Annotated in this window: 199 protein-coding genes, 1 tRNA gene and 1 pseudogene (2 of these 201 only partly in view); 88 read left to right on the top strand and 113 right to left on the bottom strand. The window is 62.4% G+C overall.

The annotated features are described in order from the left end of the window. The 4 genes from ABOC32_RS21795 to ABOC32_RS21780 all read left to right on the top strand — a co-directional run. Nucleotides 1-760, top strand: partial view of an FAD-dependent oxidoreductase gene (locus ABOC32_RS21795; protein ID WP_426808824.1) — the 3' portion only. 632 nt of this gene lie to the left of the window's left edge; only the last 760 of its 1392 coding nucleotides appear in the window; its start codon lies off the left edge, out of view; its stop codon occupies nt 758-760. A 97-nt stretch (nt 761-857) separates the two neighbouring features. Then, entirely contained in the window at nt 858-1568 is a 711-nt protein-coding gene (locus ABOC32_RS21790; protein ID WP_426808823.1) for a YebC/PmpR family DNA-binding transcriptional regulator, read from the top strand. A 134-nt stretch (nt 1569-1702) separates the two neighbouring features. Next, a complete protein-coding gene (locus tag ABOC32_RS21785) occupies nt 1703-2647 on the top strand; it encodes a LysR family transcriptional regulator (RefSeq protein WP_426808822.1) in 945 nt (314 codons plus the stop codon). A gap of 184 nt (nt 2648-2831) precedes the next feature. Beyond that, nucleotides 2832-4244 (top strand): DOPA decarboxylase, encoded by a 1413-nt coding sequence (locus tag ABOC32_RS21780; protein ID WP_426808821.1) that lies wholly within the window; start codon nt 2832-2834, stop codon nt 4242-4244. Between the two features lie 139 nt (nt 4245-4383). On the opposite strand, the gene ABOC32_RS21775 is transcribed toward ABOC32_RS21780, so the two are convergent. Beyond that, nucleotides 4384-5757, bottom strand: coding sequence for an MFS transporter (locus tag ABOC32_RS21775; RefSeq protein WP_426808820.1), 1374 nt, complete (start codon nt 5755-5757; stop codon nt 4384-4386). Between the two features lie 287 nt (nt 5758-6044). Here ABOC32_RS21775 and quiC point away from each other — a divergent pair, with 287 nt between their 5' ends. Further along, nucleotides 6045-7952 (top strand): 3-dehydroshikimate dehydratase QuiC, encoded by a 1908-nt coding sequence (gene quiC / locus ABOC32_RS21770; protein ID WP_426808819.1) that lies wholly within the window; start codon nt 6045-6047, stop codon nt 7950-7952. A gap of 126 nt (nt 7953-8078) precedes the next feature. Here the strand turns inward: quiC and ABOC32_RS21765 are convergent, their stop codons facing one another. Next, nucleotides 8079-8747 carry a class I SAM-dependent methyltransferase gene (locus ABOC32_RS21765; protein ID WP_426808818.1) on the bottom strand — a complete coding sequence of 223 codons (669 nt, stop codon included), beginning with the start codon at nt 8745-8747 and terminating at the stop codon, nt 8079-8081. A 90-nt stretch (nt 8748-8837) separates the two neighbouring features. On the opposite strand from ABOC32_RS21765, the gene ABOC32_RS21760 reads away from it, so the two are divergent. From ABOC32_RS21760 to ABOC32_RS21750, 3 genes are all read left to right on the top strand, one after another. After that, on the top strand, nt 8838-9350 hold the full coding sequence (locus ABOC32_RS21760; protein WP_426808817.1) for a sigma-70 family RNA polymerase sigma factor: 513 nt from the start codon (nt 8838-8840) through the stop codon (nt 9348-9350). Next, nucleotides 9351-10334 carry a FecR domain-containing protein gene (locus tag ABOC32_RS21755; protein ID WP_426808816.1) on the top strand — a complete coding sequence of 328 codons (984 nt, stop codon included), beginning with the start codon at nt 9351-9353 and terminating at the stop codon, nt 10332-10334. Between the two features lie 106 nt (nt 10335-10440). Continuing rightward, a complete protein-coding gene (locus ABOC32_RS21750) occupies nt 10441-12870 on the top strand; it encodes a TonB-dependent siderophore receptor (protein ID WP_426808815.1) in 2430 nt (809 codons plus the stop codon). Between the two features lie 32 nt (nt 12871-12902). Here ABOC32_RS21750 and ABOC32_RS21745 read toward each other — a convergent pair whose 3' ends face one another. The 4 genes from ABOC32_RS21745 to ABOC32_RS21730 form a co-directional block, all read right to left on the bottom strand. Then, a complete protein-coding gene (locus ABOC32_RS21745; RefSeq protein WP_426808814.1) occupies nt 12903-13766 on the bottom strand; it encodes a diguanylate cyclase domain-containing protein in 864 nt (287 codons plus the stop codon). A 229-nt stretch (nt 13767-13995) separates the two neighbouring features. After that, complete coding sequence (locus tag ABOC32_RS21740; protein ID WP_426808813.1) at nt 13996-15324, bottom strand: TolC family outer membrane protein; 1329 nt, start codon at nt 15322-15324, stop codon at nt 13996-13998. Nucleotide 15325: 1 nt separating this feature from the next. Beyond that, complete coding sequence (locus tag ABOC32_RS21735) at nt 15326-16666, bottom strand: HlyD family type I secretion periplasmic adaptor subunit (protein WP_426808812.1); 1341 nt, start codon at nt 16664-16666, stop codon at nt 15326-15328. A gap of 6 nt (nt 16667-16672) precedes the next feature. Next, the gene (locus tag ABOC32_RS21730; protein WP_426808811.1) at nt 16673-18409 is read right to left on the bottom strand and encodes a type I secretion system permease/ATPase; all 1737 of its coding nucleotides are present in this window, start codon (nt 18407-18409) and stop codon (nt 16673-16675) included. 520 nt (nt 18410-18929) lie between these two features. Here ABOC32_RS21730 and ABOC32_RS21725 point away from each other — a divergent pair. Next, complete coding sequence (locus tag ABOC32_RS21725) at nt 18930-29756, top strand: peroxidase family protein (RefSeq protein WP_426808810.1); 10827 nt, start codon at nt 18930-18932, stop codon at nt 29754-29756. A 197-nt stretch (nt 29757-29953) separates the two neighbouring features. Here the strand turns inward: ABOC32_RS21725 and ABOC32_RS21720 are convergent, their stop codons facing one another. The 11 genes from ABOC32_RS21720 to ABOC32_RS21670 all read right to left on the bottom strand — a co-directional run bounded on the left by ABOC32_RS21720 (nt 29954) and on the right by ABOC32_RS21670 (nt 46334). Continuing rightward, nucleotides 29954-30739, bottom strand: coding sequence for an ABC transporter ATP-binding protein (locus ABOC32_RS21720; RefSeq protein ID WP_426808809.1), 786 nt, complete (start codon nt 30737-30739; stop codon nt 29954-29956). A gap of 11 nt (nt 30740-30750) precedes the next feature. After that, complete coding sequence (locus ABOC32_RS21715) at nt 30751-31506, bottom strand: ABC transporter permease (protein ID WP_426808808.1); 756 nt, start codon at nt 31504-31506, stop codon at nt 30751-30753. Nucleotides 31507-31516: 10 nt separating this feature from the next. Next, a complete protein-coding gene (locus ABOC32_RS21710) occupies nt 31517-32269 on the bottom strand; it encodes an ABC transporter permease (protein ID WP_426808807.1) in 753 nt (250 codons plus the stop codon). 258 nt (nt 32270-32527) lie between these two features. Next, the gene (locus tag ABOC32_RS21705; protein WP_426808806.1) at nt 32528-34975 is read right to left on the bottom strand and encodes a TonB-dependent receptor plug domain-containing protein; all 2448 of its coding nucleotides are present in this window, start codon (nt 34973-34975) and stop codon (nt 32528-32530) included. 140 nt (nt 34976-35115) lie between these two features. Beyond that, a complete protein-coding gene (locus ABOC32_RS21700; RefSeq protein ID WP_426808805.1) occupies nt 35116-37359 on the bottom strand; it encodes a TonB-dependent receptor in 2244 nt (747 codons plus the stop codon). Between the two features lie 302 nt (nt 37360-37661). Next, nucleotides 37662-38720 (bottom strand): ABC transporter substrate-binding protein, encoded by a 1059-nt coding sequence (locus tag ABOC32_RS21695; protein WP_016486035.1) that lies wholly within the window; start codon nt 38718-38720, stop codon nt 37662-37664. Further along, on the bottom strand, nt 38717-39781 hold the full coding sequence (locus tag ABOC32_RS21690) for an ABC transporter substrate-binding protein (RefSeq protein WP_274137610.1): 1065 nt from the start codon (nt 39779-39781) through the stop codon (nt 38717-38719). The genes ABOC32_RS21695 and ABOC32_RS21690 overlap by 4 nt, the downstream gene beginning before the upstream one ends. 18 nt (nt 39782-39799) lie before the next feature. Continuing rightward, entirely contained in the window at nt 39800-40948 is a 1149-nt protein-coding gene (locus ABOC32_RS21685) for an LLM class flavin-dependent oxidoreductase (protein WP_426808804.1), read from the bottom strand. 452 nt (nt 40949-41400) lie between these two features. After that, a complete protein-coding gene (locus ABOC32_RS21680; protein ID WP_426808803.1) occupies nt 41401-43242 on the bottom strand; it encodes an ABC transporter ATP-binding protein in 1842 nt (613 codons plus the stop codon). Then, the gene (locus ABOC32_RS21675) at nt 43235-45010 is read right to left on the bottom strand and encodes an ABC transporter ATP-binding protein (protein WP_426808802.1); all 1776 of its coding nucleotides are present in this window, start codon (nt 45008-45010) and stop codon (nt 43235-43237) included. Before ABOC32_RS21675 ends, ABOC32_RS21680 begins: the two co-directional genes overlap by 8 nt. Nucleotides 45011-45101: 91 nt before the next feature. Further along, on the bottom strand, nt 45102-46334 hold the full coding sequence (locus ABOC32_RS21670) for an acyl-CoA dehydrogenase family protein (RefSeq protein WP_426808801.1): 1233 nt from the start codon (nt 46332-46334) through the stop codon (nt 45102-45104). Nucleotides 46335-46710: 376 nt separating this feature from the next. On the opposite strand from ABOC32_RS21670, the gene ABOC32_RS21665 reads away from it, so the two are divergent. The 7 genes from ABOC32_RS21665 (at nt 46711) to ABOC32_RS21635 (ending at nt 55135) form a co-directional block, all read left to right on the top strand. After that, nucleotides 46711-47772 (top strand): ABC transporter substrate-binding protein, encoded by a 1062-nt coding sequence (locus tag ABOC32_RS21665; protein WP_426808800.1) that lies wholly within the window; start codon nt 46711-46713, stop codon nt 47770-47772. 18 nt (nt 47773-47790) lie between these two features. Then, nucleotides 47791-48522, top strand: a complete 732-nt coding sequence (locus tag ABOC32_RS21660) for a class II aldolase/adducin family protein (protein ID WP_426808799.1) — start codon at nt 47791-47793, stop codon at nt 48520-48522. 170 nt (nt 48523-48692) lie between these two features. Further along, nucleotides 48693-49880 carry an LLM class flavin-dependent oxidoreductase gene (locus ABOC32_RS21655; protein ID WP_426808798.1) on the top strand — a complete coding sequence of 396 codons (1188 nt, stop codon included), beginning with the start codon at nt 48693-48695 and terminating at the stop codon, nt 49878-49880. A gap of 10 nt (nt 49881-49890) precedes the next feature. Further along, on the top strand, nt 49891-51465 hold the full coding sequence (locus ABOC32_RS21650) for an ABC transporter substrate-binding protein (RefSeq protein ID WP_426808797.1): 1575 nt from the start codon (nt 49891-49893) through the stop codon (nt 51463-51465). Further along, a complete protein-coding gene (locus tag ABOC32_RS21645) occupies nt 51458-52534 on the top strand; it encodes an ABC transporter permease (protein ID WP_426808796.1) in 1077 nt (358 codons plus the stop codon). The genes ABOC32_RS21650 and ABOC32_RS21645 overlap by 8 nt, the downstream gene beginning before the upstream one ends. Further along, a complete protein-coding gene (locus ABOC32_RS21640) occupies nt 52527-53354 on the top strand; it encodes an ABC transporter permease (RefSeq protein WP_086976367.1) in 828 nt (275 codons plus the stop codon). The genes ABOC32_RS21645 and ABOC32_RS21640 overlap by 8 nt, the downstream gene beginning before the upstream one ends. After that, the gene (locus ABOC32_RS21635) at nt 53351-55135 is read left to right on the top strand and encodes a dipeptide ABC transporter ATP-binding protein (RefSeq protein WP_426808795.1); all 1785 of its coding nucleotides are present in this window, start codon (nt 53351-53353) and stop codon (nt 55133-55135) included. The genes ABOC32_RS21640 and ABOC32_RS21635 overlap by 4 nt, the downstream gene beginning before the upstream one ends. Nucleotides 55136-55432: 297 nt before the next feature. Here ABOC32_RS21635 and ABOC32_RS21630 read toward each other — a convergent pair whose 3' ends face one another. From ABOC32_RS21630 to ABOC32_RS21590, 9 genes are all read right to left on the bottom strand, one after another. Further along, nucleotides 55433-56680, bottom strand: a complete 1248-nt coding sequence (locus ABOC32_RS21630; RefSeq protein WP_426808794.1) for an IS256 family transposase — start codon at nt 56678-56680, stop codon at nt 55433-55435. Between the two features lie 193 nt (nt 56681-56873). Continuing rightward, on the bottom strand, nt 56874-57677 hold the full coding sequence (gene hpaI / locus ABOC32_RS21625; protein ID WP_426808793.1) for a 4-hydroxy-2-oxoheptanedioate aldolase: 804 nt from the start codon (nt 57675-57677) through the stop codon (nt 56874-56876). Nucleotides 57678-57687: 10 nt separating this feature from the next. After that, complete coding sequence (gene hpaH, locus ABOC32_RS21620; protein ID WP_426808792.1) at nt 57688-58491, bottom strand: 2-oxo-hept-4-ene-1,7-dioate hydratase; 804 nt, start codon at nt 58489-58491, stop codon at nt 57688-57690. Nucleotides 58492-58508: 17 nt separating this feature from the next. Then, nucleotides 58509-59816, bottom strand: a complete 1308-nt coding sequence (locus ABOC32_RS21615) for an MFS transporter (RefSeq protein ID WP_426808791.1) — start codon at nt 59814-59816, stop codon at nt 58509-58511. A 54-nt stretch (nt 59817-59870) separates the two neighbouring features. Continuing rightward, nucleotides 59871-60275, bottom strand: a complete 405-nt coding sequence (locus tag ABOC32_RS21610; RefSeq protein WP_426808790.1) for a 5-carboxymethyl-2-hydroxymuconate isomerase — start codon at nt 60273-60275, stop codon at nt 59871-59873. 63 nt (nt 60276-60338) lie between these two features. After that, complete coding sequence (gene hpaD, locus ABOC32_RS21605; protein ID WP_086975720.1) at nt 60339-61262, bottom strand: 3,4-dihydroxyphenylacetate 2,3-dioxygenase; 924 nt, start codon at nt 61260-61262, stop codon at nt 60339-60341. A gap of 175 nt (nt 61263-61437) precedes the next feature. Next, entirely contained in the window at nt 61438-62898 is a 1461-nt protein-coding gene (gene hpaE, locus ABOC32_RS21600; protein WP_426811641.1) for a 5-carboxymethyl-2-hydroxymuconate semialdehyde dehydrogenase, read from the bottom strand. A gap of 5 nt (nt 62899-62903) precedes the next feature. Continuing rightward, the gene (locus tag ABOC32_RS21595) at nt 62904-63668 is read right to left on the bottom strand and encodes a fumarylacetoacetate hydrolase family protein (protein ID WP_426808789.1); all 765 of its coding nucleotides are present in this window, start codon (nt 63666-63668) and stop codon (nt 62904-62906) included. A 10-nt stretch (nt 63669-63678) separates the two neighbouring features. Further along, entirely contained in the window at nt 63679-64338 is a 660-nt protein-coding gene (locus ABOC32_RS21590) for a fumarylacetoacetate hydrolase family protein (RefSeq protein ID WP_234227154.1), read from the bottom strand. Between the two features lie 171 nt (nt 64339-64509). Between ABOC32_RS21590 and hpaA the strand changes: the two genes are divergently transcribed. Next, complete coding sequence (hpaA, locus tag ABOC32_RS21585; RefSeq protein WP_426811640.1) at nt 64510-65415, top strand: 4-hydroxyphenylacetate catabolism regulatory protein HpaA; 906 nt, start codon at nt 64510-64512, stop codon at nt 65413-65415. A gap of 156 nt (nt 65416-65571) precedes the next feature. Further along, nucleotides 65572-65994 carry a homoprotocatechuate degradation operon regulator HpaR gene (gene hpaR, locus ABOC32_RS21580; RefSeq protein ID WP_016499002.1) on the top strand — a complete coding sequence of 141 codons (423 nt, stop codon included), beginning with the start codon at nt 65572-65574 and terminating at the stop codon, nt 65992-65994. A gap of 226 nt (nt 65995-66220) precedes the next feature. Here the strand turns inward: hpaR and ABOC32_RS21575 are convergent, their stop codons facing one another. Further along, nucleotides 66221-67309, bottom strand: a complete 1089-nt coding sequence (locus ABOC32_RS21575) for an asparaginase (protein WP_043199743.1) — start codon at nt 67307-67309, stop codon at nt 66221-66223. Between the two features lie 404 nt (nt 67310-67713). On the opposite strand from ABOC32_RS21575, the gene ABOC32_RS21570 reads away from it, so the two are divergent. The 7 genes from ABOC32_RS21570 to ABOC32_RS21540 all read left to right on the top strand — a co-directional run bounded on the left by ABOC32_RS21570 (nt 67714) and on the right by ABOC32_RS21540 (nt 74749). Further along, nucleotides 67714-68673 carry a sugar ABC transporter substrate-binding protein gene (locus tag ABOC32_RS21570; protein ID WP_426808788.1) on the top strand — a complete coding sequence of 320 codons (960 nt, stop codon included), beginning with the start codon at nt 67714-67716 and terminating at the stop codon, nt 68671-68673. A gap of 20 nt (nt 68674-68693) precedes the next feature. Next, nucleotides 68694-70247 carry a sugar ABC transporter ATP-binding protein gene (locus ABOC32_RS21565; protein ID WP_426808787.1) on the top strand — a complete coding sequence of 518 codons (1554 nt, stop codon included), beginning with the start codon at nt 68694-68696 and terminating at the stop codon, nt 70245-70247. Then, nucleotides 70244-71239, top strand: a complete 996-nt coding sequence (locus tag ABOC32_RS21560) for an ABC transporter permease (RefSeq protein WP_426808786.1) — start codon at nt 70244-70246, stop codon at nt 71237-71239. Before ABOC32_RS21565 ends, ABOC32_RS21560 begins: the two co-directional genes overlap by 4 nt. A gap of 4 nt (nt 71240-71243) precedes the next feature. Continuing rightward, complete coding sequence (locus tag ABOC32_RS21555) at nt 71244-72266, top strand: LacI family DNA-binding transcriptional regulator (RefSeq protein WP_043199738.1); 1023 nt, start codon at nt 71244-71246, stop codon at nt 72264-72266. Nucleotides 72267-72281: 15 nt separating this feature from the next. Then, on the top strand, nt 72282-73190 hold the full coding sequence (gene rbsK, locus ABOC32_RS21550; RefSeq protein ID WP_426808785.1) for a ribokinase: 909 nt from the start codon (nt 72282-72284) through the stop codon (nt 73188-73190). Then, the gene (rbsD, locus tag ABOC32_RS21545; RefSeq protein ID WP_426808784.1) at nt 73187-73585 is read left to right on the top strand and encodes a D-ribose pyranase; all 399 of its coding nucleotides are present in this window, start codon (nt 73187-73189) and stop codon (nt 73583-73585) included. The genes rbsK and rbsD overlap by 4 nt, the downstream gene beginning before the upstream one ends. Before the next feature lie 162 nt (nt 73586-73747). Continuing rightward, nucleotides 73748-74749: a nucleoside hydrolase gene (locus ABOC32_RS21540; RefSeq protein ID WP_426808783.1), complete on the top strand. Its 1002-nt coding sequence runs from the start codon at nt 73748-73750 to the stop codon at nt 74747-74749. Here ABOC32_RS21540 and ABOC32_RS21535 read toward each other — a convergent pair. After that, entirely contained in the window at nt 74721-74933 is a 213-nt protein-coding gene (locus ABOC32_RS21535; protein ID WP_016499011.1) for a hypothetical protein, read from the bottom strand. The two genes, ABOC32_RS21540 and ABOC32_RS21535, sit on opposite strands and share 29 nt — an antisense overlap. Nucleotides 74934-75205: 272 nt before the next feature. Here ABOC32_RS21535 and ABOC32_RS21530 point away from each other — a divergent pair, with 272 nt between their 5' ends. Then, nucleotides 75206-75523, top strand: a complete 318-nt coding sequence (locus ABOC32_RS21530) for an I78 family peptidase inhibitor (protein WP_426808782.1) — start codon at nt 75206-75208, stop codon at nt 75521-75523. 150 nt (nt 75524-75673) lie between these two features. Here the strand turns inward: ABOC32_RS21530 and ABOC32_RS21525 are convergent, their stop codons facing one another. Then, a complete protein-coding gene (locus ABOC32_RS21525) occupies nt 75674-75886 on the bottom strand; it encodes a cold-shock protein (protein ID WP_016499013.1) in 213 nt (70 codons plus the stop codon). Between the two features lie 163 nt (nt 75887-76049). Further along, on the bottom strand, nt 76050-76355 hold the full coding sequence (locus ABOC32_RS21520) for a hypothetical protein (RefSeq protein WP_426808781.1): 306 nt from the start codon (nt 76353-76355) through the stop codon (nt 76050-76052). Between the two features lie 337 nt (nt 76356-76692). On the opposite strand from ABOC32_RS21520, the gene thrS reads away from it, so the two are divergent. The 11 genes from thrS to ABOC32_RS21465 all read left to right on the top strand — a co-directional run bounded on the left by thrS (nt 76693) and on the right by ABOC32_RS21465 (nt 87878). Beyond that, nucleotides 76693-78615 (top strand): threonine--tRNA ligase, encoded by a 1923-nt coding sequence (gene thrS / locus ABOC32_RS21515; RefSeq protein WP_016499015.1) that lies wholly within the window; start codon nt 76693-76695, stop codon nt 78613-78615. Next, nucleotides 78615-79166 carry a translation initiation factor IF-3 gene (gene infC, locus ABOC32_RS21510; RefSeq protein ID WP_016499016.1) on the top strand — a complete coding sequence of 184 codons (552 nt, stop codon included), beginning with the start codon at nt 78615-78617 and terminating at the stop codon, nt 79164-79166. The genes thrS and infC overlap by 1 nt, the downstream gene beginning before the upstream one ends. 61 nt (nt 79167-79227) lie before the next feature. Further along, entirely contained in the window at nt 79228-79422 is a 195-nt protein-coding gene (gene rpmI, locus ABOC32_RS21505; protein ID WP_003250667.1) for a 50S ribosomal protein L35, read from the top strand. A gap of 27 nt (nt 79423-79449) precedes the next feature. Further along, entirely contained in the window at nt 79450-79806 is a 357-nt protein-coding gene (gene rplT, locus ABOC32_RS21500) for a 50S ribosomal protein L20 (protein WP_009394046.1), read from the top strand. A gap of 109 nt (nt 79807-79915) precedes the next feature. Next, nucleotides 79916-80932 (top strand): phenylalanine--tRNA ligase subunit alpha, encoded by a 1017-nt coding sequence (gene pheS / locus ABOC32_RS21495; RefSeq protein WP_016487883.1) that lies wholly within the window; start codon nt 79916-79918, stop codon nt 80930-80932. 31 nt (nt 80933-80963) lie between these two features. Further along, nucleotides 80964-83345 (top strand): phenylalanine--tRNA ligase subunit beta, encoded by a 2382-nt coding sequence (gene pheT, locus ABOC32_RS21490; RefSeq protein ID WP_059395896.1) that lies wholly within the window; start codon nt 80964-80966, stop codon nt 83343-83345. Between the two features lie 4 nt (nt 83346-83349). After that, nucleotides 83350-83652 carry an integration host factor subunit alpha gene (gene ihfA, locus ABOC32_RS21485; protein ID WP_003250679.1) on the top strand — a complete coding sequence of 101 codons (303 nt, stop codon included), beginning with the start codon at nt 83350-83352 and terminating at the stop codon, nt 83650-83652. Then, nucleotides 83633-83989 carry a MerR family transcriptional regulator gene (locus ABOC32_RS21480; RefSeq protein ID WP_014591553.1) on the top strand — a complete coding sequence of 119 codons (357 nt, stop codon included), beginning with the start codon at nt 83633-83635 and terminating at the stop codon, nt 83987-83989. The genes ihfA and ABOC32_RS21480 overlap by 20 nt, the downstream gene beginning before the upstream one ends. A gap of 116 nt (nt 83990-84105) precedes the next feature. After that, nucleotides 84106-84182: transfer RNA gene (locus ABOC32_RS21475), tRNA-Pro, on the top strand. Between the two features lie 184 nt (nt 84183-84366). Further along, nucleotides 84367-85341: a HamA C-terminal domain-containing protein gene (locus ABOC32_RS21470; RefSeq protein ID WP_426808780.1), complete on the top strand. Its 975-nt coding sequence runs from the start codon at nt 84367-84369 to the stop codon at nt 85339-85341. Next, on the top strand, nt 85341-87878 hold the full coding sequence (locus tag ABOC32_RS21465) for a DEAD/DEAH box helicase (RefSeq protein ID WP_426808779.1): 2538 nt from the start codon (nt 85341-85343) through the stop codon (nt 87876-87878). Before ABOC32_RS21470 ends, ABOC32_RS21465 begins: the two co-directional genes overlap by 1 nt. 274 nt (nt 87879-88152) lie before the next feature. Here ABOC32_RS21465 and ABOC32_RS21460 read toward each other — a convergent pair whose 3' ends face one another. Continuing rightward, nucleotides 88153-88638 (bottom strand): hypothetical protein, encoded by a 486-nt coding sequence (locus ABOC32_RS21460; protein ID WP_426808778.1) that lies wholly within the window; start codon nt 88636-88638, stop codon nt 88153-88155. A 709-nt stretch (nt 88639-89347) separates the two neighbouring features. On the opposite strand from ABOC32_RS21460, the gene ABOC32_RS21455 reads away from it, so the two are divergent. Continuing rightward, nucleotides 89348-89854: an HNH endonuclease gene (locus ABOC32_RS21455; protein ID WP_426808777.1), complete on the top strand. Its 507-nt coding sequence runs from the start codon at nt 89348-89350 to the stop codon at nt 89852-89854. A gap of 198 nt (nt 89855-90052) precedes the next feature. On the opposite strand, the gene ABOC32_RS21450 is transcribed toward ABOC32_RS21455, so the two are convergent. From ABOC32_RS21450 to ABOC32_RS21440, 3 genes are all read right to left on the bottom strand, one after another. After that, complete coding sequence (locus ABOC32_RS21450) at nt 90053-90316, bottom strand: DUF3077 domain-containing protein (protein WP_426808776.1); 264 nt, start codon at nt 90314-90316, stop codon at nt 90053-90055. A gap of 163 nt (nt 90317-90479) precedes the next feature. After that, entirely contained in the window at nt 90480-90722 is a 243-nt protein-coding gene (locus ABOC32_RS21445; protein ID WP_426808775.1) for a hypothetical protein, read from the bottom strand. Between the two features lie 484 nt (nt 90723-91206). After that, entirely contained in the window at nt 91207-92295 is a 1089-nt protein-coding gene (locus tag ABOC32_RS21440) for an HNH endonuclease (protein WP_426808774.1), read from the bottom strand. A 320-nt stretch (nt 92296-92615) separates the two neighbouring features. Between ABOC32_RS21440 and ABOC32_RS21435 the strand changes: the two genes are divergently transcribed. Beyond that, nucleotides 92616-93332, top strand: coding sequence for a hypothetical protein (locus tag ABOC32_RS21435; RefSeq protein WP_426808773.1), 717 nt, complete (start codon nt 92616-92618; stop codon nt 93330-93332). Nucleotides 93333-93466: 134 nt separating this feature from the next. Here ABOC32_RS21435 and ABOC32_RS21430 read toward each other — a convergent pair whose 3' ends face one another. Both ABOC32_RS21430 and ABOC32_RS21425 read right to left on the bottom strand, forming a co-directional pair. Next, nucleotides 93467-95515, bottom strand: coding sequence for a TonB-dependent receptor domain-containing protein (locus ABOC32_RS21430; protein ID WP_426808772.1), 2049 nt, complete (start codon nt 95513-95515; stop codon nt 93467-93469). A 140-nt stretch (nt 95516-95655) separates the two neighbouring features. Then, nucleotides 95656-96234 (bottom strand): hypothetical protein, encoded by a 579-nt coding sequence (locus tag ABOC32_RS21425; protein WP_426808771.1) that lies wholly within the window; start codon nt 96232-96234, stop codon nt 95656-95658. Between the two features lie 23 nt (nt 96235-96257). On the opposite strand from ABOC32_RS21425, the gene ABOC32_RS21420 reads away from it, so the two are divergent. The 3 genes from ABOC32_RS21420 to ABOC32_RS21410 all read left to right on the top strand — a co-directional run bounded on the left by ABOC32_RS21420 (nt 96258) and on the right by ABOC32_RS21410 (nt 98287). Next, the gene (locus ABOC32_RS21420; protein ID WP_426808770.1) at nt 96258-96920 is read left to right on the top strand and encodes an HD domain-containing protein; all 663 of its coding nucleotides are present in this window, start codon (nt 96258-96260) and stop codon (nt 96918-96920) included. Nucleotides 96921-97052: 132 nt separating this feature from the next. After that, nucleotides 97053-97592 (top strand): hypothetical protein, encoded by a 540-nt coding sequence (locus tag ABOC32_RS21415; protein WP_426808769.1) that lies wholly within the window; start codon nt 97053-97055, stop codon nt 97590-97592. Nucleotides 97593-97831: 239 nt separating this feature from the next. Then, entirely contained in the window at nt 97832-98287 is a 456-nt protein-coding gene (locus ABOC32_RS21410; RefSeq protein ID WP_426808768.1) for a lysozyme inhibitor LprI family protein, read from the top strand. A gap of 132 nt (nt 98288-98419) precedes the next feature. Here the strand turns inward: ABOC32_RS21410 and ABOC32_RS21405 are convergent, their stop codons facing one another. After that, on the bottom strand, nt 98420-99277 hold the full coding sequence (locus tag ABOC32_RS21405; protein WP_426808767.1) for a helix-turn-helix transcriptional regulator: 858 nt from the start codon (nt 99275-99277) through the stop codon (nt 98420-98422). Nucleotides 99278-99759: 482 nt separating this feature from the next. Between ABOC32_RS21405 and ABOC32_RS21400 the strand changes: the two genes are divergently transcribed. Then, nucleotides 99760-99957 carry a DUF1737 domain-containing protein gene (locus tag ABOC32_RS21400; protein ID WP_426808766.1) on the top strand — a complete coding sequence of 66 codons (198 nt, stop codon included), beginning with the start codon at nt 99760-99762 and terminating at the stop codon, nt 99955-99957. A 171-nt stretch (nt 99958-100128) separates the two neighbouring features. Here ABOC32_RS21400 and ABOC32_RS21395 read toward each other — a convergent pair whose 3' ends face one another. Continuing rightward, complete coding sequence (locus ABOC32_RS21395; protein ID WP_426808765.1) at nt 100129-100512, bottom strand: NUDIX domain-containing protein; 384 nt, start codon at nt 100510-100512, stop codon at nt 100129-100131. 137 nt (nt 100513-100649) lie between these two features. Continuing rightward, nucleotides 100650-102032 (bottom strand): PLP-dependent aminotransferase family protein, encoded by a 1383-nt coding sequence (locus ABOC32_RS21390; RefSeq protein ID WP_426808764.1) that lies wholly within the window; start codon nt 102030-102032, stop codon nt 100650-100652. A gap of 121 nt (nt 102033-102153) precedes the next feature. On the opposite strand from ABOC32_RS21390, the gene ABOC32_RS21385 reads away from it, so the two are divergent. Beyond that, the gene (locus ABOC32_RS21385; RefSeq protein WP_426808763.1) at nt 102154-103023 is read left to right on the top strand and encodes a DMT family transporter; all 870 of its coding nucleotides are present in this window, start codon (nt 102154-102156) and stop codon (nt 103021-103023) included. Between the two features lie 305 nt (nt 103024-103328). Here the strand turns inward: ABOC32_RS21385 and ABOC32_RS21380 are convergent, their stop codons facing one another. Continuing rightward, nucleotides 103329-106319: an autotransporter domain-containing protein gene (locus tag ABOC32_RS21380; protein WP_426811639.1), complete on the bottom strand. Its 2991-nt coding sequence runs from the start codon at nt 106317-106319 to the stop codon at nt 103329-103331. A 364-nt stretch (nt 106320-106683) separates the two neighbouring features. Between ABOC32_RS21380 and glsB the strand changes: the two genes are divergently transcribed. The 3 genes from glsB to ABOC32_RS21365 all read left to right on the top strand — a co-directional run bounded on the left by glsB (nt 106684) and on the right by ABOC32_RS21365 (nt 108836). Beyond that, on the top strand, nt 106684-107592 hold the full coding sequence (gene glsB, locus ABOC32_RS21375; protein WP_043199699.1) for a glutaminase B: 909 nt from the start codon (nt 106684-106686) through the stop codon (nt 107590-107592). Nucleotides 107593-107712: 120 nt separating this feature from the next. Further along, a complete protein-coding gene (locus ABOC32_RS21370; RefSeq protein ID WP_426808762.1) occupies nt 107713-108171 on the top strand; it encodes a hypothetical protein in 459 nt (152 codons plus the stop codon). Nucleotides 108172-108311: 140 nt separating this feature from the next. Further along, on the top strand, nt 108312-108836 hold the full coding sequence (locus ABOC32_RS21365) for a GNAT family N-acetyltransferase (RefSeq protein WP_426808761.1): 525 nt from the start codon (nt 108312-108314) through the stop codon (nt 108834-108836). Nucleotides 108837-108922: 86 nt separating this feature from the next. On the opposite strand, the gene ABOC32_RS21360 is transcribed toward ABOC32_RS21365, so the two are convergent. After that, the gene (locus tag ABOC32_RS21360; RefSeq protein WP_426808760.1) at nt 108923-109831 is read right to left on the bottom strand and encodes a LysR substrate-binding domain-containing protein; all 909 of its coding nucleotides are present in this window, start codon (nt 109829-109831) and stop codon (nt 108923-108925) included. Between the two features lie 135 nt (nt 109832-109966). On the opposite strand from ABOC32_RS21360, the gene ABOC32_RS21355 reads away from it, so the two are divergent. Together ABOC32_RS21355 and ABOC32_RS21350 are read left to right on the top strand one after the other, a co-directional pair. Further along, nucleotides 109967-110791 carry a phytanoyl-CoA dioxygenase family protein gene (locus ABOC32_RS21355; protein ID WP_426808759.1) on the top strand — a complete coding sequence of 275 codons (825 nt, stop codon included), beginning with the start codon at nt 109967-109969 and terminating at the stop codon, nt 110789-110791. Between the two features lie 80 nt (nt 110792-110871). Next, entirely contained in the window at nt 110872-112263 is a 1392-nt protein-coding gene (locus ABOC32_RS21350; protein ID WP_426811638.1) for an amino acid permease, read from the top strand. Between the two features lie 396 nt (nt 112264-112659). On the opposite strand, the gene ABOC32_RS21345 is transcribed toward ABOC32_RS21350, so the two are convergent. The 5 genes from ABOC32_RS21345 to ABOC32_RS21325 all read right to left on the bottom strand — a co-directional run bounded on the left by ABOC32_RS21345 (nt 112660) and on the right by ABOC32_RS21325 (nt 120521). Further along, the gene (locus ABOC32_RS21345; RefSeq protein WP_426808758.1) at nt 112660-113316 is read right to left on the bottom strand and encodes a DUF6708 domain-containing protein; all 657 of its coding nucleotides are present in this window, start codon (nt 113314-113316) and stop codon (nt 112660-112662) included. Nucleotides 113317-113471: 155 nt separating this feature from the next. Next, a complete protein-coding gene (locus tag ABOC32_RS21340; protein ID WP_426808757.1) occupies nt 113472-116678 on the bottom strand; it encodes a T6SS effector BTH_I2691 family protein in 3207 nt (1068 codons plus the stop codon). 532 nt (nt 116679-117210) lie between these two features. After that, nucleotides 117211-118563: an MFS transporter gene (locus tag ABOC32_RS21335; RefSeq protein WP_426808756.1), complete on the bottom strand. Its 1353-nt coding sequence runs from the start codon at nt 118561-118563 to the stop codon at nt 117211-117213. 63 nt (nt 118564-118626) lie between these two features. Further along, nucleotides 118627-118809, bottom strand: coding sequence for a hypothetical protein (locus ABOC32_RS21330; protein ID WP_063426887.1), 183 nt, complete (start codon nt 118807-118809; stop codon nt 118627-118629). Nucleotides 118810-118820: 11 nt separating this feature from the next. After that, complete coding sequence (locus ABOC32_RS21325; protein WP_426808755.1) at nt 118821-120521, bottom strand: FAD-dependent monooxygenase; 1701 nt, start codon at nt 120519-120521, stop codon at nt 118821-118823. A 245-nt stretch (nt 120522-120766) separates the two neighbouring features. Here ABOC32_RS21325 and ABOC32_RS21320 point away from each other — a divergent pair, with 245 nt between their 5' ends. Together ABOC32_RS21320 and ABOC32_RS21315 are read left to right on the top strand one after the other, a co-directional pair. Then, nucleotides 120767-121018: a helix-turn-helix transcriptional regulator gene (locus tag ABOC32_RS21320; protein ID WP_426808754.1), complete on the top strand. Its 252-nt coding sequence runs from the start codon at nt 120767-120769 to the stop codon at nt 121016-121018. Then, nucleotides 121018-122214 (top strand): type II toxin-antitoxin system HipA family toxin, encoded by a 1197-nt coding sequence (locus ABOC32_RS21315; protein WP_426808753.1) that lies wholly within the window; start codon nt 121018-121020, stop codon nt 122212-122214. The genes ABOC32_RS21320 and ABOC32_RS21315 overlap by 1 nt, the downstream gene beginning before the upstream one ends. Nucleotides 122215-122336: 122 nt before the next feature. Here ABOC32_RS21315 and ABOC32_RS21310 read toward each other — a convergent pair whose 3' ends face one another. From ABOC32_RS21310 to ABOC32_RS21300, 3 genes are all read right to left on the bottom strand, one after another. Continuing rightward, complete coding sequence (locus ABOC32_RS21310; protein ID WP_426808752.1) at nt 122337-122795, bottom strand: N-acetyltransferase family protein; 459 nt, start codon at nt 122793-122795, stop codon at nt 122337-122339. A gap of 205 nt (nt 122796-123000) precedes the next feature. Continuing rightward, complete coding sequence (locus tag ABOC32_RS21305) at nt 123001-123765, bottom strand: hypothetical protein (protein WP_426808751.1); 765 nt, start codon at nt 123763-123765, stop codon at nt 123001-123003. Between the two features lie 64 nt (nt 123766-123829). Then, a complete protein-coding gene (locus ABOC32_RS21300; RefSeq protein ID WP_426808750.1) occupies nt 123830-125107 on the bottom strand; it encodes a bifunctional O-acetylhomoserine aminocarboxypropyltransferase/cysteine synthase in 1278 nt (425 codons plus the stop codon). A 224-nt stretch (nt 125108-125331) separates the two neighbouring features. Between ABOC32_RS21300 and ABOC32_RS21295 the strand changes: the two genes are divergently transcribed. Continuing rightward, the gene (locus tag ABOC32_RS21295; protein ID WP_426808749.1) at nt 125332-125493 is read left to right on the top strand and encodes a hypothetical protein; all 162 of its coding nucleotides are present in this window, start codon (nt 125332-125334) and stop codon (nt 125491-125493) included. A gap of 80 nt (nt 125494-125573) precedes the next feature. Here ABOC32_RS21295 and ABOC32_RS21290 read toward each other — a convergent pair whose 3' ends face one another. Further along, a complete protein-coding gene (locus ABOC32_RS21290; protein ID WP_426808748.1) occupies nt 125574-126569 on the bottom strand; it encodes a GlxA family transcriptional regulator in 996 nt (331 codons plus the stop codon). A gap of 106 nt (nt 126570-126675) precedes the next feature. Between ABOC32_RS21290 and ABOC32_RS21285 the strand changes: the two genes are divergently transcribed. Further along, entirely contained in the window at nt 126676-127317 is a 642-nt protein-coding gene (locus tag ABOC32_RS21285; protein ID WP_426808747.1) for an HD domain-containing protein, read from the top strand. Nucleotides 127318-127522: 205 nt separating this feature from the next. Here ABOC32_RS21285 and ABOC32_RS21280 read toward each other — a convergent pair whose 3' ends face one another. The 5 genes from ABOC32_RS21280 to ABOC32_RS21260 all read right to left on the bottom strand — a co-directional run bounded on the left by ABOC32_RS21280 (nt 127523) and on the right by ABOC32_RS21260 (nt 135397). After that, a complete protein-coding gene (locus ABOC32_RS21280) occupies nt 127523-128293 on the bottom strand; it encodes an SDR family NAD(P)-dependent oxidoreductase (RefSeq protein ID WP_426808746.1) in 771 nt (256 codons plus the stop codon). A 259-nt stretch (nt 128294-128552) separates the two neighbouring features. After that, complete coding sequence (locus ABOC32_RS21275) at nt 128553-130997, bottom strand: TonB-dependent receptor plug domain-containing protein (protein WP_426808745.1); 2445 nt, start codon at nt 130995-130997, stop codon at nt 128553-128555. A gap of 99 nt (nt 130998-131096) precedes the next feature. Beyond that, nucleotides 131097-131594 (bottom strand): RidA family protein, encoded by a 498-nt coding sequence (locus ABOC32_RS21270; protein ID WP_016499049.1) that lies wholly within the window; start codon nt 131592-131594, stop codon nt 131097-131099. A gap of 16 nt (nt 131595-131610) precedes the next feature. Next, the gene (locus tag ABOC32_RS21265; RefSeq protein ID WP_426808744.1) at nt 131611-133191 is read right to left on the bottom strand and encodes a flavin monoamine oxidase family protein; all 1581 of its coding nucleotides are present in this window, start codon (nt 133189-133191) and stop codon (nt 131611-131613) included. A gap of 46 nt (nt 133192-133237) precedes the next feature. Beyond that, nucleotides 133238-135397: a TonB-dependent receptor gene (locus tag ABOC32_RS21260; RefSeq protein ID WP_426808743.1), complete on the bottom strand. Its 2160-nt coding sequence runs from the start codon at nt 135395-135397 to the stop codon at nt 133238-133240. A gap of 438 nt (nt 135398-135835) precedes the next feature. Here ABOC32_RS21260 and ABOC32_RS21255 point away from each other — a divergent pair, with 438 nt between their 5' ends. The 4 genes from ABOC32_RS21255 to ABOC32_RS21240 are packed head-to-tail and all read left to right on the top strand — an operon-like array spanning nt 135836 to nt 142524. After that, nucleotides 135836-137335, top strand: coding sequence for a DUF3375 domain-containing protein (locus ABOC32_RS21255; protein ID WP_426808742.1), 1500 nt, complete (start codon nt 135836-135838; stop codon nt 137333-137335). Between the two features lie 2 nt (nt 137336-137337). Then, entirely contained in the window at nt 137338-138093 is a 756-nt protein-coding gene (locus tag ABOC32_RS21250; RefSeq protein WP_426808741.1) for a DUF4194 domain-containing protein, read from the top strand. Continuing rightward, nucleotides 138090-141395 (top strand): ATP-binding protein, encoded by a 3306-nt coding sequence (locus ABOC32_RS21245; protein ID WP_426808740.1) that lies wholly within the window; start codon nt 138090-138092, stop codon nt 141393-141395. Before ABOC32_RS21250 ends, ABOC32_RS21245 begins: the two co-directional genes overlap by 4 nt. Beyond that, nucleotides 141346-142524 carry a Wadjet anti-phage system protein JetD domain-containing protein gene (locus ABOC32_RS21240; protein ID WP_426808739.1) on the top strand — a complete coding sequence of 393 codons (1179 nt, stop codon included), beginning with the start codon at nt 141346-141348 and terminating at the stop codon, nt 142522-142524. Before ABOC32_RS21245 ends, ABOC32_RS21240 begins: the two co-directional genes overlap by 50 nt. Here ABOC32_RS21240 and ABOC32_RS21235 read toward each other — a convergent pair. Next, a complete protein-coding gene (locus ABOC32_RS21235) occupies nt 142485-143480 on the bottom strand; it encodes a 5'-nucleotidase (RefSeq protein WP_426808738.1) in 996 nt (331 codons plus the stop codon). The two genes, ABOC32_RS21240 and ABOC32_RS21235, sit on opposite strands and share 40 nt — an antisense overlap. 511 nt (nt 143481-143991) lie before the next feature. Between ABOC32_RS21235 and ABOC32_RS21230 the strand changes: the two genes are divergently transcribed. Beyond that, nucleotides 143992-144378, top strand: coding sequence for a hypothetical protein (locus ABOC32_RS21230; RefSeq protein ID WP_426811637.1), 387 nt, complete (start codon nt 143992-143994; stop codon nt 144376-144378). A gap of 661 nt (nt 144379-145039) precedes the next feature. Here ABOC32_RS21230 and ABOC32_RS21225 read toward each other — a convergent pair. The 4 genes from ABOC32_RS21225 to ABOC32_RS21210 all read right to left on the bottom strand — a co-directional run bounded on the left by ABOC32_RS21225 (nt 145040) and on the right by ABOC32_RS21210 (nt 149612). Then, entirely contained in the window at nt 145040-146017 is a 978-nt protein-coding gene (locus tag ABOC32_RS21225; RefSeq protein WP_426808737.1) for a D-2-hydroxyacid dehydrogenase family protein, read from the bottom strand. Between the two features lie 61 nt (nt 146018-146078). Then, a complete protein-coding gene (locus ABOC32_RS21220; protein ID WP_426808736.1) occupies nt 146079-146570 on the bottom strand; it encodes a DUF1543 domain-containing protein in 492 nt (163 codons plus the stop codon). A 193-nt stretch (nt 146571-146763) separates the two neighbouring features. Further along, complete coding sequence (locus ABOC32_RS21215; RefSeq protein WP_426808735.1) at nt 146764-147915, bottom strand: MFS transporter; 1152 nt, start codon at nt 147913-147915, stop codon at nt 146764-146766. Between the two features lie 14 nt (nt 147916-147929). After that, complete coding sequence (locus tag ABOC32_RS21210; RefSeq protein ID WP_426808734.1) at nt 147930-149612, bottom strand: amidohydrolase; 1683 nt, start codon at nt 149610-149612, stop codon at nt 147930-147932. 129 nt (nt 149613-149741) lie between these two features. Here ABOC32_RS21210 and ABOC32_RS21205 point away from each other — a divergent pair, with 129 nt between their 5' ends. Beyond that, nucleotides 149742-150380: a TetR/AcrR family transcriptional regulator gene (locus ABOC32_RS21205; RefSeq protein ID WP_426808733.1), complete on the top strand. Its 639-nt coding sequence runs from the start codon at nt 149742-149744 to the stop codon at nt 150378-150380. A 106-nt stretch (nt 150381-150486) separates the two neighbouring features. Here ABOC32_RS21205 and ABOC32_RS21200 read toward each other — a convergent pair whose 3' ends face one another. Further along, entirely contained in the window at nt 150487-151398 is a 912-nt protein-coding gene (locus ABOC32_RS21200) for a LysR family transcriptional regulator (protein ID WP_234227211.1), read from the bottom strand. Between the two features lie 94 nt (nt 151399-151492). Here ABOC32_RS21200 and ABOC32_RS21195 point away from each other — a divergent pair, with 94 nt between their 5' ends. Further along, the gene (locus ABOC32_RS21195; RefSeq protein ID WP_426808732.1) at nt 151493-152668 is read left to right on the top strand and encodes an MFS transporter; all 1176 of its coding nucleotides are present in this window, start codon (nt 151493-151495) and stop codon (nt 152666-152668) included. Nucleotides 152669-152836: 168 nt separating this feature from the next. Here ABOC32_RS21195 and ABOC32_RS21190 read toward each other — a convergent pair whose 3' ends face one another. From ABOC32_RS21190 to ABOC32_RS21175, 4 genes are all read right to left on the bottom strand, one after another. Then, entirely contained in the window at nt 152837-155320 is a 2484-nt protein-coding gene (locus tag ABOC32_RS21190) for a TonB-dependent siderophore receptor (protein ID WP_426808731.1), read from the bottom strand. 96 nt (nt 155321-155416) lie between these two features. Then, a complete protein-coding gene (locus ABOC32_RS21185) occupies nt 155417-156385 on the bottom strand; it encodes a FecR domain-containing protein (protein ID WP_426808730.1) in 969 nt (322 codons plus the stop codon). Then, a complete protein-coding gene (locus ABOC32_RS21180) occupies nt 156382-156888 on the bottom strand; it encodes a sigma-70 family RNA polymerase sigma factor (protein ID WP_426808729.1) in 507 nt (168 codons plus the stop codon). Before ABOC32_RS21180 ends, ABOC32_RS21185 begins: the two co-directional genes overlap by 4 nt. Before the next feature lie 81 nt (nt 156889-156969). Further along, nucleotides 156970-157593 (bottom strand): glutathione S-transferase family protein, encoded by a 624-nt coding sequence (locus tag ABOC32_RS21175; RefSeq protein ID WP_426808728.1) that lies wholly within the window; start codon nt 157591-157593, stop codon nt 156970-156972. Between the two features lie 249 nt (nt 157594-157842). Between ABOC32_RS21175 and ABOC32_RS21170 the strand changes: the two genes are divergently transcribed. Next, the gene (locus tag ABOC32_RS21170; protein ID WP_426808727.1) at nt 157843-158565 is read left to right on the top strand and encodes a hypothetical protein; all 723 of its coding nucleotides are present in this window, start codon (nt 157843-157845) and stop codon (nt 158563-158565) included. 99 nt (nt 158566-158664) lie between these two features. Here ABOC32_RS21170 and ABOC32_RS21165 read toward each other — a convergent pair whose 3' ends face one another. Further along, on the bottom strand, nt 158665-159150 hold the full coding sequence (locus tag ABOC32_RS21165) for an REP-associated tyrosine transposase (protein ID WP_426808726.1): 486 nt from the start codon (nt 159148-159150) through the stop codon (nt 158665-158667). 305 nt (nt 159151-159455) lie between these two features. On the opposite strand from ABOC32_RS21165, the gene ABOC32_RS21160 reads away from it, so the two are divergent. From ABOC32_RS21160 to ABOC32_RS21145, 4 genes are all read left to right on the top strand, one after another. Beyond that, on the top strand, nt 159456-160376 hold the full coding sequence (locus ABOC32_RS21160; protein WP_426808725.1) for a LysR family transcriptional regulator: 921 nt from the start codon (nt 159456-159458) through the stop codon (nt 160374-160376). A gap of 162 nt (nt 160377-160538) precedes the next feature. After that, nucleotides 160539-161315 carry an SDR family oxidoreductase gene (locus tag ABOC32_RS21155; protein WP_426808724.1) on the top strand — a complete coding sequence of 259 codons (777 nt, stop codon included), beginning with the start codon at nt 160539-160541 and terminating at the stop codon, nt 161313-161315. A gap of 137 nt (nt 161316-161452) precedes the next feature. After that, nucleotides 161453-161902, top strand: coding sequence for an antitoxin Xre/MbcA/ParS toxin-binding domain-containing protein (locus ABOC32_RS21150; protein WP_426808723.1), 450 nt, complete (start codon nt 161453-161455; stop codon nt 161900-161902). Then, on the top strand, nt 161899-162336 hold the full coding sequence (locus ABOC32_RS21145) for an RES family NAD+ phosphorylase (RefSeq protein ID WP_426808722.1): 438 nt from the start codon (nt 161899-161901) through the stop codon (nt 162334-162336). The genes ABOC32_RS21150 and ABOC32_RS21145 overlap by 4 nt, the downstream gene beginning before the upstream one ends. A 7-nt stretch (nt 162337-162343) precedes the next feature. Here the strand turns inward: ABOC32_RS21145 and ABOC32_RS21140 are convergent, their stop codons facing one another. Beyond that, a complete protein-coding gene (locus ABOC32_RS21140; protein WP_426808721.1) occupies nt 162344-163498 on the bottom strand; it encodes a cysteine desulfurase family protein in 1155 nt (384 codons plus the stop codon). A gap of 195 nt (nt 163499-163693) precedes the next feature. Next, complete coding sequence (locus ABOC32_RS21135; RefSeq protein ID WP_426808720.1) at nt 163694-164620, bottom strand: LysR family transcriptional regulator; 927 nt, start codon at nt 164618-164620, stop codon at nt 163694-163696. 140 nt (nt 164621-164760) lie between these two features. On the opposite strand from ABOC32_RS21135, the gene ABOC32_RS21130 reads away from it, so the two are divergent. The 4 genes from ABOC32_RS21130 to ABOC32_RS21115 all read left to right on the top strand — a co-directional run bounded on the left by ABOC32_RS21130 (nt 164761) and on the right by ABOC32_RS21115 (nt 169777). Continuing rightward, nucleotides 164761-165990, top strand: coding sequence for an acyl-CoA dehydrogenase (locus tag ABOC32_RS21130; RefSeq protein ID WP_426808719.1), 1230 nt, complete (start codon nt 164761-164763; stop codon nt 165988-165990). Between the two features lie 121 nt (nt 165991-166111). Beyond that, nucleotides 166112-167512 (top strand): PAAR domain-containing protein, encoded by a 1401-nt coding sequence (locus ABOC32_RS21125; protein WP_426808718.1) that lies wholly within the window; start codon nt 166112-166114, stop codon nt 167510-167512. After that, nucleotides 167505-167894 carry a hypothetical protein gene (locus ABOC32_RS21120; RefSeq protein ID WP_426808717.1) on the top strand — a complete coding sequence of 130 codons (390 nt, stop codon included), beginning with the start codon at nt 167505-167507 and terminating at the stop codon, nt 167892-167894. Before ABOC32_RS21125 ends, ABOC32_RS21120 begins: the two co-directional genes overlap by 8 nt. Before the next feature lie 635 nt (nt 167895-168529). After that, a complete protein-coding gene (locus ABOC32_RS21115) occupies nt 168530-169777 on the top strand; it encodes an IS256 family transposase (protein WP_426808716.1) in 1248 nt (415 codons plus the stop codon). 87 nt (nt 169778-169864) lie between these two features. On the opposite strand, the gene ABOC32_RS21110 is transcribed toward ABOC32_RS21115, so the two are convergent. The 7 genes from ABOC32_RS21110 to ribBA form a co-directional block, all read right to left on the bottom strand. Further along, entirely contained in the window at nt 169865-170929 is a 1065-nt protein-coding gene (locus ABOC32_RS21110) for a TerC family protein (RefSeq protein ID WP_426808715.1), read from the bottom strand. Nucleotides 170930-171200: 271 nt separating this feature from the next. Next, nucleotides 171201-172508, bottom strand: a complete 1308-nt coding sequence (locus ABOC32_RS21105) for a substrate-binding domain-containing protein (RefSeq protein WP_426808714.1) — start codon at nt 172506-172508, stop codon at nt 171201-171203. Nucleotides 172509-172859: 351 nt separating this feature from the next. Beyond that, nucleotides 172860-174008, bottom strand: a complete 1149-nt coding sequence (locus ABOC32_RS21100) for an ABC transporter ATP-binding protein (protein WP_426808713.1) — start codon at nt 174006-174008, stop codon at nt 172860-172862. Between the two features lie 19 nt (nt 174009-174027). Beyond that, a complete protein-coding gene (locus ABOC32_RS21095; RefSeq protein WP_016499074.1) occupies nt 174028-174837 on the bottom strand; it encodes an ABC transporter permease in 810 nt (269 codons plus the stop codon). Between the two features lie 6 nt (nt 174838-174843). After that, a complete protein-coding gene (locus ABOC32_RS21090) occupies nt 174844-175761 on the bottom strand; it encodes an ABC transporter permease (protein ID WP_426808712.1) in 918 nt (305 codons plus the stop codon). Next, nucleotides 175758-176783, bottom strand: a complete 1026-nt coding sequence (locus ABOC32_RS21085; RefSeq protein ID WP_426808711.1) for an ABC transporter substrate-binding protein — start codon at nt 176781-176783, stop codon at nt 175758-175760. The genes ABOC32_RS21090 and ABOC32_RS21085 overlap by 4 nt, the downstream gene beginning before the upstream one ends. Nucleotides 176784-177152: 369 nt before the next feature. Further along, nucleotides 177153-178274 (bottom strand): bifunctional 3,4-dihydroxy-2-butanone-4-phosphate synthase/GTP cyclohydrolase II, encoded by a 1122-nt coding sequence (ribBA, locus tag ABOC32_RS21080; protein WP_234227228.1) that lies wholly within the window; start codon nt 178272-178274, stop codon nt 177153-177155. A gap of 78 nt (nt 178275-178352) precedes the next feature. Here ribBA and ABOC32_RS21075 point away from each other — a divergent pair, with 78 nt between their 5' ends. Continuing rightward, nucleotides 178353-178646 (top strand): DUF1330 domain-containing protein, encoded by a 294-nt coding sequence (locus tag ABOC32_RS21075; protein WP_023049469.1) that lies wholly within the window; start codon nt 178353-178355, stop codon nt 178644-178646. Between the two features lie 114 nt (nt 178647-178760). Here the strand turns inward: ABOC32_RS21075 and ABOC32_RS21070 are convergent, their stop codons facing one another. After that, nucleotides 178761-179483: a pirin family protein gene (locus tag ABOC32_RS21070; RefSeq protein ID WP_426808710.1), complete on the bottom strand. Its 723-nt coding sequence runs from the start codon at nt 179481-179483 to the stop codon at nt 178761-178763. Between the two features lie 54 nt (nt 179484-179537). Beyond that, nucleotides 179538-180557, bottom strand: a complete 1020-nt coding sequence (locus ABOC32_RS21065; protein WP_426808709.1) for an alpha/beta hydrolase — start codon at nt 180555-180557, stop codon at nt 179538-179540. Nucleotides 180558-180703: 146 nt separating this feature from the next. Here ABOC32_RS21065 and ABOC32_RS21060 point away from each other — a divergent pair, with 146 nt between their 5' ends. Continuing rightward, on the top strand, nt 180704-181588 hold the full coding sequence (locus tag ABOC32_RS21060) for a LysR family transcriptional regulator (protein WP_426808708.1): 885 nt from the start codon (nt 180704-180706) through the stop codon (nt 181586-181588). Nucleotides 181589-181595: 7 nt separating this feature from the next. Here the strand turns inward: ABOC32_RS21060 and ABOC32_RS21055 are convergent, their stop codons facing one another. From ABOC32_RS21055 to purU, 12 genes are all read right to left on the bottom strand, one after another. Then, nucleotides 181596-182084, bottom strand: coding sequence for a DUF2878 domain-containing protein (locus tag ABOC32_RS21055; protein WP_426808707.1), 489 nt, complete (start codon nt 182082-182084; stop codon nt 181596-181598). Between the two features lie 2 nt (nt 182085-182086). Beyond that, nucleotides 182087-183346, bottom strand: coding sequence for a class I SAM-dependent methyltransferase (locus tag ABOC32_RS21050; protein WP_426808706.1), 1260 nt, complete (start codon nt 183344-183346; stop codon nt 182087-182089). Then, entirely contained in the window at nt 183321-184133 is an 813-nt protein-coding gene (locus ABOC32_RS21045; RefSeq protein ID WP_426808705.1) for a DUF1365 domain-containing protein, read from the bottom strand. The genes ABOC32_RS21050 and ABOC32_RS21045 overlap by 26 nt, the downstream gene beginning before the upstream one ends. Further along, entirely contained in the window at nt 184130-185377 is a 1248-nt protein-coding gene (locus ABOC32_RS21040; protein WP_426808704.1) for an NAD(P)/FAD-dependent oxidoreductase, read from the bottom strand. Before ABOC32_RS21040 ends, ABOC32_RS21045 begins: the two co-directional genes overlap by 4 nt. Before the next feature lie 3 nt (nt 185378-185380). After that, a complete protein-coding gene (locus ABOC32_RS21035; protein WP_426808703.1) occupies nt 185381-186133 on the bottom strand; it encodes an SDR family NAD(P)-dependent oxidoreductase in 753 nt (250 codons plus the stop codon). After that, on the bottom strand, nt 186130-186552 hold the full coding sequence (locus ABOC32_RS21030) for a nuclear transport factor 2 family protein (RefSeq protein WP_426808702.1): 423 nt from the start codon (nt 186550-186552) through the stop codon (nt 186130-186132). Before ABOC32_RS21030 ends, ABOC32_RS21035 begins: the two co-directional genes overlap by 4 nt. A gap of 362 nt (nt 186553-186914) precedes the next feature. Then, a complete protein-coding gene (locus tag ABOC32_RS21025) occupies nt 186915-187520 on the bottom strand; it encodes a sarcosine oxidase subunit gamma (protein WP_426808701.1) in 606 nt (201 codons plus the stop codon). A 3-nt stretch (nt 187521-187523) separates the two neighbouring features. After that, complete coding sequence (locus tag ABOC32_RS21020; protein ID WP_426808700.1) at nt 187524-190427, bottom strand: 2Fe-2S iron-sulfur cluster-binding protein; 2904 nt, start codon at nt 190425-190427, stop codon at nt 187524-187526. Continuing rightward, a complete protein-coding gene (locus ABOC32_RS21015) occupies nt 190424-190729 on the bottom strand; it encodes a sarcosine oxidase subunit delta (protein ID WP_426808699.1) in 306 nt (101 codons plus the stop codon). Before ABOC32_RS21015 ends, ABOC32_RS21020 begins: the two co-directional genes overlap by 4 nt. An 11-nt stretch (nt 190730-190740) precedes the next feature. Further along, entirely contained in the window at nt 190741-191982 is a 1242-nt protein-coding gene (locus tag ABOC32_RS21010) for an FAD-dependent oxidoreductase (RefSeq protein ID WP_426808698.1), read from the bottom strand. Beyond that, on the bottom strand, nt 191964-192875 hold the full coding sequence (gene folD / locus ABOC32_RS21005) for a bifunctional methylenetetrahydrofolate dehydrogenase/methenyltetrahydrofolate cyclohydrolase FolD (RefSeq protein WP_426808697.1): 912 nt from the start codon (nt 192873-192875) through the stop codon (nt 191964-191966). Before folD ends, ABOC32_RS21010 begins: the two co-directional genes overlap by 19 nt. Further along, nucleotides 192872-193738 carry a formyltetrahydrofolate deformylase gene (purU, locus tag ABOC32_RS21000; protein ID WP_426808696.1) on the bottom strand — a complete coding sequence of 289 codons (867 nt, stop codon included), beginning with the start codon at nt 193736-193738 and terminating at the stop codon, nt 192872-192874. The genes folD and purU overlap by 4 nt, the downstream gene beginning before the upstream one ends. A 266-nt stretch (nt 193739-194004) precedes the next feature. Here purU and ABOC32_RS20995 point away from each other — a divergent pair, with 266 nt between their 5' ends. The 5 genes from ABOC32_RS20995 to ABOC32_RS20975 all read left to right on the top strand — a co-directional run bounded on the left by ABOC32_RS20995 (nt 194005) and on the right by ABOC32_RS20975 (nt 197272). After that, nucleotides 194005-194406: a hypothetical protein gene (locus tag ABOC32_RS20995; RefSeq protein ID WP_426808695.1), complete on the top strand. Its 402-nt coding sequence runs from the start codon at nt 194005-194007 to the stop codon at nt 194404-194406. A gap of 240 nt (nt 194407-194646) precedes the next feature. Beyond that, entirely contained in the window at nt 194647-194868 is a 222-nt protein-coding gene (locus tag ABOC32_RS20990; RefSeq protein WP_016499090.1) for an MbtH family protein, read from the top strand. Continuing rightward, on the top strand, nt 194865-195584 hold the full coding sequence (locus ABOC32_RS20985) for a thioesterase II family protein (RefSeq protein ID WP_426808694.1): 720 nt from the start codon (nt 194865-194867) through the stop codon (nt 195582-195584). The genes ABOC32_RS20990 and ABOC32_RS20985 overlap by 4 nt, the downstream gene beginning before the upstream one ends. A gap of 57 nt (nt 195585-195641) precedes the next feature. Continuing rightward, entirely contained in the window at nt 195642-196193 is a 552-nt protein-coding gene (locus tag ABOC32_RS20980; protein ID WP_426808693.1) for a hydrolase, read from the top strand. A gap of 26 nt (nt 196194-196219) precedes the next feature. Further along, a complete protein-coding gene (locus tag ABOC32_RS20975; protein WP_426808692.1) occupies nt 196220-197272 on the top strand; it encodes a DUF1615 domain-containing protein in 1053 nt (350 codons plus the stop codon). A gap of 125 nt (nt 197273-197397) precedes the next feature. On the opposite strand, the gene ABOC32_RS20970 is transcribed toward ABOC32_RS20975, so the two are convergent. From ABOC32_RS20970 to ABOC32_RS20930, 9 genes are all read right to left on the bottom strand, one after another. Continuing rightward, nucleotides 197398-198261, bottom strand: a complete 864-nt coding sequence (locus tag ABOC32_RS20970; protein WP_426808691.1) for a metal ABC transporter substrate-binding protein — start codon at nt 198259-198261, stop codon at nt 197398-197400. Beyond that, nucleotides 198258-199157, bottom strand: coding sequence for a metal ABC transporter permease (locus tag ABOC32_RS20965; protein ID WP_426808690.1), 900 nt, complete (start codon nt 199155-199157; stop codon nt 198258-198260). The genes ABOC32_RS20970 and ABOC32_RS20965 overlap by 4 nt, the downstream gene beginning before the upstream one ends. Further along, entirely contained in the window at nt 199154-199903 is a 750-nt protein-coding gene (locus tag ABOC32_RS20960; RefSeq protein WP_426808689.1) for a metal ABC transporter ATP-binding protein, read from the bottom strand. The genes ABOC32_RS20965 and ABOC32_RS20960 overlap by 4 nt, the downstream gene beginning before the upstream one ends. Next, nucleotides 199900-200802, bottom strand: coding sequence for a metal ABC transporter substrate-binding protein (locus ABOC32_RS20955; RefSeq protein ID WP_426808688.1), 903 nt, complete (start codon nt 200800-200802; stop codon nt 199900-199902). Before ABOC32_RS20955 ends, ABOC32_RS20960 begins: the two co-directional genes overlap by 4 nt. A gap of 16 nt (nt 200803-200818) precedes the next feature. Then, nucleotides 200819-201388, bottom strand: coding sequence for a DUF6162 family protein (locus ABOC32_RS20950; protein ID WP_016499098.1), 570 nt, complete (start codon nt 201386-201388; stop codon nt 200819-200821). Continuing rightward, on the bottom strand, nt 201385-201705 hold the full coding sequence (locus ABOC32_RS20945; RefSeq protein ID WP_084966097.1) for a hypothetical protein: 321 nt from the start codon (nt 201703-201705) through the stop codon (nt 201385-201387). Before ABOC32_RS20945 ends, ABOC32_RS20950 begins: the two co-directional genes overlap by 4 nt. Next, nucleotides 201702-202241 carry a thiamine pyrophosphate-binding protein gene (locus ABOC32_RS20940; RefSeq protein ID WP_426808687.1) on the bottom strand — a complete coding sequence of 180 codons (540 nt, stop codon included), beginning with the start codon at nt 202239-202241 and terminating at the stop codon, nt 201702-201704. Before ABOC32_RS20940 ends, ABOC32_RS20945 begins: the two co-directional genes overlap by 4 nt. Then, a complete protein-coding gene (locus ABOC32_RS20935; RefSeq protein ID WP_426808686.1) occupies nt 202238-203437 on the bottom strand; it encodes a PepSY-associated TM helix domain-containing protein in 1200 nt (399 codons plus the stop codon). The genes ABOC32_RS20940 and ABOC32_RS20935 overlap by 4 nt, the downstream gene beginning before the upstream one ends. Before the next feature lie 178 nt (nt 203438-203615). After that, entirely contained in the window at nt 203616-204950 is a 1335-nt protein-coding gene (locus ABOC32_RS20930) for a lysine N(6)-hydroxylase/L-ornithine N(5)-oxygenase family protein (RefSeq protein ID WP_426808685.1), read from the bottom strand. 173 nt (nt 204951-205123) lie between these two features. Between ABOC32_RS20930 and ABOC32_RS20925 the strand changes: the two genes are divergently transcribed. Next, nucleotides 205124-205570, top strand: coding sequence for a hypothetical protein (locus tag ABOC32_RS20925; RefSeq protein ID WP_426808684.1), 447 nt, complete (start codon nt 205124-205126; stop codon nt 205568-205570). A gap of 147 nt (nt 205571-205717) precedes the next feature. Here ABOC32_RS20925 and pbpG read toward each other — a convergent pair whose 3' ends face one another. The 4 genes from pbpG to ABOC32_RS20905 form a co-directional block, all read right to left on the bottom strand. Next, complete coding sequence (gene pbpG / locus ABOC32_RS20920; protein ID WP_426808683.1) at nt 205718-206641, bottom strand: D-alanyl-D-alanine endopeptidase; 924 nt, start codon at nt 206639-206641, stop codon at nt 205718-205720. 154 nt (nt 206642-206795) lie between these two features. Continuing rightward, on the bottom strand, nt 206796-207035 hold the full coding sequence (locus ABOC32_RS20915; protein ID WP_234227258.1) for a hypothetical protein: 240 nt from the start codon (nt 207033-207035) through the stop codon (nt 206796-206798). Between the two features lie 152 nt (nt 207036-207187). Further along, nucleotides 207188-207424, bottom strand: a complete 237-nt coding sequence (locus ABOC32_RS20910) for an Arm DNA-binding domain-containing protein (protein ID WP_234227259.1) — start codon at nt 207422-207424, stop codon at nt 207188-207190. 186 nt (nt 207425-207610) lie between these two features. Beyond that, nucleotides 207611-208285, bottom strand: coding sequence for a polysaccharide lyase family 7 protein (locus ABOC32_RS20905; RefSeq protein WP_426808682.1), 675 nt, complete (start codon nt 208283-208285; stop codon nt 207611-207613). A gap of 243 nt (nt 208286-208528) precedes the next feature. Between ABOC32_RS20905 and ABOC32_RS20900 the strand changes: the two genes are divergently transcribed. Continuing rightward, the gene (locus tag ABOC32_RS20900; RefSeq protein WP_426808681.1) at nt 208529-208852 is read left to right on the top strand and encodes a DUF1654 domain-containing protein; all 324 of its coding nucleotides are present in this window, start codon (nt 208529-208531) and stop codon (nt 208850-208852) included. A 38-nt stretch (nt 208853-208890) separates the two neighbouring features. On the opposite strand, the gene ABOC32_RS20895 is transcribed toward ABOC32_RS20900, so the two are convergent. Continuing rightward, complete coding sequence (locus tag ABOC32_RS20895; protein ID WP_426811636.1) at nt 208891-209715, bottom strand: S24 family peptidase; 825 nt, start codon at nt 209713-209715, stop codon at nt 208891-208893. Between the two features lie 164 nt (nt 209716-209879). Between ABOC32_RS20895 and ABOC32_RS20890 the strand changes: the two genes are divergently transcribed. Next, nucleotides 209880-210194 (top strand): chemotaxis protein, encoded by a 315-nt coding sequence (locus ABOC32_RS20890; protein ID WP_426808680.1) that lies wholly within the window; start codon nt 209880-209882, stop codon nt 210192-210194. A 91-nt stretch (nt 210195-210285) separates the two neighbouring features. Here the strand turns inward: ABOC32_RS20890 and ABOC32_RS20885 are convergent, their stop codons facing one another. Together ABOC32_RS20885 and ABOC32_RS20880 are read right to left on the bottom strand one after the other, a co-directional pair. Beyond that, nucleotides 210286-210468 (bottom strand): hypothetical protein, encoded by a 183-nt coding sequence (locus ABOC32_RS20885; RefSeq protein ID WP_016499110.1) that lies wholly within the window; start codon nt 210466-210468, stop codon nt 210286-210288. Nucleotides 210469-210562: 94 nt separating this feature from the next. Next, entirely contained in the window at nt 210563-210910 is a 348-nt protein-coding gene (locus ABOC32_RS20880; protein WP_426808679.1) for a hypothetical protein, read from the bottom strand. Between the two features lie 161 nt (nt 210911-211071). On the opposite strand from ABOC32_RS20880, the gene ABOC32_RS20875 reads away from it, so the two are divergent. Continuing rightward, entirely contained in the window at nt 211072-211893 is an 822-nt protein-coding gene (locus ABOC32_RS20875; RefSeq protein WP_426808678.1) for a shikimate 5-dehydrogenase, read from the top strand. Nucleotides 211894-212019: 126 nt separating this feature from the next. Here the strand turns inward: ABOC32_RS20875 and ABOC32_RS20870 are convergent, their stop codons facing one another. From ABOC32_RS20870 to ABOC32_RS20860, 3 genes are all read right to left on the bottom strand, one after another. After that, a complete protein-coding gene (locus ABOC32_RS20870) occupies nt 212020-212262 on the bottom strand; it encodes a hypothetical protein (protein WP_043196135.1) in 243 nt (80 codons plus the stop codon). Nucleotides 212263-212359: 97 nt separating this feature from the next. Continuing rightward, nucleotides 212360-212887: a lactoylglutathione lyase gene (gloA, locus tag ABOC32_RS20865; protein WP_426808677.1), complete on the bottom strand. Its 528-nt coding sequence runs from the start codon at nt 212885-212887 to the stop codon at nt 212360-212362. A gap of 221 nt (nt 212888-213108) precedes the next feature. Further along, nucleotides 213109-213468 carry a histone-like nucleoid-structuring protein, MvaT/MvaU family gene (locus ABOC32_RS20860; RefSeq protein WP_043196132.1) on the bottom strand — a complete coding sequence of 120 codons (360 nt, stop codon included), beginning with the start codon at nt 213466-213468 and terminating at the stop codon, nt 213109-213111. A 360-nt stretch (nt 213469-213828) separates the two neighbouring features. Between ABOC32_RS20860 and ABOC32_RS20855 the strand changes: the two genes are divergently transcribed. Together ABOC32_RS20855 and cobF are read left to right on the top strand one after the other, a co-directional pair. Then, a complete protein-coding gene (locus ABOC32_RS20855; protein WP_426808676.1) occupies nt 213829-215118 on the top strand; it encodes an OprD family porin in 1290 nt (429 codons plus the stop codon). A gap of 67 nt (nt 215119-215185) precedes the next feature. After that, nucleotides 215186-215935 carry a precorrin-6A synthase (deacetylating) gene (gene cobF / locus ABOC32_RS20850; protein ID WP_426808675.1) on the top strand — a complete coding sequence of 250 codons (750 nt, stop codon included), beginning with the start codon at nt 215186-215188 and terminating at the stop codon, nt 215933-215935. Between the two features lie 111 nt (nt 215936-216046). Here cobF and ABOC32_RS20845 read toward each other — a convergent pair whose 3' ends face one another. Then, entirely contained in the window at nt 216047-216397 is a 351-nt protein-coding gene (locus tag ABOC32_RS20845; RefSeq protein WP_426808674.1) for a response regulator, read from the bottom strand. Nucleotides 216398-216645: 248 nt separating this feature from the next. On the opposite strand from ABOC32_RS20845, the gene ABOC32_RS20840 reads away from it, so the two are divergent. From ABOC32_RS20840 to ABOC32_RS20820, 5 genes are read left to right on the top strand one after another with little or no spacing between them, the layout of a single operon-like run. After that, complete coding sequence (locus tag ABOC32_RS20840) at nt 216646-220113, top strand: response regulator (RefSeq protein ID WP_426808673.1); 3468 nt, start codon at nt 216646-216648, stop codon at nt 220111-220113. Further along, nucleotides 220110-220931 (top strand): CheR family methyltransferase, encoded by an 822-nt coding sequence (locus ABOC32_RS20835; RefSeq protein ID WP_426808672.1) that lies wholly within the window; start codon nt 220110-220112, stop codon nt 220929-220931. Before ABOC32_RS20840 ends, ABOC32_RS20835 begins: the two co-directional genes overlap by 4 nt. Next, nucleotides 220928-221503 (top strand): chemotaxis protein CheB, encoded by a 576-nt coding sequence (locus ABOC32_RS20830; protein WP_426808671.1) that lies wholly within the window; start codon nt 220928-220930, stop codon nt 221501-221503. Before ABOC32_RS20835 ends, ABOC32_RS20830 begins: the two co-directional genes overlap by 4 nt. Continuing rightward, nucleotides 221497-222723, top strand: coding sequence for a hybrid sensor histidine kinase/response regulator (locus tag ABOC32_RS20825; RefSeq protein WP_426808670.1), 1227 nt, complete (start codon nt 221497-221499; stop codon nt 222721-222723). The genes ABOC32_RS20830 and ABOC32_RS20825 overlap by 7 nt, the downstream gene beginning before the upstream one ends. A gap of 44 nt (nt 222724-222767) precedes the next feature. Continuing rightward, nucleotides 222768-223145, top strand: coding sequence for a response regulator (locus tag ABOC32_RS20820; RefSeq protein WP_009686481.1), 378 nt, complete (start codon nt 222768-222770; stop codon nt 223143-223145). 113 nt (nt 223146-223258) lie between these two features. Here ABOC32_RS20820 and ABOC32_RS20815 read toward each other — a convergent pair whose 3' ends face one another. The 3 genes from ABOC32_RS20815 to ABOC32_RS20805 are packed head-to-tail and all read right to left on the bottom strand — an operon-like array spanning nt 223259 to nt 225899. Beyond that, nucleotides 223259-223840, bottom strand: a complete 582-nt coding sequence (locus tag ABOC32_RS20815; RefSeq protein ID WP_426808669.1) for a TetR/AcrR family transcriptional regulator — start codon at nt 223838-223840, stop codon at nt 223259-223261. Between the two features lie 12 nt (nt 223841-223852). Next, entirely contained in the window at nt 223853-224701 is an 849-nt protein-coding gene (locus ABOC32_RS20810; protein WP_426808668.1) for a 3-hydroxybutyryl-CoA dehydrogenase, read from the bottom strand. A gap of 13 nt (nt 224702-224714) precedes the next feature. Next, nucleotides 224715-225899: an acetyl-CoA C-acyltransferase family protein gene (locus tag ABOC32_RS20805; RefSeq protein ID WP_426808667.1), complete on the bottom strand. Its 1185-nt coding sequence runs from the start codon at nt 225897-225899 to the stop codon at nt 224715-224717. A 168-nt stretch (nt 225900-226067) separates the two neighbouring features. Between ABOC32_RS20805 and ABOC32_RS20800 the strand changes: the two genes are divergently transcribed. Beyond that, nucleotides 226068-227078 carry an AraC family transcriptional regulator ligand-binding domain-containing protein gene (locus ABOC32_RS20800; protein WP_426808666.1) on the top strand — a complete coding sequence of 337 codons (1011 nt, stop codon included), beginning with the start codon at nt 226068-226070 and terminating at the stop codon, nt 227076-227078. Nucleotides 227079-227311: 233 nt separating this feature from the next. Here ABOC32_RS20800 and ABOC32_RS20795 read toward each other — a convergent pair. Continuing rightward, nucleotides 227312-227343, bottom strand: a pseudogene (locus ABOC32_RS20795) (transposase) (it continues 630 nt past the right edge of the window).

Raw genomic sequence — 227343 nt, 5'->3', positions numbered from 1 at the left:
GGAGCACGGTGCCCCGGTGCAGGTACGCACCGCTCATGGCACCGTGCGCGCCGACCGCGTGGTGCTGGGCCTCAATGCCTGGATGGCGCGGGCTTTCCCGCAGTTCGAGCGCAGCGTGGCGATCGTTTCCAGCGACATGGTCATTACCGAACCGTGCCCCGAGCTGCTGCGCCAGACCGGGCTGGACAGTGGCATCAGCGTGCTCGACTCGCGGATATTCGTGCACTACTACCACAACACCTCCGATGGCCGGCTGATGCTCGGCAAGGGCGGCAACACGTTCGCCTACGGCGGGCGCATGTTGCCGGTCTTCGACCAGCCGTCGCCATACCGGCCATTGCTGCGCGAAACCCTTGGCGGGTTTTTCCCGGCCTTGGCCGAGGTGCCACTGGCGGCCAGCTGGAACGGGCCGTCGGACCGCTCGGTAACCGGTTTGCCGTTCTTTGGCCGGTTGGACGGGCAGGGCAACGTGTTCTACGGCTTTGGTTACTCCGGCAGCGGTGTGGGCCCGTGCCATATGGGTGGGCAGATTCTTTCGTCGCTGGCACTGGGGCTGGACAACCCCTGGACGCGTTCGCCGCTGGTCAAGGGGCCGTTGGGGCTGTTCCCGCCTGAGCCGATCCGCTACCTGGGTTCGCTGGTGGTGCGCAACGCCATCCGCCGCAAGGAGCGCGCCGAGGACCACGGCCTGCGGCCCCGCCGGCTGGATGTACGCCTGGCACGGTTTGCCGCGGCGGCAGGCAAAGCCGATAAAGGCTGATGAGATTTCTTGTCGATCCCATGCCTGAGGGCGTATAAAATGCACCCACTTTTGGCCGGTCGCTTCCTGAACCGGCCGCTGAAACAAGAGAGTTGACATGGGCGCACAGTGGAAAGCCAAACATAGAGAAACCGCGGCCAATGCCAAAGGCAAGGTCATGGGCAAGCTAGCCAAGGAAATTCAGATTGCTGCCAAGTCTGGGGCCGACCCGGACATGAACCCGCGGCTGCGTCTGGCTATCGTCCAGGCCAAGAAAGCGTCGATGACCCGTGAGACCCTGGAGCGTGCCATCAAGAAAGGCGCTGGCCTGGATGGTGAGGCTGTGCAGTACCATGCCGTCAGCTACGAAGGCTTCGCCCCGCATCAGGTGCCGTTGATCGTCGAATGCCTGACCGACAACGTCAACCGCACCGTTGCGCAAATCCGTGTGCTGTTCCGCAAGGGCCAGCTGGGTGCCAGCGGCTCGGTGGCCTGGGACTTCAACCATGTCGGCCTGATCGAAGCCACCCCGGAAGGCGACGCCGACCCGGAAATGGCCGCCATCGAAGCCGGCGCCCAGGACTTCGAGGAAGGTGAAGAAGAGGGCTCGACCTTGTTCATTACCGACACCACCGACCTGGATGCCGTGCAGAAGGCGCTGCCGGACCACGGCTTCACCGTGACCGCGGCAAAACTCGGCTATACCCCGAAAAACCCGGTGAGCGCCGCCAGCCTGAGCGCCGAGGCGCTGGCCGAGGTTGAAGCGTTCCTCGAGGCGATCGACGAGAACGATGACGTGCAGAACGTCTACGTTGGTCTGACTGCCTAAAAAGCCGGGGCCGCGTTGCGGCCCATTCGCGACGCAAGGCCGCTCCCACAGGGGTTATGCATTCCCTGTAGGAGCGGCCTTGTGCCGCGAAACGAGGGCAAAGCCCTCGCCTGCGGTCTGGAGCCGAACCCTCGATGAACCCCACCTTCGCCTCCCTCAGCCTCGCCCACCTGCGCACCCTCGACCACCTGCTGCAGCTGAAAAACCTCAGCCACACCGCCGAGCGCCTGGGTGTCAGCCAGTCGGCCCTCAGCCGCCAGCTGGCCCACCTGCGCGAAGCCTTCGACGACCCGTTGCTGGTGCGCCAAGGCCGCGGCTACGTACTCAGCGAACACGCCGAAGCCTTGGTCGAACCGCTACGCCAGGTCCTCGAAGAGCTGCACGCCCTGCGCCAGCCTGCGGTGTTCGACCCGGCGCGCTGCGAGCGGCGCTTCTGCCTGGCCGCCTCCGACTACGTGGCCGAGCACATGCTGCCGCTGCTGGTGGCCGCGCTGGAACACGAAGCACCAGGGGTATCGCTGGAATACCGTACCTGGCAGGCCGGTCAGTATGCATTGCTGGCCAGCGGCGAAATCGACCTGGCCACCACCTTGTTCGACGAGTCGCCCCCCAACCTGCACGGGCGCTTGCTGGGTGAGGACCGTGCGGTGTGCCTGATGCGCCACGACCACCCGCTGGCCGCCCATGCCGCGCTCAGCCAGGCCGATTACCTGGCGCACAAGCATGTGCGCATTTCCGGCGGTGGCGACAAGGACAGCTTCATCGACCGCCACCTGCGTGCCCAGGGCCTGCAGCGGCGGGTCAGCCTGGAGGTGCCGTTTTTTTCCGCCACCGTGAAGGTCATTGCCAACAGCCAGGCCGTGGCCACCGTACCCGAGCACATCGCCCGGCAACTGTGCCGCCTGCATGACCTGGCCTGGCGGCCGCTGGGCTTCATTGACCACAGCCAGCGCTACTGGGTGGTGTGGCACCAGCGCCTGCAGGCTTCGGCCGAGCACCGCTGGTTGCGCAACCGGGTGTTCGAGCTGTGGCGTCAGTCGCAGTTCGGCGTGCAGGGGGGGCATGCGGGTTTGCCATAGCAGGTATGCACGATGTGGGGTTATTCGGTTTGGCACAGGTGCCTAGACTGGGGGCATTGTGTTGTTTGTGCCGGCCTCTTCGCGGGTAAACCCGCTCCCACACAGGTTGCGCCAAACCGTGTGGGAGCGGGTTTACCCGCGAAGAGGCCGGCACAGGCGGCAAATCACTGCCAGGAGAGCCCACGTGACCCCCGAACAATTCCGCCAGTACGGCCACCAACTGATCGACCTGATTGCCGACTACCGCCAGACCGTCGGCGAACGCCCGGTCATGGCCCAGGTCGAGCCTGGCTACCTCAAGGCGGCCTTGCCCGACAGCGCTCCCCAGCAAGGTGAGCCCTTCGAAGCCATCCTCGATGACGTCAACCAACTGGTCATGCCCGGCCTGTCCCATTGGCAGCACCCGGACTTCTACGGCTACTTCCCCTCCAACGGCACCCTGTCCTCGGTACTGGGCGACTTCCTCAGCACCGGCCTGGGCGTGCTAGGCCTGTCATGGCAATCCAGCCCAGCCCTGAGCGAGCTGGAAGAAACCACCCTCGACTGGCTGCGCCAGTTGCTCGGCCTGTCGGGCCAATGGAGCGGGGTGATCCAGGACACCGCATCGACCAGCACTCTGGTGGCGTTGATCAGCGCCCGCGAGCGCGCCAGCGACTACGCCCTGGTGCGCGGCGGCTTGCAAGCCCAGGCCAAGCCCCTGATCGTCTACGTCAGCGCCCACGCCCACAGCTCGGTGGACAAGGCCGCGCTGCTGGCCGGCTTTGGCCGCGACAACATCCGCCTGATCCCGACCGACGAACGCTATGCCTTGCGCCCGGAGGCGCTGCAGGCCGCCATCGAGCAGGACCTGGCAGCGGGCAACCAGCCATGCGCCGTGGTGGCCACCACCGGCACCACCACCACCACCGCGCTGGACCCGCTGCGCCCGATCGGCGAGATCGCCCAGGCCCATGGCCTGTGGCTGCATGTGGATTCGGCCATGGCCGGGTCGGCGATGATCCTGCCCGAGTGCCGCTGGATGTGGGACGGCATCGAGCTGGCCGATTCGGTGGTGGTCAATGCGCACAAGTGGCTGGGCGTGGCCTTCGACTGCTCGATCTACTACGTGCGTGATCCACAACACCTGATCCGGGTGATGAGCACCAACCCCAGCTACCTGCAATCGGCGGTGGATGGCGAGGTGAAAAACCTGCGTGACTGGGGCATACCGCTGGGCCGTCGGTTCCGCGCGTTGAAGCTGTGGTTCATGTTGCGCAGCGAGGGTGTTGAAGCGTTGCAGGCACGGTTGCGGCGTGACCTGGACAATGCCAGGTGGCTGGCGGAGCAGGTCGGGGCGGCGGCGCAGTGGGAAGTGTTGGCGCCGGTGCAATTGCAGACCTTGTGCATTCGCCATCGGCCGGCGGGGCTGGAAGGGGAGGCGCTGGATGCGCATACCAAGGCGTGGGCCGAGCGGTTGAATGCGTCCGGGGATGCGTATGTGACGCCGGCTACGCTGGACGGGCGGTGGATGGTGCGGGTGTCGGTGGGTGCGCTGCCGACTGAGCGGGAGCATGTCGAGAAGCTTTGGGAGCGGCTGCAAGAAGTGGTTCAAGGCTGATATTGCCGGGGCCGCGTTGCGGCCCATTCGCGGCACAAGGCCGCTCCTACAGGTGGATCGCATTAGCCCAGGCTTACGCGGTTCCCTGTAGGAGCGGCCTTGTGCCGCGAATGGGCTGCAAAGCAGCCCCAGCGGTCTATCAGTGGCTCACTGCCTGAAGGCTACCTTTACGGCTAGCCTCATACGCTTCTTTCTCCATCGGCTTGGCGTCCGGGTTACCCAGGTCTTCCATCGCCAGGCGGTGGGTTTCCGGGGCGATGTAGGCCGCCAGGGCGCACACGCAGGTGATGAAGAACGCCAGGCTACCAACCACCAGCGGAATGTTGTCCGAGCCAGGCGGTGCAACCAGGGCGAACAGCGCCGGCAGCATGGCGGTCAGCATGGTGCCGATGTTCTGTGCGATGGCCATGGCCGAAACGCGGTAGCGGGTGTGGAACAGCTCTGGGTAGAAGCTTGGGAACACCGCGTTGTAACCCTGGTAGACCATGCCCCACATCACGATCGAGGCGGCGAACGCCATCGGTACGTTCTGGATGCTGATCGCATACAGGTAGACGAAGGCCAGCAGGCCAGAGCCCAGGCAACCGGCGATCATGGTCGGGCGACGGCCGATCTTGTCGGACAGGTTGCCGATAAACGGAATCACCAGCACCGCGACGATGTTGCCGACTACCGGAATCCACAGGTACACGCTCTTGTCGAAGCCGATGCCATAGGCCGGCTGCACCGCGTAGGCCGCACCGAAGATGGTGGCCACCACCGGGATCACGTTCATCAGGGCCATGAACATCACCAGCACCATGTGCTTCCAGCTGTGGCGGAAGGCCTCGCTGATGGGCGACTTGGCAACCTTGTCCTGCTTCTCTTCCTTCACGAAGGCCGGGGTTTCATGCACTTCCTTGCGGATGATGAAGCCTGCGATCAGTACCACCGCGCTCATCAGGAACGGAATGCGCCAGCCCCATTCGGTGAAGGCTTCGCTAGGCATGAAGTAGGCCAGTGGCAGGAACACTGCCGCTGCCAGCACCTGGCCCGCTTGCACGCCTTGCAGGGTGAAGCTGGCGTAGTAGCCTCTTCGGCCGAACGGCGCGTGCTCCATGATCATGGAACTGGCCCCGGAGATTTCCCCGGCCACGGCAAAGCCCTGGATCAGGCGCAGCACCACCAGCAAGGCCGGCGCGAGGTAGCCGATGTCGTGGTAGGTAGGCAGCAGGCCTACCGCCATGGTCGACAGACCCATCAGGAACATGCACAGCAGCAGTACGTTCTTGCGGCCGCGGGTGTCACCCCAGTGGCCCAGCACGAAAGCACCGACCGGACGCGCCAGGTAGCCCACGCCGTAGGTGGCCAGCGAGGCAATGATGGCCATTTTCGGGTCGGTATTGGGGAAGAAGATCTGCGGGAAAATCAGTGCAGCGGCCTGGGCGTAGATGAAGAAGTCGTAGTACTCGAGTGCCGAGCCTATCCATCCACTGGCGGTCGCTTTTTTGGCTTGCGAGCTGGAGTGAGCCATCGTTGTCTCCGTTGTTATTGTTGTTTGCGCAGGTTCCGCCGTTGGTTCGCCAAGGCAGGAGGCAGTGGTCGGTGTGCCTGCGTCTGTGGTTCATGTTGACCACGGTCCAGCGGTCTAGCAATTCGTTAAAACGGGTTTTGTGCGATAATCGAACGCAAAACTAACCATTCCGTACAAAGAGATTGAAGCGACGACTTTACCTGCGAATAATCGATCGTGCCATAAACTGTGACAGTGGTTTTTACCTGACTGGCACCGTCATTTTCTAACAACAAGGAACTCCCGCCATGCAGCGTTCGATCGCTACCGTGTCCTTGAGCGGCACCCTGCCGGAAAAGCTCGAAGCCATCGCCGCCGCCGGTTTTGACGGCGTCGAGATTTTTGAAAACGATCTGCTCTATTACGCTGGCAGCCCGCGCCAGGTGCGCCAGATGTGCGCCGACTTAGGGATAGCCATCACCCTGTTCCAGCCGTTCCGCGATTTTGAAGGCTGCCGCCGCGACCGCCTGCAGAAAAACCTCGACCGCGCCGAGCGCAAGTTCGACCTGATGCAAGAGCTGGGCACCGACCTGGTGCTGGTGTGCAGCAACGTCCAGGCCGATGCGCTGGGTGATGAACAACTGCTGGTCGACGACCTGCGCCTGTTGGGCGAGCATGCCGGCAAACGCGGCCTGCGCATTGGCTATGAAGCCCTGGCCTGGGGCCGCCACGTCAACACCTACCAGCAAGTCTGGAACCTGGTGCGCCAGGCCGACCACCCGGCCCTCGGGGTGATCCTCGACAGCTTCCACACCCTGTCGCTGAAGGGCGACCCAAGCGCGATCCGCGACATCCCCGGCGACAAGATCTTCTTCGTGCAGATGGCCGACGCGCCGATCCTGGCCATGGACGTACTGGAGTGGAGCCGCCACTTCCGCTGCTTCCCGGGGCAGGGCGAAATGGACATGGCCGGTTTCCTGGCGCCGATTCTCGCCACTGGCTACCGTGGCCCGCTGTCGCTGGAAATCTTCAACGACGGCTTCCGCGCCGCGCCCACCCGGCAGAATGCCGCCGACGGCCTGCGTTCGCTGCTGTACCTCGAAGAACAGGCCCGCTTGCGCCTGGAGCAGGAAAACACGCCGATCGAACCTGGCGTGCTGTTCACCCCGCCAGCGGCCAGCGCCTATGACGGCGTGGAGTTCCTTGAATTTGCGGTCGACGAAGCCGTCGGCGCGCGCCTGGGCAACTGGCTGAAGCGCCTTGGCTTTGCCGAAGCCGGCAAGCACCGCAGCAAGGACGTGCAACTGCTGCGCCAGGGCGATATCAACATTGTCCTGAACGCCGAGCCGTACTCCTTCGGCCACAACTTTTTCGAGGCCCACGGCCCGTCGCTGTGCGCCACCGCGCTGCGGGTCAAGGACCCGCAAGCCGCCCTGAAGCGCGCCACCGCCTTCCGTGGCCAGCCGTTCCGTGGCCTGGTCGGCCCCAACGAGTGCGAAGTACCGGCGGTACGCGCACCGGACGGCAGCCTGCTGTACCTGGTGGAGCAGGGCACCGCTGGCCACACGCTGTACGACACCGATTTCAGCCTGGACAACAGCGCCACTGCCACGGGCGGCCTGCGCCGCATCGATCATATGGCCCTGGCCTTGCCAGCCGAGTCGCTGGACAGCTGGGTGCTGTTCTACAAGAGCCTGTTCGACTTCGCCGCCGACGACGAAGTGGTGCTGCCCGACCCGTATGGCCTGGTCAAGAGCCGCGCGCTGCGCAGCCAGTGCGGCACCTTGCGCCTGCCGCTGAACATCTCGGAAAACCGCAACACCGCCATTGCCCATGCATTGTCCAGCTACCGCGGTTCGGGGGTGCATCACATCGCCTTCGATTGTGACGACATCTTCCGTGAAGTGGCGCGTGCCAAGCTGGCTGGGGTGCCGCTGCTGGAAATCCCGCTGAACTATTACGACGACCTGGCGGCGCGCTTCGATTTCGACGACGAGTTCCTCAGCGAACTGGCGTACTACAACGTGCTGTACGACCGCGACGCCCAGGGCGGCGAGCTGTTCCACGTGTACACCGAACCGTTCGAAGAGCGCTTCTTCTTCGAAATCATCCAGCGCAAGGGTGGCTATACCGGATACGGCGCGGCCAACGTCGCGGTGCGCCTTGCGGCCATGGCCAAGGCCCGCAGCGGCGCGGCGCGCAAGCCCGTCCTCTAAGCCTGACGCGATCAGTGTAGGAGCAGCCTTGTGCTGCGAAGAGGCCCGTACAGCCGACGGATATCTGTCAGCCATACGGGCCTCTTCGCAGCACAAGGCTGCTCCTACAAGGGCTGAGCCAGCTGATCAGCGGCGCTCAGCCACCATCAACAACGACTGCGGCACAGCACTCTGCGGGTGCTGTGGCTCCTGCAAACTGACCAGCCGCAACCCCGCCATGTCCAGCGCATTCAGCCAGCTGGCCAGGGTGCGGAAGTACCACGGCATCGGCTGCCAATTCCCGCTAAACCCGGTAAACGACTCCTCCCGCCAGCCATCCTGATATTCCCCGCCTGCCACGCTCCAGGGGTGCAACGTCTGGATCACCAGGGCGCCCCCCGGCACCAGCACATCTTTCATGGCCGCCAGCAACGGGATGACGTCCTGGTGCAACAGCGCAAAGTTGGCACAGACCAGGTCATACCCCGTGCCCACATAAGCCTGCGCATCGGCCAACTGCGCATAGCTTGCCAGGTGCACCTCGGCCGAGCCCGCCGCGCGTGCGGCGTCTACCAGCGTCCGGTCACCATCCACGCCCACGGCCTCGATACCGCGGTCCTCCAGTGCACGCAGCAACCAGCCCTCACCACAGCCCAGGTCCAGCACCCGCCCGGGCTGGCGGCCAAGGATGGCTAGCAGAATGGCCTGGTCGGTGACCTGGCGACGGCTCTCGATGGCGCCGCTGCGCACGGCGTCGATCCAGGCTTGGGCGTTGTGCTGCCAACTGTCGAGCAGGGTGCTTTCAGGGTCAGGCATGGTCGTGTCCCGGTGGTTGAACTTGCGTTGAGTTGAAACGCTACCTTAATATTGAAAACAATTCTCACTTGCGTGAACAGAATCGCCCCCATGAGCGACGTGCTACCTGGCTCCGACAATCACCTGCGCAATGTAGAGGCGCTGTACAACGGCCACCAGGGCTGGCTGCATGCCAGGCTGCGCAGGCGCCTGGGCAATGCGGTCGATGCGGCCGACCTGGTGCAGGATACCTTCGCGCGCATCCTGGCCTCGAAAACCGTGGTGTTTGATGAGCCGCGGGCTTACCTGAGCTGTGTTGCCGGGGGCATCCTGGCCAACTGGTGTCAGCGTAAATCGTTGGAGCGTGCCTACCTCAAGGCGCTTGAACACCTGCCAGCGCCTGAAGTGCCTTCGCCCGAGGCCCGCTTGCTGATCCTGGAAACCCTGCACGAAATCGATGCCATGCTCGACACCCTGCCAGCGCTGGTCCGGCGCGCGTTCCTGCTGTCCCAGCTGGGCGGCATGAAGTACGAAGCTATTGCCGAGCAGCTAGGTGTATCGCTCATCACCGTCAAGCGTTACATGAAACAGGCATTTCTCCAGTGCTTGAGGCTGGTCGACTAGATGGCTGATGTCCAGCGTGTCGGCCCAACGGATACCGAGGCACTTGAAGAAGCGGCCGAGTGGTTGATGGCCATGAGTGCCGGAGCCGTCAGCGATGCGCAAAAGGCCGACTGGCTGGCCTGGCGCAGCAGCAGCCCCGAGCGTGCTCAGGCCTGGCAGCGCGCCGAACGGCTGATGGGCAAGCTGGACGGTTTGCCCCCGGCGCTGTCGATGTCGGCGCTCGACCGCCCGGCCGACCCGGGGCGTCGGGCGATGATCAGCCGGTTGGCGCTGCTGCTGGCCGTGCTTCCGGCGGGGTGGGCCGGTTGGAAGCTGACCGAGCAACAAGGATGGGCCGCCGACTATCGCTCGGCCGTGGGCGAATGCCGCCAGCTCACCCTGGCCGATGGTACGCAGATCTTCCTCAATACCGACTCTGCAATCGACATCCGTTTCGATGCCGACGAGCGCTTCATTGAACTGCGCCGGGGTGAAATCCTGGTTCAGACTGCGCCCGATATCGTGGTGCCTGCGCGCCCGCTGCGGGTGGGCACACGGGAAGGGCGCATGCAAGCCCTGGGCACACGCTTCAGCGTGCGAGAGCTGGACGGGCGCACCTACCTGGCAGTTATCGAAGGGGCCATTCGCATCGAACCCGCCCGTGCGGCGGCCAACCCCGGCACCGTTGTACAGGCCGGCGAACGTGTCGATTTCAATGCGCACATGGTCGGCAGGCCGATGCCGGTCGACACCACCGCAACGGCCTGGACCCAGGGCATGCTGCTGGCAGACGGCATGCGGCTGGATGATTTTGTGAGCGAGCTGGCACGCTACCAGCGCGGCGTCATTCGCTGCGACCCGCGTATCGCCGGCCTGCGTATTTCCGGGGCGTTTCCGGTCAGCGATACCAGGCGCAGCCTGAGCATGCTGGAGTCGACATACGCATTGCGGGTGTCCGCGCACATGAACGGCTACTGGACCCTGCTTTACCCCGCAGAATCGTGAAATGCCAGGCGCGGAAAAAAAACGCCTTTATGGGTGATACTTTTTTCAGTCTCGGCTGGCAACAGGAATGAACACTTCCATTCCCAGCCAGAAGGACCCGCCTGTCATGCCTGTTGCAAGTCGTCCATTCCGTGAGCGTGCGTTAGCTGTAGCGGTGCGCAGCACACTCTTTGGTGCAGTTCTGGTATCAGGGGCTGGCTACCTTTTGCCCGCCATCGCGCAACCCCTGGATAGCGTGACCGTCCGCACTTACGAAATTGCCCCGGGCCCACTGGGGCGGGTATTGTCCAGCTTCGCGCTGGCCTCGGGCGTTGCGCTGTCGTTTGAACCGGCATTGACCGATGGCTTGCACAGCCCCGGGCTCAGCGGGGCCTATTCGGCGCGTGACGGTATCGCCCGGTTGCTTGCCGGCAGTGGCCTTGAGCTGGTGGAGCTGAGTAACGGCAATTATCAACTGATCCGCCAACCCAGCAGTGGTGAAGGCCTCACGCTGGCCGCCACGACCATTGACGCCAACAGCATGCGCCACGAAACACTGCCAGAGGCCTACGCCGGCGGACAGGTAGCGCGCGGCGGGCGGCTAGGCATGCTTGGCAACAAAGATGTGATGGATACGCCCTTCAACGTCACCAGCTACACCGCAAAAACCCTCGCCGACCTGCAGACGGTGACCGTGGCCGATGCCCTGGAGCGCGATCCCTCCGTGCGTTCCACCGGTCAGGCGGGTGGTATCGTCGATTCGTTCTTCATTCGCGGTTTCCCGGTGGGTGAAGGCAACCTGGGCGAGCTGGCCTTCGATGGTGTGTACGGCGTTGCCCCCAATTACCGCGTGTTCACCGAATATGCCGAGCGGGTCGAAGTGCTCAAGGGGCCGGGTGCCCTGATGTACGGTATTTCCCCGAACAGCGGCGTCGGCGGCGTGATCAATATCGTCCCCAAGCGCCCGCTTGCCGAGGATTTGACGCGTGTCACCGCCAGCTACAGTTCTGACACCCAGGTGGGTGGCCACCTCGACATCAGCCGCCGCTTCGGCGACCAGCGCCAATGGGGCGTGCGTTTCAACGGCAGCCTGGCCGAGGGCGACACGGCTATCGATGACCAGCAACGTGCGTTGGACATCGGCGCAATCGCCCTGGATTACCAAGGTGAGCGCTTGCGCCTGAACCTGGACTTCATCAGCCAGGAAGAACGGTGGGATGCTGCTTCGCGCCCCTTCACTGTCGCCCCCGGTTTCGGCGTACCCTCTGCCGCCAATGGCCGTACCAACCTGCCGCAGGACTGGGGTTGGTCGAGAACCACCGAGCAGTCAGCATTGCTGGGTGGGGAATATGACATCAGCGACGCGTTGACAGTGTTCGCCCATGCCGGCGGTGGCAGGGCAGATGTGGCGCGGATGTCCGACCAGGTTCCGCGGATCCTCAATGCGGCGGGTGACACCAGCAATATTCCCGGTTACTACAAGTTCAATGTCGACCGCTCCACCGCCGACGTCGGGCTGCGTGGGTTGTTTGAAACCGGGCCGGTCAACCACACGGTTACCGCCATGGCCACGCGGTATCAGGATGAGTTGTCCCGTGGCATCAACAACGGCACGGAAATACGCTCGAACATCTACCACCCGGTAGATGTGCCCAAGCAATACATCGCTGCGCCAAAGGTGGATCGGGTGTCTGAGGCCGAGCTGTCTGGCGTTGCCCTGACGGACACGTTGTCCGTACTCGACGACCGCGTGCAATTGACGCTGGGGGTGCGCCGGCAGGAAATCGAGTCACGCAACTACAGCACCACGGGTACGGTGACCTCGCGCTACAAAGACAGTGCAACCACCCCCGTGGTCGGCGTAGTGGTCAAACCGTGGGAAAACATTGCGCTTTACTACAACTATGTCGAAGGCCTGAGCAAAGGTGATGTCGCACCCGCCACGGCGAACAATGCCGGTGAAGCGTTCGCGCCTTACAAGACCAAACAGCACGAGCTGGGGGTGAAGTACGAGCACAACACCTTCATGACCACCTTGTCTGTATTCCAGATAGAGAAACCCAGTGGTGAACTTGGGGCTGGCAACCAGTTTTCAGTGCAGGCACAGCAGCGCAATCGCGGCATCGAGCTGAGCATGTTCGGTGAAGTTGCGCCGGGCACCCGGTTGCTGGGTGGCATGACAGTGCTGGACGGCAAACTGACCGATTCGGCGACGGCCGCCAACAAGGGCAACGACCCGGTCGGCGTGCCTGACGTGCAGGCCAACCTGTGGGCCGAGTGGGATACACCGTGGGCTGAAGGCGTCACGCTGACCGGTGGTGCCATCTATACCGGCAGCCAGTACATCAATCAGGCCAACACCCAGGAACTTGATGCCTGGACACGGTTCGACGTGGGCGCACGCTACGTCACCCGCATCGATGGCCACCCTACAACGTTCCGGGCGACGGTGCAGAACGTGTTCGACCGTGAGTACTGGTCGGGCGTGGCTTCGTATGGCGCGATATCGCCGGGTTACCCGAGGGCGCTGCAGCTGTCGGCCTCGGTTGACTTCTGATGTAGGTATGGCTCGAAGCGCAGGGGGTAGCGTTACCTGGTCGCCGTGTGTTTTCGTTTGACCCGGTACATGTCCCCATCGGCATGACGCAGCAGCATGTCGGCATCGTGGCCATCCTCAGGGAAGCGCGCCACGCCGATGCTGCAGGACGGCGCGTCGATACCGGACAACTCCATCCCGAGTGGCTCGGCCATGACCGCCAGAATGCGAACTACCTGCTCGGCAATGGCCTCTGGTGACGGGCAATCGGTCAACAGCACGGTGAACTCGTCACCGCCCATGCGCGCCACTGTGTCGGTTGCACGTACGCAGCCTTCCAGCCGACGCGCAAGCGTGCACAGCACCCGGTCACCCACAGCATGCCCGTGCACATCGTTGATTTCCTTGAAGTCATTGATATCCAGAAACAGCAACGCCAGCGTGCCATCGTGCTGCCGCGCTGTGGCAAGGGCACTGTCCAGCCGTTCATTGAACATGGCCCGGTTGGCCAGCCGGGTCAGCGGGTCGTGGTGGGCGAGGAAGCGCAGTTCATCTTCGGCCTGGCGCAAGGCGGTCACATCCCGCGCTACACCGATACGCGCCTCAGCCTCTTCGGACCAGCTGGCAGCCCACAGGATGTGCACGATGCCGCCATCCTTGCGCACATAGCGGTTACGGAAATCGTAATGGGGCTGGCCGTTCATCACCCGCACTATCGACGCGCGCGTGGCCGCGAGGTCCTCAGGGTGCATGTAGTCGGTGATCGGCGTGCCGATCATTTCGCAGGGCTTGTAACCCAGCAGCGCCTCGCAGGCATCGCTGACGAAGGCGATCTGGTTGTCCCTGTCGACCACGAACACGGTGTCCAGCATCAGGTGGATCAACCTGGGGTACAAGGCTTGAAGGTCTACGGGCATGGGGCAGGACGTCCGCGGCAAGGTGTCCGATCATAGCGCGAAGAAATGCGTCGCAGCTATCGTAGACTTGTAGCCCTGACACTGATGACCGTGCCCACCTCGGTACTCTGTAGGAGCAGCCTTGTGCTGCGAAGAGGCCCTTATGGTCGACGGAAATCTGTCGGTTTTGAGGGCCACTTCGCAGCACAAGGCTGCTCCTACAGGGATAGAGCATGCGTTCAGGTATTCATCAGTTGCTCACCATCAGCTCCGGCCCCAGGTAGTCGTTGACCTGCTGGATATCATCATCCCCCAGGCTACCCACCGACGACGCCAGGCGCAGCCGCGACATCAGGTAGTTCAGCTTGGCCTCGAACAGGTCATGGCGGGCGTCGAACAACAGTTCCTCGGCATTGAGCACATCCGAGTTGGTGCTGGTGCCGCCTTCCTTGAAGCCCTTGCGGGTCGAGGTCAGCGAGCGTTCGTTGGAGGCCACGGCCTTTTCCAGCGCATGGATGCGCAGGGCGCCGCTCTGCACGCCGCGGTACTCGCGGGTGGTGCCGGAAATCACCTCTTGGCGGGTAGCGTCCAGTTCATCCAGGGCTTTGGAACTGTTGGCGCTGGCCTGGCGGGTCAGGGCGCTGGTGCTGCCGCCGCTGTACAGCGGAATATTCAGCTCCAGGCCGATCGAGCTGTAGTGGTTGCGCTGGTTGAGCTCGGAAATCGACTGGCTGCTGCCGGCGTTATAGCCCGCCACGAAATCGAGGGTGGGGTAGTGACCGGCGCGGGCCCGTTTCACTTCTTCTTCGGCCAGCTCGTAGCTGTGCCGGCGCGCGTGAATCAGCGGGCTGTCGGCCTGGGCCTTGACCAGCCAGTCCTGCAGGTTGCCCGGCATCAGCGGTGGCGTACTGAAGCCCGGCTGCAAGGTGGTCAGCGACTCTGGGGTTTCACCGATGTATTCCTCCAGCTTGCGGCGGGCGTTGACCAGGTTGTCCTGGGCGTCGATCAGGTCGGCCTCCGCCAGGTCGCGGCGGGCCACCGACTCATCGACGTCGGTGATGGTGCCGGCGCCCAACTCCTTGCGCCGTTTCGCCGAAGCCAGCTGCTCCTCGAAGGCGTTCAGCTTGGCCTTGGCCAAGGTGATGGTTTCGCTGGCCAGCAGCACGTCGAAGTAGGCGTCGGCCAGGCGCACCGCAGCGTCCTGGCTCTTGGCGTCGAACACCGCCACGCTGTAGTCGGCGCGTTGCTGGCCCTGGCGGTACTCGGCCATCTTCTGCTTGTTGAACAGCGGTTGGCGCAGGCGCACATTGGCGCCCTTGGAATCGTAGTCCAGGTCGTTGTCCTGGCCGTTCTGGCGCTGGCTGCCATTGACCCGGTTGAAGTAGGCCGACGCGTTGATCTGCGGCAGCAGGCCGGCCTCGCCGATGGCGCGGTTTTCGCTGCCGGCTTCTTTTTCGTGCACCGCAGCGCGGTAGATCGGGCCTTGGTACTGCAGCAGGTCCCAGGCTTGCTTCAGGTCCATGGCACTGGCCTGTACGGCCACCCCCAGCAGGCACAACATCAGGCACGAGCGTTTCATGTCATTGCTCCTTGAACGCGGCGTCGACGCGTTCGAGCATGGGTTTGAGCAGGTAGCTGAGCAGGTTGCGCTCGCCGGTCTTGATGGTGACGGTGGCGGGCATGCCGGGGCGGATGTGGTTGCTGCCCAGCAGGCCCATACCGGCCGGCGTCACTTCTACCTGGGCCAGGTAGAACGGCTGCTTGCTTTCTTCGTCGAGCAGGCGGTCGGCGGAAATGGTCTTCACCCGCCCTGGTATGTTCGGCGTCTGTGCGTGGTTGAAGGCCGGGAAGGCGATGTCCACGGCCAGGCCCGGAACCATCTTGTCGATGGCCTGCACCGGGATCATCGCGTCCACCTGCAGCGGCTGGTCGAGCGGTACCACTTCCATGATCTTGGCGCCGGGCTGGATGATGCCGCCGACTGTCGCGATGCTCAGGCCCTGGACCATGCCGTCGATCGGCGAGCGGATCACCGTGTGCGTCACTTCGTAATCGAGCGCTCGCAACCGGTCGGCGAGGGTGGTGTTTTCCTTGGCGGTGTCGGTCAGTTGCGATTCCACTTCCTTCAGGTAGTCGTGCTGGCGCTGCAGCATGCGCAGCTTGATTTCGGTGGCCTGGCTGCGCGCGCGGGCAATGTTGTTGAGGTTTTCGGCCTGGCCGGCGGACAGGTCGGCATTGCTGCGCTCCAGTTCCAGCAGGCGGTTGCGCGGTACATAGCCTTCGGCGGCCAGCACCCGGGTGCCTTGCAGCTCCTGGTTGAGAAAGCCGATCTGCGAAGCGCGGGCGCCGTACACCTGTTGCAGGCCCTTGAGTTGCACGGCCGAGGCGGTGAGGTTTTCTTCGAGGATGCTCAGCTCGCCCGCCAGGCCGGCGCGACGGGTGTCGAGCAGGCGCTGTTGCAGGTCCATGGCCGCCAGTAGCCTTGGGTCATTGGCGTAATGCTGGAGCAGGGCAGGGTCGAAGGTGACCGTATCGCGGCCATCGCGTTCGGCTTCCAGGCGGTTTTCCACGGTCTTGCTGACGATGTACTGGGCACTGAGTGCGCCTTGTTCGGCCACGGCGCGCAACGCATCCAGGCGTACCACTTCCTGGCCTTTTTTAACCAGGTCGCCTTCGCGCACCAGGATCGCCTCGACCGTGCCGCCGCTCAGGTGCTGCACCGCCTTGCGGTTGCTGGTGACCTTGACCGTGCCGGTGGCAACCACGCCTGCGTCCAGTGGCGCCAGGCAAGACCACAGCAGGAAACCGCCAAAACCGGCGATCACCATCCATACGCCCCAGCGTGCCGGTCGGGCCACGTCCAGGTCGATCAGGTTCTTGGCTTCGGCGGGAATCAATTCGGAGTGTTGAGTCATCTGCATGATCGGTTACTCCCGTACTTTTACCGAAGCCAGCGGGGCCGCATTGGCCGCTGGAATCACGCTGGCCTTGCGCAGCGCCGCGAACACTTCGTCACGGCTGCCGAGCATGTGCACGGTGCCGTCGCGCAGCATCAGTATCTTGTCGACGGCGCACAGCACATTGGGCCGGTGGGAAATCAGGATCACCGTGGCGCCGCGCGTTTTCAGCTCGGCCAGCGCATCGACCAAGGCCTTCTCGCCGACGTCATCGAGGTTGGCGTTGGGCTCGTCCAGCACCACCAGGTTGGGCTCGCCGTACAGGGCGCGGGCCAGGGCGATGCGTTGCTTCTGGCCGCCGGACAGCGGGGTGCCGTCGGCGGCCAGGCGGGTGTCGTAGCCCTGCGGGAAGTGCAGGATCATGTCGTGCACGCCGCTGCTGCGGGCGGCACGGATCACCGCATCGCTGTCCACGTCGGCAAAGCGCGCGATGTTTTCGGCGATGGTGCCCTCGAACAGTTCCACGTCCTGCGGTAGGTAGCCCAGCCACGGGCCCAGTTCGGCCTTGTTCCAGGTGAAGATGTCGGCCCCGTCCAGGCGTACCTTGCCGGCCTGGGCCGGCCACACACCCACCAGCAGGCGGGCGAGGGTGGACTTGCCCGAGGCCGAAGGGCCGATGATGCCCAGGCTCTCACCCGGGACCAGGCTGAAGCTCACCCCGCGCACGATGCTGGTATTGGTGCCGGGTGCGCCGGCAATCACGTTTTCCACCGCCAGCATGCCCATCGGCCGTTGCAGCGACATGCTCGGTGGCCGTTGCGGGTAGTCCTGCAGCAGGTCGTTGAGCCGGCCCCAGGCCAAGCGGCAGCCCAACAGCTGCTTCCATGCGGCGATCACCTGTTCCACCGGGCCCAGGGCGCGGCCGGTCAGGATCGAGCAGGCGATCATCATGCCGGGGGTGATCTTGCCTTCGATCGCCAGCAGTGCGCCGGTCCCCAGGATCAGCGACTGCAGGGTGATACGCACGAAGCGCCCGGTGCTGCTGATCAGCGCCGCGCGGTCGGAGGCCAGGGTCTGCATCTGCAGGATGCGCAAGTGGCCCTGGTACCAGCGCTTGCCGATTGACGGCAGCATGCCCATGGCCTCGATCACTTCGGCGTTGCGCAGGTTGTTGTTGGCGTAGCTGGCCGACGACATGGACGCCTGATTGGCCTCGGCCAGTGGTTTTTGCGTGGCTCTTTCAGTGAGGTAGGCCAAGCCCACCAGGGTCAACGAGCCGATGGTCGTGACCAGCCCGAGCCAAGGGTGGATCAAGTAGCAGACCACCAGGTAGATCGGCGTCCAGGGGGCATCGAAGAAGGCGAACAGCCCGTTGCCGGTCAGAAACTGCCGCACCTGCGCCAGGTCATGCAGGGCCTGGGCCGGGTTGCCGCCGGCGCGGCTCAGGTTGCGCTCGAAGGCGGCACTGAAGATGCGTCGGTTGAGGTCCATGTCCAGGCAGTTGCCGACCCGGATCAGCACGCGGGTACGGGTCATCTCCAGCGCCGACATCAACAGGAACAACCCGACCACCAGCACGGTGAGCATGCCCAGGGTGGTGACGTTACGGCTGACCAGGGCGCGGTCGTACACCTGCAGCATGTACACCGCTGGCGTCAACATCATGACGTTTATCACGCCGCTGAAGGCGGCCAGGGCATAGAAACTGCGACGCAGGCGAAACAGTGTGTCAGACAGTTCAGAGCGGGTACGCGGCGGCTTGTGCATCGAAGGCCTCCCTTTTCACAAAACAGGGAGCCCTTGCGGCGCCCCGTACAGCGGTAGTCGTGGCTTCTGGTAGGTCGCAGGCGGGTGCGCCGCTGCGGTCTTGTTATAAGCAGCAGCGTAGGTTGCAACGAAACATTCAGTAATATCTTTTCGCTCTATAAATTCTTTGAACTTTTCATAAGTCTCCTGAAAACAGCTAGTTGCATCGCATTCTCAGGATTGGATATTTTTCTGACGGGATATTGACAAGGTTTTCGCCTACGACTTTAGTCTGATGTATTCGGACCCTGTGCGAGTTGGGATCGATACACGTGCGTTACACCTGTTTCGCACGATTAACAGGCCTCCCTCCCGGAACGGGGGGGCGGCTTGCCAGCAATGAGGCTGTGGCGCTAGCACGACAGCGTTGCGCCACTGAGCCCAGAACCACAAACCAGATACTGCGCACGTCAACACTGACTGGGCGCGGGATGGACCCTGTTGCCCTGTGATTTCTCCCGAAAGATCGAGGGCAATTGCAATGGCCAATTTCAGCAAGTCGGACCTGGAGTTCATTCTCAAACAAATCTTCATCGCCGAAGCCCATGCTGACGGCGCCAGCCTGAGCGACCTGCTGCCCAACAGCCAGGTACCGTTCGGCCTGCGCACCGTCGACGGCAGCTTCAACAACCTGGTGGCCGGGCAGAGCGAGTTCGGCGCTGCCGACAATTCGTTCCTGCGCCTGCTCGATGCCTCCTACCGTGCCAACTACGTGGGCACCGGCAACGTCGTCGATTCGCAGCCGCGCACCATCAGCAACCTGATCGTCGACCAGACCGCCAACAACCCGGCTGCGGTCGAGGCCAATGGCGGCGCTGCGCCGGTGATAAGCCCAGGTATCGACGGGGTGTTCGGCACCGCCGACGACAAGCCGGTGTTCTTCATCCCCAATGTCTCGCCGGACGTGGGCCTGACTGCCGGCTTCAACGCCTGGATGACGTTCTTCGGGCAGTTCTTCGACCACGGCCTGGACCTGGTCACCAAGAGCAGCACCGACATCGTGTTCATCCCGCTGCGCCCGGACGACCCGCTGTATGTGGCCGGCAGCCCGACCAACTTCATGGTGCTGTCACGCGCCGTACGCACCGCCGGCGCCGATGGTGTGCTGGGCACGGCCGACGATAGCCAGCCCAACACCACCTCGCCGTTCGTGGACCAGAGCCAGACCTACAGCTCGCACCCCTCGCACCAGGTATTCCTGCGCGAGTACACGCTCGATGGCGCGGGCGACCCGGTGGCCACAGGCCGGCTGATCACCAACCGCGATCTTGGCGCGGACGGCAAGTTCGGCACCGCCGACGATGGCAACAGCGAAAACGGCGGCATGGCCACCTGGGCGGTGGTCAAGGCCCAGGCCCGTGACCTGCTGGGCATCAACCTGACCGACGCCGACGTGCACAGCGTGCCGTTGCTGGCCACCGATGCCTACGGCAACTTCCTGCGCGGGCCCAACGGCATGCCGCAGGTGGTCATGCGCGTGAACAACGGCGCCGACGGTATTGCCGACACCGCCGACGACGTCACGACGCTGGTCGAAGGCAACCGCGCCGCGCCCATCAGCCTGGCCAATGCCGTGAGCACCGGGCATGGCTTTTTGGACGACATCGCCCATAACGCCGCGCCTGTGGTGGTTGGCGGCGTGTTGCAGGCCGACACCGACATTGCCGTTGGCAACGCGCAGCCTGTGGGCCCGGGCGGCAACAACCTGACCTACGACAACGAACTGCTCGACGCCCACTACATCGCCGGTGACGGTCGGGTAAACGAAAACATCGGCCTGACCGCCGTGCACCATGTGTTCCACTCCGAGCACAACCGCCTGGTGCAGCAGACCAAAGACACCCTGCTGGCCGCAGGCGACCTGGCGTTCCTCAACGAATGGCTGATCGACGACGTCACCGCCATCCCCACCACGCCTGCCGGCATCGCCGCGCTGGTGTGGGACGGCGAGCGGCTGTTCCAGGCGGCCAAGTTCGGCACCGAAATGCAGTACCAGCACCTGGTGTTCGAAGAGTTCGCCCGCACCATCCAGCCACAGATCGACGAGTTCCTGGCCCCCAACGGCTACGACACCTCGATCAACCCGGCCATCCTGGCTGAGTTCGCCCATGTGGTGTACCGCTTCGGCCACTCGATGCTGACCGAAACCGTTGACCGCTTCGACCCGGCATTCAACCCGGTGTCGGCCGACCCCGACAACCCTGACCAGCAACTGGGCCTGATTGCCGCCTTCCTCAACCCGCTGGCGTTTGCGGGCAGCGGTGCCACCGCCGACGAAGCGGCCGGCGCGATCATCCGCGGCGTGACCCGCCAGCTGGGCAACGAAATCGACGAGTTCGTCACCGAAGCCCTGCGCAACAACCTGCTGGGCCTGCCGCTGGACCTGCCCGCGCTGAACATCGCCCGGGGCCGTGACACCGGTATCCCCAGCCTGAACGAGGCACGCCGCGAGTTCTACGCGGCAACGGGCGACAGCCAGCTCAAGCCCTACATCAGCTGGGCCGACTTTGCCGACCACCTCAAGCACCCGGCATCGCTGATCAACTTCATCGCCGCTTACGGCACTCACTCCACCATCACCGGGGCCACTACCGAGGCGGACAAACGCGCCGCCGCCGTGGCGCTGGTGCTTGGTGGTAGCGGCTCACCGCTCGACCGCCTGGACTTCCTCAACGGCACCGGCGCCTATGCCAACGTGACGCTGGCCGGCAAAGACGGCATCGCCGGCACGGCCGACGACATTACCGGCGTGACCGTGACCGGGGTCGATGCCATCGACTTCTGGGTCGGCGGTCTGGCCGAGAAGAAAATGCCCTTTGGCGGCATGCTGGGCTCCAGCTTCAACTTCGTCTTCGAGACCCAGCTGGAAGCGCTGCAGAACGGCGACCGCTTCTACTACCTGTCGCGTACGGCGGGCATGAACTTCGGTACGGAACTGGAGAACAACTCCTTTGCCAAGCTGATCATGGCCAACTCCGACGTCACCCACCTGTCCAACACCGTGTTCCTCACGCCCACCTTCACCCTGGAAGTGAATCAAGCCAACCAGTTCACCGGCCTGGGTGCCGACGGCAAGGCCGACCCGACTGGCGGCATCGAAATAAACGGGGTTGAAATCGTACCGCTGGTGATTCGCAACAACCCTGACACCGTTGACCCCGACGCCAACTACCTGCACTACACCGGTGAAGACCATGTGGTGCTGGGCGGCACTGCCGGCAACGACATCATCATCTCGGGCGATGGCGACGATACCCTTTACGGCGATGCCGGCGACGACGTCCTCGAAGGCGGCGCGGGCAACGACGCGGTGCTGGGTGGTGCCGGCGACGACATCATCACCGACGCGTTCGGCGACAACCGCCTGGAGGGTAACGCCGGTAACGACGTGATCGTCGCCGGCAGCATGCTCGCGGCCGGGAACTTGATCCTGGGGGGCGACGGCCAGGACTTCATCATCACCACCGAGGACATCTCCACCACCTTCGGTGGCCAGGGCGATGACTTCATCCTCGGCGCCAAGACCAACCTGCCACCTACCGGCAACGAGGGCGACGACTGGATCGAGAAGGGTACCCAGGACGGTGCGCCTGGCGACAACTTTGCGCCGCTGCTGGGTGACGAGGTGGTCGGCAACGACATCTTCGTCGGTGGCGGCGGCTTTGACGAAATGATCGGCGAGGGCGGCGACGACATCTTTGTCGGCAGCGATGCCCAGGACAAGATGGACGGCATGTCCGGCTTCGACTGGATCACCAACAAGAACGACAAGGTAGGCGTCACCGTTGACCTGAGCCTGGCAGCGCTGGCTCAGCCCCATGGCAATGCGCCAAACCAGAACGCCGGGGTGTTCAACCCGGTCGGCGCCTCGCCGGCCAGCATCCTCGACCGCTTTGCCGAGGTCGAAGGGGTGTCCGGTTCGAACTACGCCGATGTGCTCAAGGGCGATAACGTCGATGCCGTGACCATCCTCAACCATGGCGGTGCCACCGGCAGTGCGTTGACCAACGTCGCGCTGATCCGTGGGCTGCAGCAGTTCCTGGCGGATGCCGGGTTGCCGACCACAGGCTTTGCCACCGGCAACATCATGCTCGGCGGCAATGGCAGCGACCTGATCGAAGGCCGTGGCGGCGACGACCTGATCGACGGCGACAAGTGGCTGAACGTGCGCATTGCCGTGTACGCCCCGGGCGACGTCAACCACACCGGGCCCGAGATCGCCAGCTTCGACAGCATGGTCGACATGATCCCGTTCATGCTCGACCGCACCTACAACCCAGGCCAGCTTAAAGCCGTGCGGGAAATCCTGCCCGGTACCTCCACGGGCGGCGCAGCCTTTGACACGGCCATATTCTCGGGCGTGCAGAGTGAGTATGTAGTCACCCAGAACACCAAGGGTACCGCGGACGTTGCCGATGATGTCTGGACGGTGACCGATACCGTGGCCGGCCGCGACGGCGTCGACACACTGCTGCACATCGAACGCCTGCAGTTCGCCGATAGCCAGCGCGTATTGGTAACAGGCGTGAACGCGCAGCCCACGGGCAGCCCGACCATCACCGATGGCAACGGTGCTGCAATCACTGTGGGTGACCTGCTCACGGTCAGCGTGGCCGGTGTACGTGATGCCGACAACATCAGTGCGGGCAACCCCCTGGGTACCCTTGGCGACCGGTCGGTGTCGTACTACTGGCAGTTCGAGTCTGACCCGGGCAGTGGCGTATTCGAGGACATCATTCTGCTGCCGGCCGGTGACCTGGCGTTCCAGAGCGCCGATGGCACCGCGTTCAAGGTGTCGCCAGACCTGGCCGGGCTGAGCCTGCGGGTCAAGGCCATCTACCAGGACGCCCATGGCGCCACCGAAATACTCTACTCCGCGCCAACCGCGGTGGTGGCGGCGGGTGCCCCCGTGGTGCCGACGCCAGCCACCCCGGTCGTGGATGCCACGGCAGGGGGCGAGGGGCTGCACATGGTGCGCTCCGACCTCAACTTCATCCTCGACCAGATCAAGATCGCCGAGGCCGATGCCGCCGGGCAGGACATCCTGTCGCTGATCCCCAACATCCGCGCACCCTTGGGCCTGCGTGCGGTCGATGGTTCGAACAACAACCTGATGAACCTCAACGGCAACAACCACACCCAGTTCGGTGCTGCCGACAACGTGTTCCCGCGCCTGACCGACCCGGTGTTCAACCCCGCAGAAGGCGCCCCGGCCGGCTTCTTCGGCCCTGGCTCGCCGGCCATCCCCGGCTCGTCGTACCAGCAGACCAGTGGCCCGGTGTTCGACTCGCAGCCGCGCACCATCAGTAACCTGATCGTCGACCAGACCTCCAACAACCCGGCAGCCTATGCCACCGCGTATGACCCAGGTGCCGATGGCGTGCTCAACTTCGGCACACCTGGCAACGACGACGTGCTCAAGGACGGCGTGCGCATCGTCGCCAGCCCGGGCATGGACGGCCAGTTCGGCACCACCGACGACCACGATGTGTACCTGTTCGAAAACACCGCTGCCGATGCCGGCCTGTCCGCGCCGTTCAACGCCTGGATGACCTTCTTCGGGCAGTTCTTCGACCATGGCCTGGACCTGGTCACCAAGGGTGGCTCGGGTACCATCTACATCCCGCTGCAACCCGATGACCCGCTCTACGTGGAAGGTGGTTTCACCAACTTCATGGTGGTGACCCGTGCGACCAACCTGCCCGGGCCGGATGGCATCCTTGGCAACGCCGACGACATCCACGAGCACACCAACACCACCACACCGTTCGTGGACCAGAACCAGACCTACAGCTCTCACCCCTCGCACCAGGTGTTCCTGCGTGCCTACATGTTGACCGATGACGGCCCCGTTGCCACGGGCCGGCTGCTCACCAACCGTGACCTGGGCGCCGATGCCAGGTTCGGCACTGGCGACGACACCGAAATCGGCGGCATGGCCACCTGGAAAGTGCTCAAGGCCCAGGCCCGTGACGTACTTGGCATCAACCTGACGGATGCCGACGTCGACAACGTGCCGCTGCTGGCCACCGACGCCTACGGCAACTTCATCAAGGGGCCGAACGGCTATCCGATGGTGGTGATGAAGGGCCTCGACGGCATTGCCGGCACTGCCGATGACCAACAGGTCAAAGGCAACCCGCTGGCACCGCTCGACCTGACCAACGCCGTGCGCACGGGGCACCAGTTCCTCGCCGACATTGCCCATAACGCGGTACCCGTGTTCAGTGGTGGGGTGTTGGCGCCGGATGCAGACAACGTTGCCGGCAACGCTGTGCCGGTCAACCCACAGACCGGTGCCAACCTGGCCTACGACAACGAACTGCTGGACGCGCATTACGTCGCCGGCGACGGTCGGGTCAACGAGAACATCGGCCTGACTGCCGTGCATGCGATCTTCCACTCCGAGCACAACCGGCTGGTGGCGCAGACCATGGACACCGTGCTCGACTCGCACGACCTGGCCTTCCTCAACGAATGGCTGCTCAACCCGGTCACCGCATTGCCGGTTACCCCGGCCGAGATCGACGCACTGGTATGGAACGGCGAGCGGTTGTTCCAGGCGGCCAAGTTCGGTACCGAGATGCAGTACCAGCACCTGGTGTTCGAGGAATTCGCCCGTACCGTGCAACCACGGGTCGACCTGTTCTTTGCCCCGACCCAGGTGTACGACGTCGACCTCGATGCGTCGATCGTGGCCGAATTCGCCCACACGGTGTACCGCTTCGGCCACTCGATGCTGACCGAGACTGTCGATCGCTACGACATCGACTTCAACGTCATCAAGGACCCGGCCAGCGCCAACCCTGACCAGCAACTGGGCCTGATCGCCGCGTTCCTCAACCCGTTGGCCTATGCCGCCAGTGGTGTCACCCCCGAGGATGCCACCAGCGCCATCGTACGCGGGGTCACCCGCCAGGGTGGCAACGAAATCGACGAGTTCGTCACCGAGGCGCTGCGCAACAACCTGCTTGGCCTGCCACTGGACCTGCCGGCGATCAACATCGCCCGTGGCCGTGACGTGGGCATCCCTTCGCTGAACGCCGTGCGCCGCGACATCTACGGGCAAACCGGTGATACCCAGCTCAAGCCGTACACCAGCTGGGTCGACCTGGTGCAGCACCTGAAGCACCCCGAGTCGCTGATCAACTTCATTGCGGCTTATGGCACCCATAGCACCATCACCGGGGCCACCACACTGCTGGAAAAACGCACCGCGGCCATGGCCCTGGTGTTCGGCGGCGATGGCGCGCCGGCCGACCGCCTGGACTTCCTCAACAGCAGCGGTACCTGGGCAAATGTAAACCTGCCCGGCAAGGATGGTGTGCTGGGCACCGCCGATGACCTGAAGGCGGTAACCATCACCGGTGTCGATGCCATCGACCTGTGGATCGGCGGCCTGGCCGAAGAGAAAACCCCGTTCGGCGGCATGCTCGGCAGCACCTTCAACTTCGTGTTCGAAAACCAGATGGAGAAACTGCAGGACGGCGACCGCTTCTACTACCTGGAGCGCACCTCCGGCCTGTCGATGAACGCCGAGCTGGAAAGCAACTCGTTCGCCAAGCTGATCATGGCCAACACCTCGGCCACCCACCTGCCCGGGCTGGTGTTCTCCGATCCGGGCTTCTACCTGGAAGTCGACCAGAGCAAGCAGTTCAACGAAGGCCTGGGCAATGCCGACCCGCTGGGCGAAAACGGCGAGCAGGTAGTGTTCCGCGACAGCCCGCTGACGGCTGGCCCGGACACCCACTACATCCGCTATGCCGGCGCCGAGCACATCGTGCTGGGCGGCACCAACGGTGACGACATCCTGGTGTCCAGCGAAGGTGACGACACGGTCTGGGGCGATGCTGGCGACGACCGCATCGAGGGGGGAGACGGCAACGACCAGCTGCGCGGTGGTGCCGGCGACGACATCATCAGCGACATGGGCGGTGACGACAACATCCAGGGCGGCGACGGCAACGATGTGCTGCACGGCGGCAATGGCGTCAACCTGATCATCGGCGGTTTCGGCAACGACTTCATCGTCACCGGTGAAGATGCCTCCGAAGCCATTGGCGGCCAGGGCAACGACTTTATCCTGGGCAGCAAGGCCAACGAGCAGGACATGGGTAACGAAGGTGACGACTGGATCGAGAAGGGCACCTCGGACGGTGCGCCTGGCGACAACTTCGACCCGCTCGGCAACGACCCCATCATCGGCAACGACGTGTTCATCGGCGGCAACGAAAACGACAAGTTCAACGGTGAAGGCGGCGACGACATCATGGTCGGCAGCCTGGGCTTTGGTGACCGCTACATCGGTGGGTCGGGCTACGACTGGGCAACCTTCAAAGGCCTGGCCCAGGGCGTGACCATCGATTACAGCGACCGCTTCTTCGATGTGCCGCCGGTACCGGGCTCGGGCGCTTCGGCGCTGGTGCGCTTCGACATCATGGAGGGCCTGTCAGGTTCGGCCCATGGCGACTTCCTGCGCGGTGACAATGAAGATGCCACTTCGCTGCCCACCGCTGGCGCCACCGGTAGTGTGCTGACCAACATCAACCTGATCAACGGCCTGTCCAGCCTGCTGGCTGCGGGGGCAACGTTCTACGATGGCGGCAACATCATCCTCGGCGGCAGCGGCAGCGACCTGATCGAAGGCCGGGGCGGCGACGACATCCTCGACGGTGACAAGTGGCTGAACGTGCGCATCAGCGTGCGCGCCAACCACGATGGCACCGGCCCGGAAATCGCCAGCTACGACAGCATGGAGCCGATGGTGCCGCTGATGCTCAACGGCACCTACAACCCAGGCCAGCTGGTGATCGTGCGGGAGATCCTCAACGGCACCGACAACTACGACACGGCGGTGTTCTCGGGGGTAGCCACCGATTACAGCGTGGTAGTCGATGGCAATGCGGTGATCGTCACCGACCTGGTGGCCGGGCGCGATGGTGTCGACCACCTGACCGGCATCGAGCGGCTGCAGTTCTCTGACCGCTCGCAAGCCTCTGGCGTGGGAACCGCCGTCAACGCTGGCCCCACGGGGCACCTGGTGATTCTCGACGCTGCCACCGGGGTGCGTGACGATACGCCGGTCAGCGGCCAACTGCTGCGCGTGACACCCCTGGCGGTACATGATGCGGACAACGTCAGCGCCGCCAACACGACCGGCGCGGTCAACGGCCCTGTAGCCTATTACTGGCAGGTGGAGACCCTGCCGGGTTCGGGTGTCTATGAAGACATCACCTTCGTCGCTGCCGGCGAGGTTTCGCGGGCCATCGGTACTACCTACCGGGTCACGGACGATGTGGCTGGCCTGAGCATCCGCGTACGTGCGGTGTATCAGGACGCCAAGGGGACGCTGGAAATCGTCGACTCGTCGCCGAACAGCGCGCCGAGTGCCGGGCCGACCGTAACCGGGTTGCTGGTGCAAAACCAGACGCTTACCGCCAACCCGGCAACCATCGTCGATGCCGACGGCCTGAGCAACCCGCAGTTCACCTTCCAGTGGCAGTCCAATCGGGGTGTGGGCTGGGTCAACATCGTTGGCGCCATCAGCAGCACCTTTGTCCTTACCCAGGCGCAAGTGGGGCAGAACATGCGGGTTGTGGTCAGCTATGTGGATGACTTTGGCGTGCACGAAAGCGTCGCCTCCGACATCCTCGACCCGGTCGCCAACGTCAACGATGCACCGACCGGTGCAGTGTTTATCAGTGACACCACGCCAGACCAGGGCCAGACGCTGACCGCGCTCACGGGCGGTATCGCCGATCTGGACGGGCTTGGTGCCTTCAGCTTCCAGTGGCAGCAGGGCACCGGTGGCGTCTTCAGCAACATAGTCGGGGCCACGGCCGCCACCTTTACCCCGGGCTTCGCCCAGGGCAACCAGCAGTTGCGGGTGATCGTGCGCTACACCGATGGCTTCGGCACCCTGGAGTCGTTGACCTCCGCCGCGACGGCCGCCGTGGTGGTACCGCCAGGTGTGACACTGGTGGGCACCAACGCAGCCAACACCCTGACCGGCACGGCGGGCAACGACGTGATTTCGGGCTTGGGCGGCAACGACACGCTCAATGGCCTGGGCGGTGCCGACCAGTTGTTCGGCGGGCTTGGCAACGACATCCTCAACGGCGGGGACGACCCGGACGTCCTCAATGGCGACGATGGCAACGATACCCTGAACGGTGGGCTTGGCGCGGATGCCATGAACGGCGGTGCCGGCAACGACACCTTCGTGGTCGACAACGTGGGTGACACGGTGACGGAGGCGCTGAACGGTGGCACCGACCTGGTGCAGACCAGCCTGGCCACCTACACCCTGGGTGCCAACGTCGAAAACCTGACCTACACCGGCAGCAGCAGCTTTACCGGTACCGGCAACGCGCTGGCCAACACCATTACCGGCGGCGCCGGCAACGACCTGCTAAGCGGCGGTGCAGGTGCCGATCGGCTGGTGGGTGGCGTGGGCAACGACACCTATGTGGTGGATGATGCCGGGGACGCTGTGGTCGAGGCCACTGGCGCAGGCACTGACCTGGTGCGTACCACGCTGGCCAGCTACACCCTGGCCGCCAACGTCGAGAACCTGACGTATACCGGTGTGGGCAACTTCACCGGCACCGGTAATGGCCTGGCCAACATCATCAACGGCGCGGCGGGCAATGACACGCTCGCCGGTGACGGTGGCAACGACATCCTCAACGGCAACGCCGGCAACGACACACTCAATGGTGACGCCGGTAACGACCAGTTGTTCGGCGGCCTGGGTGCCGACCGCCTGAACGGTGGTGGTGGCGATGACAGCCTCGATGGCGGCGACGGCAATGACACGCTGTTGGGGGATGCCGGCAACGACACCCTGCTGGGCGGCATTGGTGATGACAGCCTGGACGGCGGCAACGGCAACGACACACTGCAAGGTGGCGATGGCAACGACACGCTGTTTGGTGACGTCGGAACCGACACCTTGATTGGGGGCGCCGGTAACGACTTCCTCAACGGTGCGGCGGGCAACGACACGGTGGTGGGGGGGGCCGGCAACGACACGATGATGGCCACTGACGGCAACGATGTGTTCCAGTTTGCGGCCGGCTTCGGCAACGACCTGATCATCAACTTCGATGCCATTGCGGCAGGTGGCCAGGACCGGCTGGATATCACCGCCCTCAACATCACCGCAGCGACCTTCGCCGCCAGCGTTACCATCGCCGATGTTGGCGCTGATACGCTGGTTCACATCGGCGCTGCCGACTCCATCCGCCTGGTGGGGGTGGCGGATGCGACCACGGTGACCGCCGCAGATTTCATCCTGGCGGGGTGAGGGGTTGAACGAGAAGTTGTTGGCTTGAACGCAGGGGCTGCTGCGCAGCCCTTCGCGGCTTAGCCCGCTCTCACAGCGGTAGCGTGATGTCAGACCACACGCGGCCTCTGTGGGAGCGGGTTCACCCGCGAATACGATGTTGGATGTGCCGACGCTTTCGCGGGTAAACCCGCTCCCACAGAGGCTTGCTTTAGCCATCAATGTCCCACCAGTTCCCCCAGCAATCGCTGCTTGTACCCCTGCAACACCTGGCTGTCCCGCTGGCGCGGGTGCGGCAGGTCGATACGCAAATCCTCGCGAATCCGACCCGGGTGCGCATCCATCACGATCACCCGGTCACCCAGGAACAGGGCTTCTTCAATGTCGTGAGTCACCATGATCACCGTGCAACGCTCCTGCACCCAGATGCGCTGCAACTCCTGTTGCAGCCGCACCCGGGTCAGCGCGTCCAGCGCGCCGAGCGGTTCGTCCAGCAACAGCACCTTGGGCTTGTTCACCAGCGCCCGGGCAATGGCCGCGCGTTGGGCCATGCCGCCGGACAGCTGGTGCGGGTAGGCCTGCTCGTAACCACTCAGGCCAACCAGTTCGATGTGCTCGGCCACCAGGCGGTTTTTCTCGACCGCCGGCAGTGCATGGTTTTTCAAGGCCAAGGCAATGTTCTGCTGCAAGGTCATCCACGGGAACAGGCGGTGGTCCTGGAACACGATGCCGCGCTCCAGGCCCGGCCCGCGCACGGGTTGCCGGTCCAGCAGGATCTGCCCCTGGTAGTCCTGGTCGAGCCCGACAATCAGCCGCAGCAGGGTGGATTTGCCACAGCCGCTGGCGCCGAGGATGCTGACGAATTCGCCAGGGCGGATGTCCAGGTCGATGCCTTCGAGCACCGGCACCTGCTTGCCCTTGAGCGGGTACGCCTTGTTCAGGCCGCGAATGGTCAGCGCGCCAGTGCTGGCGGTGGTGGGTAAAGCGTGGGCGATGGCGTTCATGGTCGGGCCTTTCAATGGTGGGTGCGCCAGCGCAGCAGGCGGCGGGTGAGCAGGTTGCACAGCCAGGACATCAGGTAGCCACTCAGGCCGATGCACAGCACGCAGACCACGATGATCTCCATGCGCGCGGCGGCTTCGGCGTTCATCATCAGGCTGCCGAGGCCGGCCCCGGCGGACAGGAACAGCTCGCTGCCCACCGAGGTTACCCAGGCGAAGGCCAAGGCTTGCAGCACCCCGGCGGCAATGCCTGGCAGTGCGGCGGGCAACAGGATCAGCCAGAGCTGCTGCCAGCGGCTAAGCATTAGTACCCGTGCCACTTCGCGGTGCTGGCCGGCGACCTGGCGCAGGCTTTCGAAGGTGTTGAGCACCATCGGGTACAGCGCTGCCAGGCTTACGATCAGCAGCTTGGCGCCTTCGCCGTTACCCAGCCACAAGGCGATCAGCGGGATCCAGCCCAGCATCGGCACCTGGCGCAAGGCATGGAACAGCGGCGCGATCAGGCGGTTGGCGGGGGAAGACAGGGCCATCAACGCACCCAGCCCGACACCGCCGACAATGCCGATGGCAAGGCCGCTGCAGGTACGCAACAGGCTTGCCCACAGGTTGACCAGCAGTTCGCCGCTGCCCAGCAGTTCGGCCAGTGCCGTGCCCACCTGCGCCAGTGGCACGAAGGCATAGGCCCCGGCTGCGCCTTGGCGAGAGGCATACTCCCAGGCGCCGAGCAGCAGCAGCGGCAGTACCAGGCTACGCAAATCAGGTCGTTTCATCACAGCTTCCTCAACGGCTTTGCCAGGCGGACAGGTGGCGTTCCACGCGTCGCAGGGTGAAGTCCAGGCTGAAGCCAATCAGCCCGGTCAGCACCACGCCGACCATCACTACATCGATGCGCAGCATCTGCCGGCCCATCTCGATCATCTGCCCCAGGCCGCTGTCGGCCGCCAGTAGCTCGCACGCCACCAGCACTACCCAGGCGCGGGTCAGTGCCACGCGTATACCGGTGACAATCGCCGGCACCGCAGCGGGCAGGGCAATCCGCCCCACCAGCGTCGGCCAGCGCAAGCGGTACACCGCGGCCACTTCAAAATGACTGCGCGGGATTGCGCGGATACCTTCGCAGGTGGCCAGTGCCACCGGGAAAAACGCAGTCTTGGCGACGATGACCACCTTGAAGGTTTCGTCCACGCCAAACAGCAGCACGAACATCGGGATCAGCGCGATGCTGGGCACCTGGCGCAGGGTGTGGAACAGCGGGGCGCAGTAGGCCTCCACGGTTTTCGACAGGGCCAGCGCCGCGCCAAAGCCAAGGCCGGCCAGCGCGCCGCCAGTGAAACCCAGGGCCAGCCGCGACAGGCTGCCGGCCAGGTGTTCCTGAAGCTCGCCGGTTGCTAGCAGGTCGTTGAGGCTGTGCCACACCTCCAACGGCGGGATAAGCAGGTTGGCCGGGAACAGCCCGGCATTGGCCACCACGGCCCAGAAAGTAAGCAGGGCCAGGGGGGAGATGAACCAGGAAAGACGAGAGAGCACGCACATGGCTGGCCTTGGGAAAGCAGAGGGTAGAGGGGTATCGCAAGAGCTGTGCCAGGCGGCGAAAGCCCCGGTTTGCGGGGCTGGAGGGCGAGGGTGGTGCGTGGGCAGCAACGAGGTGCTGCTAGAGCAGCAGTCAGTCAGCAGCATCGGTGCTGGCTTCTTCGCGGGCCTGCCCGCTCCCACAGGATGGCACCTGCCTGCAAACCTGTGCAGTACCTGTGGGAGCGGGCAAGCCCGCGAAGAAGGCAACCCGGTTTCAGCTTAGAAGTCGTAACTCACACTGGTGTAGTAGAACGCCCCCTGCGCGCCCTCCGGGCTGGTGATGGAGTACTTGGGCACGCCATACAGCTGCGCGCCCTTCGCTTTGTCCGGGTGGCTGTCGAACAGGTTGATCGCGCCCGCCGACAAGGTCAGGCCCAGGTCGAAGCGGTACGACACGTCCAGGTCGGTCACCCACTGCGGGCTGAAGGTCTGGTCCAGCGTCGGGTTGGCGGCGTTGCGGTTCTTCCACTCCCCATAACGGCGCTGAGCCACGGTGACGCTCCAGCCGTCGTACAGCCAGTTGGCACTGAGGGTCAGCTTGTCCTCGGGGGTGCCATCCTCGATCAGCCCCTGGGTGTTGCGGCCGATGATCTGGTTGCCGGGGATGCTGCCCACATCATCCAGCCCGGTTATACGAGTGTTGTTGCGTGCATAGCCGCCGTTGAAGTCCACGCGGCCCCAGCGGCCCACCTCCAGCTGGTAGTGGCCGGCCAGTTCGAAGCCATCGGTACGGGTGTCGGCAATGTTGGTGTAGAACGCCGCGCTCTGGATGTTGGCGTAGGGGGTGCCGGCGAAGATCGGGCCCACCACCGCTGCAGGCAACTGGTCGGACAGGGTGATGCGGTTGTCGATGTCGATACGGTAGGCGTCGAGTGTGACCGAGGCGTTAGGCAATGGCCGCCAGACCAGGCCGACGGAGAAGTTGGTCGATTCCTCAGGCTTCAGCGCCTTGCCGCCAAGCAGGGCCGCTTCCGGGCTGTCGGCGCGCAGGGTGCGCTGCTGCACCTCGACCCAGTTGCCACTGCCCGGCGGCTGTTCCACCACCTGCACACTGAACGACGACAGCCCGCTCTGCACCAGCGAAGGGGCACGATAGCCGGTGCTGGCGCTGGCGCGCGCGGCAATCTGTGGGGTGAAGTCGTAGCGCAGCGACAGCTTGCCGTTGGTGGTGTCGCCGAAGTCGGAATAGTGCTCGCTGCGCACGGCCACGCCGGCCTGGAATTTCTCGGTCAGCTGGGCTTCGACATCGAAGTAGGCACCGATCACGCGGCGGTCCAGCGACACGGCGTCGACCTGGGTGATGCCCGAGTAGTAACCGGGTATGCGCCTGCCGCTGATGGGGTCGATGGTGTTGAACAGGGGGCCGTTGGACCAGCCGGCGGCGTCGCCCTCGCTGAGGTCGTAGTTTTCCTGGCGCCAGGCCAGCCCGGCGGAAACGGTCAACGGCTTGAACAGCCAGTCGTTGGCGAAGTCGCGGGTCCAGTCCAGGGTCAGGTTGGTCTGGTCGGCTTCACGGCGGCCGGTGTAGATGGTCGACGGGCTGGCGGTGCCCCAGCTGGGGTTGATTGCGTCGTGGTCGGTGGAGTCGACCCGGTTGTCGCCGTAGTTCAGCGCCAGGTCGAAGTTGCCCAGTGTTTCGTTTTCAAAGCGCAGCCCACCGGTGACGGCAAAGTCTTCAAGACCGTAGCGGGTGACCGGCAGGCGGCCGTCCGGGTAGCGCGCCAGGGCTACGCTGCCGTAGTTGTTGCGTAACGTGGTAGGCGGGTCGAAGAAGTTCTCGGCATCGGTATTCTTGTGCGCATAGGTGGCAAAACCGTAGGCGCTCAGCCCCTCGCTCAAACCCATTTCGGCGTTGGCGGTGAAGTTGTACTGGTCCGAGACATTGCCCGAGCCCCAGCGCCAGTTGCGGTAGCGGTTGTTCTGCTCGCGTGCGGTGTTGATGCTGGTGGAGCCGGGGTAGAAGATGCGGTTGTCGTCGCGGGTGTCGCTGGCCGGGTCCTGGCTGCCGGCGTCGAAGGCCAGGGTCAGGAAGCCGTCATTGGGCAAGGCAAAGCCCTTCCAGCCGCTGAGCTTGCGCTGCAGGCCATCGCCTTTCTTGTAGCCGCCGAAGCGGTAGCCGGCGTTACCGCCTTCGTCGCGCTCCTTGAGCACGATGTTGATCACCCCGGCGATGGCGTCCGAGCCGTATTGGGCGGCTGCGCCATCGCGCAGGATTTCCACCCGCTCGATAGCCGACAGCGGGATCAGGCTGAGGTCCACGGCCGCCGCGCCACGGGCGTTGACCAGGCCCTGACGGGTGACGTTGGCACTGGTGTGGCGGCGCTTGCCGTTGACCAGCACCAGCACCTGATCGGAGGCCAGGCCGCGCAGCGAGGCACCCTGGGCAATCGAACCGGCAAAGGCGCCCTGGGGCGACTGCGGGAAGCTGAACGAGGGTGAGAGCGCGGTGAGTGCTGCGGACAGGTCGCTGGCGCCGGTTTCCTGGAGTTTTTCACCGCTCAGCACATCGACCGGGGCGGCGCTTTGCAGGGCAGTGACGTCGCTGCGGTGGGTGCCGACCACAACCACGGTGTCGAGGCGGTCGTTGGGTTCGGCGGCGAAGGCGGGCACGGCGAGGCCGGCGATGGCCAGGGCGACGGCGCTGGCCAAGGGAGTGTGGTGGGGCATGGGGTGTTCCTGCTGAATGATGTATTGGCAGTACTGGCCTCATCGCCGGCAAGCCAGCTCCCACAGGTCCCCACAAGTTTCAGGCCCTGTGCTGTACCTGTGGGAGCTGGCTTGCCGGCGATGAGGCCCGAAAGGGCAACCTAGAACCGGCTGGTAACGCTGAGCCCGACGGTGCGTGGGTCGCCGTAGGTGATCACGTACTGCCCGGCGGTGCCGTTGGGCCGGCCGTGCACCTGGTAGCGGCGGTCGGTGAGGTTGTTCACGAAACCGGTCACGCTCAGCTTGTCGTCGTGGCTGAACCAGCTCAGGCGGGCGTTGGCCAAGGTGTAGTGGGGCTGGCTGAGGGTTTCGTCGGCGCTGCTCTGGCGGTCGGCCAGGAAGTACTCCTTGTCACGGAAGCTCACGTCGCCACCCGCCACCAGCTTGCCGCCCACTTCCAGCGGGATGGTGTAATCGGCACCCAGCGACACCACGTTGCGCGGCGAACGCACGAAGCTGTTACCGCTGTAGTCGCCGGTTACTGCACCGGTGGTGGGGTTGGTGTTCTTGAAGTCGGTGTATTCGGTGTCAAGGAACGACACCGCCGCGCGCAGGTGCAGGCGCTCGGTCGGCTGGCCTTCGATCTCCAGCTCCGCGCCCTTGACCTTGCCCTTGGCGCCGTTGGTCAGCGCGGTGGTGAGCACGCCGTTGTTCACCGTCAGCAGGTTCACCTGGATGTCGGAGTAGTCGTAGTAGAAGAGGTTGGCGTTGACGGTCAGGCGGCGGTCGAACCACTCCGACTTCAGCCCCAGCTCGTAGGCATCCAGCTCTTCCGGGTCGACTGTGGTCAACTGCGCCAGGCTGGTCGACAGCCCGGTGTTGAAGCCGCCCGAGCGGAAGCCGTGGGCGTAGCGGAAGAACACCCGCAGGTTGTCGTTGATGCGGTACTCGGGCGTCAGGTCGTAGGTCCAGGCTTCCCAGGTCTTGTCCTCCTGGCGGTTGCCGTTGGTGCCCACGCCGCCCAGCGGAACCAGCGGGCCGTTGGCGGTGGCGCGGGTCAGCTGCACCAGGTCCAGGTCGATGTCCTTTTTTTCCTGGGTCCAGCGCAGGCCGCCGGTGACGCTGAAGTCATCGGTGAAGTCGTAGGTCAGGTTGCCGAACAGCGCGTAGCTGTCGGTGCGGTGGTCGAAGCCCATATCGCGGAACGCCGTGGTGCCCACCTGGTTTGAGCCGGTGCCGTTGGGCGTCGGCCCAGGGGTGACCACCCGCTGTGCCGAGCTGTCGAGGTCTTCGTGGAAGTAGTGCGCACCCAGCAGCCAGTGCAGCGGGCGGTCTTCCGGCGAGGCCAGGCGAAACTCCTGCGACCATTGGCGGTAGCTGTTGTCGGTGATCGACGCGCCGTTGACCTCGTAGGGGGTGTAGTCGGCGTCGCTGGTGGAGCGGTTGCGGATGTAGTCGTAGGCGCTGATCGAGGTCAGGGTGTAGTCGCCCAGGTAGTAGTTGAACGTCAGCGAGGCGCCGTCGTGGTCCAGGCGGTAGTCTTCGTTGACGTTCAGCGAAATGTCGCGGCCATGGGGGCGCTCGTAACCGACGTTGTAGTAGCGGCCCACGGGTAGCGAACCATTGCTGCCGTCGCCCTTGAACTGGCGGCTGTGCACTTTGAGCAGGGCGTCAAGGTCGGGGTTGAGCTGGGCCAGGAACTGCAGGCGGATGGCTTTCTTGTTCACATCGCCATAGGTGTTGCCGTCGAAGTCGTTGTTCTGGAAGCCGTCACGCTCCTCGGAATACAGCGCCACTCGCCCGGCCAGTTTTTCGTCCACCAGCGCGCCACCGATGGCACCCGTGACGATGCGTTCGTTCTTGCTGCCGAAGCCAACGGTGCCATACCCGTCGGTGTCGAAGGTGGGCTTCTTCGAGATCACGTTCACTGCACCGGCCGTGGTGTTCTTGCCATACAGGGTGCCCTGTGGCCCACGCAGGATTTCGATGCGCTCGAGGTCGAACAGCGGGCCGCCGCCGGCGATGGGGGCGTTGAGGTAGACGTCATCGGCGTAGATGCCTACCGGGAAGACTGTTGCCGCGCCGGTGTCGCCGGTGCCCAGGCCGCGGATGTACCAACGCGGGCGACCGTCGCCGTCGGGGTTCTTGGCCGAGGCGTTGGGCACGAAGGTGGTGATGTCGCCCATCGAGCGCACGCCATCGGCGGTGATGCTGGTGCCTTTGATGGCCGATACGGCTACCGGGACTTCCTGCAAGGTCTGCTCGCGGTGTTGGGCGGTGACCGTGACGGTTTCCAGGGCCGGTTCGTTTTTGTTGTCTTCGTTGGCGGCGATGGCCTGGCTGCCGGTGCCGGCCAGCAGCAGCGCGAGGCTGATCTGGCGGGCGAGTGGATTGAGCTGGTGCATGGTGGATCTCCCCGTATGTAAAGCGTTGTTGGGGAGAGCTAGAGCAGGGACTGTGCCATGTTGCCAAGTGACTGATTTGTAATGATTTTGTATTGGTTTTTAAAAGGTGTTGCAGATTGGGCAGCAGTGGGGTGCTGGGCGGGTGCTGCTGGGGCAGCAGTGGTTGGTCGATAGTAATGAGTTGGGGTTGAGGGCCCTATCGCCGGCAAGCCAGCTCCCACAAGTACCCCACAATGCTCAGGCTCAGTGGGGACCTGTGGGAGCTGGCTTGCCGGCGATAGGGCCAGTTCAGGCAATAGAGATCAAACGGCCAGCCGCGAAGTCGAACCGATCACACTCTCCAGCACGCGAAAATCAATCCACTCCCGCACATCGAAACGCCGCGGTATGAACCCCCACCTGAACAGGAACTCGGTAAAGTCCTGCAGCGCCTCGATCGAGCGGCTGTCCAGGGTGGTACGCAAGCGCCGGTGCGCATCATCGCCATAGGCCGCCGCCACCCAGTACTCGCTGGTGTTCAGCTCGCGCGCCAGAAAGCGCCGGGTCTCTTCTGGGTTGGCCCAGGCCCATTGCTCGGTGCGCAGCACCGTGTCGACCAGCGTACGGCTGGCATCGAAGTGGTTTTCCAGCAAGTGCCGGTCCACGGTCAGCGTGCGCGGGGTGCCGTTGTTGCTGCGGATCAGCGGGTCGGGGTGGCTGCCGGTGTCGACCACCACACGCAGGCCGAACTCGTGGGCCAGGTGCACCGCATGCGCACCCTTGAGGAAGATGGCGTCGATATCGCCCCGCAGCAGGCCGATCAGCTCATTGTTGCGGCGGCTGAAGCGGCTGGTGTCCAGGCTCACTTCGGCGCCGTACAGGTGCTGCTTGGCATCGTCGCTGTAGGTGCCGCCGTAGGGGTAGTCGACCAGCTCCACATCGGCTACTGCCAGGCCTTCGAGCTTCAGGGCGTTTTCCAGCCCGCGCAGGGCCTGGGCGCGGGTGAAGTCGATCTGTACGTTGGCCCACTTGGGTATGCCGAAGCGGCGGTTCTTCAGGTCGCGAATGCTGCGTACGCCGCTTTCTTCGGTGGTGAGGATCAACTGCACCTCATCGCTCCACGACAGCCCCAGCACGCGGGTCTCGACGCCGCTGGCGTAGGCCCAGATCGCCGGGATGTTGCCACCGTGGCGCACCGAGTTCTGCAGGTGATGGTCGTAGTGGGCCTCGCGCACCTCGCGTTCGCTGGACTCGCGCAGCGACTGGATATTGGTGCCGAACGGCGTAAAAGCCTCGGCCAGGCGCCCCGACTGCACGGCGATGCCGAGGCCGGTGGGCACGGGGCTGTGGGTGTACCAGAGCGTTTCCAGGGGCTTGGTCATGGGGTTACGGGTTTCCTGTCCATTTGGAGGGGGGCCAGCAGCTGGTCCAGTGGTTGGCGGGTGATCCAGTCGCGCACCTCGAAGCGCGCCGGGATGAAGCGCCAGCGTTTCAGGAACTCGACAAAGTCCTGCAAGGCATCGATGGCCTGTTCGTCCAGGCGCGTGCTCAGGCGCAGGTGGGCGTCGGTGCCGTAAGCCACTTGCACCCAGTACTCGCTGCTGTTGGTTTCCCGCGCCAGGTAGCGGCGGGTTTCGTCGGGGTGCTGGTGGGCCCAGCGTTCGGCGCGCAGCACCGACCCGAGCAGGGTGCGCACCACCTGCGGGTGCTGCGCCAGCAGGTGGCTGTCTACCGCCAGGGTGCGTGGCGTGCCGTTGTTGCTGCGGATCAGCGGGTCGGGGTGGCTGCCGGTGTCGATCACCGTGTGCAGGGCAAAGGCGTGGGCCAGTTGCACGGCGCTGGCGCCCTTGAGGAAGATTGCATCGACCTCGCCGCGCAGCAGGCCGGCCAGCTCCAGGTTGCGCCCTTCGCTCTGGGTGCTGGACACCGGCGTACCGGCCACGTTGCGCACCGGGCGGTCGCTGAAGGTGCCGTCGTAGCGGTAGTTGACCAAGTCCACGTCGCCCACTTGCAAGCCGGCAAGTTTGAGGGCGTTTTCCAGCCCGCGCAGGGCCTGGGCACGGGTGAAGTCGATCTGTGCGGCGGCCCAGTCGGGCAGGCCGAAGCGGCGGCCCTTGAGGTCTTTCACGGTGTGGATGCCGCTGTCTGGCCGGGTCAGGATCAACTGCGCCTCATCGGCCCACGACAGGCCGATCACGCGGGTGTCGCGGCCCTGGGCGCGGGCCCAGATGGCCGGGATGCTGCCGCCGTGGCGTACCGAATTGAGCAGGCTGTGGTCGAAGTGCGATTCGCGCACCGCCTGCTGGTCGGCTTCACGCAGGGACTGCACCTGGGTGCCGAGGCCGGCCAGGTCTTCCTGCAGCCAGCCTTGCTGCACGGCAATGCCCAGGCCGGTGGGCACCGGACAGCGGGTGTACCACAGGGTATCGAGGGGTTGGCTCATGTTCAGCTCCGGTGGGGATCAGGCACTGGCCTGCAAAGGTGTGGTGGTGGCTTGCTGCACCAGCGGCAACACTTCCTGGCCGATGCGCAGGGCTTCTTCCAGGTGCGGGTTGGCGGCGAGGATGAAGGTGCTGAAACCGGCATCGCGGTATTCCGCCAGGCGTTCGGCGATGTTCTGATGGCTGCCCACCAGGCCCACGGTAGGGCCGGGCTTGGCCTTGGCGAAGCCGGCCCACAGGTTGCGCGCCAGGATCAGTTCGTCGAAGCCCTGCAAGCCTTGGTGATAGGCCGCCTGGCGTGCACCGCCGACAGAGTCCGAGCCGGTCACGAAACCCTTGGCGCTGGCGCTGGCCTTGCCTTCCAGGCGCTCGAACTGCTGGCGCAGTTCGCGCCAGGCTTGTTCTTCGGTCTCGCGGGCGAACAGGTCGACACGCAGGCCGAAACGCACCGTGCGGCCTTGCTTGTCGGCCAGTTCGCGCACACGTTCGATATGCGGCTTGAGCTTGTCGATGGGCTCGGCCCAGTTCAGGTACACATCGGCGTGGCGCGCGGCCACGTCCAGCGCGGCATCGGAAAAGCCGGAGAAGTACACGCCCGGTTTGCGTTCGTGTTGCAGGCCCGGCGGCAGGCTGCCGTTGTCCAGGCGGTAGATGTCGCCTTCGTAGGAAAACTTGTCCTGGGTCCACAGGCCCTGGATCACGTCGAGGAATTCGCCGGTGCGCTTGTAGCGCAGGTCATGCTCCAGGAAGTCGCCATTGGCCCGTTGGCTGGCCGGGTTGCCGCCGGTGATGATGTTCCAGTCCAGCCGGCCACCGCTGAGGTTCTGCAGGATTGCTGCCTGCTGGGCGGCGTAGGCGGGCAGGGTCCAGGTGGCCTGGAAGGCGATCAGGAAGCGGATGCGCCGGGTTTCGCGGGCCAACGCGGCGGCGGCGATCCACGGCTCCGGGCCGGTGGGCAGCAGTGCGCCTTCGAACCCGGCCAGCTCGGCAGCCTTGGCCACCTGGGCGATGTAGTCGATGTAGGTGAAACCATCGGCCTGGCCATCGGGCAGGCGGCCGGGGGCGATGTTGCCGGGGCGGTGCGCGGGGTTGCCGCGGTTGTGGCGGTCGGTGGACAGCTGTGGGCCGTCGGTGCCCAAGGGCAGGCGCCAGAAGAATTCGGTAGTCATGGGGGCTCCTGAAGGGGGAGGGTGTGCGGATGGGGAGGGTGGTGCAACGGCTGTGCCATGCGCGGTGCATGGCCTGTGGGGCGGGGGTTTGAGGCGGGGACGGGGAGAGGGGTGCTGCTGTGGCAGCAGTGCGGCAGCAATTGATGCTGGGGTAGCAGCATGAGGGCCGCCAGGTGTAGGGCTTGGGTGATGTGGCGGCTGGGCGATCGAGCGCCGCCCGCGCGGCGCATCGCGAGCTGCGCTCGCTCCTACGTTTGTTTCGGGCCAGTAACGCCTGTGACAGGCGCGCGCGACCGCCTGGTTTGCAGGACGCGATATCGAGCCGAGCCCAAAAGCGGTCGCGCACAAATCCCACAGGAATAATTGGCCCGAAACAAACGTAGGAGCGAGCGCAGCTCGCGATGCGCCGCGCGGGCGGCGCTCGATCGCCCAGGCGCAACAATCTTCACGCCCTACACTTCGGCCATAACCTCCCCGGCGCTGCGCAGATACGCTTCGTACAACGCTGCATAAGCACCACTACGCCCGATCAGATCGGCATGCGGCCCTTGTTCCACCACCCGCCCATGCTTCACCACGGCAATCCGGTCGGCATCGCGGATGGTCGCCAGGCGGTGGGCGATGATGATCGCCGTGCGCCCCTGGCACAGCCTGCGCAGCGCGCGCTGGATACGCCGCTCGGTGTGTACGTCCACTGCCGAGGTGGCTTCGTCCAGCACCAGTACCGCCGGGTCGGCTAGGTAGGCCCGCACCAGGCACACCAGCTGGCGCTGGCCATGGCTCAGGTGCGCGCCCAGCGGGCCGACTTCGGTGTGGTAGCGCTGCGGGAGGCGCTCCAGCACCTCGTCTGCACCCAGCTCACGGGCTGCGGCCACCAGTTGTGCATCGTTGGCAGCTGGTGCGGCCAGGCGCAGGTTGTCGAGGATGCTGCCGCTGAACAGCACGTTGTCCTGCAGCACCACACCCACGTTGCGCCGCAGGTCGTGCTGGGCCAGCGCACGCAGGTCGATGCCGTCCAGCTTCACGGCGCCTTGCTGCACTTCGTAGAAGCGCGTCAGCAATTGCACCAGGGTGCTCTTGCCATGCCCCGAGGGGCCGACGATGGCCAGCACTTCGCCGGCGCGGATATGCAGGTCGAGCCCGTCGATCACCGGGCGCGAGCTGTTTGGCGTGTAGGCAAAACCAACTGCGTCGAAGTCCACCTGGCCACGCGCCCTGGTCAGCGCGTGTGGCGCTGGCGGGTCGAGCACTTGCGGGCGGGTGTCGAGCAACAGGAAGATGCGCTGGGCTGAAGCGCTGCCGGTGGCGTAGCGCTCGAACAGGTCCGACAGCTCTTGCAGCGGCCCAAGGAACAGGAACACGTAGAACAGGCTCTCGGCCACCTGGCCCACGCTGACCTTGCCCTCGGCCAGGCCATGGGCACCGACCAGCAACAGCACGGCCATGCCGGCGGTGCTGAGCAATGCGGTAAACGGGGCGAACCAGCCGGCGCGCAGGCTGCCGCGGATCAGCGCCTGGTTGAAGTCTTCCAGCAGGCGCCGGTAGCGTGCCTGGTTCGTCTGCTCCTGCCCGCATTGCTGGATCAGCCGCACCCCGCTCACACTTTCTACCAAGTGGGCGGTGAAGCGGCTGCGCTGCTCGGCCACCTTGGCCCAGTTGCGCTGCGAAACCCGCTTGAAGCGCCAGGTGGCCACGGCCAGCAGCGGTACCGTGGCAACCAGGCTGTAGAAAAAGCTGGGGTCGATGCGCCACAGCATTACCGCTGCCAGGCCGCAGCGCAGCAGGGCGCCGAGCAGCTCGGGCGGGCCTTGCACCAGCAACGGCTCCAGCGCATCAACATCACGGTCGGCACGGGAAATGATGCGCCCGGCACGGGTCTGGTCGAAGTAGCTCACCGACAGCGCCTGCACATGAGCGAACACTTTTACCCGCAGGGCGTTGAGCACGCCGATCGCTGCGCGCCCGGCAATGAACTGCGACACCCCGGCCAGCAGAAAGCGCCCCAGCCAGCTCGCGGCCAGCCCCAGGCCCAACCACAGCACCAGGCGCTCGTCGAGCAGCCAGTGGTCGGCGCTGGGGACCAGGCCCCTGTCCAGCAGCTCCCGCACGAACCACGGGCGCAGGAACACGGTAAATACCAGCAGCAGCTCGATGCCGATCACGGCAAGGATCTGCCCGCGAATGGGCTGCAAAAGCGGCAGCAAACGGTGGAACATGCCCCGGTCCAGCGCCTGGCGGGCCAGGCGTTGTTCGATGTCGATATCGCTGGCGGGGGTGTGCTGCGCATCAGTCATGGTCGATCCCCAGCAAGTCGCGGTAATGGGCGTTGTTCGCGCACAGCTCGGCATGGCTGCCGTTGGCAGTGATGCGGCCGTTTTCCAGCATCAGCACGCGGTCGGCCAACAGCAGGGTGGAAAGGCGGCTGGTGATCAGCAGCAAGGTCGGGCCTTGGCCGCTGGCGCTGTGCAGGCGGCGGATGTTGTGCAGCACCTGGCGTTCGCCCAGGGCATCCAGGGCGCTGGTGGCGTCGTCCAGGCAGAGGATGTCGGGTGCGCCGAGCAACGCGCGGGCCAGGCACAGGCGTTGGCGCTGGCCGCCGGACAGGGTCACGCCGCGGTCGCCCAGCGGCGTGTCGAGGCCGTGGGGCAGGCGTTCCAGCACGTCCTCTGCAGCGGCCAGGCGCATACCTTCACGCAACTGGGCGTCACTGGTCTGCGGTGCGGCCAGGCGCAGGTTGGCGGCCAGGCTGTCGGAGAACAGAAAGCTTTCCTGCGGCAGCACTTGCACGCGGCGGCGCAGGTCGGCTAGGTCGAGGTCGCGCACGTCGTGCCAGCCAGCCGTATCGCTACCCACCTGCACGCTGCCGTGCTGCACATCGGCCAAACGTGGCAGCAGGCTGGCCAGCAGGCTTTTACCCGTGCCGGTGGCGCCGACCAGCGCCACCACCTCACCGGGCAACAGCGTCAGCGAGCAGTCTTGCAGGATAGGCCGGCCAGCCTCCGCTGCACTGACCTGCACCTGATTCAGCTTCAGCCCCAACGGCCCTGCGGGCAGGGTGGCATGGCCGCCGACGATGGCCGGGCGTTCGTCCAGCAGCTGCCAGATGCGTTCGGCACTGGCGCGGGCATCGGCGAACGTCTGCATCACCCGGCCAATGCCTTCGATGCGGAACACCAGCGTGGTGGCCACCAGCAGCGAGGTGACCAGCTCACCGATGCCCAGTGCGCCGGCCGCCACGCGGTGGGCGCCGTACACCAGGATCCACACATGCCCCAGCGCCACCACCGCCTGCGGCAGCGGAATGCGCGAACTGGCATAGGCAAGGGCGGCGCGGGCATGGCCGGTGAACACCTCGACCTGCCGGGCGAAGCGGGCAATGCGCTGCTGTTCCAGGCCAAATGCCTTGATCACCCGCACGCCACCGATGCCTTCGGCGAGGTCCTGGCTGACCTGGTCATAGGCGGCGCCCACGGCGCGGTCGAGTGTGACCAGGCGATCAGTCTGCACCACGAACAGCCATAACCCGGCGCCGGTCAGCAGCAGTGGCACCAGCCCCAGCAGCGGGTCGTACCAACTCAGCAGGCCCACCGCGACGATCACCACCAGCGGGGTTTCGATGATCTGCCGCCAGAAGGTGATCAGCGCGTCGCGCACTTTGTCGGCATCGCGGGTGGTGCGGGTGACCAGTTCGCCCATGCCGTGGTGCCAGTGGTAGCCCAGATGCAAGCGCTGCACCTGGCTGAGGATGCGCTCACGCAGGCGCGTGAGCAGGGCCTGGCTGAGCACCAGCGACAGCACGGCGGCGGCATACTGCAGCAGGCCGCGGCCCAGGGCGATGGCCAGCAGCAGCCACAACCAGTGCCAGGCCACGCTGGCGTCCAGGCTGCCGTCGGCCTGGCGCAGTACGGCGCGGCCGGCGCTGACATCATCGACCGCATGGCCGATCAGCCACTGCTGCCAGGCCAGGCCGAGGTTGCCGGCAATGTACAAGGCAGCGACCAGCGTGAAGCGCCAAGGCATTTCGCGGTAGATGGCCAATGCCCGAAGAAGCGGGTGGTTCATGTAGATGCTCGATCAGAATGCGACGCCGCCCTTGTAGGAGCGGCCTTGTGCCGCGAATGGGGCGCGACGCGCCCCCCGGCCCCAAATGGATTCAACGGCGTGTAGCGCCCTGGGTTTCCTTGGCATTGAGCACCGCCGTGTACTCCCCTGGGTCGGCCCCGTTCAGGTAGTAGTTGCCCACGTTGTGCAGCCGCCAGCGGATCGGGTCGTGGGTGGTGTGCACCCGGGCATTGCGCCAGAAGCGGTCGAGGTTCCACTTGCTCAGCGAAGCGCTGGCCCCCAGCAGCGAGAACAGGTCGCTGGAAATCTTCAACGACGCCGCATCGGAATGCGCACGGGCGGTGGCCACGGACAGGATCAGCTCATCCTGCAATGCCTTGTTCTCCGGGTCGCGCTCGTGGTCGTCGAACACCCGCGCCGCCTCGCGCAGTACCGACTCGGCGCCGCGCAGCGCCACGGCGTACTCACCGATCTGGCGAATGACATGCGGCTCGTCACTGGCGCGTTCGACGCCGCTTTCCACCCAGGCCCGGGCATGCTCGCGCAGGTACTCGACAGCCGCCTGCAATGCGCCAGCGGCGATGCCGGTATCGATGGCGGCGTGGAGGATCTGCGGGAAGGTCAGGCCGGTGCGCTTCATCGGCCCGCTGCGGCGGGTCAGGTAGCGCTCGTCGAGCACGATGTTGTCAAAGTTTACCGTGCCGCTTACAGAGTTCTGCTGGCCGAACGCCTGCCAGTCGTCCACCAGGGTCAGCCCAGGGGCGTCGCGGTGCAGCAGCACGCCGACGCCGCCGTCTTCGCTGGCGGCGGTCAACGAGATCCACTCGGCCAGGTAAGAGCCGGTGGAGTAGAACTTGCTGCCGTTGAGGACCCACTGGCCATCGGCGCGGCGCTCGACGCGGGTCTTGAGGGCGAACTTGTTCTTGCCGCCGACTTCGGCCAGGGCGTTGCCGAAGCGCTTGCCGGCGAGCACGTCGGCAATCAGCCGGTCGCGTACTTCTTCGGGGTAACCGGTGAAGATGCCGCGCAGCATCACGTTGTGAATCTGCAGCAACTGGCCGACGCCGCCGTCGGCGGTGGAGATCAGGCGCACGGTTTCGACCACGGTCTGCACCGAGGCACCGAGGCCGCCGAACTCGGCCGGTACGGCGATGGCGGTCAGGCCGCTGCTGGACAACAGCTCCGCCTGGCGGTGGGGGAGCTGGCCGTTGTTGCGCGGGTCGGCGGCCAGCTCGGCGATGTGCGCGGCGACCTGGCGGGCGGTTTCGATGGCTTCTGCTTCGCTGGTCAGGCGGCGGGCGGGGGAGGGTTCTATGGCGCTCATGGAGAGGTCTCGGGTATGTCTGAAGGGGCCAGTGCGCCTGTTTCGCGGGTAAACCCGCTCCCACAGGGACCGCAGTGCATGAGCTTTGCGCGGTGCCTGTGGGAGCGGGTTCACCCGCGAATGGCCACACCGCGGTCCCAATCCCTAGAGCAATATCTTTGCCACCCCTCTTCAGGCCCCATCCTGCGCGGCTTCCAAAGCCCTTTGCTGCCCCAGCAGCAGCCTCCCTGCTGATCTGGCAGCACCCCACCCGCAATCCTGCTCCCAGCCAAGCACCCGGCCACCTGGCGAAACAACCAATCCCAGGCAATTCAAGGCCTCCAGCGGTTGGCACGCACACTGCAATGGTGCTTGCACGACGCCCAAGGAGCTTCCCATGACCTTCGCAACCCCTACAGCAAAACGCCTGGCGGACGACCCCTCCGCCCTGGAACGCATCTGGTTCACCCGCTGCCCTGTGCCCACCGCCTCAGGCCTGGCCTACAAGCTCGGCTGGCTGGAGCAGGAGTTCGCCGCCGATGGCTTGCCTGTTTCGACGCTTCAGGAGGCCCGCCAACTTGGCCATCACCACTACGATCACCAGCTGCCCGGGCTGTTTCGCGAAGGCGGCAACGTGCCGGCGCTGGCGGCACGTGCGGCCGGCTCGCCCAGCCGGCTGATCGGCCTGACCTGGATCGAGGAATGGCAAACCATCCTGGTTCGCCCGGATTCCGGCATCCGCAGCGCCGCCGACCTGCGCGGCAAGCGCCTGGCCCTGCCGGCCTGGGGCGACAGCCGGCCAGGCAGCATTGCCCGGGCCATGAGCCTTCACGGTTACAAAGGCGCCCTGGCCTCGGCAGGCCTGCACCTGGATGACGTGCAACTGGTGGAAGTGGCCCTGCTCGATCAGGCCACTGCCGCCACCCCGGAGCTGGGCTTGCAGCGGCTATGGTCGGGCCTGGAGTACCTGGCGCGCGGTGAAGTCGATGCCGTGTACGTGAAAGGCGCGGCCGCCGCTGATGCCGCACGCCGGCTGGGCCTGGTGGTCGGCGTCGACCTCGACCTGCTGGCCGACCCACGCCACCGCATCAACAACGGCACCCCACGGCCGATCACCGTGCATCAACGCCTGCTCGACAACCATTTCGACCTGGTGGTGCGCTTCCTTGCCCAGACCCTGCGTGCCGCCGAGTGGGCAGCCGGCAACCGTGCTGCGCTCAACAGCATCCTCGAAGAAGAAACCCGCGCGGGCAGCCAGGGCGTGGCCGAGGCCTACCGCGGTGACTTCCACACCACGCTGGCGCCGGACCTGTCCGCACAGCGCCTGGCCTTCCTCGGCACACAAAAGGACTTCCTGTACCTGCACGGTTTCCTCGAAGCCGATTTCGACATCGCCGACTGGGTCGACCCGCGGCCTCTGCAAGCTGCCCATGAACTGCTGGCCCAACGCCGCGCCTGACCTGACTGGAGATTGAACATGACCGTACTGATCAACGAACGCCCCGTGACTGCCGAACTGCAAGCCTTCATCGACCAGGTAGTGGCCGAAGCCGAAGCAGCCTTCAGCGTATTTCGAGAGACCAACACCATTACCGCCAATGGCACGGTCGGCTTCATCGAGCGTGTGCCGGGTGAAGAGTTGCTGGTGTCGGTGAACTACGGCGGCCCGTGGAACCACCGCAAGCCACTACAGGCCACCGTCACCGACTTTGCCGGCAACGTCATCGTCGGCAAGGGTAAAGGCGGTTTGGGCCGTTACACCAAGCTGTTCCAGACCCACCCCGACGTCAGCACCGTGTCGCACGTGCACAGCCCGTACCTGGGCGCCTGGGCGCAAACCCACCGCACCTTGCCGTTCCACTACGTGCCGGTGCAGCGCTACCAGCTGGCCCGCGAGCTGCCGGTGTACATCGACCGGCGCCAGGCCGAGGTGGACTTCATCCTCGACAAGATCGCCGAGAACCCGTTCAACCTGGCCATCCTGGAAGCCAACGGCGGCTCCACGGTGTGGGGCAAGCAGGGGCTGCGGGCCACGGCAGAGTTCATCCTGTTGCTGGAGGAGGGCGCGCAGATCCAGTTGCTGGCCGATGCCCTGGGCGGATCGCGGCCTTACGGGCCGGGGGTGCTGACCCAGCAGTGGAAGATGAGCGGGTTGTATGACCGCGCTACCGAATTGGGCCTGGTGCCTGGCATCGATCGGCGTAACTGACCCCGTTTTCAGCCCCGCCCACGCACCCTGTAGGAGCAGCCTTGTGCTGCGAAAGGGCCAGTCCAGGCACTGCGTCTGCATCGGTAGTACCGGCCTCTTCGCAGCACAAGGCTGCTCCTACAGGACCGCGTTGGCAGCCTGATCCACCATTCCAAGCAAGGACCCGCCCCATGGCAGTAAAAATCCTCTGGTACCTCACCACCCCCGACGGCCCCTATCCCTGGGAACCCGAGGGCCGCTGGCACACCGATTTCGAACACCTCAAGCAACTGGCCATCGCCGCCGACCGCCTGGGCTTCTACGGCTCGCTGCTCGGCTCCAGCCCCAACGAAAGCCTGGCCGTATCGGCAGCGCTGATCGACGCCACCAAGCGCCTGCGCTTTCTGGTCGCCCAGCACCCGGGCGAGCTGTCGCCAGCGGTGTTGGCCAAATGGGCGCTCACCTTCGACCAGTTCTCCAACGGCCGCCTGCTGTTCAACGTGGTCAACGGCAACGACGCCGGCCTGGCCACCCTCGGCGTGCATTACCCGCACGATGAGCGCTACGACTTCAGCCTGGAATACTGGCGCGCGTTCCAGAGTTTCTACGCGGGTGAAACCGCCGGTTACGACGGCCGCTACGTCAAGCTGTCACCCCGTTCGCCCGCCGCAGCCCATCACCCGCTGGGCGGGTGGCACCCACCGAAGCAAAAGCCCGGCATCCCGCTGTGGGGCGCTGGCACCTCGGCACCGGGCGTGGCCCACTCGGTGCAGTTGCTGGACGTGTACCTGAGCTTCGCTGACACCCCGCAAAAGCTTGGTGACAAGTTCCGCCGGGTGGCGGCCGAGGCGGCGAAGATCGGCCGCGAACTGACCTACGGCACCCGCCTGCAAGTGATCGTGCGCGAGACCGAGGAAGAAGCCTGGGCCCACGCAGATCGCCTGTTGCAACGCACTTCGCTGGCCACCGCGCGCGCGGCCATCGAACGCCAGTTGCCCCCCGGGCAAACCTTCGACAGCTACGTCAGCGACGACCCGCGCATCCAGCGCAACCTCGACAGCATCCGCGCCGGGCGCCTGCCCACGGCCCGCGAGCTGGAGATCTACCCCAACGTCTGGTTGGGCCCGAGCCTGTTCGGCTTCAACATCCTCGGCCCGGCAGCCGGCACTTACCTGGTCGGCAGCGCCGCGCAGGTCGCCGAGCGTATCCGTGAATACGAGGCCCAGGGCACGTCGGCATTCATCCTGTCGGGCTTCCCGCTGATCGATGAGGCGCACCGGGTGGCAGACCTGCTGTTCCCGCTGCTGGACCTGGACCATGGCTTCGAGGTGCCGCGCCTGGGCGCAGTCAGCAAGCCTGGCGTGGCGCAACCGGCGTAAGGAGAGGGTGATGAGCGAGCTGTTTTCGCGCCGGGTGTTTCTCGGCAACAGCCTGGCCGTTGGCGGCAGCCTGCTGCTCGGCGGTGGGCTGCTCAGTGGCTGCGACAGCGGCGCGCCGGCGGCCGCCAGTGCGGCGCTGCCGGGCACGCCAGTGCGCGGTGGGCGCTTGCGGGTGGGCATTATCGATGGCGACCAGGCCGGCAACCTTGATGCGCACAAGCCAGTGGGCGGCGGCATCATCCGCGGCTGGGCGCTGTACGCCAAATTCTGGGAATGGAACGCCGACGTCAGTACGCGCCTGGCACTGGCCGAGTTCGCCGAGCCGAATGCCGACGCCAGCGCCTGGACCATCCGCCTGAAGCCTGGGCTGGAGTTTCACCACGGCAAAAGCATCACCGCCGACGACATGCTGTTTTCCATCCTGCGCCTGACCGACCCGCAACTGGCCTCGCCCTTCGCCGGGCTGGTCGGCGCTATCGATCGGCAGGCCCTGCGCAAGCTGGACGAGCGCACCATTGAAATACGTTTCAAGCAGGGGCAAAGCTTCTACCCGCTGGATGAAACGCTGATCAGCTTCGGCGGCATCGTGCCCACCGACTACCACCCGGTGACCAACCCGGTGGGTGCGGGGCCGTACCGGCTGAAAAGCTTCATACCCGGCCAGCGCTCGCTCTACACCCGTTTTGAAAACTACTACAAACCCAACCGCCCCTATGCGGACGAGCTGGAAATCATCGAATTCAAGGACCAGGTATCGCGGGCCGCAGCGCTGCGTGCCGGGCAGATCGACGTGGCCAGTGGTGTGCAGGCCGAGCACAGTGCGTTGCTCAAGGCCGACCCACGGCTGCGCCTGTATGCCTCGCCGAGCACCTCGTTCACCGGCTTCAACCTGAACCTGGCCAAGGCGCCGTTCCAGGACGTGCGGGTGCGCCAGGCGTTTCGCCTGCTGGCTGACCGCCAGGAACTGGTGGCCCGTGGGCTCAATGGCTTTGGCCGGATGGCCAACGACCTGTACTCGCCCCATGACCCCACTTACAACCACGCCATTGCCCAGCGCCCGTACGACCTGGACCAGGCCCGTTCGCTGCTGCGCCAGGCGGGGCAGGACGATTTGCGCGTCGAACTGACTACCACGCCAGGGCCTGGCGTCAACGCCGCGCTGGTGTTTGCCCAGCAGGCGTTGAAGGCCGGGGTGCAGGTGAAGGTCAATCAAGTGGACGGCTCAGTCTTCAATGGCCCGCAACGCGAGCAATGGCAGCTGTCGCCGGGCTCGACCCCGGCGCGCGGCTTTCTTGCCTCGGCGCTGCACAACGATGCACCGCAGGCCATCTACAACCGCAGCAACTTCCACGACCCGCGCTTTACCGAACTGTTCCAGCAGGCCTTGGCCCAACCCGACCTGGCGCAGCGCACGGCCTTGGTCCATGAAGCCCAAACCATCCAGCACGAACGTGGCGGGTTGCTGATCTGGGGCTTTTCCGACGTGCTTGATGCAGCGTCGGCCAAGGTTGGCGGGCTCGCCCCGGAACAGACCACCTTCGCCTCCTGGCGCTTTGACGAACTCTGGTTGAACCCCAATGCCTGATCCTCGACACACGCCCCGCACGCCGGCCTGGCTGGCCTGGTTCATCGGCCGCCTCGGTTATGGGCTGCTGACCGCCTGGGTGATCAGCCTGGTGGTGTTCATCGCCACCCAGGCGCTGCCTTCGGACCCGGCGCGGGTGATTCTCGGCCCGGATGCGCCGCTGGAAAGCATCCTCACCCTGCAACGGCAACTGGGCCTCGACCAGCCGATCCTGGTGCAGTACCTGCGCTGGCTGGGCGCAGCATTGCGCGGGGACCTGGGGATTTCGCTGGACTCACAGGTACCGGTGGCGCAGCTACTGTTCGGCCGCCTGGGCCACACCCTGGCCCTGCTGGTCGGAGTGTTGGCGCTGGTGGTGCCGGTGGCCCTGCTGCTGGGGGTGAGCCTGGCCCTGCGGCGAGACAGCCGGCTGGACCGCTGGGGCCTGTCGGCGCTGATCCTGCTCAAGGCCACGCCGGGGTTTCTGCTGGCCATCGGCCTGGTGCTGTTGTTTTCCATGCCGGGCATGGGCTGGCTGCCGGCGGTGTCGATCCTCGACCCACAGTTACCGCTGTGGCAGCAGTGGCCGTCGCTGGTGCTGCCGGTGCTGGCCCTGAGCCTGACGGCCTTGCCGTACCTCACGCGCATGGTGCGGGCTTCGATGATCGAGGCGCTGGAGTCCGAGTATGTGACCGCCGCGCGCTTGCGGGGCATCCCCGAGCGGCGCATCGTCTGGCGGCACACGTTGCCCAATGCCCTGACCCCGGCGATCCAGGGTGTGGCGCTGACGCTGCGCACGCTGGTCGGCGGCGCGCTGCTGGCCGAGGTGATCTTCAGCTACCCGGGTATCGGCACGGCGTTGAACGCAGCGATCCAGATGCGCGACCTGCCGATGATCCAGGGCGTGGTGCTGGTCATTACCCTGGCGGTGGTGCTGATCAACCTGCTGGCCGACTTGCTGACCGTATTGCTCACCCCCAAGCTGCGCACCGCGCGCCGGGTGCGGATGATCCGCCGTATCCGGCGCGGCATTCGCCCTTGGTGGCGACGTGCGCGCAGCACCCCTGCCCAGGAGGCGACCCATGATTGAATCCCGTTGGCTGGCCGACCCACAGGTGCGGCGTGGCGCCGTGATCACCTTGCTGGTGGCGCTGCTGGCCGCTTTCGGCCCTTGGCTGGCACCCCATGCGCCCACGGCGATGGTCGGGCCGGTGTACGGCCCCCCGGCTGCCGGGGCGCCGCTGGGGCACGATTTTCTGGGCCACGACCTGCTCTCACGGTTGCTCAGCGGTGGCCTGTCGGTGCTGTGGATGTCGGTGGCAGCAGCCACCCTCGCATTGCTGGTTGGCGGCAGCCTGGGCCTGTTGGCCGGGTTCTCGCGCAGGCGCCTGGACCAGGCGATCAGCTGGGCGGCCGACGTATCGCTGGCGTTTCCGGACCTGATCCTGGTGCTGCTGATCGTGTCCATGCTCGGTCGGGCGCCTTGGCTGATCGTGCTGACCGTGGCCATTGCCTTTACCCCGGGGGTTATTCGTCTGGCCCGCGGCAGTGCCGTGGCGGTGGCCGGGCAGGAGTACGTCGAGGCGGCGCAGATGATGGGGTACCCGCGTTGGCGCATCCTGTTTCAGGAAATCCTGCCGAACATCCTCACGCCCCTGCTGGTGCACTTCGGCAACATGCTGACCTGGGCGGTGGGAATGCTGTCCGGCCTGAGCTTTCTGGGCTACGGGGTGGCACCGCCGGCGGCGGACTGGGGCCTGATGATCAACGAGAACCAGGCCGGCCTGCTGGTGCAGCCTTGGGCCGTACTGGCACCTGCACTGCTGATCGGCGTGTTTGCCTATGGCACCAACATCCTGGCCGAAGGGATTGGCCGGGCCAGTGCACGGATCGGGGAGAAGCAGCCATGAGCGCGCTGTTGAATGTGGCAAGTGAAGTGTTGCAGGTCAGCGACCTGAGGGTAGAGTTGGCCGGGCAGGTCGCTGTGCTGGCCGAGGTGTCGTTCAGCCTTGCAGCAGGCGAAATTGTTGGCCTGGTGGGCGAGTCCGGCTCGGGCAAGACCACCTTGGCCACAGCGTTGCTGCGCCATGCCCGGCAAGGTGCGCGTATTGTTGGCGGGCACGTGGTGGTGGCCGGGCAATCGCTGCTCGAACTCGAAGGCGAGGCCTTGCGCCTGGCCCGTGGCGGGCTGGTCGGCTACGTGGCCCAGGACCCGGCCACGGCGCTGAACCCGGCGCTGCGCCTGGGGGCCTTGTTGCGTGAGACCCTGCTGGCGCACCAGCCCGCGTTGTCGCGTGAAGCGGTGCGCCAGCGCATCGGCCAAACCCTGCTGGATGTGGGGCTGCCGGATGAGGACGCCTTCCTGCGGCGGTTCCCGCATCAACTGTCTGGCGGGCAGCAGCAGCGGGTGATGCTGGCGCTGGCGTTCGTTTTGCGGCCAAAGCTGATCGTACTCGACGAGCCCACCACGGCACTGGACGTGACCACCCAGGCCCATGTGCTGCAGACCCTCAAGCGCCTGTGCCGTGACCAAGGTGTGGCGGCGCTGTACGTCACCCATGACCTGGCGGTGGTGCGTGACCTGGTCGACCGGGTGATGGTGATGTACGCCGGGCGCCTGGTGGAGGTGGCCGGGCGCGAGGCGTTGTTTCGCGCACCGCTGCATCCCTACACCCGCGCCTTGCTCGCGGCCATTCCCGACATTGCCCGGCGCCAGCCGTTGCAGGCGATTGCCGGGCATGCCCCGGCACCAGGGCAGCGACCGGACGGCTGTGCGTTTGCGCCGCGCTGCGGCAGGCGTCGTGCAGAGTGTTCAGTGATCGAGCCGTCTTTGCTGGCGCATGAAGGCGGGCATCGGGTGGCCTGCCTGGTGCCGCACCGGGAGCCGCTGCCCCTCGGTGAGGCGGCTGTCGAGGCTGTTGCGGCGCCGGGCGAAGCGGTGTTGCTGGAGGTCCGCGGGCTGGATGTCGCTTACGATCGGCAGGTGCTGTTCGATGTTTCCCTGCGTGTGGGGCAAGGGGAGTGCCTGGCGCTGGTGGGCGAGTCGGGTTCGGGCAAGACCAGCCTGGCCAGGGCCATCGCCGGGCTGGGCGAAAACGTTCAGGGGCAAATGAGCTACGCCGGCGAGCCTTTGGCGTTTGCCGCGCGCGAACGCGATGCCCGGCTGCGTCACCAGATCCAGTATGTGTTCCAGAACCCCTATCGGGCTTTGAACCCAAGGCAGACGATCGGGCAAACGCTCAGCGCGCCGTTGGCGCACTTTTTTGGGGTACGCGGCGGTGAAGCGCGTCAGCGGGTCGAGGCTGTGCTGGAGCGGGTGTCGCTGCCGGCGCGTGTGGCCGACTTGTATCCGCATAGCTTGTCTGGTGGGGAACGCCAGCGCGTGGCGATTGCCCGGGCATTGATCTGCGAGCCGAAGTTGCTGGTGTGTGACGAGATTACTTCGGCGCTGGATGTGTCGGTACAGGCATCGATTCTGGCATTGTTGCAGCGATTGCAGGGGGAGGGGCTGACCTTGTTGTTCGTCACCCATGACCTTGGGGTGGTGCGGGCGATTGCCGACCGGGTGCTGGTGTTGCGCCAGGGGCGGGTGGTGGAGCAGGGGGCTGCCGAACAGGTGCTTGGGCGGCCGGTTGATGCTTATACCCGGACGCTGGTGGAGCATACGCCCAGGTTGCGTGTTGGGCTCTAGGTGCTTGCCTTGGGTTGTTTGGCGCCTGTGAGATCGAGCGCCGCCGCGCGGCGCTTCGCAGCACAAGGCTGCTCCTACATTTGTTTCGGGCCAGTGACGCCTGCACCAACGCGCGCGACCGCCTTGTTCGTCCGGCACGATATCGAGGTGGACGCAAAGGGGCCGCGCGCCTGCTTCACAGGAGAAATTGGCCCGAAACAGATGTAGGAGCAGCCTTGTGCTGCGAAGCGCCGCGGGGACTGTCAGATTTTTTGTGTGCGGGCCGGTAACGGCCTGCCGTTAGGCAGGCCCTGATTTTCACCAGGTTGGCCTGATGAACCGATCTCCGTACAGAATCGCAAATTGATTCATCGCGCTTTTCCAATCATGGGCCGGTTTTCCCCAATTGGCTGTTATGTTGCGCAATCCCAGCCAAATCAGTTTGGTCGCTGCATCATCATTCGGGAAATGCCCGCGAGTCTTGATGACCTTGCGTAGCTGGGCGTTGATGCTCTCGATGGCGTTGGTGGTGTAGATCACCTTCCGGATGGCGGGCGGGAAAACAAAGAATGGAATCACGCGATCCCAAGCCCGTCGCCAAGCAGCCACCACCGTTGGATATTTCTCACCCCATGGCCCGTTCTCGAACTCATTGAGTGCCTGCTCAGCCGCTTCGGCATTGATGGCTTGGTAAATCGGCTTTAGCTCCTTGGCCAGAGCCCGTCGCTTGTCCCAGGCCGCGTATTCGAGGCTGTTGCGGATCAGGTGCACGATGCACGTCTGCAGCGTCGTCTCTGGAAACACGGCACTGAGGGCCTCTGGCATACCTTTGAGGCCATCGGTCACGGCAATCAGCACATCTTCGACACCACGCGTCTTGAGATCGTTAAAGACCTTCATCCAAAACTTCGCACCCTCGGTGTTCTCGATCCAGATGCCCAGGATGTCACGCGTCCCGTCGGGTAGAACGCCCAAAGCCAAGTAAATGGCTTTGTTGCGCACCAGGCCTTCTTCGCGAATCTTCACCCGCAGCGCATCAAAGAAAATGACCGGGTACATCGGCTCCAGTGGCCGCTGTTGCCACGCGCCAATTTCTTCCATGACCTCGTCTGTTACAGAGCTGATGAAGTCGGGTGAAACGTCGGTGCCGTATTGCTCGGACAGAAATGCCCGGATCTCTCTGACCGTCATTCCACGGGCGTACATGGCGATGATCTTGTCATCGAAACCGGTGTACCGCCGCTCATGCTTAGGAATCAGGATGGGCGCAAAACTGCCGTCTCGGTCGCGAGGAATTTCCAGTCGCAGCGGGCCATCGCCGGTCAAAACCGTCTTGCTACTCTTGCCGTTACGCTGATTGGTTTCATCCTCTGGGCGCTGCGCGCCCGGCGGATAACCTAGGTGGTGGCCAAGCTCGGCATGCAGAGCACGTTCGATCAGGGCCTTCTTGAATGCCGCAGAGGCATCCTCGATAGCTTCTGCGGTCATCAGGCCCTCACCGAACTGCTCCAGCAGCTCTTTGGGGATTTTGGGCAGGTCACGCAAGGGTTTCTTTTTGGTTGGCATACATGCACCTCTTACTCATGTTATGCCCGAACACAAAATCTCTGACACCCTCGAAAGACCGGGGCCGCTTTGCGGCCCTTCGCGGGCTTGCCCGCTCCCACAGGTTTTGCGCTGAGTGCAGGCATACGCAACCACTGTGGGAGCGGGCAAGCCCGCGAACACCGGCAAAGCCGGTGCCATCCGCTAAGGTGCCTTAGTAGACACCACCCCCGACACTGCTGACCACCGGGGTATCCTTGAACTTCCCCGCCAACTCGCGCAGCCCCCGCATCAGCACTGTGGTATCCACACCCACCGCCACAAACGCCGCGCCCAGTTCGATGTAGCGTCGCGCCAGCTTTTCATCCGCGCTAAGAATACCCGCAGCCTTGCCCGCCTTGCCAATGCGCACGATCGCGTCTTCAATCGCCGCCTGCACCTCCGGGTGCCCCGGATTGCCCCGATGCCCCATCGCCGCACTCAGGTCCGCAGGCCCGATGAACACGCCATCCACACCCGCCACCGCAACGATCTCGTCCAGGTTGGCCAAGCCTTCCTTGTTCTCGATCTGCACCAACAGGCACATCTGTTCATCGGCGTGGTCGAGGTAACCGGGGAGGGTGTTCCAGCGCGAAGCCCGCGCCAGCGCGCTGCCCACCCCGCGAATACCGTTGGGCGGGTAGTGCATGGCCTTCACCAGTTGCTGCGCCTGTTCGGCAGCTTCCACCATCGGCACCAGCAAGGTCTGTGCGCCGATATCCAGCACTTGCTTGATCAGCGCGGTATCGCCGATCACCGGGCGGATCACCGCCTGGCTGGGGTAGGGCGCCACCGCCTGCAACTGCGCGAGCATGCCGCGCAGGTCGTTGGGCGCATGTTCGCCGTCGATCAGCAGCCAGTCGAAACCGGCATTGGCGGCCAGCTCTGCGCAGTAGGCATCGGCCAGGCCGAGCCACAGGCCGATTTGCGGTTCACCGCTGCGCAGGCGTTGCTTGAAGTGGTTGATGGGCATGTCCATGGGCAGGTCCTCAAACGAAGCGGCAGGCGATGGAGCCGAGCATGTCGTAGTCGACGTGGAAGGTGTCACCAGGGCGCGCGGCGACCGGGCGGGTGAACGAACCCCCGAGGATGATCTGGCCGGGCTGCAGGGTGACGTCGTACGGGGCCAGTTTGTTGGCCAGCCAGGCAACGCCTTTGGCCGGGTGGTTGAGCACGGCGGCGCTGACCCCGGACTCCTCGATCACGCCATTGCGGTACAGCACCGCCGGCACCTTGCGCAGGTCGATTTCGGTGGGGCGCACGGCCCGCCCGCCCATTACCACACCGGCATTGGCGGCGTTGTCGGAGATGGTGTCGAACACCTTGCGGGTGGCCTGGGTTTGCGGGTCCACCTGCTGGATGCGCGCGTCGATGATCTCCAGCGCCGGGATCACCCATTCGGTTGCGTCCAGCACATCGAATACGGTGACGTTCGGGCCCTTCAGCGGTTTGCCGAGGATGAACGCCAGCTCCACTTCAACGCGTGGCACGATGAAGCGGTCGAAGGGGATGTCGCTGCCTTCGTCGAACAGCATGTCGTCGAGCAAGGCGCCGTAGTCGGGCTCGGTGATGTTCGACGACACCTGCATGGCGCGTGAGGTCAGGCCGATCTTGTGGCCCACCAGCTTGCGCCCGGCAGCGATCTTTTTTGCTACCCAGGCGCGCTGGATGGCGTAGGCGTCTTCGATGGTGATTGCCGGTTGCTCCAGCGAGAACTGGCGCACTTGCTCGCGGGAGCGTTCGGCCTGGTCGAGGCGTTCGGCGGCGTGCTGGATGAAAGCGTTGTCTAGCATGGGGGCGGTCTCTTGATTCAAGGGTTGACGATGGCAGCCTGGGTGCGCAGCACCAGCAGGCCACCCAGGGCGATGAAGACGGCGAGTACGTACAGGGCCAGGCTGGCGCTGTGGGTGGTGTCGCGCACCCAGCCGATGAAATAGGGCGTGAAGAACGAGGCGATGCTGCCCAGCGAGCTGATCAGGGCAATGCCGGCGGCCTGGGTGCGGGCGTTGAGAAATGCCGGCGGCAGTTGCCAGAACATCGGCAGCGCAGCGCTGGCGCCCATGCCGGCCAGCACCAGGCCGGCCATTACCGGCAGCGCCTGCTCGGGGGCAATGGCCGCAATGCCGATGCCGACGGCAGCCATCAGCAGCGGTACGCACAGGTGCCAGCGGCGCTCGCGCTGGCGGTCGCTGGAGCGCCCGCAAGCCAGCATGAACACGCAGCCGGCCACGTACGGCACAGCGCTGAGCAGGCCGACACTGGCGTCGCTGGCCACACCGGCACTGTGAATCAGGCTGGGCATCCAGAACGCCAGGGTGTTCACCGCCAGCATCACCGCGCAATACACCGCCACCAGCAGCCACAGCGCACGGCTGGCGAAAATGGCACTGAACGAGGTCACCGGCTTGCGCTGTTCTTCCTCACCAAATTGTGCGCGCAGCGTGGCTTTCTGCTGCTCATTCAACCAGCTCACCCGCTCGAAGTGCTCCGGCAGAACGGCCAGTACCACCAGGCCCAGCAACACCACCGGCGCACCTTCGAGCAGGAACATCCACTGCCAGCCACGCAGGCCGCCGGTGTCGTGCATGAAGGCCAGGATGGCCCCGGACACCGGCCCGCCGACCACCCCGGCCAATGGCACGGCAATGGCGAACAGCGCGGTGACCTGGGCACGGCGCCCGGCCGGGTACCAGCGGTTGAGGTAAACCAGAATGCCCGGGAAAAACCCGGCCTCGGCCGCGCCCAGGGCAAAGCGCAACAGGTAGAACGCGCTGCTGCTTTCGATCAGCAGCATGCTGGTCGACAACAGCCCCCACACCACCATCAGGCAGGCGATCCAGCGGCGTGGGCCAATGCGGTCGAGCATCAGGTTACTGGGGACGCCGAACAGCGCATAGGCAATGAAGAACAGCCCGGCACCCAGGCCGTAGACGGTGTCGGACAAGTGTAGGTCCTGGCTCATCTGCATCTTGGCGAAGCCGATGTTGATGCGGTCCAGGTGGGCGAACAGGTAGCACACCAGCAGCAGCGGCATCAGCCGCCAGGTGACTGCCCGATGGGTACTGTCGGCCCGTTCAGCGTGTGCCTCGCGCGGCGAGGCTTGTTCGAGTGTGCTCATGTTTTTGTACTTGTTCTGTAATGAGTCGGGGAGGGCGTGGTTTGCGTCGGCGCGCTAGCGGTTGAACAGTGGGTGCAAGGTGCTGTGCTTGGCGTCGTAAACCTGTGCGGTGCTGTGGTCGATCTGCACGGTGATGCCGATCGGGCGCTGTTGCAGCAGGGGGTCCAGGCGGGCTTTCAACACTGCCAGCAAGCTGTCGCCCACTGCTTTGTGCACCTCGGCGCTACGGCCGGTAGCCATGCGCAGGTTGGCGTACAGGAAGCCGTATTCGCCTTTGCCGTCGGCCACCGCGCAATGGGCGGCGGGGTAGGCCAGCACGCGGGTACCGCCAGTGGGGAATACGGCTTTGCCTTCGGCATCGCGTTGTTCGAGCATGGTGTCGGCCAGGGCGCGGCACAGGCCGGGGATGTCGGCGTCGGTTTCAAGGTCGGGGGTATAGAGCAGAACCAGGTGTGGCATGGGTGCCTCCTCGGTGAGGCGCGGCTGGCCACCCGCCAGGGCGACCAGGCGCGAACGGGTGGGTTACAGGCGGCTGGTGGACACCACGGCGGCCGGGTTGGCGGCCTGGGCAGCAGGGATGGCGCCCCCGTCCTGCGGGGTAACCGGGAAGATCGCGTTGATCTGGCCAGTGCCGGAAGAGCCGAAGTAGGGCGTGACCACTTCGGCCTTGCCGTCGTAATCGGACCAGCCCAGCGCACCCAGCAGCATCGCCGTGTCGTGCATGAAACCTTCGCCGTGGCCTTTGGCGGCGTACTCCGGCAGCATCCCGCAGAACGCTTCCCACTCACCGTCCTGCCACATTTGCACCACACGGTGGTCGAGGGTTTCGAGGAACGGGCTCCACACCTTGGTGGCGAAGTCCGGCGCCTGGCCGTTCTGCGCGAAGCGGTGCGACAGCGAGCCGCTGGCCAGGAACGCCACGGTGCCGTCGTAATGGTCTTCCACGGCCTTGCGCATGGCCCAGCCCAGGCGGGCGCTGTCGGCCAGGTAGTGCGAGGTGCACAGTGCCGAGACCGAGACCACCTTGAAGTGCTGGTCCTGGTTCATGTAGCGCATGGGCACCAGGGTGCCGTATTCCGGGGCGAGGGTGGTGGCGTGGTGGGCCATGGTTTCGACGTTGAAACGGTTGCATTCCTCGGCCAGCAGCTTGCCCAGCTCTGGGTTGCCGGGGAACGCGTAGGGCATGTTGCTGATGAAGTGCGGCAGTTCGTTGCTGGTGTACACGCCCTCGAAATGCGGCCCGCACAGCACGTGGTAGTTGGCGTTGACCAGCCAGTGGGTGTCGAACACGACGATGGTGTCCACGCCCAGCTCACGGCAACGGCGGCTGATTTCGTGATGCCCGTCGATGGCCGCCTGGCGAAAGCCCTGGCGCGGGCCTGGCAGTTCGGACATGTACATGGACGGTACATGGGTAATCTTGGCAGTGAGAGCGAGTTTGCCCATGGAAAGCTCCGGTTTGAGGATGTTGTTGTCGTGTGGGAGCAACGGTCGGCCGACGCGACGCCCTTGTGGGAGCGGGCATGCCCGCGAACACCGGCGTAGCCGGTGCCATCCACCGCGTCGGGTTTTTCGCGGGCGCGCCCGCTCCCACAGGGTTACTTAACCGATCGAGCCAGCGTTATACGCCCCAGCGAGGAATGTGGTGGCTACCCATGGAAATACACACGTTCTTGATCTCTGCAAAGACCTCGAAGCTGTACTGCCCGCCTTCACGCCCGGTACCGGAACCTTTCACGCCGCCGAACGGCTGGCGCAGGTCGCGCACGTTCTGGCTGTTGATGAACACCATGCCGGCCTCGATGCCACGCGCCAGGCGGTGGGCCTTGCCGATGTCCTGGGTCCAGATGTACGAGGCCAGGCCGTACTCGGTGTCGTTGGCCAGTTGCAGCGCCTCGGCTTCGTCCTTGAACGGGATCAGGCACACCACCGGGCCGAAGATTTCTTCCTGGGCAATGCGCATCTTGTTGTTCACGTCGGCGAACACAGTGGGCTGGATGAACTGCCCTTTGGCCAGGTGCGCCGGCAGGTTGGCCGGGCGCTCCAGGCCACCGGCGACCAGGCGTGCGCCTTCTTCGATGCCGATGCGGATGTAGCCGGTGACCTTGTCGTAGTGCTGCTGGGTGATCATCGAGCCGACCTGGGTTTTCGGGTCGGTCGGGTCGCCGACGATCAGGCGCTTGGCGCGGACCGCGAACTCGGCAACGAACTGCGGGTACACGCTGTCCTGGATGAAGATGCGGCTGCCGGCGGTGCAGCGTTCGCCGTTCAGCGAGAAGATGGTGAACAACGCGGCGTCCAGCGCACGCTCAAGGTCGGCGTCTTCGAAGATCAGCACGGGCGACTTGCCGCCCAGTTCCATCGAGTACTTTTTAAGGCCCGCGGTCTGCATGATCTTCTTGCCGGTGGCCGTGCCGCCGGTGAAGGAAATGGCACGTACATCCGGGTGGCGGACCAGTGCATCGCCGGCGGTAGCGCCGTAGCCCTGGATCACGTTCAGCACGCCGTTGGGGATGCCGGCTTCTACAGCCAGGCGGCCCAGTTCGTTGGCAGTCAGCGGCGACAGTTCGCTCATCTTCAGCACGGCGGTGTTGCCCAGCGCCAGGCATGGGGCTGTCTTCCAGGTAGCCGTCATGAACGGTACGTTCCACGGGCTTACCAGGCCGCACACACCCACCGGCTGGTACAGGGTGTAGTTGAGCATCTGGTCGTCGACCGGGTAGGTGTGGCCGTCCATGCGTGTGCACACTTCGGCAAAGAAGTCGAAGTTGTGCGAGGCACGCGGGATCAGCACGTTCTTGGTCTGGTGGATCGGCAGGCCGGTGTCGAGGGTTTCCAGCTCGGCCAGTTTCGGCACGTTCTGCTCGATCAGCTCACCCAGCTTGCGCATCAGCCGGGCACGTTCCTTGGCCGGGGTGTTGGCCCACTTGGGGAAGGCTTCCTTGGCCGCGGCCACGGCCTGGGCCACTTCCTCGGCGCCGCCGCTGGCGACTTCACAGATGGCATCGCCGGTGGCCGGGTTGTAGTTGACGAAGGTGTCTTTGCTCTCGACCTCTCGGCCGTTGATCCAGTGCTTGATCATGCTGCTCATGCCTTGTTGTTCTTGAAGAAGTCAGCTTCGCTGACGATACGGTTGACCAGGCGACCGACGCCTTCCACTTCCACCACCACTTCATCGCCCGGCACCACATCGGCCAGGCCTTCTGGCGTGCCGGTGGCGATCATGTCGCCCGGTTGCAGGGTCATGAAGCTGGAGAAGTATTCGATGAGGTGCGGGATGTCGAAGATCATGTCCGCCGTGGTGCCTTCCTGCTTCAACTCACCGTTGATCCAGGTGCGCAGCTTCAGGTTGCTGACGTCCGGCACATCGGCCGCATCGACGATCCACGGGCCGACCGGGGTGGTGGCATCGCGGTTTTTCACCCGCAGGTTGGGGCGGTAATAGTTTTCCAGGTAGTCGCGGATGGCGTAGTCGTTGCACACGGTGTAGCCGGCTACATAGGCCAGGGCGTTTTCACGCTTGACGTTTTTCGCCGCTTTGCCGATGACCGCGACCAGCTCGCACTCGTAGTGCATGTATTCGACGTTGTCCGGGCGCCAGGTGACCTGGTTGTGGCCGGTGTAGGTGCCCGGCGACTTGATGAAGGCCAGGGGTTCGGTGGGCGGCGCGAAGGCCAGCTCCCTGGCGTGGTCGGCGTAGTTCAGGCCCAGGGCGAACATGCTGCCGGTGGCCGGTGGCAGCCAGGTGACCTGGTCCTGATGGACCAGACGGCCATCGGCCAGGCGCAGGTGATCGTCTTCGACAGTGACATCGTGGACCTGGCCGTCGAACTGGATACGGGCGTGTTTCACAGGTAATTCCTCACTCGGCGACGATGTGGTTGGTCAGCTTGCCCAGGCCGTCGATCTCGATATCGACGCGGTCACCTGGCTGTACATCGACGCGGCCCTCGGGGGTGCCGGTGATCAGGATGTCGCCGGCGTGCAGGGTCATGAACTCGCTGATTTCGGCAATCAGCTGGGCCACCGTGCGTACGCAGTTGGCGGTGTTGTTGTGCTGGCGCAGTTCGCCATTCACATACAGGCGCAGGCCCAGGGCATCGGGGTTGGCCACCTGGCTGGCAGGTACCAGTTCAGGGCCGACCGGGCAAAAGCCATCGCGGCACTTGGCCTTGACTGCCGGGCGGTAGTAGCTGTCTTCGGGCAGGCTCACTTCGTTGACGATGGTGTAGCCCGCCACATGCGCCAGGGCATCGGCCACGCTGACGCGGCTGGCGTCCTTGCCAATCACCACACCCAGCGCCGGGCCGGGTTGCACGCGCTGCACGCCGGCCGGGAACACCACCTGGCCTTCATGCTGGTTGCGGGTGTTCGGGGTCTTGACGAACAGCACCGGCTTGACCGGCAGTTGCTTGTACGGTGCTTCGACGAACGCCGCTTGGTGCTGCTGCAGCAAACCCTGGTAGTTCAGCGCGACGCCGAACAGGGTGCCGCTGGCAACGTCATGCAGGGCATGGCTCATGCTCTTCTCCTGGCAGTGCAGGGCGGTGGCCGTCCTGCGGATTTCGTTAATGTGTTAATGTTATAGTTAATATGTTAACGATGGTCAAGGGGTGGCCAGTGGCGCCTGCCGGCAAGGCAAGGCACCATGGGCCATCGTCAACAGGGTCAAGCGATTTGCGAGCAAGCAGCCATGAGCGACCGGCATCCGATACCGAACATCAACATCGGCCAGGTCTACGACCAGCGCTACAGTGACAGCGAAGTGCATTACGACCGGCTGGGCAACCTGGCGGGCTTTTTCGGGCGCAACATGCCGGTGCACCGGCATGACCGGTTTTTCCAGGTGCATTACGTGAAGTCGGGCACGGTGCGGGTGTACCTGGATGACCAGCAGTACATCGAGGCCGGGCCGATGTTTTTCCTCACGCCGCCCACGGTGGCGCACGCGTTCGTCACCGAAGCCGACAGCGACGGGCATGTGCTGACGGTGCGCCAGCAATTGGTGTGGCAATTGATCGAAGCCGATGCCAGCTTGCTGCCGGCGGGCATGCAGGTGCAGCCGGCCTGTGTGGCGCTGGGCAACCTGCCGGCCGAATATAAGGCCGAGGCGCAGCGCCTGCAAGGCTGGCTGGAGGCGTTGAGTGACGAATTTGCCACGCAGCAACCGGGGCGCGAGGCGGCGTTGCAGTCGCTGACCCGCCTGATCATGATCAGCCTGCTGCGGCTGTGCCCCCACTCGCTGGAATCGACCCCGGCGCGGCATGAAGACCTGAAGATCTTCCACCGCTTCAATGCGCTGATCGAAGCGCATTACCTTGAGCACTGGCCGCTGGCCCGCTACGCGGAGCAGATCGGCGTGACCGAGGCGCGGCTGAACGATGTGTGCCGGCGCATCGCCGACTTGCCGTCCAAACGCCTTGTACTGGAACGGCTGATGCAGGAAGCCAAGCGTTTGCTGTTGTTTTCCGGCAGCACGGCCAACGAAATCTGTTACCAGCTCGGTTTCAAGGACCCGGCCTATTTCAGCCGCTTCTTCAACCGCTACGCCAAGCTCACGCCCGGGGAGTACCGCCAGCGGCAGGCAGAATTGCAGTGAAATGGCCACGTCGGCTCACCCGCTTGCTGTTGTTGTTTGCAGCGGATGGTCGCAGCCCGCGCGCCGGGCTTGAATGGGTTTTCCGTGGAACAGATTGCACTTTCCATCGTGCATGCCCTTAAATTCGTGAATTGAGAAAAAGCCACAGGTTTGACCATGACCAAGACGCAACCTTCGCTCACGCTAAGCCTGTTGCAGGCGCGAGAAGCCGCGATGGCATTTTTCAGGCCGCTGTTGAACCAGCACGACCTGACCGAGCAGCAATGGCGGGTAATCCGCATCCTCAAGCAGCATGGCGAGCTGGAGAATTACCAGCTGGCGGAGCTGGCCTGCATCCTCAAGCCGAGCATGACCGGGGTACTGGGGCGCCTGGAGCGCGACGGGCTGGTGCGGCGGCAGAAGGCGGCGCAGGACCAGCGGCGGGTGTTCGTTAGCCTGACCGAGGGCGGGGAGGCGTGCTTTGCCTCGATGAAGGAAGGGATGGAGGCCAACTACCAGAAGATTCAGGCGCAGTTTGGTGAAGAGAAGCTGCAGCAGCTGATGGGGTTGTTGAATGACCTGAAGCGCATCGCGCCGTAGCCTCGTACCAATCTCAAGGCCATGCACTGATCTTTTGTGGGGGCAACTGTCTTGTTCAGAATCCAGGAGTTTGCGCCATCACTGTGGGAGCGGGCGTGCCGAGGCGTCGAACCGCCGCGAACACCGGCGAAGCCGGTGCCATCCACCGCGCTGGGTTCTTCGCGGGCATGCCCGCTCCCACAGTGATGGCGCAGGCTTCAGGCTCCCACAGTGGAGCGTGAGGCCCTTAGTACTCCCAGAAGATCCGCTGCAGCTCTTTGCTGTCCTGGGTCTTGGTCATGGCGACCATCGCCAGAATCCGCGCCTTCTGCGGGTTCAGGTCATGGGCTACCACCCAGTCGTTCTTGTCATCCGGCTGTTCGGCGTTGCGCAGCACGAAGCCACCCTGGTTGACGTGCGACGAGCGGATGATCTGCACGCCGTTCTTGCGCAGTTCCTGCAACGCCGGCACCACCCGCGACGACACCGAACCGTTGCCGGTACCGGCATGGATCAGCGCCTTGGCACCGTTTTGTGCCAGTGCCTTGTAGGCGGTGTCGGTCACGTTGCCATAGCCATAGGCGATGTCCACCTGTGGCAGGCTGCTGATCTGCTTGATGTCGAACTCGGAATTGACCGTGTGGCGCTTGGCCGGCAGGCGGAACCAGTAGGACTTGCCTTCCACCACCATACCCATGGGGCCCCAGGCGCTCTTGAAGGCTTCGGTCTTGATGTTGACCGACTTGCTCACGTCACGGCCCGACTGGATCTCGTCATTCATGGTCACCAGCACGCCCTTGCCACGCGACTGCTTGTCGCTGGCCACGGCCACGGCGTTGTACAGGTTGAGCATGCCGTCGGCAGACATGGCGGTGCCTGGGCGCATCGAACCGACCACCACGATTGGCTTGTCGGTCTTTTCTACCAGGTTGAGGAAGTAGGCGGTTTCTTCGAGGGTGTCGGTACCGTGGGTAATGACGATGCCGTCGACGTCCTTGCTCTCGGCCAGTTCGGCAACGCGCTTGCCGAGCTTGAGCAAGTCTTCGTTGGTGATGCTTTCAGAGGCGATCTGCATCACCTGCTCGCCGCGCACGTTGGCGATGTCGGCCAGTTCCGGCACACCGGCGATCAGCTTGTCGATGCCCAGCTTGGCGGCCTGGTAGGTGGCGCTGTTGGCCGCGCTGGCGCCGGCGCCGGCAATCGTGCCGCCAGTGGCGAGGATGACCACGTTGGCGAGCTTTTGCTGGGTTTCGGCTTCTTTGGCCGAGGCGGTGGCTGGCAGGATCAGCAGCAGGGCGAGTGCGCTGGGGGCGAAGGTTTTGAGTGCGGCATTCATCGTTATTGTTCTCTCTTCCTAGTGAGATATTTATTGAGTCGCGCAGGGCTTCAGGCATGTTTCGTACCAGCTTGCGCGGACTGCTTTTTGTGGGAGCGGCCTTGCGTCGCGAAAGGGGCGCGTAGCGGCCCCGGGTTTCGGCGCCTCAGCACACATGGCCGGGGCCGCGTTGCGGCCCTTTCGCGACACAAGGCCGCTCCCACATTGGGCATCTTTCCATTCGTAATTCCGAACAAGCATAGGAAAAGGTGTTCGGTTTTCCGGAAAAATCTGGATAATCGGCACAGCAGTGCTTTGGCCCCCGAACGCCAAACGGATTTGACAAACCCCCATCCTGTTTCCATAGTTAGTCAACGCAAACGTTTGCGATCCGATAAAAAACACAAGATTCGGAGTCATCGTCCATGAAACTGCCGTTCCCCGGTCGTCTGCTGGCCATCGCTGTCGTTTCCTCCCTTTCCCTCGCCCTGCCATTGTCTGCCGCCCATGCCGAAGACAAGCCCAAGGTCGCCCTGGTGATGAAGTCACTGGCCAACGAGTTCTTCCGCACCATGGAAGACGGCGCCAAGGACTATCAGAAAACCCACGCCGACGAATTCGACCTGGTCGCCAACGGCATCAAGAACGAAACCGACACCGGCGAACAGATCCGCATCGTCGAGCAGATGGTCAATTCCGGCGCCAAGGCGCTGGTGATTGCCCCGGCTGATTCCAAAGCGCTGGTGTCGGTGGTGAAGAAGGCCATGGACCAGGGCGTGGTGGTGATCAACATCGACAACCGCCTGGACCCTGACCTGCTCAAGAGCAAAGGCATCAGCGTGCCCTTCGTCGGCCCCGACAACCGCAAAGGCGCGCGCCTGGTCGGCGACTATCTGGCCAACGAGAAGCTCAAGGCCGGCGACCAGGTGGGCATCATCGAAGGGGTGCCGACCACCACCAACGCCCAGCAGCGCACCGCCGGCTTCAAGGACGCCATGGATGCCGCGCAGATGAAAATCGTCTCGGTACAAAGCGGCAACTGGGAAATCGACAAAGGCAACGCCGTCGCTGCCGCCATGCTCAACGAATACCCCGAGCTGAAAGCCTTGCTGGCCGGCAACGACAGCATGGCGCTGGGTGCCGTGTCGGCCGTGCGTGCCGCCGGCAAGACCGGCCAGGTGCAAGTGGTGGGCTATGACAACATCAACGCCATCAAGCCGATGCTTGCCGATGGTCGCGTGCTTGCCACCCTCGACCAGGCCGCCAGCCAGCAGGCGGTGTACGGCATCCAGGCCGCACTGAAAATGGTCAAGGGCGAGAAGCCTGATGTGGATGCCGACAACGTCATCCAGACCCCGGTCGAACTCATCACCAAGAAGCCCTGACGCTGCCAGGAGAAACGGCCATGTCTGCATCGGCCAACGAAGTGGTGCTCGCCGCCAGCGGCCTGGGCAAGACCTACGCCCAGCCCGTGCTCGGCGAGGTCAGCCTGAGCCTGCGCGCCGGCGAAGTGTTGGCCCTGACCGGCGAGAACGGCGCGGGCAAGAGTACGCTGTCCAAGCTTGTCAGCGGCCTGGAGGTGCCCACCACCGGGCACATGACCTATCGGGGCCAGGCCTACGCGCCTGCCAGCCGCAGCGAGGCCGAGCGCCTTGGTGTACGTATGGTGATGCAGGAGCTGAACCTGCTGCCGACGTTGACCGTGGCGGAAAACCTGTTTCTCGACAACCTGCCCAGCCGCTTCGGCTGGATCAGCCACAAGCGCCTGCGCCAGTTGGCCACGGCCGCCATGGCCCAGGTCGGGCTCGACGCCATCGACCCGGACACCCCGGTCGGCGAGCTTGGCATTGGCCATCAGCAGATGGTCGAGATTGCCCGCAACCTGATCGGCGACTGCCATGTGCTGATTTTTGATGAGCCCACGGCGATGCTCACTGCGCGCGAGGTGGAGCTGCTGTTCACCCAGATCGAGCGCCTGCGCCAGCGTGGTGTGGCCATTGTCTACATTTCCCACCGCCTGGAGGAACTGCAGCGCGTGGCACAGCGCATCGTCGTGCTGCGCGACGGCAAACTGGTGTGCGACGAGCCAATCCAGCGCTACAGCAGTGCGGAGCTGGTCAACCTGATGGTCGGCCGCGAGCTGGGCGAACATATCGACCTGGGCCGCCGCCAGATCGGCGCACCGCTGCTCAAGGTCGACAAGCTCAGCCGTGCTGACAAGGTGCGCGATGTGTCGTTCGACGTCAGGGCAGGGGAGATCTTCGGCATCTCCGGCCTGATCGGCGCCGGGCGTACCGAGCTGTTGCGGCTGATCTACGGCGCCGACCGTGCCGACAGCGGCAGCATCGCGCTCGGCCAACCACTACAAACCGTCACCATCGACTCGCCCAAGGCTGCCGTAAAGGCGGGTATCGCGCTGATTACCGAAGACCGCAAAGGCGAGGGCCTGCTGCTGACGCAGTCGATCAGCGCCAACATCGCCTTGGGCAACCTGGGCGCGGTGTCGCGGGCCGGCGTGCTCGATGGCCAGGCGGAGCAGGCCTTGGCCGAGCGCCAGATCCAGGCCATGCGCATTCGCAGTGCCGGCGCCCACCAGGTTGTGGGCGAGCTGTCTGGCGGCAACCAGCAGAAGGTGGTGATTGGCCGCTGGCTGGAGCGTGACTGCCAGGTGCTGCTGTTCGACGAGCCCACCCGTGGCATCGACGTGGGTGCCAAGTTCGACATCTATGGCCTGCTGGCCGAACTGGCGCGCCAGGGCAAGGCGCTGGTGGTGGTGTCCAGCGACCTGCGCGAGCTGATGCTGATCTGCGACCGCATCGCCGTGCTGTCGGCCGGTCGCCTGATCGACACCTTCGACCGTGATCATTGGAGCCAGGACCAGTTGCTGGCCGCAGCCTTTGCCGGTTACCAGAAACGTGACGCACTGCTGCACGCTGCAGCCCCCAGGATGGACGCATGAAAACCACCCCGCTCGACAGCCAAGGCGCCGCCCCTGTGCGCCGCAGTGGCACCTATTTTGGCCTGGGCACTTACCTGGGCCTGGCCGGCGCCTTGCTGGCGATGATTGTGCTGTTCTCGTTCCTCAGCAGCCACTTCTGGTCGTACAACACCTTCAGTACCCTGGCCAACCAGATCCCCGACCTGATGGTGCTGGCGGTGGGCATGACCTTTGTGCTGATCATCGGCGGCATCGACTTGTCGGTGGGCTCGGTGCTGGCCCTGGCGGCTTCTGCCGTGAGTGTGGCCATCCTCGGCTGGGGCTGGGACCCGCTGACCTCGGCGCTGCTTGGCATGGCCGTGGCCGCGCTTGCCGGTAGCATCACCGGCGGCATTACCGTGGCCTGGCGTATCCCATCATTCATCGTCTCGCTTGGCGTGCTGGAAATGGCCCGCGGCCTGGCCTACCAGTTCACTGACTCGCGCACCGCCTATATCGGCGATGCCTATGCGTGGTTTTCCAACCCGGTGGCCTTTGGTATATCGCCAGCGTTCCTCATTGCCTTGCTGGTGATCGTAGTGGCCCACCTGGTGCTGACCCGCACGGTGTTCGGCCGCTACCTGATCGGCATCGGTACCAACGAAGAGGCCGTGCGCCTGGCGGGCATCGACCCGCGCCCTTACAAAGTGCTGGTGTTCGCCCTGATGGGGCTGCTCGCCGGCCTGGCCGCGCTGTTCCAGATATCGCGCCTGGAAGCAGCAGACCCCAATGCCGGCTCCGGCCTGGAGCTGCAGGTGATCGCCGCCGTGGTGATCGGCGGCACCAGCCTGATGGGCGGGCGTGGCTCGGTCATCAGCACCTTCTTTGGGGTACTGATCATTTCGGTGCTGGCCGCCGGGCTGGCGCAGATCGGTGCCAGCGAACCCACAAAACGCATCATCACCGGGGCGGTGATTGTCATCGCCGTGGTGCTCGACACCTACCGCAGCCGGCGTGCAGCCCGGCGGAACTGACAATATGGCAACCATCAAAGACGTCGCGGCACTGGCGGGCATTTCCTACACCACCGTGTCCCATGTACTGAACAAGACCCGGCCGGTGAGCGAACACGTGCGGCAGAAGGTTGAAGCCGCCATTATCGAGCTGGACTACGTGCCCAGCGCGGTGGCGCGCTCACTCAAGGCGCGCAGCACGGCCACCATCGGCCTGCTGGTGCCCAACAGCGTCAACCCGTACTTCGCCGAGCTGGCGCGGGGCATTGAAGATGCCTGCGAACGCAACGGCTACTGTGTGATTTTGTGCAACTCCGACGACAACCCACAGAAGCAGCGCAGTTACCTGCGCGTGCTGCTGGAAAAGCGCATCGACGGCCTGGTGGTGGCCTCGGTGGGCCAGGACAGCGACCTGCTGCAAAGCCTGGCCTGCGTACGCACGCCGATGGTTATCGTCGACCGTGAGCTGGAAGGCGTCGATGCCGACCTGGTGCGCATCGACCACGAGCAGGGCGCGTACCTGGCCACCCAGCACCTGCTGGAGCTTGGCCACCGCGACGTCGCCTATATTGGCGGCCCCGCCGAAACCGGGGTTACCCAGCTGCGCCTGAACGGCTTCCGCCGTGCCATGGCCGAGGTCGGCGTGCCGGTGCTGGGCAGCCGTGTGCTGCACTGCGACTTCACCAGCCCTGGTGGGCATGCCGCAGCGGCGCAGGTGCTGGAGGGCAAGCGGCCCACGGCGATTTTTGCCGGCAACGACATGATCGGTTTCGGCGTGCTGCGTGCGGCAGCTGAACGCAATATCAGCGTGCCCGGCGAGCTGTCGGTGATCGGCTTCGACGACATCGAGCTCAGCCGCTATGTGTACCCGCCGTTGACCACGGTGGGCCAGTCGATTCGCGAGTTGGGCGAGAGCGCCGCTTCACTGTTGCTGACACGTATAGGTACACCCCGGCAGGGCGCGGCAGAGCAGCGCATCGTTGCCCCGCGCATCGTGCTGCGTGAGTCCACCGGGCCGCGCCCGGACTTGTTCAACGATTACCGCTAACGCTAAGGAAACGTCATGAATGCCAAGGTTGTGGTGGTCGGCAGCCTCAATATGGACCTGGTGGCCCGCGCCCAGCGCCTGCCCCGGGCCGGCGAAACACTCCCCGGCGAAAGCTTTTTCACCGTGCCGGGCGGCAAGGGCGCCAACCAGGCCGTGGCGGTGGCGCGGCTGGGCGGCAGCGTGGCGATGATCGGCAACGTGGGTGACGATGACTATGGCCGGCAACTGCACCGGGCCTTGTATGTCGAGGGTATCGACTGCCAGGGCGTCAGCACATGCCCGGGTACGTCCAGCGGTGTGGCGCTGATCACCGTGGATGCTGCCAGCCAGAACTGCATTGTCATCATTCCTGGCGGCAACGGCCTGCTGACGCCGCAGTCGGTACAGCGCTTCGATGCGTTGCTGCAGGCGGCCGAGGTGGTCATCTGCCAGCTGGAAGTGCCGGCCGACACCGTGGCCTGGACATTGGCCAGGGCGCATGAACTGGGCAAACAGGTGATCCTGAACCCGGCGCCGGCCACCGGCCCCTTGCCGGCGGACTGGTTTGCCCGCATCGATTACCTCACGCCTAACGAAAGCGAGGCCGAAGCCCTGACCGGCGTGGCAGTCACTGACCAGGACAGCGCCCGGCGCGCCGGTGAGCACTTGCTGCAACTGGGTGCGGGCAAAGTGATCATTACCTTGGGCGCGCAAGGGGCCTTGCTGGTGACTGCCAACGGGCATCAGCATTTCCCGGCGCCTGTGGTGCAACCGCTGGACACCACGGCTGCTGGCGATACCTTCATTGGCGGCTTTGCTGCCGGGCTGGTGCGGGGGCTGGAGGAGGGCGAGGCCATAGCCTTTGGCCAGCGTGCCGCCGCCTTGTCGGTTACCCGTGCTGGTGCCCAGCCGTCCATTCCCTACCTGGCGGAGCTCGCACCATGAAGAAAACCCCCTTGCTGAACGTTGCCCTGTCGCGGGTCATTGCCGGCATGGGGCATGGCGATATCCTGGTAATCGGCGATGCCGGGCTGCCGGTGCCTCCGGGTGTTGAAATGATCGACCTGGCCATCACGCCCGGCCTGCCGGATTTCGCCAGCGTGTTGCGGGTGGTGCTGAGCGAGTTGCAGGTAGAACGGCATGTGCTGGCTGAAGAAATGCAAAAAGTGGTGCCGCCGGCGCTGGTCGAGATCGAGCGGTTGAAGGGCAAGCTGGGCAAGCGCGAATGGATTAGCCATGAAGATTTCAAAGTGCTGTCGCGCAGTGCCCGTGCGGTGGTGAGGACCGGTGAGTGTCAGCCCTACAGCAACATCGCCCTGATCTCCGGCGTCACCTTCTAGCTCGTCGTGTTGGCCTGTACAGATCTCTGTGGGAGCGGGCGTGCCCGCGAACACCGGCAACGCCGGTGCCATTCACCGAGTTGAATTCTTCGCGGGCATGCCCGCTCCCACAGAGGATTGCGGTTAGCCTGAATAATCATGCTCTGGCAACAGGAGTGCCCCATGCTTAAACCCCTGCTACAAGGAATCGCCTTCATGGCCACCGCCACCACCCTCCAGGCCGCCCCCATCGACCTGATCATCGACACCGACCCCGGCGCCGACGACGTGGTCGCGCTGTTCCTGGCCATGGCCTCGCCCGACGAGCTCAATATCCGCGCCATCACCACAGTGGCCGGCAACGTGCGCCTGGATAAAACCTCGCGCAACGCCCGCCTGGCGCGCGAATGGGCGGGCCGCGAAGACATCCCTGTGTATGCCGGCGCCGGCCGCCCACTGGTGCGCACACCGATCTACGCCGCCGACGTACATGGCGAAGAGGGCCTTACCGGTGTGCAGGTGCACGAGCCGAAAGCGCCCCTGGCCCAGGGTAATGCCGTGCAGTACCTGGTCGACACCCTCGGCGCAGCCAAACCCCACAGCATCACCGTGGCCATGCTCGGCCCGCAGACCAACCTGGCCCTGGCGCTGATCCAGCGCCCGGACATCGCCCAGGGCATCAAGGAGGTGGTGGTGATGGGCGGTGCCCACTTCAACGGCGGCAACATCACCCCGGCGGCAGAATTCAACCTCTACGCCGATCCCCACGCCGCCGAAGTGGTGCTGGCCAGCGGTGTACCACTCACTTACCTGCCGCTGGACGTCACCCACAAGCTGCTGACCAGCGACGCCCGCCTGAAACAACTGGCAGCCGTGAACAACCAGGCCAGCAAGCGCGTGGTGGATATCCTGAAGGCGTACATTGCCCACGACATGGACCTGTACGGCATGCCCGGTGGCCCGGTGCATGACGCCAGCGTCATTGCCTACCTGTTAAAGCCCGAGCTGTTCAGCGGCCGACGCATCCATATGAGCATCGACAGCCGCGAAGGCCCAACCTTCGGCCAGACCATTGCCGACTGGTACGGCGTACTCAAGCAGCCGGCGAATGTGCTGTGGGTGGAGCAGGGCGATGCCCAGGGGCTGTTCGACCTGCTCAGCGCACGTCTGGCGCGATTGGAATAGCCGCGTGGGGCGCGTAGCGCTCGAACACCTGGTCGATGAAGCTGCGTGCCGCCTCGGCGCCGTTGTCGCGTACCAACAGGTCAATGGCGATCAACAGCAATTCTTCCGGTGTGCCAGGGCTGTACGCGCTCTGGCCCTCGGCCCATTTGACCTTGATGTCGGCATCGATGCTGTGGGTACTCATGAAAAGCTCTCGCTGGGGGCCCGGAACGAAGGGGGAACACCTGACCCTGGTGCTCGATGGAGGCGGGATGCACTCCACTTCTTGTAGCAAATCATGGCTTTGCGCCAGTGACCGTGCGCTAAGCATATGGCAAACGCAGGGGGTTGTGCAAAATCCGGTCACGATTGCTTTTCGCCTCGATGCTAGAGTTCAGGCAGACTTGACCGGTTTTGCAACGAATACTGAGCGGAGCTGTCGGAACAGACAGTTCCCGGACCCATTTAGGAGGCTTCATGTTCCGTACCCGTGCTTACCTGGCAACCCTGGCGGTGGCTGCTGTCCTGGCTGGTTGCAGCACAGGTGGCGACGCTGGTGGCGATGCGCCAGCCGCATCGGCTGGCAACGATGGCCGCTGCGAAGCCAGCGGCGCCGATTTTACCATTGGCAAACCAGGCAGCGCCGAGCTGCTGGAGCAGGCGCGCAAGGCCAGTGGCTCGCAGACAGCACGCATTCTCAAGCCGCACGATGTAGTCACCCTGGAGTACCGCTCCGACCGCCTGAACCTGAACGTGGACGAGCAGGGCAAGGTAACCCGCGTCAACTGCGGTTGATACAGAGGCCTCTTCGCGGGTAAACCCGCTCCCACAGGGCCTTGTGCTTAACCTGTGGGAGCGGGTTTACCCGCGAAGAGGCCCGAATTGGGTGGCGCAACGCCCATAAAAAAACCCGCCACAAGGGCGGGTTTTTTCACAGCTTCCGAATTACTCCGGACGAACCTGAGCAGCCTGCATGCCCTTCTGACCGCGCTCGGCGACGAAGGAAACTTGCTGACCTTCTTTCAGGCTCTTGAAGCCGTCGGATTCGATGGCCTTGAAGTGAACGAACAGGTCGTCGCCGCCGCCTTGTGGGGTGATGAAGCCGAAGCCTTTCTCATCATTGAACCATTTGACGGTGCCGGTTTGGCGATTGGACATGGGATGAATCTCCAGAAACTTGAAATTTTTCGAAGTGCCTAGACGCCTGAGCTGTCTGGCACAGATGACATCATAGTCTAATTCTGCGGAAGTAGCGCCTTTTACCTTCACCGGATGTTGATCCAGCGCAAAATAATGGTCAGCCACCCCCGGGTTTAAGGTTTCAGCGCTTCGGTGCGCAGGCCTGTTGCACCACGGTCTGGGCCTTTTGCATCAGCTTGGCGTCCACGCCATCCTTGCTGTCCAGGTCGGCAATCTCGGCGTCGGTGAAATTCTTTTTGATAGCTTGTGCGCCGCAGTCGCAGTGTTTTTTCGCGGTGGCAGCGTCAACGCCCTGGCTGCCGGCCACTTGCGTGCACTGGGCGGTGTAGGCGGCCTCCTTCCCAGCAGGGAAGTCGCCAGCGTTGGCGGCCACGGGCAGCAGCAGGGCGCCAGCGGCCGCCAGGGCCAGAAGAGACGGAACTCGCATAACCGGTTACTCCTTGGGTCAAGGTCTCATCAAGAGTAGGTTGCTTCCCAAAGTCTGAGCGGTATTTTTCCGCGTTAGTTCACCGCTGTGGTGCAATTTCCAAATATTTATGCCTGCGGTGCAACCCGCGTGCTAGCATGCTCGGCTTGTGGTCGCGCTGTGCCGGCTGCAGCTATCTTTTTTCTTTCCAGTCACTCTGGTTCGTCCCTTGCAAGCCGAAAGGCTTCTGCCACTGTGAGGCAGGCTTCCTTATAAAGGAGGGCAGGTCGGATCTTGTACTGGCTCATCCCAACCCACGTGACCTTTGGTAGGGGTCACCACTAGGAGAGGAGGCGCCATGCCCACTATTACTCTTCCCGATGGCAGTCAACGCTCGTTTGATCACGCCGTATCCGTAGCCGACGTTGCCGCTTCCATCGGCGCCGGCCTGGCCAAGGCCACCGTCGCCGGCAAGGTCGACGGCAAACTGGTCGATGCGTGCGACCTGATCAGCCACGACGCCACCCTGCAGATCATCACCCCTAAAGATGAAGAGGGACTGGAGATCATCCGTCACTCGTGCGCCCACCTGGTCGGCCACGCGGTGAAGCAGCTGTACCCGACCGCCAAGATGGTGATCGGCCCGGTTATCGACGAAGGCTTCTATTACGACATCGCCTACGAGCGCCCCTTCACCCCTGAAGACATGGCCGCCATCGAAAAGCGCATGATGGAGCTGATCGAGAAAGACTACGACGTGGTCAAGAAAGTGACCCCGCGCGCCGAAGTCATCGACGTGTTCAAGGCCCGTGGCGAAGACTACAAGCTGCGCCTGGTCGAAGACATGCCGGATGAGCAGGCCATGGGCCTGTACTACCACGAAGAATACGTCGACATGTGCCGCGGCCCGCACGTGCCGAACACCCGCTTCCTCAAGGCATTCAAGCTGACCAAGCTGTCCGGTGCCTACTGGCGCGGCGATGCCAAGAACGAGCAGCTGCAGCGCGTGTACGGCACCGCCTGGGCCGACAAGAAGCAGCTGGCTGCCTACGTTCAGCGCATCGAAGAAGCCGAAAAACGCGACCACCGCAAGATCGGCAAGCAGCTCGACCTGTTCCACCTGCAGGAAGAAGCCCCGGGCATGGTGTTCTGGCACGCCAACGGCTGGACCGTGTACCAGGTACTCGAGCAGTACATGCGTCAGGTTCAACGCGCCAACGGCTACCTGGAAATCAAGACCCCGCAGGTTGTCGACCGCATTCTCTGGGAACGTTCCGGCCACTGGTCCAACTACGCCGAGAACATGTTCACCACTTCGTCGGAAAGCCGTGACTACGCGGTAAAACCGATGAACTGCCCGTGCCACGTGCAGGTGTTCAACCAGGGCCTGAAAAGCTACCGCGACCTGCCGCTGCGCCTGGCCGAGTTCGGTGCCTGCCACCGTAACGAGCCGTCCGGCGCCCTGCACGGCATCATGCGCGTGCGTGGCTTCGTACAGGACGACGCGCACATCTTCTGCACCGAAGAACAGGTGAAGAAAGAAGCCGCCGACTTCATCAAGCTGACCCTGGACGTGTACAAGGACTTCGGCTTCAGCGACATCGCCATGAAGCTGTCCACTCGTCCGGCCAAGCGTGTCGGTTCTGAAGAGCTGTGGGACCGTGCCGAAAGCGCACTGGCCGACGCCCTGAACGAATCGGGCCTGGAGTGGGAATACCAGCCAGGCGAGGGCGCCTTCTACGGCCCGAAAATCGAGTTTACCCTGCGCGACTGCCTCGGCCGTAACTGGCAGTGTGGTACCCTGCAGTACGACCCGAACCTGCCAGAGCGTCTGGACGCCAGCTACATCGCCGAAGACAACAGCCGTGTTCGCCCGGTCATGCTGCACCGTGCCATCCTCGGTTCGTTCGAGCGCTTCATCGGCATGCTGATCGAGCACTACGCTGGCGTGTTCCCGGCGTGGCTGGCGCCGACCCAGGCGGTGATCATGAATATCACCGACAAACAGGCCGATTTCGCCCTCGAGGTTGAGAAATCTCTGAACGGTAGCGGTTTCCGTGCCAAGTCGGACTTGAGAAATGAGAAGATCGGCTTTAAAATCCGCGAGCATACTTTGCTCAAGGTCCCGTACCTTTTGGTTATAGGGGACCGCGAAGTCGAAACGCAGACCGTTGCAGTGCGTACTCGCGAAGGCGCAGACCTGGGCTCCATGCCCGTCGCCCAATTCGCTGAGCTTCTGACACAAGCGGTTTCCCGGCGTGGTCGCCAAGAATCGGAGTAATGACTATTAAGCGTGAAATGAGAAACGATAAGCGTGCTGTACCGAAGGCCCCGATCAACGAGAATATCTCGGCCCGCGAGGTTCGGTTAATTGGCGCAGACGGCGAGCAGGTTGGCATCGTCTCGATTGATGAAGCGCTGCGTATCGCTGATGAAGCGAAGCTGGATCTGGTAGAAATCTCTGCAGACGCGGTACCACCGGTCTGTAAGGTCATGGACTACGGCAAGCACCTCTTCGAGAAGAAGAAGCAGGCCAACGAAGCCAAGAAAAACCAGAAGCAGATCCAGATCAAAGAAATCAAGTTTCGTCCAGGGACGGAGGATGGGGATTACCAGGTAAAACTACGCAACCTGGTACGTTTCCTTACCGATGGGGACAAGGCCAAGATCTCTCTGAGATTCCGTGGTCGTGAGATGGCCCACCAGGAGCTGGGCATGGAGCTGTTGAAGCGGGTTGAAGCTGACCTGCTTGAATACGGCACCGTTGAGCAGCATCCGAAGATGGAAGGACGCCAGCTTATGATGGTCATCGCCCCCAAAAAGAAGAAGTAATCTCCCGGGCACGGCAGGCCTGATGATTATTGTGTAATTTTTTTCGAATGCGGAGTTCAACATGCCAAAAATGAAAACCAAGAGCGGTGCTGCGAAGCGCTTCCTGAAGACAGCTTCGGGCTTCAAGCACAAGCACGCTTTCAAGAGCCACATCCTGACCAAAATGTCGACCAAGCGTAAGCGTCAACTGCGCGGTGCCAGCTTGCTGCACCCGTCTGACGTGGCAAAAGTCGAGCGCATGCTGCGCGTTCGTTAATTCTGGTTAAGATAGAGGAAGTTACTCATGGCTCGTGTTAAGCGTGGCGTCATCGCTCGTAAGCGTCACAAGAAAATTCTGAAACTGGCTAAAGGTTACTACGGTGCACGCTCGCGCGTATTCCGCGTAGCCAAGCAAGCGGTCATCAAGGCAGGCCAATACGCCTACCGCGACCGTCGCCAGAAGAAGCGTCAGTTCCGCGCACTGTGGATCGCTCGTATCAACGCCGGTGCCCGCAACAACGGTCTGTCCTACAGCCGTCTGATTGCTGGCCTGAAAAAGGCTTCGATCGAAATCGACCGTAAGGTTCTGGCCGATCTGGCAGTGAACGAAAAAGCGGCGTTTGCTGCGATTGTCGAGAAAGCTAAAGCCGTTCTGGCTTAAGTACCCGCGACAATCACCCGGCGGCGCTAGCGCCGTCGGGCATTGAACGTCATCGATAGGGGAAGAGCCTTCAAAGCTCTTCCCCTATTTTCGTATCTGGAGTCTGTACATGGAAAACCTGGATGCGCTGGTCTCCCAAGCCCTAGAGGCCGTGGAGCGCGCTGAAGACATCAATGCCCTGGAACAGATCCGGGTTAATTATCTCGGCAAGAAGGGCGAGCTGACCCAGGTGATGAAGACCCTGGGCAACCTGCCAGCCGAAGAGCGGCCGAAAGTCGGCGCGCTGATCAACGACGCCAAAGAGCGCGTCACCGTTGTGCTCAATGCCCGCAAGGCCGCCTTTGAAGAAGCCGAGCTCAGCGCTCGCCTGGCTGCCGAATGCATTGACGTCACCCTGCCAGGCCGCGGCCAGGCCACCGGTGGCTTGCACCCGATCACCCGTACACTCGAGCGCATCGAGCAGTTCTTCACCCACATTGGCTACGGCATCGCCGAAGGCCCAGAGGTCGAAGACGACTACCACAACTTCGAAGCGCTCAACATCCCAGGCCACCACCCGGCCCGGGCGATGCACGACACCTTCTACTTCAATGCCAACATGCTGCTGCGTACCCACACCTCGCCGGTGCAGGTGCGGACCATGGAGTCCACCCAGCCGCCAATCCGCATTGTGTGCCCAGGCCGCGTATACCGCTGCGACTCGGATATCACCCACTCGCCGATGTTCCACCAGGTCGAAGGCCTGCTGATCGATCGCGATATCAACTTCGCCGACCTCAAGGGCACCATCGAAGAATTCCTGCGCGTGTTCTTCGAAAAAGAACTGGCGGTGCGTTTCCGCCCATCGTTCTTCCCCTTCACCGAGCCGTCCGCCGAAGTCGACATCCAGTGCGTGATGTGTTCCGGCAACGGCTGCCGCGTGTGCAAGCAAACCGGCTGGCTGGAAGTGATGGGCTGCGGCATGGTGCACCCAAGCGTGCTGCGCATGTCCGGCATCGACCCTGAAGAGTTCCAGGGCTTCGCCTTCGGCATGGGCGCCGAGCGCCTGGCCATGCTGCGCTACGGCGTCAACGATTTGCGTCTGTTCTTCGACAACGACCTGCGGTTCCTAGCCCAATTCCGCTAGGCCCAATCGACGCAACTTTCAGGAGAACAGCATGAAATTCAGTGAACAGTGGCTGCGCGGTTGGGTAAACCCGCAAGTCTCCCGTGACGAACTGGTCGCCCGCCTGTCCATGGCCGGCCTCGAAGTCGACAGCGTTACCCCCGCTGCCGGCCAGTTCAGCGGCATTGTCGTGGGCGAGATCCTCGCCACCGAGCAACACCCGGACGCCGACAAGCTGCGCGTGTGCCAGGTGACCAACGGCCAGGAAACCTTCCAGGTCGTGTGCGGCGCGCCTAACGCCCGCCCAGGCATCAAGATTCCGTTCGCCATGATCGGCGCCGAGCTGTCTGGCGACTTCAAGATCAAAAAGGCCAAGCTGCGCGGCGTCGAGTCCTTCGGCATGCTGTGCTCGGCGGCCGAGCTGGAAATCAGCGAAGAGAACGACGGCCTGCTGGAACTGGCGGCTGATGCCCCGGTTGGCGAAAACATTCGCACCTACCTGAGCCTGGACGACGCCAGCATCGAAATCGGCCTGACGCCGAACCGCGGTGACTGCCTGTCCATCGCCGGCCTCGCCCGTGACGTCAGCGCCCTGTACGACACCCCGGTCACCCGCCCGGTGGTGCCGGCCGTAGCGCCTGCCCACGACGAAGTGCGCCCGGTCGAAGTCAGCGCCCCGGCCGCCTGCCCACGCTACCTGGGCCGCGTTATCCGTAACGTCGACCTCAGCAAGCCAACCCCACTGTGGATGGTCGAGCGCCTGCGCCGCAGCGACGTGCGCAGCATCGACGCCGCCGTCGACATCACCAACTACGTGATGCTCGAACTCGGCCAGCCGATGCACGCCTTCGACCTGGCAGAAATCAACGGCGGCATCCGCGTCCGTATGGCCGAAGAAGGCGAAAAACTCGTCCTGCTCGACGGCCAGGAAGTTGCCCTGCGCGCCGACACCCTGGTCATCGCCGACCACACCCGCGCCCTGGCCATCGCCGGCGTCATGGGTGGCGAGCACAGCGGTGTGAACACTGAAAAAACCCGCGACCTGTTCCTGGAAAGCGCCTTCTTCGAGCCGATTTCCGTTGCCGGTAAAGCCCGTTCCTACGGCCTGCACACCGATGCCTCGCACCGCTACGAGCGCGGCGTCGACTCGCAGTTGGCCCGCGAAGCCATCGAGCGCGCTACCCAGCTGCTGCTGGACATCGTCGGCGGCGAAGCCGGCCCGGTGGTCGAAGCCGTCAGCGAACAGCACCTGCCGAACGTGGCCCCGGTCACCCTGCGCGACGAACGCATCACCCAGATGCTCGGCATGCAGATGGACCCAGCCCAGGTTGAGCAACTGCTCAACGCCCTGGAGCTGACCACGACCCGTGATGGGGAAGGGCAGTGGACCGTAACCGTCCCAAGCCACCGCTTCGACATCAGCCTGGAAGTGGACCTGATCGAAGAGCTGGCCCGCCTGTACGGTTACAACAACCTGCCGGTTCGCTACCCGCAAGCCCGCCTGGCCCCACAGGGCAAGCCGGAAACCCGTGGTGACCTGCCAACCCTGCGCCGCCTGCTGGTTGCCCGCGGCTACCAGGAAGCCATCACCTACAGCTTCATCGACCCGAAACTGTTCGAACTGTTCAGCCCGGGCGTAGAGCCCCTGCTGCTGGCCAACCCCATCTCCAGCGACATGGCCGCCATGCGCGCATCCCTGTGGCCGGGCCTGGTCAAGGCACTGCAGCACAACCTGAACCGCCAGCAAGACCGCGTGCGCCTGTTCGAAAGCGGCCTGCGTTTTGTCGGCCAACTGGGTGACCTGCAGCAGCAGCCAATGATTGCCGGCGTTATCACCGGCAGCCGCCTGCCAGAAGGCTGGGCCAACGGCCGCGACGGCGTCGACTTCTTCGACGTCAAAGCCGACGTCGAAGCCCTGCTGGGCTACTCCGGCGCCCTGAGCGACTTCACCTTCAGCGCCGGCAAACACCCAGCCCTGCACCCAGGCCAAACCGCCGCCATCGAGCGTGACGGCAAACTGGTCGGCTACCTCGGCGCCATCCACCCAGAGCTGGCCAAAGCCCTGGGCCTGGACCGCCCGGTGTTCCTGTTCGAGCTGGTGCTGGGCGACGTGGTCGAAGGCCGCCTGCCGAAATTCAGCGAACTGTCCAAGTTCCCGGAAACCCGTCGCGACCTGGCGTTGATCGCAGGACGTGATGTAGCTTCTAGCGCGGTGCTTGAATTAATTCGTGACAATGCAGGCGAATGGCTCACAGACCTCAGGCTGTTTGATGTCTACCAAGGTAAAGGCATTGATCCTGATAGAAAAAGCCTTGCCGTCGGCTTGACCTGGCAGCATCCATCGCGCACTCTTAACGACGATGAGGTGAACACTACCCTGCAAAACATCCTCACCTCGCTTGAACAAAGGTTGAACACCACGTTAAGGAAATAACGGCATGGGTGCTCTGACGAAAGCTGAGATGGCCGAAAGGCTGTACGAGGAGCTGGGGCTTAACAAGCGTGAGGCCAAGGAGCTGGTCGAGCTGTTTTTCGAAGAAATTCGGCACGCACTTGAAGAGAACGAGCAGGTGAAGCTGTCCGGTTTCGGCAACTTCGACCTCCGCGACAAACGCCAGCGGCCGGGCCGCAACCCCAAGACAGGGGAAGAGATCCCGATCACTGCACGGCGCGTCGTCACCTTTCGTCCAGGGCAGAAGTTGAAGGCCCGGGTTGAGGCCTATGCTGGAACCAAGCCATAACGACGAACTGCCCCCCATACCGGGCAAACGCTACTTCACCATTGGTGAAGTGAGTGAGCTTTGTGCGGTAAAGCCGCACGTGCTGCGGTATTGGGAGCAGGAGTTCGACCAGCTTAACCCCGTGAAGCGGCGGGGGAACCGGCGGTATTACCAGCGCCAAGATGTGCTGATGATCCGCCAGATTCGCGCGCTGCTTTATGACCAGGGGTTCACCATTGGCGGGGCCCGGTTGAGGCTTTCCAGTGATGAGGTTAAGGATGAGTCGAGCCAGTACAAGCAGCTGATTCGGCAGATGATTGTTGAGTTGGAGGATGTGCTGGTGGTTTTGAAGAAGTGAGCTGGGCTTTTTCTGATGAGTGGAAATTTTTTTGAGAAAAAGCTTTCATTTATCAGAGGGTTAGGGTACATTCTTCAAAGTTCTCGGCAAGATTGAGAACATGCTTCAAGCCCAGTCGGGGCGTAGCGCAGCCCGGTAGCGCACTTGCATGGGGTGCAAGGGGTCGAGTGTTCGAATCACTCCGTCCCGACCATTATTGAAACGAAAAAGCCCAGTCGGTGACGACTGGGCTTTTTTTTGTGTTTGAAAAATATATGTAACAAGATTAGCGGCCGCGGCTTCAACTTTTTCCTTTAAATATGGGGTATAGTGGCTTATTGGTATCCTTTTTCGTATTGATTTACTATTGGGATAAATTTCAAAGGAGTGGAAGCGTTTTGGATGGTAGTTATCAAGACCAGTCACTGAGGCTCGGAGCCTCGCTGCAGCAGGTTCTTCAAGACCACTCTCGCTTTGCTAGCCGGATTCGAGAAGTAGCCCATTCAGTCGAATCAGAAAACTCCAACTTGACGCTGAGACTACATTATCCTTCATTTAGGAATGGTAAGCCGACAATAGCCGAGCTGGCTGAAGTTTTAAGTTACATGGTTACGCACTTTTGCATACCGCGTTCGCAGTTGGCTAGTTTGAGCTCTCCAGATTTTGATGCTGATCATAGATTGATTGAATCAAACAGGCTTTACCGAAAAGCTATTCAGCTATTTAAAAAGGCACAGAAGTTATCAAACCGCAACGGCGAAGCTGGAGAGCTTTTGCTTTTTGTACTTACTGAGTGGATATTAAAGGCTCCTCAGATTCTCGCAAAGATGTCGCTAAAGACGAATCCCAATATGCCAGTGCATGGAGCAGATGGTATTCATGTCCGTTATTGCTCTATCAGCGGTAGTCTCAAATTTTATTGGGGAGAATCAAAGCTCTACTCAGATCTAGGCTCTGGGGTATCTTCGGCTGTAAGATCCGTTTGCGAAGCTTTAGCTGATGATGCTTTAAGTCATGAGTTAGAGTTGGTTAAAAATAATATAGCCTTGACTGGTCTAGATGACTTGGCGCGTGTTGAACTACTGAAGTACTTGGATCCTTTTGACGAAAGTTATAATTCTAGGCAGGATGTCGTCACTTGTTTGATTGGTTTTGATTTTTCAAAATACGCAGAGCTGACGGGTTCTCATGATGTTGAGGAAAAGTTTAAATTTCTTGCGGAAGAAAAATTGAAAGAGGTTGAGCCTCAGCTCTCACGCAGTTTTTCTCGCAATGAGCTATTGCACACGGAGATTCAGCTTTTTTTACTCCCTCTACCTTCCGTTCAAGAGCTGCGTGATAAGTTTCAGGATGTGATAGGGTGGGAGGAGTAATGATTCAAGAGCTAGCTGACAAAATTTGGAGTAATCCAAAATTCCATAGAGTAGTTTCGCTAATTGAATCGGCTTGGCTTCTTTCAGAACTTAGAAGCGGTGAGCTTATTGATATTTCGCAGGCTGATATTATAAAGTCACTTCAGGCCGCCGCTGCTCTTGCTTCCTCTGCCAAGATCGCTCATCGGAAAGTGGCATACCGGTTGGCGACCTCTATTTATGAGCTGTTTAATAGTAATGAGTTTAGATTAGATAAGCCTCTTAGAGTGATTCTTACTAGGCTTGATAACATCCCTTCGCTTCAAACTAAGCAAGGTATCGCTGAGGTTGGCAATGAGTTGCCCTTAAGTCTTTTGCTCGAAGAGGTTGACTTGGCGCAAGAGCGTCATGTTGTATTTGGCGATAGAGACATATTTCTTACGAGGTTTCAATATCAGCTTTGGCAGGAGCTGTGTTCAAAGAATAGTGTAATAGTCTCGGCGCCTACCTCAGCAGGTAAATCTTTTGTACTCCAGAATTTTCTTTTAAAATATTTTAATAGTCGTGCGGCGACTGCTATTTATATAGTGCCTACACGGGCTTTAATTTTCCAGGTGAGCAACGACTTGCGGGACGTATTCGAGGGATATGAAACGCATGCTCCTGAAATTACTACTATTCCAGCACCGCCTGGCGAAATAATTTCAGATAATACATTGTTCGTGATGACGCAAGAGCGTGCCCAGCTTCTCCTATTGAATCATCCAACGGTCAGGGCTGACTTAATTGTAGTGGATGAAGCTCATTCGATCGGAGAAGGCTCGCGAGGGGTCTTACTACAGAATGTGGTAGACGAGCTGATGGGACGTAACAGGCGAGCTCAATTTATGTTTGCATGTCCGATGATAGAAAATCCCGATGTATTTAGTAGGGTTTTTGGTCTGACTGATATTCATGAGCTAACAACTGATGAGCCTACGGTTTCGCAGAACTTTATTAAGTTATCCGTTTCGACTGAAGATGATGAAATTCTAAATGTCGGTATGTACGCCGAATCTGGTAAGTATTTAGGAGATATAACTAATTTAAGAATATTGCCGAGCTCCAGTACCCGGATAGATCGCATGGCTTGCATATCAACCACTCTAGGGGAAGGGTCGGTTAATATCATATATGCGAATGGGGCTGACGAAGCAGAGAGAACAGCGATTGCTATCTCTAAATTGCTGATGCCCCGAGAGTATAGCGTGGAGCGGGAGGAACTTGCACAGCTTGTTCAGGAAACTGTACATAACAACTATAAGTTGGCTGATTGTGTGCGAAAAGGCGTTGCCTTTCATTATGGTGAAGTTCCTTCAAATATACGGCGTGCGATTGAGGATGGTGTTGCTTCAGGTATTTTGGACTATCTTGTCTGCACAAGCACCCTTCTCCAAGGTGTTAACTTGCCCGCTAGGAATATTTTTCTATATAAACCGGAGAAAGGTAGTAATAAACCTTTGGTTTCTACTGACTTTTGGAATTTGGCGGGAAGGGCAGGTAGACTCTTGAAGGAATTTAAGGGGAATATATATCTGATAAATTATGAAGACTGGAAAGAGCAGCCGTTGGAAAGCGCTAAGACTGCAATGGTCGTTTCCTCTTTGGGGGCAGCTGTATCGGGTGAAATAGACCTTCTGTTGCAAGCGATGACTAATTATCGAGTAATAGGATCAAAAGATTCATCGAGCATGGAAAGCGTTTTTTCGCGTTTGTTTGTTGATTTGTCAACTGGGAGATTAGATGAAACCCTGTCTCGGGTAGGTCTTGTCGATGGTATGAGTAATTATCAGAGGATAATAGAGGCATTAGATATTGCTGAAGGCAGAATTAAACTTCCTGTTGCTTTGCTTAAAACTAATCCTAATATTTCGCCGTATAAACAACAGGCTATGTTTGATGAGGTGCTTGAGCTTTTGAGGGCTGGTTCGGTGGAAGATCAGAACTTAATACCGATTCACCCTAAGCACTCTGGGGCGTATGATTCATATGTAAATATATTTAGATTGTGCCATCGACATATTGGCGGGATCGAAGACGCTGAAGCTCTTTCTCGATTCCATGCTTTAATTGCTCTAAGGTGGATGCGTGGCTGGCCACTTTCTCAGATAATTGACAAGCAGATTGAGCGGCAACCTAGTGCCGAGGTTCGCACAGTAATTAGAGAGTCTTTAGGTACTATTGAGCAAGATATGCGTTACCAGGCAGTCAGGTACTTCACTTGTTACTTGTCTGTATTAAAGTACGCGATGGAGGTAGAGGGGTTTTCTCGGCCTCTGGATGGGCTAATTCCAGTTGTTTTGTTTTTGGAGGTGGGTGCGTCGGATGCAACCACTATTAGTTTTATCTCGCATGGGTTGTCCAGGGCGACATCGAAGCGTTTGGCTGATAAGTCAAAGAGTAAGCGGATGACACCCAAAGAAGCGAGGTCCTGGCTTATAAATGTGGATCTAATTAAGCTAGATCTTCCTCCAATTATGATGTCTGAGATTATGAAAATAATCAGAGGCTGGCTATAGTGTTGGGGTATGCTTTTTGAATTAGCAAAGGGGCTGCGGCACAAAACTGAGTGCAACACCTGACCCATTCGATACGGGTCAGATACATCCAACAAGAGAAGCGCCTAACCCACAATCGACCAAAAACACGCTACCTAAATGTAACCTTTGGTGCTTCTTATCGATTTATCATTATTATCCATGCAGCAACCTATACATGAAAGCTCTTCAGAAAAGCCTAAAATACGCGACTTGACCAATGAGTCCAATTCGGATTATTAGCAATAATCGCGGTTCACAATAAATCTGGAATGCCATCAATAAAGGGGGTGGAGTCGCCAAGATCAATAGTGGAAACTTTCGGTGAGCTCCCATACAATCTAACCATGAAAGTGTGTTTTTTGTCAGTCGGCCGCGATGAGGAGGAAAAATGCCAATACTCCGTATCAAGTTCAAATTCATAATTAACTAGGGTGGAGTTAATTCGATTGTCTTGTGCTAGCTTGGACAGCTTGTTTTTTAACTCAGCACGCTCCTTGCCTTTGTTTTCCAATTGATTGTCTGAGTCAAAGTATTCGATAAAGCATTTTTCTAATATTTTTCCTTCTAGCTCGACATCTACCTCATCTCTCACAGCGTTAGCTAACAGGAATCCTGCTCCTTTCTGTGCGTGCAAAGCCTGCACTGAAACTTTGAGGGTATTGTAGTAAATTAATACGTCATTATCTTGAGGGAGCGCCTTATAAATTATGTTGGTCAGCTCGCTGTGCTGGCCGCTCAATGGTCGCTTATCTGGGTTTTTTGTAATGCCTACATACTCAACATTGGTCCCGAATCCGATGTCGATACAAAATATTGAAAAAAGTCATGAACCGAATAAGTATATCTATCGCTAGTGCATTCAACTATTGTTATGTGCTTTTCTGCAACTTCAAATTCTGGTTTGTAGGGCGTCTCATCGTCAGGATCCAAAAACTTCAGGTATGCCGCTTTCGTCTTGCCTCTAATATCGAAATAAACTGCGCAATAACCACTTACAGTGATCAGTGCCGGTAGCACCTGCGTATTAAACCTGATCTTAGGTCGAGTGCATATGAAATAAATAAACCGTTTCTCCAGGTTGTCGCAGACCTCATGCTTGAATCGCTTGATGCGTTCAGTAGCGAAACGACGAGTATCAAATTTTTCTCCCGCACCGTTCTTGTTGACTATTGCGTCATACCAGATCATGCAAGAGTGTGATAGCTCAACTATCCAATTTTTGTCAGAGTTTTTATAATCATCTCCGCCAGCTAGTATTTTAAAAAACCGCGCTCCATTTATCGTACCTTTCCAAAAAGAAAATCAATCAACCATGACACTGCATTCCTGGGAATGATGTCAAATTGCCACTCTGTATGCACAGCGGAAAACCCAGTAGACGGTACTCTGACGCTGGAGCCTCGCGAGGAGATCGCATGCTAGTGTTCCACTACTCGGGGTTGATCTAGATGCCTAAGCCTGCTCATGTGTACCTGGAGACTATTCCCGCTACCCGCGCGAAGAACTGCTGGCGTGACGGGGTCCGCCCCATCTCCCAAACAGATTACGATGCCATCTTAAGCTATGCGCAGCTCTTACCCTCACAAGCTGAGGCGATTGTGCCGAATACGGAAGACGATGCTTTCGACCTTGAGTCGTTCAGTGAAGGCAGCAAGACGATATATTTCGGAACCCGCTACGAGCGCCGGAAAGATCTGAGGGTGAAGGCGATCGCCTTCCACGGGCTCGACTGCAAGGCATGTCGGTTTAATTTCGAACAAGCTTACGGTGAGCACGCGAACGGCTTCATTCACGTTCACCACGTAGTACCCATCTCGCAATTTGGTGGGGAGCAGACGGTGAACCCTGAGACGGATCTAGTGACCCTGTGCGCCAATTGTCATTCGGTAGTCCACCGCAAGCGGGACATGACTCTCAGCGTTGATGAATTGAAAGGTATGTTACGCAGACGATAGGTTAACAATTCTGTGTGGACACCTAAGCGCACACTGACGATGAAGTCGGAATCAATATTCGTAGGTCTTGGCTCCTGCCGAGGACATCGCTGGGGTAGCGTTCTGTACGAAATTCGGTAAACATACCGCGTAGCCAGATTGCCTTCAAAACCGGGATTGGAGTCCAGTCTTGAAAGCATCCGGTGCGGAATCGGCAATTCAGCGCATCATGCCTAGCTCAGCATCATCCATCAGCGCCTTGGCCAAAGCGCAGAGGTAATGCGAGGCCCAGATCAACTGGGGTTTGTCTTCCATCAAGCCGTCCAGGGTCATATCCCGTGCATAACCCATTAGCTCCGAAGCCTGTTCACGGGCGCTCTGGCAAGGAATGCCGGCTTCGATGCGGAAGAGGGGATGGGTCTGGTTTTCACCTTGGTAGAAGGTGGTTTTGCCGACGGTGAATTCGGTTTCTTCTGTAGACATTGTTCAATCTCCCCGAAATCTCTAGGATCTGGGCTGGCGTCATCGCTAGCAATCCCCCCACAGCTGCTGAACAAGCGCCAAGATCTGCGGCGTAGCACAGAGCATTGTGAGGGCCTGGCTTACCAGTGAAACGCTGAGCCCAGGCGACACAATCAGTTAGGTCTCAGTGCAAGGTTCTCGGTTCACCGGGCATCTGTAGCTGAACCAACGCGGTCTCAAGTAAAGCTCGCAGCGTCTCCAATTCGTGCATCGAGGCCATCATCAGAATCGACGCAGGCGATTTGGGCTGCAGAAGCATCGCCTGATGCACGACGGTCGCCGCGCATAGCGCGTAATCCGTGGCTTGGATCAAGGTGTCTTCAAGGCAGAGAGTCTTGTGGGGTGGGGCTGGGACGATCTTTAGCATCGTGTAACTCCAACGTAAGAAAGTGGAGCTACCTCGTCCTTGCTGTCAAACAAGAAGGTGGCAGCTGTACGCGGGTTGACAGACCGAGACGTTGGCACTCGGCGCACCATAGGGTGCCCGCACGTACAGCCGCCATGAAAGCGTGCGCATGAGGACAACGTCAGCGGTCTGTCAAAACCGGTCGCTGATTTGGCAGCGACCAGCCGAGACTAGAACCCACGTTGACCATGCGCAACGGAAATCTGGCGCAGGGATTATCTTTGGGAATTGGCCTACAAGGAAGGGGCTATTTCTGATTTTTCGCATGCTCAGTTACAGAATCTGCGTCTCGCGATGATGTCAAACGGTCAGCATGGTTAACCGCCACCCAGGCCTCGAAACTGAATCACTGTCTTAGGGCCGCGTATTCGGGGATTTGCGGCAGCTTGCGGCAGATGCATTAGTAGTTGAGGTGGGCGGTATCTTCGACGCCCTGGCGTACTCGTCAACCTTCAATCGCTATCAATCGCTGCTTCAACGACTCATTGAGCAGCGCACCGTGCATACCGGAGTGAATTTCGCGGTGACAGCTCGGGCATATCGCTCCAACGTAGCGAGGATGGTCGAGCCCCCCATCGGATAGTCGATTAACATGATGAGGTTCAAGGTACGGGGTTCCATCTCTCTTCAAAAATGGCGCTGGCTTTTGGCAGCATTCACACAAGCCTTTCGCTCGCATTGCAACGTAGCGGGCTACCTTCTGACTGCGTTGATAAAGATTGCGTGGCGCTGATCGAGGGGCTTCGTCTGTAACAGGCTTGCATGCCGCAAGGGCAGCTAACCGTGCGGCATCCAACGTGGCAGGAAAATCGGCTGCATTATCCAGCTCAGCCTCAATTAGCGGCTGTGCATCACGCACAGGGACTAACCTGAATACGAGCGCGGTGCGGTCGTTACCTTCAACATCTGGCTGGGTCCGTTCAAGGATGTCCGCGCAAGAGAACTCTCCAAGGTAGCGATTACCTTTTCCTTTCCCGAGCAGTTGAAATAGATGCAGCGCACGGCCTGTCTCAGCATGCTCAGCGATAGCCCGATTACCACGGATCAATGTCATAGGGCCACGCTGGCCTTCCCCCGTGTAGAGGTAAGCGCCGTCCTCCCAATGATCGGCATAGCCATATTGCTCGCCGCTGTCGCCCGTAAATAGAAAAATTGCGGGATGCGTGGCGGATGCTGCAATGCCACTCTGTCGGCTACCGCCAAACGGTCCATTGATCTCTGTTCTTCGATCGTAAACACCCCCAACCGTGAACTGCAGAGGAAGCTCAACATCCCCGCGCAGCTGGACGACTTTGAAGCCACGCTTCTCTAGGTAGCCGTTGGTGGGATTGCCCCCCGAAAACTCGCCAACGGGCACACCGGTCGCAAGTGAGACAATTTTCTTAGCCGGGTACTTAATGCCATCCACGTCGATGGCATAACGGTGCGCTTGGTTGTCCTCCCAGCCTTGCCACTCTTTCCTCGTCCTCAAATCGCTGTCAAAGAGCCGCAAGGCCTCGTCGATTCGCTCCTTCGATACAGCTTTGATCGCCATCCGTGCCGCCCTTTGTCGCTGAAAGATGTAGGAAATTTCCTATCGTCGCCAAAGTCGTGCAACAGATCAATACAAGAAATGGCTAAATGCCATTCCTACGCGGGTGGTGTATACGCTTCATGGCGAGGTTGCCCCGAGGTCTCTTCGTTTGACGCGTTAACCAGCGCTCGGTCAACGCGTCAACGCGTCAACGCCCTCAAAAGCAAACCACTCCCTCATCCCAGCACCCAGCCACATCCCGATGATGTCAAACGGTCACCATGGACTTCCGCCCCTCAGCCCTCGAAACTGCCCCTCTCGCACCCAGACCAAGGCAGGTCATGATCAACATCAAACGCGCCACCTCCCTCCTGCTCCTGCTGGCCACCGCCTCACTAACCGCCTGTCTACCCTGGAAACGCGAACGCGCCGCCTACGCGGACCTCTGCGAATCCGAATTCCAGTTCAAAGTCCCAGGCCCGCAAGGCGAAACCACCCTCTACCTGGAAACCTACCTCTACGACCACGCCGCCCAATGGGGCGAAAAGCGCTACGAGCAAGGCCTGCACGTGCAGTACCCGGGCGAGAAATACCCACGCGCGGAATTTTTCGTGCAGATGATCGCCTACAACAAGGACCGCCAGCGCCCGTCGACCGATTTCAAGCGTGGCGAACCGCCAATCCCGGTGCTCTACGACAGCCGTCAGGCCTACATCACTTTTGAAGACGGCTCACGCCTGAATGCACGGCCTGAGGTGTACGTGGGCCTCAACGATATCTACGACTTTCCGTCTGTGAATGAGCGGGCTGCCAGGCCATCGCCGTACGACATCAACAGCGATGAAGTGCACCGGATGATTCCCAGGATCACCAACAACAAGCGCTACGGCTCGGCTTATGTGATCTTCCAGACGGACAAACTGAACGCTGATTCCGAGTGGACGATCAACATGGGTAGCCTGCAGGTGCAGGGGCGAAATGTGGAAATTCCGCCCTTGCAGCTGTGTTATCACCCGGTGAAAAGATGGATCGGCATCGAGCCGCTGATGAAGCCTTGATAGCAGTGGTTGAAGGTGGCGAGTGCCTTTCTGGTTTTACTGGGAATCCCGGCCCACCCATCCCGCATGCCTGCAAACACGTTCAGGCGCGCTCAACTGTAAATTCAGGTGAGCGCAGTTGCGGTTCGCTCAACTTAAAAGTAGGTGGTTACCCCAACAAAATACGCCCGACCGGGCACGTAAAAGCTGGTCGAGTCATCACGTGGGTCTTCATCCAGCAAGTTCTGCACGCCGGCGTTCAGGGTTAACCAGTTGGTGGCCGCCCAGTTTGCGGTCAGATCATAGGTGGTGTACGACTTGACGAAGTCTGAGCCTAGTCCGCGTTGCTTGCCCACATGCTGAGCCGAAAGCTCGGTACCGATCCGCTCGCTGATCTGCCAATCGATTGCACTGAACAACGAGAGCTTCGGCGAACTGATCAGATCTTGACCGGTCGACAGGTTGCGGCTTTCGAGCATGTAGGTTGCGTTGGTGCGCCAGCTGGCATTTTCCCACAACGGCACCTTGGTGCTGCCTTCCCAGCCGCGGGTGCGGGCTTTGTCCGCATTCTCCAGCATGGTCCACCAGCGGCCCTGGAAATACCCCAGAGGTGCATATTCAATTTTGTCCTTGAAGTCGGTATGGAAGTACGTGAGGCTGGCCTCCCAGCCGTCGTGGTCGAATGAAACGCCGATTTCCTTGTTGGTACTGATTTCCGGGCGCAGGTTTGGGTTGCCTGCCATCCAGCAACTACCGGTAACATAGCCAAGCGGGCGTAGAGAGGTACAGCCGCGACCGCCAGAGTTGGTCGCTGCGCCCGCACTGCCTTCTTTCAAACTGGGGGCCCGGAACCCGCGCGACACCCCACCGCGCACTGTCCAGTCAGGATGAGGGTGATAGACCACATAAGCGCGTGGGCTATTGTGGTTACCGTATTCATCGCTGTGGTCGAAGCGATTGCCCAGGGTCAGCGATAGGTTATCGAGCAGGAACAATTCATCCTCGACGAACAGCGCGGAATAGTCACCTTCAAGCTCCGACCCTCCCACTGTTGCACCTTGGTAATCCACGGGCACCGTGCCCAGCGTGTCAGTGTTGGTCAGCTGTTCTCGTTTCCACTGGCCGCCCACGGTCAGGCGCTGGTTGACCAACAGTTCGAACGGGATATTAAGGCTGCCCTCGACAATTTTTTCTTCCGAGTTGGCCTTGCCCTCGCCGATGTCATTGTCGAATTTATTCAAGTAAGCGTCGATACGCGAGGTTCCAAAGCCCCAGTCGCCATGGTGAGATACGACGAAACTGTCGCGCGTCAGGCGTCCGGCGCCGAAAGCTTCACCTACGGTATCCCCCCAATCACCGAAAGTTTTCTTTGACGACCACGAACGCTCCACGCCGTGGATGGCCTCAAAGGACAACTCATGGTTGTCATTAATTTGCCAATTGAGCAAAGCGTTGACGCTGTGGTCTTTGGAACCGCCGGCGCCGTCGTTGTAAACGAAGTCACCCGTTGCGTCGAGGCGAGGCGCGGCCTCGTCGGCAGCGCGTCGAGTGACATTGGCGCCCAGGCGCAGGCCGATGGCGTTCGTGACAGGGCCGGACAAGTTAATGCTGGTTTGGTTGGTCTGCCCACGGTCGGAGTCTTCCGGCATCGTGGTGTTTACGTTGAGCGACCCACTCCACTCACGGGATACCTTGCGGGTAATGATATTGATGACGCCACCCATGGCGTCTGAGCCATACAGCGAAGACATCGGCCCGCGCACGATTTCGATTCGCTCAATCATGTTCGGCGAAATCCAGTTGATGTCCTGGCGACCCAGATCACGTCGGTAATTAGTGTCGGCGGAGCTACCGATGCGTTTCCCGTCCACCAAGATCAAGGTGTATTTGTCGTCAAGGCCTCGTAGCTTGATCTTCGACTGCTCGCCCACCGGGCCGTAACCGCCTGTCACGCCAGGGATGCGGCGTAGGAGGGTGTTGAGGTCGTAGACAGGCTGGCGTTCGATCTCTTCCCGAGTGATGACACTGACACTGGCTGGCGCATCTCGTACATCCGTACCGCCCCCTGTGGCGGTGACGAAGGAGGCCTGCAGTTCGGTGGCGGGAAGCGGCTCGAGCTCGAGGGGTTCCTCGGCTTGCGCTGCAGCCGCGGCAAGCAATCCAACGGTGAGCAGGGCACGGGAGAACGGAGGGCATGGCAGCATTGCGTAACAGTCCTTGTCGATCGGTAGGGTTGAAATCGAGGCGGGACGTTAACGCAAATGAGAACCATTTGGAATAAAGTGTGTAAAATTATTTACATAAAACTGACAAAAAATTTACTCAGTGGATAGATAGGCGTTCATCAACCGTGCGGTTGGCCCGGGTGGGTTTGATCATTCGGCTGGTTGCCAAGGAGTATCTGGTCCAGAAGAAAGCGACGTGCTGCGCGTGAGCCGGCACTGACGCTGCTCGGGGGCTGGATGCGATAGCACTGTATCGAGCCATGCAGGCGGAAGCGCCACAGCTGCTTTACCGGTATGCCTTGCGCACGGTAGTCACCCAAGTCGTTGCAAACGCTGAGTTCGCCTTTGTGCGGGAAGAATTGATGCCGTATGTGGGCACTGCTCGCGCCGTTGGCGAACACGATGATGTCTGGGCGAAGTATGGTGATTTGCGCTTCGAGCAAGCGCTTGGATACTTTCGTGAGGTCTTCGAAATGACGCCAGCGCATGGGTGACCCTTTCTGCCATGCGAAGCTGAAGAGGTTGGCCCTGGCGATACCTATGGGTTGATCGGCCTGGTGGAGTTTGCGCAGAAAATTGAAGAAGCTGGCCCCTCGCTCGGCTTTGTTCTGGATGTACTTTGCCAAGTGGCGCTGCTGGATTGCCATGGCGCGCTGGATGTACTCGTCCAGATCGATGAAGGGTTCGCCGGCAGTCACGACATCCCAACGACGTACCCACGATGACAAACGAAGCTTTTGCCCCTTTCCAGCGCCTAGCCGCTGACCTGCTGAAGCATTTGCCAGATGATCAACCAGACGGCTCCCACGACCTGTCCCACCTCCATCGCGTGTGGGTCAACGCGCGACGGATACAGCGCGTTGAAGGCGGTGACCTGGAAGTGCTGCTTGCAGCGACGCTGCTGCATGACTGTGTCGCTGTAGAAAAGAATTCGCCCTTGCGCGGGCAGGCGTCAACGCTGTCGGCACACAAGGCGACTTCAATCTTGACTGGCATGGGCTGGCCATCGCAACGTATCGAGCAGGTGGCGCATGCAGTCAAAACCCACAGCTACTCGGCTGGCTTCGAACCGCTCACCCTTGAGGCCAGAATTCTTCAGGACAGTGATCGCCTGGATGCCATAGGTGCAGTGGGCATCGCCCGGTGCTTTTACGTTTCCGGGCGAATGGGATCGGCGCTGTACGATTTCGAGAACCCCACTGCGCGAGGGCGGGAGTATCAGGATGCGACGTATGCGATCGAGCACTTCCATACCAAGCTGCTCAAGCTCGCTTCCGGCTTTAGAACCTGCGAAGGGGCTCGCCTTGCGGCTGAGCGGCATGCGCGGCTTGAGGCGTATCTTGCGGACTTCATGGATGAGGTCGGGACTGGCAGAGGTGCGTGAGACCCTGTGAATTTTAGCGTACCTCTGGAGCGTGCTTGCTCTGCGAGCTGGGCCTTTTGCCATCTCTTCAGCTGATATGATCGGCTCCCGAAGCCGCCAGCAGGCGGCGTTTACTCAAGCACAGGAAGTCACATGAATAAAATGCTGTTGGGCGCGTGCCTACTATCCCTGGCCGGTTGCGCCAGCTCGCCCGATGCCTTCACCCAGGCCAACCCTGGCTGCAAAACGGCTAACGCCGAGGTCGATGGAAAACCCGTTTCCACGCAGTTCTGCATCAAGTCTACCGTTCTCAAACCCTCCGAATATCGAGTGAGGGTCAACGATCAGGTGCTGTTCGCAGGTACCGACTATAAACGTGTTGATTTCACAAAAAACCTCAAGGAAGGCCCGGCGAGAGTCGCGTGCAATGGGGTGGTCGATATACAGAAGCTCCACGGGAAAACGGTGGCCTTGAACGAGTTGCCCGCCGAGTTGGTGGCAGGCTGCCGGATTACCGCCGACGCGGCCGGTAACGCCCAGCCGTTCGTAAAGGATGCCGCTTGCGATGAGGTGTTTTACAAGGCGATGTATCCGTTGTTGGGGCCAATGTTGCCGGTTGAAGTGGCCCGCCAGTGCACGGTGACGGTGGCTGAGCAGACAGTGTTCGACCAGCGTTTCAAGTTTGAAAAATAACCTGGGCGCAGGGGCTGTTTGCACTGGACGATGATCGGGTGTCAGTGCACCTGCCCCAACCACTTGCGCTGCGTAGCCAGCGCCAACAACTCCCGCTGGCCGAAAATTCCCTATTAAGTGTCCTGCGTGGCGCTCGGGTCCTAGACGCGTATCAGATGGCTTCATAGAGGTGCCTGTTGTGCTCCACATGCAGCTCCGACACCATGGCGTCTTATATTTCACCTCAAGGAATGAGATCTGTGAAAAGTGCGTTCAAAGCAGCTTTTGTGGCGGCTATGCTGGCGATGGAACTTGCCCAAGCTGATGTTGGCCGGGAAGAAATGCTGGCTCAGGCAGTGAGCCAGTTCGCGGCAGGGCTGGAGGCCGAATGGAAGCGGTGTTTGAGGAACCCGCACACGCGCACAACGAATGACAGCGAAAGGTGCGCGCTCGCGATGCTGCAAGCGGCTAACCGAGCCGTTAAACAGAAGTACCAGCAGAAACTTGATAGGATTCAGCAGGACGCCGAAGCGGAAATACTCCCCAGAGCGGTTCCGGCCATGCTGCCAAAGGCACAGGCGGAGTGGGAGCAGTACGTCGAGGCAGATTGCGCAGTGGTAGCTGGGCTGATAACCGGGACCGCGAGTACGGGATATCAGTTAGTGTGTGAGTACAGGCATCAGATTCAACGTCTTCATGCCCTTGACGCGTGGTGACTCCTTCGGCTTTGCGAAAAATTGTGGGCTGGACTAGAAAGCGGCGAGCTGTCGGTGGGCAGTTGCGGTGTAATGGTCGCGCGCCCCCGCCCGGTTACTCATATCGTCAGGATACATAAAGATGATGAAACATTAATTGGGCCTGCTTAAAACGGGTGAGCTTGCCTGAACCTGCCCCGACCACTTGCGCTGCGTAGCCAACGCCAACAACTCTCGCTGCCCAGAAACCCCCAGCTTGCGATACAGCCGCTTGATATACGTAGCCGCACTCGAGAGCTGAATACCCATGCTCACGCTAATGCCCTCAACCTCACACCCAGCCAGCATCAATTGCAGCAGCTCCTGGTCACGCCGGGTCAGTTCCGGGTACAGGCTGACAACCCGTTCACTGAGCAGCGCCGGCATTTCGTTGGCTTCGAGATAGGCGCGGTAATGCAGGCGCGAGATTTGTACGATCAGCGGGGCAACTGATTCGATGACGTTGATCTCGTGGGCCGAAAAGCGGCCGTGTTCACGCCCCCGGTAGAAATTCACCGATAGCCAGCGGTTGCCGTCGCACTGGGTCAGCAGCGCAACGCGTTCGGAAATTTGCGGCAGCTCGTAACAGACGCGTCGGTAGTCGCGGTGGGTGATGTCTTCGATGCCTTGGCGTTGCACCATGATGCGGTCGGCTGTGGGCAGAGCAGGGGGCGTACTCATCGCCTGTTGGTTGCCGTCCAGGCTGTAGAAGCGTTCGGCGTAGTTGCTGGAGATTCTGGGTAGCTCGAGCATGCGTGCGCGGTCGGCGAAAGAGATGACTTGCGGGCTGCGGTTTGGGCTGTAGGCGAAGAGGGTGCATTGGGCCAGGGGCACGTGGGCGCTGACCAGTTTCAGCATGTCGGCGGCCAGCAGCTTGCCGTGGCTTTCGGTCGTGCGGGAGAGCAGGTTGGCGGTTTGCTCGATGCTCAGGCGCAAGTCGGTAGTGGAGGGGCGTAATGGCCAGAATTCCATGCGGTTACTCCCTGGGGGCAAGGCAGGATTTATTGTTGTAGGCGGCCGCTGGGGGCTGGGCTTTTGGGCAGGATAACCAATTTGAGGGTGACTGGCTTGCACGTACATGCAGAAGATGCAGAACGGGGAGATGGTTTACATGTCATCCCGCGTTCAGGGCTCCAATGTGCAAACCATGTCTCCGGTTTGGGATGTAAAGGGTGATCTCGGTTGCGCACTGCGGGGAAAGTAACGCTGTGGATGGCACCGGCTTTGCCGGTGTTCGCGGGTGAACCCGCTCCCACAGGTGCTGCGCCGCTCGCAAGCTGGTGCTATCCCTGTGGGAGCGGCCTTGGCCGCGAACACCGGCGAAGCCGGTGCCATCAACCGCGTCGTCTGCTTCGCGGCCCGGTCCCACAGGGATAGTGGATTGGCTCGTGGCCGAAATTTGGTCGTTCAGGGTACGCTGGGAACACTCACCAACTTCTGCAAGGACCGAACAGATGACTCAACCACCGGATGGGCTACCGATTTACCGGGTGCTGACGGGCCCCGATGACGCTTCCTTTTGCCATAGGGTCAGCGACGCCTTGAAGCTGGGGTACCAACTCCATGGCGGGCCTGCGCTTACGTTCAATGGCAAGGATGTGATCGTGGCGCAGGCTGTTACCTGGCCTGGGGCGCACAAAGCTTCGTCTTGATGCAGGTGTGACCAACTTGCCGCACCGCATTAAGTGGCTAATCGCGCACAAAAGAAAGCCCGCCGAGGCGGGCAAGGTCTATCACGTAGGGATGGTTGAAGCGTGCCTGAGCGTATGTGAAAACCCTGTGAAGAATCCGTCGCCATAGCGTCACTGTCTCGCCAGCCGCTGTCACCCTTTGACGGCGATGAACCCTTCTCGCCGCAGCAGCTCGACGTTGCTCGGCTTCACCTGGAGCTGGGGTAACTCCTGAATGTGGAACCAGCGGCACTCCACGATCTCGTGGGATGGCTGGGGAACCCGGGATGGCGGTACAGCCATGCGGTACAACCAGTGCTCTTCCGCTTCAAGTATGTGGTGGCCCAGAAACTGCGCATCGCTGAGTGGCAGGCAGGTTTCTTCCTGCAACTCACGGCGTGCGGCGTCTAGCTGGGTTTCGCCAGGGTCGATCTTGCCGCCTGGCAGTGACCATTCCGGCGCTTGCTTGCGTACAAGCAATACCTTGCCCGCCTGCAGGCAGATGATCGTGGCATGTAGCACTCTCGATGGGTTCATCACGCGTCCTCCCGTTTCAAGGGAAGGCCGTGCAGGCACGGCAAAGTTCAGCTCAGTTGCTTTGAATGAACCCAGGCCACCCTGGCCAGGTCGCATGTTTACCTTCCCGCCAGGCCTCAGCCGTCGGGCTCTCTCAACTAGGCACCCAGGGCTCGTTTCAACACTTCATAGATTCTGGCGTCACCCGATTGCGCAACGTTGAACCGGAGAAAATCTCCCGCAGTCATGGACTGGCTAAACGCATTTCCGGGCGCCAGCACTACACCTTCATTCAAACAGGCCCTGGCCAGCGTTGCGGCATCCTTGCCTTGGGGCAGTTGGCACCAGGCGTACAAGCCTGCCTGGGGAATGATCCAGGGCTTGATGCCAATCGCCTGAAGCCGGGTTACCGTTTTGTCCATGTGCTCGGCCAACCGTAGGCGAACACTCTCCATGTGTTTGCGGTACCCGCTATCGGTAATCGCGTGATGGATGATGTCCGCAGCCAGGCGCCCACCGCCGAAGGTGGTTGCGATCTTGAGGTCGACCAAACCCTCGATCCATTCACCACGTGCAGCGATGTAGCCGCAGCGGATTGAGGCGGAGATGGTTTTGGAAAAGCTGCCGATCTGGATGACACGGGCGAGGCCATCGAACGCAGACAGGCGTGGCGCGGGGGTATGCTCGAAGTCGCCGAAAATGTCGTCTTCGACAATCACCAGGTTGCTGGTGTCGGCCAGCTTCAGCAGCCGGTGTGCCGTGACCGGCGACAAGGTAGCGCTGGTCGGGTTGTGGATGCCGGAATTGGTGATGTACAACCGGGGCGCGTGCGCGAGCAGGGCCGCGCCGAATGCATCGATGTCCGGGCCGGTCGGCGTGTAAGGCACGCCCACCACGTTCACCCTGTGGGCCTTCAGCAGTGCGTGAAAATTGAAGTAGCAGGGGTCGTCCACCAGCACCGTGTCGCCCGGCTCCAGCAGAAAACGGCAAATCAGGTCGATGGCGTGGGTGCCGGACTCGGTGAGCATGATCTGTTCAAGCGGGGCTTCTACCCCAATGCCCGCCAGCCGTCGCGTCAAGAATTGCCGGAGTGGCGGATAGCCAAGCGGTGACGCGTACTCCGTCAGTCTTGAAGCGTCAGCGCGGGCAACGTGTCGAAGCGCTTTGCGCACACCCGCTTCGTACATCCAGGAGGGCGGTAGCCAACCGCACCCGGGTTTCAATGCATCGAGGGAGGTTTCCAGCGATTGGCGCGAGATCCACAGTGGGTCGACGACGCGATCCAGCCTGGGGCCAAATTCGGTCAGCGCCAATGGCGCCACTGGCCCTGCTATGTAAAAGCCGGAGCCGGGGCGGGAACTGAGAACGCCCTCTGCCATTAAGCGTTCGTAGGCCTCCAGCACGGTAGAAACCGAGACTTGCATGGTTTGGGCCATGGCGCGGACGGAAGGGATTCTTGCACCGGGCGTGTAGGTGCGAGAGGCGATCCTGGACTGGATTTCAGCCATGACCGTTTGAATTCGCGAGCCGCTGCGTTTCATTGTTCCCTCAACTGTGCTGGTTTTGTATGCATAACAGTTCGGTTGAACTGTATTGGATTGTACATGGCCTTGGTGAACCCGTCAGTGCTGTACTGCACACCGGATTATCGAGGACTTACCGATGGAAAAAACAACAAGCGGGTGGCTCAACGGCTTCATAGGCGTCGCAATTTTTGCGGGCTCGTTACCGGCAACCCGTGTGGCAGTGGCAGACTTCGAACCCACGTTTCTGACCTGTGCCAGGGCAACCATCGCCGCCTTGTTGGGTGCGCTCTTCTTGATCGTGCTGCGCCAGCCTCGGCCGCAGCGGGGTGATTTGTCGTCATTGGCGTTAACAGCGCTTGGCGTTGTTATCGGCTTTCCGCTGCTGACGGCACTGGCCCTGCAGCATGTCACTTCTGCCCATTCCATTGTTTTTGTCGGGCTGCTGCCGCTTTGCACCGCAGGGTTTGCCGTTTTGCGGGGTGGTGAGCGGCCTCGGCCGCTGTTCTGGTTGTTCTCGTTCACAGGTGCCGGGCTGGTCGCTGGCTATGCGTTGATGAATGGCGGCGAGGGGTCGTTGCTGGGCGACCTGCTGATGATGGCGGCGGTGGTTGTGTGTGGGTTGGGGTATGCGGAAGGGGCGCGTCTGTCGCGCACGTTGGGTGGTTGGCAGGTGATCAGTTGGGCATTGCTTGTGGCGTTGCCGTTCATGCTGCTGCTGACCATCGCTAATTTTCCCGCGGCTGATGCCTTCGCCAAAGTCAGCGCCCCAGCGTGGTTCAGCTTCGGTTACGTTTCACTGTTCAGCATGCTGATCGGGTTTGTGTTCTGGTACCGAGGGCTGGTTCAGGGTGGGATTGCGGCGGTGGGCCAACTGCAACTGGTTCAGCCGTTCATGGGGCTTGGGCTGGCAGCGTTGCTTTTGCATGAGCACGTCAGCGGGATGATGCTTGTGGTGACGCTGGGGGCTGTGATCTGTGTGGCCGGGGCCAAGAAATATGCCCGGTAGATGAAGGTTGCAGGTGTTCGTCTTGGTAGTTGCAGCGCCTGTGAGACCGAGCGCCGCCCGCGCGGCGCATCGCGAGCTGCGCTCGCTCCTACGTTTGTTTCGGGCCAGTAACGCCTGTGGCAGGCGCGCGCGACCGCCTTGATTGTACGACGCGATATAGCGCCGTGCGCCAAGGCGTTCGCGCACAAATCCCACAGGAATAATTGGCCCGAAACAAACGTAGGAGCGAGCGCAGCTCGCGATGCGCCGCGCGGGCGGCGCTCGATCTCACAGGCACTGCAAATCTACAGCCCTACCAATAAGCATCAGAACCGAACCGTAACCCCCGCATTCACCGAGTGGAAGCGGGCGTCCGAACCGAATTGCCCCTGATACGACAGCCCCACCTCGGTCTGGCGATTCAGTTGCACTTTCGCCCCCACTTCGGTCATCGCCACGTTACGCGTCTGGGCAATGCCCTGCACCGCGAAGTCCGGCCCACCGGCAAAGGCCTGGGTGCTGCTCGGGTCCAGGTCGCCATAGGCCCGGCGCCAGCCCAGTGAGCCATAGAACTGGGTGTCGTGGTCAGCCACGCGGGTGCGAGTTGAAGCGCGCATGCCTACGGTCGAGAACCAGGTGTCCTGCTTTTCACTGGACACGTCCAGGGCTGCCGCACCGCCTTTTTCACGGAAGCTGTCGGCGTCGTACTTCACGTAGGCCACGCCCACGAACGGCTCCAGCGCCACCGCGCCCAGGCCGATGCGGTAAGCCGCTTCGCCACTGGCCTGCAGCGTGTTGGCGTCGCGCTTGCCCTTCAGGTGGTCGTTGAACCCGGCAAAGGCCACGTTGCGTTTGCTGTCCAGCTTGTGCCAGGTGTAGCCGACGTCTGCGCTCAGGCGCAGGGCATCGAGCTGGGCACCGGTGTACAGGCCCAGGTGGTAGTTGTCGCTGTGGCCCTTGGCATCGCGGTCGTCGGCATCGAACTTGGTGCGGCTGTAGCCACCGTACACGCCGGCGCGCCAGTCCGGGTTGATGCTGCCGTCGGCGCCAATCAGCACGCCGCCGGTTTTCTGGTGCAGGCCGCCAGCGCCGTTGTTGCCGTCCAGCTTCGACCAGTTGCCGAAGACTTGCGCCCAGGCGCCGCCCTGCGCTTCAGGGGTGGTGGGCATGAGGTTCGACGCACCCAGCGGCATGCGCACGGTCGTGCTGTCGAACAGGTCGCGCAGGCGAGTGCCCAGCACGCCGGAAACCACCTGGCTGTTGGCGATAAGCGCGGTGCCGGTGCTGGCGTGGTAGTCGCCGGAGAGCTGGTCGATGGCATTGCGCGCGCTGTCGGCATCCAGCACCAGCAGGTTGTTGTACAGGCGCAGCGGGTCGCCGCTCTGCTGCAGCACGCTCAGTGCGCCTGCGGTGTTCCACTGGTTTTCGGTTTGCGCCACGGTCTGGAAGATGCCGGGGGTGCCAGGCCCGCCCGTTTCTGGCGGCTGCACCGGTGGTTGTACGGGGGGCTGCACGGGTGGCTCGACGGGGGGCTGTACCGGTGGTTCTACAGGCGGTTCTACCGGGGGCTGCACCGGTGGCTCGACAGGCGGCTCCACCGGAGGCGTCACCGGGGGTTCTACAGGCGGCTCCACCGGCGGCTCTACGGGTGGTTCGACCGGTGGCTCAACAGGGGGAGTGGTCTTCTGCGCGATGGTCAGGTTCAGTTCGTTGGCCGTGCGCTGCAGGCTGACGTTGAGGAACGCCGAGTTGGTGAAGGCCTGGGCATAGGCCGTGCCGGCGGCTGCACCGTCCACTACACCGCCCTGGGCCGCCAGCAGCGTGTAGGTTTGCCCGGTCTGGTAGCTTTGCGCCTCGTTGAGCGTGGTGACATCGACCCGTGTGCCACGCAGGGTCGCGGTGCCGCTGACGTTGACGCGGTCGGCGCCGCCATTGCCGGCGATGTCTGCGGCGTAGCGCGAGCCGTCGGCCATGTCCAGGTCGCCTTTGATCGACAGGGTGCCCAGCGCGCCTTCACCCGGCGAAAGGGTACCGCCCGAGGCCACCTGGGTAGTGCCGACCTGGCCGTTACCGGCCAGCACGCCACCGGCCAGCACCTGGGCGCGGTTGCTGTAGTTGCCGGAGGCGTCGGTGTGGCCCACGGTGCCGTTTACCACCAGGGTGCCGTTGCCGACGCTCAGCAGCGAGGTGCCGCGTGGGTTGCTCTGATCGACATCGCCAGCCAGCACCAGGCGCCCGCCACGCACCACCGTGCTGCCGGACAGCCCGGTCAGGTCGCCGCTCAGGGTGGTGTTGCCGCTGAAGGCGTAAACGCGGCCCGCACCGCTGATGCTGTTGCTCAGTTGCAGGTCACTGTCGGTGTGGTTGAGCGCCAGCGCGCCGCTACCGGCACCGAAGCGGATCGCCGTTTGCGGGTCGAGGCGGCCGGCGGCCTGTGCGGCGCTGGCCGTGAGGGCGTCGATATCGGTGCGGCTGTCGTCCCGCACAACCCCGCCCCCGATGCTGAGGGTGCCGCGTGCGGCCGAGTTGATGCTGGTCAGCACGCTGATGTCGATGCCCTCGGTGCTGCTCAGTTCGGCGCCGTTGGCCAGCACCAGGTTGGTGCTGGAGGTGGTGGTGCCCAAGGTCATCGCGCGGGTGGCCAGGCGCGTGCCTTCGCCGGACACGCTCACCACGGTGTTGCGGTTGAGGTTGGCCGAGCCCAGCTCCATCGAGTCGCTGGTCAGCACCGCGCCGTTGCTCAGGCTGAGGTCGTTGCGGTTCCTGAAGGTGCCGGTGTTGTCCCAACGGGTGTTGGCGCCGGACAGGTCGCTGATCGAGTTGATGGCCACACGTTCGCTGGCAAGCTGCCCGCCATCGCGCAGGGTAATGCGCGAGTCGTAAAGGAACACGCCGCCCGAGGTCACGTTGGCTGCATCCACCTTCGCACCCTGGCCACTGACCAGCAGGTTCGCCCGTGACAGCGCATTGCCGGCGTTGCCGTTGTCGCTGAGTTGCAGGTCGCGCACCAATACCTGGCCGCCGTCGAGCACGTTGAGCGTGCCCTGGCCGGCGCCGCCGACCACGATGGTGTTACCTAGCACGGCAGTGGTACGGGGCACCACCCAGCGGGTGCCTGGGCCCTGGACCGTGACAGTCGCCATGGCCGTACTGGCTTGGTTGTTGGTGGACGATCCACCGATTCGCCCACCTTTGCTGGTGAGTTCGGCGCCATTATTGATGGTCAGGCTGGCGGGCACGCCGTTGCCTGGGCGCAGCGACACCGTGCCATCGTAGGCGCGGTCGCTGCTGAAGGTGTCCTCGCCACTGTCGAGGATGTAGTCAGCTGCGTGGGCGCTCGGCAGCAGGGCGAGGCTGATCGCAAACGTCAGCGGGGATAGTCGGAAAAGGGGATTCATAGCGACTCCAGATACTCCATTAGATGCCACGCAAGTGGCTGCCAGCCCTGAGGGCATTGGCGTTCCATATGTGCAACGGATTAACGCTGGGAGTATCGGCAAGCCCTTGCCGCGCTGAGAATAGTACGCATGTGCTAGCGCTTTCCGGAACGTGACGCCGCGCACACAGTGGGCTGTGTGGCGCACATGCGTTTCTTGCCGAATATGTGATCTATGCCGTTCAGTCTTCGTCAAGCATGCGACCCCTTACCGACGTCTGAAGGGGATTGAGCCAGGGCCTTTCATGCAAACGCTGTTGAACGAGATTCTTGAAGAAGTACGCCCCTTGATCGGCAAGGGCAAAGTGGCTGACTACATCCCTGCGCTGGCCGACGTACCGGCGCAGCAGTTGGGCATCGCGGTGTATAGCAACGATGGCAGCCATTACTGCGCAGGCGACGCGATGGTGCCTTTTTCGGTGCAGAGTATTTCCAAGGTGTTCAGCCTGGTTCAGGCAATTGGCCATTCAGGTGAAGCCATTTGGGAGCGGCTTGGCCATGAGCCTTCAGGCCAGCCGTTCAACTCGCTGGTGCAGCTGGAGTTCGAGCGCGGGCGCCCGCGCAACCCCTTTATCAATGCCGGCGCGTTGGTGATCTGCGATATCAACCAGTCACGCTTTGCTGCACCCACATTGTCGATGCGTGATTTTGTTCGACGGCTTTCGGGCAACCCTCACATTTCCATCGATGCCCGCGTCGCGGATTCGGAATACCAGTTCCGCGCGCGCAACGCGGCCATGGCTTACCTGATGCAGTCCTTTGGTAACTTCCACAATGAGGTGGAGCAGGTGCTGCGCAGTTACTTCAGTTACTGCGCGTTGCAAATGAACTGCCTGGACTTGGCCCGGGCATTCTGCTTCCTGGCCAACGACGGGTTCTGCAAGCACAGCGAAGAGCAAATCCTCACCCGTCGCCAGGCCCAGCAGGTGAACTCGATCATGGCCACCAGCGGGCTGTATGACGAAGCCGGTAATTTCGCCTACCGGGTGGGGTTGCCAGGCAAGAGTGGTGTGGGTGGGGGCATTGTGGCGATTGTGCCCGGGCAATTTACCGTATGCGTTTGGTCGCCGGAGTTGAATGCGGCGGGCAACTCCCTCGCGGGCATGGCGGCGCTGGAGTTGCTGAGTTCACGGATCGGGTGGTCGGTGTTTTGATTCGTGGGAAGGGCCTGCGGGACTTGTTAACCTTGGCTGTAAGGCACTTCTGAAGTTGGATCGAGCTGCACTTTAGCTAGCATGGATCGCTTAGGATCGACTCTTTTCGGGGAGTTGACCATGGACAGGGGTGCAGAAGAGTGCCTGATAGGGCAGATAGATTTGAAGCTGGCTGAGCAGAGCTACAATGTCCCTGGTTTTTCGGAGGCGTATGCGGCTCATCTTGAGGGGCGAGCTGGCGATCAGGTGTTTTATGGTAGGTTGCTCATATATATTGGGTCTGCAGTTGCGGCGCTGGGTATGGGTATCGCCATCTTTGGCCCTGAGGTTATCTATTATGACCGGTTCTCAGGCCTCACCTTGATCCAACATATACAATTGAACCCTGGGCTCATTTCAATTGCCGGCGGTCTGATGATGGCTTGGGGCGGGAAGCAGCGTAATGAGGGCCTTGTTCATCGTGAAGACTCTCTATTGTCCCATTACAGGTTTGTAATGGATGATGGGCAAGATGTCAGCAATCAGGTGAGCGTTCGGCACGTGGGAGGTGATAATTTTAGCGTCGCTGTATGCTTGTAGTCGGTCGTATAAATTCGGACGTTAATATTACGATTTTCGCGCCCGGCAAAAGACTATCGAGAGAGTACTCCTCTTTCTGCTGCAGGTTTGGTAGGCTCATTTCTTTGGTCTCTCGCTGAGACACCGCAAATGGAAGTGCCATGGTGATTGTTGATTCTGTAACAGCAAGTAATTGGCGAGCTTATCGGAAGATACGGCTGAGGGCCCTGCGGGAGTCGCAGGATGCCTTCGCGAGTACCTATGAGCACGAGTCAGCCAGGGAAGATGGCGAGTGGGAGGCCCGCGTCTCAGCCATGGCTTCGTCCAGCAGTGCCCAAGCGTTCTTTGCGTCGCAGCACAATGAGGTTTGCGGCCTGGTGTGGTGCAAGTCGTCGGGCATTGAAGTGGACGTGGTCGAACTTTTCCAGATGTGGGTAGCGCCTGATGTGCGCGGCTTTGGAGTAGGGCGGGCCTTGCTTGAGCGTGCAGTCACCTGGGCTATGGACCAAGGTGCGCAACGTGTACGCCTGGGTGTCACGATCGCCGATAGCCCGGCGATGCGCTTGTACAAGGCAAGCGGTTTCTACCCTGTTGGCATAGCGGAGCCTTTACGCGACGGTTCAGCGTTAGTGTCGCAATCGATGGAGCTGATTCTGGGCACAGATCGAGACAGAGGGCATGATTAATAGCCCCACAGGATTCTGCCCTGGCTGAAAACAGCAAAAAAACCTGTGGGAGCAACTGTCTTCTTGTGGAATCTGGCCTTGCCAGCTCATTTGGCCCCGCTTGCAACCTCCCGCGCAACCCAACCCTTGAAGGCCTCCGCTACCGGCGACGGGTGCATGGCGCCTGACTGGGCCAGCACCACTTTTTGTGGTGACACCTCTTCCAGTAATGGCCGGCACAGCAGCGGCGTACCGTCATAGCAGTGGTCGCCGGCGGGGCGGGTGCATGACAAGGCAACCCCGTAGCCATGCGCGACCAGGCCGCGTTGCATCTCGAAGGTCTGGGTGTATTGCTGGGTGCGCGGTTGCAGGTTGTGCGCCCAAAACAGTGACAGGAAGTATTCACGCGTTTGTGCGATGTCCTCAAGAATCAGGCATTCCTGAGCCAGCTCATGCAGCGGTATCGCTGCCAGGTGGGCCAGGCGATGGTCAGTGGCGATGAGCGCGTAGGGTTTCAACTCCGCCAGTACCTGGCGGGGCAGAGAGGGATCAAGGCCTATGTCGTAAGTAAGCGCAAGCTCCGCTTTACCGGCGCTCAGGTGGCGGTGCACACCTGCCAGGTCCGTTTCGAACAGCGTTACCTCCACCTCGGGGTACTGCTTGCGAAAGCTCGAGAGCAGCCGCGGCGCGTAATAAGGGCCTAGGTCCTGGAAGCAAATAAGCGACAGGTTGCCGCGAAGCGAGCCTTGCGCCGTGTCCGCTTTCTGATTCATGGCGATGGCCATACTAATGATATCGCGTGCCTGGGCCAGCAAACGCGTGCCCGCTGATGTCAGCTCCAGCCCGCGGCTGACCTGGCGGCGGAAGAGCCGCTCATTCAGCGCCTCTTCAAGTTGTGCAATCGCAACCGACACCGACGGCTGTGAAACGTGCCGGGCTCTGGCAGCAGCGCTGATGCTGCCGTGCTCGGCCACCGCAACGAAGTATTCAAGCTGCCTGAAAGAGAACCCTATCATTTTTTCCTATACTCAAAATTAGGAAATATATTCTTTTCCTATTGGTGCCGAAAAGCAATACTCGCTGTGCACCTTGCTTGTTTCACTTCAGAACTTGTGTGCGCCTGCCCCAATAAAAAGATTAAAGGGTGCCTTATGAAACAAACCGCCGAATTTCAATTGAGCCAGGAAACCATCGATGCTTTTCAGCGTGATGGTGCTGTGTGCGTGCGTCATTTGTTCACGCCTGAAGAAGTTGCACTGCTCGAAACGGGTATTGAACAGAACCTGAAAACCCCAAGCGAGCGCGCCAAAGTGGCGAGCCGCCCCGACGACCCGGGTTGGTTCTTCGAGGACTTCTGCAACTGGGGCGATATCGCCGCCTACCGCCAGTTCATCTTCGAGAGCCGGGTGGGGAGCGTTGCCGCTCAACTCATGAACAGCGAAACAGCCCGGCTTTATCACGATCACCTGTTGGTCAAGGAGCCGAACACGCGCCAGCGCACGCCTTGGCACCAGGACCAGCCGTACTACAACATCGATGGGCGACAGAACTGCAGCATGTGGATGCCAATCGACCCCGTCGCGCGGGAGTCCACCCTTGAGTTTGTAGGGGGCTCGCACCTGGGGCCGTGGCTGATGCCACGCAGCTTCCTCGACAGCCAGGCGCAATGGTTCCCGGAAGGCAGCCTGGCGGACTTGCCGGATATCGAGGCCGACCGCAGCGCCTGGAATATCCTCGGCTGGGAGCTTTCCCCAGGCGACGCCGTGTTCTTCCACATGCTGACCTTGCACGCTTCTGGAGGTGTCGGGGGCAACCGCCGGCGCCGTGCCTTCTCGGTGCGTTTCCTGGGCGACGACATCACTCACGCGCCGCGCCAGTGGAAAACTTCGCCACAGTTCCCCGGACTGGAAACGCAATTGGCCAGCGGCGCCCAGATGAACCACGAGCTATTCCCGGTGCTGTGGCCAAGAGTTTGATGATTGAATAAATGCGTGCCTGATTAAAACGCACAGCCTCTGCGTTGTGCGGACCTGATAATAAAATCAAGAAGGTATCTATGAGCGCTCAATCTTCACAACAGCTGAAGCGGGGTCTGTCTACCCGGCATATTCGTTTCATGGCGTTAGGTTCTGCCATCGGTACGGGGCTGTTCTATGGCTCGGCATCGGCAATAAAACTGGCAGGGCCCTCAGTGTTGCTCGCCTATTTGATAGGTGGTGCCGCCATTTACATGATGATGCGCGCCCTTGGCGAAATGGCGGTTCATAACCCGGTGTCAGGCTCGTTCGGCCACTATGCCAGCCAATACCTGGGCCGCTATTTTGGCTTTCTGACAGGTTGGAGTTACGCGTTCTCCATGTTGGTGGTGTGCCTGGCAGACGTGACGGCGTTTGGCGTCTACATGGGGCTGTGGTTCCCGGAAACACCCGCCTGGATCTGGGTGCTTGGAATAGTATTCTTCATCGGGGCGCTCAACCTGTGTAGCGTGAAAGTGTTCGGCGAGATGGAGTTCTGGCTGTCGTTGCTGAAGGTGACCGCTATCGTCGCCATGATTGTGGCAGGCGGTGCAGTGCTGCTGTTGGGTATCCAGCTGAACGACGAGGCAGGCACTGTGGCCGGGATCTCGAACCTGTGGAGCCACGGCGGGTTCTTCCCTAACGGCGTGGGTGGGATGATTGCTTCGTTCACCGTTGTGATGTTTGCCTTTGGCGGGGTCGAAATGATCGGCATCACGGCAGGCGAGGCCAAGGACCCGAAGCGCGTGCTGCCTAAGGCGATCAACTCGGTGCCTCTGCGCATTCTGCTGTTCTATATCCTTACCCTGTTCGTGCTCATGTCCATTTACCCTTGGTCCAGCATTGGCAGCCACGGTAGCCCATTCGTGCAGATCTTCAGTGGCCTTGGCATCAGCTCAGCGGCAACTGTGTTGAACATCGTTGTAATTTCCGCTGCGGTATCCGCGATCAATAGCGACATCTTCAGCGCCGGGCGAATGATGTACGGCATGGCTCAAAACGGCCAAGCACCTGCCGGCTTCGCATCACTGTCGCGTTTCGGTGTGCCGTGGATGACGGTTGCAGTGATGGGCGTCGCTTTGCTGTTGGGCGTGGTATTGAATTACCTGGTGCCGGAAGACTTGTTCCTGGTGCTTGCCGCGGTGGTCACTTTCTCCATTGTCTGGGTGTGGTTGATGATTCTGCTATCGCAAGTGGCCATGCGGCGCGGCATGAGCAAGGAGGAGGTGGCTGCGCTGGATTATCGGGTGCCGCTGTGGCCGGTAGGGCCGGCTTGCGCGATTGCGTTCATGGTGTTCATCTTTGGCGTGCTCGGTTGGTTCCCGGCCAGCCGCACCGCCATGTATGTCGGGGTTGGCTGGTTGGTCCTTTTGTCATTGGGCTACTGGCTGTGGGGCGTGCGTACCCCACGCACGGTGTCAGCGAGCGCTTGAGGCATTGAGCCGTTCGCGTCCGGCATTGCTAGAGGGGTCGGTTTTTATGTCGCAATCGATGGAGCTGGATATGGGCACATATCGAGACAGAGAAGGCCATGATCAATAGTCATGCCCAACCCCGGGATCTCTGCTGCCCGGACCGGCCCCTTCGCGGGTAAACCCGCTCCCACAGGGACCGCGCTGACTTCTGGATTTTGCTCAGGCAGTTGCTCTTGCAGGGGCATCAAAATCTCCAAGCCAGCACAGTGACCGTGCTGACTTCTGGATTTTGCTCAGGCAGTTGCTCTTGTAGGGGCGTCAAAATCTCCAAGTCATGCGCAGTACCTGTGGGAGCGGGTTCACCCGCGAACACCGGCAAAGCCGGTGCCATCCAGCACCGAGTGCGGGAGTGTTTCAGGAGAGCTCATCCGTTGCTGGCGCAGTGCGAGACTCAAGGTCGATTGCCGTCGGCCAATGGACTTTCGGCGCCAAGCAATGCATGAGGCTCAGGCCATCGTCATCGTTCCAGTCGCGGGGTGGGTGCACGAACTTGGGCAGGGCTTCGGGACCTTGCTGCATGAAGAGCCGAGCGATGGCCCAGTAAGCCTCGCCGTCATGCAGGGTATGCGTGAAGAAGACGCGATCAATGACTTCGTCAGTCTCAGGATTACGGACTGACAGCATGACGTTTTCGATCAGGCCGCCATGGCCAGGGGCGTAGATGCGGTAGACCTCGGCGGTGACGTCGTCCCAGTTGTAGGCGACGGGTTGGACGCCCCAGCGTTTACGGCTGAAGATGAAGATGCGGTCGAAGCGGTACTGGTAAAAATAGACTTTCCGACGCAAGCGATTAAAGCGAATAGGCTCATCTCTAGGAAGAACAACGTCCAGTTTTATGTAAGGAAACAAAACCCACATGGCAGCAGGAGGGCTAAGTACCATGAATGCATTCATTGCCCAATCACCTTGCCAGCCATCTACAATAAAGCTCTGGTACAAAAATAGCGCAATTGCACAGCAGAACAGAAGCGTGACAGTTCCAACCAAAATCCCTATGCCACGCAGACTCACCGTAGCTCTTGGAAGCTCCAAATATGCCTCATCGCAGTAGTTGGGAGGTGGGGTTAATTTATCCACGCCATACCGCAAGGTCGGAGTTTGATCAACATGAGGCAGATCATAGCGCCAGCCTCTTGTTCGAGCCCACAGAATTTCACTGCTGCTTCTCACCCATTCACCTCCCGAATACAGCTCTCTAGAAGCGCACTCGCTATCTCTCGATCTGGCCAGTACGCCACGTGTAGTGTTGCTGCGACTATGCTGTGCCTTCCAATGGCTGACGCAAGTTCTATCACGCCAAAATTTTCTAGAAGGAAAATACTCGCATTATCTTCATAGCCATGCAGCTTCGTTTGTAAGGTAAAATCTGGCGTGTAATCGGGGAAGCGTGGGGGTGCATAGTCAGAAGTTTTCGCTGCTTCAGATAAAGATTTTAAATCTGCAACGTTATGTTCCCCCGACGCAATCACTTCCCCGCCGCCAAAATCAGGAAATTCACCATCACCCATGCGATGGACCGTTAAACTCCAAAGGTAGGCGGAGCGCACCTCACTGTATTGAGGTAAAATTGTTTGGAACTTTATTTTATGCTCTACAGTTAAGTTTATTAAACCACCCAATTTAGGTGTGGCTTGATTGCTCGCCAGGGTTGACTCAAAATTCAGCTTTGCATGCAGCCCCAAGGTTGCCGCATTGAGCTCAGCAAACGCTATGTCTGCCCACTCAGGAGTATCCCAATGTATACGTGGGGTCTCATTGGCTTTCCCGAAATAGCACCGTTTCACCCAGCGTTCGAAAGCGTCAGATTCATTTTTTTCAGCCCGTTTGCTTAATGAATAAGCAATGAGCGTCAAGATAATAGCCGCACCTAATGGGCCTATCAGATAAGGTTGTGCGACCGCCAGGGTAAACGCCCCTGCGCCAGCACCATAGAACAATCCAGCCACGGCATGCTGTCTACTTGCTAAAACGTCGCCCGCCGCCCAGGTACGTTTGGTCGCTGAAATCGATTGCGCAACATCGAAAACGCCAGCTACAGCACTTAGCAAAGCTCCGAACCTTATCAGTGAAGCTCCAGTGCCTGCCGCCCATGTCGTCTTAACTAAAGCGGTACTGGACCTCATGACTAGCCCAACCAACTCGATCTGACCGCCCAATATCCCCAATTGCGAACCCTGCAACGCCAGCTTGGCCTCCTGCGCCTTTGGCCCAATCTCGGCTTCCGTCCTCTCCTGGTTTCTGCTCAAGCTGTCGTATTGCAAGTACAGCCCTCCAATCGCGAGCAATACTTCCCAACTGCCAGCCACTCCCCGCAATCCTCTAAATCCGGTTCGCACCAACTGCGCTGCCTGCTGCGAAGTGATCCGCATCCCCTGCAACACCTTGCGCGCATTCGCCTCCAGCGTCCCCGCCGCGACCGACATATCCACCAACGTCCGCTGCGCCAAGTTACTCGCCTGAGTCACCTTCATATTGGTTTCCTCAAGCAACCTGCTACGCACCTCTTCAGCCGTACCCTCGACCCATACCCTCACGCTAATCATGGTGTGGGTAAACCGCGGGTCGAGCACTGCCAGGCTCATCAGTCCGTGCTGGATCATCGGCCGTACCTTGTTCCAGGCCTTGGTCGAATGGATGTTGAAGTCATCAATGTTGCGAGGCATCCGGTCCCTGGCCTCGGCAATCGAGGCATTGGCCTTGTGCTGCAACTCGCGCAGGTGGGCACTCTGCAAGGCGTAGTACTCGCCCAGTTTCATCTTCACTTCCAACTCGATCAGGTGCACGCCGTTGTAGAGGAACTGGGTCGCGCTGTTCAGGTGCCGCACAGCAGTCTGAATACCGGGTTGCAAATTGGGCGACAACCTTTGGGTGGCGGCGTTGAGCGCGCCCTGGGTTTCGGCAATGGCTTGCTTGAGGGTGTTGCGCATGCGCAAGCCGGCATCGTCGCTGGTGATGATCTTGCTCAGCATCGAGTACAGCTTGTCGCTGTCATTCCAGTTGATGGTTTCGCCAGCAGTAAAGCTGGGAAGCAGGCCAGCCAACAACGTACGGTCGCGCATCAGCAATGCGCGGTACGGTGGGCTGTCAGGATCCTCTAGCCATTTCAGCCAGAGCTTTTCACTGGGGCTGGCCGCAGGAGCTGCGTCAGGCACAATCGCCTCGGTAATCCCGCCACCCAGGCACAGCGCCATGGTCTTGGCATACGCCACGCCAGACTCACGATTATTACCGTCGTAGTCGTGCTGCTCGGCCACCTTGAACATGGGGGTGTCGAACAGCGCGGCATAAGCACGGGCGTCCTTGTCGATGTAGCGCTGAAACTCGGCTTCCTGCTGGTCATACTCGGCCTGGAACGCCGCCCGTTGCGGTTCGTGGTAGCGCTGTTCGAGTTTATCGTCGCTGTCCTTCATCGCTTGCTCGACCATACGCGGCCGCTCTACCGTCGGATCAATCGGTACAAACGGCCCTCTTCCCGCCATCGGCTCCAGCGAAGGCACTTTCTGTGCTGCCCACTCCCGGTGAGTGGCACGAATGACCTGGAGGATCTGCGAGGTCTGCAACTGGTAGGCACGCATGGGGTCTTCACGCCAGACCTGGCGCTTCACCACCCAGTTCAACCGCTGATGGTTGAATTCCTGAATCAGCCCAACAGTATCGTCGAGCACCACCGCCAGTACGCCGTTCTCCAGCTTGTGCCGGTTCATCGCGTTGACCAGGTACCCCTTCAAGGCGAACTTGCGCAGCCTGCGCGAGTGAAAGCCATGTGCACTGTCGAACGGCGAGCACCCATGCTGGGCGTACTCGAACACCTCCTTGTCGACCTGCAGGTTATCGGGCGTCATGGCGATGCCCAATAATTCAGGGTTGTTACGCACCTGGGCCAGGTCGACCCCCTCGAAGCGATGCGCAGGCGCCTGGCCCTTCTTGTAGGCATTCAACACACTCGTCGGCCAAGGGTCGCTGGAGAAAGCCAGCCAAGCGCTGCCATACCGGCCGGTATCGATGTTCAGGAAGGATGAAGGAATGTCGTGGTTTTCAGTGGCGCACTTTTCGGGCAGCGATGCGGGTAGGCCGTCGGACGGTTCGTAGGGGTTGAAGCGGCGCAGGTGGCCCTGTTCGCTGACTTCGTAGGCATGCCAGACCTGTTGATCGAGCAGTACGTACAGGTAGCCCATGCGCAAGGTACGCAGGCCCATCTTCGCCGAGATATGCAGGCTGCCCGCAACGGTCGTGATGCACTCCGGTCGGGTATCCGGCACCAGCGCACGGCGCAGGGGCAGGATCGGCAGGCCCTGGCGTTCGCAGGACATGCACTGGTCGTGCGGCAGCCCGGCTTCGGCTACCGCAATGGCGATACGTTGGCTGATTGTCAAAAACGACCTCGCATTGAAAGGGACCGTGATGGTCCCTGAACACTAACGAGGAATCACTTGCCGGAGGTTCATGGGGCGTCCTAAAACCTTGTAGGAAACGTCTCTAAATGAGCCACTGGACACTCACACAACTGCCCACTCACGGGCTGTCGAGTCATGCAGAGGCTTGTGGGAGCGGGCGCGCCCGCGAACACCGGCAGCGCCGGTGCCATCCACCGCGTTGGATTCTTCGCGGGTGAACCCGCTCCCACAGGTACCGCGCCGGCTTCAGGCTTGCGTAATACCTGTAGGAGCGGCTTTAGCCGCGAACACCGGCAGCGCCGGTGCCATCCACCGCGTTGGATTCTTCGCGGGTGAACCCGCTCCCACAGGTACTGCGCCGGCTTCAGGTTTGCGTAATACCTGTAGGAGCGGCTTTAGCCGCGAACACCGGCAGCGCCGGTGCCATCCACCGCGTTGGATTCTTCGCGGGTGAACCCGCTCCCACAGGTGCTGCGCAAGGCTCGGGTGTATCGCGGCGTCGCGCTGTCGGTTACAGCTTTTGTGCATGCTTTGGAATCGATGTGGGCGAGGGCAGGGGCAGCATGAAGGTCAACAACGCGCCTACCACCAGCAGCACCGTGGCATAGACAATCCCGGCCGTGAAGCTGTGGGTCAGGTCCTTCAGCCAGCCCACCACCAGCGGGTTCAGCGCCGACCCTATGTTGCCGAACGCATTGATCACCGCAATGCCAATGGCCCGGGCCCTGAACGTCAGCGCCTGGTCCGGTGTAGTCCAGAAAATCGACATGGCGGTGTACGACCCCGTGGCGGCCATGCAAATGCCGCACAGTTGCACCATCGGGTTACTGGCATAGGCGGCAAACATCCAGCCGGCAGCGGCCATCAGCATGGGCAGCACCAGGTGCCATTTGCGTTCCTGGCTGCGGTCGGAGTGCAGCCCCCACACCACCATGCCGATGATGGTGCACACCTGCGGAATCATCGCCAGCAAACCAATGGTGCTGTTACTGCTGTCGGCGGCACTGATGCTCTTGATGATCATCGGTGTCCACACGGCGATCATCGCCAGCGTGTTGACCAGGCAGAAGTACACCAGGCTGAACATCAGCACGGTTGGCGAGAGCATTTCGCGCAGCAGGCTGCCGGGCTCATCCTCTGCTGTGCGGGTTGATGGCGGGTTGTCCGCGGCCAGGGCATGTTGCAGCTGTTGTTTGTCTTCGGGGCTGAGCCAGCGGGCCTGGTGGGGCGTGTCGTTCAGGTAGCCGAACACCACAAAGCCCATGATCACCGAAGGCATGCCTTCGAGCAGGAACAGCCACTGCCAGCCGTGCAAGCCCCACACACCATCCAGGCCCAGTATCAACCCCGAGAGCGCCGACCCGAAGCCTGCGGTAAATGGCATCGCGATCATGAACAGGGCATTGGCGCGTGCCCGGTAGGCCGCCGGGAACCAGAACGTCAGGTACAGCAGCACGCCGGGCAGAAAGCCGGCTTCAGTGATACCCACCAGAATCCGCAGCAGGTACAGGCTGCTGGCATCGGTCGCGAACAGGGTCGCGGTCGAAGCCAGCCCCCAGGCGATCATCAGGCTGCCGATCCATTTGCGTGCACCCACCTTGGCCAAGGCCATGTTGCTGGGGATACCACAGGCGATATAGGCGATGTAGAACAGCGTGGTGGCCATGCCGAACTGGGTACTGCTCAGGCCCAGGTCGCCCATCATGGTCAGGCCGGCAAAGCCGATGTTGATCCGGTCGAGAAACGACAGCACAAAGCACAGGAACAGAAAGCCGAGCAGGCGCCTGGACACTTTGCGCATCACGGCTTGCTGGGGACTGCTGGCGGTTTTTATCGCGGTGACAGGGGCAGTGGTCTGATGCATGTGGGCGCCTGATTATTATTGGTTTCAGCGGCACCGGCTCCGGTGCATTGGCAAGTGCAGGTTCTATAGGTCCTGAAGCGCGCACTGGGCTAGCTCGGTGAAGGCCTGGGCATCGCCGAGTGCATGGGCGCTGAGCAGCGCCAGCTTGGTCAGGAACAGCTCGGCCTTGGCCGGCGTGGCCTGGTCCAAAGCGTCTGCCAGTACGTCGTAAACCACTTCCAGGTCTGTTGCGGTCAGGGTGTTCATGGCGCTTCCTCTCAGTGCTTGCCCAGGGCGGTGTCGATGGCGGATTGCAGTTGTGCGGCCGAGACCTGCAGCCAGCGGGCGCAGATGTGCTGGTCTGGGCGCACCAGATAGGCGCCATTGCGGGTGATGCCATATTTGGTAGCGATACGGCCGGTGGTGTCGTCCATCAGTTGGTCTGCACCGCTGACGCCGGCCTCGGCGTTTTGAGCAATCGCGATGATCTGCAAGGGCACGCCGCTGCTGCAAATGGCAGTCGCCTGCTGGACCACGTCATTTGGAATGCAATCACTGTCGGTGAAATAGAGCAGGTAGAAGCAGGCGCCCAAACGGTCGAACAGGTAGTCGTCTTCGGCCAGCCGTATGTTCAGCAGCGGGGCGCCGTTGCGCGGGCCGGCCGTGAAACGTTCGTTGTCGTCAGTTGCACAGTTGAGCACCGAGTCCGCGTAGTCGTGTGGCCGCGAGGTGCGCCAGTGGTACAACGGGCGGACGAACGCCTGGGTCAGCGACAGCGACAACACCGCGTCGCGTACCAGGCGGTAGCCCGCAGTGGGTGGCGCCATGAACCGGGTGCTCTTGCCGGCCTCGCTGATGATTTCCCGCGCTGCACTGACGCGTTCGGTGGAATAGGACTGCAACAGTTTGGGGCCTGCCAAACCCTTGAGGGTGAGGGCCAGTTTCCACACCAGGCCATGGCAGTCCTGGAACCCGGTGTTGGCGCCACGCACACCGAAAATCGGCAACAGGTGCGCCGCGTCTCCGGCGAAAATCACGCGTTTGTGGATGTAATCCGGCAGGGTCAGCGCGCGGGCTGAATAGACCGAGCTCCAGTCCATTTCCCACTGTGGGTCTTCAACGCCAAGCATGTGCAGCTGGGCGTTGATGCGTTCGCGCAGTGACTCCGGTTGCAACGCCTGCTCCGGGGTTTCGTTTTCGGGCAGTTGGTAGTCGATGCGCCAGATATCACCCGGTTCGCGGTGCATCAATACGGTGTTGCCCGGGTTCCAGGCAGGGTCGAAGTAGGCCAGGCGCTCGGTGGGCAGGCCCAGGTCAATCTTGATATCGGCGATCACGAAGCGGCCTTCGTAAGCGGTACCTTCCAGTTTCAGGTCCAGCAGTGTTCGCAGTGTCGAGCGGGCGCCGTCAGCCGCAACTACCCAGTCAGCGTCCAGCTCATAGCTGCCGGCGGGGGTGTCGATGCTCAGTCGGGCGAAGTCGTCAGGCTGGGCCAGGTCGGTCACCCGGTTGCCCCAGCGCAGTTCTACCAACGGATGAGCCTCGGCGGCCTCGACCAGAAACTGCTCCAGGCAGGGCTGCTGCAGGTTGGTCATGGGCGCGTAGCGGTCGTCCGGGTCGTGTGGGTTTTCCATACGAAATACCAGCTGGTTGCGGTAGAACGAATTGCCACAGCTCCACGGCAAGCCAAGCTCGCAGACCCGGTCGGCGACGCCTACTTGCTGCAAGATTTCCATCGAGCGCCGGGTGAACACGATTGCCCGGCTGCCCTCGCTCACTTGCCGTTCCGCTGCCAGCACCACGCAGGCTATGCCGTTACGGGCGAGGTCCAGGGCTGTGGTCAGGCCAATCGGGCCAGCGCCTACCACCACTACGGGCTTGCGTTCCGGGCGGGCAGCGCCGACGCTGGCGGTGTGGGCGGGGAAGACGTGATAGTTGAAATAGAGGGAGCGGCGGGGCTCGCTGTGGGGCTGATGCATGGCGGTGCACATCCTTATTTTTGTAGCTTTTCAGGTGTGCAATCGACTGTACTTCAGGCGGCAGCGGGCGATGTCCCCTTGAGGGGACAACTGCATGCTTAGCGGGGTAAGCCTACTCACAGGGTGTCAAAGCAACATGCAGTCATTTTTTCACGCACTCCGTCGCTCACAGGTGCGATAAGCTTTGATTTCGGCGAGAGTTGCGTATACGTTACATTTACTAATGTTTGTCACGTATACGGAACATGGACTATTCATTGATTATCAGCCGTCTTGGCGAACAGCTACGTACCCGCCGTCTCCATCGCGGGCTCACGCAAGCCGGGCTCGCCGTTTTGGCTGGCATCACGCGGCAGAAGATCATTGCCATCGAGAAGGGCGATCCCACGGTGGGTATGACAGCCTATGCAAGAGTGGCTGGAGCTTTGGACTGTGAATTTGCGCTTATGGCAGCTGCCATGCCTACGTTGGATGAGATCCAAGGGGTGTTCGACTGATGACAACTCTGTTGCAGGTGGCAACGCCAGAGGGCGCGAGCGGGAAGATCTTTGGCGCAGGTGCAGACTATCTGTTCCGCTACCGTGAGGAGGCCAAGGCATCCTCTGCGATCAGCTTGCTGATGCCCATGCGCTTGGAGGAATACCGCCACAGAGAGTTGCATCCGATCTTTCAGATGAACCTGCCTGAAGGCTACGTGCTTGAACAGTTACGTAATCGGCTAGCCAAAGTGGTGAATGTCGATCCCATGCTTTTGCTGGCCTTGTCTGGTAGTAGCTCGCCAATCGGGCGTGTGTCAGTGAGCTCAGCGCAGGTCGATGCGCTCTTGCGACGCCAGCAGTTTCCGGGAGAAAAGCTGGAGGAAATCCTGGCCTGGGATGGGGCCGAGGATATCTTTGCCGGCCTGGTGGACCGTTACATATTGCGCGCGGGCATATCTGGGGTTCAGCCCAAAGTGCTTGTGCCGGAGCAGCAGGGTATCGCGCCGCAACGCGTCACCTCGAAAACCTCTGACTTGATCATCAAGAGCGGCCGGGATGAGTTTCCCGGTTTGGCGATCAACGAGTATTTGTGCATGTCCGTGGCCAGGAAGGCCGGGGTCGCGGTACCTGAGTTCTATCTGTCTGATAATACCAAGCTGTTCGTTATGCGCCGCTTTGACCGGGACGAGCACCTCACCCCTATCGGTTTTGAGGACATGGCGGCATTGATGGGCTTGGCCGCCGAACAGAAATACAGCAAAAGTTATTCTGCTATCGCCAAGGCCATCCGCCTGTTCTGCCCACCATCAGCGGTGCACAGCTCGTTGGCGCAGTTGTTCGCGATCGTGAGTTTGAGTTGCATTGTCGGGAACGGTGATGCCCATTTAAAGAACTTTGGGCTGCTGTACTCCGACCCTACCCAGCGCGATGCACACTTGGCACCGGCCTACGATATCGTCAACACCACGGCCTACATTCCCGAGGACGTATTGGCGTTGGATCTAGCCGGCAACAAGTCACTATTTGCTTCGCGTCAGGGGCTCCTGGAGTTTGCCAAGGTGTGTGATGTATCCCGCCCGCAAGAGGTTATCCGCGACCAATTGCAAGCATTGGAGCAGGTGCTGAAAAGCTCGGCAGAGCTGAGCGAGCGTGCCCCGCACGTGGTTGCTGCCATTCGGAATTGTGCTGGTCCTTTCATTAGAACCTTTGGTTAAGGTTTTTGAAAAGAGGATCGACTACATCTGATTTTTTCGGCATTGCAGACAGACTCAGTCAACCCACTACTTGGGCTCACCTAACAACTCGCTGCCACCAGTACAGCGTCCAGACCCGGCCATCATGGCCCGATCAGCCGTTTCTCCATGATGATCGTACGTTCATCCCCATGGAATTCATCCCGCACTTTGCGATACCCCAAGCGCGTATAGAAACCCTGCGCCGTAATCGAAGAGGGCACTCGCAACCGTTGCGATCCCCGCACAAGCGCCTCGTTCTCGACTGCGAGCATCAACTGCTCGCCGATACCTGACCGCTGATACTCGGGGCCGACGAACACGCTTCTGACTACATCATCTTCAAGGCTGGCAGTAGCCACGACCTCATCGTGATCAGCCGCAACGAAGATCAGGCGTTTACCCAGCAGGCCAACAATGCCCGCTTCGCTGAACGACTGCTCGACCCTGGCAATGGTCGCGGCATCGTAGTCCGCTGCATTTGTCTGCCGCAGGGCAGCGATGATCACTCGGCTAATACCCGCAGCATCCTCTGGTCGCGCCCTGCGAATCTGATACTCCATGGGTTACCTCAATTCATTGATCTGGCACAGCACTGTGGGAGCGGGTTCACCCGCGAAGCATCCTGCGCGGCGTATGGCACCGGCTGTGCCGGTGTTCGCGGGCAAGCCCGCTCCCACAGGTTGGGCGCTGAGCTCAGAGGCTGCGCGGTCCCTGTGTAGGAGCTGGCTTGCCTGCGATGGGCTGCGCAGCAGCCCCACTGGCGCATCAACGCCGCCGTAATACAGTGGCCAGCCCAACGGTCAGCACCACGGCGCAAAGCATGGCCAGCCCGATAGCCAGGCCAACGCCCCACACTTCGAGCAGCCCCGCCAGCACAAGATAAAACGCGATCACTCCCACTGCTCCGATCGCATTACCCCGCACCATCGCCGCCATCCCGGCCCGGCCATTTTGCACATGGGCGAACACCACCAGCGGCCAGGCAATCACCGGTATCGGCGCGAGCATCCCGCTGGTCGCCGGGCCCAGCCAACTGGCCAGGCTGGTGATGATCATCAGCAGGCAAGTCGCAGACACCATGCGCAGGGGGATCTCCCAAAACCGCTGACGGGGGCGGGCCAGTGTGTCGGGCTTGGGCTCACTGCCGCTGGCGCGAATCAGCACGCCGATCAGCACCAGCGTCGCGGCAATCGACAGGTACAAGCTGCCCCAGTGGGTAAACGCATACCCAACCAAGCCATAGAACAGCAACGCCAGCAGCACGGCCGCGGCGATGCCGAGCCTGCGCGTGGCCAACAGGTAGAAGGTGTAGGTGGCCTGCACCGCTGCCAGGCCGCCCAGTGCGCCGGGTATTGCGCCCAAGGCGAAGGCCGTGCCCTGTTCCAGGCACAAAAAGGTCATTACCAACGCCGAGGTGATCGGCAGGCCGGAAAGCAAACCACCGAGCAAACCGCCCCAGCGCCGCGAGGCGAGGGAGATGGCCCACATCAGCAGGGGCGTGACGATGAGTTTCAGGTAGAACAGCGTCATTGCAGGTGTATCCAGGCTAGATGACAGTGCGCCCGCCGTCGGCATTGGGTGGGGCGCGGATGAATCACCCGCGGCTGGCCTCCAGGGCCTGGGCCAGGTCGGCGATGATGTCGTCGCTGTGCTCGATGCCGATCGACAGGCGCACCATGTCCCGCGGTACACCGGCCTTTTCCAGCTCCTCGTCGTTGAGCTGGCGGTGGGTGGTGGAGGCGGGGTGGCAGGCCAGTGACTTGGCGTCGCCGATGTTCACCAGGCGCACCACCAGCTGCAACGCATCGATGAACCGCGCACCGGCCGCCTGGCCGCCCTTGATGCCGAACGACAGGATCGACGCCGGCTTGCCGCCGGTGTAGCGCTGGGCCAGTTCATGCTCGGGGTGGTCGGGTAGCCCGGCATACTTCACCCAGGCCACCTGCTCGTGGGCTTGCAGGTAGTGGGCGACCTTCAGCGCGTTCTCGGTGTGGCGCTCCATGCGCAGGGCCAGGGTTTCCAGGCCTTGCAGGATCAGGAAGGCGTTGAACGGCGACAGCGCAGCGCCCGTGTTGCGCAACGGCACCACGCGGCAGCGGCCAATGAAGGCGGCGGGGCCGAAGGCTTCGGTGTAGGTGACGCCGTGGTAGGACGGGTCGGGGGTGTTGAGCAGGGCGAAACGTTCCTTGTTGTCGGCCCAGGGGAACGTGCCGGAGTCGATGACGATGCCGCCGATGCTGGTGCCGTGGCCGCCGATGTACTTGGTCAGCGAGTGCACGACGATGTCCGCGCCATGTTCGAACGGTCGGCACAGCACCGGGGTTGCCACGGTGTTGTCGACGATCAGTGGCACGCCGTGACGGTGGGCGGCCTCGGCCAGCGTGGCGATATCGACGATATTGCCAGCGGGGTTGCCGATGGATTCGCAGAATACCGCCTTGGTGCGCGCGTCGATCAACGCCTCGAGCGCGGCGATGTCGTCATGGGCGGCGAAGCGGGTTTGAATGCCCATGCGCGGCAGGGTGTGGGCCAGCAGGTTGTAGGTGCCGCCGTACAGCTTGGCCACCGAGACAATGTTGTCGCCGGCCTCGGCGACGGTCTGGATGGCGTAGGTGATGGCCGCCATGCCCGAGGCCACCGCCAGCGCGCCGACCCCGCCTTCAAGGGCGGCCATACGCTGCTCGAGCACATCGTTGGTGGGGTTCATGATGCGCGAGTAGATGTTGCCGGCCACTTTCAGGTCGAACAGGTCGGCGCCGTGCTGGGTGTCGTCGAAGGCGAAGGAGGTGGTCTGGTAGATCGGTACAGCCACCGCCTTGGTGGTCGGGTCGGGGCTGAAGCCCGCGTGGATGGCGAGAGTTTCCAGCTTCATGCAATCGTTCCTTGAGCGTGGGGTGGAAGTGTTCGAGCATGCGGCGGCGGGAGGGCGTGGGTCAAGGAGGCCATGGCTGCTTCCCTTCAATGGTGCTCCCAGTGCCTGCACCCACTGTAAAGATATGCAAAGTTTCCCCGTGCCATCACACCGCAGCTCTAGAATCCGCCCGCTGCCGAACCGGCTACTGGCAGGCAGCTGATCTAACCCTGTGGAGCGTTCCAATGAAGTCGAAACACCTTTTCCGCGCAGCCCTGGTTGTGGCGCTGGTATCTGCCTTGTCCGGTTGCTGGATGTTCATGCCGCCGGGTGGTGGCGGTGGTCATGGTGGTGGCCACGGTGGTGGCGGTGGCTTTGGTGGCCATCAGGGCGGCGGCCCTCGCTGAGCTGACCTCGCGATGGAACGCACTGCCTCGGCCGGGGTGCAATAGCGCACCCGGCGCGGGAGCATGCTACACAAATGAGCTCACCCCGAGCGCCCAAAGCGCTTGCGATACTCTGCTGGCGTCACCCCCACATGCTTCACAAACGCCCGCCGTAACGTGTCGGCATTGGCAAACCCGCACAGCGCCGCCACCTGTTTCGGCGCCTCTTGCCCAGCTTCCAGCCGCGCCCGCGCCGCGTTCACCCGTGCCAGCTCTACCCAGGCCGCCGGGGTCATGCCCACATCGTGTTGGAACACGCGCGCAAAATGCCGGGGGCTAAGCCCCACCCGTGCCGCCAGGCTGGCCACGCCGTGCTCAAGCGCAGGGTTGGCAGCCACGTAGCGTTGCAACCCCTGTATGGCCGAGCGCCCGATCGGTGATGTGTCGCCCTGGCGGCTGAATTGCAATTGCCCGCCCGGCCGCTTGAAGTACATCACCAGATGCCCCGCCACCTGCCTGGCAATGTCCCGCCCCAGGTCCTCTTCCACCAAAGCCAGTGCCAAATCCAGCCCCGCTGTCACCCCGGCAGCGGTACGCAGCTTGCCGTCGCGCACGTGGATGGCGTCGGCATCCACGTGCACATGTGGGTAACGCTCGGCAAGTGCTTCGGCCACCGCCCAATGCGTCGTGACACGGCGGTTATCCAGCAGCCCGGCGGCTGCCAGAGCAAAAGCCCCCGTGCACACCGAGCCATATCGACGGCAAGCGCCTGCGCGTTGGTGCAGCCAGTCAAGAATGCCGGGGCGCAGGTACTGGTCGGCGGCTTGCGGCGTACCCGCGACCAGCAAGGTGTCAATGGCTGGCAGGTCTTCCCCGATCCAGCCATCGGCAAACAGCCGCGTGCCGGAAGAGCTCACTAACGGCCCCGGTTCGCAAGCCAGCAGTAGCAGGCGATAGGCGTCGCGGCCGAGCTGGCGATTGGCCTCGGCGAACAAATCCAGCGGGCCGCAGGCATCCAGCATTTGCACGCCGGGCATGGCCAGGATCGCAATCGTAATGGGGGAGGGGACATGGTGGCTCCGGGCATTTTGCAGCACGTCCGTTATCCACCGACAATGGCAGTATCTGGCGCTATAAGTCAATTGAGGACGCTCAGGCGTGACCGCAGACTGAACGCGTCATCAACCCACCCAAGGAGCGACCATGTCCTCATCCATTGCCGGTATCCAGCTGCCTGACAGCGCTATGGCCCGGGAAATCACCGAGCTTGTCCGCGACACGGCTTCCCCTTTGCTGTTCCACCATTCCAGCCGGGTGTTCTACTTCGCGGCACTTGCCGGCCAGCGCCTGGGGCTGCGCTACGACAGTGAGCTGTTGTACGCAGGCTGCATGTTCCATGACATGGGGCTGACCCATGCGCACAGCAGTGAGTGCTGCCGTTTTGAAGTGGATGGCGCCAACGCGGCGCGTGATTTTCTCCAGCGCCATGGCGTGGATGAGCGTGATGTCGAGCGTGTATGGACGGCGATTGCGCTGCACACCACGCCGGGCATTCCAGAGCATATGCACCCGTTGATTGCCTTGGTTACAGCGGGCGTGGAGACTGATGTGCTGGGCATGCATCACGAGGGGCTGGGTATCGCTGCACGGGATGCCGTGGTCCAGGCGCACCCGCGCGGGGAGCACTTCAAGGAGGCGATTATCCAGGCGTTTTACAACGGCATTCGACACAAGCCGCAAACCACGTTTGGCAATGCGAAGGCGGATGTGATTGCGGACAAGGAGCCGGCATTCCGGCCCGGGAACTTCTGCAGCGTCATTCGCCAGTCCTGCTGGCCCAGTTGAATGGCGATAGCCATCATGGCGCAGTGAACTGCGCGCTTCGGTGGTTCGCTTTCCCTATGGGAGCGGGTTTACCCGCGAAGAATCCACCGCGGTGGATGGCACCGGCTTAGCCGGAGTTCGCGGCTAAAACCGCTCCCACAAGGATCGCGCAAGCTTCTGAATGGTTGTGTACGGCAGTTGCCTACACAGGGCGCGCGGTCTGCGTTTACCAGGGTATCCGCTCGCCATCCCATGCCCAAAAGCTGCCGCTCTGCGCAGGCCCAAGCCGTCCCAGTAATTCGATAACGCACTGCGCAGCAAAGGCTGGCGCAAACAGCTTCCCCTCCGGCACATTCCCCTGAAACGGCCGCGACAGCTCGGTATCGGTAGTCCCCGGATGCAGCGCCAGCACCGTGGCGGCCGGGTTCAGGCGTTTCAGTTCGATGCTTGCCGTGTGCAGCAACTGGTTCAGCGCCGCCTTGCTCGCGCGATAGCTGTACCAGCCACCCAGACGATTGTCGCTGATCGAACCGACCCTGGCCGACAGCGCGGCAAAAGTGGCGGGCTGTTTACGCAGCAGTGGCAACAGATGCTTGAGCAACAGGATCGGCGCAAATGCATTGGTGGCAAAGCTGGCCTGCAGGCTGGTGAGGTCCAGTTGGGCCAGCGACTTCTCGGCTTTGGTGCCCTCCTGGTGAAGGATACCGAGTGTGCTGATAACCAGGTGAAGGTGCGGGCAGGCAAGGCCCACCCCGCGTGCAAGCGCCGCCAGCGCCAGCTCGTCGCGCGCATCGCAATCCAGCAGTACCACGCGTTCGCCATGTGCCCGGGCAAGGGCAAGCAGCCCGTCAGCGGTGCTGGCGTGCCGGGACACAGCCCAGACCCGGCTTACATCATCGCGGGCGAGCAACGCTGTACACAGCGCCAGGCCGATACCTCGGCTTGCACCACATACCAATACGCAGGTTTTGTCAGATAATCCGGGGATCAGGCTCATTAGGTGCGCCTCATGTCTCGAATGAATCCCGCTCCCACTTGGCCGGCGTCGACGCCAAGGCAAGCACAGGACCTGTAGGAGCAGCCTTGTGCTGCGAAGTGGCCGGTAGAGCCAAAGATCATCTTCGACAGCAATGGCCTCTTCGCAGCACAAGGCTGCTCCTACCGTGTGATGCGGTAGCCTGAGTGATAATGCCAGACAGTTGCTCACACAGGGTAAAGCGGGACATGCCTAAGCCCCAGTACGCCAACGGTGCACATCAGAAGTTGTACGTCAGCCGGGTGAAGTAGTAACCCCCGGTAAAACCATAAGGCGAATACGCCCCATACCCCTTGGTCATGGTCTTGCTGCTGGGGTTCTGCCGCTCGGGGTAAACATCAAACAGGTTCTGCGCCCCCACGGCCAGGTTGAGGTCTTTGGTGAGCTGATACCCCACGTCGATATCGGTGATCCAGCGCGCCTTGTACTCACGGTCCAGGCTGCGGTCGGTGGCCGAGTTCACCTCGCGCCAGGACCCGTAGCGGGTCAGGGTCAGGTTGCTGGTCCAGCGGTCGCGTTGCCAGTTGGCACCCAGGATCAACTTGGTGTGCGGCTGCACTTCAGTGAGGAAGTTGCGCGCCTGGCGGTCCATCAGGCTGTAGTCCGTGCCCTGGATATTGACGTTCTCCTTGTAGCTCAGGATCTGCGTCTGGTTCCAGTTGAAAGCGGCGGTCCATTTCAGTTGGCCCCAGTTGCCCAGGTTCTGGTCGAAATTGCCGACCAGGTCCAGGCCCTTGGTGCGGGTGTTGGCGCCGTTGGTGAAATAGCGCCCGCCAGAGGTGGAGTCGATGCCGTTGTCCAGCAGCGCCTGGGTCACTTCGTCGCCCAGCAGGGTGCCAGTGAGGGTGATGCGGTCGCGCACGTTGATCACGTAGGCATCTGCGGTAAACGACAGCTGCGGGGCAGGCTGGTAGGTCAGGCCCAGGCTGTAGTTGGTCGAGCGCTCTGGCTTGAGTGCCTCCGCGCCCAAGGCTTTGGCTGCGGCCGAGTCCACTGGCAGTACACCGTAGTTGATCGACTGGTACACGCCATTGACCACGCCGTAGGTGGTCGAGCGGGCGCTGAACAGCCTGTTGGCCAGTGACGGTGCGCGAAAGCCGTTGCTGACCGTGGCGCGCACGGCCAGCTCGGGGGTGAACTCGTAGCGGGTGGTCAACTTGCCGCTGCGGGTGGCGCCCACCCCTCGGTTGTAATGCTCGTAGCGCAGCGCGCTGCCCAGGTACCACTGTGGCAGCGGGTTGAAGCCAACGTCGATGTAGCTGGCCACGCTGTTGCGGCTGGTGCTGGTGGCTTCGTCCGGCGAGATGCCGTTGGTGACCTGTGCACCGGAGGCGGCGCAGTCACCGGGTGCCCGGCAGTAGCCGCCGTTGGCCCATGAGGCCCAGTCGCCCTCGCGCACCTGGTAGGTATCACGTCGGTGTTCCAGGCCCCAGGACAGGTCAAGCGGCTTGTCCAGGCCGATGTCGAAGCTGCGCTGCAGGTCCAGGTTGCTGGTCAGCTGTGTGGCAATCCAGGTGCCCGATTCAAAGTGGTTGGGCGTGGCCTCGCCCAGCGAGGCGTTCTGGTTGTGCGTGGTGCCCTGCAGCGCCTCGTTGCGCCCGTAGGTGCTGGACAGGTCCCAGGCCCATTCCCCGGCATTGCCCTTGGCACCGAAGGCCCCCTGCACATCATCTTCCTCGATATACCAGGTGGGCGTGTAGCCGCTGGGGTAGCCGTTGGGGCCGGTGGTGATGGTGTTGGTGATGGTCGGCAGGCGGAAGTTCTGGCCCTGTTCGGCCTTGCGGTGCGAATAGGTGGTGAAGGAATACAGGGTCAGGTCGTCGCTTAGCGGCAGCTCGGCGTTATAGCCCAGGGTCAGCAGGTTGATCTTCGGCGTGCCGTAGCCGCCGTAGGTCGACTTGCCGGCCTTGTCGAAGGCTTCGGCATAGCTGTAGCCGTTGGCGCTGGCCTTGTTGTCGTCGTTCTGGCTGCGCGCATCCAGGGCCAACTGCACGATGCCGCTGTCGCCGATCTCGAAGCCCTTGTTCAAGCCTTGCTGCACGGTCTGCTTCTTGCCGTCGTAACCCTGGCCTGCGTTGGTCACCGAGGTGCCGGAAGCGTCGGCCTTGAGGATCACGTTGATCACCCCGGCGATGGCGTCGGAGCCGTACTGGGCGGCTGCGCCATCGCGCAGCACCTCGACGTGGTCGATAAGGCTGATGGGGATCAGGTCAAGGTCGGTGGGCGCTGCGCCCGCCTGGATGCCGCTGATGTTCAGGTTGGCACTCGTATGGCGGCGCTTGCCGTTCACCAGCACCAGCACCTGGGCCGCATTCAGCCCGCGCAGGCTGGGCGCTCGGGCCATGCCGCTGGCGTCCCAGCCGGTCTTCTCCGGCAAGGTGAAGGACGGCACGCTGGCGCTGAGGGCTTCCATCAGGCCGGGCTTGCCGGTTTGCTGCAGTTGCTTGGCGCTGATCACATCGATCGGCACCGGGCTGGTGGTGACGGTGCGTTTTTCCGAGCCGCGGTTGCCGGTGACGATCACGGTACCCAGCTGTGACGGGGCCGTGGCCTGGGCAGCGCTTTCGGCAAATGCATCCGGCGCGGCCAGGCCGATGGTACCAAGGGCCATGGTCAGCAGTGCGGGTTGCAGGCGCGGGCTGGGCAGTTTCAAGGCGTGAAGCATGTTCGCTCTCCATGAGCGCTGTCGAACAGCGGGTGCACAGGGGCCGCCCGCCAGGTGGGCCCGGCAGGCAAGCAATAGGGGGAATGGCTTAACGGCGTATCAGGGCGCTTTTGCAGCGACCGCTTCGATCTCGACCAGGGCGCCCGGCAGGGGCAGGGCCACCACCTGCAAGGCGGTGCGGGTTGGCTTTTTCGGTTGCTCGGCGGTGGCGAAAAATTCGGTGTAGGCGGCTTGCAGCCCGGCAAAATCCAGCTTGCCTTCGGTGGCCGGGTCGCCTACCAGAAACACCCTCAGCTGTACCACGTCACCCAGCCCCAGGCCCTGGCTCTGCAGGGCGGCCTGGATCTTTTTCAGCACCGAGCGGGTCTGGGTTTCGGTGTTGCCATAGGCGGCAATGGTCTGCGGTGGCGCCTTGGGGTCGGCAACGTCGGGCAAGGTGCCGCTGACGAAGGTCAGCGAGGTCCCGGCGGGTACGGTGACCAGTTGCGAAATGGGGAACTTCGAGCCTGGCGGGTCGACACGCTTGATGGTGTCGGCCTGGGCGGTAAGTGCGGACAGTGACATGAAGGCTCCAAGCAGCAGGGCAGTTTTGTTCATCAGAGGGCTTCCTTGTTCAGGCGGCGACGCCGCGTTGCTGTTGCAGGGCGTGCCGGGCGATCTGCCCGACCACATGGCGGGCCGAGTCGGCGGCGCTGTTCTGCCAGATGCCCACCCCGCCATGGGCCAGTGCATCGCTGGCCAGCCAGGTGCGGCCCTGGGGCTGGTTGAGGTGGGAATAGCCGGGCTCGGCCAGCACGTCATGGACAATCCACGGGCTTTCGCTGAACGGTACCTTCGACCAGTTCACCGCCACCCCGCGCTGCAACTTGCTGGCATGGCCCGGGTGCAGCGACTCCACGGCCTGGCGCGACGACGCCAGTTGCTGCTCTGTCGAACGCGTGGCAAAGGTGCGCGCCACTTCGCCGGTGTTATAGGTGCCGACGAGGATGCCCTGGGCACTGTTCAGGTGGTCGCTGGGGTACCACAGCAGCCGCGCTTCGTGGTTGATGTAGGAGAGCCCGCCATAGATCTGGAACTCGCTTTCCCAGAAGCGCGGTGCCTGCCACGCTACCTTGTTGGCCAGGTCCGGCTTGGCCTGGGCGATGGCAGCCTGGGTGGTCTTGCCAAAGTTGTGGTCGACCCGGGCCAGCAGTGGCAGGGGAATGGTGACGATGGCGTAGTCGGCGGTTTCTACCTGGGTCTTGCCGCTGCGCCGGTCGCGCCAGGTGACCTGGCTAGTGTTGTCTCCGGTGCGGATCGCCTGCACTTCGGCGTGCAGTTGCACCTTGTTCTGCACCTTGGCGTACAGGGCCTTGGCAATCTGGTCCATGCCGCCCACCGGCTGGAACATGGTGGCGGAAAACTCCGGGATCTCGTCGAACACCAGCGGCAGCATCAGGTTAGGGTTGAGCAGTTGCTTGAGTGCCACGGGCTGGCGCTGGATCGGGGTCTGGTCGCCCGCCCCGGCGAAGCGGGTGTAGCCGGCGCGGACCGAGCCCTTGTAGTGGCGCTGCTCGTCGAGGTCGCCGTACACCTTGAGAAAGTCCAGCAGGGCCTTTTGGTCGCCGGTGTCCAGCTCCTTGTCCAGCGCTTTGCCGCTGATGCTGCGCGACAGCAGTTCGCTGAGGTGCCCACGGGTGTCATTCACCGCTTGGCGCAGCAGCAACGGTGGCTGCGCAAGGTCCGGTTGGGCGAGGGCGTTGCGGCTGCTGTTGACCAGCACTTCCAGTGGCACGCCCAGCTCGCGGCAGTAGCCGAGGATGGTCAGGTGGTGGCTGGGCAGGCGTGCGGGGCCGGCATTGAAGTAGTGGCCGTTGTCGAAACGCACCTGCTGGCGGCTACCGTCGTTGTGCAGGATCTCGTCGCCGTTGCGCAGTGTCCAGGCGCGCCCGCCGATTCGCTCGCGCGCTTCCAGTACGCGCACCTCAAAGCCGGCTTTGCCCAGTTCATAGGCCGCCACCAGGCCGCTGATGCCAGCCCCCACCACCAGCACGCGCTTGCCGTTGCCGGACGCGGCCGGCAGGCCCAGCGGCTGGAAGGTGCTGGCCTTGGCCGCTGTGGGCAACAGGCCCAGGGCGGACAGGCTGCCAAGCGCGGCGCCGTAGCTGCCGGCGGCCATCAGGTGGGCAATAAGGTCTCTACGGGTCAAGCCCATGGGGTGTTCTCCTTGCAAATGGAAAGTGAGTCCGTTCAGCGCGGCGCTACAGCTCGTAGCGCACGCTCAGCAGCACGGTGCGGGGGTCGTTGACCGAGTAGTAGGCGGTGCGGCTGGCGGCCGAGTAGGCAATGCTTTGCGGGTAGGCGCGGTCGAGCAGGTTCTTCACCGACAAGGTGGTGGTCCAGTGGCCGTCCGCGCTGGCATAGCTGGTGCTGGCATTCCAGAAGCCCTGGGCAGGTACTTCGTAGATGTCGGCGTTAAGCGGGTTGGCGTAGGAGCGGGTCTGGTACTGGTAGTCGGTATTGGCCACCAGCTCACCCGGCAGGTTGACCGGCACTGTCCAGTTCAGGCCAAGGCTGGCGTTCCATTCCGGCGCAAAGATCATTTTCTTGCCGTCGGCGCTCACGCCGGGGCCACTGGCGTTCTGGAAGTCGTCGTACTGGCTTTTCAGGTAGCCCAGGTTGGCGGTGAGGCGCAGGTCGCGGGCCAGCAGCACGGTGTTTTCCAGCTCCACGCCGTAGGTGTGGGCACTGCCGACGTTGGTGCGCAGGTTGGCGCTGATGGCCGGGTCCCAGGCATTGGTCTGCAGGTCGTCGTAGTCGTTGTAGAAGAAGGCGATGTTGCTGCGCAGGCGGCCATCGGCAAAGTCGCCCTTGAAGCCCACCTCATAGGTGGTGACGTTTTCCGGGTCAAAGCCCTGCTCGGCAGCGGCGCGGGTGGGCGCGCGGTTGTCGAAGCCGCCGGCCTTGAAGCCCCGGGCCACATAGCCGTACTGCACCAGGTTGTCGCTCCAGGCGTACTCCAGGCCAACCTTGGGGCTGAGGGATGCCCAGGAATCGCTGGTTTCGGCAGCGAAATTGGTGCCGGTGATTGCCCGGTCGGTGGTGATGGCGTAGTTGGTGTAATCGAAGTTCTTGTGCTCGTGGGTGTAGCGCAGGCCGGTGGTCAAGGACAGGCGAGGGGTGAGCTTGTAATTGCTCTGGCCGTACAACGCGTAGCTTTCGGTATCGGTGGTGCTGTATTGCCCGCTGGCATTGACCCGGTTTTGCGCCACCGAAAAGGTCAGGCTGTCGCGCTCGGCGCGGAAGCGTTCCTTGTACAGGTACACACCGAGGGTGTAGCTGAACCTGTCGTATTCGCCGTTGAGCTGGAATTCCTGGGTGGCGTAGCGCTGCTTGTAGGTGATCAGGTTGTTCTGGATCGGCGACGCGGTGCCGCTGTTGGCCTGGCCGGAGTTGTCGTAGTCCACCGGTTGGTCGAACTCGGACCGGGCCGTGACCGACTTGAAATTCAGATGGTCATCGATGTTGTAGATCGCACGCAGCACCGCGCTGCCCTGGTCCAGCTTGTTCTTCGGGTCGAGGCTGCTGTAGGTCTTGAACTTGTCGAAATGGCCGTTAGCCGGGTTGAAGGGCGTATAGCTGGTGGTATCGCCGCGGTCGAAAGTGCCGGCCAGGGTCAGTTGCACGTCCCAGGGCGAATCCTGCGGGGCCAGGCGCAGCTTGCCGCGGTAGGACTGGATCTCGATGTTGTTGACGTCCTTGTCACGGGTGCGGTTGTACACGGTGCCGTCGCGGGTCAGGCGGATCGCCGAGAAGCTGCCGAACAGGGTGTTGTCCACCAGTGGCCCACTGACCAGCAGGCGGCCGTTCTGTGCGTTGTAGTTGCCGGCACCCAGCTCGACGAAGGCGCGGGCCTGCTGGGTCGGGTCGCGGGTGATCACCCGTATCGCGCCGGCGGCACTGTTGCGCCCGTACAAGGTGCCTTGCGGGCCCCGCAGCACTTCGACGCGCTCCACGTCGTTGAAGTCCAGCATCGAGGAAATCGCCCGCGGGATGTACAGGTCGTCGGCGTACACCGCAACGGCCGCTTCCTGGATCGGGTCGGTCTCGCCAATGCCGCGTATGCCGTAGGTTTGTGCGCTGTAGGAAATGGACTGGCGGTTCAGGGTGAGGTTGGGCACCCGCCCGGACAGGTCGCGCACGTTGTTGATCTGCGCATCCTGCAGGGTGCGTTCGTCGAAGGCACTGATCGCCAGCGGGGTTTTCTGAAGGTTTTCTTCGCGGTGCTCCGCCGTGACGGTGACCGTAGGCAACTTGTTGCCTGGCGTTTCGGCAGGCTCGGCAAAGGCCGTAGGCGTGAAGAGGGCGAGTGCAACGGCGGCGGACAGGTGATGGCGAACAGGGTAGGGCAAAGGCTTCATGCTGCAGCTTCCAGGTAACCAGCATCGAATGGGATTTCGGATACCTGGATACCGGAGCCGGGTGAGGTGACCTGAGGCTTAAGGAGGTATTAGGTTCCTTTGCCTCCACCAGTCAGGGGTCGGTCTGGTGAGAACATATCTCTATGAAAAATGGTTTTAAAATACTTTTTAAGTCTAAGCTAATATTATAAAAAGGCATTTAATATTTAATATAAAATCGAATAAATGTATTTTTAGGGGCTGTGAAAGCGGCACTCGGGCATCCACGACGCCCAACCACGACCATGGAGTGGGTGGAAATTGATGTAAATCGCACGATTTAGAGTTTTTTCTGTAGTCCCCTTCCCAAACCTGTAACAACCCTCTTCCATTGATTGCGACCGATCTGGCAGCCGACTAGTCTCGCTTTTCAACGCAGTCCGCAGAGCACTGATCGCCATGGAAGAGAAAGCGCAACAACATTCCGAACGCTATGTCTTCGCCCGTAGCCAGCACCCTGCCTGGGTGTTGCTCGCTTCTCGCCGGGCTCCGCTGGTCCTGGGGTGCCTGCGCACTCTGTTCGAGCGGTCCCACGATGGGATTGCCATGGAAGATGCGCTGCAGGCGCTGTCCGATATGCTCGCTGCTTATGCCAGCGAGGAGCTTTTCAGCATCGATCCCGACGCTACACACGTTCAGGCCGGCCGCGAACTGCGGGAGTGGATCAAACGCCGGTTGGTAGTGGAAAGAGAAGGGCGTATCCATGCCACTGATGCGCTGGAATCGGCCATCAAATTTGCAGACTCCCTCGACAACCGCTTCATGACCTCCACCGCGTCACGGCTTTCGGTGGTCCAGCGCGAGATCGAGAACCTGGAAACCAGCCTTAACCCCAGCCCCACCAGTCGTATCGCCAGCCTGCGGCGTCGTATCAGTGACCTGGAGCGTGAGCTGCAGCAGGCGCAGTCCGGGCACGTCAACGTGCTGGACGAAGCGCAAGCGGTGGAGGGCATTCGCGAGGTGTTCAACCTCGCTACCAGCCTGCGCGCGGATTTTCGCCGGGTGGAGGATTCCTGGCGTGAGGCCGACCGCGGCTTGCGTCAATCGATCATCAGCGAGCAAGCTCACCGTGGCGAGGTCGTCGACCGGCTGCTCGATGGCCAGGACGCGTTGCTCAACACGCCGGAAGGCCGTGTGTTCGAGAGCTTTCAGCAACAGCTCCGTCAATCGGACGAACTGGTGGTGATGCGTGAACGCTTGCGGACCATTCTCTCGCACCCCGCAGCGCCCAAGGCGCTGACACGTCCGCAGCAGCGTGAGTTGCGTTGGCTCGCGCTGCGCCTGGTGAAGGAGTCACAGTCGGTACTACAGGCGCGGGCAAGAAGCGAGCGAGATGTGCGCGGCTTCATGAAGACGGGGCTCGCAGCGGAGCATCATCGTGTAGGCCACTTGCTGAACGACTTCTTCAACCTGGCTTTGAACCTCGACTGGCAGCGCCAATCGGAGCGGCGCACGACGGTATGCCTGCCACCGGTTGGTGTAGCCATTGTCGGCGTTCCTTCCATTGAGCGGCTGCGTTTCAAGGATATGGAAAGTGACGCCAGTGCCGAGCTGGACTTACGGCCCAACCCCGCCGGGCTCGAGCAGATCGATGATGACTTCTGGAATGCGTTCGATGGGTTGGACCGTGAAGCGCTGATTCAGGACACGTTGGCCGTGCTGGCCGAGCAAGGTCGCCCTGTGAGCTTGAGGGAGCTTGCCGCTTTGCTCCCGCCAACCCACGACCTGGAAACGCTTGCGCTCTGGCTGGCCATGGCGCGCGAAGCAGGGGTCCAGGTGCTGATGCAGGAGCGGCAAATGGTGGAGCTGGCGGACGAGGATGACCGGCGCTGGCGCTTCAACGTGCCGTATGTCGAACTCGAATCTGGGGTACTCAAGGATATCGACTGGGAGCTATAGGTATGGCAGGGGTTTTTGATCGGATCGCCGGGGCTGCGAACACGGGCGAACCTGAGCTTGATGATGAAGTACCGCTTTCCGAGGTCGATGCAGACGAATCATGTACGGACGGCTCTGGCCCTGAACCGACCGAAGAACGACGTACTGCGCAAAAGGTGCGTGAGGCGGTGCAGGAATTGCTCAAATACGGGCTGCTTGAAGAAAGCCAGAAGCCTAACCTGTACCGTTCGGCGCTTGCTCATGCCGAAGAGGTGGCCAGTATTCTTGAGCCGCTTGACCTTGCAATGGGTATCGACGATGTGCGAGGGCTGATATTCGTGACCGTTCGCCAGGCTGGGGTGGACGAAGAGGATGACTGGTCTCATCCACTGGTACGCAGGCAGCGGTTGAACCTGGAGCAATCCTTGCTGGTGGCGATCTTGCGGCAGCACTTCATCGTCTACGAACAGGAAAGTGGTACAGGGGCCAGCCTGGCGCAAGTCGCGGTGGATGAGCTGATTCCGCAGCTGCAGGTTTACCTGGGCGAACTCGGCAGTGAAGCGAGGGAGCGTAACCGCGTCATCACGCTGCTCGACCAGCTCAGGGGGCATGGCCTGGTATCGGCACCAGACGCGCATGACCGGGCCGTCATCCGGCCCATCATTACCCACCTGGCCAACCCGGAGAACTTGCAAGCGTTGGTGGCATGGCTTCGCGCCCATCTGGAAACTGGCGCTACGCCGAGTTCGGAATCAAAATGCGAGGACGACCAGGCATGAAGCAGACAGCCCTTTGGCGTGACAGTGAAACGTTCATCCTGACCGGCCTGGAGCTCTACAACTGGGGCGGTTTCCGGGGTTATCACCGTGCTGATATCGATGCATCCGGCACCGCCGTGATCGGCCCCACCGGGAGCGGAAAGACCACGCTGGTCGATGCTCTGATGACGCTACTGTGCGCCAACCCGCGCTATAACCTTGCGTCTACAGGGGGACATGAAAGCGATCGCGATCTGGTGTCCTATGTGCGTGGGGTGTCCGGGCCAGGTGATGGTGGTGCAGACCAGTCGCATATCGCGCGTCAAGGCAAGACGGTCACGGCAATCGCTGCCACGCTCGAGCGTGACGGCGCACAGGTACGGCTGGGAGCCGTGCTTTGGTTTGAAGGCTCCAGCTCTTTGGCCTCGGACCTGAAGAAACTCTGGATACTGACCGAATCAGCCGAACAAACTCTGGAGCATTGGCTTCACCAGCACCATGCCGGCGGTATGCGGGCCTTGCGCCAGATGGAAAAAGATTCCACGGGTATCTGGCCATACCCCAGCAAGAAAGCTTATCTGGCCCGGTTGCGGGACTATTTCGAAGTGGGCGAGAACGCATTCACTTTACTCAACCGCGCCGCTGGCTTGAAGCAGTTGAACAGCATCGATGAAATCTTCCGCGAGCTGGTGCTGGATGATCGCTCGGCGTTCGCTCGGGCAGCGGAGGTCGCCAGCAGCTTCGATGACCTCACCGATATCCACCGGGAGCTGGAAACCGCTCGTACGCAGCAGCGCTCTCTTCAGCCTGTCGCCGAGAGCTGGCGGCGTTTCAAGGTCTTGCAGGGGCAACACCGAGATAAACAGGCACTGGAGATCATTCTTCCCGTCTGGTTTGCCGAGCAAGGTTATCGTCTGTGGCTGGCCGAGACCCAGCGGCTGGATGCTGAATGTAAGCTGGCGGACGCCGAACGTGAGCACAGCCAGCGCTGCGTTGATGCTCAGAAAGGTCGGGTCGACCAGCAGCGCCAGCGTTATCTGCAAGTGGGCGGTGCTGGTATTGATCAGCTTCGGCAGCGTATCGCGGACTGGCGCAAGCTCTGTGATCGTCGCCAGCAGCAGGCTGATCAGTATCGCCGTCTGGCTGACCGTCTGGGGCTATCCGGCGAGCTGTCGGCGCCTTCGTTGATGGCTAACCAAGCGCAAATCCGCCAGCGGCTCGATGCGCTGGCCCAGCAGACCGATAGCGCGCGCGAGCTGGCTTTTCAGGCCGGTATCGACGAAAAGGATCTGAACGAAAAGCTAAAAGCTTTGCAGCAAGAGCGTGCGGAAGTGGAGCGGCGGCCCGGCTCGAACCTGGGCGGTGCATTCCATGCGTTTCGTAGTGAGCTGGCGCAGGCGCTTGGGCTTGATGATTTGGCGTTGCCCTTTGTAGCGGAACTGGTACAGGTCAAGCCAGATGAGCAGGCATGGCGGGGCGCCATCGAACGGGCTATCGGCAGCCATCGGTTACGTATCCTGGTCCCACCAGGGGCGGCCGAGGCTGCATTGCATTGGGTAAACCAGCGCCATAACCGATTACACGTCAGGTTGCTCGAGACCAAGGCCCCTGCTTCGCCGCCGGTATTCTTCGGCGACGGGTATGCACGCAAGCTGCTTTTCAAGGAGCACGCCTATCGCGAAACGGTCAAGGCGCTGCTGGCAGACAATGACCGCCATTGCGTTGAAAGCCCCGAGCAGTTGCGCAATACGCCTCATGCAATGACGGCTCAGGGGCTGATGTCGGGCAAGGCGCGTTTTTTCGACAAGCAAGACCAGAAGCGCCTCGACGAAGAGTGGCTGACCGGCTTTGACAACCGTGACCGTCTGGCCTTCCTGGCTGCACAGATCACAGAACTGACCGAGCAACTTGAGCCTGCGAGGCTGGCGCTATCGCGTGCTCGCGAGAACGTGCGGCAATTGGAGGAATTGGCCGGCCTTTTGAATCGTGTCGCAGAATTGCAATTCGAGGACATTGACTTGCCGGGCGCTCAGCACCAGCTGGAATCGTTGCATGCCCAGCTGGAAGCCCTGACCCGGCCTGACTCAGATCTCGCCAAGGTCAAGGCTGAGCTGGATGAGGCAGAGCGCGAACTGCAAGGGCTGGAGCAGAAGCTTGGCCAACAGCTCGAACACTGCGCAGCGCTCAAAGCAAGACATGATCAGGCCGCACTCGCCACGCGCAAGGCATTCAATGCTGCCGAGAGTGGGCTGAACGACGCACAGCGCGAGTTGGCAGCGGCCCAGTTCCCTGCACTCGCCCCGGATGACCTCGCCGACATTTTCGAGCTTGAGCGCAAGCACGCGCGGGCCTTGCAAGAGGCACTCAAGGCTCTGGGAGAAAAGCTGAGCGCTCAGCAGGTTGAGCTTGCAAAGCGTATGTCCGATGCATTGAAGGTCGATACGGGTGCATTGGCCGAAGCTGGGCGCGAGCTGGAGGATGTACCCAGGTATCTGGAGCGTCTGCGGGTGCTGACTGAAGAGGCTCTGCCGGAAAAGCTCAAGCGCTTTCTGGAGTACCTGAATCGCTCGTCAGACGATGGTGTGACCCAACTGCTCAGCTACATCGACCATGAAGTTTCCATGATCGAAGAGCGCTTGGAAGACCTGAACAACACCATGCGCCGGGTGGACTTCCAGCCCGATCGTTACCTGCGCCTTGTCGCGAGCAAAGTCATCCATGAAAGTGTACGCACGCTCCAGCGAGCGCAGCGGCACTTGACCTCGGCGCGTTTCAAGGATGACGAAGGCGAGAGCCATTACCAGGCTCTCCAGGCACTGGTGAAATTGCTCAAGGAGGCTGGGGAACATAATCGGACCCAAGGTGCCAGGGCGTTGCTGGATCCACGGTTTCGCCTGGAGTTTGCGGTGTCGGTGATCGATCGACAGAGCGGCAGTGTCATCGAAACCCGAACGGGGTCCCAAGGCGGAAGTGGTGGAGAGAAGGAGATCATCGCTTCGTACGTGCTGACGGCTTCGCTCAGCTATGCCCTTTGCCCGGACGGTAGTAGCCGCCCCCTGTTCGGCACCATCGTGCTCGATGAGGCGTTCTCTCGTAGCTCCCATGCGGTAGCCGGCAGAATCATCGCAGCTTTGAGGGAGTTCGGTTTGCATGCGGTATTCATAACCCCCAACAAAGAGATGCGCCTGCTGCGTCACCATACGCGCTCTGCCGTTGTCGTTCATCGGCGTGGCGTGGAGTCCAGCCTGGTTTCTTTGAGTTGGGAAGCACTGGATGAACACCACCAACAGCGTCAGAAGGCGGCGCATGAAATCACCGATTGAACTTGGGCATAAACTGGCCAGGCAATGGCAACAGACCAGCATACGGGTGGAGCGCTTGCTCAGCCCGGGCTACTGGCCGCGCAGCTTCAAAATTGGTAAGCCAACGGCCCGTTTTTTTGCCGATAACGTTCAGGCTGTCCAGCAGCATGTAGAGGGCTGGCGAGGGGTGACGATTGGCAAGGTGGAGTGGGAGCCTGTCAGGTACCGGGCAGGGTTAGTCTCTATATTCCTTCCGGTGCGCTGGCATTTGCATAACCCATCTGACTGGATAGCCGCAACCGGTAACCTGGAAGTCAGTCGCGAGTATGCACGGCTCGAACATCTGGTCGAGCATGTAGACCCAAGGTTCCGCGCACTGTTGGTGTCTCAGCGTGGCCTCTGGCTCACGAAGTCGCCGGCAGAGGTCATCGCCACCGCTCAGGTCGCTACTCGACTGTCACCTGGGTGCGCCGGTGGCCGGCCCTTGCGTCTGCTTGCTGACTACGGAGTGGATACCAAGTTTTTTGAACGTAACCAGGTCTTGTTGACGAAGCTGCTCGACGAGCGTTTTGAAGGGGCGGTATCGGAACAGGGCCTGACGACATTTCTGGATGCGTTCGAAGAGGGCAGCCATTGGGTGTTGGTCGTTCCGCTACAGGCAGGTCTATTGCCTTTCAAACGGCTTCGGCTTACGACAGTAGAGCTCGCCGAAACTTCACTACCGGGGTCGAGGTTGCTTGTTGTTGAAAATGAGCAATGCATTCATCTTCTGCCCGAGGTCCCGGACACCATCGCTGTGCTGGGTTCAGGGCTGGATCTGCAATGGCTAGCGGCAGCGCAGCTGGCCGGAAAGCAGATTGCGTACTGGGGGGATATGGACACCTGGGGATTGCTAATGCTCGCCCGCGCACGGCTACACCAGCCGACGCTTGAAGGGCTGCTGATGGAGCGGGCGGTGTTTGACCAGTATTCGGTAGGCAGCGCGGTCGCTGAGCCAACCAAGGCCCAGCTCATGGCGCCCGACGGGTTGCGTGCCGATGAGGCTGAATTCTATCGGTATCTGTTGGGTCAACGGCGAGGGCGCCTCGAGCAGGAGTATTTGCCGAAGGCTCACGTTGAGTTGGCGATTGGCGAGTGGGTGGGTAACTGAGCCTCGTTCGGTGATAGCGCGAGCGAGCGCCCCCTGTTCGCCACCCCGAACGGCACATGCACCATCGGCAAATCCCCCGCCGGCGATTGCAGATGACTGCGCTGGTCGTCGAAGAACACATGCGGCTTAAGGATCGACAGCACCCTGGGCTTCTCCATGCCGCCGAGAAAGAAACACTCGTCCGGCGATACGCCCCAGTCCTTCAACGTCGTCACTACCCGCTCATGTGAAGGGGCATTGCGCGCCGTGACAATGGCAATCCGCAAGATCCGCTTGTAGTCCGGGTTCTCGGCCAGCTTGCGGTCCTCCAGCATGCGTATCAGCGAAAGCTTGCGGTACAGGTCCGCCAGCGGCCCTGGCGAATGCGGAATACCCTTGTGTACGCGCTCGTGCTCCTGAAAGTCGTCCAGGTTGTCGTTGCGCTTGTACACGCTCTCCGCCTCGTCGTCGGCAATCACGCCATCGAAGTCGAAGGCCACCCGCAACTCGGTGTCGATCTCGTCATCGTAGATGCGCGTCGGCAGCACCCGCCCGGCCGGGTAGTTGGCGTCGATGGCTTTCTGCACGTCTTCCTCATTGGCGCTGAGGAACAGCGAGGCGTTGAATGCCGGGATGTACTCGTAGGGCGAGCGGCCCGACATGAACGCCGCGCGGGTGATGTCCAGCTGGTAGTGGTTGATCGAACGAAACACCCGCAGGCCGGTTTCCGGTGAGTTGCGCGAGAGCAGCACCACTTCTACCGGCAGTTGCTCGGGGAAGGCCTGGTTGATGCTCAGGAAGCGGCGAATGAACGGGAACGCCACGCCTTTCGGGAATGGCTCGTCCAGGTTCTGCTGCTGGTGATGGCGGTACGCTTCGACGCCTTGGGTCTGGTAGATGTCATCCGAGACGGTGAGGTCGAACAGCGCACTCGAGGCAACGCCAATGACCAGTTTCTGTTCGATGGGGTAGGGCATTGAGCAACTCCTGAGCCTGTGCTGAAGGCAAGTGTACGCCTGCGCGGTGACGAAAGCCCCTAGGCCTCCGGCACCCGCCCCAGCAGCACCTAACCTGGCGCTGCAACTCAATTCTCTCGTTCATCAGTGGATCCAATGATGCCAATTTGATAGCTTTCCGCCCCTTACCGCTGTATCCGGACAGGAATTGATGAACCAGCAATACGAACACGGCACTCTGACCCCGCTCGCAAAGCCGATTGTGGACAGGGTGATCGAGACCACCCTTGGCAGTTTGGATGCTGCTTCCGATAACAAGGTACTGCGTGGCCTCAACGATGCGCTGGCGAGTGAAATCGAACGCCTGCACGCAGACGCCGCGAACCCGGATGGCGACCCCTGCGGTTCACTGAGGGTGGCGCGCGAACTCAGGCAACAGCTCGGCGAACTGCTGGCGCTGGCCGATGGTCATGCCTTGTGCAGGCAAGAGGTGGAGCGTCTGGCAAGCGTGCAAGGCCAGCATGCAATCGAAATGGCCGCGCTGCAGGCCAGTGCCGAGGTGCAGAACCGCAAGCTGGTGGCAAGTACCCTGGCCCGCGTGCAGAAGGAAGGGGCGATCCGCAAGAGCCTGGAGCAGTACCAGGAGCAGTTGGCCGCCAGCAACCTGGCGAGGGAGGCGTTGTCTACCACGGTGACGACGGCATTGAAGCGGCTTGCGCTGGCAACCAGCACCCAGGCTCAGCGCGTTGACAGCGTCGAGACGCATTTGACCAGCCTGGTGGAGCGCCAGCGTGAATGCGAGCTGCAATTACAGCAATTGACCGGGACCGACTGGGCGGCGTATCTGGGGCGCAATGCCGTGCCGCTGGTGGCGCTGGCGGTGGCTGTGTTCGCGCTGGGGCTGAACCTGTTCGGTTGAACATAACTTAAAGGCAAACCTGAGGCCTGCGCGGCCCCTGTGGGAGCGGGCATGCCCGCGAAGAACCCCGCGCGGTGGATGGCACCGGCTTCGCCGGTGTTCGCGGCTAAAGCCGCTCCCGCAGGTATTGCGTAAGCCTGAAGCCTGCGCGGTCCCTGTGGGAGCGGGTTCACCCGCGAAGAATCCTGCGCGGTGGATGGCACCGGCTTCGTCGTTGTTCGCGGCTAAAGCCGCTCCCACAGGTACTGCATAAGCCTGAGGCCTGCGCGGTCCCTGTGGGAGCGGGTTCACCCGCGAAGAATCCTGCGCGGTGGATGGCACCGGCTTCGCCGGTGTTCGCGGCTAAAGCCGCTCCCACAGGTACTGCATAAGCCTGAAGCCTGCGCGGTCCCTGTGGGAGCGGGTTCACCCGCGAAGAATCCTGCGCGGTGGATGGCACCGGCTTCGCCGGTGTTCGCGGCTAAAGCCGCTCCCACAGGTATTGCGTAAGCCTGAAGCCTGCGCGGTCCCTGTGGGAGCGGGTTTACTTGCGAAGAATCCTGCGCAGTGGATGGCACCGGCTTCGCCGGTGTTCGCGGCGGTTCAACGCCTCGACACGCCCGCTCTCACAGTGATCGTGCGAATTCCTGGATTGTGAACAAGACCGTTGCTCCCAAATGGCTCAGCGTCGAGCCGCCAGGGCCTCCGGGTTGGCAACGTTCTTTGGCTTCCCTTCGAAAAACGCCAGCACATTGTCGAACGCATCGCCAAAGTACAGCTCGTAGCCGTTCTTCTCCACGTACCCCACGTGCGGCGTACTGAGTACGCGTGGGTGGCGCAGCAGCGGATGGGTGGGGTCGAGCAGCGGCTCCTCCTCGTACACATCCACCGCCGCGTAACCCGGCCGCCCGGCATCCAGCGCCTGCAGCAATGCACCCGGGGCAATCAGTTCTGCGCGGCTGACGTTCACCAGCAAGGCGTCGGGCTTCATGCGGGACAGGTCGTCGAAGGTCACCCTGTGGCGTGTCTGGTCGGACAGGCGAAGGTTCAGGCTGACAATATCTGCTTCGGCAAAGAATGCTTCGCGCGAGGCGGCTGCACGGTGGCCATCGGCCTCGGCTGCGGCGCGGCTGCTGTCGCTGCCCCACACCAGCACGGGTACGTCGAACGCCTGCGCATAACGCGCCAGACGCTGGCCGATCTTGCCGTAGCCCCAGATGCCCAGCAGCTGGCCGGCCAGCGCCTGGCCCAGGTTGACCTGCCATTGGCCTTGGCGGAAGGCGTCGATGGCCGGCACCAGTTGCCGGCGGGCATTGAGCATCAGCGCCCAGGCAAGTTCTGCAGGCGCCACCGGCGAGCCGCGCCCCTCGGTGACGGCAATGCCGCGTGCGGTACAGGCAGCCAGGTCCAGGTGGCTGGACACCTTGCCGGTCTGGCTGATCAGCTTGAGGTTTGGCAGGCGGTCGAGCAAGGCGGCGTCGATGCGGGTACGTTCGCGGGTGAGTACCAGTGCATCGGCACCGGCAAAGCGTGCTGCCAGTTGCTCCAGCGTGGCCGGCTGGCGCTCATGAAGTACGCTGACAGCGTGCCCGCTCAGCTTGCCGAAGCAGTCGAGCGTGCGGATCACATCCTGGTAGTCGTCGGGAATGACAATGCGCATGGTGGTCTGGCCCTGGCGGTACAGTGAAGCGTCGACGATAACCCAACTGCGGGTGTCAACGTCAGATCAGGATGTAGTCGCTGCGCACCACCACCGGCTCATGCGGCCCTTCGACCAGGTGCACGAACTGCCCGCCCACCTGGTCGATTGCCAGGCAGTCGTCGACATCGAGCAAGGCGTCGGTGTGCGGCTTCAGCCAGTGTGCCTGCATGCGCTGCTTGCCCAGGGCCTTGGCTTCGGTCTTGTTGTGGGCGGCAACCAGCAGGTAGCGGTGCGCCTCGCCGAACACATCGCGTTCGTAACCGCCGAGGTTGATGAAGTACAGGTGCAGTGCGCCGCGGGCGGGGGCGTGCGCGCGCAGTTCGATGCGCTGGCCGTCCACGCCGTGCACTTCCAGCCACGAATCGATGTGCAAGCCTTTCGCGCTGCCGAACCAGGCTTGGCGTAGCTGCGGGTAGGCCTGTTCGAAGGTGTCGGCCTGGGCGAATACCACGTCGTGGACTTCGATCTTGGCGCCCGGGTGGCGGCCTCCGAGCATGACGACGTAAAGCATGGGCGGTCCTTTGCGTGGCTGAATTTGATAGGCGGCATTGTACCGTTCGCCCGAGTGCCCGGCACATACCTCGAGATGTTCAGCGTCCCCTGTGGGAGCGGGTTCACCCGCGAATGCAGTAGTGAATCCACTGCCGCATTGGCGGGTGAACCCGCTCCCACAGGGTCTTGCAGTCCATCAGCAAGGGTTGAATTCAGGCCGCTGCTGCACGCCGTTGAACCACTCCGGCAGTGCACTTGAGCACAAACCCGAGCACCACCGCTGCCCCCGCACTGGCAAAGATCATCTCCCGCCCGGCACTCTGCTGCTGCAACGCCACGAACGCCGGCGCTACTGCCGCGGCGCCCAGCTGCAGCGCGCTGACCCAGGGCGTCAACGTGCCGCGTGGATCATTGGTGGCAATCGCCCCCATGTAATAGGTCAGCGCCAGCACCCAGCCGAAGTTCATCAGGAACAGCGCCATGCACAGCTGGTCGGCGTCATGGGTGTAGCGCGCGAGCATGCCGATCGATACCAGCACCACCAGCGAGCCCAGGCCGATCATCGGCCCACGGCTCACCCGTGCGCCCAGCAGGCTGGGCAGGGCACCACCAGGCAAGCCACCCAGTATCCCCAGCCCGAAGGCCCAGCCCACATCCACCGCGTCGATGCCACGTTCGCGCGCCAACTGGTCGACAAACCCCCACAGCGAGTAGATGGCCAGTTGCAGGCACAGCATCCCGAGCAAGGCGTAGCGCCCGATCAGCGCCGAGCCGCCACCTGGCTGCGCCAGGCGCACCGGCGTTGCACGCAGCAGTTGTGCCGGAATGAACAGCGCAGCCAGGCCGATCAGCACGAACCAGAAACCCAGCGATGCAATCGCTGCGCGGTTGCCGAACTGTTCTGCCAGTTGCGGCATGCAGGTGGCGTACAGGGCAAAAACCGCGGTTTGAATCAGCAGCGACAAGCCGTACGACCGATCCTGGCCCGGCAACCGGCCAAGCCCGCTGATCGCCCCGGCATACAGCACACCTGCAGCAATGCCACAGGCAAAACGGCACAGGATGAGCGTCGTCAAAGTGTCCAGTGCCGCGCTGAGCACGTTCAGCATCAGCGCTGCGAAGGCTGCAGCCAGATAAAGCCCGCGACCACCCAGGCGGCGCCCCAGCACCGGGAGCAGCAGGGAGCCGAGCAATGTCCCGCTCATTTCACTGGACAGCACCCAGCCCTGCTGGCTCAGGTCCAGCTGCAGCCGTTCGGCCAACAGGCCAATGAAGATAGGTTGTACGCCGATGATGATCAGCGCCGTGGCGGCGATGTAGATCAGCGCGGCACGCAGAAGCAGGGTGTTGTTATTGTTATGCATGGTCGGGTCCGGGGTCAGGCGCGGGGCAGGGTACCTGCGTCATGGGTGATGCGGCCGTTCATCACGGTCAGCGCCACGTCGGTATTGCCGATCTGATAGCGGTCCAGTTCGAACAGGTCCTGCTCCAGCACGATGATGTCGGCGCGCTTGCCGACAGTGATCGAGCCGATTTCCTGCTCCAGGCCCAGCTGGTAGGCACCGTTGAGGGTGTAGGCGGCGATCAGTTGCGGGATGCTCAGGCGCTCGTCGGCATCGGGCATCACCGGGGCATCGGGTTCGCCGCTGAGCTGGCGGGTGTGGCCCGATTCGATGTGCTCCACCGGTTTGTGCTGGCATCGGCATTGGCACACCAGGCCGTCCATGCCGATGGACACGGTCACGCCCTGGTCGATGAAACTGCGGAACTTGTACATCGAGGCCCAGCGTGGGTAACCGTAGGTCTGCTGGATGGCCTCGGCGTAGGCGTCGACCACGCCCCACTGCAACTGGGTGTTGGCCATGACGCCGATGCGGCGAAAGCGCGGGATGTCGTCCGGGTGGGTGAGGAAGGCGTGGGTGATAACGTGGCGGCGGTCGCGGGGCGGGTTGCTGGCGAAGGTACGCTCGAATACGTCCAGCGCCATGCGCACGGCGCCATCGCCCACAGCATGCACCATCACGTCGATGCCCAGGGCGTCGGCCTTGCGCACGTGGCCCTCAAACACCTCCTCGGGCATGGTCGTCGAGCCGCAGCTGTGTGGTTTGTCGCAATAGGGCTCGAGCAAGAACGCGGTGTGGTTCAGCTCGGTACCGTCCAGCATCAGCTTGAGGGTCTGCGCCTTGACCAGTGGCGAGTCGTAGCGCTCGCGCAGGGCTTGCAGCTGGGTGACCGGGTCGTCCTCGGTGCCCATGTTGATGTAGCTGCCGACCACGCGCAGTTTCAGGCGCTCTTCGCGCTCCAGTTGCTGCAGGGTTTCATACAGCAGCGACTGGTCGCCGGCGGGGTCGAGGAAGCCGGCATCGAACACCGTGGTAATGCCGGCAGCCACCAGTTTTTCTTGCCAGAAGGGGATCGAGCGCAGGTAAAGGTCGATGCCTGTTGGCAGGTAGCCCGCTTCGCTCAGGCGTTGCATCAGCAGCGAATAGGCCGCGCAGTCGATGATCACGCCAGTGGGTTCGCCGGTGAGCGGGTCTTTTTCGAACCAGCTGGCGCCTTCTTCCACCGCCGGGGTATCGCGGTCGATGCCGGCGGCGTTCAGGGCGAAGCTGTTGACCCACATGGTGTGATAGTCGGTGGACAGCAGGCACACCGGCTTGTCCGGGCAGATGGCATCGAGGACTTCGCGGCGCAGCATGTGCTCAGGCATCAGCGGCTGGATCCAGCCCATGCCGGTAATGGCTTTTTCCGTGGGGTTGGCCTCGACGTAGGCCTTGAGCAAGGCCAGCACCTGCTGCGGGTCTGTGTGGTTGACCAGCGCCTGGAAGGCGAAAGCGGTAGAGGAGAAGTGCCAGTGCGACTCGACGAAGCCTGGCAGCACCAGTTTACCGCCGGCATCCAGCAGCCGGGTGGATGGGCCGGCGTGCGCCATGGCGCTGGCGTGGTCGCCCACGCAGACGATGCGTTCGCCACTGATGGCCACAGCCTGGGCCCAGGGCCTGTGCGGGTCGACGGTGTAGACACGGGCGTTGTGGATGATGAGGTCTGCGGCGATGGACATGGCAACTCCCTGGGTCAGAATGTCGCATTAGTTTTGAGTTGCTTAAAACCTTTAGTCAATAAAATATTTTACGGATCAGCTTTGCGCTATGCTTGGCGCCGATTTGTACGGTTTGAAAAGGGTGTGAATGTGAGCGGATTGCGCGAGCAGCAAAAGGCGATGCGCCGTGAAACCATCAGCCGCACGGCGCTGGGCCTGTTCGAGGCGCAGGGTTACCAGACCACCACCATGGAGCAGATCGCGCGCCTGGCGGCGGTGTCGGTGCCCACGGTGTTTGCCTACTTCGGCAGCAAGCAGGAAATCCTGCTGGAGAAGCTGCGCGAGGCCGACCACCGGGCGGTGGCAGAGGCCAGGCGGCGCCTGCCGGAGTTCGCCGATGCGCTGGAGGCGCTGTGCTGCTACGAATCGCACCTGACGGATTACGCCTTCGAGGTGCTGCCTGCGCCGCTCTGGCGCGAAATACTGCCGCCGCTACTGCCGTTGCTGGGCAGTGGCCAGCAGGACGTGCCACAGGCCTACAAGCGGGTCAATGATGCGCTGGTCAACGAGTTGAAGTGCCTGCTGCAGGACCTGTGCGATAGCGGCAGGCTGCGCGCGGGGCTGGACGTGGGCTATGCGGCGTTTTTGATCAACGACTATGGGCACCTGCAGTTACTGCGCCTGTGCAGCCGCGAGCCGCTGGACATCGCCGCACACCGGGAAGATGTGAGGCGGTTCATGGGCTTTATCCTGGCCGGGATGCAAGGGCCTGCACTCGCCCCCCTGTAGGAGCGGCCTTGTGTCGCGATGGGCCGCAAAGCGGCCCCCGGATGCCAGCGTTGACGCATGAATTGCCGGGGCTGCTAACGCACCCCATCGCGACACAAGGCCGCTCCTACAAGGGATTGCGGGGGCCGCCAGACAGGTGCTCTACCAGAAAGTCCACGAACACCCGCACCCGCGCCGGCATCGCCTGGCCACCGACGAACACCGCATGGATCGGCTCGCGGTCGTCAGGGTTGTACGCCTCCAGCAAGGGCACCAGCCGCCCGCTGGCCAGGTCGTCGACCACCGTGAAGGTACCGATGCGTGCCACGCCGGCACCGATCCTGGCCAGTTGCGCCAGGGCTTCGCCGCTGCTGCATTCGATGTTCCCCGTCACCTTCAACGAGAACACCTGCCCATCGCGGCGAAACGGCCAGTCGGGCGCGGCGCGGCGGAAGTTGAAGCGCAGGCAGTTGTGCCGGGCCAGGTCTTCAGGCTCAAGCGGGGTGCCGCAGCGTTGCAGGTACTCAGGCGAGGCAACCACGACCTGGCCGGTTTCACCAATGGCGCGGGCGCTCAACGAGCTGTCCGGTAGGTGCCCGAAACGCAAAGCCACGTCGGCCTGGCCGCCGAGAATGTCGGCCACTTCGTCACTGAGGGTAAGGTCAACCAGCACTTGCGGGTAGCGTGCGCTGAAGGCCGCCAGCAGTGGTACCACGGTCAGCCGGGCGTGGCCCAGCGCGGCGCTTACCCGCAAGCGCCCGCGCGGCACGCCCTGGTCGGTGATGGCTTCTTCCACTTCGAGCATGTCGGCCAGCACCCGCCGGGCACCGCGCAGGTACGCCTCACCCTCGGGGGTGAGGGTGATCGCCCGGGTGGTGCGCAACAGCAGGCGGGTGCCCAGGCGCTGTTCGGTGCGGGCGATGATGCGGCTGACCGCAGAAGGCGTCAGGTTCAGTGCCCGCGCGGCGGCCGACAGGCTGCCTTCTTGCGCCACCCTGGCAAAAATCTCCATCTCTCCGGATCTTCCACTGAAGTCCATTTGTGCCTCGTGCGCAAAGGTGGTTGGCAAAAAAGCAGTCTAGTGCGCTTTTGAAATGGATCGTAGCATTTGCGGCATAGATAAGGAGCTTGCCATGCGTATCAATCCACCTCTTGTCGCACTCGCCATCGGTGCCTTTGGCATCGGTGTCACCGAGTTCGCCCCCATGGGCATGTTGCCCAGCATCGCCACTGACCTTGGCGTTTCAATTCCTGCTGCCGGGCTGCTGGTCAGTGCCTATGCCATTGGCGTGCTGATCGGCGCACCGCTGATGACCCTGGCCACGGTGAAAATCCCGCGGCGCTATTTGCTGATCGGGCTGATGGCCATTTTCACCCTGGGTAACCTGATGTCGGCCCTGGCCAGCGACTACGCCAGCCTGCTGGTGGCCCGCGTGGTCACCTCGCTCAACCACGGTGCCTTCTTTGGTATCGGCTCGATTGTCGCGGCCAGCGTGGTACCGCCCGAGAAGCGCGCCGGCGCCGTGGCGGCGATGTTCATGGGCTTGACCCTGGCCACCATCGGCGGCGTGCCGCTGGCGGCCTGGTTTGGTGAAATGTTGGGCTGGCGCACGGCATTCTGGGGTATCGCCGGGCTTGGCCTGGTGGCGATGACATCGCTCTGGTATGCGCTGCCCAATGTGCCGTCGCCCAAAGGTGATGGGGCCATGGCCGAAATCCGTGTGCTGGGCCGCGGCCCGGTGCTGGCGGCGTTGCTGCTGACGGTGGTGGGTTCCAGTGCGATGTTCACAGTGTTCACCTACATCGCGCCGATCCTGCAGAGCGAGGCAGCGGCGTCCACCACCTTCGTGACGGCCATGCTGGTGTTGTTCGGTGTGGGTTTGACCTTGGGCAACGTGTGGGGTGGCAAGGCGGCAGACCGCTCGATCGACCGCACGCTGATCCTGTCATTGGCGCTGTTGATTGCCGTGCTGCTGGTGTTCCCGCTGGTGCTGGACTGGCCGCTGCCGACGGCCCTGGCGATTCTGGTCTGGGGCGCTGCCAGCTTTGCACTGGTGCCGCCCTTGCAGATGCGGGTGATGGAAGCTGCCAAGGATGCACCCAACCTGGCCTCGGCGGTGAACATTGGTGCGTTCAACCTGGGCAATGCGATTGGCGCGGCGCTGGGTGGTGCAGTGATCAATGCGGGGCTGGGCTACCCGGCGATTTCCCTGGCGGGCGCGGCGATGGCGGCGTTGGGGTTGGTGATGGTGTTGCTGTTTGCCTGGCGTGGTCGGGTGGTGGCAGCGGGGGGGCAGGTCACGGTGTAACAAGCTGAGATCGCCGGGGGCGCTGCGCGCCCCTTTCGCGACACAAGGCCGCTCCCACAGAGACCGTGCAGCACCTGAGGCTTGCGCTGTAGTTGTAGGAGCGGCCTTGTGTCGCGATGGGCTGCAAAGCAGCCCCAGGATCTTGCAGCTGGAACCCGTCAACAAACCTCAGAACTTACCGCGCAAGGTCAGCATGTAGTTGCGTGGCGCGCCGTACCAGTTGCCGGTATCGCTGGCATCCACGGTCTGGTAGTAGGTCTTGTCGAACAGGTTGTTGCCATTGAGCGTGGCCGTCCAGTGCTCATCGATGCGGTACTCGACCAAGCCGTTCCACACCGCATAACCCGCCTGGCGGAACGCATACGGGTCTTGCTGGCTGAGCCCACCGTCGGGCAGGCGGCGCTGGATGAAGCCACTTTTGTAGCTGTCGCTCTGGATGGTCGCACCCAGGCCGACCTTCCAGCGTTCGAACTCGCCGGGCAGCTGGTAGGTAGTAAAGAACTTGAACAGGTGCTTGGGCGTTTGCGTGCTCATCGGCGTGCCGTTGTTGGCGGCATTGCCGGCAACACGTTGCCTGTTGATGTTGAAGGTGTAGCCGGCCATGGCTTGCCAGCCTGGGGCCAGCTCACCGGAAATCTCGCTGTCGATACCCTTGCTGATCACCTCGCCAGAGGCGGTGTAGAAGCCTTGCCCAGTGCTGATCGCTTCGTTCATGCGCTTGGTGTAATACAGCGCACTGGACAGGTTGAGGCGGCCATCGAGCAACTCGCCTTTGGTACCGAACTCGTAGGTTTCGCCCTCGATCGGGTCCAGTGGCTGGCTGCTGGGGGACTTGAAGGCGGTTTGCGGCTGGAAGATCTCTGCATAGCTGGTGTACAGCGACCACTGCCGGTTCAGGTCGAGCACCAACGCGCCAAACGGCGTGATGACGCCGCGGTTGCTTTCCTTGACCCGGGTGTCGGCATTGTTGAAGGCCGGCACCACGGTGCGGGTGTTGTCGCGGTAGTCGGAATAGCGTGCGCCCAGGGTCAGGTGCAGTGGCTCGGCAAGCTGCGCCTTGAAGGTGGCATAGGCACCGGATTTGCGCTGGTTCCAGTCGGGGTTGTAGTAGTAGCTGGGGGGGGTGCGCGGCTTGGGCATGGCGCCGGCGTCACCCGTGGCGATGTCGAAGGGTACGTTGATGTCGCTCACTTGCGACAGGTCGCTGTCGTCGGAGTAGCTGCGCATCACTTCTTCGTAGTCGGCGCCGACCAGCAGTTCGTGGGTCAGGCCAAAGGCTTCGAAGGTGCCGGACAGGTTGGCATCGAACAGGTCCTGCTCGTTGTTGTAACCGCGGATGAAACGCTTGAAGGTGGTCTGGTTGGTGTTCGGGTCGACGGCGGCGCTGACTTCGCCAATGTCCTGGGTCGAATCGAACTTGCTTTTGGTGTAGCTGGCCTTGAGCCTCCAGTTGTCGTCCAGGGCGTGCTCGACCTTGGCAAAGTACTCGGTGCGCTTGTAGTTGTTCGCGGACCAGTCGGCGGCCAGCGAGCGGCTGCGCGAGGTGCCGATTTCGGTGCCGTCCTTGTAGCGCACCAGGCCCCGGTCCCAGTAGCCGTCCATGTCTCGCCATTCATAGGTGCCGCCGATGCTCACCAAGGTGGCCGGGCTCAGGTCTGCTTCCAGGGTGCCGAAGATCACGTGCTTCTCGCTGTCGGCATTGTCGTAGAAGTATTTCTTGTCCTCGAACGACATCGCCACGCGGCCGCGAAGTGCACCGTCGAACCCAAGCGGGCCGGTCAGGTCGACCTCGGAGCGGTAGTTGTCCCAGCTGCCGGCCGACTGGCTGATGCTCAGCTGGTTGAACGGCAAGGCGCGCTTGCGCACCAGGTTGATGCTGCCGCCTGGGTCGCCAGTGCCGCCGAACAACCCGTCGGAGCCACGCAATACCTCGACATGGTCGTACGCAGTCATGTCGGGCAGGGTGTCGAAGGCTTCGTTGCGCAGCATCGGTGCGCCGCCGTCGGTCTGGATGCTGCGGATGACGAAGCCGCGCGAGTAGATCTGGTTTTTCGTGTCGTTGCCGCCGACCACGGTGATGCCGGTGGTCTGGTCCAGCACTTGGGTCAGGCTGGTGAGGTGCTGGTCATCCATGCGCTGGCGGGTCATCACACTCACCGACTGCGGGGTTTCGCGCAGGCTGCGAGGTGTCTTGCCGCCGGTGGTGATCGCCCCCGTGGTGTAGGAACCGGTGTTTTCGGTTTGTTCGCCCAGGTTGGCGGTGCCGGTCACGTTGGTCGGGTCCAGTGCCACAGCACCCAATGGCAGCGGTTCGCTGGCCGGGATCAGGCGGTAACCGCCGTCCTGCGGCATGGCTTGCAGGCCGCTGCCGACCAGTAACTGCTGCAGGGCTTGCTGGCTGCTGAAACTGCCGCGCAGCCCGGCGCTGTACTTGCCGGCCAGGTCACCCGGGGTGAAGGCAATGTTCAGGCCGGTGCTGCGGCTGAGGGTGGTCAAGGCGGCATCCAGCGAGCCGGCCGGGATGGCCAGGTCGTAGCGGGTGGTGGTGCTGGCGCTGTCGGCGGCATGGGCCAGGGGCAGCGTAGCCAGGCCAAGGCTGGTGCAGAACAGGGCTTGGCGGATGGCGAGGCGCAGGGGAGCGGGTCGGGTCACGTGGGGTTCTCGTTGGCAATTTGAGTGTTCTGCTGTGTATGCCGGGCGAGATTGCAAACCCCTTCACCCGGCGAACACTTTTTTTGCCGGGTTGTTTCAGGCGCTCAGGCGCACCCAGTAACGCGTCATTGCCTGCACGCGCAAGCCGTGGGCCTGGGCGATGAAGGCCAGGGTGGCGTCGGTGTCGGTGAGGTTGAAATTGCCACTGATGGTGCGCTTCGCAACCTGTGGGTCACAGCCCAGATAGCCGTTGCGATAACGCCCGAGTTCGTCGAGCAGTTCGGCCAGCGGCATCGCCCTCGCGGTCAGCAGGCCGTCGCGCCAGGCGGCGGCGTCTTCGGCGTTGCCGGGCAGGCGCAGCACGTTGTCGCGGGTCACCCGCCAGGTTTCTCCGGGTTGGGCAACGGCACCGGTACCTGAGCGTGGCTGTATGTTCACGGTGCCTTCGGCAACGCCCAGGCGGCAGGCGTCGTCAAACTGTCGTACGTTGCAGCGGCTGCCGTGGGCGGTGAACGTGGCAAAGGTGGTGGTGACCTGCAAGGGGCGCTGTTGCAGGCTGTCGCTGTCGGCACCGCTGACCAGGTACAGCTCGCCGCGCAACAGTTCGATGCGCCGGTGCCGGGCATCGAAATGCACACGCACGGCGCTGTCGGTATTGAGCTCCAGCTGGCTGCCATCGGCCAGGGTCCAGCGTTGATGTTCACCGACACGGGTGCTGTAGTCGGCCATCAGCCGCTGCCAGGGCGCGGTTTCGCGGGTGCCCCAAGCGGTACTGCCGACTGCTGCGAACAGCGCCAGCAGCTTCAGCACCTGGCGCCGTTGCAGGCGGGCTTCAGGCAGTTTTTCCAGCGCCTGGCGCGCCAGCCCGCCCGGCACACCGGCAAAGTGCCCGCTCAGGCTCTGCATGCGCGCCCAGGCCAGGCGGTGGGTTTCGTCATCCGCCAGCCAGGCCTGGAACGCTGCCCGGGTGGCAGGGTCGGGCCGGTTGTAGGTGAGGCGGATCGACCATTCTATTGCCTGGTCCACCGTCGCGCCGGGTAGCGCCGGCAGTGTGCTGGTGCTCATGGCGTGCTCTCGAAGACAAGCTGATAGCAGTGGCGCAAGGCTTTGCTCAGGTCGCGTTCGACGGTGGACAGCGACACTCCTAACTGTTCGGCAATGCGCGGGCAGGGCATGCCATCCAGTTGTGCCAGCAGGAAGATGGTGCGCGTGCGTACGGGCAGCGCGTCAAGCAGGCGGTCGATGGCCACCAGTGCCTCGATGGCCAGGGCACTGGTTTCCGGTGACGGCACTTCGGCCTCGGGCAACAGCGCCAGCGTCTCCAGCCAGGCCCGCTCGATGTCGCGATGGCGCCACAGGTCGATGACCAGCCCGCGGGCGATCGTGCGCAAATAGGCACGTGGCTCCAGCAGCGCCTTTGCCTGGCGCCTTTGCAGTACGCGGACAAAGGTGTCGTGGGCAAGGTCGGCAGCATCCGCTGCATTGTTCAGCCGATGGCGCAGCCAACCCTGCAGCCAGCCGTGGTGCTCGACGTAGAGATGCTCGATGGGGTGTCTGCTGCCGGGCATGCCGCTCTTCCGTGTTCGTGCATTAATGGTAATGACTCGCATTATTACCCAATGCCCGGCAGTGAAACCAGTGTTCTACGCTTACGGCGTACCGTTACGGCCGTGCAGGTGATAGGCCGGGCGCTCGCTCAGGCGCTCGTAATAATCGCGCACCGCAGGCAGGTGCGGGTGCTCGAACGGTGTTTCGAACCAACGGTTGACCGACAGACCGATAGGGATATCGGCCAGGGTGAACTGGCTGCCGGCCACGTAGGCACCGGTGCTGGCCAGCTGGCGGTCGAGGATGTGCATGTAGCGTGACCATTCGGCGCAACCAGCGGCAAGTGCTTGCGGGTCCTGGTGAGCGGCGGAGTGCCTGACCAGTGACATGAAGGCGTAGCTCCACGAGCGGTTCAGGTCCGAGGCCTGCCAGTCGATCCACTGGTCGATGCTGGCCCGCGCCTGGGCATCGTCGGGGTAGAACGCGGTGGCACCGTAGCGGTTGGCCAGGTAGCGGATGATGCTGTTGGATTCCCACAAGATGAAGTCGCCATCCTGGATCACCGGGATCATGGCGTTGGGGTTCAATGCCAGGAACTCGGCGCTGTCAGTGGCCTTGAAGCCAGAGCCCCAGTCTTCGCGCTCGAACGCGACCTCGAATTCGGCGCAGGCCCACAGGACTTTTCGCACATTGATGGAAGAAGCTCTGCCCAGTATCCGTAGCATGGTGTTCGTCCTGGTGTGGGGGAGGTTGATCGTCTGACACTGACAGGTGCCGGTCAAGGGGCCGATCGGTGACAGAGGGCTCACTGCATGGTTTTTTTGTAGTCCATTTCTGAAAGTGATCCTTTCCACCCTGCTGGTCATTGTGGTGGGGAAGGCGAGCGTGAACCATGGCAGGCTTGCCTGGGGGGCCTTAACTTGGCACCCTTGGGCGGTTTGAATCGTCTGTATCACGACAGAAGGAAGTTTGCTTTGAGCTGGGACAAGGTGGGGAAACTCCTCGTAGCCGTGCTTGTAGGCCTGATGGTGCTTTTGGCCGCCTACGTGTTGCTCAGGGGCAACCCGCGCCTGGAGGCGTCACTGACCTATGCCTACCTCACCTATCCCACCCAGTTCAGCGAGCGCATAAGCAAAGCCAGCGAGCAATTGAAGTATGAACAGTTGCAGGGACGCATCAACGGCATCGGCCAGGGCGAGTTAAGCCACGACCAGGTCGAGCGCCTGATTGAAATGGCCCAGGCACCCTATGCCCAGCTGTTTGCCAAGCCCTTCGAGGCCGGGCTGGTCGATCACCGTACCGGCTTGCTTATCGAACTGCGCAACAGTGGTGACGCGCCGGTACGGGAGGTAAAAATTCGTCTGCCAGCCAAGGGCCTGGTGCAGGTGCGTGATGCTGCCGGCAACGACACCCTGCTGGAGACCGCCACTGCGCAGGTGGACATCCCGGCCATCGAGCCAGGTGGCACGTGCAAGGTGTGGGTGTATTTCGACGCAGACTACCTGCAGATCCGCCAGGGCGGGGTCGGCATCAATCACGCCGATGGCGTCGCCAATGTGCAGGTGTACCACGAGGTCATCGGTTTTCCCGCCATGGTGGCCCGCTACAGCCGCGAGTTGATGGCGCTGCTGGGGGTACTGGCGGTCAGCGTGCTGGGCCTGGGTTATGCCTGCGTGGCACGGCGTAGAACGCGGTAAACGCCCCACCTGTAGGAGCAGCCTTGTGCTGCGAAGAGGCCGGTACGGGCGACACTAATCCATCGCCTGAACCGGCCTCTTCGCAGCACAAGGCTGCTCCTACAAGGCGTTATGCAGGCTGTTAGAGTCTGTGAGCCACACTGCGTCCCAGTGGGGATAATCGCCAATCTGTGCTGCCAGACCTGCCCGCAGAGGGTTGGCAACAATGTACCGGGCCACCTTACGTGTATCGTCCTCCTTGCGCAGTGCCCGGTCATGGTAGCCACGCTGCCAGGCTTGGCCCGGGCAAATACCTGCTTTGCACAATGCTGTGCCTGAGCGGGATTTGAACTGCCGCATCAGTCTGCTCAAAGTGATGGCATGCAACTCTATCAGCCAATGCAAGTGATCAGGCATCAACACCCAGGCAAGTGAGCGGCAGTCGCCGAGGAACTCCGACTGCCTCAACTCCCTGATGACCAGGCGTGCCGCGCGCAGATCGTGAAAAAGCGGCCTGGGCTGGTGAGTAACAGTGGTCAGCAAGTACAACCTGCCCGGTTCGGAAAAACGCCCCCGTCGTAAGAGGTTTGCTTCGGCTAGATCCATGTTGTGTATCTCGCATCCATTCGTTGTGAGCACCAACCATAGAGCCTGGAGCCGCTTTCGGTGTTGGCAGATCATTACCCCGTTTTACGCTTGTCTGTAGGAGCAGCCTTGTGCTGCGAAGAGGCCGGTACGGGCGACACTAATCCATCGCCTGAACCGGCCTCTTCGCAGCACAAGGCTGCTCCTACAGAGAAATGCGGGATGCGTGTTCTGCGATCAAGGGTCATTTGCTCAAAACTCAACACTCCTCCGTTGACGACCCTCTATAGTGCTCGGCATTACAAGACCCATGCCGAGCCTGCCTGATGATCCCTTCCCTGGACTCCATTTTTTCTCGCCTGCGCCTACGGCAGTTGCGCCTGCTGATCGAGCTGGATCGCTGTGGTTCGCTGCACAAGGCGGCTGAAGCCATGGCCATTTCCCAGCCCGGGGCCACCAAGGCTTTGCGCGAGGTGGAGGAGGTACTCGGCGTAGCGTTGTTCCAGCGCCTGCCCAGCGGCCTGGTTGCCAACGACGTGGGCCGTTGTGTGGTGCGTTATGCGCGGCTGATCCACAGCGATCTGGGGCATTTGCGCGAAGAGGTGCTGGGGATTGTCCAGGGCCAGGGTGGGCGGCTGGCGGTGGGCAGCATCATGGGGGCCATGCCGACACTGGTCAGCGCCCTGGGGCGCTTGCGCCGCAAGCAGCCGCAGCTGGCGGTGGAAATTGCCGAAAATACCAGCGCCAACCTGCTCGCTCAGCTGGACGAAGGGCGCCTGGACCTGGCCATCTGTCGGCCAGGTCTGGGCCGCAACGCGGCGGACTATGCCTTTGTCGAACTGGCCCAGGAACCGTTGGTGGTGGTCGCTCACCCGCAGCACCCGCTTGCCGGGGCAGCGGCGCTGGCGATCAGCGACTTGAGCCATTACCGCTGGGTGGTCTACCCGGCGAACATGCCCATGCGCCAGGCGCTGGAGCGTGAGTTGAGCGAGGCAGGGGTGGAGGTGCCTCGCTATCCGCTGGAAACCTTCTCCACCTTCGCCACTTTCATGCTGCTGGAAGATGACCCGACGCTGGTGGCGGTCATTCCCCGTGCCGTGGCGGCCTTTGCCGAGCAGCGGGGGTTGCTGGTGTCGCTGGCGGTGCAGCTACGGGCGCTGAGCGAGCCGTTCGGCATCGTGCACCGTGTGGCGGCGCCGCTATCGCCAGCGGCGCGGTTGCTGGTGGAGGAATTGACGGCTGATTGAAGTTTGACGGCGTCCGCCCTTAGCCCGTCGCTGGCGGGGATAAGCGATGGTTATTGGTGGATCAGCTCTTTTCATTATCGGCGGCCCTGCACTGTGCTCTAGATTACCCCCGGCACGGCCTGCCAGTAACCCTGTAACCCTATTGCATCAAGGAGCAACTCAATGGATCTAGGCATTACCGGCCGCTGGGCCATCGTCTGCGCGGCCAGCCAGGGCCTGGGCAAAGGCTGCGCCGAAGCGCTGGGCAAAGAAGGCGTTAACCTGGTCATCAATGCCCGCACCCCAGCCACCCTGGAGCAGACCGCCAGCGAATTGCGTGCGGCCTGTCCGGGTATCGAGGTGCGTACCGTGGCCGGCGATGTTGCCGATGCCCAGGTGCGCCAGGCGCTGTTGGCGGCCTGCCCGCAGGTCGACATCCTGGTCAACAACGCCGGTGGCCCGCCACCGGGGGACTTCCGTGACTGGGGGCGTGACGACTGGCTGAAGGCGCTGGACGCCAACATGCTCACCCCCATCGAGCTGATCAAGGCAGTGGTCGACGGCATGGCCGAGCGCGGTTTCGGCCGGGTGGTGAATATCACCTCTGGCGCGGTGAAGGCGCCGATCGACATTCTCGGTTTGTCCAACGGCGCCCGCAGTGGCCTGACCGGTTTCATTGCCGGGCTGGCCCGGCAACAGCGCCTGGCTGGCAGCAATGTGACACTGAACAACCTGCTGCCTGGGGCTTTCGACACGGCGCGTTTGCAAAAGACTTTGCAGGCAGCGGGTGGCGATGTGCAAGCCACTGCCCAGGCCAGGCGCAAGGCCATCCCGGCGGCGCGCTTTGGCGATGCCGGGGAGTTCGGCGCGTACTGTGCGTTCCTGTGCAGTGCACATGCCGGATATATCACCGGGCAGAACCTGCTGATCGATGGCGGGGCGTATCCGGGGACCTTCTAGAAATGCGGGGGGCAGTGCGCGCCCCCACACTTACGAATCTGTTCAACACGAGGCGCTCACCCAAGAGGCCAGGTAAACTGGTAATGATCCGGCGTATGCCGCATACTGGTCGGCAAACGCCGAAACAGGAGCATGCCATGCTTGCCGAAGTGCTTCGTGACAACGGTTACCATGAGTACCGGGCGCGCCTGAACGCGCTGCTGGAAATCCCCGAGCTTGCCAGCGACTTCGAAATCCACACCCGCATCACCCACGGCTTCGCAGCCACCTGGCTGGTGAAGCTGACCGAGCGCGGTGTGTTCACGCCGGTGGAGCGGGACCAGATCATTCCCCTGCGCACCCTGAAAACCCGTATCGAGCGTGACCAGCCGCTGACCGTGGAGGAGAGTGATCGGCTGTTCCGCTCGGCCCACATCACCGCCATGGCCGAAGCCGTGTTCGGCGAAGCGGACAAGGCCAAGCGCTGGCTGTCCAAGCCCAAGGAACGCTTCTCGGGGCTGACGCCGATGCAGATGCTCACCACCCAGCAAGGCACCACTCAGGTCGAAGAGATGCTGCTGCAGATTGCCGAAGGCTTTGGCCTGTGATTTTGTGGCGTATTAGCGCCTATGCAGACTTGAGCGGCACAGGGGGCTTGCGTGTCAGCGGCCGCTGGCACCAGGCGGGCCGGCCTGTGGTCTATGCCGCCACCAGCCCTTCCGGGGCCATGCTCGAGGTGCTGGTGCACCTGGAGATCGACCCCGAGGATTTTCCTACCACCATGCGCCTGATCCGCATCGATTTGCCCGACACGGTTTCACAAGCGCAGTTGCCAGTCTTGCAGCCCGGTTGGTCCGCTCAGCCTGAGTTGACCCGGGCGCTGGGCAATCGCTTTCTGGATGACTGCTCGGCGTTGCTGCTGCCGGTGCCGAGCGCAATCATGCCCAGCACCACCAACTACCTGTTCAATCCACGGCACGCACAGGCGCAGCGCGCGAAAATCCAGGTCGAGGATTTTACCCCGGACAGCCGCTTGTTCTAGCGCGTGCTCACCACAGTGCAGCCGACGCCGTCGTCAGCACCCGACCAAACACTACCAGCGCCTTGTCCACTTCTGCCTCGGTGCTGAACCGGCCAAGGCTGATGCGCACACTGTTGCGTGCCTGACGCTCATCCAGCCCCAGTGCCAGTAGCACATGCGAGGCGGCGTTGCTCGCCGAGTTGCAGGCCGAGGTGGTCGACAAGGCCAGCTCGCTGGCCAGTGCCGCGCTAGTGAAACCCTTGCTGTCGATGCACAGATTCAGGGTATGGGGAATGCGTTGGCTGGCGCTGCCGTTGAGGGTGACGCCGGGTAACGCCAGCAGGCCTTCGCGCAGGCGTGTGGCCAGTTGCTCAAGGCGCTGGTGCTCGCTGTCGCCTGGTTGGCCGGCCAAGGCAAAGGCGCTGCCCATGCCCGCGATCTGATGGGTTGCCAGGGTGCCGGAACGCAGGCCCTGCTCATGGCCGCCGCCGTGCATCTGCGCACGCATCAGCGCGTGGGCGCGTGGCCCGACATACAGCGCGCCGATGCCTTTTGGCCCGTAAACCTTGTGCGCCGAGAACGACATCAGGTCCACGGCCATCGCGTTCAGGTCGATGGCCAGCTTGCCCACGGCCTGCGCGGCATCCACGTGCAAAAGGGCACCATGGGCACGCACCCGCTCGCCAATCGCGGCAAAGTCAGTGACCGTGCCCAGTTCGTTGTTCACCGCCATCAGCGATACCAGGCGGGTATCGGCGCGCATCGCTGCCTGCACGCTTGCGGGCTGGATCAGGCCGGCAGCATCCGGGGCCAGGCGGGTGACGGCCCAGCCTTGGCGCTCCAGCTCAGCCACCGTGTCGAGCACGGCTTTGTGCTCCAGCTGGCTGGTGATCAGGTGCCCGGGTTGGCCGATGCCTTGGGCAATGCCTTTGAGTGCCAGGTTATTGGACTCGGTTGCGCCCGAGGTCCACACCAGGTTGTCGGCTTGCGCGCCGACGCGCTCGGCCACTTGCTGGCGGGCTTGCTCCACTGTCTGTCGGGCAGCCTGGCCGTAGGCGTGGCCACTGGACGCCGGGTTGCCGAAATTGGCCTGGCTACCCAGGCAGGCGAGCATGGTTTCGATGACCCGATCGTCGACGGGGGTAGTGGCGGCGTAATCGAAATAGAGCGGGGCGCTTGGCATTCAGGGCAGGTCCATGTCTGTCGCCGTGGAATCGGCGATTATTGGAGTAAGCGTATCCGCCGTGCGCGAGATGTTTTTCGCTTCCCGCAGCTGTTTTCTCAATTTTCCGGAGACAACTTTCTCTCTATTGAACTGTTTGTAGGATTTTTTTCTACGGGCAGGAAGGGGCCGATGAACAGCCCCTCGCAAGCGTCTTCAGGCGGGCGCCAGAGCCTTTTCTTCCTCGGCTACCACGCGCTCGCACAATTCCGTGATCTGCTCGCGCATCCAGCGGTTGGCCGGGTCCTGGTCGGTGCTTTCATGCCAGTACAGGTGCGTTTCCACGGCGGGCACCTCCACCGGCAGTGGCTGGTAACGCAATTGATGGCGGCGCGCGAAGCGCTCGGGAACGGTCATCGCCATGTCGGTTTGCTGCAACACCTGCGAAGCCATGAGGTAATGCTGCGAGCGCAAGGCGACCTTGCGCTGCACGCCCATCTTGCCCAGCGCCAGGTCGACGTAACCCAGGCCGTTGCGGCGGCTGGAAATATGGATATGGGTCATGCCCAGATAGCTGTCGAGGGTCAGCTTGCTGTCAGCCAGCGGGTGGCCCTGGCGCAGGGCGCAGACGTAACGGTCTTGCATCAGCTTGACGTGGCGCACCTGCGGGTCGGTGTTCAGGGGCGCGTCGATGGCGAAGTCCAGGCGGCCGGCGGCGAGTTCCTTGGTGGTCTCGCGGCGCTTGCACAGGAAGCTTTCGATCAGCACCGCAGGCGCCAGGCGGCGCAGGCGCTGGAACAGTGGCGGCAGGATGACCGCCTCGGTCAGGTCGGTCATGCTGATGCGGAAGGTCTTGTTGGCCTGCTGCGGGTTGAAGATACGGCTTTCCTGCACCGACGTACGCAACAGTGCCAGGGCGTTGCGCACCGGGCCGATGATGTTCTGCGCCATGGGCGTGGGCACCATGCCTTGTGCGGTGCGCACGAACAGCGGGTCGTTGAAGGTTTCGCGCAGCCGCGACAGGGCGTTGGACACCGCCGGCTGGGTAATGCCGACTATCTGCCCGGCGCGGGTCAGGTTGGCTTCGGTGTAGATCGCATCGAACACGATGAACAGGTTCAGGTCGACCTTGCTGAGGTTCATGGGCGCCGCTCTTTGTTGGAATTATTGGCCGATCATATATCGGTTATGAATGTTTATACACGCGGAAAATAGACTAGGTGGATGGAGGCAGGCTGCTCTAGGCTCTGGTCCATGTACTCCGAACCGTGAAGGTAGCCCCGATGGATTTCGCCTATTCGCCCAAGGTCCAGGCACTGCGCGAGCGCGTTACTGCGTTCATGGATGCCTATGTCTACCCCGCCGAAGCCGTGTTCGAGCGCCAGGTTGCCGAGGGCGACCGCTGGCAGCCCACTGCAATCATGGAAGAGCTCAAGGCCAAGGCCCGCGCTGAAGGGCTGTGGAACCTGTTCTTGCCCGAATCGGAGTACGGCGCCGGCCTGAGCAACCTGGAATACGCCCCGCTGGCGGAAATCATGGGCCGCTCGCTGCTCGGGCCAGAGCCGTTCAACTGCTCGGCGCCGGACACCGGCAATATGGAAGTGCTGGTGCGCTATGGCAGCGAAGCGCAGAAACGCCAGTGGCTGGAGCCGTTGTTGCGCGGCGAGATCCGCTCGGCGTTTGCCATGACCGAGCCGGACGTGGCCTCCTCGGACGCCACCAACATGGCCGCCACTGCCGTGCGTGACGGTGACGAATGGGTCATCAACGGCCGCAAATGGTGGACCTCCGGCGCCTGCGACCCGCGCTGCAAGGTGATGATCTTCATGGGCCTGTCCGACCCTGAAGGGCCACGCCACCAGCAGCATTCGATGGTGCTGGTGCCCACCGATGCGCCGGGCGTGAAGATCGTCCGCCCGTTGCCGGTGTTCGGCTATGACGATGCCCCACATGGCCACGCCGAAGTGCTCTTCGAGAATGTACGGGTGCCTTATGACAACGTGCTGCTCGGCGAGGGCCGCGGCTTCGAGATTGCCCAGGGGCGCCTTGGCCCGGGGCGTATCCACCACTGCATGCGCTCGATCGGCATGGCCGAGCGAGCGCTGGAGCTGATGTGCAAGCGTTCGGTGGAGCGTACGGCGTTTGGTCGGCCACTGGCCCGGCTGGGCGGCAACGTCGACAAGATCGCCGACTCACGCATGGAAATCGACATGGCCCGGCTGCTGACATTGAAAGCGGCGTACATGATGGACACCGTCGGCAACAAGGTGGCCCGCAGCGAGATCGCGCAGATCAAGGTAGTGGCGCCGAACGTGGCGTTGAAGGTGATCGACCGGGCGATTCAGATGCATGGTGGGGCAGGGGTGAGCGGCGATTTCCCGCTGGCTTACATGTACGCCATGCAGCGCACCCTGCGCCTGGCCGACGGGCCGGATGAAGTGCACCGGGCGGCGATTGGCAAATATGAAATTGGCAAGTATGTGCCGGTGGAGCTGTTGCGCGGCGGGCGATAGAGGGTTCATACCGCAAGTTGAGGGAAATTTGTAGGACGCTTCTGATTCTCTGTCCCCAGCGTTTGAGGCGGCCCCGTGGGTGTTAGGTTTCTAACCCTATTCACCCACAGGGAGCTTGAAGATGCGCGTCAGTCTAGAGGGAAAGGGTCAGGCTGTAGATGGCGATGTGACCACAACGGGTGCTATCTGCATTGCAACGGGGGCCGGCTATCTGGACGAAGGCCGAATGGTGCTCCGTGAAGGCGACCAGACCACGCCATGCCCTCTTTGTGGGCAGGTGGGGACTGTCGCCGAAGGTGCGGATCACTTTATATCCGATGGCCAGCGGGTGGCCATGGACGGGGCGTTGGTTGTCTGTGGCTGTTCCCCAGGCAGCAACCGGGTAGTCGCGCCGTTGTATGAAGCACCGCCGTCACTGTATTCCACTGCAGGGCGTGCCAATACCCACTTTGCCGAGCCACCACCCACCGTCTACCCCCAGCGCTTCTCCCGGACCTTAATAGGTGCACTGCCCGACACGCTGGAGCCTGGCTTCTACGTAATTCCTCGACGCATGTCGTTCCCCCAGGTGCTGCTGCAACTGGCCGAGCACGATGCCACGTTACCCATTTCCCGGCTGCAGCGGCTCAACCCGACGTTTGAGCAAGGCTTCAAGGCAGGGGAAATTTTCGTTATCGGTGACCCTGACAACGCAAATGCCTGCACGCGCGAGGAGGGAGAACTGATGGCCGCAGCGCAGCATGCGCGGCGTGCGCTGGAAGTACTCGACTACGCCGAAGCGGACTTTATGATGGAGCACCAGGCCGAAATTGCCGGTTTGCTCAGCAACGCCAGCCTGTCCATGGGCGTGGGCAAGGACATGTTGGATCAAGGTTTAAGACAGGTCAGTCATACATTGACCAGTATCGAGCAGTTGCACCAGCGGGAGTTCATGCGCCACGGCCACTTGAACAGCCCGGGCTTTTTCGCTGAACGGCGGCAGCTTCTGCAGCAGCTGGATGGGCAGTTGAAAACGGCATTTCTGAACAAGCAGTTGAACCTTGGGAGCTATGAGCGCTTGAGGAAGAGCTTGAATATTTCGACCAAGAGCCTGGTGCATCACTGGTCGAAGGCCGGTGGCCCGGGGCAGATTCCGGGGTATGCGACGCATCTGGATAAGGTGGCGCGGCTCAGTAAGTACCTTCAATATGGAGGCCACGCTGCAATAGGGCTGGGCGGAGCTTCCTCATATTTAAAAGTGCAGGAAGTGTGTCAGGCCGGTGAAGTTGGTGATTGTAAAAAGGTACGTTTCACTGAGACGGGTAGCTTCGCAGGGAGTTTGGGGGGAGGCATACTTGGCGCTTGGGGGGGAGGTGCTGTTGCAACTGCTCTATGCGGTGTTTTCGCGATCGGTACTGCTGGATTTGGTGTGCCGGTATGCGGGGTTGTCATCGTTGGCGCCGGTTCTGCGGCAGGCTCAATTGGCATTGGCGCGTTCGGTGAGAAGGCTGGTGAGGTGCTTTATGAGGTGATAGATGATTGACTTCGAAAGTTGGCCGCCTCTGCTTAAGTTAGCTTTTCTGATTGTCCCGTTTGTCACTGGATTTTCAGGTCTTGCTATAAATGTGCAGATTGCAATGTCCCGTGATTTTCAGGTCGCTTTGTCAGCGATCACAAGCAACCCCTACTTGGAGCGAATGAAGCCCGTTTGGGGAGGTGGAAGTTTGAGGTCTCGCTTTCTGTTGATGAGTGCAGTTAGCGCTTTAGTCACGTTCCCTAAGCTACATATGCACATGGGTTGGCTTGATAAAGACGAAGTTAATGATTTTCCGCCGTACGTGAGACGAAAACTGGTTGTAGCCCTGTGGCTGATTTTTCTTGCGTTGCTTTGGTCATCGATGGGTTATTTTGTGATTAAAAGTTGAGATTTTTACATCGGCGGGAGTTCATGCGCCATGGCTACTTAAATAAGCCGGGTCTCTTGTCGAGCGCACGCAGTTGCTGCTGCAACTGGCTGTCTAGCGGAAAGTGGCGTTGCTTAACCATGCTGGTGCCCGCGGTATGGCCGGTGGGACTGGGCGGAAAGCTCGGTGAGTCGGTAGGCGAGTTTATTTACGAGGCAACAAGTGATTGACATTACTGACTGGCACCCACTCGCTAAAGTGGCGATTTTACTAAGTCCTTTTGCTATAGGCATACCAGGGCTAGGCCTTAGTGCTGTCTCGACGTTGACCAAAGATTATAACGTCGCCTGCTCGGCCATCACCAGTAGCCCCTATTTTGAAAGCATCAAGCGTTATTGGGGGTCTGGGTCATTCAAGTGGCGCTGGATGACGCTATGTACGGCAAGTGGGTTAGTGGCATTTCCGTGGCTAGCGCTGCGAATGGGGCAACTGGATGCTGGCGAGCTAAATGCGTTTCCGAAGAAGCTTAAACGCAGGTTGAAAATTTCAGCCTGGCTAAACATGACTGGATGCATCTGGATGGTGCTTGTATGGGGGTTATTTAGAGGGTGTCAGAAATTTTGTGTTCGGGCATAACATGAGTAAGAGGTGCATGTATGCCAACCAAAAAGAAACCCTTGCGTGACCTGCCCAAAATCCCCAAAGAGCTGCTGGAGCAGTTCGGTGAGGGCCTGATGACCGCAGAAGCTATCGAGGATGCCTCTGCGGCATTCAAGAAGGCCCTGATCGAACGTGCTCTGCATGCCGAGCTTGGCCACCACCTAGGTTATCCGCCGGGCGCGCAGCGCCCAGAGGATGAAACCAATCAGCGTAACGGCAAGAGTAGCAAGACGGTTTTGACCGGCGATGGCCCGCTGCGACTGGAAATTCCTCGCGACCGAGACGGCAGTTTTGCGCCCATCCTGATTCCTAAGCATGAGCGGCGGTACACCGGTTTCGATGACAAGATCATCGCCATGTACGCCCGTGGAATGACGGTCAGAGAGATCCGGGCATTTCTGTCCGAGCAATACGGCACCGACGTTTCACCCGACTTCATCAGCTCTGTAACAGACGAGGTCATGGAAGAAATTGGCGCGTGGCAACAGCGGCCACTGGAGCCGATGTACCCGGTCATTTTCTTTGATGCGCTGCGGGTGAAGATTCGCGAAGAAGGCCTGGTGCGCAACAAAGCCATTTACTTGGCTTTGGGCGTTCTACCCGACGGGACGCGTGACATCCTGGGCATCTGGATCGAGAACACCGAGGGTGCGAAGTTTTGGATGAAGGTCTTTAACGATCTCAAGACGCGTGGTGTCGAAGATGTGCTGATTGCCGTGACCGATGGCCTCAAAGGTATGCCAGAGGCCCTCAGTGCCGTGTTTCCAGAGACGACGCTGCAGACGTGCATCGTGCACCTGATCCGCAACAGCCTCGAATACGCGGCCTGGGACAAGCGACGGGCTCTGGCCAAGGAGCTGAAGCCGATTTACCAAGCCATCAATGCCGAAGCCGCTGAGCAAGCGCTCGATGAGTTTGAGAACGGGCCATGGGGCGAGAAATATCCGACGGTGGTGGCTGCCTGGAGGCGGGCCTGGGATCGAGTGATTCCATTCTTTGTTTTCCCGCCCGCCATCCGCAAGGTGATCTATACCACCAACGCCATCGAGAGCATCAACGCCCAGCTACGCAAGGTCATCAAGACTCGTGGGCATTTCCCGAATGATGACGCCGCGACCAAACTGATTTGGCTGGGATTGCGCAACATAACAGCCAATTGGGGAAAACCGGCTCATGATTGGAAAAACGCGATGAATCAATTTGCGATTCTGTACGGAGATCGGTTCATCAGGCCAACCTGGTGAAAATCAGGGCCTGCCTAACGGCAGGCCGTTACCGGCCCGCACACAAAAAATCTGACAGTCCCGTTATTTAAGTTCAAGTAGGGGGAATCAGACCCGCATCTGCGGGTCATCCTCTTTCTGATCGACTGTACGATCGGCATTTGCAGGTTGCTCGAGCGGCTGATCCACGACCATCATCTTCTCCCCCCGGGTCTTGACCAACGAAACCACCACCCCACCCAGCAACAACCCGAACGTCACCCCCAACGACAGCAGCGCCGGCACCTTGCCGACCATGCCGTGGTAGAAAATCTTGCAGCCGATAAAGATCAACACCAGCGCCAACGCGTACTTGAGGTACACAAACCGGTGCATTAACGCCGACAGTGCGAAGTAAAGCGAGCGCAGCCCAAGAATGGCAAAGATGTTCGAGGTGTAGACAATGAACGGGTCCTGGGTAATGGCGAAAATCGCCGGCACGCTGTCGACGGCAAACACCAGGTCGGCCAGTTCAATCAGCACCAGTGCCAGGAACAACGGGGTGGCATAACGCAATGCCTTGCTGTGCCCGGGCGGGGTCTGGCGCACGAAGAAGTGCGAGCCGTGGATCTGGTCGGTGACCCGCATGTGCCGGCGCACGAACTTGAGTATCGGGTTGTTGGCCAGGTCCGGGTGGCTGTCTTCCTTCGACAGCGCCATCTTCACCCCGGTGAACAGCAGGAAGGCACCGAAGATATACAGTACCCAGGCAAAGTTTTGCACCAGCGCCGCGCCCACACCAATCATGATCGCCCGCAGGAACACCACCCCGAGGATGCCCCAGAACAGCACGCGGTGCTGGTAGCGGCGGGGGATGGCGAAGTAGCTGAAGATCATCGCCATGACGAACACGTTGTCCATCGACAGCGATTGCTCGACCAGAAAACCGGTGTAGAACTCCAGCGCTGACTGAGCGCCCAGCTGGTACCAGACCCCGACGCCGAATAGAACGCCGACGCTGAAGTAGCCTGAGTACAGCAGCAGGCTTTCGCGCATTTCGATTTCCCGGTCCTGGCGGTGCAGCACGCCCAGGTCGAGCACCAGCAAACCGATGACGATGGCCATGAACACCAGCCACAACCAGGCGCTGGTACCGAGAACAGGGGTGGTGAGGAATGCTTGCAGAGCTGTCATGAGCCCCTCCTTGAATGTCGACGTTGCATGGCAACAGTGATCCGACATGGCGGCTTGGCAGCCGTCAGAGGGGCCCGGTATCACATGAATGTGAGCCTAGACCCGTTTGCAGGAGATACCGAATCGGGAGCTGTTACATTTCTTTGCCAAGGCCACTGTAGGAGCAGCCTTGCGCTGCGAAGAGGCCGGTCTGGGCAGCACATCTGTGCAAGGTTTACCGGCCTCTTCGCAGCACAAGGCTGCTCCTACAGGGATGTGTGCAGCTTGCGGGTCAGTAGACCCACACCTCGACCCGTCGATTACGCAGCCGCCCCTGCTCCAGCTCATTGCCGGCCACGGGCAGTTCATCACCCATACCGGTCACCTCCAGCAACTCCACGCCATCGCGCGCCAACTCACGGCGCACTGCCTGGGCCCGCAGGCGCGAGAGCAGGGCTGCGCGCCCGGGCGTTTCCTTGGGGTCGCCAAACCCGACCAGCACCGCCTTGTTCTGCAGCTTGCCGGCCTGGCGCAGGTACTCGGCCACGCGCTGCACATCGCGCAGGGCCTTGTTGTCGAGGCTGGCGCTGCCTTCCTGGAAGCGGAAGTTCACACTCAGCCGCTGCGCCTGCTGGGCCAGGGTGCGGTAGCGCGGTGGCATGCCGGCCTGGGGCGCTACGGGTTGGGCTTTGATCTGCTGCGAAACAAAGCCCTGCTGGGCGACGATCGCCTGGCCGGCCGGGCTCTGGGCAAAGTCGGCCAGGGCCCTGGCCTGTGGCTTGGGGTTGGCCGGCAGGTAGAAGTACAGGCGCCGTGACAGCGGGTAGTCTTCGCTGGCCACCAGCGCGCGCTCCGGCAGCATGGCCGGTGCGTCGCCTTCGGCTATCGCCAGCACCTTGGCCCCGTGTACCGCCGCCAGGCTGCTGAAGCCGATGGCCTGGCGGTCGGTGGCCACCTGCGAAGCCAGTTCGTCACTGGACTCGAAGCGCCTGGCCTTGGCTGACAGCTCGTCGTGCTGGGGCTCCAGTACAAGCGCCTTGAACGTCTCGAAGGTGCCGGAACGGTCGTCGCGGGCATACAGGTGAATGGCTCCGCCAGGAATGCCCAATTGCTCCCAGCGCTGGATTTTCCCGGAAAAAATGTGCGCCAGTTGCTCGGTATTCAAACGAGGTAGCGGGTTGTCGGGGTGGACGATAACCGCAACGCCATCCAGGCCGATGACTTGCTCGGCAGCGGCTGCGCGTAGGTCGCCCAGGGCCCGCAGCTGGCGCACTTCGCTGTCGTTGATCGGTCGCGAGGCAGCGGCCAGGTCGGCCTCGCCCCGGCCCAGGGCGACGAAGCCGGTGCTGGACCCGTGGGCAGCGATGTCGATGCGCACGGGTTGGCCCTGCGCATCGCGTGCGGTGATCACGGTCTCGTTGGCCCGCTTGCCGGGTTGCTGCTCGATGGCGGTGGCTTGCTGCGCGCGCAATTGCCCCTGCACCAGCGCTGGCAGCAAGGCCGCGCCGATGGTGTTGGAGCCTTGCGCACGCAGGTGCATGGGCTCGGCCAAGGTCGTAAACGGGATCAGGGTGAGCAGCAATACAAGCAGGCGGGGCATGCCGGGTGGCCCTGTGGCATAGAGTTGGCCGGCAGATTACGACAGTGGCGTGATGATAATGTGACAGTGCTGTTTACGTCTTGAGAAGTGCAGCGCCTGTCATAGCGGGCGCCGCCCGCGCGGCGCATCGCGAGCTGCGCTCGCTCCTACGTTTGTTTCAGGCCAGTCACGCCTGTGACAGGCGCGCGCGACCGCTTTGTTTGTACGACGCGATATCGCGCCATATTCCAAGGGGGCCGCGTGCAAATGCCACAGGAACAATTGGCCCGAAACAAACGTAGGAGCGAGCGCAGCTCGCGATGCGCCGCGCGGGCGGCGCTCGATCTGACAAGCACTGCAACTCTCAATAAGTTAGTGCGCCCCGGCGGATTTGCTCAAATCACTCTCGGCCCACTCGGTGTAGATGCACGCATCCGCCACCGCCCAGCGCACCTTCACGCTGTCGCCCGGCTGCATCGGCATGCCCGCGGCCGACAGTGCCTTCACCGTCAGCTCGGTACCCCCTGCAGTCACTACATGGCAGGTCTGGCTTTCACCCAGGAACAGCACTTCGCCCACCTTGGCACTGACCTCGTTCCAGCCCGCCGGCAGCGGCTCGCGCGCGGCCTGCTCGGCGGTCAGGGCCAGGGCTTTTTCCGGGCGCACCATGATGAGTGCATCCTGCGCGGCGGCCAGGCCCGGGGTCAGGCGAATGGCCACAGGCTGGCCTTCGAAACTGCCTGCGCCGTTGCTGCTGGCCTTGATGCGCAGGAAGTTGGAGTTGCCCAGGAACGAGGCGACAAAGGCATTCGGCGGGTTCTGGTACAGGTCGTAACCGGTGCCCAGGCCGACGATCTTGCCGTGGCTGAAGATGGCGATGCGCTGCGACAGGCGCATGGCTTCTTCCTGGTCGTGAGTGACGTAGACGATGGTGATACCCAGCCGGCGGTGCAGTTGGCGCAGTTCGTCCTGCAGGTCTTCGCGCAGCTTCTTGTCCAGCGCGCCGAGCGGTTCGTCCATCAGCAGAATGCGTGGCTCGTACACCAGTGCCCGGGCAATCGCCACACGTTGCTGTTGCCCGCCGGACATCTGCGACGGCTTGCGGTGGGCGAACTGCTCCAGCTGTACCAGCTTGAGCATGGCGTCGACCCGTTTGTTGGTCTCGCTGCTGCTCAGCTTGCGGATGGCCAGCGGGAAGGCGATGTTGTCGCGCACGTTCAGGTGCGGGAACAGCGAGTAACGCTGGAACACCATGCCGATGTCACGCTTGTGCGGCGGTACATTCACCAGCGACTGGCCGTCTACCAGGATCTCGCCGCTGCTTGGCGTTTCGAAGCCGGCCAGCATCGACAGGGTGGTGGATTTGCCCGAGCCGCTGGAACCGAGGAAGGTCAGGAACTCGCCGTCCTGGATTTCCAGGTCGAGGTTGTCCACGGCGGTGAAGTCGCCGTAGTGCTTGTTCAGGCCGCGCAGGCTGACCAGGGTCTTGCCGTGCGCGTTGTCTTTGATCACTGCACTCATTGTTGTTTTCTCCGCGCGCTCAGGCGTTTGTTTCGGTGCGCCGGCGCAAGGCGGCGGCAATGAACATGACAAGCAGCGACAGGCCGATCAGCAGGGTCGAGGCCACGGCGATGACCGGGCTCAGGTCCTGGCGCAGGGTGGTCCACATCTTCACCGGCAGGGTCTGCAGGTCGGGGCTGGCCATCATCACGCTCAGCACCACTTCATCCCACGACACCAGGAAGGCAAACAGGCCGCCGGCGATCATCCCCGGGCGAATGGCCGGGAAGGTGACCTTGAAAATCGCCTGCAGGCGCGAGGCACCGCAGATCACCGCGGCATCCTCGATCGACTGGTCGAACAGCTTCAGCGAGTTGATGATCGAGATGATGGTGAAGGGCAGGGCGACGATCACGTGGCTGACCACGAAGGCGAACAGCGTGCCGGTGTAGCCGAGCTTGAGGAACAGCGCGTACACCGCCACGGCGATGATCACCAGCGGCACGATCATCGGCATGGTGAACAGCCCGTACAGCAGCTCGCGGCCCGGGAAGCGGCCACGCACCAGGGCGAATGCGCTGGGCAGGCCCAGCAGCACGGCAGCGACGGTGGTCAGCACGGCCACCTTCAGGCTGGCCAGTGCGGCGTCCATCCACTCAGGGTTGGAGAAGAACTGACCGTACCACTTGAAGGTCCAGCCCGGTGGCGGGAACACCAGCCACTGGGACGAGCCGAACGACAGCAACACGATGAACACCACCGGCAGCAGCAGGAAGGCCGCAATGACCCCGGTGGTCAGGTACAGGCCCGTACGCAGCGGGCGGCCCATGGCATTGGGAGACAGGAGCATGGCGGTTTACCTCGCGTTGCCAACCGGGGATTCCGGCTGCAGCTTCAGGTACAGGTAGAAGAGCACCAAGGTGATCGCCACCAGCAGTGCGGCGGCGGCGCTGGCCAGGCCCCAGTTGAGGAACGACTGCACCTGCTGGATGATGAACTCGGGCAGCATCATGTTCTGCGCACCGCCCAGCAGCGCCGGGGTGACGTAGTAACCGAGCGACATCACGAACACCATCAGCGCGCCGGAGAACAGCCCCGAACGGCACAGTGGCAGGAACACCTTCCAGAAGTTGGTCCACGGGCTGGCGCCGCAGATGGAGCCGGCCTGCAGCACCATCGGGTCGATGGCGTGCATGGTCGCCTGCAGCGGCAGCACGATGAACGGGATCATGATGTAGCTCATGCCGATCACCACGCCGGTGAGGTTGTGCACCATTTCCAGCGGGGTATCGATGATACCCATGGCCATCAACGCCTTGTTGATCACACCTGAGCTTTGCAGCAACACCAGCCACGAGTAGGTGCGCGCCAGCAGGCTGGTCCACATCGACAGCAGCACGATGTTCAGCAGCCAGCGGCCCCAGCCCTTGGGCACCAGGGTGATAGCCCAGGCCAGCGGGAAGCCCAGCAGCACGCTGATCAGGGTGACCACGCCGGCCACCGAGAAGGTGTTGAACAGCACCCGTGCGTAAGCCGAGTTGGCGAACAGCTGCTCGTAATTGCCCAGCCCCGGCGTCGGCTCCAGCACCCCGCGCAGCAACAGGCCGACCAGCGGGGCGAAGAAGAACAGGCCAAGAAACAGCAGGGCCGGCAACAGGTTGCGGCTGCCCTTCCAGCGCTGGCTCAGGCTCGCGCGGCGAGGGGCCGTCCCGGGGGCGCCGGCGCCCGTGGGGGCACCTTGCGCGTTATGCAGGGCGTTGATGGCGACTTTCATTTGACCAACCACTCATTCCAGCGGGCCGCGATGGCCTGACCGTTCTTGGCCCAGTAGGCAAAGTCGAGGGTGACCTGGTCCTGGGCGTAGGCAGTTGGCAGGTTGGGCGCAAGGTCTTTGTCCAGCTTGGCCACGCTGTCGATGTTGACCGGGGCGTAGGCGGTCTTGTTGGCGAACTCGGCCTGGCCTTCGGCGCTGCTGGCGTTGGCCAGGAACTTCATGGCCGCGTCCTTGTTCTTGGCGCCTTTGGGGATGACCAGGAAGTCGGCCATGACCAGGTTCTGTTTCCAGCTCACACCCACCGGTGCACCGTCTTGCTGCAGGGCATAGACACGGCCGTTCCAGAACTGGCCGAGCGAGGCTTCACCCGAGGCCAGCAGTTGCTGCGACTGGGCGCCACCGCCCCACCAGACGATATCTTTCTTGATGGTGTCGAGTTTCTTGAAGGCGCGGTCCAGGTCCAGCGGGTACAGCTTGTCTGGCGCTACGCCGTCGGCCAGCAGGGCCAGTTCCAGCACGCCGGGGCTTGGCCATTTGTACAGGGCGCGTTTGCCCGGGTAGGTCTTGGTGTCGAACAGTGCAGTCCAGTCCACCGGCTTGTTGGCACCGAGCTTGCCTTCGTTGTAGCCCAGCACGAAGGAGAAGAAGAACGAGCCGACGCCATGGTCGGAGACGAAGCGTGGGTCGATCTTGTCGCGTTTGATCTGGTTGAAATCGAGGGGTTCGAGCAGGCCTTCGCTGGCGGCGCGCAAGGCAAAGTCGGCTTCGACATCGACCACGTCCCATTGCACGTTGCCGCTTTCGACCATGGCCTTGAGCTTGCCGTAGTCGGTGGGGCCGTCTTGCACGACCTTGATGTCGGTGGCTTTGGTGAAGGGTACGGCCCACGCTTCTTTCTGGGCGTCCTGGGTGGTACCGCCCCAGCTGACAAAGTTGAGGCTGTCAGCGGCCTGGGCGGCCTGACATGCCAGGGTCAGCAGGCTGGCGGACAGCACTGCGGTTACACGTTTGCTCAACAGCATGGTTACGCCCTCGTTGCTTTTGTTATTCGAGGCGGGGCTTTTGATGCGCCCGCCAACAGTGTTCGGGGAGCAGCTAAAACAAAGTGTCTTGGTGGCCGTTTGTGATTGTAGGTGCCGGCCTGCAGATTCAAGGTCTACGGGATATCATATTATGGTATTCCAAACTTTTGGCAAGACCTATGAGGTGACCGGCCATCACTCCGTGAGCAAGTCTGGGCACATTGCTTATCGAGGCAATCGATTTGAACGGGGTCTAAAAGCTTGCGCGGTCCCTGTGGGAGCGGGCGGGCCCGCGAACACGGGCGAAGCCCGTGCCATGCACCGCGGCGTCTGCTTCGCGGGCTCGCCCGCTCCCACAGGGTCCGTATGTCAACCTACAAGGCCGGGCTCAAAGGGGATGCTTTGCACCACCTCCAGCTCATACCCCGCAAGCCCCGCGTATTTCAGCGGTGGCCCCAGGTGGCGCAGCTTGCCCACGCCCAAGTCCTGCAGAATCTGCGCCCCGGTGCCTACTTCGGAGTACACCTTCGATTGCCCACGCTGGTACGGCCTTACCGGCTGTGTCAGCTGCGGTATGCGCTCTAGCAGGGCTTGGGAGGACTCATGGTTGGCCAGGATCACCACCACGCCAGCGCCTTCCTCGGCCACCTTCTGCAGCGCCGCCCACAGCGTCCAGTTGGCGGGGCCTGCGTATTCGGCACCGACCAGGTCGCGCAGCGGGTCGATCACGTGCACCCGCACCAGGGTCGGCTGCTCGCGGCGGATGTCGCCCATGACCATGGCCATGTGCACACCGCCTTCGATGCGGTCTTCATAGGTGACCAGGCGGAAGGTGCCGTGCACGGTCGGCATCTCGCGCTCGCCGATGCGCTTGATGGTCTGTTCGGTGCTCAGGCGGTAGTGGATCAGGTCGGCGATGGTGCCGATCTTGATGCCATGCCGGGCGGCGAACACTTCAAGGTCCGGGCGGCGGGCCATGGTGCCATCGTCATTGAGCACTTCCACGATGACCGAGGCCGGGCTGAAGCCGGCCAGGCGCGCCAGGTCGCAGCCGGCTTCGGTGTGGCCGGCGCGGGTCAGCACGCCGCCTTCGCGGGCGCGCAAGGGGAAGATGTGGCCAGGTTGCACCAGGTCTTCGGGGCGGGCGTTGGCGGCCATGGCCGCTGCCACGGTGCGCGCCCGGTCGGCGGCGGAAATGCCGGTGGTGACGCCGGTGGCCGCCTCGATCGACACGGTGAAGGCGGTACTGAACACGCTGCCGTTGGCCGGTACCATCTGCTCCAGGCCCAGGCGCTGGCAGTGCTCGTCGGTCAGGGTCAGGCAGATCAGGCCACGCGCTTCGCGGGCCATGAAGTTGATGGCCTGGGCGTCGCAACGCTCGGCGGCGATCAGCAGGTCGCCTTCGTTTTCCCGGTCCTCGTCATCCACCAGCAGGACCATCTTGCCTTGCCGGTAGTCCTCGAGAAGTTCCTCGATGGTGTTGAAAGCCATGTTGCACGCTCACTGTGGTGGGGTGATTTTTATGGTATACCATCATACACAAATATCGCCGTAACTGGAGAGCAGCGCATGAAGGCTTACTGGATCGCCCATGTGGACGTGACCGACCCCGAGCAGTACCAGCAGTACACCCAACGCGCGCCGGCCGCCTTCAAGGCATTCGGCGGCCGCTTCCTGGCCCGTGGCGGGCGCAGCGAGGCGATGGAAGGGCGGCCTACCCCTCAGCGTAGCGTGGTGATCGAGTTCGATTCGTACGAGCAGGCGGTGGCGTGTTATCGGTCCGCGCTGTATCAGGAGGCATGCAGCCATCGCCAGGGGGTGGCGAAGGCAGAGGTGATCATTGTCGAAGGGTTTGAACCCTGAGTTTGGGCTGATGGCCCTTTCGCGGGTAAACCCGCTCCCACAGGTACGCCACAGATTTCGAATTCTGTGACGTACCTGTGGGAGCGGGTTTACCCGCGAAAGGGCCGGTCCTGGTTATGGCATACCTGGCAGCTCATGCGGCCGCAGGTCAAACACCAGCACCTCGGCATCCACCCCATTGCCCAGCTCCAGCATCTGTTCCTGCCTTACCCGCACCCCGTCCCCTTCATTCAGCACCTGCCCATTGAGCTCGATGCTGCCCCGGGCCACATGCACATAGGCATGACGGTTTTTCGGCAAGGTCAGGGTGGCGCGCTCGTCACCGTCGAACAGGCCCGCATACACCCGCGCGTTCTGGCGCACCTGCAATGACCCTTCGGCGCCATCCGGCGAGATGATCAGGCGCAGCTTGCCGCGCTTTTCCTCGGCACTGAAGTGCTGTTGCTGGTAACGCGGCGTGGCGCCTTGCACGTTCGGTACGATCCAGATTTGCAAGAAGTGCACCGGCTGCGCCTGGCTGTGGTTGAACTCGCTGTGCGCCACGCCGTGCCCGGCGCTCATCAGTTGCACATCGCCCGGGCGGATCACCGAGCCGGTGCCCAGCGTGTCCTTGTGCTCCAGTGCGCCTTCCAGCACGTAGGAGAAAATCTCCATGTCGCGGTGCGGGTGCTGGCCAAAGCCCTTGCCGGCGATGACGCGGTCGTCGTTGATCACCAGCAGGTCGGAGAAACCTTGTTCATCCGGGTTGCGGTAATGGCCGAAGGAGAAGGTGTGGAAGGATTTCAGCCAGCCATGGAAGGCCAGGCCGCGGTCTTGGGCGTTACGTACGGTGAGCATGACGGTTCTCCTGAGACGGCAGGGCGCCTGGCCCTGCCGCATGGGTGGATGAGGTTATTGAAGGTGGACTTTCAGTTCACCAGCCGCCTGGCGCATTGCCGCTTTGACAGCCGGCACCTGGCTCAGCGGGTTGAGCAGCCCATAGTCGTGGATCATCCCGTTGTAGCGCACCGAGGTCACAGTCACGCCGGCCGCATTCAAGTTGCGGGCATAAGCCTCACCTTCATCACGCAATACATCGAACTCCGCCGTTTGCACCAGCGCTGGCGGCAAGCCCTTGAGCTGTTCGCTGCTGGCCCGCAGCGGCGAGGCGTAGATCTGCGCACGGGCACTGGCATCGGTGGTGTAGCTGTCCCAGAACCACTTCATCATCCCGGTGGTCAGGAAGTGCCCTTCGGCAAACTGCTTGTACGATGCTGTCTCAAAGCTGGCATCGGTCACCGGCCACAGCAGCAGTTGGAAGCGCAGGGCAGGGGTGCCGGCCTCTTTGGCTTTCAGCGCCACGACTGCCGCCATGTTGCCGCCGACACTGTTGCCGGCCACCGCCAGGCGCTTGCCGTCCACGCCGATCTGCTTGCCATGCTCGGCCACCCAGCGGGTCGCAGCGTAGGCCTGGTTGATCGCTGTGGGGTAGTGCGCTTCCGGCGACGGGGTGTAGTCCACATAGACCGCCACCGCACCCGAGCCGACCACCAGGTCGCGGATCAGCCGCTGGTGGGTCGGGAAGTCGCCAAGCACCCAGCCGCCGCCGTGGAAGAACATGAACACCGGCAGGTCACCCTTCACATTGGCCGGGCGTACCACTTGCAGCTTGATTGACTCGCCGTTGGCCTGAATGGTGCGTTCCTTCACCTCGATGCCCGAGAGGTCGACCTTTACCGAAGCCTGGGCCCCCGTCAGCACTGCGCGGGCGTCTTTCGGGCTGAGTTGTTCCAGTGGCTTGCCGCCGCCTTGCTCCAGGGCTTCGAGGAAGGCCTGGGTGTGTTGCTCCACACCCGGGCTGCCAGCGGCAAAGGCGCTGGAAACAGACAGGGCCAGAAGGGAGGCGGTAAGGGTTTTGTGGACAATGTTCATGAGCGAATCCTTTTCTATACAAGTGGCGGTAGTGGGCGTCTTGCCTGGCCTGCTGGGCCATCGCTGCGACTTGTGCGTAGATTAGGCAGATGCACTGGCGGGAAAAAGCCGCTATAAAGCGTTTTACTGTCACCATGAGCGAGACAATGAACCCTTACGAAGACATGCGTATCTTTGCCCAGGTCATGGAGGCCGGCAGTTTCACTGCCGCCGCCGACCGCCTGGGCATGTCCAAGCAATCGGTCAGCCGGCGCCTGATGCAGCTCGAAGAGCGCCTGGGCGTGCGCCTGCTCAACCGCTCCACCCGGCGCCTGGACGCCACGCCGCTGGGCCAGCACTACTACCAGTCGGCGCTGCGCCTGCTGGGTGAAGTGCAACAGGTGGAGCACGACATCAGTGGCCAGGCCCAGGCATTGCGCGGCACCTTGCGGCTGAGCGCACCGCTGTCGTTCGCCATGTCGCACCTGGGCTGCCTGCTGACCGAGTTTTTGCAATTGCACCCGCAAGTCGATGTCGAGGTGGACCTCAGTGACCGCGCCGTGGACCTGATCGGCGAAGGCTACGACCTGGCGCTGCGGATTGGCGCGCTGGAGGACTCCAGCCTGATCGCGCGGCGTATTGCCAGTGTCGAGCGGGTGTATTGCGCGAGCCCGGCGTACCTGCAGGCGCGCGGAGTACCGGTAAAGCCGGAGGAACTGGCAGGGCATGACTGCCTGCCCTATGGCCATTCGCGACAGGTGCAGTGGCAGTTCCGCCAGGGCGGCAAGGCCCAGGCGATACAGGTGACAGGGCGCATGCGTGCGAACAACGGCGAGTTGCTCAGGGATGCGGCTATAGCCGGGATGGGGGTGACCTACCTGCCGACCTTCATCGTTGGGCAGGCGTTGGCGGATGGGCGGCTGGTGACTGTGCTTGAAGAGTGGACGCCGCCTGCATTGCAGTTATCAGCGGTGTACCCGCAGCACCGGCAGGTGGCGCGGCCGGTACAGGGGTTTGTGGGCTTTCTGCGTGAGCGGTTGGTGCAGCTGTAGGCCAGCCTCAGCACCTTGCCGCGAAGCGCAACGCCAGCGGCAAGGCCAGCGCCCAGATCGGCGCCAGGATCAAGCCGGTGTAAAGCGGCCCCAAGGGCAAATCGATGCCCGCCACACGGGCCCCGGCCAGATAGGCCAATGGCCCGCCCACCATGCCCAGCAATGCGGCGCGCCACAACGGTCGCCCGGCCCATGCCAGGCTATGGCGCAGCCCACTGGCCAGTACCAGCCACAGCAACGCTAGCCAGAGCGGCAGGGGCCATTGTTCGAAGCGGAACACGCCCAGCATGCCCAACAGGCTGTCGAGCATGCAGCCGGCAATCGTCACGGCGGCCAGGGCCCGCATTTCGCTGACGGGTTGTGGACAGAGGCGCAGGTGTACCAGCAGGCCCGCCGTGGCGGTCAGCAGCAGCCAAGGCAGGTGTGCGCCCAGCGCACAGGCCCACCAGCCAGCTTGCAGCCACAGCGCATTGCCGATCAGCCAGCTGCGGGCCATGTTCAAGGGGCCAGCAGCGGTGCCCGACGCGCCTGTGGCCCGGCCCACAGCAGTTGCGCCACGCCGATGGTTCGTTCTTCGAAACCGCCCTGGCAATAGCACAGGTAGAACTCCCACAAGCGCTGAAAGGTATCGTCATACCCCAGGCCCATCAGCTCCGCGCGCGCCAGGCGCAGGTTGTCGCGCCAATGGCGCAGCGTGCGCGCGTAGTCCTGGCCGAAGTCTTCCAGGTGCACCAGGTTCAGTGCGGTCTGGCGGCTGGCGGTGTCCAGCAGCACGCTCAGCGAGGGCAAGGCGCCGCCGGGGAAGATATAGCGCTGGATGAAGTCCACCGAACGCCTGGCCTGGGCGTAGCGCTGGTCACGGATAGTAATGGCTTGCACCAGCATCAGGCCGTCGTCCTTCAGCAGTGACGCGCACTGGCGGAAGTAGGTTGGCAGGTAACGGTGGCCGACGGCTTCGATCATTTCGATCGACACCAGCTTGTCGAAGCGCCCGCGCAGGTCGCGATAGTCCTGGTGCAGCACCGTGATGCGCTGTTCCAGGCCCAAGGCTTTGACCCGTTGCAGGGTATGGGCGTATTGCGCCGCCGAAAGGGTGGTGGTGGTGACCCGACAGCCATGCTGCTGCGCGGCGTGGATGGCCAGGCCGCCCCAGCCGCTGCCGATCTCCAGCAGGTGGTCATGGGGCGTGAGTTCGAGCTTTTGGCAGATGCGTTGCAGCTTGTTGGTCTGGGCCTGTTCCAGGGTTTGCCCGGGGCTGTCGAACTGCGCGGCGGAGTACATCATGGTGGGGTCGAGCAGGCGTTCGAACAGGTCGTTGCCCAAGTCGTAGTGCGCCAGGATATTGCGCCGTGCACCGCGCCGGCTGTTGCGATTGAGACGGTGCAGCAGGCGCAGGGCTGGGCGCGCCAGGCGTGCCAGGCCGCCCTCCATGGCATCGAGCACCTCAAGGTTGGCAACGAACAAGCGGGTGACCGCAGCCAGGTCCGGGCTGCGCCAGTAACCGTGAATGTAGCCTTCACCGGCACCAATCGAGCCATTGCCGGCGACCAGGCCCCAGGCCGCGTCGTCTACGATTTCCACTTCTGCACACAGCGGGCTGGCAACGTCGCCGAAGGTCCACTGCTGGCCATGGCTGATCAGGCGCAGGCTGCCATGGCGCAGCTGGCGCAACTGCGCCAGCACTGCGCGCCTGGCCAGGCCGCCGAGCAGCGGGGCAATGCTTGCCGATTTGCTAACGCTCAGGGTCGGTTCGGGCATGGTCGGGCTCCTCGCGGGCGGGTTGGCCGAGTGCCAGGTCGTGCTGGCTGGCGATGTGGTCGTGCACGGGTGTGCGCTTGAACAGCAGGCGCAGGGCCTGCCAGTAGATGCTGGTGAGGGTGCGCAGGCTCATCCAGGGGAAAGCCAGGATGTGCCGCTGCAATGCAGCGCGGTCCAGCGGCTGGCGTTGCAGCGCCAGGTCGGCTTCGAACACCTTGTGCCCGGCCCGCCAGTTCTCCATGTGCAGGCGCACCCGCTGTGCATCGAGGGTGAAGCGCAGACGGTATTCCATGTCCAGCGGCATGAACGGCGACACATGGAAGGCCTTGGCCACTGAAAATGACCGGGTCAGGTCGCCGTTCACCGGGAGCACATAATGGAAGCGCTCACGCCATGGGGTGTTGCGCACTTCCAGCAGCACGGCCGCGAGCTGGCCCTGTCGGTCATGGCAGAAGTAGGCACTTACCGGGTTGAAGGACAGCCCCCAGCAGCGTGGTTGGGTAAGCAGATGCACGGCGCCTTCGGGCACCTGTCCCGTCGCCTGGCCGACCAACAGCCGGGCGGCCTCGGCCAGTGGTTTGCCTTGGCGGGTCAGTGCCGGCAGGTAGTCGGTTTCGCGCCAGCACAAGGGCGCCAGCCGCGATGGCCCAAGCCAGCGGCTCAGGCCAGGCAGTAGGTGTTGTTCGTTCAGGTCCAGGTAGAACATGCCAATCCGGTAGCGAAATGCGTGGTGCCGTGGGCTCAGGCGCCGGTGGCTCACCCAGCCCTGGCACAGGCTGCTGTTCACAACTGTTCTCCAAAGTGCCGGGCGACGTTAAGCGCGCTGAGCACGCCGTCTTCATGAAAGCCGTTGGCCCAATAGGCGCCGCAGTAATAGCTGTGCAACGGCCCCTGCAATTCGCCCTGGCGGGCCTGTGCCGCCAGGGCGGCAAGGCTGTACTGCGGGTGTGCGTAGGCGATGCGGGCGAGTATGCATGCCGGGTCAACCTGGGCTGCCTGGTTGAGGCTTACGCAAAACGTGGTCGGCGCTTCGAGGCCCTGGAGGATGTTCATGTTGTAGGTGAGCGCCGCGGGCGCCTGCGGGTCGTCGCCCAGGCGGTAGTTCCAGGCGGCCCAGGCTTTACGCCGCTGCGGCAGCAGGCGCGTGTCGGTGTGCAGCACCACATCGTTGCTGGCGTAGCGGATGGCACCGAGTATGGCGCGCTCCTGCTCGCTGGGCGTTGCCAGCAGGGCCAGGGCCTGGTCGCTGTGGCAGGCAAACACCACCTTGTCGAAGCGCTCGCTGCCGCCTGCCCAGGCCACCGCCACGCCCTGATCATCACGCTTGACCAACTGCACCGCACAGCCCAGCCGGATGCGCTCGGCAAAGGGTTGGCACAATGGCGCGAGGTAATCGCGCGAACCGCCCTCGATCACTTGCCATTGCGGCCGATGGTTGACCGACAGCAGGCCATGGTTGTGGCAGAAGCGCACGAAAAACTGCAACGGGAAGCCCAGCATGTCGGCCGGCGACATCGACCAGATCGCCGAGCCCATCGGCACGATGTAATGGTCGATGAAGCGCCGCCCGTAGCCTTGGGCCTGCAGGTACTGGCCAAGGGTGGTGGCGCCATCGATGCGCTGCTGTTGCAGGTCGGCCGGGGCCTGGCGGTTGAAGCGCAGCACGTCGCGCAGCATGCCCCAGAAGCCAGGCGACAACAGGTTGCGTCGTTGGGCGAACAGGGTGGCCAGGTTGTGACCGTTGTACTCGAAGCCCGTGCGTGGGTCGTGTACCGAAAAGCTCATTTGCGTCGGCCGCCAGGCGACGCCCAGGTGTTTGAGCAGGCGGATGAAATGCGGGTAGGTCCAGTCGTTGAACACGATGAAGCCGGTATCCACCGCGTAGTGCCGACCCTGCCATTGCACATCGACGGTATGGGTATGCCCGCCAACCCGGTCCGCTGCCTCGAACACGGTGACTTCATGGCGACGTGACAGCAGGTGGGCACAGGTGAGGCCGGCGATACCGGTACCGATGATGGCGATGCGCATGGGTCAGCCCTGTGGTTGGCGCGCCAGATGGCGGCCCAGCTTGAGGCGCCAGCGCGCCGGCAATGCGCCTAGCAGGCGCAGCACCAGGGTGAAGGTGGCGGGGAAGGTGATTTCCAGCGGGCGGCGAGGCAGGCGCGCGATGATATGGGCGGCGGCGCGTTCGGCGCTCCACAGCTGGGGCATGGGGAAATCGTTGCGGCGGGTGAGGGGCGTGTCGACGAAGCCGGGGCTGACCAGGGTGACATCGATGCCTTCGCCAGCCAGGTCGATGCGCAGGGACTCGACCAAGTACCGCAATGCTGCCTTGGACGCGCCATAGGCGCCGGCGCGCGGCAGCGCCAACCAGCTGACCGAACTGCCCATGACCACCAGGTGTGGCTGCCGGCCGCGGCGCAGCAGCGGCAGGGCGGCGGCCAGGCAAAGGCTGGTGCCGGTCACGTTGGTACGTATCACTCGCTCGACCAGTGCCGGGTCGAAGTGCCCCGGCTCCAGGTACTCGCAGGTGCCCGCATTGAGAATCACCTGGTCCAGTGCGCCCCAGGCCTGTTCGATCTGCCCGGCCATCTGCGCCACCTGCCCAGGCTGGTCGACATCGCCCACGGTCAGCAACACCTGGCCCGGGAACCGCTCGGCCAATGCCGTCAGCTTGTCTGCGCGGCGTGCCCCCAACGCCACCTGGTGGCCTTGCTCCAGCAAGTGCAACGCCAGCGCCGCACCGATGCCGCTGCTGGCACCGGTCAGCCAGCAACGGCTCATGCCAGCCTGCCTTTGAGCCAGCGAATGGCGCTGCCCATCACCGGCACGTGCTCGTACAGCAGGGCGCCGGCGTCGAAGTAATCCTGGTGAAAGTACACCCGCTCATGCCAGCGCAGGTGGCTGCAACCCTGCAGGCTGATCAGTTGCCCACGGGCCAGTTGCGGGTGGCGAAAATGCAGCGTCCAGCGAATGTAGCCGTGGCCCGGTTCCAGCTCGTCGGTGCCTTCGAAGCGGTAATGGCACTCGGGCACCCTAGCGTACAACTGGGCGAAATAAGCCCGCAGCGCGGGAAGGCCGGCGAGCTGGTGCAGAGGGTCGCGAAATGCGACGTCCTCGCTGTACAGGTCGTTCAGCAGGTCGAGGTTGTGCGTATCGAGCGTGGCAAAGCGTTCGGCGAAGGATTGCAGGTAGCTGGACATGCACAATACCTGTACAAAATAGGTTTGTTGTACAAGGTATAGTGCAGGTCACTGTAGAAATCTATACAGAAGGAATTTTTTGTACAGTTTGTTCGTTCGACCGGACATTTTTGGCGCCTGGGAGATCGAGCGCCGCCCGCGCGGCGCATCGCGAGCTGCGCTCGCTCCTACGTTTGTTTCGGGCCAGTCAAGCCTGTGACAGGTGCACGCGACCGCCTTGTTTGTCCGACGCGATATCGAGTCAAGTGCCAAAGCGTTCGCGCGCAAATCCCACAGGAATAATTGGCCCGAAACAAACGTAGGAGCGAGCGCAGCTCGCGATGCGCCGCGCGGGCGGCGCTCGATCTCCCAGGCGCCGAAAATCACGTGGTGAACTCACCCAGCCCAATCAACCCACCATCAAACTCATCCATGGCATCCAGCATCGCGTCGCGCAAGTAAGCCAGCGATGCCCGATCAAACAGCAATTGCAACGCCGGCCGCTCATCACTGCCCACATTCACCACAATCACATTGATGCGTGCCGCCGAAGTCTGCGCCACCGCCCCGACCGGAAACGCCTCGGCACGCAAATCCACCCCGCACAACTTGGCCATCACCGCACTGCCATGCGCCCCCGACAGCTGCAACCAGGCATGGCTGTCCTGGCGTGGCAGCAGGTAGTTACGCTGGGCATCCTGCACCCACTCGGCTTCTTCGGCAGCCACCCGTGAGCCTTCGTCGGCCAGGCTGCCCAGCAACAGGTACTCGGTCTGTGACAACCGCGCTACCCAGCCGCCGTCGTCCTGAAGTACGGCCTGGTTCGGCTGCTGAGGCAAACGGTAGCCACGCTGCTGCAGGTAGGCGGCACTGTCGCCACCGCGAAAGCCGACCCGCGCCACATCGGTCAGGTCGGTCAACGCACAGGTTTGCAACACCTCGGCCCGTGGGCTGCGGGGGCGAAGCGCTTCGGCTTGCAAATGGGTCATGGCTCAGAGCTCCTGGCGCAGGTTGTCGGGGTCGTGGAAGGGCAGTTGCACCACCTTGGCATGCACCATCGCGCCGCCCTCCACGCGGATCGGGATGTGCATGCCGGGGGTGGCCTGGTGGGCGCCGGCATAGGCCAGGCCGATGATCTGCCCCAGGGTGTGCGAGTACTCGCAGGAAGTGACATTGCCGCTGATGTCCGGCCCGTCCAGTACCAGGTGCCCCTCAAGCGGCTGCGGGCTGCCCTTTGGCAGGGTGAAACCGACCAGCTTGCGCTTGAGCGGCTGCGCCTCAAGGATTTCGATGGACCGCTTGCCGACGAAAAACGGCTTCTTGCGGCCGATGGCCCACTGCATGTCGATCTCTGCCGGGTGGGTCATGCCGTCGGTGTCCTGGCTGATGATCACATGGCCTTTTTCCAGGCGCAGCAGGCGCTGGGTCTCGACACCGAACGGGCGAATACCCAGGCCCGCACCGGCTTGCATCAGGGCGTCCCACAGGCGTTCGGCATGGCGTGCCGGCACATGCACTTCATAGCCCAGTTCACCAACGAAACCCACCCGCAGGATGCGCGCCGGGATGCCGGCCACCTTGCCCTGGCGTACGCCGAGGTAGGGGAAGGCTTGTGCCGACAGGTCCACGTCATCGCACACTTTGGCCAGCACCTGGCGTGACAGCGGCCCGGCCAGGTTGACGGCGGCCAGCGCTGCGGTGACGTTGGTGATGTCCACGTCCAGGCGCCACTGCGCGTTCCACTTCAGCATCTGTTGGTAGATGCGGTCGACCCCGCTGGTGGTGGCGGTGACATAGAAGTGTTGCTCGCCCAGGCGTGCGCAGACGCCGTCGTCTATCACCACGCCGTGTTCGTTGGTCATCAGCGCATAACGGGTACGCCCGACAGGCAGCTTGGCAAAGCCGAAGGTGTACACGCGCTCCAGCAGTTCTGCGGCGTCTGGGCCGCGTACGTCGAGGCCGCCCAGGGTCGAAACATCGATCAGGCCGACTTTCTCACGCACATGACGGGCTTCTTCCTGCATGCAGCGCTCACGTTCCTCCGGCTTGCCGTAGTAGGCCGGGCGTTGCCAGATACCGGCAGGCATCATTTTCGCCCCGGCTTGCAGGTGGCGGCGGTGCATGGGCGTTTGCCGGTACGGGTCGAAGGCACGACCGGCGACATGCGCCAGCTTTTCGGCCTGGAACGGTGGGCGCGCGGTGGTCACCCCGGTCTCGCTGATGCTGCGGCCGGTGGCATGGGCTACCAGGCGTGCAGTGGGCAGCGCCGAGTGGCGGCCCTGGGACGGGCCCATGCCGACCGTGGAGAAGCGCTTGACCAGTTGGATGTCACGGTAGCCACTGCGGGTGGCGTTGACGATGTCGCGCACTTGCAGGTCTTCGTCGAAGTCGACGAAATCCTTGCCTTTGGGGTGCGGGAAAATCGGCCAGGGGAAATTGACCTTGGCTTCGGCGTTGAATACCGGCTGCGACGGCGCTTGCAGGCCCAGCGCTGTCACTGCATCGGCGGCGGCGCGTGTGGCATCGGCCAGCACGTTGGCCAGCGCGTGGCGGCCGTTTACCGAGCCGGCGAGATCCAGCCCGGCGGGCAGGTTGCCGAGGGTGAACTCGTCACGGTTGATGTCATAGGCCAGCTTGCCACCGGCCTGGCACAGCAACTGGTACACCGGCATGTAGCCTGCCGACATGCACAGCAAGTCGCAGGCCAGGCGCAGGCCATGCGCGCCGACCTTGCCCTGGCCGGTGATCGGGCGAATGTCCACGCCGCTGACATGGCGCATGCCTGTTTCGTGCAGCGCCTCGTACACCGTGCTGCCCAGGTGCACGGGGATATCGCGGCGCTTCAGTTCGGCGGCCAGTGCGGCATCTGCCGGCGCAGCGCGCATATCGACCACGGCGCCTACGGCCACGCCTTGCTCCTGCAGGTCGAGGGCGGCCAGGTAGCCGTCATCGTGGCCGGTGAGGATCACCGCGCGCTGGCCTGGTTTTACCGCGTACAGCTTCATCAGCCGCTGGGCGGCGCTGGTCAGCATCACCCCCGGCAGGTCGTTGTTGCGGAACACCACCGGCTGGTCGAACGAACCGGCCGCCACCAGGCAACGGCTGGCGCGTACCTTGTACAGGCGTTTGTGCTGGATCACCGGCAGGTAGTTGTCGGTGAACCAGCCGTTGCAGGTGGCCTCCAGCAGCACCTGGATGTTCGGGTGGCCCTCGATGGCGGCCAGCAGCTCCTGACGCAGGCTGGCGGCGCGGGTGCCGGCGATGTCGAAGCGGGCGTAGGTGAGCGAGCCGCCCAGCACCGGCTGTTGTTCGACCAGCAGCACCTTGGCCCCGGCATTGGCCGCGTCCAGCGCGGCGCGCAGGCCGGCGGGGCCGCCGCCGATGACTGCCACATCAACGAACAGATAGGCTTTGTCGTAGTACTGCGGCTTGAAGCCAAGGTCGAGCACGCCCAGGCCGGCCTTTTTGCGAATCAGCGGCTCCCACACTTTCCACATGCCCTTGGGCTTGTAGAACGAGCGGTAGTAGAAGCCCACCGGCATGAAGCGCGAGAACTTGCCCAGGTAGGCGTCCCGATCATGTTCCAGACTGCCGTTGAAGTTCTGCCCTTCGACCACCTGGCCCTCGCGGGCTGCCTCTAGGTCGGCCAGCACGTTGGGTTCTTCGGGCAGTTGCACCAAGGTGTTGGCATCCTGCCCGGCCATGCTCAGCGGGCCGCGTGGGCGATGGTATTTGAACGAGCGCGACAGCAGCCAGCGGCCGTTACCGAGCAGGGCGCTGGCAATGGTGTCACCGGCAAAGCCTTGGCAGGCCTGGCCGTCGAACTGGAAGCGCAGGGGCCGCTCGCGGTCGATCAGCAGGCCCATGGGCGCGGGGAGGCGGGTGTGGCTGTTCATCCGGCGATCTCCGGGGTGGCGACGGGGGTGAAGTCGACGCGGCGGTCGAACAGGGCTTTCGGGTCGAAGGTGCGCAGCACCTGGTCGCTCACCGTGTGGCGCTCGGCCAGAAACCAGTAGCTGGAAGCGTTGTGCAGCCACCACTCGGTCACCACCCCGGCCAGGTTGTCGCTGTTGAACACATAGTCGGCCCACTCGGCGTCGCTGCAGCTGGCCGGGTCGGGCATGTGCTTGAGCTCGCCGCCGTAGGTGAACTCGCTGATGTTGCGCGGGCCGTTCAAGGGGCACGTCAGGATCTTCATCGTCGTTGCTCCTAGTGGCTGGCCGCAGTGGCGCCCATTTCGTTGACTTGCTGGAAGCGGCTGAAGCGCTCCAGGGCGAAGGGGGCGATCATTTCGGGCACCTTGCCGCCGCTGGCGACCAGCTCGGCCATGGTCTTGCCGCAGATGGGCGTGGCCTTGAAGCCCCAGGTGCCCCAGCCGGCGTCCAGGTAGTAGTTGTGCACCGGCGACAGGCCCATGATCGGGCTGTAGTCCGGCGTCATGTCGGTCATCCCGGCCCACTGGCGCATCAGCTTGGCGTTGGCCATGAACGGGAACATCTCGATGGCGTGGGCCAGCAGGCTTTCCTTGAGGTCGAGGGTGGAGCGGGTGTTGTACAGCGGGTAAGGGTCGGAGCCGCCGCCAAAGACGATCTCGCCACGGCTGGTCTGTTGCACATAACAGTGCAGCGCCGACGAGCTGACCAGCGGATCGAGGAACGGCTTGAACGGCTGGGTGACCATGGCCTGCAACGGATAGGTGTGGATTGGCGCACGGATGCCAGCCTTGGCCATCAGCAGCGAACTGGCGCCGGCCACGGCCTGGACTACGCAGCCGCACTGCACCGTGCCACGGTTGGTCTTCACCGCTTCGATGCGGCCATTGCGAATCAGCAGGTCTTGCACTTCGGTCAGCTGGTGGATTTCCACGCCGCGCTTGGCCGCCTGTTTGGCGTAGCCCCAGGCCACTGCATCGTGGCGCGCGGTGGCGCCGTCGATGTGCCACAGGCCTGCCAGCACCGGCAGGTGGCCGGGGTCGAGGTTGAGGCTGGGCACCAGTTCGCGAATCTGTTGGCGGTCGATCATTTCGGTGCGCCCGCCAAAGTGCTTGTTGACCTCGGCCCGCTGGCGGAAGGCGCGCACGGTGGCATCGGTGTGCGCCAGGGTGAGCTGGCCGCGCTCGGAGTACATGATGTTGAAGTCGAACTCGTTCGACAGGTTCTGGAACATGCGCACCGATTCTGCGTAAAAGCGCACACCCTCGCTGGTGAGGTAGTTGGAGCGGATCACCGCGGTGTTGCGTGCGGTGTTGCCACCGCCCAGATAGGCCTTTTCCAGCACGGCGACGTTGGTCACGCCGTGGTACTTGGCCAGGTAGTAGGCGATGGCCAGGCCGTGGCCGCCGCCGCCAATGATCACCACGTCATAGCGTGGCTTGAGTTCGCACGTTGGCGGCAGGTCGACCTCCACCGGGTAGTCGGCACTCAGGCCGTATTTCAGCAGGGCGAAAGGCATGCGGTGCGCTCCTGGTGGGCGGCCTGTTGTTGCAGGTCGAGGGCGAGCAGGGTGTTTTTCATCAGGTAGGCGATGGTCATCGGGCCGACGCCGCCGGGTACCGGGGTGATGCCGGCGACCTGGGGCAGGGCAGCGGCGAAGTCGACATCGCCGACCAGGCGGCTGTGGCCACCGTCATCGACGCGGTTGATGCCGACGTCGATCACCACTGCACCGGGCTTGAGCCAGTCGGCACCGATCAGCCGTGGCTTGCCCACTGCGGCCACCAGGATGTCGGCCTGGCGGCACAGCGCCGGCAGGTCGCGGCTGCGCGAATGCACCACGGTCACCGTGCAGTCGGCCTGCAGCAGCAGGGCAGCCATGGGCTTGCCGACAATGTTCGAACGGCCGACCACCACCGCATGCTTGCCGCGCAGCTCGCCACAGGCGTCGCGCAGCAGGCGCATGCAGCCGCTGGGGGTGCACGGGGTGAGCACATCGCGGCCCTGGGCCAGGCCGCCAACGTTCTCGCTGTGGAAGCCGTCCACGTCCTTGAGCGGGCTGATGGCCTGCAATACACGGTGCTGGTCGATGTGCGCGGGCAATGGCAGTTGCACGAGGATGCCGTTTATTTTGGGGTCGCGGTTCAGCCGGTCGATCAAGGTCAGCAGGTGGGCCTGGGTGGTATCGGCGGGCAGGCGGTGTTCCAGCGAGCGGATGCCCACCTCTTCGGCGCGCAGCACCTTGTTGCGCACGTACACCTGGCTGGCGGCATCGGCACCCACCAGCACCACGGCCAGGCCTGGTTGCACGCCGCCCTGGCGCAGTTGCTGCACCTGCTCGCGCACTTCGGCCAGCACCCGCGCGGCGGTGGCCTTGCCGTCGATCAGCTTGACGCTGGGAAGGGCATTCATTTGAAGATCACCGTGCGGGCGTGGTTGAGGAACACCCGGTGTTCAAGGTGGTATTTCACCGCGCGGGACAGGGCGATGGTCTCGGTGTCGCGGCCGATGGCCACCAGGTCGTCCGGTGCGTAGGCGTGGTCCACGCGCTGCACTTCCTGCTCGATGATCGGGCCTTCGTCCAGGTCGCTGGTCACATAGTGGGCGGTGGCGCCGATCAGCTTGACCCCGCGCTGGTAGGCCTGGTGGTAGGGTTTGGCGCCCTTGAAGCCGGGCAGGAACGAGTGGTGGATGTTGATCGCCCGGCCCGACAGCTGGCGGCACAGGTCATCGGAGAGAATTTGCATGTAGCGCGCCAGCACCACCAGTTCGGTGCCGGTGTCCTCGACGATGCGCAGCAGCGCGGCTTCCTGTTCGGCCTTGGTGTCTTTGCTAACCGGCAGGTAGACGAAGCGGATCCCCTGGCGCTCGGCCATCGGGCGCAGGTCCAGGTGGTTGGAAACCACGGCGGTGATGTGCATGTCCAGCTCGCCCTTGGCGTGGCGGTACAGCAGGTCGGACAGGCAGTGGTCGAACTTGCTCACCATCAGCAGCACGCGCATCGGCCGGGCGCTGCTGTGCAGGCTCCACTGCATGTCGAAGCGCTGGGCCACGTCGGTAAAGCCAGCCTCCAGCTGTGGCGTGTCGCCCGTGGTGCCGGTGTTGTAGCGGAAAACTGCGCGCATGAAGAAACGCCCGTTGTCCTCGTCGTCGAACTGCGCCATCTCGCTGATGTAGCAACCGTGCTCGGCCAGGTAGGTGGTCACTGCGGCGACGATGCCGGACACGGCCGGGCAACTGACGCGCAGGATGAAGTGATCGGGAGCGGGGTGCATGTCGGATAGGCCTCGTGATGGAGTGGGGCAGGTCGGGCACAAGGGCAAAAGACGCTTCGCGAGGGGGCGAAGGGGTTTTTCTTGGTAGGAATATAAATTTCCTTTAGGCGATTTATAGGCGAAATGAGGGGTGACGGTCTAGGGGTTTATGAAATTTTTTATCCTGGCAGGAAAGTTTATTGCTGCTTGTCACGCTTTTTGTGGGAGCTGGCTTGCCGGCGATAGGGCCGGTGCAGACTGGACGAAAAACTGGCTATGCTTGCCCAATGACCAGCACTCCCCCTTTACGCCAACCTTGCCCCCCTGGCGCCTGCGACTGCGGCCGGGAACACTTGGTCGATCACCCGCAGGCGGCCCAACGCATCCTCCTGCTGACCCGACAGGAAGAAAAGCGCCTGCTTGAACGCCTGGAAAACCTCAGGGACCTGGAAGACCTGCAACGCCTGCAGCAACGCCTGTACGAAAACCTCGGCATCCGCGTGCACATCGCCCCCGGCTTCAACGAAGTGCGCACCATGCGCGGCATCGTCATCGAGCTGGACGACCAGCCAGGGCTGTGCCGCAAGACCCGGCAGTCGATCCCGGCAGCGATCCGCCGCGGCCTGGAGCGCAACCCGCAGGTCGCCTTCCGCCTGCTGGATACCCACGACCTGCTGCGTGATGCCTGACCTTTGATTTCTGCACTGCTTGCTCTTTGTGGGAGCGGCCTTGTGCCGCGAAAGGGCCGCAGAGCGGCCCCGGGTTCCAGGCAGGTATCGCTGGGGCTGCTGCGCAGCCCATTCGCGGCACAAGGCCGCTCCTACAAGGACTGCGTCAGCCTTACTAATTTTTTCAACGCTTGCTACGTCTACTTGAAAGCCCCCCTGCACCAGGCGTGCAGCGGCACTCATCATTCAAGGAGACAGGCAATGACTTCCGTTTTCGACCGCGACGATATCCAGTTCCAGGTAGTGGTCAACCACGAAGAGCAGTACTCGATCTGGCCAGACTACAAGGCCATCCCCAACGGCTGGCGTGCCGTGGGCAAGAGTGGTTTGAAAAAGGACTGCCTGGCCTACATCGACGAGGTGTGGACCGACATGCGCCCGCTGAGCCTGCGTCAGAAAATGGCCGAAGCTGCTACTCAGTGACTGCACTGAACCTGCTGTGTCTGCCGTATTCCGGGGCTAGCGCCATGGTCTACAGCCGCTGGCGGCGCAAGCTGCCAGCCTGGTTGCAAGTGCGCCCGGTAGAGCTGCCCGGGCGTGGCGCACGCATGGCCGAGCCGCTGCACACCGACATGCAAACCCTGGCCCGGCAACTGGCCAGCGAGCAGCGCCTGGCGGCCAGTGCCCCCTATGCGCTGCTTGGGCACAGCCTGGGCGCGCTGCTGGCCTTCGAGCTGGCCCATGAACTGCAAGCGTTGGGCTGCCCGCCACCCTTGGCGCTGTTCGCCTGCGGCACGGCGGCGCCCACGCGGCGTGAGGACTACGACGGCAAGAACTGGCGCGAGCCCAAGAGCGACGCCGAGCTGATCAGCGAGTTGCGCGAGCTTCAGGGTACGCCCGAGGAAGTGCTGGCCAACGCCGAGCTGATGAGCCTGACCTTGCCGACCCTGCGCGCGGACTTTCTGCTTTGCGGCACCTACGCTTACCGCCAGCGTCCTGCATTGCAGTGCCCGGTGCACGTGCTGGGCGGCGCGGATGACCGGGCCAGCGACGAGCAATTACAGGCCTGGCGCCACGAAACCCACGGCGAGTTCTCGTTGCAGATGTTTCCGGGCGGCCACTTCTTCATCCATGAAAAGGAGGACCACGTGCTCGGCGCGCTGACTGCTTCGCTTGAACCGCTTCGGCTTTCTGCCTGATTGACGTCAGCGCTTGCCTGGGGGAGGCTAGGCCTTTTCCCAGGCAAGGGGCGGACAATGCTGATCGATCCACACAAGGCCACGCTACTGGTCGTCGACATCCAGGAAAAACTCATCGGCGCCATGAGCGACCCCGAGGGCACCCGGGCACGGGCGCGCTGGTTGCTGGCAGCGACTGCCGAGCTGGAGTTGCCGACGGTGATTTCCGAGCAGTATCCCAAGGGCCTGGGGCATACCGTGGCGGAACTGCTGGCCGCAGCCCCGGCAGCCGAAGTGGTGGAAAAAAGCCATTTTTCCTGCGTGGCCGCCGAATGCCTGCCGGCCAGCCTGATGGCGCGTGAGCAGGTGATCGTTTGCGGCATGGAAACCCATGTCTGCGTGCTGCAGACGGTGCTTGGCCTGCTGGCCTTGGGCAAGCAGGTGTTTGTGGTCGAGGATGCCTGCGACAGCCGCACGCCGGCCAGCAAGGCGGCGGGCCTGGCGCGCATGCGTGCCGCCGGGGCCCAGGTTGTGACCCGCGAGATGGTGCTGTTCGAGTTGATGGGCAGTGCCGGCCACCCGCTGTTCCGCCACATCAGCAAAACCTACCTGGTCGGTGAACAGCCCTGAACGGCCGGTTACTGGCTGCCGGGTTGATGGCCCTGGCGCTGCTGCAAGGTTGTGCCGGGCGCCGTGAAGAAGCACCAGAAGCAGACCCGGCCAAGGTCCGCGCCCAGCTGCTGCGGTTGCTGCCTGCGCAGGCCAAAGACCGCGAGGGCTGGGCCAGGGACATTCAAGTGGCATTCGAAGCCCAGCGCATTGCACCGAGCAAAAGCAACCTGTGCGCCGTGTTGGCGGTGACCGAGCAGGAATCGACCTTCACTGCCGACCCGCAGGTGCCCAACCTGGGGCGTATCGCCCGCGAGGAAATCGACCGCCGTGCCGCACGCCTGCACATTCCAAGGCTGCTGGTGGACGGCGCTCTGAAAACCCCTTCGGGCAACGGCCAGAGCTACCAGCAGCGTTTGCAGGCCGTGCGCAGCGAAAAGCAGCTGAGCGAGCTGTACGACGAGGTCATTGCCCGTGTGCCGCTGGGCAAGACGTTGCTGGATGGGCTGAACCCGGTGCACACCGGCGGGCCAATGCAGGTCAGCATCGATTTTGCCGAAAAGCATGCGCAGGCTTACCCCTACAGCCATGACGGTACGATTCGCCAGGAAGTGTTCACCCGGCGCGGCGGCATGTACTTCGGTATTGCCCACCTATTGGGCTACCCGGCCAGTTACGAACGCCAGCTGTACCGTTTTGCAGATTTCAACGCGGGCTGGTACGCCAGCCGCAACGCGGCGTTCCAGGCGGCATTGAGCAAGGCGACCGGCGTGCCGCTTGCCCTGGACGGCGACCTGATTGCGCCAGGGGCGATCATGCCGGGCACCACCGAGCAGGCCGCGAGAAAGCTGGGGGCGAAGCTGGGGCTGCGTAACCCGCAGATTCGCAGCCAGCTGGAGGAGGGCGACAGCCTGGCGTTCGAGGACAGCAAGTTGTACAGCGGGGTGTTTGCCCTGGCGGATGCCAAAGCCGGCAAACCGGTGCCGCGGGCGGTACTGCCGGGGATCGAACTGAAAAGCCCGAAGATCACCCGCAAGCTGACCACGGCATGGTTTGCAGGGCGGGTGGATGAGCGCTACCAGCGGTGCATGAAGCGTTAACCAATTGTTGCCTGTGCCGGCCTCTTCGCGGGTAAACCCGCTCCCACAGGAATGTCACCGGGCCATAAGGCTGCGCGGTCCCTGTGGGAGCGGGTTTACCCGCGAAGAGGCCGGCGCAGGCACCATCAGCTTTCGCCCAATGCCCCAACCACTTGGTCGACACTGGCCTTGAGCCCTGCAAACGCATCCTCAGGGTCACTCTCCACCACCACCAGCTTCGCCCCGGCCGCCTTGATCACTTCGGCTACCGCCGCGTCCGGCTGGCGATGGTCCAGCACCAACGCCACATCCTGCGCCTTCAGGTTCTCACCCAGCGCCTTGAGCGTGGCAGCATCCCACTCGGCCGGCAGCGGCTGCTCCACCACGTCCAGGTTCAACCCGCTGGCCAGGTAACCCAACCGCTCGGACAGGCTCACCACGGTCAGGTTGTCGACCTTGGCCAGGCGTGTCTGGCTGCTGGCCGAAAGCTCCAGCAACTGGCGCTTGAGCCCCGCCAGGTTGCCCTGGATCTTCGCTTTGTCGCCTGGGGCCAGGCGCTCCAGGTCATTGGCCACCACATCGGCCATGCGCCCGAGGTTGGTCGGGTTGAGCCAGGGGTAGGCGCCGTAGGCATCGTCACCCGTGACCGCAATGCCTGGCAGCGCGCCATCCACCGGCCGTGCAGCATCGATTTCGACGATGCGGATGTTAGTGCGTCGGGCCATCGGGTACAGCGGGTCGTCTCGCCAGATCGAACGCACGCCGATCACCGCGTCGGCCTGCTGTGCGGCTTTCTCCAGGCTGGCGCCACCGCGCCCGCTGAAGTACGACGGCTGGCGGCTGGCCGGCAGGTTGGCCGGCGCCGCACGTTTTAGCTGTACTGCAGTGCCGTCGAGCAGCGCGCTGGCCAGGCTGTGGGTGACGGGCAGGGTGGTCAGCACTTGTGTGGCGAAAGACAGCGACGGCAGGCCGGCCAGGGCCAGCGCCAGGGTCAGGCGTTTGAAGTTCATGCCGGGTTTCCTTGCAGGCGGGGGACGAGGGCGCGGGCCAGGGCGGCCAGGGCAAAGCAGATGCCGGCGACCAGGATGATCGCGGCGCCTGACGGCACTGGCAGGTCGAAAACGATCGGCAGCAGAATGCCGAACAGGGTGCTGATGGTGGCAATCACCACCGACAGGAAGAAAAAGCCCTTGAGCGACTGGCTGACCAGGCGTGCGGCGGCAGCGGGGATGACCAGCAGCGCACCGACCAGAATGGCCCCGATCACCTTCACGGCGGCCACGGTCACCAGGGTTACCAGCACCACGAACAGGTAGTCCAGGGTTTTCACCGCCACCCCGCGCACGGCTGCCAGCTGCGGGTTGAAACTGGCCAGCATGATGCGGTTGTACAGCGGCAGCGCCAAGGCCAGCACCAGCACCGCGACGATGCCCAGCACCACCAGGTCCTGGCCGCTGACGGTGAGCACCGAGCCGAACAGCACGTTTTCGAGGATATGCACGTTGATCTTGCCTGCCAGCATCAGCAGCAGGCTGGCACCCAGCGCCAGCGACACCGACAGGAACACGCCGATCAGCGTGTCCGGCGACAGCCCGGTGCGGTTGCGCAGGAAGTTGAGCAAGATGCCGAACAGCAGGCAGTAGCCGAACAGGCTGCCGTAGGGGCCGGTGTAGGGCTCGCCCAGCAGGATGCCGATGGCCACGCCGGTCAGCGCGGCATGGCCCACGGCCTCGGAGAAGAAGGCAAAACGTTTGACCACCACCAGGGTGCCCAGGCCGCCCAGCACCGGGCCGATCATCATACCGGCCAGCAGGGCGTTGACCACGAAACCGTAGGCCAGTGCCTCGGGCAGGTAACCAGCGGTAGCCCATTCCTGGACCAGTTGGCGAAATGCTTCAAAACTCATGAGGCAAGGCTCTCGCTACGCGGATGAACGGAGAACAGGCCGAGCAGGCGTTCCGGGGTCAGGGCCTGGGCGGGTGGGGCGTCGAACAGCACCTTGCGGCTCAGGCCGGTTACCCGGTCAGCAAGGCGCAGCACGGCTTCAAGGTCGTGCTCGATCCACAGCACGGTGGTGCCAGCCTGGCGCCAGGCCTTGAGCAACTGCTCGAACACCTGGATACCGGCTTCATCGAGCGCCGACATGGGTTCGTCCAGCACCAGCAACTGCGGCTCGGGGATCAGGCCCTGGGCCAGCAGCACGCGCTGGCGCTCGCCCCCGGACAACGCACCCATGCGCCGCTTGCGCTTGTCGAGCATGCCGACCCGCGCCAGCGCCGCGTCGATGGCCGGTTGCACACGCCGCGACAGGCCGAGAAAGGCCGGGCGGCGTTGGCACATGGCGGCCATGAAGTCGTCCACGGTCATTGGCAGGCCGCGGTCGAACTCCAGTGCCTGCGGCACATAGCCGATCACTTCGCGTTCGCTTGGCCAATGCAGGGTCAGATGGCCCTGATGCGGCATTTGCCCGAGCAGGGTCTTGATCAGCGAGCTCTTGCCGCCGCCGTTGGGGCCGACGATGGCGTGCACGCTGCCGGCGGCCACGCTGAAACCGACCTGCTCCAGGATGCATGTGCGGCCCAGCGTCAGGTCGATGCCGGCGAACTCGATGCGCGGCCCGAAGGCCGTTACCAGGTTGGCGGCGGCGGTCATGCGCGGTTCTCCTGGATGGCGCGGACCACGGTGTCGAGGTTGCGCTTCATTTCCACTTCGTACTTGTCCTTGGTGTATTCGCCGTAGGAAATGTGCGTGAGCGGGTACAGGCGCACGCCAGATTCACGCTGGATGGTTTCGACATAGGCCGACGGGAAGTCCATTTCCGAGAAGATCACCCGCACGTCCAGGGCCTTGAGCTGGTCGATGGTCTTTTTCAGCTGGGCCGGGCTGGGCTCGATGCCATGGGCAGGCTCGACCACGGCGGTCACCTCCAGGCCAAAGTCGCGTACCAGGTAGTCGTAGGCGGCATGGATGGTGGCAACCCGGAAGGTGGCGCTGGGCGCCTCGGTGACCTTGGCCAGGGCTTCGGCGCGCAGGGCGCGCAGGCGCTTGGCGTAGGCACGGGCGTTTTGCGTGTAGAACTTGGCGTTGTCCGGGTCGAGCTTGCCCAGTTCGCGGGCGATGTTGTTGACCTGGGCGATGGTGGTGCTGATCGACAGGAAAGTGTGCGGGTTGACCACCTTGCCTGCGCCGCGGGCGGCTATGCCGGTGGCCGCCAGCAACGGCACGTTCTGGTTGGCTTCGATGGTGTTGATGCCCGGCTTTTCGCTGGCGGCGATCATGCGGTCGGCGAAGTCGTCGTGCCCGACACCGTTGAGCACCACCACGTCCAGGGTGCCGATGCGCTTGATGTCCTCGGCCCGTGGCTCATAGGCATGGGGGTTGAAGCCCGCTGGAATCAGCGGCACCACTTCGGCCTTGTCGCCGACGATGTTGGTCACGTAGCTGTAGTAGGGGTGCAGGGTGATGCCGATGCGCAGCGGCTTGCCGTTATCGGCCAGGGCCATTGCCGGCAGGGCAAGGGCCAGGAGCAGGGCGAGGGCGGAGCGGAACATGGGGAAGTCCTTGGGTTCAGTGACGGTGTTCGCGGGTAACCCCGGCGTCGTAGTGGCTGACCACCTGCTGCCAGCCAGCGGCAATCAGTGCCGCCTGGCCGAGGTCGTCCGGTGTCATGGCGGCGCTGTCGCGGCGCAGCCAGACATCGGCCTGGCCAGTGCTGTCGGCCGGCAGGATCAGCAGCAGGCTGCCGGCGACTTCAGGGGCCTGGCTGCGGCCCAGGTAGGCGCCGGGCTCCAGCCACGACCATTGGTGGCCGCCACGGCTCTGGCTGCCGGCATCGACCACGAACGGCGGCAGGCCTTCTTCGGCCAGGGCCTGCACGCTAGGCACGGCAGCGTTTTCTTCACGCAACAGCTGGATTTCGTCGAAGGCCACCCGCAGGTCGGTATACAAGCCCTGCTCGGCGGCGGTGAGGTCGCGACGGGCGTCGATCTGGTGGCTGGCGATGGTCTGTTCGTCTTCGCGCTCGCCACGCAGCAGCACCACGCTGGCGGCCAGCACCACGATCAGCAGGCTGATCAGCAGCACGTACAGGGTTTCGTGCCCCGCGCCGGCCGGGCGAATTACTTGGGCGCGGCTCATGGCTGGGCGATATCGGCGTAGTCGACTTCAACCACGTGCCCGGGGCCTGCATCGAACAGCACGTAGAATTCGCCGTCCGGGCGCTTGAAGGTGAGCGTCGAGTCGTCGCCCAGCTTGCCGCCGACCAGCACCTGTTCGTCATAACCGATCACATCCAGGGTCACCCCAGGGGCACCGCTGCCGTCCGAGAAACCGCCGGTGCACGTGACCTGGCCGCTGGCCGTTTCTTCGCATTCGCACATCGGGTTGTGCGCCAGGGCAGGGCCGGCGGCCAGCACCAGCAAGGGCAGGGCGAGGGTTCGCATCAGCTGTTTCATTTCTTGCCTCCTTGTTTTTCGAGCCAGGCCACAGTGGCTGGCGATGCTTTGGCCAGGGGGACCGACGCCTGGTGCATGCTGCCGTCCCAGCCTTCCAGGGTGATCCAGATCTGTGCGTCGGGTTTGGTGCGGGGCGGGATGGGCAGGTTGGTGCCCATGCGATAAGGCGCACCAAAGAAGATCGTGCCGGCGGCACGCAGGCTGCGCGGTTTGCCAATGCGCAGGTAAACGGCCTTGACGTCATTCAGGCAGGCCTTGCACAGCGCTGCGTTGAAGGATTTGAAGTCGCCAGCCGGGCCGTCCGGGCGCGGTGGTTCGTCACGCAGCTCAGCCAGGTCCAGGGTATAGGGGCCTGCCTGGATGCCGGTGATCACGTTCGCCCCCAGCCCGGCGTCGCCTCGAAACAGCTTGGCGTCGTTGAAGTACTTGGGCATGAAGCCCAGCGGTACCAGGATCAGCAGGATGTTCAGGTGAAAACGCCACTTCAGCCACCACTGCTTCAGTGGGCTGGCGGGCACGGCCTGGGCGTGGCTCATGGTTGGGTCTCCAGTGAGGGCTGGGCGCGAGCGGCGCGGGGGGCGCGTTCGCTGCGCTTGAGGGCGGCGGCGGTGGCCTGCGCGGTGCGCTTGGTCCAGATAAGCAAGCCGCTGAACACCATCAGGGTGAGTACCAGGCCGAAGAAGAACCAGATCAGCTTGATCGCCAGGCCGCCGAAGTCGCCGGTGTGCAAGGGGCGCATGGACTCGGTGACGAACTCCAGCGTGGAGCGGTCGCTGAGCAGGAACTGGCTGTCGACCTTGCGCGTGTAAGGGTTGACTTCGGCGCTTTGGAACATCAGCGGATACCAGCCGCGCCCGCCCATGGAAACGTGGCTGTAAGCGGTGGACGGCAATGAAACGAAGGAGATTTCCAGGCCTGGAATCGCCAGGCCTGCGATGCGCGCCGCCTCATCGATGTCGATGCGTGGGGCAGGGCTGCCATCGGCTGTTTGCGGCACTTCCTCGCGGGCGATCACGGGCACGATGGGCCGGCTGGAAATGGTGATGTGGTTGTCGAACAGGATTGCCTGGATCAGGAACCAGGTACCGGTGATGGAAATGACTGCAATGAACCAGATCGACCAGACCCCGGCCAGGCGGTGCAGGTCGCCCCAGAAGATCCGCGAGCCATGCCCGGTGCGCACCGGCTTGAAGAAGCCCTTCCAGAACTTCTTGTACACCACCAGGCCGGTGACCAGCGAGGCCAGCATGGGCAGGCCGAGAATCGACACCAGGTACCAGCCCCAGCTGAAACCGTTGGTGAAGGGCACCAGCCACCAGCCGTGCAGGGCGCGGGTGAAGGCTTCGAAGTTGAAGTCGGGGGATTTGCCCTGGATGGCGCCGGTGTACGGGTTGACGTACAGCTTTGGGCTGGTGCCGTCGGGGAATGTCACATCGGCCGTAAGGGCAAAGTGCGAACCGTCGGGCTGGCTGAGCGATTCCACGACCATGTCCGGCTCGGCTTTGTGCAGGGCGTCCAACACCTGCTGGAAGCTAAGGCGCTCGGCGTCAGCGTTGGCGTCCGGCTTGCTGGCACGCACATCGGGATTGGCGAGCCAGACGATTTCCTGGCTGACCACAGCGAGCATGCCGGTGAAGCAGACGATCAGCACAAAGAACCAGATCGGCAGGGCGAGCCAGCTATGGACCAGGAACCACAGCCTGGATTTGGATTTTTTCGGTGATTTGGCCATCAGACGGTCTTCTGCAATGGGTGGTCGAGCGTAGGCCCAACCAAAGAGGGCTGTACTGATAAGGACGAATGAGAATTGAAAACCTGCCGTTTTAAATGCAAGCAAATGTTTCTAAGCGCAAAGCCGACCCGCACGCGAGGCGTCAGGCCGGCCTTGAAGGGAGATGTTGCAGAAGGGCTCAGGCGCGGGTCAGGGCCACGGCCGGTTGCGGTTTGCCGTGCAACTGCGCCAGGTCCTGGTACAGCGCACGGCCAATTTCCGCAGCGCGGGCCGGCAGCACCGAGAGCAGTGTGTCGCTCAGGCCATGGCTGTTCTCACAGAAGCCCTGCAGGTACACCGAGGCCTGCAGGTCGGGGCTGGCCAGTACGCGGTAGTTGCGGTCGACGTTGAAGTCTTCCAGGTAACCGGCCAGCGGCGCCAGCAGGTCACGGTGCGAGCGTCGCTCGTAGCCGGTGGCGAGGATCACGGCGTCGTAGCGGTGGGTTTGTTGCTGGCCGGTGGCGAGGTCACGCAGGGTCAGTTCCAGGCCCTCGCGGGTAGCCACCACGGCTTCGACCTGGCGGCGGCACAGCACGTTGTGACGGTGCTGGTGGGCAACCTTCTGCCGGTAGAGGATGCCGTAGATGCGTTCGATCAGGTTGAGGTCCACCACCGAGTAGTTGGTGTTGTGGTATTCGCCCAGCAGTTTGCTGCGCTGGTCGGCGGGTTCGTTGTAGACCAGGTCGGTGTAGTCCGGCGAAAAGATCTCGTTGACGAACGGGCTGTCGTCGGCGGGTTTGAGGGCCGAGCCACGCAGGATCATGTCGACCTTGACCGACGGGTAGCTGTCGTTGAGGTCGATAAAGGCCTCGGCGGCGCTCTGGCCCGAACCGATCACTGCAATGCGCATCGGTTTGCCGGCGGTGCACGGCAGCTTGTTGAGGCTGCTCAGGTACTGGGAGTGATGGAATACCCGTGGGTCGTCCTTGAAGGCACCGAACTTTTCCGGGATTTTCGGCGTGCCGCCGCTGCCGACCACCACCGAGCGGGTGCGACGGCTGTATTCACGGCCTTGGGCGTCGCGCGAAACCAGGCGCAGGTGCTCGACCCGGCCTGCCTGCACGTGCGGCTCGATGCGCAGCACTTCCTGGCCATACACCGCCTGGGTAGCGAAATGTTCGGCGGCCCAGCGCAGGTAGTCGTTGTACTCCAGGCGGCAGGGGTAGAAGGTGCCGAGGTTGATGAAGTCGGCCAGGCGCTGCTTCTGGTGCAGGTAGTTGACGAAGCTGTAGGGGCTGGTGGGGTTGCGCAACGACACCAGGTCCTTGAGGAACGAGATTTGCAGTTCGCTCTGGGTGGCCAGGGTTTCGCCGTGCCAGCGGTAGTCCTGCTGCTTCTCGATGAACAATGCGTCGAGGGCGTGGCCCTGAGATTCGGCGAGTTCTTCCAGGGCAATGGCCAAGGCCAGGTTGGAAGGGCCGAAGCCCACGCCGATCAGATCTTTGATGGTTTCCTGCTGTGAGGGCTGGCTCATGGTTGCGATTCCCTGAATGGTCGAATATGGACGCCCGCCGGGGCTCCGGCTCCTGCGCAAGTACATGAGTTGGAACGAGCCAGTCGTGGGGGAATTTAAGCGGGCTAAAGAACTGCGAGGGTTGGCCGATAGGGTGGTTACGGCAAGGACCTATCTTTCAGGCAGGGAATGACATGAGCGGAATCACGGCAAGCAACTTGATGATCAATGGCGTTTCGGCGCAGACGCTGAGCGCGACCGCAACGGCTGAACGCGAGCAGGCAAAACAGGCTGGCGAGGCACTGGGCCCCTTGAGCATCAGTAGCGACAGCATGAAGGTTTCAGCGGGTAGCCAGGCGCAACCTACGGACAGTGAAGACAGTGGTGAGTCCGAGGCCGTAACCGAGCTGCGTCAGCTGATCAAGGACCTGCAGAAGCAGCTGGTCGAGGAGCAGAAGCAGTTGGCCGCATTGCAGAACAGCAAGATGGATGACGCTGCCAAGGCGGCTGCGGTGGGCGCCAAGCAGGCGAGCATTGCCACCATCAACGGGCAGATCATGGCTGCCACGGCGCAGCTGCTGGAGCTGTTGCAGCAAGAGGGTGGCAGCAGCTCGGGGGGGATGGTCAGCGCCACGGCCTGAAGCCTTGGGGCTGCTGTGCAGCCCATCGCCGGCAAGCCAGCTCCCACAAAGACCGCGTACGGCGGTTGCTCTCGCAGGCCCTGTGGGAGCTGGCTTGCCGGCGATAGGGCCCGTGCAGGCCCCATCATTCGAGATTCGAGGCCCGGGTTACTCGGCCACCAGCCGCCCCTTGCTCCGGTCGCTCTTGTACTGCATGGCCACTGCCGGTGCCGGTTTGGCGGCACCGGTCTCCAGCCACTGACGCATGCGGCTGGCATCGGCGAAGTGGGTGTACTTGCCGAAGGCATCGAGGATGACCATGGCCACCGGGCGGTTGTCCATGCGGGTCAGCAGTACCAGGCAGTGCCCGGCTTCGTTGGTGAAGCCGGTCTTGGTCAGCTTGATGTCCCAGTTGCTCTTGTTCACCAGGTGGTCGGTGTTACGGAAGCCCAGGGTGTAGTTGGGCTTGCGGAACGCCACGGTCTTCTCGCGGGTGGTCGACAGCTCGCTCAGCATCGGGTACTTGCGCGAAGCCATCAGCAATTTGGCCAGGTCGCGGGCGGTGGACACGTTCTGCGTCGACAGGCCAGTCGGCTCGACGTAGCGGGTATGTGCCATACCCAGGCTGCGGGCCTTGGCATTCATCGCCTTGATGAACGCCGGATAGCCGCCGGGGTAGGCGTTGGCCAGGCTGTTGGCGGCACGGTTTTCCGACGACATCAGGGTAATCAGCAGGGTCTCGCGGCGGTCGAGCTGGCTGCCCAGGCGCACGCGCGAATACACGCCTTTCATTTCCGGGTTGTTGGCAATGGTCATGGTGAGCATCTCATCCATGGGCAGCCTGGCATCCAGTACCACCATCGCTGTCATCAGCTTGGTTACCGAAGCGATCGGCACCACGCGGTCGGCGTGGCTCGAATACAGCTCCTGATTGGTATTCAGGTCGATCAGCAAGGCGCTGCCCGAAGCCAGGTGCAGCTTGGACGGGTCACGTTGGACTTGAGCCGGGGGTTGTGCAGCAGCAGTCGACGGAAGGGTCGCGGTACCTGTGAGCAACAGCAGCAGGCTGAGGATGGACAGGGATGTTTTCACGTTGAGGCTCACTAAAAGTTGGTATGTCGTTGGCTGTGCAAGGGTTTTCCCCAAAAACCGATGCATTGTGGAGTATGGCCCAAACGCTGTCGAATGCCTTATGACTAAAGGGCGCAAGGTGAACGAAATTTAATCCTGCAGTGAAAGAACGGCATCAGGAGGCTATGAAGTATGCCGCTACGCCCTTGGCCAGGCGCCAAGGCTTCCAGATTGAAAGATGATCAAACAATCGGCTGTAGTTGCCCGCCAGCCCTGCAACCGCTAGGTAGACGAACCACTTTCGCAGCATTCTGGAGAACTTTCTTTTAATCAATCGCAACAATCGGCACACCTTGAAAAATGGCCCTGTCGCAAAAACGGAAAAGCCCAACTGAGTGTTGGGCTTCAGCGTCACTCCTCAACACCAGCAGGAATGACAGGATCGGGCGAATTTACGGCACGGCGACAGGATACCGCAAGCCCTTTTCAGCGCCTCTTTACATGCAGATTTAACGGGCGGGCTGATCCGCTGCTGCCGCTAGCCTTCAGTAAGCGTGATACCGCACATCAATCTGTCCGCAATATCGGGAACTGCGCCGCTGGATTACGTGATTCGGCGTTCATCAACCCGCATGCAGTCGCGGCCTCGGACTTGTTGATAAAGCCGCGCTTGAGCCGCTGTTTCTCCTGGTTGTCGTAGATATCGAAGCCGCCCGAAGTTGTAGCGGCATAGAACCGGTTGCCAATGCGGAAGGACTCGCCTTCCACTGGCACTGCAGGAACGATAACGAATCTTGGTTGCATGTTTCGCGCCTCCCCAGGCAGAGAGCTAATTATTAGTCTGAGAGCGGGAAGGCAACAATATGACTCATCGAGACTAATCAATGGCGTGGCGTGTCACGCGTGTCAACCACGCGCTTTTGGTCAGCCGGCATCCCGATGCAATCTGTGACGGGCGGCGCATCGGGATGCCTTGCCGGCTTTCGACGCTCAGCGATGGATCAGCGAGAGTTCGCTGATGATGCAGACCGAACCGTCAGTGGCCGGTGTTGCATCGGTGTAGTCAACCTGGTTGTAGATGCCGCCGTGGAATTCGAACAGGCGCGACGCCCAGGTGCTGTCGAGCTGTAGATCGCCGGATGCGCCGGACACCCCGTTGCATTTGGCCATTACATTGACCACGCCGGCAGACGTGGTGTGGATGCTCACGTTGAACTTCGCCCCCAGAGGCACGCCTTTGAGCACGGTCGAGTTTACCGGGTCGGTCTGATTGTAGGTGCGCCGAAACCCCAGGGTAATGTTGCCTTTGTTCCAGAACACCTTCACCGGCGGGCTGTCATCCCCACGCACGTGCATCTGGGCGATCACCACCTTTTGCGCCGCGTTGACCTTGGTCAGCGTCATGGTTTGGCGGTTCCAGTGATCCTGGTCGCTGGTTAGTGTCCAGTCTTCGGTTTCTGTCCATTCGCAGCGGGTCCTGTGGGTGCTTTTGCTCGAAGCACCTTTGGTCGGCGCTGAAAGCTGGATCGAGCCATCGCTGAGCACCTTTACCACACTCGGCAATCGCGCGATCGCTTCGGCACCGTTGAGTTCGAGCGCTACAGGATTGGTTGAGGAGACCGCCACCGGGGTGGCGAGGGTGAGGTTGCTGATGTCTACGGCCATGGGAGCTCCTGACGAAAAAGTGGCTTGAATGACGAACCGTTCCGGCAGCCTTGCATCTGGCTGTCGAAGTAAAAATTAGCCTTAAGCTAAAATGCGGTCAATAGCGAATAGCTAAATAAATTTCGCTTTGAGACAAATTACCTGCTGGCGAAATTTTTCTGCGGCAGGGCTTTACGCTGGATTTGGCGGTGAGATAAGCTTTCTCTGAATACTGTACGAATATACAGCTATCAGGATGAGCATATGTCTAAGCACATGAAGGCAGCAGCCCAGCAGCACCAGGAAATGACCGGAGTAGAGCGGCTTGGCCTGCGGGTGTCGTCGATGATCAACCACCCGCTCGCGCAGACGCAGCGTTGGGTCGTTGTGCATCGTCTGGATACCGACGGTGATGCCGAATGGGAGGAGGTGATGGGCCTGCTGTCCGACACGCCCGAGTTGGACCTGACGTTCAACGACGACGAAAGCGTCACCGTGCGCTGGCAGCGCAGCAGTGTGGAAGAGCGTGACGACTTTATCGTTGAGCAGTACAGCAAGGAGGAGGTTGAAGTGCCGGCGCCTTTCTGAGCGTTATGCAAAGCCCGCCTGGGTGGCGGGCTTCGGCTTCATACCAGGTGCGCATTCCACACCAGTAGCACTCTGGCCTGAATGTAGGTTTCTTCCCGGCGAATCATGCGGTCCTTGTGCCGCGAGTTGTCGGAAATCATCTCGAAGTGGTCATCGTCAGCGATCTGCAATCGCTTGATGTAGACGTGGTCGCCCCAGGAGAAGAAGTAGATACCATCGCCGACAAACTCGCGGATGCTGACATCGACGATCAGCGGGTCGCGGTGCTTGATGGTCGGCTCCATCGACTGGCCCCAGCCTGTGATCATCTTCAGGTGGTGGTGTTCAGTGAACGCCACACCCAGCTCGCGCAGATGGCTGGGGCTGACGCGAACGTCCTTGAACATTTCGGGGTAGTCGTGGGGGATCTGGCCACCGCCCATGGCGGCCCGCACATCGTAGTGGGCAATCCACACTTCGTCACCGACCAGGCCAGGGCGAACAAAGTCAGCCTTTATCAGCGTGGCATCCTGCGGTTCTTCTGCAGCAGCCAGCAACCGTTGCCGGGTTTCCTCAGGGATACCCTTACCGCTTCTGGCCAGCATCTGCTTTACCAGGTCGGCCGCCGAAAGCTTGCCTTCGCCCGCTTCGACCGACGCCTGCACGGGGTCGCCTGCCGACAGTGCGTCGAACCAACCCCGCGGCAGGCCTTCGATGCCCTCGATTCTGCGGGCCACGTCATCGCCCAGGTTTTTCGCGGTCTTGTCGGAAAGGATCTGGCTCAGGTGTGCAGGCGCCATCCCCCAGCGCTCTGCGCAGGATCCCTTTTTCTGGCTGCCGATGAGCTTGACCAGGTTGTGCTTGCGAATGTCGTAGATGTCCATAGGGCGAAGCATGCCAGTGTTTAGCTCGCTGCTAAATGTACGCATGGCTAAATTAGCTCTTGTGACAATGTTAGCTGTAGGCTAAATTAAATTCATCAACAAGGAAAGCCCGTGAGGCATTTTTGTCCAGGGCTCGTCGCATCATCATTTGTAATGAGGTTTACATGGATCCGACCGACCTCGGCCCGGGCACAGTCACTTGGCTGAGCGGTACGGGCACTGTGTTGCTAGGTGCATTTCTGTGGCTGCGCAAGTGGTTGTCCAGGGATGCAGCCGAGCGTGCGATGGACAGCGCAGATATTGCAGTCATCCGCCGCCTGACCGAGCTGCTGGACATTGAGCGGGACGCCCGTAGGGAGGCAGAGGCCAAAGCGGATCAGCTCGCCAGGGAGCGCAACGAGTTGGTGCTGACCGTAGGGCGGCTGCAAGGCAAAGTGCTGGCGCTGACCAGCCAGCTGGGCCGTAGCGCCCAGCGTTGAGGCAACGCTGAGGTGACAGGGCCGGGCAAAAAAAAGCCCACCAGATTGGTGGGCCATAAGGGCGTAGGGAGCAACGCACAACAAATTCGGATCAGGCGACCAAGGTGCCTGGTTGCAACTGTTCAGCCAGCGCCTGCGCTGAGGCAAGGGATGGCATCGGGCCGCTCACGGCTTCGCCGTTGCGCACCAGGTACCAGCACGCCAGCAGGCCCTGCTCACGCAGTGAAGTGGGGACGGCGCTGCCGACAACGGACATGATCTGGATAGTGGCCATGAGGACCTCCTGTGAAACATGGCTCTACCATACGCAGCGGCCTGGTCGGTTTGAAATCAACTTCCTCGATAGTGGTCATTAGTTCTATCAACCGTTACCAGCGCGGCGGGCCGTAATACACCGGCGGCGGGCCGTAGTAGGTGCGGTAGACCGGGGGCGGTGGCGCCGGCGCGTAGTAGGGCTGGTAGTACACTGGCTGCGGCGGCGGTTGCACGTAGACCGGCGGCGGCCCGTAATAAACTGGCTGGCGTTCGACGTACACTGTACGGTCACGCCCGCCATAAACCGTTGCGCCGACCACGGCGCCGACCACCGCCGCACCCAGCAGCGGGCCCGGCCCATACCAGCCACCGCCGCCATGGCCGCCGCCGTGGGCAGCAGCGGGCCCGCTGATGGCCAGGGCACCGACCAGCAGGGCGATTCCGGGAATGTGACGGTTCATAGAGCAACCTCGCAGAGAAACCCCACGTACGGGGCCTTACTAATATGACTCCAGTCTCTGTCAGCTGAGCACAGGGGAACGGTAAAGGTTGTGTAAGGGACGACCAGTGGTTGCCTCTGTTACGCTGCGAAAACGTTTCAGTTATGACAAAGGAGCAGGTTATGTCGACAACCCCCAGCAGGGATACCGTGCTGTGCATCTCCCTGGCCGGCCGCCCCGGCACCTTCGGCGTACGTTTTCACAACCACCTCTACCAGCAGCTGGGCCTGGACTTCTACTACAAGGCCATGCGCACCGATGACCTGCCTGCGGCGGTGGCGGGTATCCGCGCGCTGGGTATCCGCGGCTGCGGCGTGTCGATGCCGTACAAGGAGGCCTGCATGGCCCTGGTCGACGAAATCGACCCGTCGGCGGCGGCCATCGAGTCGGTCAATACCCTGGTCAATACCGATGGCCACCTGAAGGCCTACAACACCGATTACCTGGCTGTGCGCCAGTTACTGGCGCAACATCAGGTCGATGCGGGCACCGCCTTTGCCCTGCGGGGCAGTGGTGGCATGGCCAAGGCGGTGGCCAGTGCCCTGCGCGATGCCGGCTTTGCCGAAGGCATCATCGTTGCGCGCAACGAGCAGGCTGGTCGGCAGTTGGCGGATGTGTGTGGTTATCGCTGGCTGCCTGAGCTGGGCGACATCTGCCCGCCGATGCTGGTGAACGTGACGCCGATCGGGATGGCAGGCGGGCCGGAGGCCGAGGATTTGGCGTTTTCCGAGAACGCCATAGCGGCGGCAGAGCGGGTGTTCGATGTGGTGGCGCTGCCGGCGCAGACGCCGTTGATCCGCCGGGCCCAGGCGCTGGGCAAGCCGGTTATTACCGGGCTGGAGGTGATTGCGCTGCAGGCGCTGGAGCAGTTTGTGCTGTACACCGGAGTACGGCCGACGCGGGCGCAGGTGGATGCCGCAGTGGCTTCCGCCCGGGACATCTAGGTACTCCTGTGCAGGCCCTTTCGCGGCTAAAGCCGCTCCCACAGGTACAGCGCAGCATCTGAAACCTGTGCGGTACCTGTGGGAGCGGCTTTAGCCGCGAAAGGGCCAGTACTGGCTACAACAAAGTCAGAACACCTTGTGCCCGTCATCCAGCTGCTGGTCGACCAGGGCCCGGCCATGGGCCAGCGACACATGCTGCGCATTCTCAAGGTCGGAGAAAAACTTCATGGGCATCGACAGGCGCTTGCTGGTGTGCCCGTCGGGTGCGGTGATCAGGCAGCCGGCGGCATAGGGCAGGGGGGAGTCGGGGTGGGGCATCACGCTGGCGGTGATGGTGTGCTCGCGGTATTCACAGTGAAGAGATTGCATCGTCCTTACCTCGCTGTGGCATGTGAAGCAGTTACCTTCATATACCACAGCAAGGGGCCGGGAGTTCCCGGCCCGACGAGCGAACGCAGACGAACGCTTAGCCTTTGAGCTCGGTCGGCTGGATCACTTCGACCCAGTAACCGTCCGGGTCCTTGACGAAGGCCAGGTGGTTCATGCGCCCGTCCTGCAGGCGTTTCTGGAAGGGTACTGCCAGTGCTTCGAAGCGCGCACAGGCGGCGCGCACATCCGGCACCGAAATGCAGATGTGGCCAAACCCGCGCGGGTCGGTGTTGCCGTTGTGGTAGGCGAACTCGGCATCGTTTTCGGTGCCGTGGTTGTGGGTCAGCTCCAGTACGCCAGGGATCGACTTCATCCACTGATGGCGTGCCGCGTCATCGGCGGGAATCTGTGCCGGGTCGACCAGGGCCAGGAAGTACAGGCTGAAGGCGGCTTCCGGGAAGTCGCGCTTGTCCACCAAGCGGAAGCCCAGCACGCGGGTGTAGAAGTCCAGCGACTTCTCGATGTCCTTGACCCGCAGCATGGTGTGGTTGAAGACGAACTGGGCGGTAGCGGCATCCGGTTGGGCGGTGACGCCAGGCAGGGTTTGCAGATCGTGCAGGCTCATGGGAACTCCTGAGACGGGGCCGGCGCAAGGCACCGGCAAAACAGACAGGCTGGCCATGATACGGCAGTGCGCTGATTGCGCAAATGAAAGCGCCCTGCACAAGGCAGGGCGCTGGAATTAGAGGCCCGCATGTGCGGGCGCGTGGGGTCGCTAGTCCTTTAGCTGTCTCGATACTGAGCCAGCCCTTGTGAAAAAAGTGTGAAGCAAGTGTGGACGTTTCATCAGCGTACCCAGCTTTCTACCGTGGCGCCCCCGTACTGTTCTTTCCAGGCCTTGAGGCCCCGGTGGTTGCCACCTTTGGTCTCGATCCGCTCGCCGGTATGCGGGTTCTGATAAACCTTGACCACGCGCGGGCGGCGCTGTTGCTTGGGCGCTGTGCTGGTAGCCCTGCTCACCGCCTTGGGGTCGAGGATGGCGATGATATCGCGCAGGCTCTTGTCATAGCTTTTCATCAGGCCGACTAGTTTCTGCTCGAATTCGATTTCGCGTTTGAGGCCGGCATCCTTTTTCAAGGCTTCCAGTTGCGCCATCTGCTCCTGGAGCGCTTTTTCGGCAGCACGAAACTCTGCAAGTCTGGACACTGTAATCACTCCTGTACGTCTGTCGTGGCAGGGCGTGACGAACATTGAATACGCATAAAACGCCAGCCACGCGGGTGGGTTCCGCTGTTCGCTGATATCGAGTGTAGTCATTCATGGGTACTGGGTAAACTGCTAACTTTTGTAAGTAAGGCGGGAACTTTCCTAGTTTTGCGTGCGGTATTTTCCGGGTTTTTTGGCCTTGCCCTTCGGCACGTTTAGACCATGGTCCAATGGCCTGTGCCAGAGCCTTTGCGCGATCATTTCAGATGATGGCCGGCGATTGTTCGGCCTAGTCGCAGTGCCGTGGCCAGTTCGTGCCACAGTGTGTTAACTCGCCTTTGATTCTGGATGTTTCCTCGCATGTTTGCCCCTTTCCCCCTCGCCCCCGGGCGCCGTGTTGCCGGCCTGTTCCTGTTGTGTGCCGGCGTCAACGCCCAGGCTGCCGGTTTTCTTGAAGACAGCAGTGCCAAGATTGAAGCACGCAATGTCTATTTCAACCGGGATTTCCGTGACGGCCACAGCAGTTCCAGCCAAGGTGCGTCCAAGCGGGAAGAATGGGCACAAGGTTTCATCCTTAATGTGCAGTCGGGTTATACCCAGGGCCCGGTAGGTTTTGGCGTGGATGCGCTGGGCATGTTCGGTTTCAAACTCGACTCCAGCCCGGCCGACAGTAACAGTGGCTTGCTGCCGTCTTCCGGCCACGATCCGCGGCACTCGGCTGACCAGTACGCGAAGATGGGCCTGGCGGCCAAGGTCAAGGTGTCCAATACCGTGCTCAAGTACGGTTCGATGATGCCGGATGTGCCGCTGCTCAAATACAACGATGGCCGCCTGCTGCCCACAATGTTCCATGGCGCCATGCTCACCTCTGAGGAAGTGCGCGACCTGAAGCTCACCCTGGCCCGCCTGGACAAATACACTGCGCGGGATTCCACCGACCGCCAGGATATTCGCGTGCACTGCAAGAACAAGCGCTATGCCTGCGATATCGAAGCCGACCACTTCGACCTGGCCGGTGTCGATTACCGCTTCAACGAGCGAATCAGTGCCCAGTACCAGGTGGCCAAGCTGGAAAACATCTACCGCCAGCACTTCCTCGGCCTGGTCGCCAGCCAGCCGTTGGCGGTGGGCAGCCTGTCGGCCGATCTGCGCCTGATCAAAAGTGATGACATTGGCAATGCCCGCGCCGGTGCAATCGACCATCGTGCCTTCAGCGGCATGCTCGGCTACAGCCTGGGTGGCCACAAGATCAGTGCCGGCTGGCAGCGGATGTACGGCGACAGCGCCATGCCGTACCTGGATGGCAGCAACCCGTACCTGGTCAACTATGCCCAGGTCAACGACTTCGCCGCCGCCCAGGAGCGTTCCTGGCAGGTGCGTTACGACTATGACTTCAAGGCGCTGGGTGTGCCCGGCCTGACATTCTTCACCCGATACATCAACGGCGACAATATCAAGGTGCCGGGCAGCAGCGCCGAAGGCAAGGAATGGGAACGCGACACCGAGTTCAAGTACCAGGTGCAAAGTGGCACTTTCAAGGATGTCAGCGTGCGTCTGCGTAACTCGACTTACCGCAGCAACTACGAAAAGTGGGCACGTGACATGGATGAGACACGGGTCATTGTCAGCTACAACTTCTCGATCCTCTAAACGGGCGTTTTGCCAAATACCGGCGGCCGCCTGACAATGGCTGCTGGTTCCCGCAAAGGGCAGGGCGATGAAAGACCTGTTGTTGATCGGCATCGGTGCGGGTGACCCGCGCCAGGTCACTTATGAAGCAGTCGATGCGCTGCGTAGCGCCTGCGTGTTCTTCGTGCTCGACAAGGGCGACGACAAGGATGAGCTGGTTCGCCAGCGTAAGGCCATTCTGCAACGCTACCGTCCCGAGGGTGGTTATCGCCTGGTGCAGGTGGCCGACCCCGTGCGCGATGGCCAGGCGGATGATTACCTGGGCGCGGTGCAGGACTGGCACAGGCAGCGTGCTGCGCTGTATGCCCAATTGATCGAGCTGGAAGTTGGCGACGGGGAAGCCGGCGCCTTTCTGCTGTGGGGCGAGCCAACCCTGTACGACAGCACCCTGCGCATTCTCGAGCTGGTCCGCGAGCGCGGCGTGGCGCTGCGCCTGCGCATAATCCCGGGTATCAGCAGCGTGCAGGCGCTGGCGGCGCGTCATCAGGTGCCGCTCAACCGCATCGGCGAGCCGCTGACCGTGCTGCCAGGGCGGCGCCTGGCCGGGCAGAGGCCTATCGACAATGTGGTGGTGATGCTCGACGGGCAGGGCGCGTTTGCCCAGCTGGATGACCCGGAACTGGTTATCTACTGGGGGGCTTACCTGGGGACCGAGGATGAAGTGCTGATTGCCGGGCCATTACTGGCGGTGAAGGCACGGATACTGGAAGTGCGTGAGCAGGAAAGGCGGCGCAAGGGGTGGATCATGGATACTTACCTCTTGCGCAGGGAGTTGTGAGGTGTGTTGCCTGTGCCGGCCTCTTCGCGGGTGAACCCGCTCCCACAGGGGCAGCGTAACCCTGTGGGAGCGGGTTTACCCGCGAAGAGGCCAGAACAGGCAACCCCAATCTCAAACCGGACCGAGAATGGCCACCACCTTGTCCCGCAATTGGTCGATGCTGAACGGCTTGCCGATCAGGTGCATGCCCTCGGGCACATTGATGCTGTCGGCATAGCCACTGGCGAACAGCACGGGCAGCAGCGGGCGCAACTCGCGCGCTTTACCGGCCAGCACTTCACCGCGCATGTCCGGCAAACCCACATCGGTCATCATCAGTGCCAGTGTCTGGCTTGGGTCTTCGAGCACCCGCAGCGCGGCTGCGGCGTCTTCTGCTTCGATGACCGAGTAGCCCAATTCGTCGAGCACTTCGACCATCAGCATACGGACGATGTCGTCATCTTCGACTACCAGAAGGTGCATGGTTCGGGTCCTGTGCAATGAATGTCTTTAATCTGTGCACCGGTTGGCAGCAGAAGTTCCCGAGGATACCGATCCCTGCAATCAGATGGAACGTTTGGCGCACACCACCTTCAAATAGCGGCTAAATGCCCTGCCAGACCCGGTAAAGCTGGTTAGACTCGCTTATCAGGACGGCGCAGTGGCAGATAACAACAACGATTGATCCGCCACTCTTTTCCAATGGACTTTTCTTGCTCGGGCGTTTTCACATGATTCAAGCAGCCTCGATGGACCAGCGAAGCTTTCGCAAGCTGTTGAGCCGTAACATCGGCCTCCCCCTGGGGGTGGGCCTGCTGGGGGCCGTGGCCTTCGTCGCGGTAATCAATTACCTGCTTTCGGCCATGCAGTGGGTCGAGCACACCGACCGCGTGATCGGCAATGCCAACGAAACGGTCAAACTGTCGATCGACATGGAAACCGGCATGCGCGGCTTCCTGATCACCGGCGACGAGCGCTTCCTCGACCCCTACGAGGTGGCCAAGCCACGCATTCTCGGCAGCCTGCAAAGCTTGCGCGGCATGGTCGAGGACAACCCGCAGCAGGTCGACCGCATCGACCGGCTGATTGCCCTGCAGCAAGCCTGGAACACCTTCGGCAGCGAGATGATCGCCCTGCGCCGCACCCAAGGGGACTATCAGGCCTCGATCGGCAATGGCCGCGGCAAGCGCCTGACCGACGAGATCCGCAAGGAATTCGACGGCCTGATCAGCACCGAGCAACAACTGCGCATGGCCCGCAACGAAAAGGTCAGCAGCGTCACCGTCACGGCCATTTCGGTGTTCGTGCTGTTCATCGTCGGCCTCAGTGGCTTGCTGGCCTACCTGGGCCGCCGCGACTTGCTGGCGTTGTCTGGCAGCTACGAAGAAAACGCCAAGGCCCAACAGCGTGCGGCCGAGCGCCTGGAGCACCAGGCGTGGCTGCGCAACGGGCAGACCCAGTTGGCCGAGCAGGTCCTGGGCCAGCTGACCTTGCCCATGCTCGGTGACAACATCCTGCGTTTCTTTGCCGCTTACATGGGTAGCGTGGTGGGGGCGGTGTATGTGCGCGATGAGCATGGCCGCCTGGTGCGGGTGGCAACCTATGGCCTGGATGCTGAAGAGCAGGCCCGGGAGCAGGTAAAGGCCGATCATGACGGGCTGCTGGCGCAGGCTGTGCGCGAGGCGCGCTTGCTGTGCCTCGAAGACCTTCCCGCAGACTACTACCGCCTGAGTTCCGGCCTTGGCAGCGGTCTGCCACGCAACGCCCTGCTGATGCCGGCGATCGACGATGGCGGGATCAACGGTGTGATTGAGCTCGGCTTCCTGCGGCCTCTGGAGGCGCGCGACAGCGAGATGATGGAGCGCCTGGGCGGCAACCTCGGCATGTCCATCGAAAGCGCCCGCTATCGCCAGCGCCTGCAGGAAGTGCTGGCCGAGACGCAACAGCTCAACGAAGAGCTGCAAGTGCAGCAGGAAGAGCTGAAGACCGCCAACGAAGAGCTGGAAGAACAATCCCGCGTGCTCAAGGAGTCCCAGGCCCACCTGGAAACCCAGCAGGCAGAGCTGGAACAGACCAACGAGCAATTGTCCGAACGCACCGACGCGCTGGACCGCAAGAACGACGAACTGGTCCAGGCCCAGGAAGAGCTGCAGGCGCGGGCGGACGAGTTGCAGCGTTCGAGCAAGTACAAGTCCGAGTTCCTCGCCAACATGTCCCACGAACTGCGTACGCCACTGAACAGCTCGCTGATTCTGGCCAAGCTGCTGTCGGAAAACGCCGAGGGCAACCTGAGCGATGAGCAGGTCAAGTTCGCCGATTCGATCTACTCGGCCGGCAACGACCTGCTCAACCTGATCAACGACATTCTCGACATCGCCAAGGTCGAGGCCGGCAAGCTTGAAGTGCGGCCCGAAACCACCCAGGTGGTACGCCTGGTCGAAGGCTTGCGCGGTATGTTCGAGCCGTTGGCCGGGCACAAGGGGCTGACGTTCGAGGTCACTGCAGAGGCGCAGGTGCCGGCCACCCTGTTTACCGACCGCCAGCGCCTGGAACAGATCCTCAAGAACCTGCTGTCCAACGCCATCAAGTTCACTGAACGGGGCACGGTCAGCCTGAGCATCGGCTACCAGCCCGGCACTGGCATCGTATTTGCCGTGCGCGATACCGGTATCGGCATTGCGGCTGACCAGCAGCAGGCCATTTTCGGTGCGTTCCACCAGGTCGATGGCACCAGCAACCGCCGCTATGGTGGCACCGGCCTGGGCCTGTCGATCTCCCGTGACCTGGCGCACTTGCTGGGCGGGCAGATCAACGTCGACAGCAGCCCCGGCCAAGGCAGCGTGTTCAGCCTGATCCTGCCGGAGCGCTATGAAAGTGACGCGCAAGATGTTGAACCCCTCAGCCTGCGCCCGGCCGTCGACTCGCTGCCACCGGCCCCGCAGGTGCCGGTATTGGCTGCGCCGAAACGCGCGGTTCAGGCCTTTGACGACGACCGCGAGCTTGCCCCGTTCAGCAACCGCTGCATCCTGGTGATCGAAGACGAACCGAACTTCGCCCGTATCCTGTTCGACCTCGCGCATGAACTGGGTTACAGCTGCCTGGTTGCGCAGGGCGCCGACGAAGGTTTCGAGCTGGCCGCCCAGTACATCCCTGATGCGATCCTGCTGGACATGCGCCTGCCCGACCACTCCGGCCTGACTGTACTGCAGCGCCTGAAGGAGCTGGCCGGCACCCGGCATATCCCGGTGCATATCATTTCTGTCGAAGACCGGGTCGAGGCCGCCATGCACATGGGCGCCGTCGGCTATGCAGTCAAGCCCACCAGCCGCGAAGAGCTCAAGGAAGTGTTCGCCCGCCTGGAGGCCAAGCTGACTCAGAAACTCAAGCACATCCTGCTGGTGGAAGACGATGACCTGCAGCGCGAGAGCATTGCCCGCCTGATCGGTGACGACGATGTCGAAATCACCGCCGTGGCCATGGCCCAGGACGCCCTGGAGCTGCTGCGCGAGAACATCTACGACTGCATGATCATCGACCTCAAGCTGCCCGACATGCTCGGCAACGAGCTGCTCAAACGCATGACCGCCGAGGATATCCGGTCCTTCCCCCCGGTGATCGTGTATACCGGCCGCAACCTGACCCGCGAAGAAGAAGCCGACCTGCTCAAGTACTCGCGCTCGATCATCATCAAGGGCGCACGTTCGCCAGAGCGCTTGCTGGACGAAGTGACGCTGTTCCTGCACAAGGTCGAGTCGCAGCTGTCCAACGAACGCCAGCGCATGCTCAAGACCGCACGCAGCCGCGACAAGGTGTTCGAAGGCCGCAAGATACTGCTGGTGGACGACGATGTGCGTAACATCTTCGCCCTCACCAGCGCCCTGGAGCACAAGGGCGCCATCGTCGAGATCGGCCGCAACGGGCGTGAAGCCATCGAGCGCCTGGAGCAGCATGACGACATCGACCTGGTGCTGATGGACGTGATGATGCCGGAAATGGACGGCTTCGAAGCCACCCGGCTGATCCGCCAGCAACCGCGCTGGCGCAAGCTGCCGATCATCGCCGTGACGGCCAAGGCCATGAAGGATGACCAGCAGCGTTGCCTGCAGGCCGGTGCCAATGATTACCTGGCCAAACCGATCGACCTGGACCGCTTGTTCTCGCTGATCCGTGTTTGGTTGCCGCAACTGGAGCGAATTTGACTAGCGAACGTAACACCGACATTGAAATCCGCTTGTTGATCGAGGCCATCTACCTCAAGTACAGCTACGATTTCCGCAACTACTCCGGCGCTTCGATCAAGCGCCGGATCCTGCACGCGCTGCGCCAGTTCGACTGCCTGACGGTGTCGGCGCTGCAGGAGCGCGTGCTGCATGACCCCGGCATGTTCATGCAGTTGCTGCAGTACCTGACGATCCCGGTCAGCGAGATGTTCCGCGACCCGGGGCACTTCCTGGCGCTGCGTAACGAAGTGGTGCCGCTGCTGCGCACCTGGCCGTCGATCAAGGTGTGGATTGCCGGCTGCAGCACGGGTGAGGAGGTGTATTCCATGGCCATCCTGCTGCGCGAGGAGGGCCTGCTGGACCGCACCATCATCTATGCCACCGACATCAACCCGCATTCGCTGGACAAGGCCAAGCAGGGCATCTACTCGATGCAGAGCATGCGCGAGTACGCCGAGAACTACCGCATCGCCGGTGGGCGCAGGGACTTTTCCGAGTACTACACGGCGGCCTATGGCAACGCCATCATGGACAGCACCCTGCGTGACAATGTGACCTTCGCCGACCACAGCCTGGCCACCGACAGCGTGTTTTCCGAAACCCAGCTGGTGTCGTGCCGCAATGTGCTCATCTATTTCAACAAGGAACTGCAAGACCGTGCGCTGGGCCTGTTCCACGAGTCCTTGTGCCACCGCGGTTTTCTGGTGCTGGGCAGCAAGGAGTCGGTGGACTTCTCCGCCTACAGCGACCATTTCGAGCCGCTGGTGAAACCCGAACGGATCTATCGCAAATCATGAACGGCGTGCGTGCAGTGGTAATCGGTGCCTCGGCAGGCGGCGTGACGGCGCTGTTCACGGTGCTGGGCGGGTTGCCGGTCGGCTTCAGCGTCCCGGTACTGTGCGTGCTGCACCTGCCGGATAACCGCCACAGTCAGCTGGCTGCAGTGCTGCAGCGCCGCCTGCACCAGCCGGTGCACGAGGCGCAAGACAAGGAGCCGCTGCGCGCCGGGCATATCTACGTGGCCGGGCCGGGCTACCACCTGTCGGTGGAGCGCGACTTCACCGTGTCGTTGAGCCAGGAGCCGCCGGTGCATTTTTCCAGGCCGGCAATCGACTACCTGTTCATGTCCGCGGCCGACGCCTACGGCGACAGCCTGCTTGGCGTGCTGCTCACCGGTGCCAATGAAGATGGGGCCCAAGGGCTTGCCTATATCAAGAACAATGGGGGCCGGACCATCGTCCAGGACCCCCGTGACGCACAGGTGGCGCTGATGCCGGAGGCCGCCCTGGCCCTGCACCAGCCCGACCATATTCTTTCTCTGAGTGGCATCGAGCAGTTGCTCGCTGCCCTGGAACCCTGCGCATGCTAAGCCACACCATCGCCAAATTGCTGATCGTCGACGACCTGCCGGAGAACCTGCTGGCCCTCGACGCCCTGATCCAGGGCGAAGACCGCGAGGTGCACCAGGCCCAGTCTGCCGAAGCTGCGTTGTCGCTGTTGCTCGAACACGAGTTCGCCCTGGCCATTCTCGATGTGCAGATGCCGGGCATGAATGGCTTCGAGCTGGCCGAACTGATGCGTGGCACGGAAAAGACCCGCAATATCCCCATCGTCTTTGTGACCGCTGCCGGGCGCGAGATGAACTATGCCTTCAAGGGCTACGAGAGCGGTGCGGTTGACTTCCTGTACAAGCCACTCGATACCTTGGCGGTGAAGAGCAAGGTGTCGGTGTTCGTCGACCTGTACCGCCAGCGCAAGGTGCTCGACCGCCAGTTGCAGGCGTTGGAGCGCAGCCGTCAGGAGCAGGAGCTGCTGCTGGCCCAGCTGCAGACGGCGCGAGGTGAGCTGGAGCATGCCGTGCGTATGCGCGATGACTTCATGTCGATCGTCTCCCACGAGGTGCGCACCCCGCTCAATGGCCTCATCCTGGAAACCCAGCTGCGTAAGCTGCACCTGGCGCGTGGCAACCTTGCTGCCTTCAGTGGGGACAAGCTGCAGGCCATGGTCGAGCGCGATGAGCGGCAGATCAACAGCCTGATCCGCCTGATCGAAGACATGCTCGATGTGTCGCGCATCCGTACCGGCAAGCTGTCGCTGCGGCCCAAGGCTTGCGACCTGTGCCAACTGGTGCGTGGCCTGGTGGAGAACTTTGCGGCCCAGGCCACTGCACTGGACACGCATATCGAACTGCAACGCTGTGAGCCATTGCAGGGTGAGTGGGACGAATTTCGGATTGAACAAGTGGTGGCCAACCTGTTGTCCAATGCCTTGCGTTACGGTGAACGCAAGCCGGTAACGGTGCGCGTGTTCGCGCAGGGCGGCCTGGCATGCGTGCAGGTGCAGGACCAGGGCATCGGCATTGGCGCGGCCAACCAGCAGCGCATCTTCCAGCAGTTCGAGCGGGTCGCTACCCAGCAGGCCATTGGCGGGTTGGGGTTGGGGCTGTATATCTCGGAACAGATCGTCCAGGCCCACGGCGGGCGCATTCAGGTCGAAAGTGAAGAGGGCAAAGGCGCAACCTTTACCTTGCAATTGCCGCTGGCTACATTCGAACAACAAAACGACCAGGCGCGGGCAACCTCTGCGTAAGCCTGGGGTCTGATGGCCAACTGTAAGAATTTCAAGGCGTTAACATGAGTGAAGATGCACAAGATGTGGTTTTGGTCGTCGAGGATGAACCGGCGATTCGCATGATTTTGCGTGATTACCTGGCAGGTGAGGGGTACCACGTGCTGGTGGCCGAAGATGGCGAACAGGCGTTTGCCATCCTGGCCAGCAAACCGCACCTGGACCTGATGGTGACGGACTTCCGCCTGCCGGGTGGCATCTCCGGGGTGGAGATTGCCGAGCCCGCGGTGAAGCTGCGCCCCGACCTGAAGGTGATCTTCATCAGTGGCTACCCGGCGGAGATTCTCGAGTCGGGCAGCCCGATCACCCGCAAGGCACCGATCCTGGCCAAGCCGTTTGACCTGGATACCTTGCACGAGCAGATCCAGGCACTGCTGCGTTAGAGCTGATGGCCCTATCGCCGGCAAGCCAGCTCCCACAGGTACTCTGCAGGCCTCAAAATCTGTGCAGTAAGTACCTGTGGGAGCTGGCTTGCCGGCGATAGGGCCGGTGCAGGCTATCGCAGGGTCCGTTCTATACCCCCCATCAACATGCTTTCCATCAACCCCAAGCCCTGTTCCTCGGGCAGTGCCTTCAACATCCCCGGCAACTGGTTCAGCAGCGTCGCCACCACATGCGCCGTGGCCACCAATGCCTCCCCCTGCAACTTCGCCTGCGGCGCGATCAGCCTCAGCAACCCCGCCTCATAACGCTTGCGCGACAGCGCCAGCCGCGCCCGCTGGTCGTCGCTCAGGCAGCACAGGTCCCGCTCGGCCAGTCGAAACTGCATCGGCCGCTCGGCATGCAGTTGCCAGTGCGCCGCAATCAGGCAGCCCAAGGCCGACGCCCCGCGGGCCATGGCCCTACGGCCCTGGTCCAGGGTGGCCTGCAGTTCTTCGTACAACTCCTCGATCAAGTCGTACAGCAGGTCCTGCTTGCTGGGAAAGTGGTGGTACAGCGAGCCCGCCGTCAGCCCCACGTGGGCTGCCAGCTCGCGCATGCTGACCTGGCCAAAGCCCTTTTCGGCAAACAGCGCCATGGCACGGTCACGTCGCTCTTCAAAGCTGGCACAGCGCATTGCGGCATTGACCGGGGGCATGGCGGCTTGTCCTCAGTAGGTGAAGAAACCGCGGCCGGTCTTGCGCCCCAGCCAACCGGCCGCGACCATTTCCTTGAGCAGCGGGGCAGGGCGGTACTTGCTGTCGCTGAAGCCTTCATGGAAGGCCTCCATGATCGCCAGCAGGGTGTCCAGGCCGATCAGGTCGGCCAGGGCCAGCGGGCCGATCGGCTGGTTGCAGCCCAGGCGCATGCCGGTGTCGATGTCCTCGGCGCTGGCCAGGCCTTCCTGGCGCACGAAGATCGCTTCGTTGATCATCGGCACCAGAATGCGATTGACCACGAAGCCTGGGCGGTTGCCGGCGGTGATCGGCGTCTTGCCGACCTTTTCGGTCACCACCAGCGCCTGGGCGTAGGTGCTGTCGCTGGTTTGCAGGCCACGGATAATCTCGACCAGCGCCATCATCGGCACCGGGTTGAAGAAGTGCACGCCAATGAAACGCTCGGGGTGTTCGATGCTGGCGGCCAGCTGGGTGACCGACAGCGACGAGGTGTTGGTGGCGATCAGGCAGTCGGCGGCGACGTTGGCGGCCACTTGCTGCAGGATGCGCTGCTTGAGCTGCAGGCTTTCGGTGGCGGCCTCGATCACCAGCTGCGCGCTGGCGAGCTGGGCGTAGTCGGTGCTGGTGCGGATGCGCGTTTTTGCCGCCGCCGCCTTGTCCGCATCCAGGGTGCCTTTGCTGACCTGGCGCTCGAGGTTCTTGCTCAAGGTAGCCACGCCGCGCTCCAGCGCCGCGTCGGAAACGTCCACCAGCAGCACCTGGTAGCCGGCTACTGCACACACCTGGGCAATACCGTTGCCCATGGTGCCGGCGCCGATCACGGCGATTTGTTCAATGCTCATGTGTCAGGCTCCCTCAGACGCGCTCGAAGACCACGGCAATGCCTTGGCCGCCACCGATGCACATGGTGGCCAGGGCGTAGCGGCCCTGGATGCGCTGCAGTTCATGGATGGCCTTGGTCGCGATGATTGCGCCAGTGGCGCCCACCGGGTGGCCCAGGGAAATACCCGAACCGTTGGGGTTGACCTTCTCCGGGTCGAAGCCCAGCTCGCGGGCCACGGCGCAGGCCTGGGCGGCGAACGCTTCGTTGGACTCGATCACGTCCAGGTCCTGCAGTTTCAGGCCGGTCTTTTCCAGCACCTTGCGGGTGGCCGGGATCGGGCCCAGGCCCATCAGTTCGGGCTCGACACCGGCGTGGGCATAGCCCACCAGGCGCGCCAGCGGCTTCAGGCCCAGGCGACGCACCGCGTCACCGCTGGCCAGCACCAGGCCGGCCGCGCCATCGTTGATGCCGCTGGCGTTGCCGGCCGTCACGGTGCCGTCCTTCTTGAACACGGTCTTCATGCCGGTCAGTTGCTCGGCGGTGACGTCGCCACGCACGTGCTCGTCCACGGCGAACTGTACGGTGCCTTTGCGGGTTTTCAGCTCCACCGGGACGATCTGGCTGTCGAAACGGCCTTCGGCAATGGCGCGGGCGGCGCGGCGCTGGCTGGTCAGGGCCAGTTCATCCTGCATCTCGCGGGTAATGCCGTGTTTGGCGGCGACGTTTTCCGCGGTGATGCCCATGTGGAAGTGTTCGAACGGGTCCTGCAGCACGCCGACGGTGTAGTCGATGCCTTGCAGGTCGCCCATGCGCGCGCCCCAGCGTGCCTGCGGCAGCAGGTACGGGCCACGGCTCATGGACTCGGCACCGGCGGCCACGGCTACGTCGGCATCACCGAGCAGCAGGCACTGGGTGGCAGAGACGATGGCCTGCAGGCCCGAGCCGCACAGGCGGTTGACGTTGAAGGCAGGTGTTTCCTTGGGGATGCCGGCGTTCATCGCGGTAACCCGCGACAGGTAGGCATCGCGCGGTTCGGTCGGGATCACGGTGCCCATGACCAGATGGCCGATCTGCTCGGCGGCCACGCCCGAGCGCTCGATGGCGGCGCGGGTGATGGCCGTGGCCAGGTCCGCCAGGGGCAGGTCCTTGAGCGAGCCTCCAAAACCACCGATGGCGGAACGCACGGCACTGACGACGTAGATTTCTGGGCTGCTCATAGAGGCTCCGTAAGCTTGGGCATGGCGGGACCGGGCCTGGCTCTGCGAGAATGGCCGGCGGTCCCGAAGTGGGATCGAGTCTAGGCAAAGGCTCTGTTGCAGCCTATGCCGGAACTGTTCAAACAACCTGGCACTTTTTGCCACTCAGCATAGACAGCGAAAACCACCATGCGCGATAGCGATTCGGTCGCCGTGTACTTTCTCAATGCCATGCTCCACGCCCTGCGCGACTGCCCCGCCGAGCGTGATGCGCAGCTGCGTGCCGCGGGCATCGACCCGCAATTGCTTGAACAGCCTCAGGCGCGCGTACCGGCCAAGGCCTTCTCCGAGCTGTGGCTGGCACAGATCCAGCGCCTGGACGACGAGTTTTTCCGCCTCGACAGCCATGGCATGCCGCTGGGCAGTTTCGCCCTGATCTGCCGGGGGCTGATCCTTGAACCGAACCTGGAAAAGGCCTTGCGCCAGTGCCTGGGTGGCTTCGGCCTGTTCCTGCGTGACCTGCGCGGCAGCCTGACGGTGCGCGGGGGGCGCGCGGTGATCAGCGTGCAGTCGAACATTGCCGACCCGCTGACCCGGGTGTATGCCGAGGAAACCTACCTGGTGCTGATGATTGGCATGTTGTGCTGGCTGGCGGGGCGGCGGATTGCCATCGACCGCACCGAGCTGGCGGTATCGCGCCCGGCCCAGGACGACGATCTGCTGCTGTGGGGGCCGGACTTGCGCCTGGGCAGCGGGCGTACGGAAGTGGAGTTCGACAGTGCCTACCTGCGCCTGCCGGTGGTGCAGGACCTGGCCACCCTGAAAACCTTCCTGCGCAGTGCGCCGCAGGGGTTGGTGATCCGTTTTCGCAACCAGAACGGGCTGGTGGCCGAGGTGTACCGGCACCTGCGTGCACGGCACTATGGGCAGTGGCCGACCTTGGCGGCGCTGGCACAGCAGCAGGGGATCAGTGCCAGTACGTTTCGCCGGCAGCTGGAGCGGGAAGGGCGGTCGTACCAGCAGATCAAGGATGAGGTGCGCCGGGCGATGGCCTTCGAGAGATTGCGCGAGGGGGTGTTGAGCATTGCCGAGATCGCCGAGCAGGCCGGGTTCCAGGAGCCCAGCGCGTTTCACCGGGCGTTCAAGAAGTGGACCGGGCAGAGCCCCGGCAGCTATCGGGCGCGGTTGGCCGGGCGTTGATGTGTTACCTGTGCCGGCCTCTTCGCGGGTAAACCCGCTCCCACAGGGATCGCACTAAGTCAGATATTTGTGCAGTACTTGTGGGAGCAACTGTCTTGATCAAAATCTAAAAGATTGCGCGATCACTGTGGGAGCGGGCTTGCCCGCGAACACGGGCGAAGCCCGTGCCATCCAACGCGTCGCCTGCTTCGCGGGCAAGCCCGCTCCCACACCAATCACGCTGCCTTCTTGATCTACGTTGCATCTGCCGGCTGAGGCAGGATCA

This window comes from Pseudomonas sp. WOUb67, assembly GCF_050058005.1.
Lineage (GTDB): Bacteria > Pseudomonadota > Gammaproteobacteria > Pseudomonadales > Pseudomonadaceae > Aquipseudomonas > Aquipseudomonas putida_R.
The sequence above is the reverse complement of the archived record's forward strand: the minus strand, read 5'-3'. Positions and strand labels throughout refer to the sequence as shown.

Bases quoted from the DNA above. Each gene is read 5' to 3' on its own strand.
- ABOC32_RS21790 (WP_426808823.1), top strand. From the start codon at position 858: ATGGGCGCACAGTGGAAAGCCAAACATAGAGAAACCGCGGCCAATGCC.
- ABOC32_RS21785 (WP_426808822.1), top strand. From the start codon at position 1,703: ATGAACCCCACCTTCGCCTCCCTCAGCCTCGCCCACCTGCGCACCCTC.
- ABOC32_RS21775 (WP_426808820.1), bottom strand. From the start codon at position 5,757: ATGGCTCACTCCAGCTCGCAAGCCAAAAAAGCGACCGCCAGTGGATGG.
- quiC (WP_426808819.1), top strand. From the start codon at position 6,045: ATGCAGCGTTCGATCGCTACCGTGTCCTTGAGCGGCACCCTGCCGGAA.
- ABOC32_RS21765 (WP_426808818.1), bottom strand. From the start codon at position 8,747: ATGCCTGACCCTGAAAGCACCCTGCTCGACAGTTGGCAGCACAACGCC.
- ABOC32_RS21760 (WP_426808817.1), top strand. From the start codon at position 8,838: ATGAGCGACGTGCTACCTGGCTCCGACAATCACCTGCGCAATGTAGAG.
- ABOC32_RS21755 (WP_426808816.1), top strand. From the start codon at position 9,351: ATGGCTGATGTCCAGCGTGTCGGCCCAACGGATACCGAGGCACTTGAA.
- ABOC32_RS21750 (WP_426808815.1), top strand. From the start codon at position 10,441: ATGCCTGTTGCAAGTCGTCCATTCCGTGAGCGTGCGTTAGCTGTAGCG.
- ABOC32_RS21745 (WP_426808814.1), bottom strand. From the start codon at position 13,766: ATGCCCGTAGACCTTCAAGCCTTGTACCCCAGGTTGATCCACCTGATG.
- ABOC32_RS21740 (WP_426808813.1), bottom strand. From the start codon at position 15,324: ATGAAACGCTCGTGCCTGATGTTGTGCCTGCTGGGGGTGGCCGTACAG.
- ABOC32_RS21735 (WP_426808812.1), bottom strand. From the start codon at position 16,666: ATGCAGATGACTCAACACTCCGAATTGATTCCCGCCGAAGCCAAGAAC.
- ABOC32_RS21730 (WP_426808811.1), bottom strand. From the start codon at position 18,409: ATGCACAAGCCGCCGCGTACCCGCTCTGAACTGTCTGACACACTGTTT.
- ABOC32_RS21725 (WP_426808810.1), top strand. From the start codon at position 18,930: ATGGCCAATTTCAGCAAGTCGGACCTGGAGTTCATTCTCAAACAAATC.
- ABOC32_RS21720 (WP_426808809.1), bottom strand. From the start codon at position 30,739: ATGAACGCCATCGCCCACGCTTTACCCACCACCGCCAGCACTGGCGCG.
- ABOC32_RS21715 (WP_426808808.1), bottom strand. From the start codon at position 31,506: ATGAAACGACCTGATTTGCGTAGCCTGGTACTGCCGCTGCTGCTGCTC.
- ABOC32_RS21710 (WP_426808807.1), bottom strand. From the start codon at position 32,269: ATGTGCGTGCTCTCTCGTCTTTCCTGGTTCATCTCCCCCCTGGCCCTG.
- ABOC32_RS21705 (WP_426808806.1), bottom strand. From the start codon at position 34,975: ATGCCCCACCACACTCCCTTGGCCAGCGCCGTCGCCCTGGCCATCGCC.
- ABOC32_RS21700 (WP_426808805.1), bottom strand. From the start codon at position 37,359: ATGCACCAGCTCAATCCACTCGCCCGCCAGATCAGCCTCGCGCTGCTG.
- ABOC32_RS21695 (WP_016486035.1), bottom strand. From the start codon at position 38,720: ATGACCAAGCCCCTGGAAACGCTCTGGTACACCCACAGCCCCGTGCCC.
- ABOC32_RS21690 (WP_274137610.1), bottom strand. From the start codon at position 39,781: ATGAGCCAACCCCTCGATACCCTGTGGTACACCCGCTGTCCGGTGCCC.
- ABOC32_RS21685 (WP_426808804.1), bottom strand. From the start codon at position 40,948: ATGACTACCGAATTCTTCTGGCGCCTGCCCTTGGGCACCGACGGCCCA.
- ABOC32_RS21680 (WP_426808803.1), bottom strand. From the start codon at position 43,242: ATGACTGATGCGCAGCACACCCCCGCCAGCGATATCGACATCGAACAA.
- ABOC32_RS21675 (WP_426808802.1), bottom strand. From the start codon at position 45,010: ATGAACCACCCGCTTCTTCGGGCATTGGCCATCTACCGCGAAATGCCT.
- ABOC32_RS21670 (WP_426808801.1), bottom strand. From the start codon at position 46,334: ATGAGCGCCATAGAACCCTCCCCCGCCCGCCGCCTGACCAGCGAAGCA.
- ABOC32_RS21665 (WP_426808800.1), top strand. From the start codon at position 46,711: ATGACCTTCGCAACCCCTACAGCAAAACGCCTGGCGGACGACCCCTCC.
- ABOC32_RS21660 (WP_426808799.1), top strand. From the start codon at position 47,791: ATGACCGTACTGATCAACGAACGCCCCGTGACTGCCGAACTGCAAGCC.
- ABOC32_RS21655 (WP_426808798.1), top strand. From the start codon at position 48,693: ATGGCAGTAAAAATCCTCTGGTACCTCACCACCCCCGACGGCCCCTAT.
- ABOC32_RS21650 (WP_426808797.1), top strand. From the start codon at position 49,891: ATGAGCGAGCTGTTTTCGCGCCGGGTGTTTCTCGGCAACAGCCTGGCC.
- ABOC32_RS21645 (WP_426808796.1), top strand. From the start codon at position 51,458: ATGCCTGATCCTCGACACACGCCCCGCACGCCGGCCTGGCTGGCCTGG.
- ABOC32_RS21640 (WP_086976367.1), top strand. From the start codon at position 52,527: ATGATTGAATCCCGTTGGCTGGCCGACCCACAGGTGCGGCGTGGCGCC.
- ABOC32_RS21635 (WP_426808795.1), top strand. From the start codon at position 53,351: ATGAGCGCGCTGTTGAATGTGGCAAGTGAAGTGTTGCAGGTCAGCGAC.
- ABOC32_RS21630 (WP_426808794.1), bottom strand. From the start codon at position 56,680: ATGCCAACCAAAAAGAAACCCTTGCGTGACCTGCCCAAAATCCCCAAA.
- hpaI (WP_426808793.1), bottom strand. From the start codon at position 57,677: ATGGACATGCCCATCAACCACTTCAAGCAACGCCTGCGCAGCGGTGAA.
- hpaH (WP_426808792.1), bottom strand. From the start codon at position 58,491: ATGCTAGACAACGCTTTCATCCAGCACGCCGCCGAACGCCTCGACCAG.
- ABOC32_RS21615 (WP_426808791.1), bottom strand. From the start codon at position 59,816: ATGAGCACACTCGAACAAGCCTCGCCGCGCGAGGCACACGCTGAACGG.
- ABOC32_RS21610 (WP_426808790.1), bottom strand. From the start codon at position 60,275: ATGCCACACCTGGTTCTGCTCTATACCCCCGACCTTGAAACCGACGCC.
- hpaD (WP_086975720.1), bottom strand. From the start codon at position 61,262: ATGGGCAAACTCGCTCTCACTGCCAAGATTACCCATGTACCGTCCATG.
- hpaE (WP_426811641.1), bottom strand. From the start codon at position 62,898: ATGATCAAGCACTGGATCAACGGCCGAGAGGTCGAGAGCAAAGACACC.
- ABOC32_RS21590 (WP_234227154.1), bottom strand. From the start codon at position 64,338: ATGAGCCATGCCCTGCATGACGTTGCCAGCGGCACCCTGTTCGGCGTC.
- hpaA (WP_426811640.1), top strand. From the start codon at position 64,510: ATGAGCGACCGGCATCCGATACCGAACATCAACATCGGCCAGGTCTAC.
- hpaR (WP_016499002.1), top strand. From the start codon at position 65,572: ATGACCAAGACGCAACCTTCGCTCACGCTAAGCCTGTTGCAGGCGCGA.
- ABOC32_RS21575 (WP_043199743.1), bottom strand. From the start codon at position 67,309: ATGAATGCCGCACTCAAAACCTTCGCCCCCAGCGCACTCGCCCTGCTG.
- ABOC32_RS21570 (WP_426808788.1), top strand. From the start codon at position 67,714: ATGAAACTGCCGTTCCCCGGTCGTCTGCTGGCCATCGCTGTCGTTTCC.
- ABOC32_RS21565 (WP_426808787.1), top strand. From the start codon at position 68,694: ATGTCTGCATCGGCCAACGAAGTGGTGCTCGCCGCCAGCGGCCTGGGC.
- ABOC32_RS21560 (WP_426808786.1), top strand. From the start codon at position 70,244: ATGAAAACCACCCCGCTCGACAGCCAAGGCGCCGCCCCTGTGCGCCGC.
- ABOC32_RS21555 (WP_043199738.1), top strand. From the start codon at position 71,244: ATGGCAACCATCAAAGACGTCGCGGCACTGGCGGGCATTTCCTACACC.
- rbsK (WP_426808785.1), top strand. From the start codon at position 72,282: ATGAATGCCAAGGTTGTGGTGGTCGGCAGCCTCAATATGGACCTGGTG.
- rbsD (WP_426808784.1), top strand. From the start codon at position 73,187: ATGAAGAAAACCCCCTTGCTGAACGTTGCCCTGTCGCGGGTCATTGCC.
- ABOC32_RS21540 (WP_426808783.1), top strand. From the start codon at position 73,748: ATGCTTAAACCCCTGCTACAAGGAATCGCCTTCATGGCCACCGCCACC.
- ABOC32_RS21535 (WP_016499011.1), bottom strand. From the start codon at position 74,933: ATGAGTACCCACAGCATCGATGCCGACATCAAGGTCAAATGGGCCGAG.
- ABOC32_RS21530 (WP_426808782.1), top strand. From the start codon at position 75,206: ATGTTCCGTACCCGTGCTTACCTGGCAACCCTGGCGGTGGCTGCTGTC.
- ABOC32_RS21525 (WP_016499013.1), bottom strand. From the start codon at position 75,886: ATGTCCAATCGCCAAACCGGCACCGTCAAATGGTTCAATGATGAGAAA.
- ABOC32_RS21520 (WP_426808781.1), bottom strand. From the start codon at position 76,355: ATGCGAGTTCCGTCTCTTCTGGCCCTGGCGGCCGCTGGCGCCCTGCTG.
- thrS (WP_016499015.1), top strand. From the start codon at position 76,693: ATGCCCACTATTACTCTTCCCGATGGCAGTCAACGCTCGTTTGATCAC.
- infC (WP_016499016.1), top strand. From the start codon at position 78,615: ATGACTATTAAGCGTGAAATGAGAAACGATAAGCGTGCTGTACCGAAG.
- rpmI (WP_003250667.1), top strand. From the start codon at position 79,228: ATGCCAAAAATGAAAACCAAGAGCGGTGCTGCGAAGCGCTTCCTGAAG.
- rplT (WP_009394046.1), top strand. From the start codon at position 79,450: ATGGCTCGTGTTAAGCGTGGCGTCATCGCTCGTAAGCGTCACAAGAAA.
- pheS (WP_016487883.1), top strand. From the start codon at position 79,916: ATGGAAAACCTGGATGCGCTGGTCTCCCAAGCCCTAGAGGCCGTGGAG.
- pheT (WP_059395896.1), top strand. From the start codon at position 80,964: ATGAAATTCAGTGAACAGTGGCTGCGCGGTTGGGTAAACCCGCAAGTC.
- ihfA (WP_003250679.1), top strand. From the start codon at position 83,350: ATGGGTGCTCTGACGAAAGCTGAGATGGCCGAAAGGCTGTACGAGGAG.
- ABOC32_RS21480 (WP_014591553.1), top strand. From the start codon at position 83,633: ATGCTGGAACCAAGCCATAACGACGAACTGCCCCCCATACCGGGCAAA.
- ABOC32_RS21465 (WP_426808779.1), top strand. From the start codon at position 85,341: ATGATTCAAGAGCTAGCTGACAAAATTTGGAGTAATCCAAAATTCCAT.
- ABOC32_RS21455 (WP_426808777.1), top strand. From the start codon at position 89,348: ATGCCTAAGCCTGCTCATGTGTACCTGGAGACTATTCCCGCTACCCGC.
- ABOC32_RS21450 (WP_426808776.1), bottom strand. From the start codon at position 90,316: ATGTCTACAGAAGAAACCGAATTCACCGTCGGCAAAACCACCTTCTAC.
- ABOC32_RS21445 (WP_426808775.1), bottom strand. From the start codon at position 90,722: ATGCTAAAGATCGTCCCAGCCCCACCCCACAAGACTCTCTGCCTTGAA.
- ABOC32_RS21440 (WP_426808774.1), bottom strand. From the start codon at position 92,295: ATGGCGATCAAAGCTGTATCGAAGGAGCGAATCGACGAGGCCTTGCGG.
- ABOC32_RS21435 (WP_426808773.1), top strand. From the start codon at position 92,616: ATGATCAACATCAAACGCGCCACCTCCCTCCTGCTCCTGCTGGCCACC.
- ABOC32_RS21430 (WP_426808772.1), bottom strand. From the start codon at position 95,515: ATGCTGCCATGCCCTCCGTTCTCCCGTGCCCTGCTCACCGTTGGATTG.
- ABOC32_RS21420 (WP_426808770.1), top strand. From the start codon at position 96,258: ATGACAAACGAAGCTTTTGCCCCTTTCCAGCGCCTAGCCGCTGACCTG.
- ABOC32_RS21415 (WP_426808769.1), top strand. From the start codon at position 97,053: ATGAATAAAATGCTGTTGGGCGCGTGCCTACTATCCCTGGCCGGTTGC.
- ABOC32_RS21405 (WP_426808767.1), bottom strand. From the start codon at position 99,277: ATGGAATTCTGGCCATTACGCCCCTCCACTACCGACTTGCGCCTGAGC.
- ABOC32_RS21400 (WP_426808766.1), top strand. From the start codon at position 99,760: ATGACTCAACCACCGGATGGGCTACCGATTTACCGGGTGCTGACGGGC.
- ABOC32_RS21395 (WP_426808765.1), bottom strand. From the start codon at position 100,512: ATGAACCCATCGAGAGTGCTACATGCCACGATCATCTGCCTGCAGGCG.
- ABOC32_RS21390 (WP_426808764.1), bottom strand. From the start codon at position 102,032: ATGAAACGCAGCGGCTCGCGAATTCAAACGGTCATGGCTGAAATCCAG.
- ABOC32_RS21385 (WP_426808763.1), top strand. From the start codon at position 102,154: ATGGAAAAAACAACAAGCGGGTGGCTCAACGGCTTCATAGGCGTCGCA.
- glsB (WP_043199699.1), top strand. From the start codon at position 106,684: ATGCAAACGCTGTTGAACGAGATTCTTGAAGAAGTACGCCCCTTGATC.
- ABOC32_RS21370 (WP_426808762.1), top strand. From the start codon at position 107,713: ATGGACAGGGGTGCAGAAGAGTGCCTGATAGGGCAGATAGATTTGAAG.
- ABOC32_RS21365 (WP_426808761.1), top strand. From the start codon at position 108,312: ATGGTGATTGTTGATTCTGTAACAGCAAGTAATTGGCGAGCTTATCGG.
- ABOC32_RS21360 (WP_426808760.1), bottom strand. From the start codon at position 109,831: ATGATAGGGTTCTCTTTCAGGCAGCTTGAATACTTCGTTGCGGTGGCC.
- ABOC32_RS21355 (WP_426808759.1), top strand. From the start codon at position 109,967: ATGAAACAAACCGCCGAATTTCAATTGAGCCAGGAAACCATCGATGCT.
- ABOC32_RS21350 (WP_426811638.1), top strand. From the start codon at position 110,872: ATGAGCGCTCAATCTTCACAACAGCTGAAGCGGGGTCTGTCTACCCGG.
- ABOC32_RS21335 (WP_426808756.1), bottom strand. From the start codon at position 118,563: ATGCATCAGACCACTGCCCCTGTCACCGCGATAAAAACCGCCAGCAGT.
- ABOC32_RS21330 (WP_063426887.1), bottom strand. From the start codon at position 118,809: ATGAACACCCTGACCGCAACAGACCTGGAAGTGGTTTACGACGTACTG.
- ABOC32_RS21325 (WP_426808755.1), bottom strand. From the start codon at position 120,521: ATGCATCAGCCCCACAGCGAGCCCCGCCGCTCCCTCTATTTCAACTAT.
- ABOC32_RS21320 (WP_426808754.1), top strand. From the start codon at position 120,767: ATGGACTATTCATTGATTATCAGCCGTCTTGGCGAACAGCTACGTACC.
- ABOC32_RS21315 (WP_426808753.1), top strand. From the start codon at position 121,018: ATGACAACTCTGTTGCAGGTGGCAACGCCAGAGGGCGCGAGCGGGAAG.
- ABOC32_RS21310 (WP_426808752.1), bottom strand. From the start codon at position 122,795: ATGGAGTATCAGATTCGCAGGGCGCGACCAGAGGATGCTGCGGGTATT.
- ABOC32_RS21305 (WP_426808751.1), bottom strand. From the start codon at position 123,765: ATGACGCTGTTCTACCTGAAACTCATCGTCACGCCCCTGCTGATGTGG.
- ABOC32_RS21300 (WP_426808750.1), bottom strand. From the start codon at position 125,107: ATGAAGCTGGAAACTCTCGCCATCCACGCGGGCTTCAGCCCCGACCCG.
- ABOC32_RS21295 (WP_426808749.1), top strand. From the start codon at position 125,332: ATGAAGTCGAAACACCTTTTCCGCGCAGCCCTGGTTGTGGCGCTGGTA.
- ABOC32_RS21285 (WP_426808747.1), top strand. From the start codon at position 126,676: ATGTCCTCATCCATTGCCGGTATCCAGCTGCCTGACAGCGCTATGGCC.
- ABOC32_RS21280 (WP_426808746.1), bottom strand. From the start codon at position 128,293: ATGAGCCTGATCCCCGGATTATCTGACAAAACCTGCGTATTGGTATGT.
- ABOC32_RS21275 (WP_426808745.1), bottom strand. From the start codon at position 130,997: ATGCTTCACGCCTTGAAACTGCCCAGCCCGCGCCTGCAACCCGCACTG.
- ABOC32_RS21270 (WP_016499049.1), bottom strand. From the start codon at position 131,594: ATGAACAAAACTGCCCTGCTGCTTGGAGCCTTCATGTCACTGTCCGCA.
- ABOC32_RS21265 (WP_426808744.1), bottom strand. From the start codon at position 133,191: ATGGGCTTGACCCGTAGAGACCTTATTGCCCACCTGATGGCCGCCGGC.
- ABOC32_RS21260 (WP_426808743.1), bottom strand. From the start codon at position 135,397: ATGAAGCCTTTGCCCTACCCTGTTCGCCATCACCTGTCCGCCGCCGTT.
- ABOC32_RS21255 (WP_426808742.1), top strand. From the start codon at position 135,836: ATGGAAGAGAAAGCGCAACAACATTCCGAACGCTATGTCTTCGCCCGT.
- ABOC32_RS21250 (WP_426808741.1), top strand. From the start codon at position 137,338: ATGGCAGGGGTTTTTGATCGGATCGCCGGGGCTGCGAACACGGGCGAA.
- ABOC32_RS21245 (WP_426808740.1), top strand. From the start codon at position 138,090: ATGAAGCAGACAGCCCTTTGGCGTGACAGTGAAACGTTCATCCTGACC.
- ABOC32_RS21240 (WP_426808739.1), top strand. From the start codon at position 141,346: ATGAACACCACCAACAGCGTCAGAAGGCGGCGCATGAAATCACCGATT.
- ABOC32_RS21235 (WP_426808738.1), bottom strand. From the start codon at position 143,480: ATGCCCTACCCCATCGAACAGAAACTGGTCATTGGCGTTGCCTCGAGT.
- ABOC32_RS21230 (WP_426811637.1), top strand. From the start codon at position 143,992: ATGGCCGCGCTGCAGGCCAGTGCCGAGGTGCAGAACCGCAAGCTGGTG.
- ABOC32_RS21225 (WP_426808737.1), bottom strand. From the start codon at position 146,017: ATGCGCATTGTCATTCCCGACGACTACCAGGATGTGATCCGCACGCTC.
- ABOC32_RS21220 (WP_426808736.1), bottom strand. From the start codon at position 146,570: ATGCTTTACGTCGTCATGCTCGGAGGCCGCCACCCGGGCGCCAAGATC.
- ABOC32_RS21215 (WP_426808735.1), bottom strand. From the start codon at position 147,915: ATGCATAACAATAACAACACCCTGCTTCTGCGTGCCGCGCTGATCTAC.
- ABOC32_RS21210 (WP_426808734.1), bottom strand. From the start codon at position 149,612: ATGTCCATCGCCGCAGACCTCATCATCCACAACGCCCGTGTCTACACC.
- ABOC32_RS21200 (WP_234227211.1), bottom strand. From the start codon at position 151,398: ATGGACTTCAGTGGAAGATCCGGAGAGATGGAGATTTTTGCCAGGGTG.
- ABOC32_RS21195 (WP_426808732.1), top strand. From the start codon at position 151,493: ATGCGTATCAATCCACCTCTTGTCGCACTCGCCATCGGTGCCTTTGGC.
- ABOC32_RS21185 (WP_426808730.1), bottom strand. From the start codon at position 156,385: ATGAGCACCAGCACACTGCCGGCGCTACCCGGCGCGACGGTGGACCAG.
- ABOC32_RS21180 (WP_426808729.1), bottom strand. From the start codon at position 156,888: ATGCCCGGCAGCAGACACCCCATCGAGCATCTCTACGTCGAGCACCAC.
- ABOC32_RS21175 (WP_426808728.1), bottom strand. From the start codon at position 157,593: ATGCTACGGATACTGGGCAGAGCTTCTTCCATCAATGTGCGAAAAGTC.
- ABOC32_RS21165 (WP_426808726.1), bottom strand. From the start codon at position 159,150: ATGGATCTAGCCGAAGCAAACCTCTTACGACGGGGGCGTTTTTCCGAA.
- ABOC32_RS21160 (WP_426808725.1), top strand. From the start codon at position 159,456: ATGATCCCTTCCCTGGACTCCATTTTTTCTCGCCTGCGCCTACGGCAG.
- ABOC32_RS21155 (WP_426808724.1), top strand. From the start codon at position 160,539: ATGGATCTAGGCATTACCGGCCGCTGGGCCATCGTCTGCGCGGCCAGC.
- ABOC32_RS21150 (WP_426808723.1), top strand. From the start codon at position 161,453: ATGCTTGCCGAAGTGCTTCGTGACAACGGTTACCATGAGTACCGGGCG.
- ABOC32_RS21140 (WP_426808721.1), bottom strand. From the start codon at position 163,498: ATGCCAAGCGCCCCGCTCTATTTCGATTACGCCGCCACTACCCCCGTC.
- ABOC32_RS21135 (WP_426808720.1), bottom strand. From the start codon at position 164,620: ATGAACCTCAGCAAGGTCGACCTGAACCTGTTCATCGTGTTCGATGCG.
- ABOC32_RS21130 (WP_426808719.1), top strand. From the start codon at position 164,761: ATGGATTTCGCCTATTCGCCCAAGGTCCAGGCACTGCGCGAGCGCGTT.
- ABOC32_RS21125 (WP_426808718.1), top strand. From the start codon at position 166,112: ATGCGCGTCAGTCTAGAGGGAAAGGGTCAGGCTGTAGATGGCGATGTG.
- ABOC32_RS21120 (WP_426808717.1), top strand. From the start codon at position 167,505: ATGATTGACTTCGAAAGTTGGCCGCCTCTGCTTAAGTTAGCTTTTCTG.
- ABOC32_RS21115 (WP_426808716.1), top strand. From the start codon at position 168,530: ATGCCAACCAAAAAGAAACCCTTGCGTGACCTGCCCAAAATCCCCAAA.
- ABOC32_RS21110 (WP_426808715.1), bottom strand. From the start codon at position 170,929: ATGACAGCTCTGCAAGCATTCCTCACCACCCCTGTTCTCGGTACCAGC.
- ABOC32_RS21105 (WP_426808714.1), bottom strand. From the start codon at position 172,508: ATGCCCCGCCTGCTTGTATTGCTGCTCACCCTGATCCCGTTTACGACC.
- ABOC32_RS21100 (WP_426808713.1), bottom strand. From the start codon at position 174,008: ATGAGTGCAGTGATCAAAGACAACGCGCACGGCAAGACCCTGGTCAGC.
- ABOC32_RS21095 (WP_016499074.1), bottom strand. From the start codon at position 174,837: ATGCTCCTGTCTCCCAATGCCATGGGCCGCCCGCTGCGTACGGGCCTG.
- ABOC32_RS21090 (WP_426808712.1), bottom strand. From the start codon at position 175,761: ATGAAAGTCGCCATCAACGCCCTGCATAACGCGCAAGGTGCCCCCACG.
- ABOC32_RS21085 (WP_426808711.1), bottom strand. From the start codon at position 176,783: ATGCTGTTGAGCAAACGTGTAACCGCAGTGCTGTCCGCCAGCCTGCTG.
- ribBA (WP_234227228.1), bottom strand. From the start codon at position 178,274: ATGGCTTTCAACACCATCGAGGAACTTCTCGAGGACTACCGGCAAGGC.
- ABOC32_RS21075 (WP_023049469.1), top strand. From the start codon at position 178,353: ATGAAGGCTTACTGGATCGCCCATGTGGACGTGACCGACCCCGAGCAG.
- ABOC32_RS21070 (WP_426808710.1), bottom strand. From the start codon at position 179,483: ATGCTCACCGTACGTAACGCCCAAGACCGCGGCCTGGCCTTCCATGGC.
- ABOC32_RS21065 (WP_426808709.1), bottom strand. From the start codon at position 180,557: ATGAACATTGTCCACAAAACCCTTACCGCCTCCCTTCTGGCCCTGTCT.
- ABOC32_RS21060 (WP_426808708.1), top strand. From the start codon at position 180,704: ATGAACCCTTACGAAGACATGCGTATCTTTGCCCAGGTCATGGAGGCC.
- ABOC32_RS21055 (WP_426808707.1), bottom strand. From the start codon at position 182,084: ATGGCCCGCAGCTGGCTGATCGGCAATGCGCTGTGGCTGCAAGCTGGC.
- ABOC32_RS21050 (WP_426808706.1), bottom strand. From the start codon at position 183,346: ATGCCCGAACCGACCCTGAGCGTTAGCAAATCGGCAAGCATTGCCCCG.
- ABOC32_RS21040 (WP_426808704.1), bottom strand. From the start codon at position 185,377: ATGCGCATCGCCATCATCGGTACCGGTATCGCCGGCCTCACCTGTGCC.
- ABOC32_RS21035 (WP_426808703.1), bottom strand. From the start codon at position 186,133: ATGAGCCGTTGCTGGCTGACCGGTGCCAGCAGCGGCATCGGTGCGGCG.
- ABOC32_RS21030 (WP_426808702.1), bottom strand. From the start codon at position 186,552: ATGTCCAGCTACCTGCAATCCTTCGCCGAACGCTTTGCCACGCTCGAT.
- ABOC32_RS21025 (WP_426808701.1), bottom strand. From the start codon at position 187,520: ATGACCCATTTGCAAGCCGAAGCGCTTCGCCCCCGCAGCCCACGGGCC.
- ABOC32_RS21020 (WP_426808700.1), bottom strand. From the start codon at position 190,427: ATGAACAGCCACACCCGCCTCCCCGCGCCCATGGGCCTGCTGATCGAC.
- ABOC32_RS21015 (WP_426808699.1), bottom strand. From the start codon at position 190,729: ATGAAGATCCTGACGTGCCCCTTGAACGGCCCGCGCAACATCAGCGAG.
- ABOC32_RS21010 (WP_426808698.1), bottom strand. From the start codon at position 191,982: ATGCCTTTCGCCCTGCTGAAATACGGCCTGAGTGCCGACTACCCGGTG.
- folD (WP_426808697.1), bottom strand. From the start codon at position 192,875: ATGAATGCCCTTCCCAGCGTCAAGCTGATCGACGGCAAGGCCACCGCC.
- purU (WP_426808696.1), bottom strand. From the start codon at position 193,738: ATGCACCCCGCTCCCGATCACTTCATCCTGCGCGTCAGTTGCCCGGCC.
- ABOC32_RS20995 (WP_426808695.1), top strand. From the start codon at position 194,005: ATGACCAGCACTCCCCCTTTACGCCAACCTTGCCCCCCTGGCGCCTGC.
- ABOC32_RS20990 (WP_016499090.1), top strand. From the start codon at position 194,647: ATGACTTCCGTTTTCGACCGCGACGATATCCAGTTCCAGGTAGTGGTC.
- ABOC32_RS20980 (WP_426808693.1), top strand. From the start codon at position 195,642: ATGCTGATCGATCCACACAAGGCCACGCTACTGGTCGTCGACATCCAG.
- ABOC32_RS20975 (WP_426808692.1), top strand. From the start codon at position 196,220: ATGGCCCTGGCGCTGCTGCAAGGTTGTGCCGGGCGCCGTGAAGAAGCA.
- ABOC32_RS20970 (WP_426808691.1), bottom strand. From the start codon at position 198,261: ATGAACTTCAAACGCCTGACCCTGGCGCTGGCCCTGGCCGGCCTGCCG.
- ABOC32_RS20965 (WP_426808690.1), bottom strand. From the start codon at position 199,157: ATGAGTTTTGAAGCATTTCGCCAACTGGTCCAGGAATGGGCTACCGCT.
- ABOC32_RS20960 (WP_426808689.1), bottom strand. From the start codon at position 199,903: ATGACCGCCGCCGCCAACCTGGTAACGGCCTTCGGGCCGCGCATCGAG.
- ABOC32_RS20955 (WP_426808688.1), bottom strand. From the start codon at position 200,802: ATGTTCCGCTCCGCCCTCGCCCTGCTCCTGGCCCTTGCCCTGCCGGCA.
- ABOC32_RS20950 (WP_016499098.1), bottom strand. From the start codon at position 201,388: ATGAGCCGCGCCCAAGTAATTCGCCCGGCCGGCGCGGGGCACGAAACC.
- ABOC32_RS20945 (WP_084966097.1), bottom strand. From the start codon at position 201,705: ATGAAACAGCTGATGCGAACCCTCGCCCTGCCCTTGCTGGTGCTGGCC.
- ABOC32_RS20940 (WP_426808687.1), bottom strand. From the start codon at position 202,241: ATGAGCCACGCCCAGGCCGTGCCCGCCAGCCCACTGAAGCAGTGGTGG.
- ABOC32_RS20935 (WP_426808686.1), bottom strand. From the start codon at position 203,437: ATGGCCAAATCACCGAAAAAATCCAAATCCAGGCTGTGGTTCCTGGTC.
- ABOC32_RS20930 (WP_426808685.1), bottom strand. From the start codon at position 204,950: ATGAGCCAGCCCTCACAGCAGGAAACCATCAAAGATCTGATCGGCGTG.
- ABOC32_RS20925 (WP_426808684.1), top strand. From the start codon at position 205,124: ATGAGCGGAATCACGGCAAGCAACTTGATGATCAATGGCGTTTCGGCG.
- ABOC32_RS20910 (WP_234227259.1), bottom strand. From the start codon at position 207,424: ATGCAACCAAGATTCGTTATCGTTCCTGCAGTGCCAGTGGAAGGCGAG.
- ABOC32_RS20905 (WP_426808682.1), bottom strand. From the start codon at position 208,285: ATGGCCGTAGACATCAGCAACCTCACCCTCGCCACCCCGGTGGCGGTC.
- ABOC32_RS20900 (WP_426808681.1), top strand. From the start codon at position 208,529: ATGTCTAAGCACATGAAGGCAGCAGCCCAGCAGCACCAGGAAATGACC.
- ABOC32_RS20895 (WP_426811636.1), bottom strand. From the start codon at position 209,715: ATGGACATCTACGACATTCGCAAGCACAACCTGGTCAAGCTCATCGGC.
- ABOC32_RS20890 (WP_426808680.1), top strand. From the start codon at position 209,880: ATGGATCCGACCGACCTCGGCCCGGGCACAGTCACTTGGCTGAGCGGT.
- ABOC32_RS20885 (WP_016499110.1), bottom strand. From the start codon at position 210,468: ATGGCCACTATCCAGATCATGTCCGTTGTCGGCAGCGCCGTCCCCACT.
- ABOC32_RS20880 (WP_426808679.1), bottom strand. From the start codon at position 210,910: ATGAACCGTCACATTCCCGGAATCGCCCTGCTGGTCGGTGCCCTGGCC.
- ABOC32_RS20875 (WP_426808678.1), top strand. From the start codon at position 211,072: ATGTCGACAACCCCCAGCAGGGATACCGTGCTGTGCATCTCCCTGGCC.
- ABOC32_RS20870 (WP_043196135.1), bottom strand. From the start codon at position 212,262: ATGCAATCTCTTCACTGTGAATACCGCGAGCACACCATCACCGCCAGC.
- gloA (WP_426808677.1), bottom strand. From the start codon at position 212,887: ATGAGCCTGCACGATCTGCAAACCCTGCCTGGCGTCACCGCCCAACCG.
- ABOC32_RS20855 (WP_426808676.1), top strand. From the start codon at position 213,829: ATGTTTGCCCCTTTCCCCCTCGCCCCCGGGCGCCGTGTTGCCGGCCTG.
- cobF (WP_426808675.1), top strand. From the start codon at position 215,186: ATGAAAGACCTGTTGTTGATCGGCATCGGTGCGGGTGACCCGCGCCAG.
- ABOC32_RS20845 (WP_426808674.1), bottom strand. From the start codon at position 216,397: ATGCACCTTCTGGTAGTCGAAGATGACGACATCGTCCGTATGCTGATG.
- ABOC32_RS20840 (WP_426808673.1), top strand. From the start codon at position 216,646: ATGATTCAAGCAGCCTCGATGGACCAGCGAAGCTTTCGCAAGCTGTTG.
- ABOC32_RS20830 (WP_426808671.1), top strand. From the start codon at position 220,928: ATGAACGGCGTGCGTGCAGTGGTAATCGGTGCCTCGGCAGGCGGCGTG.
- ABOC32_RS20825 (WP_426808670.1), top strand. From the start codon at position 221,497: ATGCTAAGCCACACCATCGCCAAATTGCTGATCGTCGACGACCTGCCG.
- ABOC32_RS20820 (WP_009686481.1), top strand. From the start codon at position 222,768: ATGAGTGAAGATGCACAAGATGTGGTTTTGGTCGTCGAGGATGAACCG.
- ABOC32_RS20815 (WP_426808669.1), bottom strand. From the start codon at position 223,840: ATGCCCCCGGTCAATGCCGCAATGCGCTGTGCCAGCTTTGAAGAGCGA.
- ABOC32_RS20810 (WP_426808668.1), bottom strand. From the start codon at position 224,701: ATGAGCATTGAACAAATCGCCGTGATCGGCGCCGGCACCATGGGCAAC.
- ABOC32_RS20805 (WP_426808667.1), bottom strand. From the start codon at position 225,899: ATGAGCAGCCCAGAAATCTACGTCGTCAGTGCCGTGCGTTCCGCCATC.
- ABOC32_RS20800 (WP_426808666.1), top strand. From the start codon at position 226,068: ATGCGCGATAGCGATTCGGTCGCCGTGTACTTTCTCAATGCCATGCTC.